The sequence below is a fragment of the Streptomyces barringtoniae genome (genome assembly GCF_020819595.1).
Taxonomy (GTDB): Bacteria; Actinomycetota; Actinomycetes; order Streptomycetales; family Streptomycetaceae; genus Streptomyces; species Streptomyces barringtoniae.
In genome coordinates, this window is the sequence record NZ_JAJHNP010000016.1 from 1 (window position 1) to 207,987 (window position 207,987).

The 207,987-nt window shown below is 71.3% G+C and carries 183 protein-coding genes, 2 tRNA genes and 3 pseudogenes; 108 read left to right on the forward strand and 80 right to left on the reverse strand.

Annotation, left to right across the window (positions count from 1 at the left end):
- Nucleotides 1–154 precede the first annotated feature (154 nt).
- From LMU33_RS26615 to LMU33_RS26680, 15 genes are all read left to right on the forward strand, one after another.
- Nucleotides 155–3,079: an FAD-binding and (Fe-S)-binding domain-containing protein gene (locus LMU33_RS26615; protein WP_228623132.1), complete on the forward strand. Its 2,925-nt coding sequence runs from the start codon at nucleotides 155–157 to the stop codon at nucleotides 3,077–3,079.
- Nucleotides 3,080–3,106: 27 nt separating this feature from the next.
- Nucleotides 3,107–3,874: a metallophosphoesterase family protein gene (locus tag LMU33_RS26620; RefSeq protein ID WP_228623133.1), complete on the forward strand. Its 768-nt coding sequence runs from the start codon at nucleotides 3,107–3,109 to the stop codon at nucleotides 3,872–3,874.
- 251 nt (nucleotides 3,875–4,125) lie between these two features.
- Nucleotides 4,126–4,257 (forward strand): hypothetical protein, encoded by a 132-nt coding sequence (locus tag LMU33_RS41490; protein ID WP_283844209.1) that lies wholly within the window; start codon nucleotides 4,126–4,128, stop codon nucleotides 4,255–4,257.
- Between the two features lie 88 nt (nucleotides 4,258–4,345).
- Nucleotides 4,346–6,307 (forward strand): ABC transporter ATP-binding protein, encoded by a 1,962-nt coding sequence (locus LMU33_RS26625; RefSeq protein ID WP_228623134.1) that lies wholly within the window; start codon nucleotides 4,346–4,348, stop codon nucleotides 6,305–6,307.
- 124 nt (nucleotides 6,308–6,431) lie between these two features.
- Nucleotides 6,432–7,364: an EamA family transporter gene (locus LMU33_RS26630; protein ID WP_228623135.1), complete on the forward strand. Its 933-nt coding sequence runs from the start codon at nucleotides 6,432–6,434 to the stop codon at nucleotides 7,362–7,364.
- A gap of 98 nt (nucleotides 7,365–7,462) precedes the next feature.
- Nucleotides 7,463–9,181 carry an NAD-dependent malic enzyme gene (locus tag LMU33_RS26635; RefSeq protein ID WP_228623136.1) on the forward strand — a complete coding sequence of 573 codons (1,719 nt, stop codon included), beginning with the start codon at nucleotides 7,463–7,465 and terminating at the stop codon, nucleotides 9,179–9,181.
- 91 nt (nucleotides 9,182–9,272) lie between these two features.
- Complete coding sequence (locus LMU33_RS26640; protein ID WP_228623137.1) at nucleotides 9,273–10,067, forward strand: TIGR03084 family metal-binding protein; 795 nt, start codon at nucleotides 9,273–9,275, stop codon at nucleotides 10,065–10,067.
- Nucleotides 10,064–11,740 (forward strand): acyclic terpene utilization AtuA family protein, encoded by a 1,677-nt coding sequence (locus LMU33_RS26645; RefSeq protein WP_228623138.1) that lies wholly within the window; start codon nucleotides 10,064–10,066, stop codon nucleotides 11,738–11,740. The genes LMU33_RS26640 and LMU33_RS26645 overlap by 4 nt, the downstream gene beginning before the upstream one ends.
- On the forward strand, nucleotides 11,737–13,335 hold the full coding sequence (locus tag LMU33_RS26650; protein ID WP_228623139.1) for an acyl-CoA carboxylase subunit beta: 1,599 nt from the start codon (nucleotides 11,737–11,739) through the stop codon (nucleotides 13,333–13,335). The genes LMU33_RS26645 and LMU33_RS26650 overlap by 4 nt, the downstream gene beginning before the upstream one ends.
- 8 nt (nucleotides 13,336–13,343) lie before the next feature.
- Nucleotides 13,344–15,197, forward strand: coding sequence for an acetyl/propionyl/methylcrotonyl-CoA carboxylase subunit alpha (locus LMU33_RS26655; protein ID WP_228623140.1), 1,854 nt, complete (start codon nucleotides 13,344–13,346; stop codon nucleotides 15,195–15,197).
- A gap of 7 nt (nucleotides 15,198–15,204) precedes the next feature.
- Complete coding sequence (locus tag LMU33_RS26660; protein WP_228623141.1) at nucleotides 15,205–16,365, forward strand: acyl-CoA dehydrogenase family protein; 1,161 nt, start codon at nucleotides 15,205–15,207, stop codon at nucleotides 16,363–16,365.
- Between the two features lie 25 nt (nucleotides 16,366–16,390).
- Nucleotides 16,391–17,959: a 4-coumarate--CoA ligase family protein gene (locus LMU33_RS26665; RefSeq protein WP_228623142.1), complete on the forward strand. Its 1,569-nt coding sequence runs from the start codon at nucleotides 16,391–16,393 to the stop codon at nucleotides 17,957–17,959.
- On the forward strand, nucleotides 17,956–18,690 hold the full coding sequence (locus LMU33_RS26670) for an enoyl-CoA hydratase family protein (RefSeq protein ID WP_228623143.1): 735 nt from the start codon (nucleotides 17,956–17,958) through the stop codon (nucleotides 18,688–18,690). Before LMU33_RS26665 ends, LMU33_RS26670 begins: the two co-directional genes overlap by 4 nt.
- 4 nt (nucleotides 18,691–18,694) lie before the next feature.
- A complete protein-coding gene (locus tag LMU33_RS26675) occupies nucleotides 18,695–19,339 on the forward strand; it encodes a TetR/AcrR family transcriptional regulator (RefSeq protein ID WP_228623144.1) in 645 nt (214 codons plus the stop codon).
- 234 nt (nucleotides 19,340–19,573) lie between these two features.
- Nucleotides 19,574–20,632, forward strand: a complete 1,059-nt coding sequence (locus LMU33_RS26680) for an isopenicillin N synthase family dioxygenase (RefSeq protein ID WP_372478059.1) — start codon at nucleotides 19,574–19,576, stop codon at nucleotides 20,630–20,632.
- A gap of 120 nt (nucleotides 20,633–20,752) precedes the next feature.
- On the opposite strand, the gene LMU33_RS26685 is transcribed toward LMU33_RS26680, so the two are convergent.
- Nucleotides 20,753–21,853: a citrate synthase 2 gene (locus LMU33_RS26685; RefSeq protein WP_228623145.1), complete on the reverse strand. Its 1,101-nt coding sequence runs from the start codon at nucleotides 21,851–21,853 to the stop codon at nucleotides 20,753–20,755.
- 166 nt (nucleotides 21,854–22,019) lie between these two features.
- Here LMU33_RS26685 and pdxH point away from each other — a divergent pair, with 166 nt between their 5' ends.
- Together pdxH and LMU33_RS26695 are read left to right on the forward strand one after the other, a co-directional pair.
- Nucleotides 22,020–22,706, forward strand: coding sequence for a pyridoxamine 5'-phosphate oxidase (gene pdxH, locus LMU33_RS26690; protein ID WP_228623146.1), 687 nt, complete (start codon nucleotides 22,020–22,022; stop codon nucleotides 22,704–22,706).
- Between the two features lie 470 nt (nucleotides 22,707–23,176).
- Nucleotides 23,177–23,932: an SIS domain-containing protein gene (locus tag LMU33_RS26695; protein ID WP_228623147.1), complete on the forward strand. Its 756-nt coding sequence runs from the start codon at nucleotides 23,177–23,179 to the stop codon at nucleotides 23,930–23,932.
- 23 nt (nucleotides 23,933–23,955) lie between these two features.
- Here the strand turns inward: LMU33_RS26695 and LMU33_RS26700 are convergent, their stop codons facing one another.
- On the reverse strand, nucleotides 23,956–25,344 hold the full coding sequence (locus LMU33_RS26700) for a PAS domain-containing protein (protein ID WP_228623148.1): 1,389 nt from the start codon (nucleotides 25,342–25,344) through the stop codon (nucleotides 23,956–23,958).
- Between the two features lie 281 nt (nucleotides 25,345–25,625).
- Between LMU33_RS26700 and LMU33_RS26705 the strand changes: the two genes are divergently transcribed.
- Nucleotides 25,626–26,318, forward strand: coding sequence for an iron-dependent transcriptional repressor DtxR (locus tag LMU33_RS26705; RefSeq protein WP_020940714.1), 693 nt, complete (start codon nucleotides 25,626–25,628; stop codon nucleotides 26,316–26,318).
- A 347-nt stretch (nucleotides 26,319–26,665) separates the two neighbouring features.
- Nucleotides 26,666–27,577 carry an alpha/beta fold hydrolase gene (locus LMU33_RS26710; protein ID WP_228623149.1) on the forward strand — a complete coding sequence of 304 codons (912 nt, stop codon included), beginning with the start codon at nucleotides 26,666–26,668 and terminating at the stop codon, nucleotides 27,575–27,577.
- Between the two features lie 16 nt (nucleotides 27,578–27,593).
- Here the strand turns inward: LMU33_RS26710 and LMU33_RS26715 are convergent, their stop codons facing one another.
- From LMU33_RS26715 to LMU33_RS26725, 3 genes are read right to left on the reverse strand one after another with little or no spacing between them, the layout of a single operon-like run.
- The gene (locus tag LMU33_RS26715; protein WP_228623150.1) at nucleotides 27,594–29,180 is read right to left on the reverse strand and encodes a transporter; all 1,587 of its coding nucleotides are present in this window, start codon (nucleotides 29,178–29,180) and stop codon (nucleotides 27,594–27,596) included.
- On the reverse strand, nucleotides 29,177–29,953 hold the full coding sequence (locus tag LMU33_RS26720) for an ABC transporter ATP-binding protein (RefSeq protein ID WP_228623151.1): 777 nt from the start codon (nucleotides 29,951–29,953) through the stop codon (nucleotides 29,177–29,179). Before LMU33_RS26720 ends, LMU33_RS26715 begins: the two co-directional genes overlap by 4 nt.
- Nucleotides 29,954–30,006: 53 nt before the next feature.
- The gene (locus LMU33_RS26725) at nucleotides 30,007–30,672 is read right to left on the reverse strand and encodes a bifunctional DNA primase/polymerase (RefSeq protein WP_228623152.1); all 666 of its coding nucleotides are present in this window, start codon (nucleotides 30,670–30,672) and stop codon (nucleotides 30,007–30,009) included.
- A 263-nt stretch (nucleotides 30,673–30,935) separates the two neighbouring features.
- On the opposite strand from LMU33_RS26725, the gene LMU33_RS26730 reads away from it, so the two are divergent.
- Nucleotides 30,936–32,321, forward strand: a complete 1,386-nt coding sequence (locus tag LMU33_RS26730) for an NsdA family TPR-like regulatory protein (protein ID WP_228623153.1) — start codon at nucleotides 30,936–30,938, stop codon at nucleotides 32,319–32,321.
- 198 nt (nucleotides 32,322–32,519) lie between these two features.
- Complete coding sequence (locus tag LMU33_RS26735) at nucleotides 32,520–34,142, forward strand: hypothetical protein (RefSeq protein WP_228623154.1); 1,623 nt, start codon at nucleotides 32,520–32,522, stop codon at nucleotides 34,140–34,142.
- A gap of 18 nt (nucleotides 34,143–34,160) precedes the next feature.
- Here the strand turns inward: LMU33_RS26735 and LMU33_RS26740 are convergent, their stop codons facing one another.
- A complete protein-coding gene (locus LMU33_RS26740) occupies nucleotides 34,161–35,477 on the reverse strand; it encodes an ABC transporter substrate-binding protein (protein ID WP_228623299.1) in 1,317 nt (438 codons plus the stop codon).
- A 117-nt stretch (nucleotides 35,478–35,594) separates the two neighbouring features.
- Here LMU33_RS26740 and LMU33_RS26745 point away from each other — a divergent pair, with 117 nt between their 5' ends.
- Both LMU33_RS26745 and purU read left to right on the forward strand, forming a co-directional pair.
- The gene (locus tag LMU33_RS26745) at nucleotides 35,595–36,095 is read left to right on the forward strand and encodes an SCO4402 family protein (protein ID WP_228623155.1); all 501 of its coding nucleotides are present in this window, start codon (nucleotides 35,595–35,597) and stop codon (nucleotides 36,093–36,095) included.
- A gap of 60 nt (nucleotides 36,096–36,155) precedes the next feature.
- Nucleotides 36,156–37,037, forward strand: a complete 882-nt coding sequence (gene purU / locus LMU33_RS26750) for a formyltetrahydrofolate deformylase (protein WP_228623156.1) — start codon at nucleotides 36,156–36,158, stop codon at nucleotides 37,035–37,037.
- Nucleotides 37,038–37,120: 83 nt separating this feature from the next.
- Here the strand turns inward: purU and LMU33_RS26755 are convergent, their stop codons facing one another.
- Together LMU33_RS26755 and LMU33_RS26760 are read right to left on the reverse strand one after the other, a co-directional pair.
- Nucleotides 37,121–38,521 carry a zf-HC2 domain-containing protein gene (locus LMU33_RS26755; RefSeq protein WP_228623157.1) on the reverse strand — a complete coding sequence of 467 codons (1,401 nt, stop codon included), beginning with the start codon at nucleotides 38,519–38,521 and terminating at the stop codon, nucleotides 37,121–37,123.
- Nucleotides 38,518–39,090 (reverse strand): sigma-70 family RNA polymerase sigma factor, encoded by a 573-nt coding sequence (locus LMU33_RS26760; RefSeq protein WP_228623158.1) that lies wholly within the window; start codon nucleotides 39,088–39,090, stop codon nucleotides 38,518–38,520. Before LMU33_RS26760 ends, LMU33_RS26755 begins: the two co-directional genes overlap by 4 nt.
- Before the next feature lie 343 nt (nucleotides 39,091–39,433).
- Between LMU33_RS26760 and LMU33_RS26765 the strand changes: the two genes are divergently transcribed.
- Both LMU33_RS26765 and LMU33_RS26770 read left to right on the forward strand, forming a co-directional pair.
- A complete protein-coding gene (locus LMU33_RS26765; RefSeq protein WP_228623159.1) occupies nucleotides 39,434–39,808 on the forward strand; it encodes an STAS domain-containing protein in 375 nt (124 codons plus the stop codon).
- A 185-nt stretch (nucleotides 39,809–39,993) separates the two neighbouring features.
- The gene (locus LMU33_RS26770; RefSeq protein ID WP_228623160.1) at nucleotides 39,994–40,506 is read left to right on the forward strand and encodes an EF-hand domain-containing protein; all 513 of its coding nucleotides are present in this window, start codon (nucleotides 39,994–39,996) and stop codon (nucleotides 40,504–40,506) included.
- A 44-nt stretch (nucleotides 40,507–40,550) separates the two neighbouring features.
- Here the strand turns inward: LMU33_RS26770 and LMU33_RS26775 are convergent, their stop codons facing one another.
- Nucleotides 40,551–42,071, reverse strand: a complete 1,521-nt coding sequence (locus LMU33_RS26775) for a class I adenylate-forming enzyme family protein (protein ID WP_228623161.1) — start codon at nucleotides 42,069–42,071, stop codon at nucleotides 40,551–40,553.
- A gap of 86 nt (nucleotides 42,072–42,157) precedes the next feature.
- Between LMU33_RS26775 and LMU33_RS26780 the strand changes: the two genes are divergently transcribed.
- From LMU33_RS26780 to LMU33_RS26795, 4 genes are all read left to right on the forward strand, one after another.
- Nucleotides 42,158–43,351, forward strand: coding sequence for an amidohydrolase family protein (locus tag LMU33_RS26780; protein ID WP_228623162.1), 1,194 nt, complete (start codon nucleotides 42,158–42,160; stop codon nucleotides 43,349–43,351).
- Nucleotides 43,351–44,484 (forward strand): acyl-CoA dehydrogenase family protein, encoded by a 1,134-nt coding sequence (locus LMU33_RS26785; protein ID WP_228623163.1) that lies wholly within the window; start codon nucleotides 43,351–43,353, stop codon nucleotides 44,482–44,484. Before LMU33_RS26780 ends, LMU33_RS26785 begins: the two co-directional genes overlap by 1 nt.
- Nucleotides 44,485–44,662: 178 nt before the next feature.
- Entirely contained in the window at nucleotides 44,663–45,874 is a 1,212-nt protein-coding gene (locus tag LMU33_RS26790) for an acyl-CoA dehydrogenase family protein (protein ID WP_228623164.1), read from the forward strand.
- Nucleotides 45,875–46,418: 544 nt separating this feature from the next.
- The gene (locus LMU33_RS26795) at nucleotides 46,419–46,970 is read left to right on the forward strand and encodes an ATP-binding protein (protein ID WP_372478063.1); all 552 of its coding nucleotides are present in this window, start codon (nucleotides 46,419–46,421) and stop codon (nucleotides 46,968–46,970) included.
- A gap of 259 nt (nucleotides 46,971–47,229) precedes the next feature.
- Here the strand turns inward: LMU33_RS26795 and LMU33_RS26800 are convergent, their stop codons facing one another.
- Nucleotides 47,230–48,156: a cyclase family protein gene (locus LMU33_RS26800; protein WP_228623166.1), complete on the reverse strand. Its 927-nt coding sequence runs from the start codon at nucleotides 48,154–48,156 to the stop codon at nucleotides 47,230–47,232.
- An 86-nt stretch (nucleotides 48,157–48,242) separates the two neighbouring features.
- Between LMU33_RS26800 and LMU33_RS26805 the strand changes: the two genes are divergently transcribed.
- The 3 genes from LMU33_RS26805 to LMU33_RS26815 all read left to right on the forward strand — a co-directional run bounded on the left by LMU33_RS26805 (nucleotide 48,243) and on the right by LMU33_RS26815 (nucleotide 51,468).
- Nucleotides 48,243–49,154: an SDR family NAD(P)-dependent oxidoreductase gene (locus tag LMU33_RS26805; protein ID WP_228623167.1), complete on the forward strand. Its 912-nt coding sequence runs from the start codon at nucleotides 48,243–48,245 to the stop codon at nucleotides 49,152–49,154.
- A 113-nt stretch (nucleotides 49,155–49,267) separates the two neighbouring features.
- Complete coding sequence (locus tag LMU33_RS26810) at nucleotides 49,268–50,416, forward strand: acyl-CoA dehydrogenase family protein (RefSeq protein WP_228623168.1); 1,149 nt, start codon at nucleotides 49,268–49,270, stop codon at nucleotides 50,414–50,416.
- Nucleotides 50,416–51,468: a Zn-dependent alcohol dehydrogenase gene (locus LMU33_RS26815; protein ID WP_228623169.1), complete on the forward strand. Its 1,053-nt coding sequence runs from the start codon at nucleotides 50,416–50,418 to the stop codon at nucleotides 51,466–51,468. Before LMU33_RS26810 ends, LMU33_RS26815 begins: the two co-directional genes overlap by 1 nt.
- A 49-nt stretch (nucleotides 51,469–51,517) precedes the next feature.
- On the opposite strand, the gene LMU33_RS26820 is transcribed toward LMU33_RS26815, so the two are convergent.
- The gene (locus LMU33_RS26820) at nucleotides 51,518–52,534 is read right to left on the reverse strand and encodes a GlxA family transcriptional regulator (protein WP_228623170.1); all 1,017 of its coding nucleotides are present in this window, start codon (nucleotides 52,532–52,534) and stop codon (nucleotides 51,518–51,520) included.
- 59 nt (nucleotides 52,535–52,593) lie between these two features.
- Here LMU33_RS26820 and LMU33_RS26825 point away from each other — a divergent pair, with 59 nt between their 5' ends.
- Complete coding sequence (locus tag LMU33_RS26825; protein WP_228623171.1) at nucleotides 52,594–53,913, forward strand: MFS transporter; 1,320 nt, start codon at nucleotides 52,594–52,596, stop codon at nucleotides 53,911–53,913.
- A gap of 93 nt (nucleotides 53,914–54,006) precedes the next feature.
- Here the strand turns inward: LMU33_RS26825 and LMU33_RS26830 are convergent, their stop codons facing one another.
- Nucleotides 54,007–54,600 carry a flavin reductase family protein gene (locus tag LMU33_RS26830; RefSeq protein ID WP_228623172.1) on the reverse strand — a complete coding sequence of 198 codons (594 nt, stop codon included), beginning with the start codon at nucleotides 54,598–54,600 and terminating at the stop codon, nucleotides 54,007–54,009.
- Between the two features lie 83 nt (nucleotides 54,601–54,683).
- Here LMU33_RS26830 and LMU33_RS26835 point away from each other — a divergent pair, with 83 nt between their 5' ends.
- Nucleotides 54,684–55,601 carry a hypothetical protein gene (locus LMU33_RS26835; RefSeq protein WP_228623173.1) on the forward strand — a complete coding sequence of 306 codons (918 nt, stop codon included), beginning with the start codon at nucleotides 54,684–54,686 and terminating at the stop codon, nucleotides 55,599–55,601.
- Nucleotides 55,602–55,604: 3 nt separating this feature from the next.
- Here the strand turns inward: LMU33_RS26835 and LMU33_RS26840 are convergent, their stop codons facing one another.
- From LMU33_RS26840 to LMU33_RS26850, 3 genes are all read right to left on the reverse strand, one after another.
- Nucleotides 55,605–56,390, reverse strand: coding sequence for an enoyl-CoA hydratase/isomerase family protein (locus tag LMU33_RS26840; protein ID WP_228623174.1), 786 nt, complete (start codon nucleotides 56,388–56,390; stop codon nucleotides 55,605–55,607).
- The gene (locus LMU33_RS26845; RefSeq protein ID WP_228623175.1) at nucleotides 56,387–58,609 is read right to left on the reverse strand and encodes an acetate--CoA ligase family protein; all 2,223 of its coding nucleotides are present in this window, start codon (nucleotides 58,607–58,609) and stop codon (nucleotides 56,387–56,389) included. Before LMU33_RS26845 ends, LMU33_RS26840 begins: the two co-directional genes overlap by 4 nt.
- A 95-nt stretch (nucleotides 58,610–58,704) precedes the next feature.
- Entirely contained in the window at nucleotides 58,705–59,925 is a 1,221-nt protein-coding gene (locus LMU33_RS26850) for a flavin-containing monooxygenase (RefSeq protein ID WP_228623176.1), read from the reverse strand.
- Between the two features lie 260 nt (nucleotides 59,926–60,185).
- Between LMU33_RS26850 and LMU33_RS26855 the strand changes: the two genes are divergently transcribed.
- The 3 genes and pseudogenes from LMU33_RS26855 (at nucleotide 60,186) to LMU33_RS26865 (ending at nucleotide 62,186) form a co-directional block, all read left to right on the forward strand.
- Nucleotides 60,186–60,638: a DoxX family membrane protein gene (locus LMU33_RS26855; protein WP_228623177.1), complete on the forward strand. Its 453-nt coding sequence runs from the start codon at nucleotides 60,186–60,188 to the stop codon at nucleotides 60,636–60,638.
- 31 nt (nucleotides 60,639–60,669) lie between these two features.
- Nucleotides 60,670–61,065, forward strand: a complete 396-nt coding sequence (locus tag LMU33_RS26860) for a Zn-ribbon domain-containing OB-fold protein (RefSeq protein ID WP_228623178.1) — start codon at nucleotides 60,670–60,672, stop codon at nucleotides 61,063–61,065.
- A gap of 261 nt (nucleotides 61,066–61,326) precedes the next feature.
- A pseudogene (locus LMU33_RS26865) lies at nucleotides 61,327–62,186 on the forward strand (GNAT family N-acetyltransferase).
- A 47-nt stretch (nucleotides 62,187–62,233) separates the two neighbouring features.
- On the opposite strand, the gene LMU33_RS26870 reads toward LMU33_RS26865, so the two are convergent.
- Both LMU33_RS26870 and LMU33_RS26875 read right to left on the reverse strand, forming a co-directional pair.
- Nucleotides 62,234–63,094, reverse strand: a complete 861-nt coding sequence (locus LMU33_RS26870) for an EamA family transporter (protein WP_228623179.1) — start codon at nucleotides 63,092–63,094, stop codon at nucleotides 62,234–62,236.
- 166 nt (nucleotides 63,095–63,260) lie between these two features.
- Complete coding sequence (locus LMU33_RS26875; RefSeq protein ID WP_228623180.1) at nucleotides 63,261–63,926, reverse strand: pyridoxine/pyridoxamine 5'-phosphate oxidase; 666 nt, start codon at nucleotides 63,924–63,926, stop codon at nucleotides 63,261–63,263.
- Nucleotides 63,927–64,061: 135 nt separating this feature from the next.
- Between LMU33_RS26875 and LMU33_RS26880 the strand changes: the two genes are divergently transcribed.
- Nucleotides 64,062–65,063, forward strand: a complete 1,002-nt coding sequence (locus LMU33_RS26880) for a CorA family divalent cation transporter (RefSeq protein WP_228623181.1) — start codon at nucleotides 64,062–64,064, stop codon at nucleotides 65,061–65,063.
- Nucleotides 65,064–65,073: 10 nt separating this feature from the next.
- Here LMU33_RS26880 and LMU33_RS26885 read toward each other — a convergent pair whose 3' ends face one another.
- On the reverse strand, nucleotides 65,074–66,243 hold the full coding sequence (locus LMU33_RS26885) for a thiolase C-terminal domain-containing protein (RefSeq protein ID WP_228623182.1): 1,170 nt from the start codon (nucleotides 66,241–66,243) through the stop codon (nucleotides 65,074–65,076).
- Between the two features lie 121 nt (nucleotides 66,244–66,364).
- Between LMU33_RS26885 and LMU33_RS26890 the strand changes: the two genes are divergently transcribed.
- Both LMU33_RS26890 and LMU33_RS26895 read left to right on the forward strand, forming a co-directional pair.
- Nucleotides 66,365–67,573 (forward strand): acyl-CoA dehydrogenase family protein, encoded by a 1,209-nt coding sequence (locus tag LMU33_RS26890; RefSeq protein ID WP_228623183.1) that lies wholly within the window; start codon nucleotides 66,365–66,367, stop codon nucleotides 67,571–67,573.
- Nucleotides 67,570–68,040: a nitroreductase family deazaflavin-dependent oxidoreductase gene (locus LMU33_RS26895; RefSeq protein ID WP_228623184.1), complete on the forward strand. Its 471-nt coding sequence runs from the start codon at nucleotides 67,570–67,572 to the stop codon at nucleotides 68,038–68,040. Before LMU33_RS26890 ends, LMU33_RS26895 begins: the two co-directional genes overlap by 4 nt.
- Before the next feature lie 57 nt (nucleotides 68,041–68,097).
- On the opposite strand, the gene LMU33_RS26900 is transcribed toward LMU33_RS26895, so the two are convergent.
- Complete coding sequence (locus LMU33_RS26900; protein ID WP_228623185.1) at nucleotides 68,098–68,715, reverse strand: LysE family translocator; 618 nt, start codon at nucleotides 68,713–68,715, stop codon at nucleotides 68,098–68,100.
- 82 nt (nucleotides 68,716–68,797) lie between these two features.
- Between LMU33_RS26900 and LMU33_RS26905 the strand changes: the two genes are divergently transcribed.
- Nucleotides 68,798–69,250: an Lrp/AsnC family transcriptional regulator gene (locus LMU33_RS26905; RefSeq protein ID WP_228623186.1), complete on the forward strand. Its 453-nt coding sequence runs from the start codon at nucleotides 68,798–68,800 to the stop codon at nucleotides 69,248–69,250.
- Nucleotides 69,251–69,358: 108 nt separating this feature from the next.
- On the opposite strand, the gene LMU33_RS26910 is transcribed toward LMU33_RS26905, so the two are convergent.
- Nucleotides 69,359–70,006: a TetR/AcrR family transcriptional regulator gene (locus tag LMU33_RS26910; RefSeq protein WP_228623187.1), complete on the reverse strand. Its 648-nt coding sequence runs from the start codon at nucleotides 70,004–70,006 to the stop codon at nucleotides 69,359–69,361.
- A gap of 236 nt (nucleotides 70,007–70,242) precedes the next feature.
- On the opposite strand from LMU33_RS26910, the gene kbpA reads away from it, so the two are divergent.
- Together kbpA and afsK are read left to right on the forward strand one after the other, a co-directional pair.
- Nucleotides 70,243–70,917, forward strand: coding sequence for an AfsK-binding protein KbpA (gene kbpA, locus LMU33_RS26915; protein WP_228623300.1), 675 nt, complete (start codon nucleotides 70,243–70,245; stop codon nucleotides 70,915–70,917).
- A 189-nt stretch (nucleotides 70,918–71,106) separates the two neighbouring features.
- Nucleotides 71,107–73,449: a protein serine/threonine kinase AfsK gene (gene afsK, locus LMU33_RS26920; RefSeq protein WP_228623188.1), complete on the forward strand. Its 2,343-nt coding sequence runs from the start codon at nucleotides 71,107–71,109 to the stop codon at nucleotides 73,447–73,449.
- 115 nt (nucleotides 73,450–73,564) lie between these two features.
- On the opposite strand, the gene LMU33_RS26925 is transcribed toward afsK, so the two are convergent.
- The 3 genes from LMU33_RS26925 to LMU33_RS26935 are packed head-to-tail and all read right to left on the reverse strand — an operon-like array spanning nucleotide 73,565 to nucleotide 75,911.
- Nucleotides 73,565–74,341 (reverse strand): enoyl-CoA hydratase/isomerase family protein, encoded by a 777-nt coding sequence (locus tag LMU33_RS26925; protein WP_228623189.1) that lies wholly within the window; start codon nucleotides 74,339–74,341, stop codon nucleotides 73,565–73,567.
- Entirely contained in the window at nucleotides 74,338–74,748 is a 411-nt protein-coding gene (locus LMU33_RS26930; RefSeq protein ID WP_228623190.1) for a Zn-ribbon domain-containing OB-fold protein, read from the reverse strand. The genes LMU33_RS26925 and LMU33_RS26930 overlap by 4 nt, the downstream gene beginning before the upstream one ends.
- Before the next feature lie 2 nt (nucleotides 74,749–74,750).
- Complete coding sequence (locus LMU33_RS26935; RefSeq protein ID WP_228623191.1) at nucleotides 74,751–75,911, reverse strand: lipid-transfer protein; 1,161 nt, start codon at nucleotides 75,909–75,911, stop codon at nucleotides 74,751–74,753.
- 85 nt (nucleotides 75,912–75,996) lie between these two features.
- On the opposite strand from LMU33_RS26935, the gene LMU33_RS26940 reads away from it, so the two are divergent.
- The gene (locus LMU33_RS26940; RefSeq protein ID WP_228623192.1) at nucleotides 75,997–77,595 is read left to right on the forward strand and encodes a FadD3 family acyl-CoA ligase; all 1,599 of its coding nucleotides are present in this window, start codon (nucleotides 75,997–75,999) and stop codon (nucleotides 77,593–77,595) included.
- 1,111 nt (nucleotides 77,596–78,706) lie between these two features.
- On the opposite strand, the gene LMU33_RS26945 is transcribed toward LMU33_RS26940, so the two are convergent.
- The 3 genes from LMU33_RS26945 to LMU33_RS26955 all read right to left on the reverse strand — a co-directional run bounded on the left by LMU33_RS26945 (nucleotide 78,707) and on the right by LMU33_RS26955 (nucleotide 80,739).
- Complete coding sequence (locus LMU33_RS26945) at nucleotides 78,707–79,627, reverse strand: PDDEXK family nuclease (RefSeq protein ID WP_228623193.1); 921 nt, start codon at nucleotides 79,625–79,627, stop codon at nucleotides 78,707–78,709.
- A 73-nt stretch (nucleotides 79,628–79,700) separates the two neighbouring features.
- Nucleotides 79,701–79,907, reverse strand: a complete 207-nt coding sequence (locus LMU33_RS26950) for a DUF397 domain-containing protein (RefSeq protein ID WP_228623194.1) — start codon at nucleotides 79,905–79,907, stop codon at nucleotides 79,701–79,703.
- Nucleotides 79,888–80,739, reverse strand: coding sequence for a helix-turn-helix domain-containing protein (locus tag LMU33_RS26955; RefSeq protein ID WP_228623195.1), 852 nt, complete (start codon nucleotides 80,737–80,739; stop codon nucleotides 79,888–79,890). Before LMU33_RS26955 ends, LMU33_RS26950 begins: the two co-directional genes overlap by 20 nt.
- Nucleotides 80,740–80,859: 120 nt before the next feature.
- On the opposite strand from LMU33_RS26955, the gene LMU33_RS41750 reads away from it, so the two are divergent.
- Nucleotides 80,860–81,477, forward strand: a complete 618-nt coding sequence (locus tag LMU33_RS41750) for an ATP-binding protein (protein WP_308280810.1) — start codon at nucleotides 80,860–80,862, stop codon at nucleotides 81,475–81,477.
- A 105-nt stretch (nucleotides 81,478–81,582) separates the two neighbouring features.
- On the opposite strand, the gene LMU33_RS26965 is transcribed toward LMU33_RS41750, so the two are convergent.
- Nucleotides 81,583–81,804, reverse strand: a complete 222-nt coding sequence (locus LMU33_RS26965) for a hypothetical protein (protein ID WP_228623196.1) — start codon at nucleotides 81,802–81,804, stop codon at nucleotides 81,583–81,585.
- A 222-nt stretch (nucleotides 81,805–82,026) separates the two neighbouring features.
- Nucleotides 82,027–85,002, reverse strand: coding sequence for an SARP-family global regulator AfsR (gene afsR, locus LMU33_RS26970; RefSeq protein ID WP_228623197.1), 2,976 nt, complete (start codon nucleotides 85,000–85,002; stop codon nucleotides 82,027–82,029).
- 179 nt (nucleotides 85,003–85,181) lie between these two features.
- Here afsR and LMU33_RS26975 point away from each other — a divergent pair, with 179 nt between their 5' ends.
- The 6 genes from LMU33_RS26975 to LMU33_RS27000 all read left to right on the forward strand — a co-directional run bounded on the left by LMU33_RS26975 (nucleotide 85,182) and on the right by LMU33_RS27000 (nucleotide 92,517).
- Nucleotides 85,182–86,405, forward strand: coding sequence for an amidohydrolase family protein (locus LMU33_RS26975; protein ID WP_228623198.1), 1,224 nt, complete (start codon nucleotides 85,182–85,184; stop codon nucleotides 86,403–86,405).
- 5 nt (nucleotides 86,406–86,410) lie between these two features.
- Nucleotides 86,411–87,328 (forward strand): LLM class F420-dependent oxidoreductase, encoded by a 918-nt coding sequence (locus LMU33_RS26980; protein WP_228623302.1) that lies wholly within the window; start codon nucleotides 86,411–86,413, stop codon nucleotides 87,326–87,328.
- Nucleotides 87,329–87,339: 11 nt separating this feature from the next.
- Entirely contained in the window at nucleotides 87,340–88,110 is a 771-nt protein-coding gene (locus LMU33_RS26985) for an SDR family NAD(P)-dependent oxidoreductase (protein ID WP_228623199.1), read from the forward strand.
- Between the two features lie 98 nt (nucleotides 88,111–88,208).
- A complete protein-coding gene (locus tag LMU33_RS26990) occupies nucleotides 88,209–89,327 on the forward strand; it encodes an LLM class flavin-dependent oxidoreductase (protein ID WP_249814298.1) in 1,119 nt (372 codons plus the stop codon).
- A 14-nt stretch (nucleotides 89,328–89,341) separates the two neighbouring features.
- Nucleotides 89,342–91,072: an N-acyl-D-amino-acid deacylase family protein gene (locus tag LMU33_RS26995; RefSeq protein ID WP_228623201.1), complete on the forward strand. Its 1,731-nt coding sequence runs from the start codon at nucleotides 89,342–89,344 to the stop codon at nucleotides 91,070–91,072.
- Entirely contained in the window at nucleotides 91,069–92,517 is a 1,449-nt protein-coding gene (locus tag LMU33_RS27000; protein ID WP_228623202.1) for an aldehyde dehydrogenase family protein, read from the forward strand. The genes LMU33_RS26995 and LMU33_RS27000 overlap by 4 nt, the downstream gene beginning before the upstream one ends.
- Before the next feature lie 16 nt (nucleotides 92,518–92,533).
- Here the strand turns inward: LMU33_RS27000 and LMU33_RS27005 are convergent, their stop codons facing one another.
- Complete coding sequence (locus LMU33_RS27005) at nucleotides 92,534–92,929, reverse strand: nitroreductase family deazaflavin-dependent oxidoreductase (protein ID WP_228623203.1); 396 nt, start codon at nucleotides 92,927–92,929, stop codon at nucleotides 92,534–92,536.
- Between the two features lie 106 nt (nucleotides 92,930–93,035).
- Between LMU33_RS27005 and LMU33_RS27010 the strand changes: the two genes are divergently transcribed.
- Genes LMU33_RS27010 through LMU33_RS27025 form a run of 4 tightly spaced genes read left to right on the forward strand, consistent with a single transcriptional unit; the run spans nucleotide 93,036 to nucleotide 96,113 of the window.
- Nucleotides 93,036–93,437 carry a hypothetical protein gene (locus LMU33_RS27010; protein WP_228623204.1) on the forward strand — a complete coding sequence of 134 codons (402 nt, stop codon included), beginning with the start codon at nucleotides 93,036–93,038 and terminating at the stop codon, nucleotides 93,435–93,437.
- A gap of 10 nt (nucleotides 93,438–93,447) precedes the next feature.
- Nucleotides 93,448–95,082, forward strand: coding sequence for a peptidoglycan-binding protein (locus LMU33_RS27015; RefSeq protein WP_228623205.1), 1,635 nt, complete (start codon nucleotides 93,448–93,450; stop codon nucleotides 95,080–95,082).
- Between the two features lie 26 nt (nucleotides 95,083–95,108).
- Entirely contained in the window at nucleotides 95,109–95,687 is a 579-nt protein-coding gene (locus LMU33_RS27020) for a protease inhibitor I42 family protein (RefSeq protein WP_228623206.1), read from the forward strand.
- 30 nt (nucleotides 95,688–95,717) lie between these two features.
- Nucleotides 95,718–96,113 carry a hypothetical protein gene (locus tag LMU33_RS27025; RefSeq protein ID WP_228623207.1) on the forward strand — a complete coding sequence of 132 codons (396 nt, stop codon included), beginning with the start codon at nucleotides 95,718–95,720 and terminating at the stop codon, nucleotides 96,111–96,113.
- Here LMU33_RS27025 and LMU33_RS27030 read toward each other — a convergent pair.
- Nucleotides 96,110–97,423: a carotenoid oxygenase family protein gene (locus LMU33_RS27030; protein ID WP_228623208.1), complete on the reverse strand. Its 1,314-nt coding sequence runs from the start codon at nucleotides 97,421–97,423 to the stop codon at nucleotides 96,110–96,112. The genes LMU33_RS27025 and LMU33_RS27030 overlap by 4 nt on opposite strands.
- Nucleotides 97,420–97,989 carry a hypothetical protein gene (locus LMU33_RS27035; protein ID WP_228623209.1) on the reverse strand — a complete coding sequence of 190 codons (570 nt, stop codon included), beginning with the start codon at nucleotides 97,987–97,989 and terminating at the stop codon, nucleotides 97,420–97,422. The genes LMU33_RS27030 and LMU33_RS27035 overlap by 4 nt, the downstream gene beginning before the upstream one ends.
- A 94-nt stretch (nucleotides 97,990–98,083) precedes the next feature.
- On the opposite strand from LMU33_RS27035, the gene LMU33_RS27040 reads away from it, so the two are divergent.
- Nucleotides 98,084–98,596: a PadR family transcriptional regulator gene (locus tag LMU33_RS27040; RefSeq protein WP_228623210.1), complete on the forward strand. Its 513-nt coding sequence runs from the start codon at nucleotides 98,084–98,086 to the stop codon at nucleotides 98,594–98,596.
- On the opposite strand, the gene LMU33_RS27045 is transcribed toward LMU33_RS27040, so the two are convergent.
- A complete protein-coding gene (locus LMU33_RS27045) occupies nucleotides 98,589–100,106 on the reverse strand; it encodes a CehA/McbA family metallohydrolase (protein ID WP_228623211.1) in 1,518 nt (505 codons plus the stop codon). The genes LMU33_RS27040 and LMU33_RS27045 overlap by 8 nt on opposite strands.
- A 153-nt stretch (nucleotides 100,107–100,259) precedes the next feature.
- Here LMU33_RS27045 and LMU33_RS27050 point away from each other — a divergent pair, with 153 nt between their 5' ends.
- From LMU33_RS27050 to LMU33_RS27060, 3 genes are all read left to right on the forward strand, one after another.
- Entirely contained in the window at nucleotides 100,260–101,105 is an 846-nt protein-coding gene (locus LMU33_RS27050; protein WP_228623212.1) for an LLM class F420-dependent oxidoreductase, read from the forward strand.
- Nucleotides 101,106–101,168: 63 nt separating this feature from the next.
- A complete protein-coding gene (locus LMU33_RS27055; protein ID WP_228623213.1) occupies nucleotides 101,169–103,754 on the forward strand; it encodes a bifunctional FO biosynthesis protein CofGH in 2,586 nt (861 codons plus the stop codon).
- Between the two features lie 59 nt (nucleotides 103,755–103,813).
- On the forward strand, nucleotides 103,814–104,380 hold the full coding sequence (locus LMU33_RS27060) for a hypothetical protein (protein WP_228623214.1): 567 nt from the start codon (nucleotides 103,814–103,816) through the stop codon (nucleotides 104,378–104,380).
- Here LMU33_RS27060 and LMU33_RS27065 read toward each other — a convergent pair.
- Nucleotides 104,373–104,882, reverse strand: a complete 510-nt coding sequence (locus tag LMU33_RS27065; protein ID WP_228623215.1) for a DUF2165 domain-containing protein — start codon at nucleotides 104,880–104,882, stop codon at nucleotides 104,373–104,375. The two genes, LMU33_RS27060 and LMU33_RS27065, sit on opposite strands and share 8 nt — an antisense overlap.
- Nucleotides 104,883–104,966: 84 nt before the next feature.
- Here LMU33_RS27065 and LMU33_RS27070 point away from each other — a divergent pair, with 84 nt between their 5' ends.
- Nucleotides 104,967–107,456, forward strand: a complete 2,490-nt coding sequence (locus LMU33_RS27070; RefSeq protein WP_228623216.1) for a tetratricopeptide repeat protein — start codon at nucleotides 104,967–104,969, stop codon at nucleotides 107,454–107,456.
- Here the strand turns inward: LMU33_RS27070 and LMU33_RS27075 are convergent.
- Nucleotides 107,449–108,471, reverse strand: a complete 1,023-nt coding sequence (locus tag LMU33_RS27075; protein ID WP_228623217.1) for an alpha/beta fold hydrolase — start codon at nucleotides 108,469–108,471, stop codon at nucleotides 107,449–107,451. The two genes, LMU33_RS27070 and LMU33_RS27075, sit on opposite strands and share 8 nt — an antisense overlap.
- Before the next feature lie 104 nt (nucleotides 108,472–108,575).
- On the opposite strand from LMU33_RS27075, the gene LMU33_RS27080 reads away from it, so the two are divergent.
- Nucleotides 108,576–109,328, forward strand: a complete 753-nt coding sequence (locus LMU33_RS27080) for a TetR/AcrR family transcriptional regulator (RefSeq protein ID WP_228623218.1) — start codon at nucleotides 108,576–108,578, stop codon at nucleotides 109,326–109,328.
- A gap of 109 nt (nucleotides 109,329–109,437) precedes the next feature.
- Complete coding sequence (locus LMU33_RS27085; RefSeq protein WP_228623219.1) at nucleotides 109,438–110,553, forward strand: ADP-ribosylglycohydrolase family protein; 1,116 nt, start codon at nucleotides 109,438–109,440, stop codon at nucleotides 110,551–110,553.
- Nucleotides 110,554–110,575: 22 nt separating this feature from the next.
- Here the strand turns inward: LMU33_RS27085 and LMU33_RS27090 are convergent, their stop codons facing one another.
- Entirely contained in the window at nucleotides 110,576–112,135 is a 1,560-nt protein-coding gene (locus LMU33_RS27090; protein ID WP_228623220.1) for a sodium:solute symporter family protein, read from the reverse strand.
- 151 nt (nucleotides 112,136–112,286) lie between these two features.
- On the reverse strand, nucleotides 112,287–113,075 hold the full coding sequence (locus tag LMU33_RS27095; RefSeq protein WP_228623221.1) for an SDR family oxidoreductase: 789 nt from the start codon (nucleotides 113,073–113,075) through the stop codon (nucleotides 112,287–112,289).
- 46 nt (nucleotides 113,076–113,121) lie between these two features.
- Between LMU33_RS27095 and LMU33_RS27100 the strand changes: the two genes are divergently transcribed.
- Entirely contained in the window at nucleotides 113,122–114,000 is an 879-nt protein-coding gene (locus LMU33_RS27100; protein WP_249814299.1) for a hypothetical protein, read from the forward strand.
- 32 nt (nucleotides 114,001–114,032) lie between these two features.
- Here the strand turns inward: LMU33_RS27100 and LMU33_RS27105 are convergent, their stop codons facing one another.
- Both LMU33_RS27105 and LMU33_RS27110 read right to left on the reverse strand, forming a co-directional pair.
- Entirely contained in the window at nucleotides 114,033–115,919 is a 1,887-nt protein-coding gene (locus tag LMU33_RS27105) for a DUF8823 domain-containing protein (protein WP_228623223.1), read from the reverse strand.
- Between the two features lie 186 nt (nucleotides 115,920–116,105).
- Complete coding sequence (locus tag LMU33_RS27110) at nucleotides 116,106–118,736, reverse strand: D-alanyl-D-alanine carboxypeptidase (RefSeq protein ID WP_228623224.1); 2,631 nt, start codon at nucleotides 118,734–118,736, stop codon at nucleotides 116,106–116,108.
- Between the two features lie 195 nt (nucleotides 118,737–118,931).
- On the opposite strand from LMU33_RS27110, the gene LMU33_RS27115 reads away from it, so the two are divergent.
- The 3 genes from LMU33_RS27115 (at nucleotide 118,932) to LMU33_RS27125 (ending at nucleotide 121,262) form a co-directional block, all read left to right on the forward strand.
- Entirely contained in the window at nucleotides 118,932–119,690 is a 759-nt protein-coding gene (locus LMU33_RS27115; RefSeq protein ID WP_228623225.1) for a GOLPH3/VPS74 family protein, read from the forward strand.
- Between the two features lie 333 nt (nucleotides 119,691–120,023).
- Nucleotides 120,024–120,881: a helix-turn-helix domain-containing protein gene (locus LMU33_RS27120; RefSeq protein ID WP_228623226.1), complete on the forward strand. Its 858-nt coding sequence runs from the start codon at nucleotides 120,024–120,026 to the stop codon at nucleotides 120,879–120,881.
- A gap of 189 nt (nucleotides 120,882–121,070) precedes the next feature.
- Nucleotides 121,071–121,262: a DUF397 domain-containing protein gene (locus LMU33_RS27125; protein ID WP_228623227.1), complete on the forward strand. Its 192-nt coding sequence runs from the start codon at nucleotides 121,071–121,073 to the stop codon at nucleotides 121,260–121,262.
- A gap of 123 nt (nucleotides 121,263–121,385) precedes the next feature.
- Here LMU33_RS27125 and LMU33_RS27130 read toward each other — a convergent pair whose 3' ends face one another.
- The 3 genes from LMU33_RS27130 to LMU33_RS27140 all read right to left on the reverse strand — a co-directional run bounded on the left by LMU33_RS27130 (nucleotide 121,386) and on the right by LMU33_RS27140 (nucleotide 123,919).
- Nucleotides 121,386–122,270 (reverse strand): MerR family transcriptional regulator, encoded by an 885-nt coding sequence (locus tag LMU33_RS27130; protein ID WP_228623228.1) that lies wholly within the window; start codon nucleotides 122,268–122,270, stop codon nucleotides 121,386–121,388.
- A gap of 66 nt (nucleotides 122,271–122,336) precedes the next feature.
- The gene (locus tag LMU33_RS27135) at nucleotides 122,337–122,825 is read right to left on the reverse strand and encodes a glutathione peroxidase (protein WP_228623229.1); all 489 of its coding nucleotides are present in this window, start codon (nucleotides 122,823–122,825) and stop codon (nucleotides 122,337–122,339) included.
- 98 nt (nucleotides 122,826–122,923) lie between these two features.
- Nucleotides 122,924–123,919, reverse strand: a complete 996-nt coding sequence (locus LMU33_RS27140; RefSeq protein WP_228623230.1) for an ArsR/SmtB family transcription factor — start codon at nucleotides 123,917–123,919, stop codon at nucleotides 122,924–122,926.
- Nucleotides 123,920–124,006: 87 nt separating this feature from the next.
- On the opposite strand from LMU33_RS27140, the gene LMU33_RS27145 reads away from it, so the two are divergent.
- A complete protein-coding gene (locus LMU33_RS27145) occupies nucleotides 124,007–125,203 on the forward strand; it encodes an MFS transporter (RefSeq protein ID WP_228623231.1) in 1,197 nt (398 codons plus the stop codon).
- Here the strand turns inward: LMU33_RS27145 and LMU33_RS27150 are convergent.
- Nucleotides 125,142–125,975 carry a slipin family protein gene (locus tag LMU33_RS27150; RefSeq protein WP_228623232.1) on the reverse strand — a complete coding sequence of 278 codons (834 nt, stop codon included), beginning with the start codon at nucleotides 125,973–125,975 and terminating at the stop codon, nucleotides 125,142–125,144. The two genes, LMU33_RS27145 and LMU33_RS27150, sit on opposite strands and share 62 nt — an antisense overlap.
- Nucleotides 125,976–126,123: 148 nt before the next feature.
- On the opposite strand from LMU33_RS27150, the gene LMU33_RS27155 reads away from it, so the two are divergent.
- Nucleotides 126,124–126,681 carry a COG4705 family protein gene (locus LMU33_RS27155; protein WP_228623233.1) on the forward strand — a complete coding sequence of 186 codons (558 nt, stop codon included), beginning with the start codon at nucleotides 126,124–126,126 and terminating at the stop codon, nucleotides 126,679–126,681.
- Nucleotides 126,682–126,792: 111 nt separating this feature from the next.
- On the opposite strand, the gene LMU33_RS27160 is transcribed toward LMU33_RS27155, so the two are convergent.
- From LMU33_RS27160 to LMU33_RS27170, 3 genes are all read right to left on the reverse strand, one after another.
- Nucleotides 126,793–128,214: a sensor histidine kinase gene (locus LMU33_RS27160; protein WP_228623234.1), complete on the reverse strand. Its 1,422-nt coding sequence runs from the start codon at nucleotides 128,212–128,214 to the stop codon at nucleotides 126,793–126,795.
- A gap of 119 nt (nucleotides 128,215–128,333) precedes the next feature.
- Nucleotides 128,334–128,939 (reverse strand): phosphatase PAP2 family protein, encoded by a 606-nt coding sequence (locus tag LMU33_RS27165; RefSeq protein ID WP_228623303.1) that lies wholly within the window; start codon nucleotides 128,937–128,939, stop codon nucleotides 128,334–128,336.
- Nucleotides 128,940–129,109: 170 nt separating this feature from the next.
- Nucleotides 129,110–129,364, reverse strand: coding sequence for a hypothetical protein (locus LMU33_RS27170; RefSeq protein ID WP_228623235.1), 255 nt, complete (start codon nucleotides 129,362–129,364; stop codon nucleotides 129,110–129,112).
- A 260-nt stretch (nucleotides 129,365–129,624) separates the two neighbouring features.
- On the opposite strand from LMU33_RS27170, the gene LMU33_RS27175 reads away from it, so the two are divergent.
- Together LMU33_RS27175 and LMU33_RS27180 are read left to right on the forward strand one after the other, a co-directional pair.
- The gene (locus LMU33_RS27175) at nucleotides 129,625–130,044 is read left to right on the forward strand and encodes a BlaI/MecI/CopY family transcriptional regulator (RefSeq protein WP_228623236.1); all 420 of its coding nucleotides are present in this window, start codon (nucleotides 129,625–129,627) and stop codon (nucleotides 130,042–130,044) included.
- Between the two features lie 4 nt (nucleotides 130,045–130,048).
- On the forward strand, nucleotides 130,049–131,065 hold the full coding sequence (locus tag LMU33_RS27180) for a M56 family metallopeptidase (protein WP_228623237.1): 1,017 nt from the start codon (nucleotides 130,049–130,051) through the stop codon (nucleotides 131,063–131,065).
- Nucleotides 131,066–132,593: 1,528 nt separating this feature from the next.
- On the opposite strand, the gene LMU33_RS27185 is transcribed toward LMU33_RS27180, so the two are convergent.
- Nucleotides 132,594–132,791, reverse strand: a complete 198-nt coding sequence (locus LMU33_RS27185; RefSeq protein WP_228623238.1) for a hypothetical protein — start codon at nucleotides 132,789–132,791, stop codon at nucleotides 132,594–132,596.
- Nucleotides 132,792–133,593: 802 nt separating this feature from the next.
- Here LMU33_RS27185 and LMU33_RS27190 point away from each other — a divergent pair.
- Nucleotides 133,594–133,890, forward strand: coding sequence for a GYD domain-containing protein (locus LMU33_RS27190; RefSeq protein ID WP_228623239.1), 297 nt, complete (start codon nucleotides 133,594–133,596; stop codon nucleotides 133,888–133,890).
- Nucleotides 133,891–133,926: 36 nt separating this feature from the next.
- Here the strand turns inward: LMU33_RS27190 and LMU33_RS27195 are convergent, their stop codons facing one another.
- Nucleotides 133,927–135,000, reverse strand: a complete 1,074-nt coding sequence (locus LMU33_RS27195) for an alkene reductase (RefSeq protein ID WP_228623240.1) — start codon at nucleotides 134,998–135,000, stop codon at nucleotides 133,927–133,929.
- Between the two features lie 114 nt (nucleotides 135,001–135,114).
- On the opposite strand from LMU33_RS27195, the gene LMU33_RS27200 reads away from it, so the two are divergent.
- On the forward strand, nucleotides 135,115–135,540 hold the full coding sequence (locus LMU33_RS27200; protein WP_228623241.1) for a MerR family transcriptional regulator: 426 nt from the start codon (nucleotides 135,115–135,117) through the stop codon (nucleotides 135,538–135,540).
- Here LMU33_RS27200 and LMU33_RS27205 read toward each other — a convergent pair.
- Nucleotides 135,499–135,888 (reverse strand): AQJ64_40280 family protein, encoded by a 390-nt coding sequence (locus LMU33_RS27205; protein WP_228623242.1) that lies wholly within the window; start codon nucleotides 135,886–135,888, stop codon nucleotides 135,499–135,501. The genes LMU33_RS27200 and LMU33_RS27205 overlap by 42 nt on opposite strands.
- Nucleotides 135,889–136,109: 221 nt before the next feature.
- On the opposite strand from LMU33_RS27205, the gene LMU33_RS27210 reads away from it, so the two are divergent.
- Complete coding sequence (locus LMU33_RS27210) at nucleotides 136,110–136,733, forward strand: DUF6000 family protein (protein ID WP_228623243.1); 624 nt, start codon at nucleotides 136,110–136,112, stop codon at nucleotides 136,731–136,733.
- A 277-nt stretch (nucleotides 136,734–137,010) separates the two neighbouring features.
- On the opposite strand, the gene LMU33_RS27215 is transcribed toward LMU33_RS27210, so the two are convergent.
- The 7 genes and pseudogenes from LMU33_RS27215 to LMU33_RS27245 all read right to left on the reverse strand — a co-directional run bounded on the left by LMU33_RS27215 (nucleotide 137,011) and on the right by LMU33_RS27245 (nucleotide 146,759).
- A complete protein-coding gene (locus LMU33_RS27215; RefSeq protein ID WP_228623244.1) occupies nucleotides 137,011–139,059 on the reverse strand; it encodes an acyltransferase family protein in 2,049 nt (682 codons plus the stop codon).
- Entirely contained in the window at nucleotides 139,040–140,173 is a 1,134-nt protein-coding gene (manB, locus tag LMU33_RS27220) for a mannose-1-phosphate guanylyltransferase (RefSeq protein WP_228623245.1), read from the reverse strand. The genes LMU33_RS27215 and manB overlap by 20 nt, the downstream gene beginning before the upstream one ends.
- A 114-nt stretch (nucleotides 140,174–140,287) precedes the next feature.
- Nucleotides 140,288–141,514: a glycoside hydrolase family 113 gene (locus tag LMU33_RS27225; protein ID WP_228623246.1), complete on the reverse strand. Its 1,227-nt coding sequence runs from the start codon at nucleotides 141,512–141,514 to the stop codon at nucleotides 140,288–140,290.
- Between the two features lie 23 nt (nucleotides 141,515–141,537).
- Nucleotides 141,538–142,989, reverse strand: a complete 1,452-nt coding sequence (locus LMU33_RS27230) for a glycosyltransferase family 2 protein (protein WP_228623247.1) — start codon at nucleotides 142,987–142,989, stop codon at nucleotides 141,538–141,540.
- Between the two features lie 243 nt (nucleotides 142,990–143,232).
- A complete protein-coding gene (locus tag LMU33_RS27235; RefSeq protein WP_228623248.1) occupies nucleotides 143,233–144,603 on the reverse strand; it encodes a glycoside hydrolase family 26 protein in 1,371 nt (456 codons plus the stop codon).
- Nucleotides 144,604–144,687: 84 nt separating this feature from the next.
- Nucleotides 144,688–144,870 (reverse strand): annotated as a pseudogene (locus LMU33_RS27240) (IS1380 family transposase); the annotation flags it as partial.
- Nucleotides 144,871–144,983: 113 nt separating this feature from the next.
- Complete coding sequence (locus tag LMU33_RS27245) at nucleotides 144,984–146,759, reverse strand: LPXTG cell wall anchor domain-containing protein (RefSeq protein ID WP_228623249.1); 1,776 nt, start codon at nucleotides 146,757–146,759, stop codon at nucleotides 144,984–144,986.
- Between the two features lie 494 nt (nucleotides 146,760–147,253).
- On the opposite strand from LMU33_RS27245, the gene LMU33_RS27250 reads away from it, so the two are divergent.
- From LMU33_RS27250 to LMU33_RS27260, 3 genes are all read left to right on the forward strand, one after another.
- Nucleotides 147,254–147,784, forward strand: coding sequence for a SigE family RNA polymerase sigma factor (locus LMU33_RS27250; protein ID WP_228623250.1), 531 nt, complete (start codon nucleotides 147,254–147,256; stop codon nucleotides 147,782–147,784).
- Entirely contained in the window at nucleotides 147,781–148,566 is a 786-nt protein-coding gene (locus LMU33_RS27255) for a hypothetical protein (RefSeq protein WP_228623251.1), read from the forward strand. The genes LMU33_RS27250 and LMU33_RS27255 overlap by 4 nt, the downstream gene beginning before the upstream one ends.
- A 188-nt stretch (nucleotides 148,567–148,754) precedes the next feature.
- Complete coding sequence (locus LMU33_RS27260; RefSeq protein WP_228623252.1) at nucleotides 148,755–151,190, forward strand: non-reducing end alpha-L-arabinofuranosidase family hydrolase; 2,436 nt, start codon at nucleotides 148,755–148,757, stop codon at nucleotides 151,188–151,190.
- 399 nt (nucleotides 151,191–151,589) lie between these two features.
- Here LMU33_RS27260 and LMU33_RS27265 read toward each other — a convergent pair whose 3' ends face one another.
- Nucleotides 151,590–153,578: an RICIN domain-containing protein gene (locus LMU33_RS27265; RefSeq protein WP_308280811.1), complete on the reverse strand. Its 1,989-nt coding sequence runs from the start codon at nucleotides 153,576–153,578 to the stop codon at nucleotides 151,590–151,592.
- Between the two features lie 437 nt (nucleotides 153,579–154,015).
- Between LMU33_RS27265 and LMU33_RS27270 the strand changes: the two genes are divergently transcribed.
- The 6 genes from LMU33_RS27270 to LMU33_RS27295 all read left to right on the forward strand — a co-directional run bounded on the left by LMU33_RS27270 (nucleotide 154,016) and on the right by LMU33_RS27295 (nucleotide 160,171).
- Nucleotides 154,016–156,274, forward strand: coding sequence for a HAMP domain-containing protein (locus LMU33_RS27270; RefSeq protein ID WP_228623253.1), 2,259 nt, complete (start codon nucleotides 154,016–154,018; stop codon nucleotides 156,272–156,274).
- A gap of 6 nt (nucleotides 156,275–156,280) precedes the next feature.
- On the forward strand, nucleotides 156,281–157,552 hold the full coding sequence (gene pgsB, locus LMU33_RS27275) for a poly-gamma-glutamate synthase PgsB (RefSeq protein ID WP_228623254.1): 1,272 nt from the start codon (nucleotides 156,281–156,283) through the stop codon (nucleotides 157,550–157,552).
- Entirely contained in the window at nucleotides 157,549–158,031 is a 483-nt protein-coding gene (locus LMU33_RS27280) for a poly-gamma-glutamate biosynthesis protein PgsC/CapC (RefSeq protein WP_228623255.1), read from the forward strand. Before pgsB ends, LMU33_RS27280 begins: the two co-directional genes overlap by 4 nt.
- A 58-nt stretch (nucleotides 158,032–158,089) precedes the next feature.
- Complete coding sequence (locus tag LMU33_RS27285; RefSeq protein WP_228623256.1) at nucleotides 158,090–159,184, forward strand: NlpC/P60 family protein; 1,095 nt, start codon at nucleotides 158,090–158,092, stop codon at nucleotides 159,182–159,184.
- A gap of 170 nt (nucleotides 159,185–159,354) precedes the next feature.
- Nucleotides 159,355–159,495: an ATP-binding protein gene (locus tag LMU33_RS27290; RefSeq protein ID WP_372478060.1), complete on the forward strand. Its 141-nt coding sequence runs from the start codon at nucleotides 159,355–159,357 to the stop codon at nucleotides 159,493–159,495.
- Between the two features lie 97 nt (nucleotides 159,496–159,592).
- Nucleotides 159,593–160,171, forward strand: a complete 579-nt coding sequence (locus LMU33_RS27295) for a tyrosine-type recombinase/integrase (protein WP_228623257.1) — start codon at nucleotides 159,593–159,595, stop codon at nucleotides 160,169–160,171.
- A gap of 47 nt (nucleotides 160,172–160,218) precedes the next feature.
- Here LMU33_RS27295 and LMU33_RS27300 read toward each other — a convergent pair.
- A tRNA-Arg gene (locus LMU33_RS27300) sits at nucleotides 160,219–160,293 on the reverse strand.
- A 564-nt stretch (nucleotides 160,294–160,857) separates the two neighbouring features.
- Between LMU33_RS27300 and LMU33_RS27305 the strand changes: the two genes are divergently transcribed.
- Genes LMU33_RS27305 through LMU33_RS27315 form a run of 3 tightly spaced genes read left to right on the forward strand, consistent with a single transcriptional unit; the run spans nucleotide 160,858 to nucleotide 164,563 of the window.
- On the forward strand, nucleotides 160,858–162,105 hold the full coding sequence (locus LMU33_RS27305; protein ID WP_228623258.1) for a dsDNA nuclease domain-containing protein: 1,248 nt from the start codon (nucleotides 160,858–160,860) through the stop codon (nucleotides 162,103–162,105).
- A complete protein-coding gene (locus LMU33_RS27310; RefSeq protein WP_228623259.1) occupies nucleotides 162,102–162,677 on the forward strand; it encodes a hypothetical protein in 576 nt (191 codons plus the stop codon). The genes LMU33_RS27305 and LMU33_RS27310 overlap by 4 nt, the downstream gene beginning before the upstream one ends.
- A complete protein-coding gene (locus LMU33_RS27315) occupies nucleotides 162,677–164,563 on the forward strand; it encodes a coiled-coil domain-containing protein (RefSeq protein WP_228623260.1) in 1,887 nt (628 codons plus the stop codon). The genes LMU33_RS27310 and LMU33_RS27315 overlap by 1 nt, the downstream gene beginning before the upstream one ends.
- Nucleotides 164,564–164,925: 362 nt before the next feature.
- Here LMU33_RS27315 and LMU33_RS27320 read toward each other — a convergent pair whose 3' ends face one another.
- The 4 genes from LMU33_RS27320 to LMU33_RS27335 all read right to left on the reverse strand — a co-directional run bounded on the left by LMU33_RS27320 (nucleotide 164,926) and on the right by LMU33_RS27335 (nucleotide 166,523).
- A complete protein-coding gene (locus LMU33_RS27320; protein WP_228623261.1) occupies nucleotides 164,926–165,303 on the reverse strand; it encodes a hypothetical protein in 378 nt (125 codons plus the stop codon).
- Nucleotides 165,300–165,506, reverse strand: coding sequence for a hypothetical protein (locus tag LMU33_RS41755; protein WP_308280812.1), 207 nt, complete (start codon nucleotides 165,504–165,506; stop codon nucleotides 165,300–165,302). The genes LMU33_RS27320 and LMU33_RS41755 overlap by 4 nt, the downstream gene beginning before the upstream one ends.
- 134 nt (nucleotides 165,507–165,640) lie before the next feature.
- Complete coding sequence (locus tag LMU33_RS27330) at nucleotides 165,641–166,069, reverse strand: ATP-binding protein (RefSeq protein WP_228623263.1); 429 nt, start codon at nucleotides 166,067–166,069, stop codon at nucleotides 165,641–165,643.
- 46 nt (nucleotides 166,070–166,115) lie between these two features.
- Entirely contained in the window at nucleotides 166,116–166,523 is a 408-nt protein-coding gene (locus LMU33_RS27335; RefSeq protein ID WP_228623305.1) for an NUDIX hydrolase, read from the reverse strand.
- Nucleotides 166,524–166,633: 110 nt separating this feature from the next.
- On the opposite strand from LMU33_RS27335, the gene LMU33_RS27340 reads away from it, so the two are divergent.
- Entirely contained in the window at nucleotides 166,634–167,422 is a 789-nt protein-coding gene (locus LMU33_RS27340; RefSeq protein ID WP_228623264.1) for a GntR family transcriptional regulator, read from the forward strand.
- A 22-nt stretch (nucleotides 167,423–167,444) separates the two neighbouring features.
- Here LMU33_RS27340 and LMU33_RS27345 read toward each other — a convergent pair whose 3' ends face one another.
- Entirely contained in the window at nucleotides 167,445–167,810 is a 366-nt protein-coding gene (locus tag LMU33_RS27345) for a hypothetical protein (protein ID WP_228623265.1), read from the reverse strand.
- 177 nt (nucleotides 167,811–167,987) lie between these two features.
- Here LMU33_RS27345 and LMU33_RS27350 point away from each other — a divergent pair, with 177 nt between their 5' ends.
- The 9 genes from LMU33_RS27350 (at nucleotide 167,988) to LMU33_RS27390 (ending at nucleotide 173,855) form a co-directional block, all read left to right on the forward strand.
- A complete protein-coding gene (locus LMU33_RS27350) occupies nucleotides 167,988–168,344 on the forward strand; it encodes an SCO3933 family regulatory protein (RefSeq protein ID WP_228623266.1) in 357 nt (118 codons plus the stop codon).
- Nucleotides 168,344–169,720 (forward strand): FtsK/SpoIIIE domain-containing protein, encoded by a 1,377-nt coding sequence (locus tag LMU33_RS27355; protein WP_228623267.1) that lies wholly within the window; start codon nucleotides 168,344–168,346, stop codon nucleotides 169,718–169,720. Before LMU33_RS27350 ends, LMU33_RS27355 begins: the two co-directional genes overlap by 1 nt.
- 38 nt (nucleotides 169,721–169,758) lie before the next feature.
- Nucleotides 169,759–170,370 carry a DUF2637 domain-containing protein gene (locus tag LMU33_RS27360; protein ID WP_228623268.1) on the forward strand — a complete coding sequence of 204 codons (612 nt, stop codon included), beginning with the start codon at nucleotides 169,759–169,761 and terminating at the stop codon, nucleotides 170,368–170,370.
- Between the two features lie 10 nt (nucleotides 170,371–170,380).
- Entirely contained in the window at nucleotides 170,381–170,572 is a 192-nt protein-coding gene (locus LMU33_RS27365) for a mobile element transfer protein (protein ID WP_228623269.1), read from the forward strand.
- Between the two features lie 17 nt (nucleotides 170,573–170,589).
- Entirely contained in the window at nucleotides 170,590–170,784 is a 195-nt protein-coding gene (locus LMU33_RS27370) for a hypothetical protein (RefSeq protein ID WP_228623270.1), read from the forward strand.
- Nucleotides 170,785–170,809: 25 nt separating this feature from the next.
- Complete coding sequence (locus tag LMU33_RS27375; protein WP_228623271.1) at nucleotides 170,810–171,055, forward strand: SpdD protein; 246 nt, start codon at nucleotides 170,810–170,812, stop codon at nucleotides 171,053–171,055.
- A gap of 166 nt (nucleotides 171,056–171,221) precedes the next feature.
- Nucleotides 171,222–172,493 (forward strand): replication initiator, encoded by a 1,272-nt coding sequence (locus tag LMU33_RS27380; protein WP_228623272.1) that lies wholly within the window; start codon nucleotides 171,222–171,224, stop codon nucleotides 172,491–172,493.
- On the forward strand, nucleotides 172,486–172,698 hold the full coding sequence (locus LMU33_RS27385; protein WP_228623273.1) for an excisionase family DNA-binding protein: 213 nt from the start codon (nucleotides 172,486–172,488) through the stop codon (nucleotides 172,696–172,698). Before LMU33_RS27380 ends, LMU33_RS27385 begins: the two co-directional genes overlap by 8 nt.
- Nucleotides 172,698–173,855, forward strand: coding sequence for a tyrosine-type recombinase/integrase (locus tag LMU33_RS27390; RefSeq protein ID WP_228623274.1), 1,158 nt, complete (start codon nucleotides 172,698–172,700; stop codon nucleotides 173,853–173,855). The genes LMU33_RS27385 and LMU33_RS27390 overlap by 1 nt, the downstream gene beginning before the upstream one ends.
- 81 nt (nucleotides 173,856–173,936) lie before the next feature.
- Here LMU33_RS27390 and LMU33_RS27395 read toward each other — a convergent pair.
- The 3 genes from LMU33_RS27395 to LMU33_RS27405 form a co-directional block, all read right to left on the reverse strand.
- Nucleotides 173,937–174,009 (reverse strand) — tRNA-Arg (locus tag LMU33_RS27395).
- Between the two features lie 81 nt (nucleotides 174,010–174,090).
- The gene (locus LMU33_RS27400) at nucleotides 174,091–175,713 is read right to left on the reverse strand and encodes an IclR family transcriptional regulator domain-containing protein (RefSeq protein WP_228623306.1); all 1,623 of its coding nucleotides are present in this window, start codon (nucleotides 175,711–175,713) and stop codon (nucleotides 174,091–174,093) included.
- Nucleotides 175,714–175,838: 125 nt separating this feature from the next.
- On the reverse strand, nucleotides 175,839–177,053 hold the full coding sequence (locus LMU33_RS27405; RefSeq protein WP_372478061.1) for a M6 family metalloprotease domain-containing protein: 1,215 nt from the start codon (nucleotides 177,051–177,053) through the stop codon (nucleotides 175,839–175,841).
- A gap of 559 nt (nucleotides 177,054–177,612) precedes the next feature.
- On the opposite strand from LMU33_RS27405, the gene LMU33_RS27410 reads away from it, so the two are divergent.
- Both LMU33_RS27410 and LMU33_RS27415 read left to right on the forward strand, forming a co-directional pair.
- Nucleotides 177,613–178,260 (forward strand): TetR/AcrR family transcriptional regulator, encoded by a 648-nt coding sequence (locus LMU33_RS27410; protein ID WP_228623275.1) that lies wholly within the window; start codon nucleotides 177,613–177,615, stop codon nucleotides 178,258–178,260.
- A gap of 224 nt (nucleotides 178,261–178,484) precedes the next feature.
- Entirely contained in the window at nucleotides 178,485–180,041 is a 1,557-nt protein-coding gene (locus LMU33_RS27415; protein WP_228623276.1) for an MFS transporter, read from the forward strand.
- A 52-nt stretch (nucleotides 180,042–180,093) separates the two neighbouring features.
- On the opposite strand, the gene LMU33_RS27420 is transcribed toward LMU33_RS27415, so the two are convergent.
- On the reverse strand, nucleotides 180,094–180,603 hold the full coding sequence (locus tag LMU33_RS27420; RefSeq protein WP_228623277.1) for a MarR family winged helix-turn-helix transcriptional regulator: 510 nt from the start codon (nucleotides 180,601–180,603) through the stop codon (nucleotides 180,094–180,096).
- A gap of 107 nt (nucleotides 180,604–180,710) precedes the next feature.
- Between LMU33_RS27420 and LMU33_RS27425 the strand changes: the two genes are divergently transcribed.
- Nucleotides 180,711–181,502, forward strand: a complete 792-nt coding sequence (locus LMU33_RS27425) for a dioxygenase family protein (RefSeq protein ID WP_228623278.1) — start codon at nucleotides 180,711–180,713, stop codon at nucleotides 181,500–181,502.
- Nucleotides 181,503–181,524: 22 nt separating this feature from the next.
- Here the strand turns inward: LMU33_RS27425 and LMU33_RS27430 are convergent, their stop codons facing one another.
- Nucleotides 181,525–182,043 (reverse strand): GNAT family N-acetyltransferase, encoded by a 519-nt coding sequence (locus tag LMU33_RS27430; RefSeq protein WP_228623279.1) that lies wholly within the window; start codon nucleotides 182,041–182,043, stop codon nucleotides 181,525–181,527.
- 192 nt (nucleotides 182,044–182,235) lie between these two features.
- Here LMU33_RS27430 and LMU33_RS27435 point away from each other — a divergent pair, with 192 nt between their 5' ends.
- On the forward strand, nucleotides 182,236–183,234 hold the full coding sequence (locus LMU33_RS27435) for a sigma-70 family RNA polymerase sigma factor (RefSeq protein WP_228623280.1): 999 nt from the start codon (nucleotides 182,236–182,238) through the stop codon (nucleotides 183,232–183,234).
- Between the two features lie 508 nt (nucleotides 183,235–183,742).
- On the opposite strand, the gene LMU33_RS27440 is transcribed toward LMU33_RS27435, so the two are convergent.
- On the reverse strand, nucleotides 183,743–184,813 hold the full coding sequence (locus LMU33_RS27440; protein ID WP_228623281.1) for a MerR family transcriptional regulator: 1,071 nt from the start codon (nucleotides 184,811–184,813) through the stop codon (nucleotides 183,743–183,745).
- Nucleotides 184,814–184,974: 161 nt separating this feature from the next.
- Here LMU33_RS27440 and LMU33_RS27445 point away from each other — a divergent pair, with 161 nt between their 5' ends.
- Nucleotides 184,975–185,745 (forward strand): TetR/AcrR family transcriptional regulator, encoded by a 771-nt coding sequence (locus tag LMU33_RS27445; protein ID WP_372478062.1) that lies wholly within the window; start codon nucleotides 184,975–184,977, stop codon nucleotides 185,743–185,745.
- Between the two features lie 45 nt (nucleotides 185,746–185,790).
- On the opposite strand, the gene LMU33_RS27450 is transcribed toward LMU33_RS27445, so the two are convergent.
- Nucleotides 185,791–186,756 carry a helix-turn-helix transcriptional regulator gene (locus LMU33_RS27450; RefSeq protein ID WP_228623282.1) on the reverse strand — a complete coding sequence of 322 codons (966 nt, stop codon included), beginning with the start codon at nucleotides 186,754–186,756 and terminating at the stop codon, nucleotides 185,791–185,793.
- A gap of 236 nt (nucleotides 186,757–186,992) precedes the next feature.
- On the opposite strand from LMU33_RS27450, the gene LMU33_RS27455 reads away from it, so the two are divergent.
- From LMU33_RS27455 to LMU33_RS27475, 5 genes are all read left to right on the forward strand, one after another.
- Entirely contained in the window at nucleotides 186,993–188,429 is a 1,437-nt protein-coding gene (locus LMU33_RS27455; RefSeq protein WP_228623309.1) for an MFS transporter, read from the forward strand.
- 195 nt (nucleotides 188,430–188,624) lie between these two features.
- The gene (locus tag LMU33_RS27460; RefSeq protein ID WP_228623283.1) at nucleotides 188,625–189,386 is read left to right on the forward strand and encodes a DeoR/GlpR family DNA-binding transcription regulator; all 762 of its coding nucleotides are present in this window, start codon (nucleotides 188,625–188,627) and stop codon (nucleotides 189,384–189,386) included.
- Nucleotides 189,383–190,330 carry a 1-phosphofructokinase gene (pfkB, locus tag LMU33_RS27465; protein ID WP_228623284.1) on the forward strand — a complete coding sequence of 316 codons (948 nt, stop codon included), beginning with the start codon at nucleotides 189,383–189,385 and terminating at the stop codon, nucleotides 190,328–190,330. Before LMU33_RS27460 ends, pfkB begins: the two co-directional genes overlap by 4 nt.
- 280 nt (nucleotides 190,331–190,610) lie before the next feature.
- Complete coding sequence (locus tag LMU33_RS27470; protein WP_228623285.1) at nucleotides 190,611–192,821, forward strand: PTS fructose transporter subunit IIABC; 2,211 nt, start codon at nucleotides 190,611–190,613, stop codon at nucleotides 192,819–192,821.
- 119 nt (nucleotides 192,822–192,940) lie between these two features.
- Complete coding sequence (locus LMU33_RS27475; RefSeq protein ID WP_228623286.1) at nucleotides 192,941–193,192, forward strand: hypothetical protein; 252 nt, start codon at nucleotides 192,941–192,943, stop codon at nucleotides 193,190–193,192.
- 36 nt (nucleotides 193,193–193,228) lie between these two features.
- Here the strand turns inward: LMU33_RS27475 and LMU33_RS27480 are convergent, their stop codons facing one another.
- The 4 genes from LMU33_RS27480 to LMU33_RS27495 all read right to left on the reverse strand — a co-directional run bounded on the left by LMU33_RS27480 (nucleotide 193,229) and on the right by LMU33_RS27495 (nucleotide 197,869).
- Nucleotides 193,229–193,975 (reverse strand): DUF6227 family protein, encoded by a 747-nt coding sequence (locus LMU33_RS27480; protein WP_228623287.1) that lies wholly within the window; start codon nucleotides 193,973–193,975, stop codon nucleotides 193,229–193,231.
- 157 nt (nucleotides 193,976–194,132) lie between these two features.
- The gene (locus LMU33_RS27485) at nucleotides 194,133–195,350 is read right to left on the reverse strand and encodes a L,D-transpeptidase (protein ID WP_228623288.1); all 1,218 of its coding nucleotides are present in this window, start codon (nucleotides 195,348–195,350) and stop codon (nucleotides 194,133–194,135) included.
- Between the two features lie 217 nt (nucleotides 195,351–195,567).
- Nucleotides 195,568–196,593, reverse strand: coding sequence for a P1 family peptidase (locus LMU33_RS27490; RefSeq protein ID WP_228623289.1), 1,026 nt, complete (start codon nucleotides 196,591–196,593; stop codon nucleotides 195,568–195,570).
- 37 nt (nucleotides 196,594–196,630) lie between these two features.
- Nucleotides 196,631–197,869: a low temperature requirement protein A gene (locus LMU33_RS27495; RefSeq protein ID WP_228623290.1), complete on the reverse strand. Its 1,239-nt coding sequence runs from the start codon at nucleotides 197,867–197,869 to the stop codon at nucleotides 196,631–196,633.
- A 154-nt stretch (nucleotides 197,870–198,023) separates the two neighbouring features.
- Between LMU33_RS27495 and LMU33_RS27500 the strand changes: the two genes are divergently transcribed.
- Nucleotides 198,024–198,200 (forward strand): hypothetical protein, encoded by a 177-nt coding sequence (locus tag LMU33_RS27500; protein ID WP_228623291.1) that lies wholly within the window; start codon nucleotides 198,024–198,026, stop codon nucleotides 198,198–198,200.
- A gap of 19 nt (nucleotides 198,201–198,219) precedes the next feature.
- Here the strand turns inward: LMU33_RS27500 and mscL are convergent, their stop codons facing one another.
- The 6 genes from mscL to LMU33_RS27530 form a co-directional block, all read right to left on the reverse strand.
- On the reverse strand, nucleotides 198,220–198,696 hold the full coding sequence (gene mscL / locus LMU33_RS27505) for a large conductance mechanosensitive channel protein MscL (RefSeq protein ID WP_228623292.1): 477 nt from the start codon (nucleotides 198,694–198,696) through the stop codon (nucleotides 198,220–198,222).
- A 138-nt stretch (nucleotides 198,697–198,834) separates the two neighbouring features.
- Nucleotides 198,835–199,416: a CpaB family protein gene (locus tag LMU33_RS27510; RefSeq protein WP_228623310.1), complete on the reverse strand. Its 582-nt coding sequence runs from the start codon at nucleotides 199,414–199,416 to the stop codon at nucleotides 198,835–198,837.
- Nucleotides 199,417–199,614: 198 nt separating this feature from the next.
- The gene (locus LMU33_RS27515) at nucleotides 199,615–200,448 is read right to left on the reverse strand and encodes an S-methyl-5'-thioadenosine phosphorylase (protein WP_228623293.1); all 834 of its coding nucleotides are present in this window, start codon (nucleotides 200,446–200,448) and stop codon (nucleotides 199,615–199,617) included.
- A gap of 100 nt (nucleotides 200,449–200,548) precedes the next feature.
- The gene (locus tag LMU33_RS27520) at nucleotides 200,549–200,851 is read right to left on the reverse strand and encodes an FmdB family zinc ribbon protein (protein WP_228623294.1); all 303 of its coding nucleotides are present in this window, start codon (nucleotides 200,849–200,851) and stop codon (nucleotides 200,549–200,551) included.
- A gap of 67 nt (nucleotides 200,852–200,918) precedes the next feature.
- Nucleotides 200,919–202,217: an MFS transporter gene (locus tag LMU33_RS27525; protein WP_228623295.1), complete on the reverse strand. Its 1,299-nt coding sequence runs from the start codon at nucleotides 202,215–202,217 to the stop codon at nucleotides 200,919–200,921.
- Nucleotides 202,218–202,499: 282 nt separating this feature from the next.
- A complete protein-coding gene (locus LMU33_RS27530; RefSeq protein ID WP_228623296.1) occupies nucleotides 202,500–204,056 on the reverse strand; it encodes a potassium/proton antiporter in 1,557 nt (518 codons plus the stop codon).
- Between the two features lie 214 nt (nucleotides 204,057–204,270).
- Between LMU33_RS27530 and LMU33_RS27535 the strand changes: the two genes are divergently transcribed.
- Nucleotides 204,271–207,105, forward strand: coding sequence for a penicillin acylase family protein (locus LMU33_RS27535; RefSeq protein ID WP_228623297.1), 2,835 nt, complete (start codon nucleotides 204,271–204,273; stop codon nucleotides 207,103–207,105).
- 77 nt (nucleotides 207,106–207,182) lie between these two features.
- On the opposite strand, the gene LMU33_RS27540 is transcribed toward LMU33_RS27535, so the two are convergent.
- Nucleotides 207,183–207,764: a 5-formyltetrahydrofolate cyclo-ligase gene (locus LMU33_RS27540; RefSeq protein ID WP_228623311.1), complete on the reverse strand. Its 582-nt coding sequence runs from the start codon at nucleotides 207,762–207,764 to the stop codon at nucleotides 207,183–207,185.
- A gap of 19 nt (nucleotides 207,765–207,783) precedes the next feature.
- On the opposite strand from LMU33_RS27540, the pseudogene LMU33_RS42085 reads away from it, so the two are divergent.
- Nucleotides 207,784–207,987, forward strand: a pseudogene (locus LMU33_RS42085) (hypothetical protein); the annotation flags it as partial.

Genomic DNA, 207,987 nt, shown 5'->3' on the forward strand with positions numbered 1-207,987 from the left:
TCGGAGGGTATCGCGGTGGGCGAACCAGGACAGAGCCGTGTCCGTCGGATGAGACAAGATCACCGAAGCGTGGACTTGTGAATCAGTACGACGATATGCGCGGGGCTGTGGAAAACCTTCGGTGACTGTCCGTGAGCGGATGCATCCTGGACGCATGACGGATCACTCGGGTCTCGAAGCGGAGCTGCGCGGCGCCGTCCGGGGAGAGGTCGGTTTCGACACCACCTCCCGGGCGCTGGTCACCATGGACGCGTCCAACTACCGGCGTGTCCCGGCGGGCGTCGTCGCCCCCGAGGACGCCGACGACGTGGCCGCCGTGCTGGAGGTCTGCCGCGCGCGCGGGGTGCCGGTGGTGGCGCGCGGCGCAGGCACGTCGATCGCCGGGCAGGCGACCGGCACCGGCGTGGTGCTGGACTTCACCCGGCACATGAACGGCCTGCTGGAGCTGGACCCCGGCACCCGTACGGCCGTCGTCCAACCGGGGCTCGTCCTCGACCGCCTCCAGGAGGCCGCCGCACCGCACGGCCTGCGCTTCGGCCCCGACCCGTCCACACACAGCCGGTGCACGATCGGCGGGATGATCGGCAACAACTCCTGCGGCTCGCACTCGGTCGCCTGGGGGACGACCGCGGACAGCGTGCGCGAGCTGTCCGTCCTCACCGCACGCGGGCGCCGGCTGCGGCCCGGGCCGGGCTGGGCGGGCGCCCCGGACGGGCTGCGCGAGCTCGCGGAAGGGGAGCTGGCGCGGCTGCGCACCGGCTTCCCGGAGCTGCCCCGCCGCATCTCCGGGTACGCGCTGGACGCGCTGGTGCCCGAGAAGGGCGCCGACGTCGCCCGCTCCTTCTGCGGTTCCGAGGGCACCCTCGGCATCCTCACCGAGGCCGTCGTCCAGCTGGTCGAGGCCCCACGCGCACGTGCCCTGGCCGTGCTGGCGTACGGCGACGAGAGCGCCGCCGCCGAGGTCGCCGCCGGACTCCTCCCGTTCGGCCCGCTGACGGTGGAGGGCATGGCGGCCGACCTGGTGCGCGCGCCGGCCGGGCTGCCCGAGGGCGGTGCCTGGCTGTTCGTGGAGACCGGCGGGGAGTCGGCGGCCGAGGCACGCGCGCGCGCCGAGGACATGGTCCGCGCGGCCGACGTGACCGACTCCCTGGTGGTGACCGACCCGGCCGCCCAGCGCACCCTGTGGCGCATCCGCGAGGACGCGAGCGGCACGGCCACCCGTATGCCCGACGGCAGTGAGGCCTGGCCCGGCTGGGAGGACTGCGCGGTGCCGCCCGCCCGGCTCGGCGCCTATCTGCGGGACTTCCGCGCCCTGCTGTCGGCACACGGCCTGCGCGGCACGCCGTACGGCCACTTCGGCGACGGCTGCATCCACGTCCGTATCGACTTCGACCTGCTCACCGGGACCGGCATCGGCCGCTTCCGCCGCTTCTCCGAGGAACTGGCCGACCTGGTGGTGGAACACGGCGGCTCCTTGTCCGGGGAGCACGGCGACGGACAGGCTCGCGCGGAGCTGCTGCCGCGCATGTACGGCGAGGAGACGGTGCGGCTCTTCGAGCGGGCCAAGGCGGTCTGGGACCCCGACGACCTGCTCAACCCCGGCATGCTGGTCCGCCCGGCGCGGTTGGACGAAAACCTCCGCTTCTCCGTCCTCCCGGCGAAGCCCGTCGACGTGGCCTTCGGCTACCCGGCCGACGAAGGCGACTTCCGCGCCGCCGTCCGCCGCTGCGTCGGCGTCGCCAAGTGCCGTACGACCACGGCGTCCGGCCCCGCCGTGATGTGCCCGTCCTTCCGGGCGACCGGCGAGGAGGAACACTCCACGCGCGGCCGGGCCCGGCTGCTGCACGAGATGCTGGCCGGCGAACTCGTCACCGACGGCTGGCGCTCGACGGAGGTCCGCGACGCCCTCGACCTGTGCCTGTCCTGCAAGGGCTGCCGCTCCGACTGCCCGGTCGGCGTCGACATGGCCACCTACAAGGCCGAGTTCCTGCACCACCACTACGCCGGCCGGCGCCGTCCCGCCGCGCACCTCACCATGGGCCGGCTCCCGCAGTGGCTGCGCTGGGTCGCCGCCACCCGCACGGCCCCGCTGCTCAACGCCCTCGCCTCGGTGCGGCCGTTGGCCCGGATCGGCAAACGCCTGGGCGGGATCGCGGCCGAGCGGGAGATTCCCCGGCTGGCGACGCGGACGTTCACCGGCTGGTGGCGCGGCAGGAAGCCCGCCCCCGGCGGCACCGCGGGGCCGGTGCCGGGGAGCTTCGGCCCGGGAGACCTGGTCGTGCTCTGGCCGGACACCTTCACCGAGCATCTGTCGCCGGAGGTCGGCCGGGCCGCCGTCCGGGTGCTGGAGGCCGCCGGGCTGCGGGTGGCGCTGCCGCCGACGCTGCTGCCGCGCGGGCGGAGGATCGGCGAGGGCGGGATCGGCGACGGCCGGACCAGGTCGGCCGCCGCGCTGCTCACCTCCCGCCGGGCCCGGGTCTGCTGCGGCCTCACCTATCTCTCCACCGGCCAGCTCGACCGCGCCCGCACGGTCCTGCGGCGCACGCTCGACCTGATGGAGCCGGTGCTGCGGGCCGGGGCCCCGGTCGTCGTCCTGGAACCGAGCTGTGCCGCGGCCCTGCGCGCCGACCTGCCCGAGCTGCTCCACGACGACCCGCGCGCGGCCCGGCTCGCCTCCGCCGTCGTCACCTTCGCCGAGGCCCTCCAGCGGCACGCCCCGCACTGGACCCCGCCCGTCGTGGACCGGCCGGTCGCCGGCCAGACCCACTGTCACCAGCACGCGGTGCTCGGCGACACCCCCGACCGCCGGCTGCGCGAGGCCGCGGGCCTCACCGGCGAGCTCAGCGGCGGCTGCTGCGGCCTCGCGGGCAACTTCGGCTTCGAAGAAGGCCACTTCGAGGTGTCGAGGGCCTGCGCGGAGGAGCAGCTCCTGCCCTCGGTCCGTGCGGCCCCCGAGCGGACGGCGATCCTGGCCGACGGCTTCTCCTGCCGTACCCAGCTGGACCAGCTGGCCGGGGTCCGGGCCCGCCATCTGGCTGAGGTGCTGGCGGAGGCGCTGGACATGGAGACGGGGGTCTGAAGTGACGGAGGAAACGGGGGACTCGAAGTGACGGGGGAATACGGCAGGTTGGCCGTGCTGTCCGACATCCACGGCGTGCTGCCCGCCCTGGAGGCGGTCCTGGCGGAACCGGAGGTGGCGGCGGCCGACCGGATCGTCCTGACCGGTGACATCACGGCGGGCCCGCAGCCGGCCCAGGTGCTGGACCTGCTGCGGGAGCAGGGCGAGAGAGTGCTGTGGCTCGCGGGGAACGCCGACCGGGAGCTGGTGGAGTACCGGTGCGGCGAGCGCACGGACATCCCCGACCCGATCGGCCCGCATGCGGCCCGGGCCCTGCGCGAGGAGCAGATCGAGTTCCTCGCCGGCCTGCCCCGGACGCTCACCCTGCGCGTCCGCGGCCTCGGCACGGTCCTGTTCTGCCATGCCACCCCGCGCGACGACGAGGAACTGGTGCTGGTGGACTCCCGCCCCGACCGCTGGGCAGAGGTCTTCACCGGCCTCGACCCCGGCATCGGCACGGTCGTCTGCGGCCACACACACATGCCCTACGTCCGTCTGGCGCACGGCCGTCTGGTCGTCAACCCCGGTAGCGTCGGCATGCCCTACGGCCGCCCCGGCGCCCACTGGTGCCTGCTGGGCCCCGGCACCGACCTGCGCGTGACGCCGTACGACATACCGGCCGCGGTCGCCCGGCTCACGGCCGAGTGCGCCTACCCGGAGATCGCCGAGTGGGCCGACTACTTCCTGTACGCCCGGGCGACGGACACGGAAGTGCTGACGGCATGGGGACCGAAGGACGGGCGGGGTGCTTCGTAGGGTGCGGTGACCGGCGATCTTGCGATCGGCGTACAGGGCCCGCGGACCTGGCCGCACTTGACCTCTACATGGCCCGGCGCTGAGGGCACTCTCAGCTTCGCAAAGCAACACCCAGTATTTCCAAGGGGATTCACAGCGCCCCTTTGCCTTTTTTGCCGTTCGGGAAGATGACGGGCGTGTAGGTTCTTCGGTGTCGGGTTCCGGACGCGGAATTCAGCACCCACACGTACAGTGCGACATTAGGAGTCGGAATGAGCCTGAAGAAGCTCGCCCCGCTGCCCCCGAAGCCGAAGAAGCATCTGCCGCCCCCGCCCCCGCCGAAGCACAAGAAGAAGCACGCCCCGAAGCCGCTGCCCAAGCCGCTTCCCGGTCAGGACCACTGATCCGGCGCTGAGCTGAAAGGGGCCGATGGTGCACCGTCGGCCCCTTTTTTGTTTTTCTTCGGGACGGTGATTCAGAAGGGAATACGTCGTGGATGAAGAGGGTGACGAATTCGAGTACGGCACCCCGGTCATTCCGGCCCGTACCGCATTTCGCCGGTTCTGGCCGCTGACCCAGGGCCTCAGAAAGTGGCTGCTGCTGGTCTGGCTGTGCACGGTCCTCGCCGCGCTCGCCGAGACCGAGGCCATCCTGCTGTTCGGCGACCTCACCGACCACGCCCTGCAGAAGGGTTCACCGGCAGCGTTCTGGAGCCCGGCGGGCATGTGGCTGGGTGTCGCGGTGGTCGGCGCCGTCGTCGCCTACGCCGGCAACTCCCTCGCCGCCTGGGTGACCGAACGGTTCGTGATGCGGCTGCGCGAGCATGTCTTCGACCACGTGCAGCAGTTGCCGCCGCACTTCTTCCAGCGCCACCGCCAGGGCGATCTGCTCTCCCGGCTGACCGGCGACGTCGAGGCGATCGAGACGATGGTCGTGTCCGGGCTCGTCGGCGCCGCCTCGGCCGCCTTCTCCGCCCTCTTCTACGCGGCTGCCGCGTTCTGGCTGCGCTGGGACCTGGCCGTCGCCACCTTCGTCCTCGCGCCCCTGTTCTGGCTGGCCGCGCGCCGCTTCTCCGGTTCCATCAAGGAGGTCTCCCGCGCGGGCCGGGTCGCCGACGGCGCGATCACCTCCGTGGTGGAGGAGTCCCTGGGCAACATCGTGCTCACCCAGGCCTACGACCGCCGGGACGCCGAGCGCCGCCGGCTGCGCGGGGAGGCGAACGCCTGGTTCCGCGCCTCGGTCCGCTCCACCCGCCTGAACGAGGCCTACGAGCAACTGGTCCAGGTCATCGAGACGGTGTGCGTCCTCGCCGTGATCGGCATCGGTGCCTGGGAGATCTCCACCGGCCGGATGACCCTCGGCCAGCTCCTCGCCTTCGCCGCCTTCCTCGGCTACCTCTATCCACCGGTGCGCGGCCTGGCCCAGCTCGGCCTCACCGTCACCGCCGCCACGGCCGGCGCCGAGCGGCTCATCGAGATACTGGACGTCCGCCCCTCGGTCACCGACCCGCGTCGCCCTGCGGACACCGGCCGCCCGGACGGCACCATGGAGGTCAGGAACATCTCCTTCCGCTACCCCGGCGCCGAGAAGCCCGCCCTTGAGGACCTCTCCTTCACGGTCGGCCCCGGCGAGCTGGTGATCGTGACCGGCCCGAGCGGCGCCGGCAAGTCCACGGTCTCCAAGCTCCTGCTGCGCTTCTACGACCCGGACTCCGGAGACGTCCTCCTGGACGGCACACCGCTCCGGGACTTCCCGCTGGCCCGCCTGCGTGAGTACGTCACACTGCTGCCCCAGGAGACCCTGGTGCTGCACGACACGGTGCGCGCCAACATAGCCTGCGGCCGGCCCGGCGCCAGCGACCGGGCCATGGAGGAGGCGGCGAGGGCGGCAGACGCGCACGAGTTCATCTCGCGGTTGCCCGACGGGTACGACACCCGGGTCGACCCCAACTCGGCCCGCCTGTCCGGCGGCCAGCTCCAGCGCCTGGCCATCGCCCGCGCCATCCTGCGCGACGCCCCCGTCCTGGTCCTGGACGAGCCGACGACGGGCCTGGACGCCATGGCCGCCCGCCGCGTCGTCAAACCCCTGCGCCGCCTGATGACCGGCCGCACGACGATCATGATCACCCACGACCTCAACCTCGCGCCCGACGCCGACCGCATCCTGGTGGTCGACCGGGGCCGGATCGTCGAGACCGGCCGCCATGACGAACTCCTCGCCCGCGGCGGGGCGTACGCCCGGCTGCACCGCTCGCAGAACAACGCGGTGACGGACACGGGCGAGCTGCGCATGCCGCTGTGGGAGGAGCAGCGGACACCGGCGCCGGCGTACGGGCACGCACCGGCGTACCAGCAGCAGTACGGCTACGCCCCCTACGGGGCCATCCCCATGCCCGCCACCCACCCCAGCGCCCTCCCCGACGGCCGTCCCCTCTTCCGCGACGAGGAGGCGTGACCGGCGGTCTGACCTCCAGCATCCGGGACAGTTCCTTAAAGGGTTCACGCACCTGTCAAAGTCCATTACCCTGGACCCAGTAGTACATCTAGATGAACGAACCCGATCAAGCACAGGATCGCCCGTGACCGCCACCTCCAGCACCGCAGCGCCGACCCCGGTCACTTCCGCCGGACGGCAGCGCCACTTCGGCTCGCTCGGCCCGGTCGGCCTGGTGCTGGCCGGCGGCATCTCGGTCCAGTTCGGCGGGGCCCTGGCGGTGACCCTGATACCGAGGGCCGGCGCGCCGGGCGTCGTCACCCTCCGCCTCCTCGCGGCGGCCGTGGTCCTCCTCCTCGTCTGCCGCCCCCGGCTGCGCGGCCACTCCCGCACCGACTGGGGCACGGTGATCGCGTTCGGTATCGCCATGGGCGCGATGAACGGCCTCTTCTACGAGGCGGTCGCCCGTATCCCGCTGGGCCCGGCGGTCACCCTGGAGGTGCTCGGCCCCCTGGCCCTCTCGGTCCTGGCCTCCCGCCGCGCGATCAACGCACTGTGGGCGGGCCTGGCCCTGCTCGGCGTCTTCCTGCTGGGCGGTGGAGGCTTCAGCGACCTCGACCCCACAGGTGTCGCCTTCGCCCTGGGCGCCGGCGCCATGTGGGCGGTCTACATACTCTTCAGCGCCCGTACGGGCCGCCGCTTCCCCCAGGCGGACGGCCTGGCCCTGGCCATGGCGGTGGCGGCCCTCCTCTTCCTCCCGATCGGCATCACCTCGGCCGGCACCCGCCTCCTGAACCCCGCCACCGTGGCCCTCGGGTCGGCGGTCGCCCTGCTCTCCTCGGTCCTGCCGTACACCCTCGAACTCCTCGCCCTGCGCCGCCTGCCCGCCTCCACCTTCGCGATCCTGATGAGCCTCGAACCGGCGATCGCCGCGACGGCGGGCTTCCTGATCCTCGGCCAGTCCCTGTCCCTGACGGAGGCCGCCGCGATCGCCCTGGTCATCGGGGCGAGCATCGGCGCGGTCCGCACCCAGGTGGGCCGAGGCAGGGCCAAGGTGGAGCCGGTCCCGGAGGCCTGAGGGACCGCCCTGGCGCAGTGCCGCCCGCGGGCCGACTGGTGACGCAGAGTAGCGGCTGGTGAACGCAGTGGAGTGGGGTCTGTGCAAAAGTGGACGGTGTGACCGGCAACAGCGACCCCAGCCCCCGCCCGCTGAAGATCACCGCCCGTGGCCGTGCCGTACTCGCCGACCCCCGGATCAACCGCGGTACGGCGTTCACCGAGGCCGAGCGGCGGGCCCTGGATCTCGTCGGACTGGTCCCGCCCCATGTGCTCACCCAGGACGAACAGGTCGAGCGCGCCTACGCCCAGTACCGGGCACAGCCCAGCGACCTGGCGAAGAACGTCAATCTGACCGCCCTGCACGACCGCAACGAGGCGCTGTTCTACCGGCTCGTCGGCGACCACCTCGAAGAGATGCTGCCCATCGTCTACACGCCGACCGTGGGCACGGCCATCCGCCGCTACAGCAACGAGTACCGCCGCCCGCGCGGCATCTACCTCTCCGTGGACGCCCCCGGTGACATCGAGCGCTCCCTGCGCGCGAGCGGCCGCGGCGCCGACGACGTCGACCTGATCGTGGCCACCGACGGCGAGGGCATCCTCGGCATCGGCGACTGGGGCGTCGGCGGCATCGACATCGCGGTCGGCAAACTCGCCGTCTACACCGCCGCCGCCGGCATCGACCCGCGCCGCACCCTGCCGGTCATGCTCGACGTCGGCACCAACCGCAAGGAACTCCTCGACAACCCCCTCTACCTCGGAAACCGCCACCCCCGCGCCGACCGGGAGACGTACGACGCCTTCATCGACGCCTACGTCACAGCCGCCACCAGGCTCTTCCCGAACGCCCTCCTGCACTGGGAGGACTTCGGCACCGACAACGCCCGACGCATCCTGAACCGCTACCGCGACCAGGTGTGCACCTTCAACGACGACATCCAGGGCACGGGTGCCGTCAACCTCGCCGCCGTCCTGTCCGGCGTGCGCGCCGTCGGCGTGCCCCTGCCGCGGCACCGGATCGTCGTCTTCGGCGCGGGCACCGCCGGCATCGGCGTCGCCGACCAGCTGCGGGACGCCCTTGTCGCCGAGGGTCTGTCCCCGGCCGAGGCCACCGCCCGGTTCTGGTGCGTCGACCGGTACGGGCTGCTCACCGCCGACCAGGGCGACGAGCTCCGCGACTTCCAGCGGCCCTACGCCCGCCCCGCCGACGAGGTGGACGGCTGGCGGCGCGACGACGGCCTGCCCGGCATCCCCCTCGACGAGGTGGTCCGGCGGGTCCGGCCGACCATCCTCATCGGCACCTCCGGACAGAGCGGCGCCTTCACCGAAGCGCTCGTCCGCGAGCTGGCCCGGCACACCGAACGCCCCATCATCCTGCCCATGTCCAACCCCACCGACCTCGCCGAGGCGACCCCCGCCGACCTTCTCGACTGGACGGACGGCAAGGCGCTGGTGGCCACGGGCAGCCCGTTCGCGCCGGTCGAGCGGGACGGGACGACGTACGAGATCGGCCAGGCCAACAACGCCCTGGTCTTCCCCGGCCTCGGCCTCGGCGTGATCGTGGCGCGCGCCTCCCGGGTCACCGACCGCATGCTCCGCGCGGCGGCGGACGCGGTCGCCCGCCGCACCGGCGGGGACACGGACGCCACCGGGCTGAACGCACCGGTCCTCCCGCCCATCCGGGACCTGCGCGGCACGTCGGAGGCGGTCGCCGTAGCCGTGGTCCACGCGGCGACGGCGGACGGCGTCGCCCGGGCCGACCTGGGCGACGACATCGGGGCGGCGGTGCGCGCGGCACAGTGGGAACCGGTGTATCCGCCGGTGGAAGCGGTGTGAGGGGGCGGTCCCCGACCCCGCGGAAAACCATCCGGACCAAATTCATGCAAGCACGCTTGATTGTTTCTGTGCCCACTGCCATGCTCCCCCCATGGCCGACCCGACGCCCGTCATCGACGACCTGCGTGCCGAGAGCGAGGAACTCGACCTGCTCGTGGCCGAGTTGAGCCCCGAGCAGTGGGCGCTCCAGACTCCCGCGCCCGGCTGGACCCTCGCCCACCAGATCGCCCACCTCGGCTGGACCGACCGCTCGGCCCTGCTGGCCGTCACCGACGCCGGCGCCTTCCGGGCGCTGGTCGAGAAGGCGCTCGCCGCCCCCGGCTCCTTCGTGGACGAGGGCGCGGAGGAGGGCGCTCGGCTCACGCCCGCCGAGCTGCTGTCGACCTGGCGCGAGGGGCGCACCGCCCTCGACCGGGCCCTGCGCAACGCCCCACCCGGAGCCCGTTTCCCCTGGTACGGCCCGCCCATGTCGGCCGCCTCCATGGCCACGGCCCGCCTTATGGAGACCTGGGCCCACGGTCTGGACATCGCCGACGCCCTGGGCGTGGTGCGCCCACCCACCGACCGGCTCAAGCATGTGGTGCGACTCGGCGTCCGCACCCGGGACTTCGCCTACACGGTCCACGGACTCACCCCTCCCGCCGAAGAGTTCCGCGTGGAACTGACCGCGCCGGACGGCACGGTGTGGGCGTACGGCCCGCAGGGCGCCCCGCAGCGCGTCACCGGCCCCGCCCTCGACTTCTGCCTCCTCGTCACCCAGCGCGCCCACCGCGCCGACCTCGCCCTGACCGCCGTCGGCCCGGACGCCGACCGCTGGCTGGACATCGCCCAGGCCTTCGCGGGCCCGCCCGGCGGCGGCCGCCCGCCGAAGGAGGATCCGGCGTGACCGGCCTGCGCATCGGCAACTTCTCCGGCTTCTACGGCGACCGCTTCGACGCCCTGCGCGAGATGCTCACCGGCGGCGAGGTCGACGTCCTCACCGGCGACTACCTCGCCGAACTCACCATGCTGATCCTGGCCCGCGACCGCCTGAAGGACCCCGGCGCCGGTTACGCCCGCACCTTCCCGCGCCAGCTGGAGGACTGCCTCGGCCTCGCCCACGAGCGCGGGGTGAAGATCGTCACCAACGCGGGCGGGCTCAATCCGGCCGGGCTTGCCAACACCGTACGGGAGTTGGCCGACCGCCTCGGCATCCCGGTCCGCGTCGCCCACGTCGAGGGCGACGACCTCGCCGCCTCCCACCCCGGCGCGCTCGCCGCGCACGCCTACCTCGGCGGCTTCGGTATCGCCGCTTGCCTGCGGGCCGGTGCGGACATCGTCGTCACCGGGCGGGTGACCGACGCGGCCCTCGTCACCGGGCCCGCCGCCGCCCACTTCGGGTGGGGCCCCACGGACCACGACCGGCTCGCGGGCGCCGTCGTCGCCGGACACGTGCTGGAGTGCGGGACGCAGGCCACCGGCGGGAACTACGCGTTCTTCCGGGAGGGGGACGTACGCCGGCCCGGCTTCCCGCTCGCCGAGATCCACGCCGACGGCAGCAGCGTCATCACCAAGCACCCCGGCACCGGCGGCCTGGTCGACGTCGGCACGGTCACCGCGCAGCTGCTGTACGAGACCGGTGGCGGCCGGTACGCCGGACCCGACGTCACCGCCCGGCTGGACACCGTACGGCTGAGCCAGGACGGGCCGGACCGGGTGCGGATCGAGGGCGTGCGGGGCGAGGCACCGCCGCCGGCCCTGAAAGTCGGGCTCAACCGGCTCGGCGGCTTCCGCAACGAGGTCGTCTTCGTCCTCACCGGACTCGACATCGAGGAAAAGGCCGGGCTGGTGCGGGCGCAGCTCACCGACGCGCTCGCCAAGTCGCCGCCCGCCGAGGTCCGCTGGGAACTCGTGCGCACCGACCGGTCCGACGCCGGCACCGAGGAGACCGCGAGCGCCCTGCTGCGGCTCGTCGTACGGGACCCGGACGAGCGGCTCGTCGGGCGGGCGCTGAGCGGGGCCGCCGTGGAGCTCGCGCTGGCCAGCTACCCGGGCTTCCATGTGCTCGCCCCACCGGGGAAGGGCTCGCCCTATGGGGTCTTCGAGGATGTGTACGTCCCCCATGGCGCCGTAGACCATATGGCGGTCCTCCACGACGGACGCCGTATCCCTGTGCCGGTGCCCCAGGACACGCAGCCCCTGGACGACGTACCGGTTCCGCCGCTCCCCGACCCCCTTCCGCCCGGTCCGACGCGCCGCGCACCCCTCGGCCTGGTCGCCGGGGCCCGCAGCGGGGACAAGGGCGGGAACGCCAACGTCGGCGTGTGGGCCCGCAGTGACGAGGCCTGGCGGTGGCTCGCGCACGAGCTGACCGCCGAAAGGTTCCGGCAGCTGATACCCGAGAGCCGGGACCTGCCCGTCACCCGGCACCTGCTGCCGAACCTGCGCGCGGTCAACTTCGTCGTCGAGGGCATCCTCGGCGCCGGCGTCGCCGCGCAGGCCCGCTTCGATCCGCAGGCCAAGGCGCTCGGCGAATGGCTGCGCTCCCGCCACCTGGACATCCCGGAGGCCCTGCTGTGACCACCCTGACCTCGGCCCTGGACCCGGCCGGTCCCGACTACCGGGCCCACCGCGAGGCCATGCTCGCCAAGCTCGCCGAGCTCGACGCCGAGCACGCCAAGGCGCTCGCGGGCGGCGGTGAGAAGTACGTCCAACGGCACCGGAAGCGCGGCAAGCTGCTCGCGCGGGAGCGGATCGAGCTGCTCCTCGACCCGGACACGCCCTTTTTGGAGCTGTCCCCGCTGGCCGCCTGGGGCAGTGACCACACGGTCGGCGCCTCGCTCGTCACCGGCATCGGTGTGGTCGAGGGCGTGGAGTGCCTGATCACCGCCAACGACCCGACCGTGCGCGGCGGCGCGAGCAACCCGTGGAGCCTGAAGAAGGCCCTCCGTGCGAATGACATCGCGCTCGCCAACCGGCTGCCCTGCATCAGCCTGGTGGAGTCGGGAGGGGCCGATCTGCCGTCCCAGAAGGAGATCTTCATCCCGGGCGGCGCCATCTTCCGCGACCTCACCCGCCTCTCCGCCGCCGGGATCCCGACCGTCGCGGTCGTCTTCGGCAACTCCACCGCCGGCGGCGCCTACATCCCCGGCATGTCCGACCACGTGATCATGGTCAAGGAGCGGGCGAAGGTCTTCCTCGGCGGTCCGCCGCTGGTGAAGATGGCCACCGGCGAGGAGAGCGACGACGAGTCCCTGGGCGGCGCCGAGATGCACGCGCGCGTGTCGGGCCTCGCCGACTACTTCGCCGTCGACGAGCCGGACGCGCTGCGCCAGGCCCGCCGTGTCGTGGCCCGGCTCAACCACCGCAAGGCGTACCCGGACCCCGGTCCGGCGGCCCCTCCCAAGTACGACCCGGAGGAACTGCTGGGCATCGTCCCCGGCGATCTGAAGACCCCCTTCGACCCGCGCGAGGTCATCGCCCGCATCGTCGACGCCTCCGACTTCGACGAGTTCAAGCCGCTGTACGGGACCAGCCTGGTCACCGGCTGGGCCGCCCTGCACGGATATCCGGTGGGGGTGCTCGCCAACGCCCAGGGCGTCCTGTTCAGCGCGGAGTCGCAGAAGGCCGCCCAGTTCATCCAGCTCGCCAACCAGCGCGACATCCCGCTGCTCTTCCTGCACAACACCACCGGCTACATGGTCGGCAGGGAGTACGAGCAGGGCGGGATCATCAAACACGGCTCGATGATGATCAACGCGGTCAGCAACAGCCGGGTCCCGCACCTGTCCGTGCTCATGGGGGCGTCGTACGGCGCCGGCCACTACGGCATGTGCGGGCGGGCGTACGACCCCCGGTTCCTGTTCGCCTGGCCGAGCGCCAAGTCCGCCGTCATGGGCCCGCAGCAGCTCGCCGGCGTGCTGTCGATCGTCGCCCGGCAGTCGGCGGCGGCGAAGGGGCAGCCGTACGACGAGGACGCGGACGCCGCCCTGCGCGCCATGGTGGAGCAGCAGATCGAGTCCGAGTCGCTGCCGATGTTCCTGTCCGGGCGGCTGTACGACGACGGCGTCATCGACCCGCGCGACACCCGCACCGTCCTCGGCCTGTGCCTGTCCGCCATCCACACCGCGCCCTACGAGGGCGCGCGCGGCGGCTTCGGCGTCTTCCGGATGTGAGGCATCACGTGATTACGACACTGCTCGTCGCCAACCGGGGCGAGATCGCCTGCCGGATCTTCCGCACCTGCCGTGAGCTGGGAATCCGGACGGTCGCCGTGCACTCGGACGCCGACGAGAACGCGCTCCACGCGCGCGTGGCCGACACGGCGGTACGGCTGCCGGGCGCGGCGCCCGCCGAGACGTATCTGCGCGGCGACCTCATCGTGAAGGCGGCCCTCGCCGCCGGCGCGGACGCCGTGCATCCCGGCTACGGCTTCCTCTCCGAGAACCCCGACTTCGCCCGCGCCGTCCTCGACGCCGGCCTGACCTGGATCGGCCCACCGCCGGAGGCCATCGAGGCGATGGCCTCCAAGACCCGCGCGAAGGAGCTGATGGGCCTCGCGCCCCTCGACGCGGCGCAGGTCACGGAGGCCGACCTGCCGGTGCTGGTGAAGGCGGCCGCCGGCGGCGGGGGGCGCGGGATGCGGATCGTGCGCCACCTGGAGGAGCTGAGCGCCGCACTGCAGGCCGCACGCGCCGAGGCGGCGAGCGCCTTCGGCGACGGCGAGGTGTTCATCGAGCCCTACCTGGAGCACGGCCGCCACGTCGAGGTGCAGATCCTCGCCGACACCCACGGCACGATCTGGCCCCTCGGCACCCGCGACTGCTCCCTCCAGCGCCGCCACCAGAAGGTCATCGAGGAGGCCCCGGCGCCCGGCCTCTCCGAGCAGCTCACGCAGGACCTGTACGCGCTGGCCGTACAGGCCGCCTGCGCCGTCGCCTACGAGGGCGCCGGCACCGTCGAGTTCCTGGTCGCCGACGGCCGCGCGCACTTCCTGGAGATGAACACCCGCCTCCAGGTCGAACACCCCGTCACGGAGGAGGTGTTCGGCATCGACCTGGTCGCGGAACAGATCCGCATCGCGGAGGGCGGGGCCCTCGAGAAGGACCCGCCACGCGCGCGTGGCCACGCGATCGAAGCCCGCCTGTACGCCGAGGACCCCGCCCACGACTGGACCCCGCAGACCGGCACCCTGCACCACCTCGCCGTACCGCCCGGCGTCCGCCTGGACACCGGCTGCACCGACGGCGACACCATCGGCGTCCACTACGACCCGATGCTCGCCAAGGTCGTCGCCCACGCGCCCACGCGCGCGGAGGCGGTCCGCAGGCTCGCCGGAGCACTGGAGCGCGCGGAGCTCCACGGCCCGGTCACCAACCGCGACCTGCTGGTCCGCTCCCTGCGCCACGAGGAGTTCACCAGCGGGCGCATGGACACCGGCTTCTACGACCGCCACCTCACCGCACTGACCGAGCCCGCCCCCGACCCGTACGCCCCGCTCGCCGCCGCCCTCGCCGACGCCCACGGCCGCTCCCGCTTCGGCGGCTGGCGCAACCTGCCCGCGCAGCCGCAGGTGAAGCGGTACGCGGTGGCGGGGGAGGAGCACGAGGTCCGCTACTGGCACGCGAGGCAGGGGCCTGCGGCCGACGGGGTGCGCGTCGTGCACGCCGACGCGCGACTGGTCGTACTCGAAGTCGACGGCGTGGAGCGCCGGTTCACGGTGGCGGCGTACGGCGACGAGGTCCACGTCGGCTCCACCCGTCTCACCGCCCTGCCCCGCTTCCCCGACCCCACGGCCCAGCTCGCCCCCGGTTCCCTGCTCGCACCGATGCCGGGCACGGTCGTCCGCATCGCCGAGGGCCTGGCGGAAGGGGCAACGGTTCAGGCCGGCCAAGGCCTCATATGGCTGGAGGCGATGAAGATGCAGCACCAGATCTCGGCGCCGGTCACAGGAACGCTGACCGCGCTGCATGCCAGGACCGGCCAGCAGGTGGAACCAGGAATGTTGCTCGCCGTAGTGCAGGAAACCTCTTCTTAGGAGCCTCATGTCTCCCGTCATCGAAACCGAAGAGCACAAAGCCCTCCGCTCGGCGGTGGCCGCCCTCGGCAAACGCTACGGCCGTGACTACCTCGTCCAGACCGTCGCCGCGGGCAAACCCCTCACCGAACTCTGGACCGAGGCCGGCAAACTCGGCTACCTCGGCGTCAACCTCCCCGAGGAGTACGGCGGCGGTGGTGGTGGTATCGCCGAACTGTCCATCGTGCTCGAAGAGCTGGGGGCGGCGGGCTCCCCCCTGCTCATGCTGGTGGTCTCCCCGGCCATCTGCGGCACGGTGATCTCCCGCTTCGGCACAGAGGCCCAAAAACGGCAGTGGCTCCCCGGAATCGCCGACGGCACCCGCCTCATGGCCTTCGGCATCACCGAACCCGACGCCGGGTCCAACTCCCACCGCATCACCACCACGGCCCGCCGCGACGGCACCGACTGGCTCCTCACCGGCCGCAAGGTCTTCATCTCCGGCGTCGACATGGCCGACGCCGTCCTGATCGTCGGCCGCACCGAGGACGCCCGCACCGGACGCCTCAAGCCCTGCCTGTTCATCGTCCCGACGGACGCCGAGGGCTTCCAGAAGCGGCCGATCGACATGGAGCTCAACGCCGCCGAGAAGCAGTTCGAGCTGGTCCTGGACGACGTACGGCTGCCCGCCGACGCCCTCGTCGGCGACGAGGACGCCGGTCTGCTGCAACTGTTCGCCGGGCTGAACCCCGAGCGGATCATGACCGCGGCGTTCGCCATCGGGATGGGCCGGTACGCGCTGTCCAAGGCCATCGAGTACGCCCGCGACCGTACCGTCTGGAAGTCCCCGATCGGCGCCCACCAGGCCATCGCCCACCCCCTGGCGCAGGCGCACATCGACCTGGAACTGGCCCGGCTGATGATGCAGAAGGCGGCCCACCTCTACGACGCCGGTGACGATGTCGGCGCGGGCGAGGCCGCCAACATGGCCAAGTACGCGGCCGGGGAGGCCTGCGTGAAGGCCGTCGACCAGGCCGTGCACACCCTCGGTGGCAACGGGCTCACCCGCGAGTTCGGGCTCGCCTCGTTGATAACGGCCGCACGCGTGGCTCGTATTGCTCCGGTGAGCCGGGAGATGATTCTCAACTACGTCTCCCATCAGAGCCTCGGTCTGCCCAAGTCGTACTAGGCCGCCGCATCCGCCTGGAGGAACCGTGTTCCGCAGCGAGTACGCAGACGTTCCGCCCGTAGCCCTCCCCGTCCACGAGGCCGTCCTGGGGCGCGCCGCCGAGTTCGGCGAGCGACCCGCCCTGATCGACGGCACGGACGGCACCACGCTCACGTACGAGCAGGTGGACCGGTTCCACCGGCGCGTCGCCGCCGGTCTCGCCGACGCGGGCGTCCGCAAGGGCGACGTCCTCGCCCTGCACAGCCCCAACACCATCGCCTTCCCGACCGCCTTCTACGCCGCCACGCGCGCGGGTGCCTCCGTCACCACCGTGCACCCGCTCGCCACGCCCGAGGAGTTCGCGGGGCAGCTCGGCGACAGCGGCGCGCGCTGGATCGTCACCGTCTCGCCCCTGCTGGAGACGGCCCGCCGTGCCGCCGAACTCGCGGGCGGCATACGGGAGATCTTCGTGTGCGACAGCGCGTCCGGGCACCGCTCCCTGATCGACATGCTCGCCACCACCGCCCCCGAACCGCGGCCCGCCCTCGACCCGGCCGAGGACGTCGCCGCGCTGCCGTACTCCTCCGGCACCACCGGCGTCCCCAAGGGTGTGATGCTCACCCACCGGCAGATCGCCACCAACCTCGCCCAGCTGGAGCCCGCCGTACCGGCCGCCCCCGGCGACCGCATCCTGGCCGTCCTGCCCTTCTTCCACATCTACGGCCTCACCGCCCTGATGAACGCGCCCCTGCGCAAGGGCGCCACGGTCGTCGTCCTGCCCCGCTTCGACCTGGAGACCTTCCTCGCGGCCATCGAAACGCACCGCATCACCGGCCTGTACGTCGCCCCGCCGATCGTCCTGGCCCTCGCCAAGCACCCGGCCGTCGCCCGCTACGACCTCTCCTCCCTGAAGTACGTCATCAGCGCCGCCGCCCCACTGGACGCCACCCTCGCCCGCGCCTGCTCGCAGCGGCTCGGCCTGCCCCCGATCGGCCAGGCCTACGGCATGACCGAACTGTCCCCCGGCACCCACGTCGTCCCCCTCGACCGGCTGCACGACGCCCCGGCCGGCACCGTCGGCAGGCTCATCGCCGGCACCGAGATGCGCATCGTCTCCCTGGACGACCCCGACAAGGACCTCGGCACCGGCGAGAGCGGCGAGATCCTCATCCGCGGCCCCCAGGTGATGAAGGGCTACCTCGGCCGCCCCGACGCCACCGCCGCACTGATCGACGCCGACGGCTGGCTGCACACCGGCGACGTGGGACACGTCGACGAGGACGGCTGGCTGTTCGTCGTGGACCGGGTGAAGGAACTCATCAAGTACAAGGGCTTCCAGGTGGCCCCCGCCGAACTGGAGGCCCTGCTGCTCACCCACCTCGGCATCGCCGACGCCGCCGTCATCGGCTCCTACAACGACGACGGCAACGAAGTCCCGCACGCCTTCGTCGTCCGCCGGGGCGACGCCGAGGAGCTCACGGAGAACGAGATCATGCTGTACGTCGCCGAACGGGTCGCACCCTACAAACGGATCCGGCAGGTCACCTTCATCCACACCGTCCCCCGCGCCGCCTCCGGCAAGATACTGCGCCGGGAACTGAGGGAGCTGCCGTGACGATGATCAGCCGCACACGCGCGCGTGCCGTCGAAACCCTCAGCCTCGACGCCACCGACACCCGCAACGCCCTCTCGGCGGCCCTCGTCTCCGACCTCGCGAACGCGCTCACCGACTGCGGCAAGGACCCGGACGTACGCGCCGTCGTCCTCACCCACACCGGCACCACCTTCTGCGCCGGCGCCGACCTGCGCGACCCGCCCCACCCCGATGCCCTCACCGGCCTGCTCCGGCAGATCCTCGAACTGCGCAAACCCGTCGTCGCACGCATCACCGGCCACGTCCGCGCGGGCGGCCTCGGACTGCTCGCAGCCTGCGACATCGCCGCCGCCTCCACCGGAGCCACCTTCGCCTTCACGGAGGTCCGCATCGGCGTCGCCCCCGCGGTGATCTCCCTGCCCGTGATCCCGCGCGCCGACCCCCGCGCCCTCGCCCGCTACTTCCTCACCGGCGAACGCTTCGACGCACCCGAGGCCGTACGTGTCGGACTCCTCACCGTCACCGGAGACGACGTGGACGAGGCCCTCGCCCCGATCCTCGACGGCCTGCGCCGCTCCTCGCCCCAGGGCCTGGCCGAGACGAAACAGCTGCTCACGGCTAGGGTGCTGGAAACATTCGACCGGGACGCGGCGGATCTGACCGCGCTCTCGGCCCGGCTGTTCTCCTCCGCCCAGGCCCGGGAGGGGATGACGGCCTTCCTGGAAAGACGGGACGCGGCATGGGTGGTGTGACCGGATGAGCACGGCGGCGCAACGCGACGGCCTGCCCAAGGAGCGCGACCGCGCCCCCAAGCAGGACCGCAGCCGGGCCACCCGGCAACGGCTCCTGGAGGCCGCCGTGGCCTGCCTGGCCGAACACGGCTGGGCGGGCTCCACCGTTGCCGTCGTCGCCGAACGCGCCGGAGTCTCCCGCGGCGCCGCCCAGCACCACTTCCCCACCCGCGAGGACCTGTTCACGGCCGCCGTCGAATACGTCGCCGAGGAGCGCTCCACCGCCCTCCGGGAACTCTTCCCGGCCGGCCCCGCCGACCGCCGCGCCGTCGTCGCCGCCCTCGTCGACCTCTACACCGGCCCCCTCTTCCGCGCCGCCCTGCACCTGTGGGTCGCCGCCTCCAACGAGGACCAGCTGGGCACCCGCGTGACCGAGCTGGAGGCCCGCGTCGGCCGCGAGACCCACCGCATCGCCGTCGACCTCCTCGGCGCCGACGAGGCCCGCCCCGGCGTCCGCGAGACCGTCCAGGGCCTGCTGGACATGGCCCGCGGCCTCGGTCTCGCCAACCTCCTCACCGACGACACCACCCGCCGCACACGCGTCGTCGCCCAGTGGGCCGACCTGCTCGACCAGGCCCTCGGCGAAGCCGGCGGACCGGACCCGCAGTGAAGCGGGCCACACCCGTATCCGGCACAGAGCGCTACCCTTGCCCCATGCTTCCGATGCTCGTCCGCCGCCGCCACGTGGACTACGTGCGCGTCACGAGCATGGGCTGTCGGCCTTCGGCCTGATTCAGCCTCTTTTCTTCCGCCTTCTTACGGCATCTTCTTACGGCACCCGGGGCGACGCCGCCCACACCCGCGGCGGCCTGCCCGTGGCCCACACAACCCTGTGGACGCACCCATGACGACGCACACCACGACGCACACTGCGATGCACACCACGACGGCGACCCCGTCGTACGACCAGCTCCCCATCATCGACCTGTCGGCCGCCGGCCAAGGCCCCCGGGCCCGCGCCCGGCTCCACGCCCAGCTGCACAGCGCCGCCCACGACGTCGGCTTCTTCCAGCTCGTCGGACACGGCGTGACCCGGGCCGAGACCGACGCGCTGCTCACCGCCATGCGCGCCTTCTTCGCCCTCCCCGAGGCCGACCGGCTCGCCCTGGACAACGTGAACTCCCCGCACTTCCGCGGCTACACCCGCACCGGCGACGAACGCACCGCCGGCGCCCGTGACTGGCGCGACCAGCTCGACATAGGCGCCGAACGCCCCGCCCGCGTCCCCGCCCCCGGCGAACCCCCGTACTGGTGGCTCCAGGGCCCCAACCAGTGGCCCACCGCCCTCCCCGAGCTGCGCACCGCCGCCCTGGCCTGGATCGACAAGCTGAGCTCGGTCGCGGACCGCCTCCTGCACGAACTCCTCGCCGCCATCGGCGCCCCCGCCGACTTCTACGACCCGGTCTTCGGCGACCGTGCCCACCCGCACCTCAAGCTCGTCCGCTACCCCGGCAGCGCGGGCGACGGCACCGACCAGGGCGTCGGCGCCCACAAGGACTACGGCTTCCTGACCCTGCTCCTGCAGGACACCGTCGGCGGCCTCCAGGTCCAGCGCGAGGACGGCCTCTTCCACGACGTCCCGCCCCTCGACGGCGCCTTCGTCGTCAACCTCGGTGAACTCCTGGAAGTCGCCACCAACGGCTATCTCCTCGCCACCAACCACCGCGTGGTCAGCCCGCCCGGAGCCACGGAACGCTTCTCGGTCCCGTTCTTCTACAACCCCCGCCTGGACGCCAAGGTCGAGCTCCTGCCGTTCCCGCACGCCTCCGAGGCCCCGGGCATCACCACCGACCCCTCCAACCCGCTGTACGCCGAGTACGGCTACAACGAACTCAAGGGCAAGCTGAGGGCACATCCGCTGGTGGCGGAGAAGCACCATGCGAGTCTGCTTGCGGCAGCATGAAAATCAGGGCCTCAAGGGCCCGATTTTCAAGGGGGCGGGGCCGTGCCGGCATGCGGCTCCGCCGCGCGGGCGCGACGGGCCACCACCGGCCCGCAGCGCCCGCCCTGCGTAGCGCCCCTCTCAGTGGGCGATATCCGCATAGCCCTCGATGTCCTGCGGACTGCGCGGCCCGGGGCCCACGTACCTCGCCGAAGGCCGCACCAGCCGCCCCGTCCGCTTCTGCTCCAGAATGTGCGCCGACCAGCCGGCAGTACGGGCGCACGTGAACATCGACGTGAACATGTGCGCCGGCACCTCCGCGAAGTCCAGCGTGATCGCGGCCCAGAACTCCACGTTGGTGGCCAGCACCCGATCCGGCCGACGGTTGTGAAGCTCCTCCAGCGCGGCCTTCTCCAACGCCTCGGCGACCTCGAACCGCGGCGCACCCAGCTCCCGCGCCGTACGCCGCAGCACCCGCGCCCGCGGGTCCTCGGCCCGGTACACCCGGTGCCCGAACCCCATCAGCCGCTCACCCCGGTCCAGGGCCTGCCGGACGTAGGCCTCCGCGTCCCCCGTCCGCTCGATCTCCTCGATCATCCCGAGCACACGCGAGGGCGCACCCCCGTGCAGCGGCCCGGACATCGCCCCGACCGCCCCCGACAGCGCGGCGGCGACATCGGCCCCGGTGGAGGCGATGACCCGCGCGGTGAAGGTCGAGGCATTCATCCCGTGCTCCGCCGCGGACGTCCAATAGGCATCCACAGCGGCGACGTGCTTGGGATCCGGCTCACCCCGCCAGCGGATCATGAACCGCTCCACGACCGACTTCGCCTTGTCGATCTCCCGCTGCGGCACCATCGGCAGCGTCTGCCCGCGCGCCGACTGGGCGACGTACGACAACGCCATCACGGCGGCCCGCGCCAGATCGTCCCGCGCCTGGCGCTCGTCGATGTCGAGCAGCGGTTTCAGCCCCCACGCCGGCGCCAGCATCGCGAGCGCGGACTGCACGTCGACGCGGATGTCACCGGAGTGCACCGGGATCGGGAACGGCTCGGCGGGCGGCAGCCCCGGATTGAACGCCCCGTCGACCAGCAGCCCCCACACATTCCCGAACGAGACATGACCGACCAGATCCTCGATGTCGACGCCCCGGTACCGCAGGGCGCCGCCCTCCTTGTCCGGCTCGGCGATCTCCGTCTCGAACGCTACGACTCCCTCGAGTCCGGGTACGAAATCGGACATCAGGCGGCTCCTCGTGATGTGATCGGCGGCGGTCACCCCGGTGATGCCCCGTTCAGCCGGTGGTCACCCAACCGCAAGGGGACCAGCACGATAACCCCCGGTGCCAGAGTTGGGGAGTCCGTACGACACTGAGTGCCAGTGGCGTTCGATACGGCAAGATGACCGCGTGACCGACCGCGACCCGCTCCTGGATCCCGCCCTCGACCCCGCCGCCATGCGCAAGCAGTACCGGGCCGAAGGTCTCGCCGAACAGGATCTCGCCACGCACCCCATGGACCAGTTCGCCCGCTGGTTCGAGGACGCCGCCCGGGCGGCGCTGCACGGCACCATCTACGAGCCCAACGCGATGGTCGTCTCCACGGCGGACGCGGCCGGGCGCACCAGCTCGCGCACGGTGCTGATGAAGCAGTTCGACACCGAGGGCTTCGTCTTCTACACCAACTACGACTCCCGCAAGGCCCACGACCTCGCGGAGAACCCGCACGTCTGCCTGCTCTTCCCCTGGCACCCGCTGGCCCGCCAGGTCATCGTCACCGGCACCGCCCACCGCACCGGCCGCGACGAGACCGCCGCCTACTTCCGCACCCGCCCGCACGGCTCCCAGCTCGGCGCCTGGGCCAGCGCCCAGTCCACGGTGATCGCCTCGCGCACCGAACTGGACACCGCCTACGCCGACCTTCAGGCCCGCTATCCCGAGGACGAACAGGTCCCGGTGCCACCGCACTGGGGCGGCTTCCGCATCACCCCGGAAACCATCGAGTTCTGGCAGGGCCGCGTGAACCGCCTCCACGACCGCCTGCGCTACGTCGCCCGGCCGGGCGGCACCTGGAAGGTCGAGCGCCTCGCCCCCTGAAGGCACGGGGCCCCTGAAGGCACGGAGCCCGTGAAGGCATGGGGCCCGTGAAGGCATGGGGCCCGCAAACGCAGACGACCCGCGGGCTGGGTTCCTCAAGAGGAGGAGCCGGCCGGACGTACCGGCAGCCCGCGGGTCGGGTGACTGCGTTGGATTGGGGCCGGCTGCGTGTTTCGCACACACGCTGGTCCGGCACCGCACTGGGTGTGGTGGCGGGCCGCTAGCCCGCAGCCACCTCGCGCGTCCGGGTTTCACTCATTTACCCGATCACCTCCTTTCCGCTTGAGGCACAGCCTAAGAAGCGGCCGGGGAGAGCTCAACTGTTTTTCGGAGATCCTCGGAGGCCTTCCGGCCGCGTCGGGTATCCGCGGCCGTCGCCCCGCTGGAGCAGCAGTGAACGGCCGTATTGACACCACACTGGTCCAGACCGCACGGTGATCCGCGACACAGACGCTGCGAAGGGGCACCGCATGAGCGACGGCACGCCTGCCGACCTGTTCTTCGACGCCGCGATCGGCCTGCTGCAACGGGTCCGTGAGGAGGAGGCCGAGCCGATCGCCGCGGCCGGCACCCTGCTCGCCGACACCGTCGCCGCCGGCGGCCGCCTGTTCGCCTTCGGCGCCGGGCACTCCTCCCTGGCCGCCCAGGACGTCGTCTACCGCGCCGGCGGACTCGCCCTGATGAACCTGCTCGCCGTCCCCGGCGTCGTCGGCGTCGACGTCGTCCCGGCCACCCTCGGCTCCGCCCTCGAACGCGTCGACGGCCTCGCGAGTGCCGTCCTCGGCACCTCACCGCTCCGCCCCGGCGACGCCCTCGTGATCATCTCCCTCTCCGGCCGCAACGCCCTCCCTGTGGAGATGGCCCAGCACGCCCGAGCCTTCGGCGTGAAGGTCATCGGCGTCACCTCGGTCGCGTACGCCGCGCAGACCACCTCCCGGCACGCCTCCGGCACCTTCCTGAAGGACCACTGCGACATCGTGCTGGACTCCAAGATCGCCGTCGGTGACGCGGAGCTGACCCTGGACACCATCCCGGCGCCCTTCGCCCCCGCCTCCACGGTCGTCACCACCGCGCTGATGCAGGCGGTCATGGCGACCACCGCCGCCACCCTCGCCGACCGCGGCATCGAACCCCCGCTCCTGCGCTCGGGCAACGTCGACGGCGGCCACGAGTGGAACGGCCGTGTGATGCGGGAGTACGGCGACCGGATCTTCTACCGGCACTGAGACCGCGCGGGAGCCCCGGAGGCCTACTTCTTTGCCACCGCGTCCGCCAGGTCAAGCGCCGCCGCGATGCGGACCGCCACGTCCTCCGCATAGGCCGTGTCGGACCGCTCGAAGCGGCTGCGGCCGGAGCCGCGCAGGAAGGTCACCACGCCCAGCGTCCGCCCCCGGCTGCGCAGCACCGCGCACAGGGCGTGCACCGCGTCGCCGGGCCACTGCCGGGACAGCGCCCACTCCTGCGCCCGCTGCGCCGGGACCGACCCGGCGTCCGCGCGCACGACCCCGCACCGCTCCACGCACTGCAGCGCCGGATGGCCCGGCTCGTAGCGCACGGGCAGCCCGGCCGCGCCGGTGAGCAGGCTCGGTCCCGGCGCTCCGGCGGGCGTCGCGGCGAGGCGTACCAGCCGTACGGCCGCCTCCCCGCCCTCCGTACGCGGGGAAGGCACCGCCCGGTCGATCAACGCGTGGTCGGCGAAGCCGGCGAGGGCGAAGTCCAGGTGGACGGTGGCCGCCTCGGCCGGGTCCTCGCACTCGGCGGCGGCACGCGCGGCGCGGTGCAGCTGGTTGGTGCGGAAGCGCAGCAGGGCCGCCTCCTGTTCGCCCTGCCTGGCCTCGGTGACGTCCTGGAACAGCCAGCCGACGCCGAGCGGCACCGGTTCCTCCGCGAGCGGCGAGGCCAGCCGCACGAACCCGCTCCGCCAGCAGCGCCGCTTCTCGCCCTCCCGGGTGCGCACGCTCACCCACATCTCGGCGGGCGCGGGCGGCGCGCCCTCGGCCAGCACATGGGTGAGCGCGGCCTCCAGCTCCTCCACGCCCTGCGCGAGCAGTTCGCCGAGCGGTCGGCCGAGCGCGGAGGTGCGTCCGATGCCGAGCGCACGGGCCGCGTGCGCGTTGACGACGGCGGGCCGCAGATCGGCGTCGATGAGTACGACCCCCCAGGCGGCGTCCTCGAACAGTGCCTCACTCAGCGCGATCGACCGCTCCAGATCGATCTGCGCGTGGACCTCGCTGAACGCGCAGTACACCCCGGCGGGCTCTCCGTCGGGCCCGCGCACGGCGGCCGACTGGGTCCGTACGAGCACCCGTCCGCCGTCCTTCGTGACGAGCGCGAACTCGTGCACCTGCCGCCCGGGGGCGTGCATCGCCGACATCAGCCGGGCCTGCACCTCCTCGGCGTCGGCACTGCGCACCGCCCATCCGGCGAACCCCTGCCGCCCGACCGCCTCGGCGGCCGTCCAGCCGAGGATCCGCTCGGCCTCCCGGTTCCAGTGCGTGACGACCCCGTCGGCGTCGAATGCGCACAGTGCCGCGTCCATGCCGTCGAGCAGCGCGGCGAGCAGATCGGATCCCCCTGACTCACCGGGCTCGTCCGGCCCCAGCTCATCGGTGGTCCCACTCCGCCGGGAAGCACTCACCTGGACCCCCTGGAGGCTGCGTCGGCGCACATGCGGCGCACGGTTCGCTCAGTGCCCTTCATTCAACTGGAACGTGACCCAGCACACATCCTGTTCCCGCAAGATTGGTCCCACAAGATTGGACGCACCGGCCACCCACCCACCCGCACCCGTCAACGCCCGGAGCCCCACGGCTGCCCCCGTTTCCCGCGCGGCCCCCGCTTGTCAGTCCGATCCGGCAGAATTGGTGACAGGGCCAGCGCACGCGCCGGGGTGCCGGCAGAGGTAATCGAGGGGCACGTATGTCCGGACTGATCGACACCACGGAGATGTATCTCCGCACCATCCTCGAGCTCGAAGAGGAAGGCGTCGTGCCCATGCGCGCCCGCATCGCGGAGCGGCTCGACCAGAGCGGGCCGACGGTGAGCCAGACGGTGGCGCGCATGGAGCGCGACGGGCTCGTCTCCGTCGCCAGCGACCGGCATCTGGAGCTGACCGACGAGGGGCGCAGGCTCGCCACGCGCGTGATGCGCAAGCACCGGCTGGCCGAGTGTCTCCTCGTCGACGTGATCGGCCTGGAGTGGGAGCAGGTGCACGCGGAGGCCTGCCGCTGGGAGCACGTGATGAGCGAGGCGGTGGAGCGGCGCGTGCTGGAGCTGCTGCGGCACCCGACCGAGTCGCCGTACGGCAACCCGATCCCGGGCCTGGAGGAGCTGGGCGAGAAGGACGGCGCCGACCCGTTCCTGGACGAGGGCATGGTCTCGCTGGCGGACCTGGACGCGGGCACGGACGGCAAGACGGTCGTCGTCCGCCGTATCGGCGAGCCGATCCAGACGGACGCGCAGCTGATGTACACGCTGCGGCGCGCGGGTGTGCAGCCCGGTTCCGTGGTGAGCGTGACCGAGTCGGCCGGCGGCGTGCTGGTGGGCAGCGGCGGCGAGGCGGCCGAGCTGGAGGCGGACGTCGCCTCGCATGTGTTCGTCGCCAAGCGCTGAACAGGAGAGGGCCCCGGCGCCTTGTGGCGCCGGGGCCTGTCCTCCCCTGTGCTGACCCGGAGCCCCGAGCTCTCAGGGTCATCCCCCTCGGACCGTTTTTCCCCGAGCGGTCCGCCTCCCGCCAGAAGAGATCCCCTCGATGGCGGCGATCATTCCTTGAGGGGTGTCACTCGAATGAGGGGTGTTGTCCGCAGAGACGGATTTTTCGAATGGGCATTCGATAGTCTGCGGCGGCAGGACGAACACGACGACAAGCACGACGACAGCACGACAGCGACAGCAGCGAGTACGAGCGAGTACGGCAGTACACCGGTACGAGGCAGGCGGAGCTGGGGGGTGCCAGACCCATGGCACGGCGTATCGACGTGACGGGAGCGGGTGGCGTGCGCCTGGCCGCCTGGGAGTTCGCCGACCCTCCCAAGACGGGACTCGACCCGTCGGAAGACCATACGGACGATCAGGTGGACGGCCGGCCGGACCCGGCGTCCGGCGCTCCGGGCGTGCTGTTACTTCACGGCCTGATGGGCCGTGCCTCCCACTGGGCCTCCACCGCCCGCTGGCTCGCCGCACGCCACCGCGCCGTGGCCCTCGACCAGCGCGGACACGGCCAGAGCGAGAAGCCCCCACGGGCCGCCTACACCCGCGAGGCCTATGTCGAGGACGCCGAGGCCGCCCTGGAACAGCTCGGCCTCGCCCCCGCGATCCTGATCGGCCATGCCATGGGCGCGCTGACCGCCTGGCAGCTCGCCGCCAAGCGCCCCGAACTGGTCGGTGGTCTGATCATCTGCGACATGCGGGCCTCCGCCCTGGGGGCCGCCTCGCAGCGGGAGTGGGCGGAGTGGTTCAGGGCCTGGCCCGTTCCCTTCGCCACGCTGGCGGACGTACGCAAGTGGTTCGGCGAGGACGATCCGTGGGTGGAGCGGCCGAATCCGGCCCGCGGGGAGTTCTACGCCGAGGTGATGCAGGAGGCCGCCGACGGCTGGCGGCCGGTGTTCGAGCCGGAGCAGATGCTCAGGTCCCGGGAGACCTGGGTGTACGACGCGCACTGGGAGGAACTGGCCCAGGTGCGGTGCCCGACGCTGGTGGTGCGTGGGGTGGACGGGGAGCTGGGGCGGGCGGAGGCGCAGGAGATGGTGCGGGTGCTGCCGGCCGGGGAGTACGCGGAGGTTTCCGACGCCGGGCACCTTGCTCACTACGACATGCCGGGGGCTTGGCGGGGGGCCGTCTCGCCGTTTCTCGATCGGGTGCTCGGGGATTGAGGGCCCCTGGAACGGCCTACCCCTTGCTGACCGCCGTGAGGATCTCCGGCAGCCGTGCCGCCGTTCTCGGAGCGGCCAGACGGAGGCCCGCAAACGTGAGCCCCGCCCCGTACGCCGTCCCGACCGGCAGCAGCAGCCACCTCCAGTCCGCCCCGCCCGTGCTCACGTGGAGCCAGATGGTGAGGGCGATGACGGGGGAGCAGAGCAGGGCCGCCGAGACCATGCCGCCGAAGATCGAGATCCAGGCGAGGCCCGCCTGGCCGGGGACGACGTTCTTGTGGCCCTCCTGGGGGATGGAGTAGGGGAAGCGGGCCGAGGTCCAGGCGCCGGTCGCGAGCATCGCCCCGAGCAGGGCGAAGGACAGCCCCAGCACCTCCGGCAGCCGGGTCCAGGCGCCGAGCAGGGCCGTCGTCGTCACCGTCACGAGCGCGGCGTAGGGGAGGGTGATCAGCAGCAGGGCCAGGGCGCGGCCGCGCAGTTCCTCGTACGCGTCCCGGGGGGAGGAGACGGTCATGGCCACCATCCAGAACGCGGAGGTGTCCTGCCCGAACTGGTTGTACATCTGGATGCCGAGCATCCCGGCGGCGAAGCACGCGAAGTAGACCGACCCGGTGCCCTGCACCGCGTTGAACACCGGCACGATCAGCCCGATCGCCAGCGAGGTCACCCAGGCGGCCTTGGTCTTCGGATCCCGCCAGATGTAGCGCAGGCTGCGTTCCATGACCGTGCCCGTGCGGCCCTGCGGCAGCAGGCGGCCGAGTCCGGTGGTCGAGCGGCCGTGGTCGCCGGCGTCGGCCGGCTGCAGCGTGGAGGCGTCGGGCGCGGTCATCAGCCGGGTCAGGCTCCGCGCCCACACGGCGATCAGAGCCGCCAGCCCGGCCGCCGTGACGGCGAGTTGGGCGGCCGCGATGCCGTACGAGCCCTGGCTCGCCGCGTGCACCGCCGCCACCGCCGAGGCCGGCGGCACCCAGGAAAGGACGTCCGCGGCGGGCTGCAACTGGCCGAGGCCGGCCGAACCCAGCTGCCGTGCCCCGAAGTTGACGAGCTGTGCCCCGACGGCGATCACCAGACCGCTCAGCACGGCCAGATCGCGGCCCTTCCTGCTGGTCAGCAGCTGTACGTTGGCCGTGGCGACGGCCCGGGCCAGGGCCACGCAGACGAGCAGGGCGAGGGCTACGGCGACGACGGTGACGACGTAACCGGCCGCGCCCTGGGCCAGCGACAGCGTGCAGCCCGCCAGCACCAGCAGGGTGAACAGCGGGCCGATGCCGACCAGGGAGGCCGTGAGCAGCGCCCGGACCAGCGGCCGGGGGCGCAGCGGGAGCATCACCAGCCGGGTCGGGTCCAGTGTCTCGTCGCCGGTCGGGAAGAACAGCGGCAGCACCGCCCAGCCCAGTGCCAGCACGGCCGTGCCCGGGACGGCGACGGCGTCGGCGTGCGCGTGTCCGTGCAGTGCGAGCAGGCCCAGCAGTTGCAGCAGGGCGAACAGGACGGCGACGACCGCGGAGACGACGAACGCGGCCCGCCGGCCCCCGGACTGCCGCAGTCCGCCCCGCAGCAGCGACAGTTTCAGCCGTACGACGGTGGAGGTGAGGTTCGTCATCGGGCCGCCCCGCCGCCCAGCCAGTCCAGGTCGGACCCGGTGTCCCGGCCGCTCGCCCCGACCAGTTCCAGGAACGCCCCCTGGAGGGTGGGATGGGCGCCGCGCACATCTGCCAGCGGGCCGGTCGCGCGGATGCGTCCGGCGGCCATCACGGCGACCCAGTCGCACAGCGACTCGACCAGCTCCATCACGTGGGAGGAGAAGACGACGGTGGCGCCGGAGGCGGTGTACCGCTCGAGGACGCCGCGGATGTTCTGCGCGGACACCGGGTCGACGCCCTCGAAGGGTTCGTCCAGGAAGAGCACCTCGGGGTTGTGCAGCAGCGCGGCGGCGAGCCCGATCTTCTTGCGCATGCCGGTCGAGTAGTCGACGACGAGCTTGTGCTGGGCGCCGGCCAGGTCGAGGACGTCCAGCAGCTGAGTGGCCCGCTTGTCGACCTCGGTCCCCGGCAGTCCGCGCAGCCGCCCCGAGTACCCGAGCAGCTCCCGCCCCGACAGCCGCTCGAACAGCCGCAGCCCTTCGGGAAGGACGCCGATCCTCGCTTTGACGGCCACGGGATCCCGCCACACGTCATGACCGACGACCTCGACGGTCCCGCCGTCCGGCCGCAGCAGTCCGGTCACCATGGAGAGGGTGGTGGTCTTCCCGGCCCCGTTGGGCCCGACCAGCCCGATGAACTTCCCGGCGGGCAGATCCAGGTCGATCCCCCCGACGGCAACCTGCTGCCCGAACTGCTTCCAGAGCCCCCGCACCCGCACTGCAACCTCGGTCATGCATGAAGGTTACGGCCAGTGCGGAGCCCCGAAGGGCGCGGGGCCGTGAACGCCTACCGGTCCCGCCCGCACGCGTAGGCGAGCGGCGAGATCAACTCCTCCGCGTCCGGCAACCAGCGATTGGCAGGAGTCGGCCGGCAGGCCCACTGCACGGCACCACGAGACCCGAACCGAGTGGGGGGAGCGGCCACATACGCCCCCTCGCCCAGCGCCATCAGGTCGAGGGACGACAACGTCCACCCAAGCTTGCGCACCAGGTCCGGCACCTTCGCGGCACCCCCCGGCAGCACGAAGAACTGCATGTGCCGGTCGGGAGACAAGGTGACGGGGCCCAGCATCAGCTCCATCCGCTCCATACGGGCCAGAGCCAGGAACCCCGCGCTCTCCGGAACGGACAACGCGTCGAACGTCCGCCCCGTCGGCAGCAGAATCGAAGCCGTCGGCTGCTTCTGCCACATCCGGCGCGCCACGGTCGCGCTGCCGGTCGCCAGGGTCGCCCAGTCGGGGCGCGCGGGGTGCGCACCCGGCGCAGGGCAGGAGGCGTCGGCGCAGGAGCAGCGCTGCACTCCGTCGACGGCTTCCAGCCAGGTGCCCGGGAACACGTCCCAGTGCCGCTCCTCGGCGTAGCGTACGGCGGTCTCCAGCAGCGATTCCCCGCGTTGCTGCGGAATCTGACCGGCAATCTGAGTGTTCTGGGCGCCCGCGATCGTCTCTTCCACGCTCCTCTCAACTCCCGCGCCCACCTGGAGTTACGGCCATGGCGTGCGCGGGGGAGGAGCATCGATTCGGCAATCGGGGCGCATGGATGCACGGGTGGGGGCGCGCGGGGGGATCCGGGGCGTGGGCTGGGTAGCCAGGGGTGGGGTTGGCATCCGTCGTTACCCCGGCAAACGGCACATGTCGCGCATTGACGGTATGTCAGCTGGGCAGTGATCTTCCCGGAACGGTTACGCCCAGGGGACCGCAACGCAGGGGGTAGCACATGGCCGCAAGGCCTCTCGTGGCGAGGCAGCCGAACGAACGGCTGCAGGCACTCATCCAGGAAGCGGGGTGTTCGAACGCCGGGCTGGCCCGGCGGGTCAACATGTGCGGCGCCGAGCACGGCCTCGACCTGCGCTACGACAAGACGTCCGTGGCCCGATGGCTGCGCGGACAGCAGCCCCGGGGCCGCGCCCCGGCGATCATCGCGGAGGCGCTCGGACGCAAGCTCGGCCGTACGGTCACGATCGACGAGATCGGCATGGCCAACGGCAAGAACCTCGCCTCGGGGGTCGGTCTCCAGTTCTCGCCGACGGTACTGGGGGCCATCGAGCAGGTCTGCGAGCTGTGGCGCAGCGACGTGGGGCGCCGGGACTTCCTGTCCGGCTCCTCCGTCGCGGCCTCCGCGCTGGTCGAGCCCAGCCGGGACTGGCTGATCTCGGCGCCGGACGCCCAGGTGGCCCGGCAGGCCGGCCCGCGCGTGGGGCAGGCCGACGTGGCGGCCGTACGGTCCATGACGCAGGCGCTGACCGACCTGGACCACCAGTTCGGCAGCGGGCATGTGCGCCCGGTCGTCGTGCACTACCTCAACAGCGTCGTCTCCGGGCTGCTCGCCGGGTCCTACCGGGAGACGGTCGGCCGGGAACTCTTCGCGGCGGTCGCCCGGTTGACCGAACTGGCCGGGTACATGGCCGTCGACACCGGGCAACCGGGGCTGGCCCAGCGGTACTACATCCAGTCGCTGCGGCTCGCACAGGCCGCCGGGGACCGCGGGTACGGCGGTTACGTCCTGGCCGCGTCCATGAGCCACCTCGCCGCCCAGCTCGGAAACCCGCGCGAGATCGCCCAGTTGGCCCGGGCGGCGCAGGAGGGGGCGCGCGGGCAGGTGACCCCGCGCGTGGAGGCGATGTTCCAGGCGGCCGAGGCGCGCGGGCACGCCCTGCTCGGCGACGCCCGCTCGGCGCAGGCGTCCATCGGGCGGGCGGTGACGGCGATGGAGCAGGCGGACGGCTCGTCCGGTGACGACCCGGTGTGGATCCGGCACTTCGACGAGGCGTACCTCGCCGACGAGTTGGCGCACTGCCACCGCGATCTCGGGCAGAGCGAGCAGGCGGCCCGGTACGCCGAGCAGTCGCTGGCCGGGCACCCCGAGACCCGGGCCCGGCGGCGCGCCATCGGCTATGTGCTGCTCGCCACGGCCCAGGTGCAGCAGCGAGAGGTCGAACAGGCCTGCAGCACCGGCCTGAAGGCGGTGGAGCTGCTGGAGACGCTCCGCTCCAACCGGGGCGCCGAGTATCTGGAGGATCTCCAGCAGCGCCTGGAACCCTTCCGGGAGGAGGCGGTGGTACGGGAGTTCGGGGCGCGCCTCGATCTCCAGCAGGCCGCGTGAACTTCGGCCCCGCGGTCGTGTGAACGCACGGCGAACGGCACCCGGATGCGTGCGGGTGCCGGGGCCGGCGTACTGCGGGGCAGTCGTGTTACCGCCGTCACAGGTAAGAAGATCGCGACCTGAGCTGCATGGCACCCGGCTCGGGGGACCCGGTAGCGTGAGCCCGATTCACAAGGTCCCCCATTAGTAGGAGTCCCGGTGACGCAGAGTGGACAGGGCGAGGAGCCCTCGGCGCGGCCCGCGCGCGAAGGCATCGTGCTGCCCTCCGACGGAGGCGAGCCCTTGCTGCCGGGCATGACCGGCGCGCCCGCCCCCGCGGCCCCGGCAGGCGGGCAGGCCTGGGGCGGCTCCTGGGGGCCCGAGCAGCAGGCGCCCCAGCCGGGCCAGGGCTGGCCCCCGGCGGCGGCCCAGCAGTGGCACACGCCGGACGCCCCGGCCCAGCAGCCGTCCGCCGCGAACCCCGGCGCGCTGCCCCCGGAAGGCGCCCCGTCGTACGGCCACACGCCGTCGTACGACCACCCCGGCGCGCAGGGCGGTGGCTACGGCGCCGGTCAGCAGCCCGGGTACGGCGCGGCACCCGAGCCGTACCACCAGCAGCCGCAGCAGCCCGTGCCGATGCCCCACCAGCAGCCCTACCCGCAGCAGCCCGCCGGTGCCGCGCCGCTTCCGCCGGCCGTGCCGGACGCCTACGCGGCCGCCGGTGCCCCGCTGCCCGCGGCGGACGACGGCGCGACGCAGTACATACCGCCCGTGCAGGCGGCGGCACCCGCCGAGGGTGCCACGCAGTACCTGCCGCCGGTGCCGGCCGCCCCCGCCGACGAGGGCGCGACCCAGTACATCCCGCCGGTGACGCCCGGGGCGCTGCCGCCCGAGTCGAGCGGCGAGGAGACGCGCTACCTCGGCCACGCCCGGCAGGCGCCCGCCCCGGCTTCGCCCGACGCGGAGGCCACCCAGTACATCCCGCCGTACGCCGCGCAGGCACAGGCGCAGGGCGGCGCGGAGCGGCAGCCGCCGGCCGAGTTCGACAGCCTCTTCCGCGGCGGCCCGGCGGGCGGTGACGGCCCGGCCGGGGCCACCCAGCAGCTGCCGCGCGTCCAGCAGCCGGACGCCCACCCCGGCCCGGCGTCCTACGGCGCCACGCAGCCCTCCTACGGCGCCCAGCAGCCGTCGTACGCCCCCGCGCACGACGACGACCGGCCGCGCGGCCGGTCCCGCGTGCCGCTGATCGCCGCGATCGGTGTCGGCATCGTCGTCATCGGTGTGGGCGCCGGCGCCCTGCTCAGCGGCGGCGGCAAGGACCAGGGCGCCGACGGCAAGACGGTCGCGGCCACCTCCCCGGCTCCGTCCGGATCGGCGGCCGCCGATCCGGCCCGGCAGCAGGCGGTCGAGCTGGACAAGCTGCTCGCCGACAGCGGCAGCAGCCGCGCCTCGGTGATCAAGGCCGTGGCCAACGTCAAGAACTGCGACAACCTCGACGGGGCCGCCACCGACCTGCGCAACGCGGCCGGACAGCGCACCCAGCTGGTCACCCGGCTCGGCAAGCTGTCCGTGGACAAGCTGCCGGCCAACGGGGCGCTCACCGCGGCGCTGACCCAGGCCTGGCAGGCGTCCGCCGCGGCCGACAACCACTACGCGGCCTGGGCCGGCCAGGCCAAGAACCACAAGGTCTGCCGCAAGGGCCACGCCCGCGTCACGGGCGAGACCCAGGCCGGCAACCGGGCGAGCGGCACCGCCAGTGCGCAGAAGGTGAAGGCGGCGGCGCTGTGGAACGCGATCGCGCAGAAGTACGGCCTGACCCAGCGCCAGCCCACCCAGCTGTGAGGGACGCGCCGACGGGCGTCACTGCACGTCGGCGTTCTCCAGCGTCCGCGTCATGTCGGTGGTGCCGTCGAACCCGCCGACGCCCTTGCGGGCGGCGACCAGCTTGCCGTCCTGGACCACCTGCAGGGTGACGTCGGCGTTGACCATCCGCGGGAAGCCGACCGAGGCGAGCGGGCTGGAGTAGGACCACCGCAGGGGCGGGGTGAGACCGCCGGTGGAGACCTCCATGCCGTCGTCGAGGGTGCGGCGCACGGAGTCGGCGCTCACCTCGCCGTCGCCGATCTTGTCCAGGACGGCCTTCAGCACGGTGTAGGCGATCCAGGTGGTCTGCACTCCGGCGTCCGCGGGGTCGATGCGGGTGTCGCCGAAGGCCTCCTCGTTGATCACCTTCTTCATCGGGTCCCACCGCGAGTCCGACGCCGGCGGATACCAGCCGGTGATGTACGCCCCCTCGTACGCCCCGCCGGTGGCGTTGATCACGGTCTGGTCGACGCTGCCGAGCACGGTCGCGAGCCGTACCGGGGGGAAGCTCCCGCGGTCCCGTCGGAAGGAGTCCAGGAAGGTGTCGGTGCGGTCCCCGAGCGCGGGGACCACGCAGCCCTTGCGGGCGGGGTCCTTGGAGGCGTACCGCAGCGCCTGGTCGGCCTGGTCGCCGTACTCGGTGGCGTCCTCCGCGGCGAGCTGGTCGCCCGCCTTGCTGTGCCGGCCCGCCCGCAGACCGGAGTCGAGCAGCACCGGCAGCTCGTCGCCGGCGATGCTGTCGGGGCGGACCAGCGCGATGTTGCCGCAGGCGGCCGCGAGGGCCTTGCCGAGACCGGCGAGCAGGGCGGGCTGGCCGCCGTTGACCGGGTAGGACATCTGGCCGGTGAACTCGTCGTTGGTGACGCCGTAGCCGCCTATGTAGGGGATGCCGGCGCCTTCCAGCGGGGCGGAGTAGGAGTCGGTGAACTGGCTGTAGGAGCCGACGACCGCGACCACGTCCTCGTCGGCCGCGTACCGGGCGCACTTCGCGGCGCCCACGCTGTCGTTGTGGTCGTTGCAGGTCAGGACCTTCAGCTTGCGGCCGTTGATGCCGCCGTGCGCGTTGATCCACTTGGCGTAGGCGAGGGCCATCGCGGGCATGCCCGGCTTGTTGGTGGCGTCGGTGTCCTGCGGCGCCCAGGTCATGACCTTGATCGGGTCATCCCCGGAGCCCCCCGTGGCACCGGGGATGACCCCGCATCCGGTGGTGAGCGACGCACAGAGGGCCACGGCACCCACGGTCAGCGCGGTGGCTCTGCCGGGGCGGAAGGACGAATGGAGGAAAGTACTAAAAGTGCGTCGCCTGCCGGTCATGTGCACACACGATTCCCTCACACGACGAACCGGCGAGTGACCCTGAGTCAACGAGGGGTGACATCGAGGTGAATTAGAGGGGCCGGTGAGGCCGGTGTGACGGGGAACGTACGATCGATGACCGTGCAAGGTTCGGAGAACTCTTCCCGTCGTGGCCGTCGCTCCTCCACCATGGGCGGCATGCCCCTAAGCGACATGCCGTGGTGGCGCTGGCGCAGCAATGTGCGCTCGGCGCTGCACATGCTCTCCGACCAGGCGTTCCAGCGGGACGTCTGGCTGGCCGGCGTGGACGGTTACGGCGACGTCACGGACGCCGTCTACCGGCTGGTGGAGGACACCTGGCTGGACAACTGGTCCGCGGAGAAGTACGTCGGCACGATATTCCGGGACTCGCAGGAGGCGGCGCTCGTGGACACCGCCGTGCTGCGGGTGCTGCGGATCATGCACCAGGTCGGCCCGGACGCGCCGGTCGCCGCCTATGTCGACCACCAGGGGTGGCCGGAGGCGGTGCGGGCGGCACGGGACGCGCACGTCCGGATGGCGGCGAGTGACGGGGAGGACCCGGACACGCCGCCGAAGAGCCTGGAAGTGCTGCGGATCCTGACCCGGACCGCGTAGACGTCCCGCACTGCGGGACAAACGCCCACGGCGCGCGGCCGACGTGAGAACCTGTAGTGCATGAATCAGCAGTCCGCGCCCGCCGCCGCCCCGGCCGACCAGTACGTCCTCACCCTCTCCTGCCCGGACAAGAAGGGCATCGTGCACGCCGTGTCGAGCTACCTCTTCATGACCGGCTGCAACATCGAGGACAGCCAGCAGTTCGGCGACCACGACACGGGTCTGTTCTTCATGCGCGTCCACTTCTCGGCCGACGCGCCGGTGACGGTGGAGAAGCTGCGGGCGAGCTTCGCGGCGGTCGGTGACTCCTTCCACATGGACTGGCAGATCAACCGGGCCGACGAGAAGATGCGGATCCTGCTCATGGTCAGCAAGTTCGGGCACTGCCTGAACGACCTGCTCTTCCGGGCCCGGATCGGGGCGCTGCCGGTGGAGATCGTGGGCGTGGTCTCGAACCACACCGACTTCGAGGAGCTGGTCGGCTCCTACAACATCCCCTTCCACCACATTCCGGTGACGAAGGACTCGAAGTCGCAGGCCGAGGCGAAGCTGCTGGAGATCGTGCGCGAGGAGGACGTCGAACTGGTCGTCCTCGCCCGCTACATGCAGGTCATTTCGGACGACCTGTGCAAGCAGCTCAGCGGCCGGATCATCAACATCCACCACTCCTTCCTGCCGAGCTTCAAGGGCGCCAAGCCGTATCACCAGGCGCACGCGCGGGGTGTGAAGCTGATCGGGGCGACGGCGCACTATGTCACCGCCGACCTGGACGAGGGCCCGATCATCGAGCAGGAGGTCGAGCGGGTCGGTCACGGTGTGACGCCGGATCAGCTCGTTGCCGTGGGCCGCGATGTGGAGTGCCAGGCGCTGGCGCGGGCGGTGAAGTGGCATGCGGAGCGGAGAATTCTGCTCAACGGGCGCCGTACGGTGGTGTTCGCCTAGGAGCTCGGGGGCCTTGCGGCGTTCGGTGGCTGCGCGACAGGCTACAACGCACCCGCAGCCGCCCACGCAACCGCGACCCACCCCTACAGCCGGCTCAACCCCGCCGTCGCGAACAGCACGTCCCTGATCGCCTCCCGGTCGCCGACCTGCCCCACCGTCGCCTCCGCCGGAGGAATGCGGCCGGCGGCCAGGCGACAGAACTCCACGCCGTCCAGCGCCACGTGGGCCACCTCGAGGTCCGCCGAGCCCACCGCCGCCGGTGAGTCCAGCGGGATCAGCCACTCGCCGCCCGCCGCGCCCTCGATCTCCAGCCGCAGGCTGCGGCCGGGCTCGCCGGCGAGGCCGAGGTGGCGGCCGCGGGCGGGGGAGGCCAGGCCGGTCTGCCGGCGCCGGGTCAGCGCGGTGGGGAGCATCCGGGCCGCGAGGTCGATCATCCTGTTCAGATGGCGCGGCGCGGGCGGCTGGTACGGGTAGTCCACCGCCTCGGCGATGTCCTCGGCGTGCACCCAGCACTCGAAGGCCCGGTCCAGCATCGCGTCGTGCAGCGGCAGCTCGAAATCGCCGTACGACACCGCCAGCCCGCCCGCGTGCCCGCCGGTGAAGGCCACCGTCCGCACCAGGCCGTGGCTCTGCTCCCGCCAGGGCCCCCGCACCGAGCGGGTCGGCGGGAAGTGGGAGTTCCGCCAGAACGCCTCGGTTCGCCCCTCCGGGCCCACCGCCTGCTGCCCGGCTGCGCCGGCGACCTCGGCCAGCGGGTCCTCCAGGCCGAGCCCGAGGGCGATCAGCCCGTCCACGGACAGCAGGTGCGCGATCACCCCGGCCACGGTCGTACGACGGCTCTGCGCCGCGTCGGCCTCGAACCACCGCAGCCGCACCGGCGCGTGCCACTCCGCGTCCCCGAAGTCCTGCAGCAGGGCGTCCAGGCGAGCGGTCTCGGCGTCGTACGGCGCCGCCCACTCGGGGACCGGGATGCGCGGCGGGCGGCGTTCCAGGCAGCTCGCCAGGACGCGGGCCCGCAGTCCGGGGTCCAGGTCGAGGCTCTCGGGCTGGTGCAGCAGGCCGACCGCCTCGCGCAGCCGGCGGGCCTCGTCGGCGCAGCTTCCGCAGGAGCCCAGGTGGTCCTCGACGGCGGCGGTCTCCGCCGCCGAGCAGGCGGCCAGCGCCCAGGCGCCGAGGAGCGATTTCAGGACGTCGTGCGGCAGGTCGAGCGGCACGGGTGCGAGGTCCCCCGGATCGGCGAGGTCGGGCAGCGCGCGCCCGCCGTCCTCGACGGAGGCGCGGGGCGTGGGTATGCGCGCCGGGCGGTCCGGCTCGGGCCCGCCGGCCTGGCGCGGGTCCTGCCCCGAGCCGCCGCCGGCGCCCTTGCCGGTGTGGCCGTTCTCACCCCGGTCGCCGCCGTCCTCGTACGGCGGCCCCGCGCGCTGCTCCTCGTCTCCGGGCCCCTCGTGCTCGTCGGCCGCCCCGAACCCTTCCGCTCCGCTCACACCGCACCCCCGGCTCCCGGTGGTGTCCCGGCGTCATGGGCGGTGGAGAGCAGTTGCAGGCCGAGGCGGAGCCGGCGGCGGGCCTCGTCCTCGGTGACGCCGAGGTCGACGGCGGTCTGGCGGTAGTCGCGGCGCTGGAAGTAGGCCAGGTCGAGGGCGGCGCGCAGCGGGGCGGGCATGGAGTGGACGATGTAGTCGGCGCGGGCGGCGACCGAGGCACGGCGCACCCTGCGCTCCAGTTCGGCCAGGGAGCCGCCGCTGCCCTGCGGCAGTGCGGCTGCCTCGCTGTCGCGCAGCCGCTGCACGGCGAGCCGGTGGGTGACCCCGGCCACCCAGGTGCGCAGCGGGCCCTTCTTGGGGTCGTAGGTCTCGGGGTGTTCCCAGAGGTGGGCGAAGACCTCGCGGGTGAGGGTGTCGGCGGCCTTCTCGTCGCCGAGGACGCGGTGGGCGAGGCCGTGTACGAGCGAGGCGAAGCGGTCGTACAGCTCGCCCAGGGCGGCCGCCTCACCTCGGGCGAGCCGCTGCTGCATCTTGCGGTCCCAGCGGGGTGGTACGTCCTTCGTGGCCATGCGGTCCCCTCCCCTCACCCGTGTCCGGCCCGTCCAGCCTGTCTGCACCGTCTTCCCGAATGTAGTCGGCACGTCTGACGGTGCACGCCCCTTTGTGTCAACGCGCGCCCCCGGAAGGACTGCAGGTGATAGTGCCCTCTTCACATAACCCTCACACAAGGCGTGTGCATCTCTGATCGAACAGGATCGATAGTGACCGAAACAAGCCCCTTGTCGATCACGTCTAGTTTGTGGCTCCACGTTTCAGGGAACGGCCGCTGGGCAGCCGCGCGGAAGGCAAGCGTAGGAACTGCTTCCGTTTCCGGGCGGTTCCGGGAGTTCCGGCGAGCGGAGGGGCAGGGACGTGGCATTCAAGGTGACCGGCGCCGAACAGGGCGATTGGTCCGTGCTCCGGGTGTCCGGGGAACTGGACCTGATGACCTCGCCGATATTGCGTCAACGTGTGCACGACGTCGTCGCCGAGGGCCACCACAGCCTCGTCGTGGACCTCTCCGACGTGTTCTTCTGCGACTCCAGCGGGGTCGGCGTCCTCGTCGCCGCCCGCAGACTGATCCGCTCCTGTCAGGGCCGGCTCCGGCTCATCCTGCCCGACCGGGGCGCCGACGACGGCTCGCACGTCAACCGGGTCCTCGGCGCGCTCGGCGTGCGCCGGCTCTTCGACGTCCGCCCCGACCTCGAGACCGCGACGACGGACGAGGCGGGCCCGCTCTCGGCCTGACGTCCCGCCCGTGCCGCCCCTTCGCTGCGACATGGCCACACTGTTGTCGCAGAATTCCCCCGGTCTTGGCACAACCACCGGATTTCCGCCATCCGACGGCCACCCGCGTCGTACGCTCCGTGCCAGGTCACCATCGCACCCGTAGGACGACTCGAACGACGCATACGTAAGGCGGCCCGAAAGACATGGTCAGCACCGACTACGAGCGCAGGATCGCAGCCCGGTTCGCCACCTTCGACCAGGACGGCAACGGCTGGATCGACCGCGAGGACTTCAGCGCGGCGGCCAAGGCGCTCCTCGCCGAGTTCGCCGTGCCCGCACGCTCCGACAAGGGGCAGGCGCTGTACGCCGGCGCGGAGGCGTTCTGGCAGGGCATGGCCGGCATCGCCGACCGGGACGGCGACCAGCGCATCACCCGCGAGGAGTTCGTCACCGGCGCGGTCAAGCGCCTGCGCGACAACCCCGAACGCTTCGCCGAGATCGCCCGCCCCTTCCTGCACGCGGCGCTGGCGGTGGCCGACACGGACGCCGACGGCCGCCTCACGGTCGCCGACACCACCCGCGTCCTGCGCGTCCTCCATGTCCCGGCCGAGCTCGCCGACACCGTCGCCCACGCCCTCGACACCGACTCCGACGGCACCATCGCCGAACCGGACATCGTCCCGGCGTTCGCCCGGTACTTCACGGTCGCGGAGTGACGCGCGCACCGGGCGGTGCCCGGCCGTCACCGTCCCGGTCGTGATCAGCCGGACAGTGACGCCGGCCGGCCGGTGAACCGCTCCCGCAGCTTGTACTTCAGCACCTTCCGCAGGGTGTCGTTGCGAGGCAGCGCCTCCACGACCTCCAGCCGCTCCGGCAGCTTGTGCACGGACAGGCCCGAGGAGCGCAGGTAGGAGACGACCTCCGGCAAGGTCAACTCGGCTGCGCCCGGCGGCTGTTCGACGACCGCGCAGACCAGCTCGCCCCGTTCCGTGTCCGGCAGGCCGATCACCGCCGCGTCCGCCACCGAGGGGTGTGCGGCGAGGAGGTCCTCGATCTCCCTGGCCGAGATGTTCTCGCCCTTGCGGATGATCACGTCCTTCAGGCGGCCGGTGAGGACGAGATGGCCGGAGTCGGTGACATGGCCCAGGTCGCCGGTGCGCAGGAAGCCGTCGGGGTCGAAGGCGGCGGCCGTCTGGGCGGGGTCCAGATAGCCCTGGCAGACGGCCTCGCCGCGCAGCCGTATCTCGCCGTCGACGACCCGGATCTCCATGCCGGCCGGCGGACGGCCCTCGGTCGCGGCCAGGTTCTGCGGGGTGTCCCCGGGGTCGCCCATGGTGATCATCGGGACCTCGGTCATGCCGTAGCCGTGGGTGAGCTGGACGCCCATCTCGCGGACCACGGCGTGGTACAGCTCGGGGGGCCTGGGCGCGCCGCCGCCCGCGAGCAGGCGCAGGGTCGGGATCAGCTTCTCGTCCGGCTGCCTGCGCTGCTCGGCGAGGAAGAGGGAGTAGAAGGCCGTGGAGCCGCCGGCCACCGTCACCTTGTGCCGCCGGTACTCCGCCAGCGCCTCCGGCAGCGCGAAGTGCTCGAACATCACCGCCGGAAAGCCGTACAGCAGCAGCATCACCAGGTAGTCGGGGCCACCTATGTGGGCGTACGGGAAGGCGATCGAACCGACGTCGTCCGGCGTCAGGCGCAGGGCGTGGGCGAGGCAGGAGCCGCCGGCGATCAGGGAGCGGTCGGTGTGCAGCACGCCCTTGGGGTCGGAGGTGGTGCCGGAGGTCCAGTAGATCCAGCGGACCGAGGTGCCCTCGGCGGGCGGGGCGGGGAGCGCCGCCGGGTCGCCCTCGGGGAGGGCGTCGTACGCCTCGAAGACCCCCTTCGCGCCGAGCCGCCGCGCCATCTCCGTGTGGTCGTGGCCCCGCCACACACCAGGGACCGCGAAGAACTCCGCCTTCGACTCGCGCAGCGCGAAGCCGACCTCCCGGTCCCGGTAGAAGGGGATCACCGGGGACTGTACGGCGCCCAGGCGGGCCAGGGCGAAGGACAGTACGGCGGTCTCGACACGGGTGGGCAGCTGCCAGGCGACCACCGTGCCGGGCCGCACGCCCATGTCGTACAGGCCCGCCGCCACCCGCTCGGCACGCGCGCGCAGTCCGCCGAAGGTCAGCCGGCTCTTGCCCTGGAGGAGGGCGGGGCGGTCGGGGGTGAGATCGGCACGGCGGGCGACCAGGTCCCACAGCGTGCGGGAGGAACTCAGGGAGTGCGGGGTGTCGTTCACGTTGGCCCCCTCCTTGGCTGACGGCTCGTCAGGTAGCATGCTATCTGACGGACCATCAGATAAGTACCGTCCGGCGGAGGGGACCCATGACCGAACTGCCCCGCATCATCAGCGTCGACGACCATGTGATCGAGCCCGCCCACCTCTTCGAGACCTGGCTGCCGGCCAGGTACCGCGAGCGTGGGCCCAAGCCGCTGACCGCCGGGATCGGGGAACTGGCCTATGTCGGAGGCAAGTACCAGATCACCATGGACCCGGCCGGCCAGCCGACCGACTGGTGGATCTACGAGGACCTGAAGTTCCCGTACAAGCGCAACATCGCCGCCGTCGGCTTCGACCGGGACGAGATGACCCTGGAGGGGATCACCCGGGAGCAGATGCGCCCCGGGTGCTGGGACCCTGCCGAACGCCTGAAGGACATGGACCTCAACCACGTCGAGGCCAGCCTCTGCTTCCCGACCTTCCCCCGCTTCTGCGGGCAGACCTTCGCCGAGGCCCACGACAAGGAGGTCGCCCTCGCCTGCGTGCGCGCCTACAACGACTGGATGGTGGAGGAGTGGTGCGGGGACAGCGGGGGCCGGCTGATCCCGCTGTGCCTGATCCCGCTGTGGGACGTCGAACTGGCCGTCGCCGAGATCCGGCGCAACGCCGGGCGCGGGGTGCGGGCGGTGACCTTCTCCGAGATCCCCACCCACCTCGGGCTGCCCTCCATCCACTGCGGCTACTGGGACCCGTTCTTCGCCGTCTGCCAGGAGACGGGGACGGTCGTCAACATGCACATCGGCAGCAGCTCCCAGATGCCTGCCGCATCCCCCGACGCCCCGCCCGCCGTCCAGGCCTCGCTGAGCTTCAACAACGCGATGGCCTCGATGATGGACTACCTCTTCAGCGGGGTCCTGGTGAAGTTCCCGCAGCTCAAACTCGCCTACTCCGAGGGACAGATGGGCTGGATCCCGTACGCCCTGGAGCGTGCCGACGACGTGTGGGAGGAGCACCGCGCCTGGGGCGGGGTCCGGGACCTGATCCCCGAGCCGCCGTCGACGTACTACTACCGGCAGATCTTCTGCTGCTTCTTCCGCGACAAGCACGGCGTCGCCTCGCTGGACGTGGTGGGCAGGGACAACGCCACCTTCGAGACCGACTACCCCCACGTCGACTCGACCTTCCCGCACACCAAGGAGGTCGCCCTCGACCATGTGAAGGGCCTGGACGACGAGACCGTCCACAAGCTGATGCGGGGCAACGCCATCCGCATGCTGGACCTGGACTTCGACAAGTAATGGACCTGTCGTACACGCCCGAGGAGGAGGACTTCCGCGCCCGGCTGCGCGAGTGGCTCGCCAAGGTGCTGCCGACGCTGCCGCCGAAGCCGTCCCCGGACGACTGGCCCGCGCGCAGGGCGTACGACCTGGGCTGGCAGCGGACGTTGTACGAGGCCGGGTACGCCGACGTCCACTGGGACGCCTCGCCGACACTCCGGCTGATCTTCCTGGAGGAAACGGAGAGGGCGGGCGCGCCCTATGTGGGGGCGAACTTCGTCGGCCTGCTGCACGCCGGACCGACCATCGCCGCCGAGGGCACCCCCGCACAGCGGGCGCGCTGGCTCCCGCCGGTCCTGCGGGGTGAGGAGGTGTGGTGCCAGGGGTTCAGCGAGCCGGACGCGGGATCGGACCTGGCGTCGCTGCGCACGCGCGCGTGGCGCGACGGCGACGACTACGTGGTCACCGGGTCCAAGATCTGGACCTCCCACGCCGAGGTCGCCGACTGGTGCGAACTGCTGGTCCGCACCGACCCCGACGCGCCGAAGCACCGGGGCATCACCTGGCTCGCGATGCCCATGGACGCCACCGGCATCACCGTACGGCCCCTGCGTACGCTCGCGGGGTCGGCGGAGTTCGCGGAAGTGTTCCTGGACGAGGTACGGGTGCCGGTGGCGAACCGGGTCGGCGCGGAGAACGACGGCTGGCGCGTGACCATGGTGACCCTGTCCTTCGAGCGCGGCACGGCGTTCGTCGGCGAGGTGGTGGCCTGCCGCCGGGTCCTGGCCGAGCTCGCGGTCGAGGCCCGGCGGAACGGCCGCTGGGACGACCCGGTCCTACGGCGCCGGCTCGGCCGCCTGGAGGCGGAGTTCCGGGCGCTGTGGCGGCTGACCCAGTGGAACGTGAGCGGGGCGGAGGCGAGCGGCGGGGTGCCGGGCGTCGGCGGCTCGGTCTTCAAGCTCCGCTACTCGCACGCCCGCCAGGAGCTGTACGACACCGCCGCCGAGGTCCTGGGCTCCGACTGCCTCGACATGAACCGGCCCTGGGTCCTGGACCGCCTGTCCTCCCTCTCCTACACCATCGCCGCCGGCACCTCACAGATCCAGCGCAACATCGTGGCCGAACGGCTCCTGGACCTGCCGAAGGGGAGGTGAACGCGCGCTTGGCGGTGGGGCGGGGGCCGGGGGTTCGCCGCCGGTGGCGGGCGGGGGCGGTGTGGCGAGGGCACGGCGGGGTGGTTCGGGGGCTGCCGGAGAGGGGGCGGTGTGGTCGGGTGCCGTCGGGTGCGGTGCCGGTCCGGTGCGGTGTCGGTCCGGTCGGAGGGAGATGAGCGTGCGTTTCCAACTCACTGAGGACCAGAGCGCGTTGAGGGCAGGCGTACGGGAGCTGCTGGACCGGCGGTTCGGGCGGGAGGCGCTGCGGGCGGCCGTGGACGCGCCGGGGCGGCTCGACCGCGAGCTGTGGCGGGCGCTCGGCGACGCGGGTTTCTTCGCCCTGCGGCTGCCGGAGGCGGACGGCGGGGTCGGGCTGGGGCTGCCGGAGGCGGTGCTGGTCTTCGAGGAGGCCGGACGGGCCCTGCTGCCCGGACCGCTCGTGGCGACCCACCTGGCCGCCGGCAGCGTAGCGGGCGCGGCCACCGGGGAGACGGTGGTCGCGGCGGCGGACGGGCGGCTGGTGGAGTGGCTGGAGGCGGCGGACGTGGTGCGGGGGGCGGTGGCGGGGGCCGTGCCGCTGCGCTCCGTTGACCCACTGACCCCGCTGCACCGCATTCCCGCACCCACCCCCGGCGAAGCCGCCGCAGACCGCCGCCCACCTGACGGCGGCGAGACGCACACAGCTGCGGGCAGTCGTCCAGCCGAAGCGAGCGCCCACCCGGGCAGTGGCGCAGATCCGGGCGCAGCGGGGGGCGAACACGCCGCCGGAGCGAGTGCCCACCCAGGCAGTGGCGGTCATCCCCGCGCGGCTGCGGGCGGTCGTGCCGCTGGGTCGGCACGGGTGGGCGGTGGGAGTGCCCGCGCTGAAGCGAAGCCGAGAGTGGGGGAGGCGCCCGGTGAGCGCCGGCAAGCGACCCAGCCTCCGGCCGGCACCGGCACCGGTGCCGTAGGAGCCGACGGCACCGGCAACCCAGCCCCCGACCCCGTGGCCATCCTCCTCACCGCGGCCGAGCAGCTCGGTACCGCCGTACGGGTGCAGGAGCTGGCCGTGCAACACGCCCGTACACGGGAGCAGTTCGGGCAGCCGGTCGGTGCCTTCCAGGCCGTCAAGCACCTGTGCGCGGACCTGCTGGTGCGCACCGAGACCGCGCGCGTCGCCGTCTACGCGGCCGCCGTCACCGGCGACGCGGCCGACATCGCCGCCGCCCGGCTGCTCGCCGACGAGGCCGCCGTACGCGGGGCCCGTGACTGTCTTCAGGTGCACGGCGGCATGGGTTTCACCTGGGAGGCGGACGTGCATCTGCATCTGAAGCGGGCCTGGGTGCGGGCCCGGCGTGGTGGCGGGGGCACGGAGAGTGAGGAACTGCTCGCCGCGCGGCTGGCAGCCTGAGGAGGGCGCGGCTCCCTGGGCTGCACGGGCGACAAAGCCTTGGCCCAGGATGTCGCGGATTGTGGCACACCGGTATCACGGAGCGTCGATACCTGGTTGTGTCCTTCAACAGGCTCGTCACGACCCGGAGTCGGGCGTCCCCTCCGGTACCTTGTGTGGGATGCGAGTGGCTGCGAGCACGAGCCGGGCCGGCGTCGCCCCTGCGGCGGTACCGGGTCGCGCGGTGCGCAGCGCTGCTCGCGGGGCGGTAGCGGCTTCGGCCGACGCCTGTTCGACTCCCCGGCACGCGCGTCGCACAGTATGCCGCACGCGTACTCCTTCGCGCTGGAATATGCCCGAAGCGCTTGTTGGGGTGACTGTACGTCAACCATGCTGTCTACAAAGGGAATCACGTTCCGTGACCCTTGCTCGGGCCGTTGTTCTGAGCATGCAGAAAATGGCTACGATCGTGGCCCTCGTCATCGTCGTCGCGGCCGTTGCGGCCGGGCGGCGCGGGGTCATGTGTCCGCCGGTTCGGATGGTGTGAGCGGTGCAGGTGCTTCAAGTGCAGCTGGAGATCCGGCCCGATCCCACAGAGGTGGGGCGGGCGAGGAGGTGGGCCCGCTCGCGGCTTCCCGGGCTGGGCATAGCGGCCGACGAGCCGCTGGCCGAGACCCTGATCCTGCTCGTCTCCGAACTGGTGACCAACGCGGTCGTGCACACCGGCCATGCGGCCGTGCTCCGGCTCTCCCTGCCCGGCGCGGCGGCCGAGGCTGTCGGCGTGGCGGCCGAGACGGCCGGCGTGGTGGTCGAGACGGCCGGAGTGGTGGATGCGGCCGGGATGCCGGAGGCACCCGCGGCGGACACCGTGCGCGTCGAGGTCGCCGACAGCAGCTCCCGCGCTCCCGTGCCGCGTTGCGCCGCCGGTGATGCCACCGGCGGCCGGGGCCTGGCCCTGGTGGACTGCCTGGCCGATCGCTGGGGCTGGAGCCCGGAAGGCGCGGGCAAGAGCATCTGGTGCGAACTGGACCGCTGTACACAGCCCAGGGAGAGCGCAGCGATGGCGTACGGGAGCGGACTGTCCGCGTACGAGGGTCTCGCCTTCGAAGCGGTGTAGTGCCCGGCGCGGCGGTGCGCCGGTGGTGCATCCGTGCGCGGGTGCCGCGAACAGGGCGTACGTAACAAATCCCCGTACCGGCGTTGACGACCCGTGACCACCTGAACACGCTTGTGGGCGACGATTCGCCGCGAGGGGACGACGAGGGCCGGGGTGACGGAGGCCCTCGTCGAGTGTGGGTCGCACCCGGTGGGCGGCGCGTGCGCGCGACGGTGGGGGGAGGCGCGCCGCCGGCCGGTCAAGGTCTCGCGTCCGGTTCTCAGAGGACGGCCACGGGTGCCACGGGTGATCCCGTCGCGCCGACGAACGGCTCGGGCATCGCCGACAGCAGGAACGCGTACCGCCCCTCTTGTCCACAGGCTGTGGACAACTCTTCGAGATTCCAGTTCTGGCCCTGGAGCATCCCCATCTCCACCAAATCCAGGGCGTGCACGGGCAGCCAGAGATTCTCCGACTCGGGAGGAAATATCTCAAAAGTCAGAGTGTCGTTCGCGACCGCCGCCGCATCGCGCGCGTGGAACCACTCCGGCGTACGGATCGACAGCCCCGGCGACGGATAGCCGTACCCGTGCCTGTCCCCGGCCAGATACACCTGCACCTGCCCGGTGCGGACCAGCACGATGTCGCCGGCCCGCACCCGGACCCCGCCGAACTCCTCGGCCCGCTCCAGATCCTCCGGCGTCACCGCGTGGCCCCCCGCCAGCCGGTCCACGCCACGCGCGCGTGCCACGTCCAGCAGCACCCCGCGCGAGACGATGTGCCGCGCCTTGTCGATCCCGCCGAACTCGGCACCACCGTGCGCGGTGACCGTGTGCGCCGGGCGGCCGTTGTAGAGCTTCCCGGAGTGCGAGACGTGGGTGAGCGCGTCCCAGTGGGTGCCCGCCTGCAGCCCCATGGTCACCGCGTCGTCGCTGCACGCCACCGTGCCGGGGCCGAAGAGTTCCTGGTTGATCTGGACCATGGCGTGCAGGGGGTTGACGCGGCCGGGGATCACCCCGGTCTGCACGCCGTCCTGCTGGAGGGGGAGGGCGAGGGGAACGCGGCGGCCGGTCCGGATCGTGGCGGCCGCCGCGCGTACCACCTCGTCGGTGATCAGGTTCAGCGTGCCGATCTCGTCGTCCGCCCCCCAACGCCCCCAGTTGTTCACCCGCTTGGCGATCTCGTGGAACTCCTCCGGCAGTGCCATCCGGTGCCTCCCCGGGGCTTGTGTCCGCGCATCCGACGCGCCATAAAATCTAACGGTCCGTCAGAAACCGCGGGAAGGGGCCGGGCGTGGGGAACTTCTTGGCAGGAAAGGTCGTCGCCGTGACGGGCGCCGGGCGGGGCATCGGCCGGGCGGTCGCGCGCGCGGCTGCCGCCGAGGGGGCGAAGGTCGTCGTCAACGACTACGGCGTCGCCGTGGACGGCGCCTCGCCCACGAGCGAGGTCGCCGAGGCCGTCGTCAAGGAGATCGAGGCCGCGGGCGGGGAGGCGGTGGCGGTCGCCGACGACATCTCCACGATGGCGGGCGGACAGCGGGTGGTCGACGTGGCGCTGGCCTCGTACGGCCGTCTCGACGGGGTCGTGTGCGTCGCCGGGATCCTGCGCGAGCGGATGCTGTTCAACATGACCGAGGAGGAGTGGGACCCCGTGGTCGCCACCCACCTCAAGGGCACGTTCACCGTCTTCCGGGCGGCGTCCGCGGTGATGCGGAAGCAGCGTTCCGGCACGCTGATCGGCTTCACCAGCGGCAACCACCAGGGCTCCGTGTCCCAGGCCAACTACAGCGCGGCCAAGGGCGGGATCATCTCGCTGGTCCGCAGCGCGGCCCTCGGCCTGCACAAGTACGGGGTGACCGCGAACGCGGTGGCCCCGGTGGCTCGTACGCGGATGTCGGCGAACGTTCCCATGGAGCTCGCGGAGATCGGCGAGCCGGAGGACGTGGCCGCGCTGGTGGTGTACCTGCTGTCCGACGGGGCCGCTGCGCTGGGCATCACCGGGCAGGTGTACACCGTCGCGGGACCGAAGTTGGCGGTGTGGGCCCAGCCGCGTGAACTGCGTTCCGCGTTTGCCGCCGGCGGTTGGACCCCGGAGAAGATAGCGGAGCTCTTGCCGGGGTCGGTGGGGGTGGATCCGATGCCGATGCTGTCCCAGCTTTTGGCGATGGAAGAGGCGGCGCGGGGTTCTTCGCGACCGAACGCCTAATGGCCCGGGGGCGTTGTGATTCGGCGGCTGCGGGTGCGTTGTGGCTTGGCGCGCAGTTCCCCGCGCCCCTTACGGGGCGCCCCCGTGGCCCCCAATTCGAAGGTGGTCCACATATGGATTTCGGGTTCGGTCAAGAGGACGAGGAATTCCGGGCCGAGGCCCGTGCCTGGCTGGCCGCCAACGCCGACCCAGGCACGGACCGCCGTACCTGGGAACGCACCCTAGGCAAAGCCGGCTGGACAGGGCTCGGCTGGCCCGAGTCGGGATACGGCAACCGCACGGCCAGCCTCACCCAGCAGGTCGTCTGGGCCGAGGAGTACGCCCGGTCGGCCGCGCCCCCGCGCTCCGGGCACATCGGGGAGAACCTGCTCGCCCCCACCCTCATCGCGCACGGCACCGAGGAGCAGAAGTCCCGCTTCCTGCCTCCGGTCGCGGCCGGAGAGGAGCTGTGGTGCCAGGGGTACAGCGAGCCGGGGGCCGGGTCGGACCTGGCCGGGGTGCGGACGGTGGCGGTCCGGGAAGGGGACCGTTACCGGATCAGCGGGCAGAAGATCTGGACCTCGCTCGCCCGTGAGGCCGACTGGTGCTTCGTGCTGGCCCGCACCGACCCCGAGTCCCGGCGCCACCACGGGCTCAGCTTCCTGCTCGTGCCGATGGACCAGCCCGGCCGTGTCGAGGTCCGCCCCATCCGGCAGATGACCGGCACCAGCGACTTCAACGAGGTCTTCTTCGACGGGGCGCACGCGCGCGTGGAGCACGTCGTGGGCGGCGAGGGGCGGGGATGGCCGGTGGCCATGAGCCTGCTCGGGTTCGAGCGCGGGGTGTCCACGCTCGCCCAGCAGATCGGGTTCGCCGAGGAGTTGGCCCAGGTCGTGCAGGTGGCCGTGGAGACGGGTGCGGCGGCGGATCCCGTCGTACGGGAGCGGCTCGTGCGGCAGTGGGCCGAGCTGCGGACCATGCGCCGGCACGCCCTGCGCACCCTGGGCGGCTCGGCCGACCCGGGCGCGCCCAGCGTGGCCAAGCTGCTGTGGGCCGGCTGGCACCAGCGGCTCGGCGAGCTGGCGATGCAGGTCAGGGGCGCGGCCGCCGCCGTCGGCCCCACGGACTGGTCCGCCTCGGCGCCGTACGAACTCGACGCCGGCCAGCACCTGTTCCTCTTCTCCCGGGCCGACACCATCTACGGCGGCTCGGACCAGGTCCAGCGCACGATCATCGCCGAGCGCGTGCTCGGCCTGCCCAGAGAGCCCAAGGGGGCCGTGTGATGCGTGGAGTGGTGTTCGACGGCAAGCAGGTGCAGGTGGTCGACGACCTCGCGGTGCGCGAGCCGGGGCCCGGTGAGGTGCTGGTGGCGATCGCGGCGGCCGGGCTGTGCCACAGCGACCTGTCCGTGGTGGACGGCACCATTCCCTTCCCGGTACCAGTGGTGCTGGGGCACGAGGGTGCCGGGGTCGTGGAAGCGGTCGGTGCCGGCGTCACCCATGTCGCGCCCGGCGACCATGTGGCGCTGTCCACGCTCGCCAACTGCGGCACGTGCGCGGAGTGCGACCGGGGCCGGCCGACGATGTGCCGGCAGGCCATCGGGCGGCCGCAGCGGCCGTTCACCCGCGGCACGGCGGGGACGGTGCACCAGTTCGCCGCCAACTCCGCCTTCGCCGAGCGTACGGTCGTCAAGGCCGTACAGGCGGTACGGATCCCCGAGGACATCCCCCTGGAGTCGGCCGCGCTGATCGGGTGCGGGGTGCTCACGGGCGTGGGCGCCGTGCTGAACCGGGCCCGGGTGGACCGCGGGGACAGCGTCGTCGTCATCGGGACCGGCGGGATCGGGCTGAACGTGCTGCAGGGGGCGCGGCTCGCGGGCGCGCTCAGGATCGTCGCCGTGGACGCCAACCCGGCCAAGGAGGAGGCGGCCCGGCAGTTCGGCGCGACCGACTTCCTGACCTCGGCGGAGGGCGTGAAGGGCATCCTGCCCACGGGTGCCGACCACGCCTTCGAGTGCGTGGGCCGGGTGGAGCTGATCCGGCAGGCGATCGACCTCCTCGACCGGCACGGCCAGGCCGTCCTGCTGGGCGTGCCCCCCGCCACCGCCGAGGCGTCCTTCCTCGTCTCCTCCCTCTACCTGGACAAGTCCGTCCTGGGCTGCCGCTACGGCTCCTCGCGCCCCCAGCGGGACATCGCCCTGTACGCCGAGCTGTACCGCCAAGGCCACCTGCTGCTGGACGAGTTGGTGACGGCCGTGTACCCGGTGGAGGACTTCGCCAAGGCCCGCGCGGACGCCGAGGCGGGGCGGGTGGCCCGGGCGGTGCTCACGTTCTGACGCACGTTCTGCCGCACGCGCCGACTCACGTCCCGACGCCCGTTCCGACTCACGTTCCGACGCCGGTGCGGAAGGTCCGCCGGTACGCCGTCGGGGTCACCCCGAGCGCCTGCTGGAGGTGCTGGCGCATCGACTGCGCCGTGCCGAAGCCCGCCTCGCGGGCCACCTGGTCGATGGACAGGTCGGTGGTCTCCAGCAGATGGCGGGCCCGCTCCACGCGCTGCTGGGTGAGCCACTGGCCGGGGCTGATCCCGGCCTCCTCGCGGAAGCGGCGGGTGAAGGTGCGGACCGACATGGCCTCCTGCTCGGCCATGTCCCGCAGCTGGATCGGCTCGTGCAGGCGGCCCAGCGCCCAGGCGCGGGCGGCGGTCGTCGTGGCCAGCTGCGGGTCCGGGACCGGGCGCTCGATGTACTGCGCCTGGCCGCCGTCGCGGTGCGGCGGTACGACCGTGCGCCGGGCCACCTCGTTGGCGACCGCCGTACCGAAGTCGCGGCGCACCATGTGCAGGCACAGGTCGATCCCGGCGGCCACACCGGCCGAGGTGAGCACGTCGCCGTCGTCGATGAACAGCACGTCCGCGTCCACCCTGACCTGCGGGAACATCCGCTGGAAACGCTCGGCGTCGGCCCAGTGCGTGGTCGCCGGGCGGCCGTCGAGGTGTCCGGCGGCGGCGAGGACGTAGACGCCGGTGCAGATGGAGGCGAGCCGGGTGCCCGGGCGGATGCGGGCGAGGGCGGCGGCCAGCTCGTCGGTCAGCCGGCCCTCCTCGAAGACCGGGCCGAGCTCGTAGGAGGCCGGGACGATCACCGTGTCGGCGTCGGCCAGCGCCTCCGGGCCGTTCGGGACGTGCACGGCGAAGTCGGCGTCGGTCAGGACCGGGCCGGGCGGCCGCACCGAGCAGGTCACCACCTCGTACAGGTGCCGGCCGTGCCGGTCCTTGGGGCGGCCGAAGATGCGGTGCGGGATGCCCAGCTCGAAGGGCAGCAGCCCGTCGAGGGCGAGGACGACGATCCGATGCGGACGGAAAGCACCGGCGGGGGCGGCCGTGGCCCGATCGCTACTCATGGCCCGATCCTAGCGAATGCTGTCCCCCGGGCCACTCGTTGTGCGCTCATGGAAAAACGATGCTGTATGACGTGACTCAGACAAGCCCAGCCGCAGCCCCCGTCCAGGCCGCCCCGCCCGTCCGGCGCCGCCGAGTGCACCGGGCGTGGTTCGTCGCCGCCGTCACCTTCGTCACGATCATCGGCGCGGCCGCCTTCCGCTCCCTGCCCGGCCTGCTCATCGACCCGCTGCACCAGGAGTTCGGCTGGTCGCACGGCACGATCGGCGCCGCCGTCTCCGTCAACCTCGCGCTCTACGGCCTCACCGCCCCCTTCGCCGCCGCGCTGATGGACCGCTTCGGCATCCGCCGGGTGGTCGCCGCGGCGCTGACCGTGATCGCGGCCGGGTCGGGCCTGACCGTGTGGATGACGGCGGCCTGGCAGCTATGGCTGTGCTGGGGCCTGCTGGTCGGTCTCGGCTCCGGCTCGATGGCCCTCGCGTTCGCCGCGACGGTCACCAACCGGTGGTTCACCGAGCGACGCGGACTGGTCAGCGGCATCCTGACCGCCGCGTCCGCCTCCGGCCAGCTGATCTTCCTGCCGGTGCTGTCCTGGCTGACCGAACACCACGGCTGGCGCCCGGCCGCCGTGACGGTCTCCCTGGCCGCCCTGGCCGTCGTCCCCTTCGTGTGGATCCTGCTCCGCGACCACCCCGCCGACGTCGGCCAGAAGCCGTACGGCGCCCGGGAGTTCGTGCCCAAGCCCCCACCGGTCACCGGCGCCGCCCGCCGTACCCTGAAGGTCCTCTCGGCCTCCGTCCGCACGGGCACCTTCTGGCTGCTCGCCGGCACCTTCGCGATCTGCGGCGCCTCCACCAACGGCCTGATCCAGACCCACTTCGTGCCCGCCGAGCACGACCACGGCATGCCGGTCACGACGGCGGCCTCGCTGCTCGCGGTCATCGGCGTGTTCGACGTGGCCGGCACGATCGCCTCCGGCTGGTTCACCGACCGCTTCGAACCACGCCGCCTGCTCGCGGTGTACTACGCCCTGCGCGGCCTCTCGCTCCTCTTCCTGCCCATGCTGCTGGGCCCGGCGGTCCATCCCCCGATGCTCTTCTTCATCGTCTTCTACGGCCTGGACTGGGTGGCCACCGTCCCGCCGACCCTCGCCCTGTGCCGCGAGCAGTACGGCGAGGACAGCGCCATCGTCTTCGGCTGGGTGCTCGCTTCCCACCAGGTCGGCGCGGCCCTCGTCGCCTACCTCGGCGGCGTCGTCCGCGACGTCTTCGGCACCTACGACCTCATGTGGTACGTCTCGGGCACGCTGTGCGCGGCGGCGGCTCTGATGTCGCTGGTGATCAGGCGGGCCCCGGCGCCCGCGCTGCCCGCCGTGTCCTGAAGGCGTCGGCGGGAAAGGGGAGTCGAGGACGGCTGTCCTGCGTCGGTCGCAGTGCTCCGCGGCGATCCGTCAGGGCGGTGACAGGTGTGAGTCCTAGGAACCGAGCCGGGCGAACCGCCCCCGGTGGAACAGCAGCGGCTCGCCCGGATCCTCCGTGCCGAGGGCGTCCACCCGGCCCACCACGATCAGGTGGTCGCCCCCGGTGTGCACGGCGTGGACGGTGCAGTCGATCCAGGCGGCCGTGCCGGCGAGGCGCGGGGAGCCGGAGGCCGGGGCCGGGTCGTACGCCACCCCGGCGAACTTGTCCGCGCCGCTCACCGCGAAGGCCCGGCACAGTTCGTCCTGGCCGGCGCTGAGGACGTTGACGCAGAAGACGCCCGCGCGGGCGATGCGGGGCCAGGTGGTCGACGTACGGCCCACCATGAAGCAGACCAGGGGCGGGTCGAGGGAGAGGGAGGCGAAGCTCTGGCAGGCGAAACCCGCGGGACCGTCCTCCGCGTCGGCGGCCGGTGCCGTGATCACAGTCACCCCGCTGGCGAAGCTTCCCAGCACCCGCCGGAACTCCGCCCGGTCCACCGGCGCCCGCTCGTCCTCCCGCACACACCGCAACTCCGGCCGCGGCAACGGCTCCACGGGCCTATGCCCCAGATACCGGACGGCGGCGGCCGCCGCCCCTGCGTGTCCCATCACGCCAACCATTGAAGCTGACGGAGCGTCAGATGGGAAGGCCGGTGGGCGTGCCTCGTACGGGCACTTCGTAGGGTGCGGCCATGGGGTGGGAGAAAACGCGTGAGCGGGTCCGGGCGGCCCGCAGCGATCTGGCCGCGGCGGTCCCGGTGAACGCGGCGCAGCTGCCGGCGGCCGGCCTGCTGTGGTGGATCTGGAGCACGAGCCGGGACCAGTACGAGACCGGGTACGGCGGCGCCTTCGGGATCCTCTGCCTGCTGGTGTTCGCCCCCCTGCTGCTGCCGCTCCTCGGCCTGCTGCTCTCCGCCGTGCTGGCGCTGCCCGCGATCCTGTTCGCCCGCCCCGTGCTCCGCCGGTTCGGCGGGCCGGAGTGGGCCTGCCGCACGGTCGCGGCAGCCGCCACGGCCGTCGGGTGGGGTGCGGTCACGACGGCGCTCTTCCGGTGGCCGTTCGTCGCCACGGCCTCGGTCCTCACCGTCCTGGGACTGCTGCCCGCGCTCGGCATCGCGTACGTCCGCACGCGTTCCTGGTCGCAGTGGGGCCTGTGGTGGCGCTCGGCACTCGTCTGCGTCGGCCTCTTCGCCCTGGCCCTCGGCGGCGGGCTCGTGGCCTCCGCGGCCGGGCTGATCCCGCAGTACGAGCCGCCCGAGCTGACCCGCGCCCAGCTCACCGGCGTCTGGCGCGGCGGCAACGGTGCCGAACTCCGCCTCACCCGCGACGGGCGGGCCGAGGCCCACAGCCTCCCCACCGAACCCATCGACCGCGACTGGACGGCCCCGCACTACCTGGACTACGTCGTCTGCGCGGGCTCCGGCACCTGGAAGCCCGACCCCGGCACGGACGACACCGACCGCGCCGGCATCCTCCTGCACCTCCACACCGACTGCGGCCGGGACACCCGCTGGTCCGTCAGCGGCACCGAGTCCGCTCCCCAGTTGTACGTGCTCTTCGGCGACCCGGACGCAGGCATCCTCCGGACCCTGGACCGTGCCGGGGACTGACCCTCACCGCCCCCGGAACTCCGCCCCCCGCCGCTCCGCGAACGCCCGCAGGCCCTCTCGGGCGTCCTCGGTCGTCAGGTTGAGCTCCTGGGCCCAGGCCTCCGCGGCGAAGGCGGTGGCCCGGTCCGACTCCAGGGAGGTGTTGACCAGGTGCTTGGTCAGGGCCAGGGAGCGGGTCGGGCCGGACGCCAGGCGGGCCGCCCACTCGCGGGCCGTCTTCTCCAGCTCACCGTCCGGTACGACCCGGTTGACCAGCCCCAGCCGCTGCGCGTCCGCCGCCGGCACCGCGTCGCCGAAGAACATCAGCTCCTTGGCCCGCTGGGGGCCCACCAGGCGGGGCAGCAGGTACGCCCCGCCCGCGTCCGGTACCAGCCCCCGCCGTACGAACACCTCGATGAAGCGGGCCGACTCGGCGGCCAGGACCAGGTCGCAGGCGAACGCCAGGTGCGCGCCGAGGCCCGCCGCCGTACCGTTCACGGCGGCGATCACCGGCTTCTCGCAGTCCAGGACGGCGGCGATCAGGCGTTGGGCGCCCCGGCGCAGCATCCGGGCCACGTCCCCGGGCTGCCGATCGCCGCCGTCGGCGCCGCCCCGCAGGTCCGCGCCCGCGCAGAAGCCCCGGCCCGTGCCGGTCAGGACCACCGCCCGGACGTCAGGGGCGCAGGACGCCTCGCAGAGGCGGTCGGTCAACTCGTCCCTCATCGCGGGAGTGAGGGCGTTCAACGCCTCGGGGCGGTTCAGGGTGAGGTGGGCGACCTGGCCGCTGCGCTCGGTCTCCAGCTCGCTCATCGGCACACCACCAGTGCGTCCAGCGCGACGGCGCCCTGGCCCCGGGGCAGCACCATCAGGGGGTTGATGTCCAACTCCGAGATGAAATCGCCGAGTTCGAGCGCCATGCGCTGGACCCGGAGGATCACCTCGACCAGCGCCTCCCGGTCGGCCGGCGGGCGGCCCCGGACGCCGTCCAGCAGGGCCCGGCCGCGGAGCTCGGTGAGCATGGCGCGGGCCTGGTCCTCGCCGAACGGGGGGACGCGTACGGCGGCGTCGTGGAGGACCTCCACCAGAACTCCGCCGAGGCCCACCGTCACCGTCGGGCCGAACAGGTCGTCGTGGGTCATCCCGAGGACCATCTCCACGCCCTGCTCGACCATCTGGCACACCAGGATCCCGTCCAGCGCCACGCCCTCGTAGCGGGCGATGTCGGTCAGCTCGCGGTAGGCCTCCCGGACCTGGCTGGCCGACGTCAGGCCGACCTTCACCAGGCCCAGTTCGGTCTTGTGGGCGATCCGGGCGCCGGAGGCCTTCATCACCACCGGGTAGCCGACCTGGGCCGCCGCCCGTACGGCCGCTGCCGCGCTGGTCACCAGCTGCTCGCGCGGCACCCGGATGCCGTAGGCGCGCAGCAGTTGCTTGGCCCCGTGCTCGCTGAGCTGCTGGCCGGGGTACATCAGGGCCTCGGCCTTGCGGAAGGAGAGGGAGGGGGTGCGCGGGGCCTCGTCGAAGGGGGAGCGGTAGTCGCTCACGAAACGGTGGTGGTCCTGCCAGGCGCGGACGGCCTTCAGGCAGTTGCCCAGCGTGCGGAAGGTGGCCACGCGGGAGGAGCCGAGCAGGACCTCGCGGTACGCCGCCTCTGTGCCCACTGGCGAGCCCCACACCACGCACACCAGCTTGTCCGTCTCCTCCGCCGCCTCGACCAGGTCCGCCACGAGCCTGTCGCTGAGCGGCGGGAAAGGGCCGGTGACCGGGCAGATCAGGACGCCGATCGACGGGTCGGCGAGGATCGCGTCGATGATCTTCCGGCCGCGCCGGTCGCCCACCGGATGCCCGCCGTTGTCCACCGGGTTGGCCACGCTCAGGTACTCCGGTATCCACTGGTGCAGCTCGGCCTGCTTGGCCTCCGGCAGGCGGGGCAGCCGTAGCCCGGCCGCCGTGGCCAGGTCGGCGGCATGCGCGCCGGTGCCGCCGGAGATCGAGTACACCGCGACCCCGTCCGCCAGCGGCGCCCGGGCCCGCGCCAACAGGGCTGCGGTGTCCTGGAGTTCGTCGAGACCGTCGACCCGTACGACCCCGAACTGGCGCATCGCCGCGTCCACCACGTCGTCGGCGCCCGTGAGCTTGCCGGTGTGCGAGGCCGCCGTACGCGCGCCGGCCTCGGTGCGGCCCACCTTCACCGCGACCACCGGCACCCCGCGGCGGGCGGCGCGGTCGGCGGCCAGCAGGAAGGCGCGGCCGTCCTTCAGGCCCTCCACGTAAGCGGCGATGGCACCGACCTCGGGCTGCTCGGCGAACCAGGACAGGAAGTCGGCGGTCTCCAGGTCGGCCTCGTTGCCGGTGGGCGCCCAGTGGGAGAGGCGGATGCCCAGCTCCTGGAGCGAGAACACCGGGCGGCCCTGGTGGCCGGACTGGGTGATCAGGGCGATCGCGGGGCCGGTCAGGTCCTCGCGGAAGTGCTCGAAGGCGTTGAGGTTGGTGTTCGGGCCGAGGAGCCGGATCCCCGAGCGGCGTACGGCGTCCGCGAGCCGCTCCTGCGCCTCGGCGCCGGCCTCGCCGGTCTCGGCGAACCCGGAGGCGAAGGCGACCGCGAACCTGACCTTCGCGTCGGCCAGTTCCCCGATCACCGGCAGCGGGTCGGCCACCAGCAGCACGGCCAGGTCGACCTGTCCGGGCGGCAGTTCGGCGACGGAGGCGGCGCAGGGGATGCCGAAGACCGAGGGGCGGGTCGGATGCACCGGATACACCTGCGCCCCCACCCGCTCGGCCCAGGCCAGCAGCTGCCGGGTGATCCCGGTGTTCGGGCGTCCCTCCGCGTCCGAGGCGCCGATCACGGCGACCGACCCGGGCCGGAAGAAGCGGGTCAGGTCCGGTACGTCCGCGTACAGCGGCCGCCCGCTGACGTCGAGGTCGTCGACCCGGTCGTGGACGACGGGTCCGGGCCGCTGCTCGCCGCACGCGATGACCCGGGCCCGGCGGGAGTCGGTGGTGAGGGTGCCGTGGGTTGATCCAAGCATCGGTCCGCCCGCTCCTGTGAGACAGCACAAGTAAACTGACGCTCTGTCAGATTACTGAACTGACGCAATGTCAGGAACTGGTCGGACCGGCAAAGTTACCCGCGGGTGCGGGGAGGGAGTCGCCGACGGGTGCGCAGCTGCCCGGCCGCCGCCTTCGCGATCTTCCCGGCGTCGAGCGCCATCTCCCGGAACATTCCGCTGATCGGGTTGGTGAACCCGGTGAAGTACAGACCGGGCGCCTGCGCGGGTGCCCTGCCGCCGTGCACGACCGGCTTCCCGCGCCCGTCCAGCACCCCGAGATGCCCGACCAGGCCCTCCAGCGCCCGCGTGTACCCGGTCGCCGCGATCACGGCGTCCGGCTCGATCCGGCCGCCGTCGGCGAGGACGACCTTTCCGGGGTTACCTTCCTCGAAGGACTCGACGGCGGCCACGATCTCCACCTTCCCCCGGCGCACGGCGTCGATCAGGCCGACGTCCTGCACCGGGATGGCGCCCTCCTTCACCCTGCTGTACATCCCGGTGTCCGGGCGCGGCAGGCCATGGGCCGACAGGTCCGGCACGCCGAGCCGGGCCATCGACCTGGCGAGCCGGTCCACCAGCCGCACCGGCAGCCGCCGTACCAGCACGCCCGAGTACTGCGCGGGCCAGCCGAGTGTCGTACGGCGCACGATGTGCGGGACCGTGCGCACGGCCAGGCGCACCCGCGCCGCCCCGCCCTCCGCCAGGTCCACGGCGATCTCGGCGCCGGTGTTGCCGACGCCGACGACCAGGACGTCCCGGCCGGCGTACGGCGCGGCGTCGCGATAGGCGCCGGCGTGCAGGAACTCCCCGCCGTACTCCGCGAGGCCCGGCCAGTCGGGGACGCGGGGGGTGTGGTTGTAGCCGGTGGCGACGACCACCGCGCTGCCGGTCAGTTCGCGCCCGCCGGAGGCGTGCAGCAGCCAGCCGGTGCCGTCCGCGGCCCGCTCGACGCGGAAGACCTCCACGCCGGTGACGATCTCCAGCTCGTGGTGCTCGGCGTACTTCTCCAGGTAGCGCACCACGTTGTCGCGCGACACCCAGCGCCCGAACTTCCGGGGGATCTTCAGGCCGGGCAGCGCGGACAGCCGCCGGGTGGTGTGCAGGTGCAGACGGTCGTAGTGGCCGCGCCAGGAGGCACCGACGTGGTCGGCCTTCTCCAGCACCACGGCCCGTATGCCCCGTGCCCGCAGCGCGTACGCGGCGGCCAGGCCGCCCGGACCGGCGCCGATGACGTACACCGGGCGGTCGGCGGGCGTGGCGGAGAGCTGTACGGAAGCGGAACGGGAGTCGGTCATGTTCGGGAGCGTAATCACGCACCCGGTTGATGGGTCTCGGTCAAGACCGGAATTGGTTGCGGATCGATCACGGGTGTAGGAGGAGTGGGTGGGGCCGGTGACGTAGGACACCTGGTTGTGGCGGTACGGCGATCGTCCCCACCCCGCATGTCCGCCTTTGGGTCTTGTGCCCCGTCACCTTCGCGATCCACGGATTCAGCGGGCTCACAGCAGGTGCTCGCGGGTGGGCTTTACCAACGATCTGACGTACCGTCAGATTCATGGACTCCATATGGCTGGACGGCGCCCAGTGGCTGGCGGTGCTGCGGATCGGTCTCGGTCTGTGGTGGCTGGAGAGCTGGCGGCACAAGGACAAGAAGGCCTGGTTCGAGCGGGGCAGCGGCATCGCGTGGGCGGCGGAGATCGCGGAGAAACACCGCTGGGCACCGGTGCGGGCGGGGTTCGGGACGGTGGTCAAGCCGCATCCGAAGCTGATGGCGTACGTCGTCGCCTACGCCGAACTCTCCCTGGGCCTCGGCCTGATCCTCGGCTTTCTGACCCCGATCGCGTTGCTGGGCGGACTGCTGCTGAACGCGGTCTACTTCGTGCTGATGATCCACGACTGGGCCGAGCAGGGCCAGAACTCGATGATGGCGCTGGTCTCGCTCGTCGGGTTCTTCGCGATGGCCTGGCAGACCTGGTCGGTCGACGCGTGGCTGGGGTGGTTCCGATGAGGCCGACGGCTCTTTCGGGCGGGTGGTTCTGATGGCCGCGGTCCGCTACGACCTTCCGGAGCCCGACGCCTTCACGCGCCCCTACTGGGAGGCGGCCGCGCGGGGCCGGCTGCTGGTCCGCCGCTGCGGGGCCTGCACCCGGGCCCACCACTACCCGCGCGAGTTCTGCCCGCACTGCTGGAGCGAGGAGGTGACCTGGGAGGAGGCGAGCGGCCGGGCCGTGCTCTACACCTGGTCCACGGTCCACCGCAACGACCTGCCGCCCTTCGGCGAACGCACGCCGTACGTGGCCGCGGTGGTCGATCTGGCGGAGGGCCCGCGAATGATGACGCAGGTGGTGGAGTGCGCGGGGGCGGACCTGCGGGCCGGGCTGCCGCTGCGGGCGACGTTCGTGGAGGGGGTACCGGTGTTCCGTCCGGGGGGTTGAGCTGTGGAGGGGGCTGGTCTTCCGCGCGGACGGGTGAGCTGTGGAGGGGGCTGGGGTTCGGTTCGGGGGGAGAGCTGTGGAAGGGGGCTCGGGTTCGGTTCGGAAAGGTGGGCTGCGGAGGGAGCCGGTCTTCCGTCCGGACGGGTGGGCTGCGGAGGGGAAGCCGATGTTCCGCCCGGAGGGTCGGCGTGCCGTCCGGAGGGGTGAGCTGCCGGGGGAAAACCGGTGTGCCTTCCGGACGTTGGCGCCGATCATGGCCGTATGCGCCCTGAGAACTGGCATCTCACTGAAGACCTGGACGAGTTCCTCTCCCGCGCGGGCGACTTCCTGCGCTCCCGGCCCGCCCTGCACACGGTGCCGCTGACGGTGACGGACGCGCTGCGCCGCCGCGGGCTGCACCTCTACGGCGAGGAGACCCCCCTCTTCGGCCTGCTCGAAGCGGACGACGGTACGGTACGGGCCGCCCTGCTCCACACCCCGCCCTTCCACGTCCACGTCACCGCGCTCACCCCGCAGGAGGCCGACGCCCTGGCGGTCCGGTACGCGGAGCTCGGCCGCGTGCTCCCGGGAGTCTCCGGGCCGCGGGAGACGGCGGAGGCCTTCGCGGCGGCCTGGCAGCGGCACACCGGTACGGCGGTCGCCGTCGACAAGCGGCAACGGCTCTACCACTGGGCGAGTTGGCCGTACCCGAGCCCCGGCCGCAGGGGCGGGCGCGGATCGCCGGGCCGGCGGACCGGGAACTGCTCATCCGCTGGTTCGAGGAGTTCAAGGAGATCACGAGCGGCGTCGGCCAGGAGGCGGGGAACTGGGCCGACGGCCGTATCTCCTACGGCGGCGTCACCCTCTGGGAAACCCACGACGGCATCCCGCTCGCCATGGCCGGAGTCACCCCCGAAACGGCCGGCCAGGTCCGTATCGCCCCCGTCTACACCCCGGCCGACCTGCGCGGACGCGGATACGCCGGCGCGGCGACGGCGGAGGTGAGCCGGGCCGCGCGCGAGGCCGGGGCTTCGGAGATCCTTCTCTTCACCGACCTCGACAACCCGACGAGCAACGGGCTGTACCGGCGGATCGGCTACCGGCCGGTGGCGGACTTCACCGTGTGGAGGTTCGGCGAGTGAGGGTGTGGCGGCGGCGTGGGGGCGGGCGTGGGGGCGCCGGGCAGTACTCAACCGCGCCCCGCTCGCACCGCCCCCGCGCTCGCCGCCACCACCAGGGCGATGGCCAGGTACTGGGTGGCCGACAGGGTCTGGCCGAGGACCAGGAAGCCGGCCAGGGCCGCGATCGCCGGGGCCAGGCTCATCAGGATCGCGAAGGTCGGGGCGGGCAGCCGGCGCAGGGCCAGTAGCTCCAGGGTGTACGGCAGGCCCGAGGAGAGCAGGGCCACGGCCAGCCCGAGCCCCAGCGCCCCCGGCCGCAGCAGCGCAGCGCCGGCCGAGACGATGCCCAGCGGCAGGCTCAGCAGCGCGGCCACGGCCATCGCCACGGCCAGCCCGTCGAGCCGTGGAAAGCGCGCGCCGGTCCGGGAGTTGAAGACGATGTACGCCGCCCACAGCGCACCCGCGCCGAGCGCGAACCCGGCACCGGGGAGGCTGAGCCGGCCCAGGCCTTCCTGCCCGAGCAGCAGGACTCCGGCGAGCGCGAGGGCGGCCCACAGCAGGCTCACCACCCGGCGCGCGGCGACGACGGACAGCGCGAGCGGGCCGAGCACCTCCAGGGTCACCGCGGGGCCCAGCGGGATCCGGTCGATCGCCTGGTAGAAGAGGATGTTCATGCCGCCGAGCGCGAGCCCGAAGCCGCACACCACCGCCCAGTCGGCACGGCTGTGACCGCGTAGCCGGGGACGGCAGACGGCCAGCAGCAGCACCGCCGCGATCGTCACCCGCAGCGCCACCACCCCGAGGGCCCCGGTGCGCGGGAAGAGCAGCGCGGCTGTGGCGGAGCCGAACTGCACCGAGAGAGCACCGGACAGCACCAGCGCGATGCCGCCGAGACCGCCGGCGCCGGCCGGCGGGGAACTCCTGCTCACCCGGCGATTGCGGACCTGGTGCGGTTGGCCCGGCGACTGGTGGCGGGCGCCCCGGGAGGGGCGCGGGGCTGCCTCGGTACGCGGTTCCGCCGCGTGGGCGCGAGCGGCCACGACGCACCCGCAGTCGCACACGGCCTCACCTCGCCCGGCGGGCCGGCGCACCGGCTCAAGGCCAGAGCAACGCCTTGCTCCAGCCGAACTCCGTGCTCCGGTACTCCAGCCGCACGTGCCGCCTGTCCGCATCCCCCTGGAAGAACTCCACCGTCTCGGGGCGAAGCCGGTAGAGGGTCCAGGTGGGAGACGGTTCGGTCGGGTTCTCGCGGGCCCGCTCCCACGCGGCCTGCGACGCCCGCCGCAGCTCCTCCAGTGAGGACAGCTCCTCGCTCTGCCGCCCGGTGAGCGCCGCGGCCAGCGCCCCCGTCGAGCGGGCCTGCAGGTCGGCCTGGCTCTCCGGGGACGGCGCCGCGGTCACCGGCCCGCGCACCCGGACCTGGCGGCCCAGCACCGGCCAGTAGAAGGCCAGGGCCGCGTACGGGTGCGCGCTCAGGGCGCGGCCCTTGCGGCTCGTGGAGTGCGTGCCGAAGGACCAGCCGTCCGGGTCGGCGCCGTGCAGCATCACGATCCGTACGTCCGGCCTCCCCTCCTCGTCCACCGTCGCCAGCGACATCGTGTGCGGCTCGGGCTGCCCGGCCGCGACCGCCTCCGCGAGCCAGCTCGTGAACAGGGGCAGCGGGGTCGGCGGGGCGGTGTCCGGGGCGAAGGGGCGCAGGTCCGTGACGTCCGGGTCCCATACCCGCAGCGACCTCAGAGTTGCGTGGAGATCCGTTTCCATGTGCTGAGTATCGCCACGGGGCCCGTCATCCGTTCGGCAGGCGTCCCGAGACGCACACGAGTGCCTCCGCGTGCGGGAACGCCGCGGGCCGGGGACGCTCGGAGCCACGGGCTCCGGGAATGACGGTGAGGGGCGATGATCGTAACGGTGGTGTCGATGCCCGAGATGACCATCACCCGTACGGATGTCTCGGCGGCGCGGGCGCGACTGGCCGCCGAATCCTTCCTGCTCGTCGATGTCGAGCTGCCGGAGGAAGTGCCGGAAGAAGTGCCTGAGGAAGCGCCGGAGCAGGGGGCGCCGATCGCCGGCCGGCTGGGCCTGGACGACGCCGAGGGCCTGGACTGGTTCGGCCGGGCGGGCGAGCCCCCGCGGGCCGAGTTCATGGGGGACCGGGCCGCTTTCGTCGTGCCGGTGGTCCACGGGGACCGGATCGCCCACATCCACATCGTGGTGACCGAACGGTTCCTGGCCGCCGTGCACCGGGGCCGGGCCGGGCTGGACAGGAGCCTCACCACGGCGTTGCGGCACGAGCGGCCCGAGGACACCGTCGCCGTGCTCTTCCTCCTGCTCCAGGAGGCTCTGGCGACCTTCCGCCGGGCCGCCGTGCAGGCGCTGCTGGAGACCGAGGAACTCGAGGACGACATGTTCGAGCAACGGCGGCCCGAGCAGATCTACCGGCTGGCGCGGCTGCGACGGCGCTCCGCCGTCCTGCACCACGCCCTGCTGCCCTACCTCCAGGCGGTCGACGAGATCCTCACCCGCCGGATGATGAGCCCCAGCTTCCCCGAGGAGCGGCAACGGCGCGCCCAGGGGTTCCAGACCGCCGGCAGGCTGGTGCTCGCCGACGTCGAGTCCCTCCAGGACGCCACCCGCCGGGCCTTCGGCAGTTACTCCTCGCTCGTCGCGGGCGAGCAGAACGGCGTGATCAACCGGCTGGCCATCGTGTCGGTGATCTTTCTGCCGCTGTCGTTCATCACCGGGTTCTTCGGCATGAACTTCACGTTCCTGACGAACAGGCTGGAGACCAGGGACGAGTTCTGGCTGCTGGCCGTGGGACTGCAGGCGGTCGTCCTGCTCGGCTCCATCTACGTGCTGCACCGCACCCGCATCTGGCGCCGGCTGCTGGAGGAGGACTGAGGAGGGGCCCTCACCGGCCCAGAACCACCGTCCCCGAGGAGCAGAACCAGCCCCCCGTCCCGGAAGCCACCCCCAGCCGCGGCAGTTGCCCGTCCCGCGTCCGCACCTGCCGCCCCCCGGCCTCCCCGCGCAGTTGCCGTACCGCCTCCACCAGCAGGAACAGCCCCCGCATGCCGGGGTGTTGGGCCGAGAGGCCACCCCCGTCGGTGTTCACCGGCAGCTCCCCGCCCCGCACCAGCAGCCGGCCCTTCTCCACGAACGCCCCGCCCTCGCCCTTCCCGCAGAAGCCCAGGTCCTCCAGGGTCACCAGGGTCATGTAGGTGAAAGCGTCGTAGATCTCGGCGAAGTCCATCTCGGCCGGTCCCACGCCCGCCCGCCCGAAGGCCAGCCGGCCGCTCACCGCCGCCGGGGACACGGTGAAGTCCGTCCACTCGGACATGGCCGCGTGCGAGACGTGCTCCCCGGTGCCGAGGATCCAGACGGGGGCCGTACGGCAGTCCCGTACGTACTCCTCGGCCGCCAGCAGGACCGCCGCGCCGCCGTCCGAGCGCAGGCAGCAGTGCAGCTTGGTGAAGGGGTCGGCGATCATCGGGCCGGCCAGGACGTCGTCGACCGTGATCGGGTCGCGGAACATCGCCTCCGGGTTCAGTGCGGCGTTGGCCCGGGCCTGGACCGCGACCTCGGCCAGCTGCTCGACGGTCGTGCCGTGTTCGATCATGTGGCGGCGGGCGGCCATCGCGTACTTGGCGATCAGGGTGTGGCCGTAGGGGACCTCGAACTGCAGGGGCCCGCGGGCGCCGAAGGAGAGGTCGCCCGTCCTGCGGCCCGCCCTGATGTCGGCGCGCGCCGTCGAGCCGTAGACGAGGAGGACGGCGTTCGCGTGGCCCGCCGCTATCGCGTCCGCCGCGTGTGCCGCCATGACCTCCCAGGTCGAGCCGCCGACCGAGGTGGAGTCCACCCAGGTGGGGCGCAGGCCCAGATATTCGGCCACCTCCACCGGGGCCAGGGTGCCCAGGCCCGCGGAGGCGAGGCCGTCGACCCGGGCGCGGTCGAACCCCGCGTCCGCGAGGGCGCGGCGGGCCGCCTGCGCGTGCAGGGCGTACGGGGTGGCGTCGTCCACGCGTCCGCAGTCGGAGAGGGCCACACCGACCACGGCGACCTTCCTGCTCCCTACCGTCATGAATCTGACGGTACATCAGATGTGGCGGCTCGCGGCAGGTGCCGGGGGCCTGGGCATCCGGGTGCCCGCGTCCTAATATGACGGCCCGTCAGATCGGCTCGGGAGGGATGAGGGACCCGCCATGGACACGCGCCTGACCACCGAGCAGGACGAGATCCGCCGCACCCTGCGCGAGCTGCTGCACAAGCGGTGCGGCTCGCCCGGGCTGCGGACCGCCGTCGACAGCCCGGCCGGACACGACCCCCTGCTGTGGTCGGCCCTCGCCGGCCGGCTCGGCCTGCCCGGGCTCGCCCTGCCCGAGCGGTACGGCGGTGTGGGCTGCTCCCTCACCGAACTGGCCCTTGCCTGCGAGGAGACCGGCCGGGCGCTCGCCCCCTCCCCGCTGCTCGCCACCTCCGTCCTCACCGCCCCGCTGGTCCTCGCCCTCGGCACCGGGGCCCAGCGTGCCGAGCTGCTGCCCCGCCTGGCCGCCGGTACCCTCACCGCCGCCCTCGCCGTCCCCGGCCCGGCCCTGACCACGGCCCTCGCCCTGACCTGCGACAACGGCGCCTTCTCGGCCGGCGGCGGACGGGCCGGGGGTGTCCAGGCCCGGCGGGCCGACGGCGACTGGCGGCTGTACGGGCAGGTCGACCAGGTGCTGGACGGGCACAGCGCGGGGCTGCTGATCGTCGCCGCGCACACCGGGGGTTTCGCGCGGTCGCGGACCCTGCTGTTCCTGGTCGCCGGCGACGCGCCCGGCCTCGTACGGGCCCGGCAGACCGCGCTCGACGCCACCCGGCCGCAGGGTCGCGTCCAACTGCGCGAGGTCCGTGCGGAGTTGCTCGGCGAGGAGGGTGCGGACGTGCTGCCCGCCCTGGCGGTGCTCGGTGACGGGGTCGCCGCGGTGCTCGCCTGTGAGGCCGTCGGGGCGGCGGAACGGGTGCTGGAGCGGACCGTGGAGTACGTCGGTCAGCGCGAGCAGTTCGGACGGCCCGTGGGGTCCTTCCAGGCGGTGAAGCATCGGCTGGCCGACGTGTATGTGGAGGTGCAGGCGGCCCGGTCGGCCGCGTACCACGCCGCGTGGGCCTGCGGTGCCGGTGCCGGGTCCCTGGGCGCTCAGGGCGAACGAAGCGGTGGGCTCGCGCTCGCGCAGGCCCTGGAGGCGCTGCGGGGGGCAGCCGCCGAGGGGATCCAGTTGCACGGCGGGATCGGGTTCACCTGGGAGCACGACGCGCAGCTGTACTTCAAGCGGGCCGCCGGGGACGAGCTGCTGTTCGGGCCGGTGCACCGGCTGCGGGACCGGGCCGCCGAGGGCGCCGGTCTCTTCGCGGGCGGGGAGGTGACGGTGTGATCGGCGTCCGGCTGGTGCAGAAGGTGTCCTCGACGCGCGGGTTCGCGAAGGTCGCGCCCCACGTGATCCCGGCGCTCGACCGGGCGGTCCACCGGCTGACCCGGGGGCGGTACCTGCTCAGCACCCGGATGCTGCCCGGGGTGGTCCTCACCACCACCGGCGCCCGCAGCGGCCTGCCGCGCCGCACTCCGCTGGCCTGCATGCCGGAGGAGGAAGGCAAGAGCTGGCTGCTCGCCGGCTCCAACTTCGGGCGGCCCGGGCATCCCGCCTGGAGCCACAACCTGCTCGCCCACCCGGACGCCGTGATCAGCTGGAAGGGCCGGGACATCCTCGTCACCGCCCGGCTGCTGGAGAGGGAGGAGCGGGCGCGGGCCTGGACGGCCCTCCTGCGGTTCTGGCCGCCGTACGCCACCTATCAGGCGCGGGTGGAGCGGGAGATCCGCCTGTTCCGGCTCACGGTCCGATAGCGCCCCCGTAAGGGGCGGGAGCGGCCACGGCGAACCCGAGCCGAAAGGCGGCCGAACCTACAGCGTGGCCAGGCGCTCCGCCAGGAGGACCGCGCCGATCCCCAGCATCGCCGCCCCCGACGTCCGGGTCACCGCCCGGGCTGCCGCCGGCCTCGCGGAGAGCAGCGCACGCGACAACGTGCCGACGGTGAGGTAGACGGCGGCGCAGCAGGCCATGTGGAGCAGGCCGAGGGCCGCCGTCTGGGCGGGGACGGGCAGGTGGCTGCCGCGCAGGGTGAGGAACTGGGGGAGGACGGAGAGGTAGAGCAGCAGGCCCTTGGGGTTGAGGCCGCTGATCGTGGCTCCGCGCAGGAAGAGACGTCCGTCGGGGGAGGCCTCCTCCGTGGCCCCGGGCACCGCAGGGCGGCGCAGCACACCCCAGCCGAGCCACAGCAGGTAGCCCGCGCCCGCCACCGTCAGGGCCGTCAGCAGCCTCGGCGAGCCCGCCACCAGGACCGCGAGACCCGCCGTCGCCAGGGCCGTGTGCAGGGCGTAGCCGCAGACCAGGCCGGCCACCGCGCGCGGCACCGAGCCCCGGCGCACGGCGGTCGCGATCACGTACGCCCAGTCGGCGCCCGGCACGCACACCAGCAGCAGGTCCACGGCGAGGAAGGAGAAGAGCAGTCCCGAGTCCATGTCGGCGACATTAGGCGTGAATGGCCCGAAAGTGTTCCCGAAGTTTGCCCGCAGTCGGGGGTTCTGGGGGAAGATCTGCCTCATGGACGACGTGGACCGGAAAATCCTTGCCGAGCTGCAGCAGGATGGGCGGCTGACCGTGACCGAGCTGGCCGCGCGGGTGCGCCTCAGTGTCTCGCCCTGCCACCGCCGGCTGCGCGAGCTGGAGCGCTCCGGTGCCATCCAGGGCTACCGGGCGGTGGTGGACGCGGCGGCGCTCGGGCTGACCTTCGAGGCGCTGGTCTTCGTGTCGATGCGGCAGGAGGACCGGGACACGGTCGCCGAGTTCGAGCGGGCGGTCGGCGAGCTGGAGCACGTGCTCGACGCCCAGCGGCTGTTCGGCGAGCCCGACTATCTGCTCCGGGTGGCGACCGCCGACCTCGCGGCCTTCCAGCGGCTGTACGACGAGCGGCTGGCGACCCTGCCGGGAGTGCAGCGGCTGACCTCGACGCTGGTGATGAAGCACGTCGTACGGGACCGTCCGCTGCCCGCATAGCAGTGCAGGCGGTGGCTCACCGCGAGCGAGACGCGAGTGAACCACCGCCTGCCAGACAGGACTTGGGTACGCAAAAATGTGCAATAAGGGCTGCGGCAGCGGCCGTTGTTACTTGCTCGGCTTCTTTCCCGTCACGCCCAGGTGCACCAACAGCGCCAGGTTCGGCTTGAGTTCGGCCTGTTTCACGCCCCAGGACTGGAAACCCTTCTGGTGTGCCGCCACCGCCGCGAGCATCGCGACCAGCGAGCCGGCCACCGCCGCGGGGTTCACGTCCTTGTCGACCCTGCCCTTGGACTGCAGCTCGGCGATGGAGTCCACGAGGGAGTTGTTCACCGAGTTGAGGATCTTCATGCGGATCTTGTAGAACCGTTTGTCCCCTTCGGCCGCGCCGAGGTCGACGACCCGCAGGATCGCGTCGTTCTTGCGCCAGAACTCCAGGAATCCGTCCACGAGTTCCTGCGCCGTCTGCCATCCCGACTTGCCGGCCCAGGACCGCCCCTGGAGCAGTTCGGTCAATCCGGCGCCCTCGGCCGCCATTTGTTCGGCGATCTCCAGGACGGCGCCTTCGACGTCCGGGAAGTACTGGTAGAAGGTCGCGGGCGAAGTACCCGCCTTCCGGGCGACATCGATGACCTTGACGTCCCGGTAGGGGGAGGAGCTGAGCATCTCGCTGAGGCAGTCGAGCAGCTTCTGCCGGGTCGCCTGCCCACGCCGGCCGGCCACACGGCCGTCGACGGTACGCACTTGTCCTGTCATGCCGTCAGCTTACCGAGGGGTGATCGGAGCGCGATTCGGCCGACTGCAAATGGGGTGCACGGGGGCTCTGAGGGTGGTGTGCCTGGTCTGCGGGGTGCGTGCGGCCCGGTTACTTTGACGGCATGGCCGAAAACAGGGCATCCGGGAACGAAGAGGCGGAAGAGACCTCAGAGTCCGAAGAGGTATTTGACGCAGAAGTCGTGGAAGAGGCATACGGGGAAGGTGTGCCCTGCTGGGTGGACGCCCAGCTCGCCGACGTCGAGGCGGGCAAACGGTTCTACGGTGAGCTCTTCGGGTGGACCTTCGAGGCCGCGTACGGCTCCTCGGTGTGGGCCCGGCTGAGGGGGGAGCTCGTCGCCTCGCTGGCCCCCAAGATCGACGGCCGGATGCCCACCGTCTGGACGGTGTCCTTCGCGACCCCGGACGCCGAGGCCCTCGGCCGGCGGATCGACGCGGCCGGCGGGCAGGTGGTCATGGCCCCGTTCCCGGTGGGCGACCTCGGGGTGGCCGCCCTCGCCGCCGATCCCGACGGTGCGGTGTTCGGTCTGTGGCAGGCGGGCCGCCACCGGGGCTTCGGGCGGCGGCACGAGCCCGGCACCTTCGTCTGGGCCCAGCTGTACACGCGGGACACGGCCGCCGCCAACGCCTTCTACGGCGGCCTCTTCCACGACGCCCTGTTCGGCGCCGAGGCCCGGCCCGACTTCGGCCGTGCCGAGGTCACCGAGGTCTTCCCGGCCGAGATGCCCCCGCACTTCCTCACCCACTTCCGCGTCACGGACCTGGACGACGCCCTGGGGGCCGTGCAGCGGCTCGGCGGCCGGGTGCAGGCGCCGCCCTTCGAGACCTCGTACGGACGAGTGGCCGTCGTCACCGACAATCAGGGGGCGTCGTTCGCACTGCTGCAGCGCTGATCAGTCCGTTTTGGGGTGATTGGTGTTGATTGATACGGAGACACCCCGAATATCACCGGGTTCGCAACCAGCCGCCCGGCCAGGAAGAATCGGGGTGCGTGCCGCCACGGCGGTGCGGTGGTGAGACGCTGCACTCCGGTCGCGTACATATGGAGAGTGGCGCGGCTCGTACGGGGAGGTGGCAGGCAAGTGGTGGATCAGCTGACGCAGCACGATCCGCGGCGGATCGGGCCGTTCGAGGTGCTGGGCCGGCTGGGCGCCGGCGGCATGGGGCTGGTCTATCTCGCGCGCTCGGCGTCCGGCCGGCGCGTGGCGATCAAGACGGTGCGCACCGAACTGGCCGAGGACCAGCTCTTCCGGGTCCGCTTCACCCGTGAGGTGGAGGCGGCCCGAGCGGTGTCCGGCTTCTACACGGCGGCCGTGGTCGACGCCGACCCGCGCGCCGCCGTGCCGTGGCTGGCGACCGCGTACGTCCCGGCGCCCTCCCTCGAGGAGATAGTGAACGACTGCGGGCCGCTCCCGGCCCAGGCCGTGCGCTGGCTCGCGGCGGGCGTCGCCGAAGCCCTCCAGTCCATCCACGGCGCGGGGCTGGTCCACCGGGACCTCAAGCCGTCCAACGTGCTCGTGGTCGAGGACGGCCCCCGCGTGATCGACTTCGGCATCGCCTCCGGGGTCTCCAACACCCGGCTGACCATGACGAACGTCGCCGTCGGCACCCCCGCCTACATGTCCCCCGAGCAGGCCAAGGACTCCCGCAGCGTCACCGGCGCCAGCGACGTCTTCTCGCTCGGCTCCATGCTGGTGTTCGCGGCCACCGGTCACCCGCCCTTCCACGGCGCCAACCCGGTCGAGACGGTCTTCATGCTGCTGCGCGAGGGCCCGGACCTCACCGGCCTGCCCGACGAGCTGCGCCCGCTCATCGAGGTCTGTATGCAGATGGAGGCCGCCGCCCGGCCCAGCCCGGCCGACCTCCAGGCCCAGCTCGCGCCCCATCTCTTCGGCTCGGGCTCCGACGACAGCGGCACCGCCTCCGCCTGGCTGCCCGAGAAGGCGGTCGCCCTGATCGAGGCCCGCCGCGGCGGGCGCCCCGCCGCCAAGCCCTCCCCGGCACCGACCGGCGGCCCCAGGAGCGGCGGCCGCGCGGCCGTACCCCCGCCGCCGCCCCCGTACGACCCGCCCGCCCCGGCCCCTGTCGGCGCCCCCGACACCGGCCCGGTCCGGCTGGCCGGCGCCCAGGTGCCCATCGGCCCCGGCCCGCGCGTCGCCGACGCCCGCGCCGCCGCCGTCAAGGCGCCCCCGCCGGAGGCCGGCCTGGTCGCCAGCTGGTCCCGCCCGCGCCCCGGCGTCGCCGGCGTCGACCCCGCCGTACCGGCCGCCCCGCCCCCGCCCCCGGAGACCGCGAGCGGCTGGCGGCCCTGGCGGTTCCGCATGTCCAACGAGGTCTGGGGCACGCCCTCGGTCGACGGCGACCTGGTCTACGTCACCTCCTTCGAGGTGCACGCCCTGGACGTGGCCACCGGCCGGCGCCGCTTCAAGACGCGGGACGTCGCCTGGTCCATGGCGGTGGCGGACGGCCGTATCCACGCCTCCGACGGCCCGACCCTGTTCGCCCTGGACGCCCGCGAGGGCACCGACCTGTGGCGGCTGTCCACGGACGCCTGGGTGTACTCCCTGCACGCCGACCACGGCACGGTCGTCACGGGCACCCGGGGCGGCGGCGTGCAGGCCTGGGAGGCCGCGCACGGGCAGAAGCTGTGGGAGATCAGCGGCTGCCAGACCGACTTCGAGTCCCCCGAGGCGGGCCCGCTCGTCCACGACGGCACGGTCTACGTCTGGCAGGACGCCCGGCTGCGCGCCCTGGAAGCCCGCACCGGCGAGGAGCGCTGGTCGTACCCGGTCGGTGACGCGGCCGCCTGCGGCGGCGTGCCCGTTCGCCTGACCCCCGCCGCGGACGGGTACGTCTACGTCTCCGCCGGCACCCGCGTCCTCGCCATCGAGGCGGCGAGCGGGATGGTCCGCTGGCACTTCGAGGCCCCCGCGGTCTTCCTCTGCCCGCCGGCCTTCACCCCGGGCCCGGCGGTGACCGGCGGCGGGGTCTACCTGGCGGACTACCTGGGCACCGTCTACGCCCTGGACGCCACCGACGGCCGCGACCGCTGGCGCATCGCCACCGAGGCCCGCTCCTCCATCGAGCCGGTCCTCGTCGCGGCCGGCCATGTCCACGTCGGCAGCGGCAAGGGCCTGTACACCCTGGACGCGGTCACCGGCACGCCCAAGTGGCGCTTCCAGGCGGGCGGCGACGTCGTGGGCGCTCCCGCGGTGGCGGAGGGCCGTATCCACTTCGGCTCGACGGACCACCTGCTGTACACCCTGAAGTCCGACGACGGCCGCCTGCGCTGGAAGCTCGCGACCGGCGGCGAGATCACCGGCTCCCCGGTGGTCAAGGACGGCGTGGTGTACGCCTGCAGCAAGGACCGGTGCGTATACGCGCTGGACGCGGAGAAGGGGACGGGCACGGCCCGCACGGCGTGAGGGGTGCGGGGGATGAGTGACGGCCGTCGTACCGGTGTGTCACGGAAGGGCTCCAGACGGCGGCCGTCCCAGGGCTGACGCTACCGCGGGTGCGGGTTCCGCGCCATGCGGTCACTCACCGTATCCGCGGCTCGGTACGGTCCCTGTTGCTGAACAGCAGCGCCTGCCGTTCGGCCGGCAGACTGCCGAGGGCGATGAGGGACGGGGCCTGGGCGAACGCCTGGGCCAGGGCCGCCTCCCTGGCCGCCCACAGCGCCCGTACGGTCCCCTGCACGCCCTCCGGCGGATGCCCGGCCAGGACGGCGGCACAGCGCACGGCGCCCGCCAGCGCCCCGCCCTCCTCCGTGACCTCCGACACGAGCCCGATCTCATGGGCCCGCCGGGCGGAGATCCGCTCGGCGTTCCCCATGAGCGCCATCCGGGCCGCCTCCCCGTACGGCATCCGCGCGGCCATCAGCATCGACTCGTAGGCGCTGACCATGCCGTACGAGGTGTGCGGATCGAAGAAGACGGCCGTCGGATCGGCGACGACGAACTCGCACTCGCCCAGCAGGTAGAAGGCACCCCCGCAGGCCATCCCGCGCACGGCGGCCACGACCGGCTTCCACAGGTCGTTCGCCTTGGGCCCGACCGTCAGCAGCGGATCGTCCTGCATGTACGGCGACGAGGGCTGCGGCACGACGGCGTCCCGGTCGATCCCGGTACAGAACGCCCGCTCCCCGCCCCCGGTGAGCACCACGGCCCGCACGGAGTCGTCGAACCGCAACGCCCGCCAGACACCGGTGAGTTCGCGCGCCATGTCCAGGTCGACGGCGTTGAGCCGGTGCGGCCGGTCGAGGGTGACGACGGCGACCCCGCTGTCCTTGTCGGCGTCGACCCGTACGGCGCTCACGCCGGCACCCACTGCGGCAGCCCGCCGTCACCGAAGACGACGTGTACCCGGGCGCCGATCCTGGGGCTGTGCGGGTCAAGGGAGTTGAGGGGCGCGCCCGCGTGGGCGACCAGATTCCCGGCCAGCCGGATCCGCGGGCAGTCCTCCAACTCCACCACGACGACGTTGTACGGCGCCTGTTCCGCGTAGTCGGGCAGCAGGGGTGGATGCGGCACGACGTACGACCAGATCCGTCCGCGCCCGCTGGTGAGCCGCCACTCGCTCGCGAAGGACTGGCAGCGCGGGCAGCACGGGCGGGGCGGGAAGCGGGGTTCGTGGCAGTCGCCGCAGGCCTGGACGCGCAGTTCACCACGGGCGGCGTACTCCCAGAAGGGCGCGCCGTCGGTGTCGGTGACGGGGTTCAGCATGATCAACTCCTGAGCAGGAGAGCGGAGGTGGGCACGCCCTCGCCGGCCGTGACCAGGCAGGTGGCGGCGCCGGGCACCTGGGCGGTGCTGGTCCCGCGCAGTTGCTTCACCCCTTCGTTGATGAGGTTGAAGCCGTGCACGTAGGCCTCGGAGAGCCCGCCCCCGCCGGTGTTGAGGGGCAGCCGCCCGCCGATCTCCAGGGCGCCTTGCTCGGTGAAGGCGCCCCCTTCCCCGCGCCCGCAGAAGCCGTACCCCTCCAGCGAGAGCGGTATGAGGACGCTGAAGGCGTCGTAGATCTGCGCCACGTCCACGTCCTGCGGCGTGAAGTCGGCGTGCTTCCACAGATGCCGGGCGGCGGTCCAGGCGGGGCCGGTGAGGGGGTCGTCGTTCCAGTAGTTGACCATGCCGTGGTGCTGGGCGGGCAGCCCCTGGGCGGCGGAGTGGACGTACACGGGCCTGGTACGGCAGTCCCGGGCGCGCTCCTTGGACACGAGGACACAGGCGAGGGCCCCGTCCGTCTCCAGACAGTTGTCGAAGAGGCACAGCGGCTCGCTGATCCAGCGCGAGGTCATGTACATCTCGCGGGTCAGCGGCCGTTCGTACATCACGGCGGCCGGGTTCTGGTTCGCCCGGTTCCGGCAGGCGAGGGCGACGTTGAAGAGGTGATCGCGGGTGGCACCGTACTCGTGCATGTACCGCCGCGCCAGCACGGCGATCTCGTCGACGGGCCGCAGGAGCCCGAAGGGCCGCGTCCACTGGGCCGGAGTCGGGAGCTGCACGGCGGTGTTGGTCCACGGCCGCGGCCCGCTGCCCCGCTTCCGCGACCGCCAGGCGACGCCGACGCCGGCCTGTCCGGCGGCGATGGCGGCGGCGAGGTGCGCGACGGTCGCACAGGAGCCGCCCCCGCCGTACCCCACCTTGCTGAAGAAGGTCAGATCCCCGAACCCCACGGCCTTGGCGAGCTCGACCTCGTCGGTCTCCTCCATGGTGTAGGAGGCGAGTCCGTCGACCTCGCCCGGCGCGATCCCGGCGTCCTCCAGCGCGGCGAGCACGGCCCGGCAGGCGAGCGTCTTCTCGTCCTCCGGAAGATGCCGGGCGAACGAGGTCTGCCCGATCCCGACGATGGCGGTGGCGTCCTTGAGCCCGCTTGCGGCTACTGCCATGGCGTCCCCCTCACGGCGTCCTGACAGTGCGTCAGATTACAGCTAATCTGACGGCCAGTCAGCTGTGCGGTACAGGGGGCCTGTGATGAGCGACTGGGACACCATCCCCGATCTGGTCCGGTGGTCGGCCGAGCGGTACGCGGACACGGAGGCGGTGGTCGAGGGCCGCACCAGGACCACCTACGCCGAACTGGGCGCCCGGGTCGAGCGCGCGGCGGCGGCCTGCCTGGCGAGCGGGGTGCGGGCCGGCGACCGGGTGGCGGTCTGGGCCCCCAACTCCCTGGACTGGATCGTGTCGGCCCTCGGCGCGGTGACGGCGGGCGCGGTACTGGTCCCGCTGAACACCCGCTTCAAGGGCACGGAGGCGGCGGACGTACTGCGGCGCAGCGGGGCCCGGCTGCTGTTCGTGACGGGCACGTTCCTCGGCACGTCGTACGTGGCGAGCCTGCGCCGGGCGGCGGGGGACGGGGTGGCGGACGGCCGGGCGCCGCTGCCCGGACTGCCGGAACTGGAGGAGGTGGTGGTCCTGTCGGAGGACGCGCCACCGGACTTCCGTACCTGGAAGGACTTCCTGGCGGGCGGCGAGGGCGTGGGGGCGCAGGAAGTGGCTGCGCGACGACGGGAGCTGGACGGTTCGGCCCTGTCGGACATCATCTACACGTCGGGTACGACGGGCCGCCCGAAGGGCGCGGTGATCACGCACACCCAGACCCTCCGGGCGTACGAGATCTGGGCGGACCTGGCCGGACTGCGGGCGGGCGACCGCTACCTGATCATCAACCCCTTCTTCCACACCTTCGGCTACAAGGCCGGGGTGATCGCCTGCCTGATGCGCGGGGCGACGATGATCCCGCAGCCGGTGTTCAGCGTGGCGACGGCACTGGCGAACATCGCGGCGGAACGCATCTCGGTCCTGCCCGGCCCGCCCACGCTCCACCAGTCGCTGCTGGACCACCCGTCGCGGGACGCGTACGACCTCTCGGCGCTGCGCCTGGTGGTGACCGGCGCCGCGGTCGTGCCGTTGCAGCTGGTGGAACGCCTGCGCGGCGAGCTGGGCGTGGACACGGTCCTCACGGCGTACGGCCTCTCGGAGGCGAGCGGCATCGTCACGATGTGCCGGCGCGGCGACGCCCCGTCGGTCATCGCCTCCACCTCCGGCCGGGCGATCCCGGGGACGGAGCTGCGGCTCGTGGACGCGACGGGCACGCCGGTACGGCCCGGTGAGGCGGGCGAGGTGCTGGTCCGGGGGTTCAACGTCATGCGCGGCTACTACGACGATCCCGAGGCCACCTCCGAGGTGATCTCGGCGGACGGCTGGCTGCACACGGGCGACGTGGGCGTCCTGGACGAGGCGGGCAACCTGCGCATCACCGACCGCATCAAGGACATGTTCATCGTCGGTGGCTTCAACGCCTACCCGGCGGAGATAGAGCAACTGCTGGGCACCCACCCGGATGTGGCCGACGTCGCGGTGATCGGCGTACCCGACGCCCGGCTGGGCGAGGTCGCCAAGGCGTACGTGGTGCGCAGACCCGGCTCGCCCCTGACCTCCGACGACCTGATCGCCTGGTCCCGCCGCGAGATGGCGAACTACAAGGTGCCGAGGTCGGTGGAGTTCGTGCGCGAACTCCCGCGGAACGCGAGCGGGAAGGTGGTGAAGGGGGTCCTGCGGGGGAGGGGGTGAGGGGGAGGGGGGCGTTGCACTCAGGGAGCTGTGAGGTTGCCGTGGGGCCGCCCGCTTCTTCGGCCAGTGTCGTGCTTCCGCGAGGTGCGTCAAGGGCGCTGCGTTCCGCTGCGCTCCACTCCGCGTCGGCTGCGCCGATGGCCCTCCGGGCCACCCTTGACCCACCTCGCTCCAGCACGGGGAAGAAGCGAGCGGGCAGCCCGGGGAAAGTGGCCGGCTTGGCGGGGTCGGGCCCTTGGGTCGGCTGCGTTCGCGTCGTCGGCCGAGGGGTGCGCGGTCGCGTCTCGCCTGCACGCCGGGCCGGCTGAGCGGCTCGCGGTGAGTGGGTGGGTGCGCGGTCGCGGGGTAGGGGGCACGTCGAGTCGGGTCGGCGGCTTGCGGTGGGTGGGGTGCCAGGCGGGGTTGGCGGCGCTCGGCCGTGGGTGGGCGACGCGCGGCAACGCCGGGCAACTGGGAGTTTCGGGAGACGACTTGAGTGGCTGGTATGACCCCAAGAGCGCCCCTTCTGTCACACCAGCCCCAGAGGCCACGGCGAGCCGAGCAATCGGCATTCTTGGGCCAGCCTCGGAGCCAACCTGGGAGAGTTGACCCGCCGTCCGCCGAGGACGAGAGTGCCCAAAGATGCCAACCCCCGCCGTCCTCACCTTCGGGGCCCTCAGGTGCCGGGATCCCGCGCCGCCAGGCCGACCTTTGCGAGCTGCGGTCCCCCCAACTCGCCGCAGGCCGCCGAGCCGACCGGGCGTGCCGCCGCCCCGCGACCGCGTCCCGCCCACTTGCCGCAGGCCGCCGAGCCGACCCGGCCTGCCCCCACCCCCCTGGCGCGTCCCGACGACTCACCGCAAGCCGCCAATCCCCCCGGCGTGCCGCCGCCCCGAGACCGCGCCCGTCTACCCCGGCCCGGAACGCAGCCGACCCACACCGCAAACCCCGCCAGGCCACCCGCGTTTCCGGGCCGCTCGCTCGCTTCTTCCCCGTGCTGGAGCGAGGCGTGTCAAGGGTGGCCCGGAGGGCCATCGCCGAAGGCGACGCGGAGTGGAGCGCAGCGGAACGCAGCGCCCTTGACTCGCCTCGCGGAGGCACGACACTGGCCAAGAAGCGGGCGGCCCCACGGTCACCGGGAATCGCCGGCCAGGGCAGCCAGGGTGGCCCTGATCTCCTCGACCATGTACTCAGGGCAGTGGAAAACGTCCTCGGCGCTGAAGCGGAGGAGGCTGCGGATCTCCGGACACCTCAGGATCTGGTTGAAGCGGGTAACGTCCCTGCGGTGGGCTTCACGAGTTCCGTGGTAGGCGTACCCCTCGATCTCCACCGCCAGCCCTGCCGCCCGGAACAGGAAATCGACGACGCGGCGACTGCCGTCCGGGGTGCGTAGCTCGGCCTGGCTCTCGAGGTGCAGGTCGGCGTCGTACATGCGCAGTCGGGCAACCGTCTCGGCGGGCGAACCGGCGAGTGGGTCGGTCAGGCACAGCCAGTTCCGGGCCCGGACCGACCCTTGCGAGGTGGTCTCGAGCGCCGCGGCGATCTCGTCCGGCTTGGTGAGCGGTGCGCGACGGACCCGCCCGACCCTGCGGTACGTCAGTGCCGAGTCCACGGCGACGAGCGCCTCGTCCCTGGGGCCGCGCCGGAGCAGGTCGGCGAGGGTGCGGGTGGGGGTGGTGAGCCGCAGGCCCTGTCGCTCCACCACGTCCCTCGTGCTGAGCGGCATCCGGTGGACGCGCACGCCGGCGCTCACACCGCGGACGGTGAGCCGCGGGTCGATGAACTCCAGCGGCGTCTCGCGGCCACCCCCGAGTGTCTCGATCCGCCAGAGGGCAGCCGCCGAACCGTGGCTCACGATCAGCCGGGGTTCGCGGAGCAGCACGGCCCGGAGGTGAGTGAGGAGGTCAGGATTTCGCCCCGGCTCGGCCCAGGCGCCCTGCCGCAGCCGGGTCCAGCCCTCTGCCCGCAACGCACGCGTGAGACTGCGCCGGGGCCAGCCGGCCTCCACGGCACGCGAGGTGAGCAGGACGCCCCCGTCCGCCAGCGCCCTCAACCCCGTCCGCTCCACCCCGGCAAGATCGCAGAATCCGCGACTTGCCGCCTGGCCTGTGGATAACCGGGCGGGGTCAGTCCTTCAGCGAGTCGAGGAAGACGGTCCAGGCGAGGGGGCGGAAGAGGAGTACGGGGCCGTCCTGGGCCTTCTTCGAGTCGCGGACGGGGATCACCACGCCGGGCTGAGCGTCCGAGACTTCGACGCACTCGCCGCCGCTGCCGTTGCTGTAGCTGCTCTTGCGCCACACAGCTGTGCTCAGGTCAATCCCGGTGCTTGCCATCTCGGTAGTCCTCTGCCGCTTGTTCGACCATGGCCAGGGACGCCTCTGGCGGGAGTGCCGCGGCCCTGAGCAGATCGTACGACCTGCGGTAGTTCTTCACGAGCGCCGGATAGTCGATGAGTTGGCCATTGTGGAGTCCCTCGGTGTAGGCCACAGCTGGGGCATCCGGGAAGGTCATCACCCTCATCATGCCCATCATGAACGGGTGAGCGTGCGTCGTTTCCGGGAGGATCTGCAGAACGCCCTGCGTGGAGCGGATCACGTGAGCGATGTGCTCCAGCTGTTCGGACATCTGCGTCGGAGGCAGAAGCGGTTTGCGGACGAGGGACTCGTGCAGTACGGCCCAGAACGAGGGCCGTTCTTCACGTTCCCAGATCTCCGCGCGCTGCAGTCGGGCCCTGACCTGCTTGTCGACGGTCTCGGGCGGCAGCCAGGGCAGCGACGTGTGTACGACGGCCTCGGCGTACGCCTGGGTCTGCAGCAGCCCCGGCACCAGCATCGGCGCCCAGTCCTCGATCGTCTCCGCATGCCGCTCCATCTCCGCCACATCAGCGAAGTACTCCGCATGCCCCGACTGCCGTGCCCGGCGGGCGTCTTCACAACGGCGCTCGAAAAACCCGTCGGTCTTCAGCACCTTGTCGACATGGCGGGCCAGATCCAGCGGCATCCGCCGCTCCCCGCGCTCGATCTGGCTCAGGAACGGGACGCCCCGAAAGCTCCCTTCCGCCAACTGTTCCAGCGTGAGTCCCGCCAGCTCCCGTTGGTAGCGCAGTTCGGCGCCGTAGAAGGAGGGGACGTTCGCCGACGCGTCGGGATTCTTGCGTGGGGGCACAACTCATCACCGCCGTTTGCCACTTGCGCTTGCGCAGCCGAAACCTCTTCAAAAGGTACCGGCGGTGACGCCAACGTGTGACTGTTTCGTCACAGAGAGCACAGGAAGGCGTACGCAACCGTGTCGTCCTCGAATCCCCCCACCAGCCGCCCCGCCAACTCCGCCTTCGACACCACCCTCTGCGTGGAAGACCTGCGCGACGCCCTCTCCGCCCACGGCATCACCCTGCCTTCCCTCCGGGTGGACCTGCCGAGCTTCGCGGGCAGGTACCAGCCCCCGGCCGGCCTGGTGGCGCTCGGCAACTGCAATACGGCGACCGCGTACCAGCTGGCGAGGGCGCTGCGGGGTGAGAACCGTACGCCGAGCCCGCCTCCTCTGGACGTCGAACTCGTCGCCGTACCGAAGGCGCTCCAGGGCCTGCGCCGCACTGTCCGGCGCCACTTGGGCGCTCCCTGCGCCGATGTCCAGCTCTGCGTCACCGAACTCGTCACCAACGTGATCCGGCATGTGGGGGAGGGGACCACCGTCCGTGTGCGGGTGGCCCGGACGGACGGCAACCGCATCCGCGTCGAGGTCACGGACCCGGCCAAGGAGGCTCTCCCCGTGTCCCTGCCCAGCGCGCCCGACGACGAAACGGGACGCGGCCTCGCCCTGCTGGATGCGGTGGCGCTGTGCTGGAGCGTGGAGCAGGGGGTGGAGGGCAAGACGGTGTGGTGCGAGTTGGCCGGGGCGGAGTGAGCGACAGTTCGCGGCAGTGGGCCCGGGCATCTGTCCCGGACACACCTCGGCCGCGACGGCTCCCCCTCGGTGCCGTCGCGGCCGGTCCCCCGTGCGGGAGGTGGCTCAGCTGGGTTCGGACGTCACGTGGGTGTTGTCCGGAGTCACCGTGCCGTCGGCGGCCACCGCCGGGGCGTCCGTGACGTGGGTGTTGAGCGGCTGGACCGTCTCGTCCGCCGGGGCGTCCGTGACGTGCGTGTTGAGCGGCTGGACCTTCCCGCCGGCCGGAGCGTCGGTGACGTGCGTGTTGTCCGGCTGGACGATCGTGTTGTTGTCGGTGTTGCTCATGGGTGCCTCCCCTGGTGGATCACTGTGGAACGTGAGGGCCCGCCCGGTCACTCCCCCGTGGGCGGCCGGGCGGGCCGCTCGGGCCGCCCAACCCTAATCCCCCGTGGTTGTGGCGGCCCTCACCGCGGTCCGTCTGCCCCCCGACGCGACGGATCGACAACAAGGAGAGTGCCGTGCGGCGATAAACGAACGATGAACGCCCCGGCAGAGCCCGGCAGAGGCTCAGGCGGCCGCCACCGGCGTCAGGAGCTTGCGGACCTCGTCGGCCTCCGGGGCGTTCAGGTGCTCGTAGATCTCCAGGGCTTCACGCCAGCAGACCTGGGCCCGGCCCAGGTGGCCGATGCCGTTCAGGGCTCGGCCCAGCACGGTCAGGACATGGCCGCGGCGCCATTCGCCTCCGATGCCCCGAAGGACGGTGAGCGCCATCTCGGCGTTGCTCGCGGCCTGTGACGGCCTGCGCGCGTCCAGGTCGACCTCCGCGAGCCGGCAGAGCGTCATTCCTTCCCACAGGCGCTGACGGCTGTCGCGGAAGACACGCAGGGCCTGTTCCAGCTGCTCGGCCGCGCTGTCGTGCCGGCCGGACTTGCCGAGGGCCAGGCCGAAGGCGTAGCGCCCGTTCGCTCCCCTGAGGGTGTGGCCGAGCTGCTGGTAGATGTCCGTTCCCTGGCGGGCGAGGACGACCGCGGTGTCGGCGCGGTCCGTCGCAAGGTGCAGACGTGACAGGTTGCACAGGGCGGCCGCCGTGCCCGCGAGGTCGCCGCAGCTGCGGAACTTCTCGATGGCCTGGCTGAAGTAGCCTTCGGCGTCCTCGTGCCGGTTCTGGTAGAACGCCGTGCTGCCCAGCACGTTCGCCGCCCAGCAGGAGGGCAGCGGGTCGTGGGCCGCCTCCGCGAGCTGGAACGCCTCCAGCGCCTCGCGGTAGGCCTGGTCGAACACCCCGGAGAACAGCCGCGCGTTGCTCAGAACGACGGAGGCCCTGCCCTCGGCACGCACATCGCCGACGGCCCGCGCCACTGACCTCAGCGCGGCCGCGGCCGCCTCGTACTCCCTCGAGTTGGCACCGGATTCCGCCAGGTCGACGGACGCCCACAGGAGATCGATCGCGCGCCGCAGCGTGCTTCCGCCGGCGGACTGCCGTACGCAGGCGAGCAGGCAGACCGCCTCCGCGTACAGCCAGTCCTGTGCGCCGTGCCGGTCCTCGAAACCCAGCCCCCGGTACCCGGTCGGTTCCAGGTGGTCCACCAGCCGGTCCCCCGGCCGCTCCATCGCATAGACCTGGGCCGCCGTGGCCAGGTAGAAGTCCAGCAACCGCGACATCGCAGCCTCCCGCTCGCCCGGCGGCTGTTCGTCCCTCTCCGCGCAGGCACGCGCGTAGAGCCGGACCAGGTCGTGGAAGCGGTAGCGACCCGGCGCCGCCGACTCCAGCAGCGACGTGTCGACGAGGGACTCCAGCAGGTCCTCGGTCTCCTCCACGGGCAGGTCGAGGACCGCGGCCGCGGCGGCCAGGGAGATGTCCGGGCCGTCGGCCAGGCCCAGCAGGCGGAACGCCCGGGCCTGGGCCGGCTCCAGCTGGCCGTAGCCCAGCTCGAAGGTGGCCTTCACCGCCAGGTCGCCGGCCTGCAGTTCGTCCAGGCGGCGGCGTTCGTCCCCGAGCTTGGCCGCCAGGACCGAGACCGTCCACGTCCGCCGGGCGGCGAGCCGGGACGCCGCGATACGGATCGCCAGCGGGAGGAAACCGCACGCCGCCACCACGTCCAGCGCCGCCTCCCGTTCCGCGGCCACCCGCTCCTCGCCCACGATCCTCGTGAAGAGGGACAGCGCCTCGTCGGGGGACATCACGTCCAGGTCCACCAGGTGGGCCCCGGCCAGGTCGACCATCCTCACCCGGGACGTCACCAGGGCCGCGCAGCCCTCCGTGCCGGGCAGGAGCGGGCGTACCTGTGCCGCGTCCTTCGCGTTGTCCAGCAGCACCAGGACCCGGCGGCCGTCCAGGACCGAGCGGTAGAGCGCCGCCCGTTCGTCCAGGGAGTCCGGGATCGCCGAGTCCGCCGTGCCCAGGGCGCGCAGGAAGGAGCCGAGGACCGTTTCCGGTTCCGCCGGTCTCGGGCCCGCGCCCTGCAGGTCCACGTACAGCTGGCCGTCCGGGAAGGCGCCCCGCGCCCGGTGGGCGACATGGACCGCGAGGGTCGTCTTGCCGACGCCGCCGATGCCGGCCAGTGCCGACACCGCCATCACCCGGTCCCCGGCGTCCGGGGACTCCGAGGCCGAGGACAGCACCTCGCTCAGTTCGGTCACGAAGGACGCACGGCCGGTGAAGTCGGGGACGGAGGCGGGAAGTTGGGCCGGGCGGACCGGGACCGCCGCCGGCTCCGACGCCGGGGACGACGGTTCCGCCAGGGCCGGGTCCGCCTGCAGGATGCGCTGCTGGAGCTCGCGCAGCCCGGGGCGCGGGTCCACGCCCAGTTCCTCGGCCAGCAGGCGGCGGGTGTCGGCGTAGACCGCCAGGGCCTCCGCCTGCCGGCCGCTGCGGTACAGGGCCAGCATCAGCAGCTCACGCAACCGCTCACGCAGGGGATACGCGGCCGTCAGCGCCGTCAGCTCCGACACGGCCTCCGCGTGACAGCCCTGTTCCAGGTCCATGTCCAGGCGGGACTCCAGCAGGCCCAGGCGCCACTCCTCCAGGCGGACCCGCTGGGTCTCGGCGTACGGGCCGGGGACACCGGCCAGCACCTCGCCGTCCCACCTGCCGAGGGCCTGGTTCAGCAGTTCGCGAGCGCGGCACAGGTCGCCGGCCGCCCGTGACTTCTCCGCCTCCGCCGCCAGGTCCTGCGCGACGGTCAGGTCCAGGGCGTCCTCGGCCGGCACCCGCACCGCGTAACCGCCGGACTCGCTGACCAGCACCCCGGGGGGCAGGATCTTGCGCAGGCGGGACGCGTACGTGCGCACCGCCGCCAGCGCCTGCGACGGGGGCTCGGCGCCCCACAGCGCGTCGATCAGTTCCGCCGCCGTCGCCGTACGGCCCTCGCGCAGCAGCAGGGCGGCCAGCAGGGCGCGCTGCTGGGGCGAGCCCGTGCCGATCTGCTCCGCGCCGCGCCAGGCCCGCACCGGACCGAGCACGCCGAACCGCAGCGCCTCCGGCTCCGTGACGGTCACGGAGCCGGGACGCCGCTGCTCAGGCACTCGCGGCCCACCGTCCATGCGTTCGTCCCCCTCGGCATCACGAACAACCCCGTCAGTTTGCCTTGTTCCGGGCGGTTCCGTCAGCCGTGGGAGACGCCGATCACAGGGCCGTGCTTCCCGGTACACAAACCCCTCACACCCTCTTTGCAAGCACCCACTAGCTGACGGACCGTCAGATCGGCGCTACCGTGAGGGCCATGGAGACCACACAGTTCCCGCTGATCATCTCCGTCGACGACCACACCGTCGAGCCCGCCGGCGTCTGGCAGGACCGGCTGCCGAGGAAATACCTGGACGTCGGGCCCCGGATCGTGCGCGCCCCGCTGAAGGAGATGACCTTCCTGGGCGGGCGCTTCAAGCCCGTCATGGGCGAACCCGGCAGTACCGACGGACCCCTCGGCGACTGGTGGGCCTACGAAGACCTGCGCAGGCCCCTGACCCGGCTCGACACCGCCGTCGGGTACGACCGGGACGAGGTCAGGCTCGAGGTCATCACCTACGAGCAGATGCGGGCGGGGTCCTACGACGTGTCCGCCCGGCTCGCCGACATGGACGTCAACCACGTCCAGTCCGCCGTCTGCTTCCCCACCTTCCCGCGCTTTTGCGGGCAGACCTTCGCCGAGGCCGCCGACAAGGAGCTCGCCCTGCTGTGCGTGCGCGCCTACAACGACTGGATGGTGGAGGAGTGGTGCGGGCCGAAGGCGCACGGGCGGCTCGTACCGCTCACCCTCATACCCCTGTGGGACGCCGAGCTGGCCGCCGCCGAGGTGCGGCGCAACGCGCACAGAGGAGTGCGGGCCGTCGCCTTCTCCGAGATACCCCCGCACCTGGGCCTGCCGTCCGTCCACTCCGACGACTGGGATCCCTTCCTGGCCGCCTGCGACGAGACCGGCACGGTCGTTGCCATGCACATCGGCTCCAGCAGCCGTATGCCCTCCACCTCCGCCGACGCGCCGCCCGCCGTCGGCTCCACCATCACCTTCGCCAACTGCTGCTTCTCGATGGTGGACTGGCTGATGAGCGGCAAGTTCGAGCGGTTCCCGAACCTCAGGGTCATGTACGCCGAGGGGCAGATCGGGTGGATTCCGTACATCCTCGAGCGCGCCGATGTCGTGTGGGAGGAGAACCGGGGGTGGGGCGGGGTCGCCGGCAAGGTCACCCGGCCGCCGTCCGAGACCTTCGCCGGGCACGTCTACGGCTGCTTCTTCGACGACGCCTTCGGGCTGAGGAACCTGGACGCCATCGGGGTCGGCAACGTCCTGTACGAGACCGACTACCCGCACTCCGACTCCACCTGGCCCAAGTCCCGCGAGGTCGGTGAGGCGCAGATGGGGCACCTGCCGGCGGACGTGGTCGAGCGGATCGTGCGCGGCAACGCCATCGAGCTGCTGGGGCTCACCCCCGAAGGGCTCTGGCGGTGAGTGCCCTGGCGTACGGGATCCAGCTGCCCGTGCAGGCGCAGAGCGCCCTGTTCGCGGAAGGCTGGGAGGCCGGGGCCGGCCCGGAGGACCTGGTGGCCGTCGCGCGGGCCGTGGACCGGGCCGGGTTCGACTACCTCGCCGCCTGCGACCACGTGGCGATCCCGCGCCGGCTCGCCCCCGCCATGAGCACGGTCTGGTACGACCCGGTCGCCACCCTCGCCCACCTCGCCGCCGTGACCGAGCGGGTACGGCTGCTCAGCCATGTGGCGGTCGTGGGGCTGCGGCACCCGCTGCTCACCGCCAAGCAGTACGCCACCCTCGACCACCTCTGCGGCGGCCGGCTGGTCCTCGGGGTGGGGGCCGGGCATGTGCGGGAGGAGTTCGAGGTGCTCGGGGCCGACTTCGAGCGGCGGGGGGCGGTGCTGGACGAGGTGATCGACGCGCTGCGGGCCGCCCTGGGCGCGGAGGAGTTCCCCGAGCACCACGGGAAGACCTACGACTTCGCCGGGCTCGGCCAGCGCCCCCGGCCGGCCCAGCCGCGGGTCCCCCTCTGGGTCGGCGGCTCCTCGCCCGCCGCCGTGCGCCGGGCCGCGCTGAAGGGGGACGGCTGGCTGCCGCAGGGGGATCCGCGGGACCGGCTGCCCGCGCAGATCGAACGGATCCGGCGACTGCGCGCGCAGGCGGGCGTCAAGGGGCCGTTCACCGTCGGCGCGATCGCCGAGCCGCTGTACGTCGGGCGGGCCGGCTGGGACGTCGGACGGCGGACCCTCACCGGGGCGCCGGAGGCGATCGCCGAGTCGCTGCGGGCCTACCGGGCCATGGGCGTGGACCAGGTCCAGGTGCGGTTCCGCAGCCGGAGCCGGGCCGAACTCATCGAGCAGATCGGGCTGTTCGGGGCGGAGGTCGCACCCCGGCTGAACTGAAGGAGCACGCCATGGGCAAGCTGGACGGGCGGGTCGTCATCGTCACCGGGGCGGCACGCGGGCAGGGCGAGCAGGAGGCGCGGCTCTTCCGGGCGGAGGGGGCGCGGGTGGCCGTCGCCGACGTGCTGGACGAGCAGGGCGAGGCCCTGGCCAAGGAGATAGGCGCGCTGTACGTCCATCTCGACGTCGGCACCGAGGAGGGCTGGCGGGAGGCCGTCGGGGCGGTCAAGGAGGCCTACGGGCACATCGACGGGCTGGTGAACAACGCGGGGATCCTGCGCTTCAACGCGCTCGTGGACACCCCGCTGGACGAGTTCATGCAGGTCGTGCAGGTCAACCAGGTCGGCTGCTTCCTGGGCATGAAGGCGGTGGCGCCCCAGATGGCCGACGGCGGGACCATCGTCAACACCGCCTCCTACACGGCCCTGACCGGCATGGCGGCCGTGGGGACGTACGCCGCCACCAAGCACGCGGTGCTGGGGCTGACCCGGGTGGCCGCGCTGGAGCTGGCGGGCCGGGGCATCCGGGTCAACGCGATCTGCCCGGGCGCCATCGACACCGCGATGTCCAACCCGGCGCGGCTCGACCCGGACGCCGACCCGGAGGAGATGAGCCGGGCCCTGGACGAGCTGTACCGCAAGCTCGTGCCGCTCGGCCGGGTCGGGCAGCCGGAGGAGGTGGCGCGGCTGGCGCTGTTCCTCACCTCGGCGGACTCCTCGTACATCACCGGGCAGCCGTTCGTGATCGACGGCGGGTGGCTGGCGGGAGTCAGCGTTATCTGACTCTCCGTCAGCTATTGACGGTCACGGCGGCCGATGCGACAGTCGGCCAACAAGAGATCTGACGAGGCGTCAGAAAAGACTGAGGACGGTGAACCGCCTTGGAATTCGGGCTCTTTGTACAGGGATACGTGGGCAAACGCGCCGAGACCGACCCGCTGGCCGAGCACAAGGCGCTGATGGAGGAGACCGAGTACGTCATCCAGGCGGACAAGTCCGGCTTCAAGTACGCGTGGGCCTCCGAGCACCACTTCCTGGAGGAGTACTCGCACCTGTCCGCCAACGACGTCTTCCTCGGGTATCTCGCCCACGCGACCGAGCGGATCCACCTCGGCTCCGGGATCTTCAACCCGCTGGCCCAGGTCAACCACCCCGTGAAGGTCGCCGAGAAGGTCGCCATGCTGGACCACCTCAGCGAGGGGCGCTTCGAGTTCGGCAGCGGGCGGGGCGCCGGCAGCCACGAGATCCTCGGGTTCATACCGGGTGTGACCGACATGAACTACACCAAGGAGATCTGGGAGGAGACCATCGCGGAGTTCCCGAAGATGTGGCTCCAGGACGAGTACGCCGGCTTCCAGGGCAAGCACTGGCAGCTGCCGCCGCGCAAGGTCCTGCCGAAGCCGTACGGAAAGTCGCACCCGGCGATGTGGTACGCGGCTGGGTCGCCGCCGTCGTACGCCATGGCCGCGAAGAAGGGGCTCGGCGTGCTCGGCTTCAGCATCCAGAAGGTCTCCGACATGGAGTGGGTGCTGGAGCAGTACAAGACGGCGGTGGTGAACGCGGAGCCGGTGGGGGACTTCGTCAACGACAACGTGATGGTCACGACCACGGCGATCTGCGCGCCGACGCACGCGGAGGCGATCGAGATCGCGGTGAACGGCGGGCTGCACTACCTCCCGTCGCTCGTCTTCCGGTACCACGACACCTTCCCGCGCCCCGAGGGCTTCCCCGTGTGGCCGGAGACGCTGCCCCAGTACACGCCGGAGTTCGTGGAGCTGCTGGTGGAGGAGGAGCTGCTCATCTGCGGTGACCCCGACGAGGTGCTGCGCCAGTGCAAACGGTGGGAGCAGGCGGGCGCCGACCAGCTGAGCTTCGGGCTGCCGGTGGGGGTGCCGAAGGAGGAGACGCTGCAGACGATCCGGCTGATCGGGGAGCACGTGATTCCCCGGATCGACACGGATCCGGTGCACCGGACGTCCAGGTTCCGTCAGGCTGTCTGAGGGGGTTTCCGGGCATGTTGCACCATCTCATCAAGGGCGCGTCCGTCGTCGACGGGACGGGCGCCCCCGCCCGCACCGCCGATGTCGGCATCCGCGGCGGCCGTATCGCCGCCGTCGGAAGGATCACCGAGGACGCCCGTACGACCGAGGACGCCTCCGGCCTGATCCTCACCCCCGGCTTCGTCGACCCCCACACCCACTACGACGCCCAGCTCTTCTGGGACCCGTACGCCACGCCCTCCCTCAACCACGGGGTGACGACGGTCGCCGCAGGGAACTGCGGTTTCACCCTCGCACCCCTGAACCCCGCCCGCCCCGAGGACGCCGACTACACGCGCCGGATGATGTCCAAGGTGGAGGGCATGTCCCTGGTGGCGCTGGAGGAGGGGGCGCCCTGGAGCTGGCACTCCTTCGGGGAGTACCTGGACGCCCTCGACGGGCGGATCGCCGTCAACGCCGGATTCATGGTCGGGCACTGTGCGCTGCGGCGGTACGTCATGGGGCCGCAGGCCGTCGGGGGGCAGCCGACCGAGGAGCAGCTCGCGGCGATGCTGCGGCTGCTGCACGAGGCCATGGACGCCGGGGCCTGGGGACTGTCCACCACGCAGTCCGGTACGCACTCGGACGGGGACGGGCAGCCGGTCGCGTCCCGGCATGCGCAGCCGGCCGAGCTGATGGCTCTGTCGAAGGCCGTCGGAGAGCACGAGGGCACGCAGATCGAGGCGATCGTCGCCGGCTGTCTGGACCAGTTCAGCGACGACGAGATCGATCTGCTCGTGGAGATGAGCGCGGTCGCCGGACGGCCCCTCAACTGGAACGTGCTCACCGTCGACGCCGCCGTACCGGAGCGGGTGCCGCGGCAGCTGAGCGCGAGCGAGCGGGCCCGGAAGGCCGGCGGACGGGTGGTGGCGCTCACCATGCCGATCCTCACCCCGATGAACATGTCGCTCGGCACCTTCTGCGCCCTCAACCTCATACCGGGCTGGGGCCCGGTCCTCGGGCTCCCCGTGCCGGAGCGGATCGCCAGGCTCAGGGACCCCGCCGTCCGGGCGGAGATGCTGCGGCGGGCCCGGTCGAAGGAGGCGGGCGTCTTCCGGCGGCTGGCGAACTTCGGCCGGTACGTCATCGGGGACACCTACAGCGAGGCCAACCGGGGGCTGACCGGCAGGGTCGTGGGGGACATCGCCGAGGAGCGGGGGCAGGACCCGTTCGCCTGCCTGGTGGACATCTGCGCCGGCGACGAACTGCGCACGGTGCTGTGGCCGATGCCGCCCGACAACGACCCCGCCTCCTGGGCGCTGCGCGCGGAAACCTGGCAGCACGAGGACGTGCTGCTGGGCGGCTCCGACGCGGGCGCGCACCTGGACCGGATGTGCGGGGCGCCGTACACCACCCGGTTCCTCGGGGACTGTCTGCGCGGCCGGAAGCTGGTCGGGCTGGAGCAGGCGGTGAAGATGCTGACCGACGACCCGGCGAGGCTCTTCGGGCTGCGCGAGCGGGGGCGGGTACGGGAGGGCTGGCATGCGGACCTCGTCCTGTTCGACCCCGAGCGCATCGACGCCGGCCGGGCCCGGCTGGTGCACGACCTGCCGGGTGACAGCCCCCGCCTGGACTCCAGGGCGATCGGGGTGCGGGCCGTGTGGGTCAACGGGGTCGCGGCGATCCGCGACGACGTGGTGACCGGGGCCGTACCGGGGAAGGTGCTGCGGTCGGGGCGGGACACGCGGACGGTGAGTACGAGGTGAAGGGGGAACGGCTGTTCGTCGGCGGGGAGTGGGTGGCCCCGGACGGCGGGCACTACCCGGTGACCGACCCGGCCACCGAAAAGACCGTCGGCTGGGCGCCGGAGGCCTCGCCGGAACAGGTGCGGGCGGCCTGCGCGGCGGCCAGGGAGGCGTTCGGGGCGTGGTCGCGGACCCGGCCGGAGGAGCGGGCGGCGGTGCTGGGCCGGGCGGCCGACATCATCCGTGACCGGATGGGGCCGTACACCGAGCTGGCCCGCGCGGAGACCGGCGCGACCACGGCGACCGCCCGGGCGATGCAGGTCGGGGTGGCCGCCGCCCGGTTCCGGCGGTACGCGCGCGTGGAGCCCGCCGAGTGGCCGGTCGCGCCGCAGATCAACGAGGCCGGGCCGATGGGGAAGGCCGCGGTGCTGGGCGCGCTGGCGGTACGGCAGCCCGTCGGGGTCGTCACCTGCATCACCTCCTACAACAACCCGTGGGCCAACCCGGCCGGCAAGGTCGCGCCGGCGCTGGCCATGGGCAACACGGTGGTCGTGAAGCCCGCCCCGCAGGACCCGCTGTCCGTCTACCGGATGGCCGAGGCACTTCAGGCGGCCGGGGCGCCGCCGGGGGTGGTGAACGTCGTCTCCGGCCGGGAGGTGGCCGTCGGCGAGGCGGCGGTGGCCTCCGACGACGTCGACATGGTCAGCTTCACCGGGTCCACCGCCGTCGGGCGGCGGATCGCGGAGGTGTGCGGCCGGGACATGAAACGCCAGTTGATGGAGCTGGGCGGCAAGGGCGCGGCGGTCGTGTTCGACGACGCCGACCTCGGCTCGGCCGTCGCCGGCATCGGCACCACCTTCTCCTTCTACAGCGGACAGATCTGCACGGCACCGACCCGGGTGCTGGCCCAGCGCGGGGTGTACGGCCGCCTGGTCGAGCAACTCGCGCGGTACGCCCGCGGGCTGAAGGTCGGGGATCCGCGGGAGCCGGACACGGTCGTCGGGCCGGTGATCTCGGCGGAGCACCGGGCGCGTGTCGAGTCGTACGTCGAACTCGGCCGCAAGGAGGGCGCCTCGGTGGTCGCGGGCGGCGAACGGCCCTCGCTCGACCGGGGTTTCCACGTGGCTCCCACCCTCCTCGCCGACTGCGCCAACGACATGCGGGTGGCCCGGGAGGAGATCTTCGGGCCGGTGGTCGCGGTGATCCCCTTCGACGAGGAGGACGAGGCGGTCGCCCTCGCCAACGACTCCGCGTACGGGCTCCTCGACTACGTCTGGTCCGGTGACGTGGCCAGGGCGTTCCGGGTGGCCCGGCAGCTGCGGGCCGGCGGGGTCGGCATCAACACCGTCGGCCGCAACATGGAGGCCCCGTTCGGCGGCTTCAAGAAGAGCGGGGTGGGCCGGGACGTCGGTTCCTACGCGCTGCACGCGTACAGCGAGGTGCAGGCGATCGTGTGGCCGGGGTGAACGGGACCGGCCGCGCTCAGTCCGCCAGATCCACCCGGACCGTCAGCAGGCTGGTGCCGAACGCCCGTACCGCCGCGCTGTTGAAGCGGGGCAGGGAGCGCAGGCGGGCCACCGGGTCGTCGTCGGGCAGGAGGTGGGCGGTGCCGTGATGCCAGCGGCCGCCGATGCGGACGCGGACCCTCGGATCGGCCTGGATGTTGCGCACGTACTGCGACTTGTGGCCGAACTCGGAGACCAGCCAGAAGGATTCGCCGACCCTGCGCCCGCCGACCGGCGTCCGCCGGGGCAGCCCGGAGACGCGGCCGGTGGTCTCCAGGAGGACCTGGAACGGCAGCCGCCGGTTGAGCGGGTTGGCGAGGTGCCGCTGGAAGCCGGTCACGAGGCGGTGCTTGAGGTCGGTGCGGGCTGACATCTGTCTGCTCTCCCGGTGTCTCGCGTGGATGCTGTGCCGGCCCCGTGCGGGGCCTGTGATGCGCGCGGGGTCGTACGACGGACGCGTGTTAGCCTCCCCCGCGGTCATGTTCGAGCGCAAACGGGGGAGCGTGATGGGCGCGTCTTCGGACGGCTACACAGTCCGGTCCGGCATGTCCGGGCAGGCGAAGGAACTGGACGGCGCGGGCGACGACGCGGGCCACATACACGAGGCGATCGTCACCGACCAGTGCTACGGGCAGGACGCCCTGGGCGGCGCCGAGTCGGCGGAGGCGTTCGACGCGTTCGCCGCGGCCTGGCTGGAGGACGCCTCCACGCTGCAGTCGGCGCTGCACGAACTCGCGGGCAAGGTGCGGCTCGCCAAGAGCGCGTACCGGGGCTCCGACCACACCGTGGCGACGCGGACCGCGGCCGTGTCCGTGGGCGGCGACGGCAACACCACCCTGCCGGTGCCCGGCGGGCGTCCCTCGGCCCTGACGACGTTCTGAGGGCCGGCCGGTGGGAATCTTCGACGACCTGAACCCCTTCGCCGCCCTGGAGACCCCGGCCGGCCGCCGCTCCTGGCTGGCCGACCTGTGCACGAGCATCCCCAAGGCCACGGACAAGAACGACCTGCTGGACCTGATCGACAACGCGCTCCTCGTCTCGGCGCCGGCCGGCGACACCGCGACGCTGGAGTCGCTCGGCACCCGCTACCGCGGCCAGGTCGACAAGGCCGGTGAGCTGCACGACCGGGTGAACAGGGTGGCCCACAAGGGTCTGCCGGAGGTCTGGGTCGGCCACACCAGCGTCCTCGCCTCCGACGCGGTGGCCGGCGCCGCCCGCGCCGCGACCAAGATGTCCGAGGCGTTCCAGGGCGGCGCGAAGGCGCTGCACGCGCTGGCCGACGCGCTAGGCACCGCGAAGAAGCAGGACGCCGACGGCCGTGCCCTGATGCAGCAGGCCAAGGAGCGGCTCGGTCCGAGGGACAGCTTCTTCGACTTCGGCAGGCTGATCGAGACCGCCCAGGAGAAGGCGGAGAAGAAGGCGGCCCTGGAGGCGGGCCGGGGCCTCGCCGCCGACGGGGTCGAGTCGATGCACAAGGGCGCCGTCAGCGCGGACGACGCCGTCCGCGCGGCGGCCCGCGACCTGAACAAGTGGGCGGCCGAGGCCCGGGCCGGGAAGATGCACAGCGGTCAGCTCTCCGCGGTGGACCGGATGATGCTTGCCGACACCAGCGGCAAGGACGGCGCGCCGGACTACAACGAGATCCTGACCGCGGGCGAACTGGAACGCTCCGGCCGGGCCATGGACCAGCTCTCGCCGGCCGACCGGGCCCGGATGGACCGGCTGCTGGCGGGCGCGGGGACCCCGCAGGAGAAGGCGTACCTGATGAAGGCCCTCGCCGCGGGCCACGGCGTCGACGACATCCAGGCGTTCGACGGCAAGATCCACGGCAAGGACCCGGCGTGGCTGCAGCGGCACCTGGCCCCGATCGTCACCGGGGCCGACAGCCTCAAGGACGAGGGGACGAACCCCCTCAGCGGCGCCAACATGAACACCGAACTCCAGGATTTCGACGGCCAGCAGTGGGCCCAGGGCGGCGACGGCCAGGACGGCACCTGTGTCGCCTCCACCACGGTCGCCGCCCGCGCCGTGGTCGACCCCGTCTACGCCCTCTCGCTCACCGGCGGCCCCAGCGGCCAGGAGGACGACCCGGAGGCCTTCCGGCAGCGCCTGGTGGCCGAGCAGCACCGCATGCACCTCGAGGGCCACGGCGGCGCCGACTGGGAGGGCATGAACCTGCAGGGCCAGGAACAGATCTCCAACAAGGAGATCAGCCCGCAGACCGGAAGCGCCTACGAACTGCACGAGGTCCGCAACCCGGACGCCCGCCGCGACATCCTGCCGGCGATCGAGAAGTCCGTGGCGGACGGCAAGCCGGTGCCCTTCGACGCCGAGGGGGTCACGAACGGCAAGTGGAACGGCCACTCCATGATGATCGTCGGCCAGGAGGGCGACAAGCTGGAGATCTACAACCCGTGGGGCCGGACCACATGGATCAGCGAGGACGACTTCGTCAACGGCGGCATGGCGAAGGCCAGCGACAACCGGTATCACGACGCCTACGCCGTCCACCTGCCCCAGGACTGAAAGACCCCAGGAACCAGCGATCCCCCATGACCTCACGTACACCGTTCCTCGGCGCCGCCGCCCTCGCCTGCCTCCTCGCCCTCACCGCCTGCGGCGGCAGGACCGGCGGGTCCGGCCACACCGGCACGCCCAGCGCATCGGCCACTCCCGGCGCGACGGTCACGCCCCACAAGACCGTCGGCGACGAGTACGGCATCGAGCACCGGACCATCACGGCCGAGCCGGGCGAGAAGTTCTCCCTCTCCGTCCCGGCGGCCGCCACGCTCGGCCAGCACTGGTACCTCGCCGCTCCCAAGCCGGACGCGGCCGTGCTGAGGTACCGGGGCGAGCGGGAGACCGGCGACGGCAGCGGCCTCGTCGGGGGCACCGGCGGCACCCAGTCCTTCGGCTTCACCGCCCTCGCCAAGGGCAGGGCCACGGTACGGCTGCTGTACTGCCCCCTGAACACCTGCACCGGCCCCGGCCCGCACGACCGCTCCACCCTGACCCCCAGCCCCACCGGCACGCCGGCGGCGTCCCCGGCGTCGCCGTCCCCGTACCCCACCCTGAGCGCCGCCCCGCGCGCCCGAGCCGGCTTCTACGTCTTCACGATCACCGTCCGCTGACCCGTGACCCGGACCGGAACCGAGGCCCCCATGCCGCCAGCCCCCGAAAGCCGCACCGACGACGAGGTCCTGGCCGACACCGACGTCACCCTGCTGCTCCGCTACGGACTGACCCAGGAGGCCTTCCGCACCGCCCTGTTCGGCGACGGCGCCATCGCGGCCGCGGTCACCCTGGACCGGCTGGGCGTACTGCCGCGCTCGCTGGTGTTCGTCTCCGAGATCGTCCGGTCCGGCGGTCTGGCGTACGCGGCCGGGCTGCCCGAGCCGCTGCCGTCCCCGGAACCGGCCGCGGTCCTGCGGGACTGGCTGACCGGGGCGGCGCAGACCGCGACCACTCCGGAGGCCGAGACCCGTGCCGCCCGCTGGCTGAAAGCGGTGGCCGAGATCATCGCCATGCGCCGGGCCACGCGCGAAGGCACCGCTTAGCCGTCCTTGTCCGCCAGCCAGTTGCCGTGGAAGCCGAACGGCACCCGGGCCGGCAGATGGATCACGGCGACCGGGGGTGCGGTGAGGTCGTCGGCGTCCAGGACGGCCAGGTCACTGCGGTCGGTGGCGGCGTCGTACACGTACGTCATGAGCCAGCCGGGGCCGCCGGGAGTGCCGTCGGCGGGGGCGAAGGCGGCCTCGCCGGGGGTGCGGCCGGGCCCGAAGCCGTGCGCGGCGGTGGCCCCGGAGGCCAGGTCGTAGCGGACCAGGCAGGTGCCGCTCGTCATGTGCCCGTGCCCGGCGGCGAGTCCGGTCAGCCGGTCGTCGACGCGCGGGAACTCCCCGGGCCGGTCGTCGCACTGCTCCTCACGGACCGTGCCGGCCGCCGGGTCGATGGTCCACTTCCACAGCACGGCCTGCTGCGGCCGCCTGCCGCCGTCCGCGTCGCGGCGCCAGATCTCCGGGTAGCGCATGACGTGCAGCACGATGGTGCCGTCCGGCGCGTCATGGGCGTTGAGGGTGTGGAAGACGTAGCAGGGATCGACGGCGAACCAGCGGACCTCGCCGTACGGGTCGTCGCGGCGCAGCACGCCGAGCCGGGCGCCGTACCCGTCGTCCCAGCGGTAGGGCATCGTGCCGCCGGTCAGGGCGAGTTCGACGTCGAAGACGACGGGCAGGTCCATGAGGACGACGTGCCCGGCGGTGAGGGCGAAGTCGTGCAGCATGGTCGGCCCGGGCACCTCGACCGGCCGGCTGAGCACCAACTCGCCGGTGGCGTCGGCCCGGTGGTAGGTGAGGTGGGTCGGCTCCAGCATGCCGTAGCCGAAGAAGTGGAGTTCGCCGGTGGCCGGGCAGGTCTTCGGGTGGGCCGTCATCGCGGTGGCCAGGCGGCCGCCGAAGTCGTACGGGCCCTTGGTGTCCAGGTCGCGGGTCAGTTCGTGGGGCAGGGCGATCTCGACCAGGGCGAGGGTGCGGCCCGCGTGCCGGACGACGTGGGTGTTGGCCGGTCCTGCGGTGAGGTCGCGGCGGCCCCGGTCGTCGTACAGCCGTGCGCCGTCGGTCAGTCGGCTCGTGCGGACCCAGCGGTTGCGGTAGGAGACGGCCCGCCCGCCCTCCAGGCGCACCCCGTGGACCATGCCGTGGCCGAAGAACCAGTGTCCGGAGGCGGCGTCGGCCGGGTTCGGGCCGTTGCGCAGGTACCAGCCGGTCAGCTCGGGCGGGATCGTGCCGGTCACCGGCAGGTCGTGCGCGGTGAGTTCCTCGGCGACCGGGGCGTAGTTGCCGCTGAGGTGCTTCGGGGTGGCGGTCATCGGGCCGCCTGATCGGCGGCCTGGGCCTTCGCCTGGACGTGGGCGACATAGCGGACGGTGAAGAGCATCGGGACGACGAAGCCGGCGATCTGGACGAGGGTCGCGGGCGTCGAGTGGGCGTGCCCGGAGTGTGCCAGCACCGCGAGGCCGGCGGCGGTCAGGACGAAGGCGGCGGTCCACACCGACGTGATGACGACGTTGACGCGGATGAAGGGCTTCAGGTCCCAGAACTCGCGCGGGGTGGCGCGCTTGGCGATGCCCAGGGTGAAGGGCCGGCCGACCGCCAGCGAGAGGCCGGCGATGACGGCGAGGGTGCCGGAGGAGAGGGCGGCGGAGTAGGCGTGCACGCCCGAGTGCGGGTCGGCGAAGGCGATGACCGCGAGGACCGCGAAGAAGACCGCCGAGCCGGCCTCGATGAGGAGGGCGTCGAAGCCGGTGCCGGAGCGCTTCTGCTGGGCGATGATCCCCACGGCCACCACCAGGGCGGCCAGGGCGCCCCACTGCCAGTCCCCCGAGGGGATGACGGCGAAGACGATCCACGGCAGGAACGTGCGCAGGTAGGACATGGGATTCCCCCGGTCAGTGTGTGTCCCAGTCTTGACATGTCAAAAGTAGAAGGTCGGCTAGCGACATGTCAACAGTGGAATGTAGGATGCAGGCATGAGTCTCAGACACGCCCTGCTCGGCCTGCTGTCGGACCGCCGCGCCAGCGGCTACGACCTGCTGAAGACGTTCGAGACCTCGCTGGCCAACGTCTGGCCGGCGAACCAGAGCCAGATCTACACCGAGCTGACCAAACTGGCGGGCGCCGGGCTGATCGCGGTGGCCGCCGAGGGCCCGCGCGGCCGCAAGGAGTACGAGATCACCGACGAGGGCATGGCGGAGCTGCGCCACTGGCTGACCGAGGTCCCTCCCCAGCGGGTCATCCGCAGCGACGTCCTGCTGCGGGTCTTCTTCCTCGGTGTGCTCAGCCCCGAGCAGGCCCGCGCCTACCTGGCCGACCTGACCGACCTGTCCCGGGCCGGACACGAACAGCTGCAGCGGCTCGCCGACTCCGTCGACTGGGACGAGGGCAACCTCTCGGTCTACGGCCGCATCGCGCTGGAGTACGGTCTGCGCTTCAACGCGATGCGGCGCGAGTGGGCCGAGTGGGCCGCGGAACAGATCAGATAGCCCCGAGGAAGATCGGGTTGGTGAAGGCGGCCAGCGCCCCCGGCACCGGCCCCGCCGCCGTCTCGTGCCGCAGCTCGGCGCGTACGTACGCGGCGTAGGACGGCGTCGTACGCCACTCGGCCGTGCCCGTGCCGGACACGGGCAGCGGATCACTGGTGAACAGCACGCCCTGGTCGGTGACGAAACGGATCGAGCAGCGCGGGGCGCCCGAGACCTCCAGCCGGACGGTCACGGGAGTGTCGGCGGCCACGTCCAGCCGCTCGCCGATGCCCGCCTGCTGTCCGCGCCCGCCCGCCACCGTGAAGGCGAGGGTCACGTTCTTCGACTCGGCCACGTAACTGCGTCCCGCGCGGATGCCTTCCTGGATCGCCTCCCGGGTCAGGTCGTCGGCGAGGACGACCGTCTGGGGACTGCCGACCGCGTCCGGGTCGCGGTGGGCGTCGCTGTTGCCCATCGCCGGGAGCCAGGGCCGCCCGTGCCGCACGGAGGCGACCAGCTGGTTGTCCCAGTCGGCCAGCGTCACCTCGTCGTCCGGGGTGTAGGGGCCGTTCCACACTTCCACGGCGTCCGCCTCGCCGAAGCCGAACTTCCAGCCGCAGCCGACGCAGGTGGCGTGCGGGTGGGCGGGGACGACCAGGCCGCCGGCGCGGCGGATGTCCCGCGCGAAGCGGGCCCAGCGGTTGTCCCGGGCCCGGTAGCGCCAGTCCACGAACGTACCCGGATCGGTGCCGAGTGCCACCACGTGGCCGTTGCGGGTGGTGACCTCCTCGCCGAGCATGATCAGCAGGTCGTCGCCGGCCTGGTCCGCCCAATGGGCGTGCGCGGAGTGGGTGTTGTGGTCCGAGGAGTTGATGAAGTCCAGGCCCGCCGCCCGCGCGAGGGCCGCGATCTCGGCCGGGGTGCGGCGGCCGTCGGAGTACCAGGAGTGCAGATGGCAGTCGCCCCGGTACCAGTCCCGGCCCCGCCCCTTGGCCCGGGAGGGCGGATACACCGGCCGGGGGGTCTCGCCCGGCTCGCCGTACGTCAGCGTGATCGTCAGCTCGTACGTCAGCCCCTGCGGCGCCACCGTGTAGGGGCCCAGCGCCACGTACCAGGTGCCCTCCCGCACCGGGCCGGGGATGTACCCGGGGGTCGCGTCGTCGGCGCGGACGAAGAACTCCGTCCGCGCCCCGCCCGACCAGCCGCGGAAGCCCCGGCCGCCCAGCTCGGTGCCGTGCTGGTCGAACAGGCCGATGTCGAGTGCGTTGCCCGTGGTTCCCGCCGGGACCGAGGGCCTGTCGTAGGTGTAGGAGACCTTGATCTCCCGTACGCCGGCCGGGACTTCGACCGGCACGTACACGAAGTCGGGGGAGCCGGGCGGCAGGGTGCCGCGAACCGACCGGGTCTCCTGCTGCTGACCGTCCGCCGCTGCGAAGCTCACGCTTCCCAACGTAAGGGCAGCGGCGGCGCCCGTCACGAAGAGCGCGCGTCTGCCGATGCCATGAGCCTGACCGTGCGTGTCTTCAGCCATGGCGGTCAGTCTCCCGCGCGCGCGTGAACTCTCGTGAAAGAGCGGGCGATTGGCATCCGACAGGTGTCGTGCACGCGACGTGACGGCCGCCGGCGCGGACTGTGCCGACCAGTCGGTATGGACAGTGGAGGCCCGGCCCGGTACAGATGGGCCATGCGTATCGCCGTCACCATCTTCCTCACCGACGAGACCATCGCTCCGGTACGGCTCGCCCGCGAACTGGAACACCGCGGTTACGCCGGCCTCTACCTCCCCGAACACACCCACATCCCGGTCGAGCGGACCACCCCGTACCCGGCCGGCGGCGACCTGCCCCGCGAATACGGCCGCACGCTCGACCCCTTCGTCGCCCTCGGCCAGGCCGCGGCCGTCACCGAGCGCCTCGGCCTCGGCACCGGCATCACCCTGCCGGCCCAGCACGACCCCATCGCCCTGGCCAAGCAGATCGCCACCCTGGACCACCTGTCCGGCGGCCGTTTCACCCTCGGCCTCGGCTACGGCTGGAACGTGGAGGAGGCCGCCGACCACGGCGTGCAGTGGCGCACGCGCCGGGAGCTGGTCCGGGACCGGGTGCGGCTGATGCAGGCGCTGTGGGCCGGGGAACCGACGTCCTACGACGGCGAGTTCGCCGCCGTACGGGCCAGCCACGCGCATCCCAAGCCCGTGCAGAAGCCGCGTGGCCCGGTGACCGGCCCCCGCACGCTCGTCGGCGGGGCGGCCGGGCCGAAGCTGTTCGCGCACATCGCCGAGTACGCCGACGGCTGGCTGCCGATCGGCGGCCGGGGACTCACCGAGTCCCTGCCGGTGCTGCGCGCGCTGTGGGCGGACGCGGGCCGCGACCCGGCCGCGCTCCAGGTCGTCCCGTACGCGGTCCAGGCGACCCCGGGCAAGCTGGCCCACTACGCGGACCTGGGCATCGAGGAGGTCGTACTGCAGTTGCCGCCGACGGGGGAGGCGGAGGTGCTGGCGGTGCTGGACGAGTACGGAAGCTTTCTGTAGGCCGAACTTCCGGTGGGCCGGGCGCAGCCCTTGCTCTGATCACCCCGAACGTATGGTTGAGGGATGACGACTTCCGCGACCTCCGGAACCGGACCGACCGAGAACTCCATGCGTCGCGCCCTCAAACGCGCCCGGGACGGCGTCGCCCTCGACGTCGCCGAGGCGGCGGTGCTGCTCCAGGCGCGCGGCGAGGCCCTGACCGACCTCGCCGCGTCCGCCGCCCGGGTGCGCGACGCGGGTCTCGAACAGGCGGGCCGTCCCGGCGTCATCACGTACTCGAAGAGCGTCTTCATCCCCCTCACCCGGCTGTGCCGGGACAAGTGCCACTACTGCACCTTCGTCACCGTCCCCGGCAAGCTGCGCCGGGCCGGCCACGGAATGTTCATGTCCCCGGACGAGGTGCTGGACATCGCCCGCAAGGGCGCCGCCCTCGGCTGCAAGGAAGCCCTGATCACCCTCGGCGACAAGCCGGAGGACCGCTGGCCCGAGGCGCGTGAGTGGCTCGACGCGCACGGCTACGACGACACCATCGCCTACGTCCGCGCGGTCTCCGTCCGCATCCTGGAGGAGACGGGCCTGCTGCCCCACCTCAACCCGGGCGTCATGAGCTGGACGGACTTCCAGCGGCTCAAGCCCGTCGCCCCGTCCATGGGCATGATGCTGGAGACGACCGCGACCCGGCTGTGGTCCGAGCCCGGCGGCCCGCACCACGGCTCCCCGGACAAGGAACCGACCGTACGGCTGCGGGTGTTGGAGGACGCCGGCCGCTCGTCCGTCCCCTTCACCTCCGGCCTGCTCATCGGCATCGGGGAGACGTACGAGGAGCGGGCCGAGTCCCTCTTCGCCCTCCGCAAGGTCTCCCGGGCCTACCACGGCATCCAGGAGCTGATCATCCAGAACTTCCGCGCCAAGCCGGACACGGCGATGCGCGGCATGCCGGACGCCGAACTGGACGAGCTGGTCGCCACGGTGGCCGTCGCCCGCCACATCATGGGCCCGTCCGGCTGCCTCCAGGCCCCGCCGAACCTGGTCGACTCCGAGTACGAGCGGCTGATCGGCGCCGGCATCGACGACTGGGGCGGGGTGTCGCCCCTGACCATCGACCACGTCAATCCCGAACGCCCCTGGCCGCAGATCGAGGAGCTGGCCGCGAGGTCGGCCGCCGCGGGCTTCGAGCTCCGCGAACGCCTCTGTGTCTACCCGGAGTTCGTGCGCCGCGGCGAGCCCTGGCTGGACCCCCGCCTGCGCCCGCACGTGAGGGCGCTGGCCGACCCGGAGACCGGCCTGGCCCGCCCGGACGCGACCGTCGAGGGCCACCCGTGGCAGGAGCCCGAGGAGGTCTTCGTCCCGGCCGGCCGCACGGACCTGCACCGCACGATCGACACCGAGGGCCGCACCGCCGACCGGCGCGACGACTTCGACGAGGTGTACGGCGACTGGCAGGCGCTGCGCGAGGCGGCCGCGCCCGGTATGGCGCCGGAGCGCATCGACACGGACGTACGGCAGGCGCTCGCGACCGCGGCCGACGACCCGACCCGCCTGACCGACGCCGAGGCCCTGGCCCTGCTGCACGCGGACGGCCCGGCGCTGGACGCGCTGTGCCGGGTGGCCGACGACGTGCGCAAAGCCGCGGTCGGCGACGACGTGACGTACATCGTCACCCGCAACATCAACTTCACCAACGTCTGCTATACCGGCTGCCGCTTCTGCGCCTTCGCCCAGCGCCGTACGGACGCCGACGCGTACACGCTGTCGCTGGAGCAGGTCGCCGACCGCGCCCAGCAGGCCTGGGACGTGGGCGCGGTCGAGGTGTGCATGCAGGGCGGCATCCACCCGGACCTGCCGGGCACGGCGTACTTCGACATCGCGAAGGCGGTGAAGTCCCGCGTCCCGGGCATGCACGTGCACGCCTTCTCCCCGATGGAGGTGGTGAACGGCGCGACCAGGACGGGCATGTCGATCCGCGAGTGGCTGACGGCCGCCAAGGAGTCCGGCCTGGACACCATCCCGGGCACGGCGGCGGAGATCCTGGACGACGAGGTCCGCTGGGTGCTGACCAAGGGCAAGCTGCCCACGGCCACCTGGATCGAGGTGGTGAGGACGGCCCACGAGCTGGGCATCCGCTCCTCCTCCACGATGATGTACGGCCATGTCGACCAGCCCCGCCACTGGCTGGGCCACCTGCGCACGCTGGCGCGGATCCAGCGGGAGACGGGCGGCTTCACGGAGTTCGTCACCCTCCCCTTCATCCACACGAACGCACCGGTGTACCTGGCGGGCATCGCGCGCCCCGGCCCTTCCACGCGTGACAACCGCGCGGTGACGGCGATGGCCCGGCTCCTGCTCCACCCCTGGATCCCGAACATCCAGACAAGTTGGGTCAAACTGGGCGCGGAGGGTGCGGCGGAGATGCTCCGCTCGGGAGCGAACGACCTGGGCGGAACCCTGATGGAGGAGACGATCTCCCGCATGGCGGGCTCCTCCTACGGCTCGTACAAGTCGGTTCGCGACCTGGTCGCCGTGGCCGAGGCGGCCGGCCGCCCGGCGAAACCGCGGACCACGCTCTACGGCGAGGTGCCGCAGGAGCGTCAGCGGGCGGCGGAGGCCTCCGACGGCCACCTGCCGGAACTGTTGCCGGTCCTGGACTGAGTACGATGATCCGACCCCCGACCTGAGGCGGGGCCCCGTAGCGGAGGAGATGCGTACCCGTGGCTGCCCGACTGCCCTCCTGGGCCTGGGTCACCGGCCTGACGGCGGGCGCGACCGCGGCCGTCGTCGCCCTCGCCGTGCAGGCGGACCACGGGCCGCGTCCCACGGCCGCCGCCGTGGCCAGTCCGAGCGCGTCGGCGTCGGCGAGCGCCCACGCGTCCACCGCGCCGCACTCCCCGGCCGCCCCCGCTCTGCCGGACGGGTCGGGCGAGGGTCGCCGGATCGTGTACTCGCTCGGCGAGAAGCGGGTGTGGCTGGTCGACGCGACGGGCAAGGTGACCCGCACGTTCACGGTGTGGCCGGGCACGGTGAGCCCGCAGCCCGGCCGCTACTCGATCATCGCGAGCCGGCAGTCCCTGAAGGGGTCGGACGGCGTCGAGATCGAGCACGTCATGTACATAACAAAGGTGCAGGGTGTGAACGTCGCCTTCTCCAACGCCCTGGACGGCTCCTCGCCGCCCCCGGCGGGCGGTCAGAAGCTGGGCGGCATCCGTATGCACAAGGAGGACGGCGCCGCCCTGTGGTCCTTCGGCGGCACGAACACGAACGTGACGATCGTCAAGTAGCGTCCGACTGCCGCGTGGGCAGCTGGTTGACGATGAGCGCGACTCCGGCGAGCAGGAAGATGCGGGTCGCGGCGTCCAGCCCGTTCCAGGCCTTGGACTGCCACATCGAGAACCACTCACCCCCGATCGCGATGAACCCGGCGCCGAAGAGCAGCAGGAGCATCAGCAGCCCGTAGGTGGAGATGCGCCGGGCGAGGGCGTCGTCCTTCCGCCGGGCCCAGAGGTACGTGCCCCAGATCAGGACCAGGGCGGCCACCGTCTCCCACGCGATGATCAGGACGTAGGCGGTGTCCTGAAGCCCGGTGCTGGTGATCGCCCGCCACATCAGGTCCTTGTCGTGGAAGGTCGTGTCCATCGCCAGCACATGCCGGACGAACTGCTGGTTCGTCCCGAAGTCGGTGATGTTCCCGAGGGCGACGAGGGCGATGTAGAGGGCGAGTATGCCGGTGAGCGCTCCGGCGGCCAGACCGAGACCGGTGTGGCGTGTGGGGGTGGTGGTCATGGCTGAATTCTCCCCTGTTCCAGGCCCGGTTATCGCGTGGTGATCAGGCCAGAATGGGAGGGCGGACAGGGGAGGGGCTGACGGATGGCGCAGGCACGGCCGTCGATGCAGGAACTGATCGGGCGGCGCAGACGAGCGGGTTTCGTCGGCCGCGGCGACGAACGGGCGGCATTCCGGACCAACTTGGAGCTGCCGCCCGAGGACGAACGCCACCGCTTCCTCTTCCACGTCCACGGCAACGCGGGCGTCGGAAAGACCTTCCTGATCCGGGAGTTGGAGCAGATCGCGCGGGAGCGCGGGGCGCTGACGGCGTACGTGGACGAGAGCGTCGGCAGCGTGCCGGAGGCCATGGCGGCGGTCTGCGACCAGCTCGGCCGGCAGGGCCACCGGTGCAAGGAGCTGGAGCGGCTGTTGGCCGCCTACCGGGAGCGGCGGCACGAGGCCGAGGCCTCCGCCCTCGACCCGGAGGCGGCGCCGCACCCGTCGGCCGGTTCGCTGGCCGTGGCGCGGGCCGGCCTCGTCGGGCTCGGCATGGTGCCGGGCGTCGGGCCGTTCGCCGGTGCGCTGGACGCGGCACAACTGGCCCAGAGCGCCGACCGGTTGCGGGCAGGGCTGAGCGCGCGGCTGCGCAACCAGGAGGACGTGCGCCTGGTGCTGTCGCCGGAGCGGGTGCTGACCCCGGCGCTGCTGGGCGAGCTCGCGGCCTCCGCCACCGCCGCCCCGTGGATCGTGCTGCTCTTCGACACCTACGAGCGCACCGGCGCGTTCCTGGACGGCTGGCTGCACGAGATCATGACGACGGACCGGTACGGCACCCTGCCGGCCAACGTCGTCCTGGTGACCGCGGGACAGCTTCCGCTCGCCCCGGCCCGCTGGGCCGGATTCGCGGACTTCGTGGCAGACGTACGGCTCGGCCCGTTCACGGAAACGGAGACGCGCGGACTCCTCGCGGACAAGGGCGTCCGGGACGAACCGGTCGTCGCCGAGGTGCTGAGGCTGACCGGGGGCCTGCCGGTGCTCGTCTCCACCCTGGCCGAGACCCGCCCCGCCGACCCGCGGGACGTGGGCGATCCCAGTGCAACGGCCGTGGAACGGTTCCTGAAGTGGGAGCAGGATCCGGTGCGCCGGGCCGCCGCACTGGCCTGCGCGCTGCCCCGGACACTGGACGCGGATGTGTTCCGGGCCGTGGTCGAGTGCCCGGAGGAGGAGTTCGACGGGCTGTACGCCTGGCTGCAGGGCATGCCGTTCGTCAGCGGGCGCGGGGACCGGTTGAGGTACCACGACCTCGTGCGGGCGCCGATGCTGCGGCTCCAGCGCCGGCAGTCGCCGCGGGGCTGGGCCGAGCGGCACCGGCGGCTCGCGGGGACCTTCGCACGGTGGCGCACGGAGACCGAATCGGCCCTGGAACCGGGGGAGTTCTGGAAGGAGGAGGACTGGCGGGAGCTGCGCCTCGCCGAGTCCTACCACTTGCTCTGCGCGGATCCCCGCGCCGCGCTGCCCGACGTGCTGGCGGACGTCGTCACCGCCTGCGACCACGGGGACGACGTCCTGTGGCGCTGGGTGCGGCTGCTGGTGGAGGCAGGCGAAGACACAGGGGCCACGGGCGCGCGGACCCCGGCGAGCTGGGGGAGCGGGCTGGCGGAGGCTTTCGCGGCGGACGCGGTGGCCGGGGTGGCCGGTCTGCTGCTGGACCGGGCGCGGGGTGAGGAGCCGTGGCGGGCGACGGCGTGCGCGGTGCGGGGCGACGCCCTGGCGCGCGGCGGCGACCAGCAGGCCGCGCTGGACGAGTACGAGCGGGCCCTCGCCCTCGACCCCTCCCTGGTGCGGGCCCTGCGGGGCAAGGTCCTGGCGCGCAGCTCGCTCGCCGACTACCGCGGAGCCCTCGAGGACCTGCGCCGGGTGCTGGAGCTGGAGCCGGACAATCCGTACAACATGTTCCTGCACGGTGAGCACCTGCGGATCCTGGGCCGGTACGAGGAGGCGGTGGCCGACCTCGACCAAGGGATCCGGCTCGACCCCGGCCAGGCCTTCGCCTGGGCCTCGCGGGGTGCCGCCCGCCTGGCCCTCGGCGAACTGGACGACGCGCACGCCGATCTGAACCGGGCGCTCGAACTCAACCCCGACTACGCGTGGGCGCTCGCCCGCCGGGCCCGTCTCTGGCGCGCCCGCCGGGACCGCACCCGGCAGCTCGCCGACCTCGACCGGGCCCTCGCCCTCCAGCCGGACTGGGCCTGGGGCCGCTGCGAGCGCGGTGACGCGCTGCGGGGGGCCGGCCGGGACGAGGAGGCCCTCGTCGACTACGACCGGGCGCTCGCCCTGGACCCCGACTACGCGTCGGCGTACGCGAGCCGCGGCGCCTCCCAGGCGAACCTGGGCCGACTCCAGGAGGCCGTGGCCGACCTCGACCGCGCCCTCAGGCTCAACCCCGTCTATGTCTGGGCGCTGGAACGCCGGGCGGAGGTGCACCGCCGTCTCGGCGAGGACGCCCTGGCCGAGGCGGACGAGGCGCATGCCGCCCGCCTCTGCGCCCCGACACCCCCGCCACCGCGCCACCACCCGTCCTCCGTCAACTGACGTGCTCCCCGGTCACCACCGGCCGCACCTTCGTCAGCAGCAGGTCCAGGAAGCGGTCGGGGTGGCGGAAGGACGCGAAGTGGCTTGCCTCCCGGATCAGGGCGAAGTCCTTCACGGGAGCGGTGACTTCGTCGTAGAAGCGGCGGGCCGGCCCGGGCGGGGTGAGGACGTCGCTCTCGCCCTGGAAGACGAAGAAGGGCAGGCGGAAGGCGGTCCCCTCGGCGTACTCGTCGATCGTCGTCGCCTGCGGGCCGAGCGCCTCGGAGAAGGTCTGGGCCTTCAGGTAGGTGCGCAGGTCGCGGAGGGTGTGGAGCGGGGAGAACCAGAGGGAGCGGACCACGACCGTCTTCATGGTGTCGTAGGTGAGGGGGTCGGTGGTGACCACCGTCTTCGCGTACTCGGCCCACTCGTGGGGCGACCAGGCCGAACGGTCCGGGCCGATGGCCGTCATCTGCGCCAGCTGCTTCTTCCTGCCCGCCTTCGCCAGCCGGGCCAGCAGCGCCTCGTAGCCCGAGTCGTCCCGGCCGCCTTCGACGATGTTCTGGTCGGTGCCGACGTAGGCCGAGTACCGCTCGGGGTGGTTGCGGGCCAGGCGGAGGCCGGTGACCGTGCCGAAGCTGTTGGCGAGGAGGAGAACCTTGTCCACGTTCAGGCGCGCGCGGACGTGGTCGGTGACCTCGAGGGCGTCCGCGTAGAGGCGGTCGAGGGTCAGCTCGCCCTGGGCTTCCGGGCCGCCCGCCGCGAAGGTCCGGCCGGCGCCCCGCATGTCCCAGCGGACGATCGTGAAGTGCCGCTCCCAGGCGCGGGTGCGAGGGGTGAAGATCAGGTTGGAGGCGCCGGGGCCGCCGTGGATCTCCAGGAGCACGGGGTTGGCCCGGTCCTCGCCGCGGACGGAGATCCACTGGTCGATGCCGCCGATGCGGACGTACGAGGACTCGTCGATGCCGTTCGGGGTGGTGATCGCGAGCTTCCTGGCGAGGGCGCGGCGCTTGAGGGCGCGGTAGGTGAGCAGCATGGTGTTCCCCCTAAACTGTTTATGCCGTCAGCTGTTGTGTTTACGGTATATACAGTTGGTGGGCGGAGTCAACGGGCTTCGCCGGAGCCGAGTGGGAGGGCCTCGTGGCCGGACGGAACGCCAGGAGCGGCAAGGAGCAGCAGGACAAGCCGCGCGACCCGCAGGCGGTGCTCGCGCTGCTGTGGGGCGAGCAGGAACAGCCCACCCGCGGGCCCAAGCCGACGCTGTCCCCGCAGCGCATCGCCGCCGCCGCCGTCGAACTGGCCGACGCCCAGGGGCTGGACGCGGTCTCGATGAGCAAGGTCGCCGCCGAGTTCGGCGTCTCGGCCATGGCGCTGTACCGCTATGTGCCCGGCAAGGCGGAACTGGTCGAGCTGATGATCGAGTCGGTGCTCGCCGAGGTCCCCGACCTCTCCGCCGCGGAGGGCGACTGGCGAGCCGCGACACGGCTGTGGGCCCGCCGTTGCCTGGATCTGTACCGGGCCCATCCCTGGGCGCTCGCCGCCACCGCGATGCGCCGCCAGGCCATGGGTCCGCACCAGCTCCGCTGGCTGGACGCGGCGCACGCCGCCCTGGAGCCCACCGGCCTGCCGGCGGCCCAGCGGCACCAGGTCTTCGTCCTGGTCGTCGGCCTGGTGCGCAGCCTCGCCCAGCAGACGGCCGACTTCGACGCGGACCAGGACCGGGAGTGGAACCGGCTCACCGCCGAGGTGCTCCGGCGCCACGCGGACCGGTTCCCGGCCCTGACCCGGGCCATCGCCGAAGGCGCCTTCGAACCGGACGGCACCGACCCGCTCGACTTCGGGCTCGACCGGATCCTCGACGGTGTCGAAGCACTCGTCGCCGGGCGTCCGTAGCTGAGCGGGAATGACCACTGGGGGGCGATTTGCCCCCGTGAACGGACCGTTCCGCGTCGATTACAGTGCTGAACGTCGTACGGACGGACGGTGCCGTGGGGAGGTCTGGATGAGTGCGACATCCGGCGCCGTCTGGGGCCGAGCCGAGCAGCAGGACTACCGCAGCAGGGTGCGCGGCACCCTGCTGGGGGTCGCCGTGGGCGACGCGCTCGGCGGACCCGCCGACCCGCTGTCCCTGGAGGAGATCAGGGCCGCGTACGGCCCCGAGGGGCTGCTCGACCTGGCCTTCGGGCACGGGCGGCGCGGCACGGTCACCCATCACACCCAGCTCACCCTGTTCAGCACGGACGGGCTGATAAGGGCCCAGGTGCGCCGTGACACCGGCGCCTGGCATCCGCCGACCGATCTGCACCGGGCCTACCGGCGCTGGGCGGCCACCCAGCGGGACTGGGGACCCGACGAGCGCCGCAAGGACGACGGCTGGCTCGCCCGTGAGGAGTGGCTGTACGCCCGCCGGGAGCCGACCCGGGCCCTGCTCATCGGGTTCGGCGACGACACCATGGGCACGCTGGAGTCACCGAAGAACCCCGGCGAGCTGGGGCCGGAGGCGGTGGCCCGGTCCGCGCCCTTCGGCCTGCTGGTCGGCTGGGAGCCGCAGCTCGTCGCCCAGCTGGCGGTGGAGTGCGCCGCCCAGAGCCACGGGCACCCCCTCGCCTACCTGTCGGCGGGCGCGTACGCCGTGATCGTGCATGCGCTGGCCCGGGGCGAGAGCCTGGACGGCGCCGTGCAGCGCACCCTCGCCCTGCTCGCCGCCCGGCCCGGCCACCAGCCCGTCTCGGACGCCCTGCAGCATGCCCTCGGGGCGGTACGGCAGGGGATCCCGAGCCCGACCCGGGTGGAGGAACTGGCCGGCGACGGTACGGCGGACGGGCTGCTGGCGGCGTCGGTGTACTGCGCGCTGGTGGGGGAGGACGTCCGGCACGGACTGTGCCTCGCGGTGAACCAGAGCGGGCCCTCGGCCGCGGCGGGCGCGCTCACCGGCGGCCTCCTGGGCGCCCTCCACGGCGAAACGGCCCTCCCCCCGGCCTGGGTGGCCGAGCTGGAGGGCCGCCCGACGGTTCTGGAACTCGCCGACGACTTCGCGATGGAGATGACCCAGGGCCCGGCGCTTCACGGTCCGGCGGGGTCGTCGCCGGGGTGGCTGGTGCGGTACCCGAGGGCCTGAGCCGCAGCGCCCCGAAGCGGCTCTACGGCGCTCCCACCACGTCGTCCCCGGCACCCGCGGGAACCGGTACCGCCGCGACCGCGTCCCCGTCGGTGTTGACCTTCTCGATGACGGCCAGGCGCTCGGGGGTGTCCTCCGGCTTGAGGTAGCCGATGGCGATGTACAGGACCAGGGACACCGCCAGCGGGATCGAGACCTGGTACTGCAGCGGGACCCCGCCGGAGACGTTCCAGTTGATGGGGTAGTTCACCAGCCAGAACGCCAGCAGGCCCGCCGCCCAGCTGGTGAGGGCCGCCGTCGGTCCGGAGCGGCGGAACGGGCGGAGCAGGCCCAGCATCATCGGGATCGCGATCGGGCCCATCAGACCGGCGACCCACTTGATGACGACCGTGATGATGTCCTTGAACGTGGGGGAGTTGACCTGCGTCGCCACCGCCATGGACAGACCGAGGAAGGCGAGGGTCGTCACCCGGGCCGCGATCAGGCCGGAGCGCTCGCCCCAGGCCCGGGCCCGGGAGGACAGCACCGGAGCCACGTCACGCGTGAACACCGCCGAGATCGCGTTGGCGTCGGAGGAGCACATGGCCATCGTGTGGGAGAAGAAGCCGACGATGACCAGGCCCAACAGCCCGTGCGGCAGCAGCTGTTCGGTCATCAGGCCGTAGGAGTCGGAGCCGTCCGGCTTCTGGGCGTGGACCAGGAGGGGGGACATCCACATGGGGAAGAAGAGGACGACCGGCCAGACCAGCCACAGGACCGCCGACAGGCGGGCGCCGCGCTCGGCCGCGTGGGCGCTGCCCGTCGCCATGTACCGCTGCGCCTGGTTGAGCATGCCGCCGTTGTACTCGAAGAGCTTGATGAACAGGAACGCCAGCAGGAACACCGTGCCGTAGGGGCCGACCAGCGGCTTGCCGTGGCCGTGCAGCGCTGGCTGGTTCCAGGCGTCGAAGAAGCCGATGTGCTTGTCGTTCAGCTTCAGTACGACGGCGATGAACATCGAGACCCCGGCGAGCAACTGGATGACGAACTGGCCGAGTTCGGTCAGCGCGTCCGCCCACAGGCCGCCGATCGTGCAGTACACGGCCGTGATCGCGCCGGTGATGAGGATGCCCTGGTTCAGGGTGACCCCGGTGAACACCGACAAGAGGGTGGCGATCGCCGCCCACTTGGCGCCCACGTCCACGATCTTCAGCAGCATGCCGGACCAGGCGAGCGCCTGCTGGGTGGACAGGTTGTAACGGTTCTTCAGGTACTCCAGCGGTGAGGCCACATGGAGCCGGGAGCGCAGTCGGTTGATACGGGGCGCGAACAGCTTCGAACCGATGGCGATGCCGAGCGCGATGGGGAAGGACCAGGTGACGAAGGAGGTGACGCCGTAGGTGTAGGCGATGCCCGCGTACCCGGTGAACATGACCGCGCTGTAGCCCGACATGTGGTGCGAGATGCCGGAGAGCCACCAGGGCATCTTGCCGCCGGCCGTGAAGAAGTCGGAGACGTTGTCCACGCGCTTGTGCGACCAGACGCCGATCGCGACCATCACACCGAAGTAGCCGATGAGCACGGCCCAGTCGAGACTGTTCATGTGCCCGATCGTGGGTGCCGCCACGTGAACACGACAAGCGACCGTCGAGTCAAGAGAGGGTAAAGATGTTCGCCGTGGTGACCTTCGTTCATCTATCTGAACGCCCTCCGGCTGTGTCCGATCCCGGGGGCCGCACCCGTACCGCATCGGGTCACCGCATCAACTCACCCGCGTTGACCAGCAACGACTGCCCGGTGATGGCGCGTGCCCGGTCGGAGGCGAGGAAGACCACCGCATCGGCCACGTCCCCGTCGGTCGCCAGCTCGGGCAGGGCCATCCGCTCCGTCAGCCGCCCCAGCACCTCCGCCTCCGGCACGCCCTCCGTCTGCGCGGTGAACCGGACGTACGCCTGCACCGGCGGCCCCCACATCCAGCCCGGCAGGACGGTGTTGACCCGGATCCGCCGCGGCCCCAGCTCCCGCGCCAGCGAGTACATCGCGCTCGTCAGCGCTCCCTTCGACGCGGCGTACGCGGCCTGCTTCACCTGCGAGGGCGCGGCCACCGCCGACTGCGTCCCGATGAAGACGACGGACCCGCCCCCGCCCTCCCGCAGCGCGGGGAGGCAGGCCCGGGTCATCCGCAGCGTGCCGAGCAGGTTCACCTCCATGACCGACTGCCACGTCGTGAAGTCCGCGTCCTCGACGCCGCCGAAGTAGGAGTCCCAGGCCGCCACGTGCACCACCGCGCCGATCCCGCCGAACCGCTCCCGCGCCAGCGCGGCCAGCGCCGCGCACTGCCCCTCGTCGGTGATGTCCGTCGCCCGGTACGCCGTGCGCGCGCCGGACGGATCGATCTCGGCCGCGCTCTTGGCGAGGTTCGCCTCGGTGCGCGCCCCGAGCACCGCGTTCCCGCCGTCCCGTACGACGGCCGCGGCGACCTGATGGCCGAGTCCGGCGCCGACTCCCGAGACGACGACGGTCTTTCCGGCGAGCAGGGACATCCGTACCTCCCGGGCTATGGCGCTTCATCTGACGGTCCGTCAGAGTATGGGCGACCGGAGGAGGACGGAAGGGGAGGGGAACCGCGTGAGCGAGGAGACCCGCAGCGAGGTGTACGCGGAACTGGCCGCCGTGGGCCCGTACGGCGTCCGGCCGGGCCACGCCCTGATCACCATGGTCGAGCCGCACCCCGGGCACGAGTACGCCTACAACCGCTGGTACGAGGACGACCACTACTACGCCGGCGCGATGGCCATGCCCTGGATGTACGCGGGCCGCCGCTGGGTGGCGACGAGGGACCTGCAGCTTCTGCGCCGCCCCGAGAAGTCGGCGATCGCCCGGCCCGTCACCGCCGGCTGCTACCTCTCCACGTACTGGATCACCGCCGGCCGCTACGACGACCACATGAAGTGGACCGTCGCCGTCAACAGGCGCCTCAACCGCGACGCCCGCGTCTACCACGACCGCACCCACGTCTTCACGTCCTTCCAGGACCACGAGACGACGGTCTACCGCGACGGCGCGGCCGGCCCGCGGGACTTCCACGCCCTGGACCACCCCTACACCGGCCTGGTCCTGGAGGTGATCGACACCGAGTCGGCGGAGCAGCGGGCCGAGCTGCTCGGGTGGCTGGCCGCCCGCCACCTCCCGCGCCGCCTCGCGGGCTCCCCCTGCGCCCTGGTGACGGTCTTCCGCCCCACCCCCCTGCCCGGCGACCGCATGACCTACGTCAAGCAGGTCGAGGGGGTCGACACCCGCCTGACGCTGCTGTGGTTCCTGGAGGCCGACCCGAGGGAGTGCTGGCAGGACCACTTCACGGGGCTGGAGGAGCAGGTGACCGACTCGGGCCTGGGCAGGGTGGAACTGCTGGCCCCGTTCGTCCCGACGGTGCCGGGGACGGACCGGTACGTCGACCTGCTCCGCTGAACCACACGGAGCCGGTCACGGCGGTCACGGGGTCACGGGGTCTTGAGCTCGTCCGGACACGGGGTACCCCGGGGCAGCTGGTACGGCGCCGCCAGCCGGTAGGTTCCCGCCTTCGGCGCGAGCAGCATGGTCCACTTGTCCCCGTTCGCGTCCTGCGGCGTCTCCGCCAGGCACCCGTTGACGTTCCGGTACTTCTTCGGCGGGCCGGAGGAGACCACCTGCGGCGGCTTCAGGCTCTTGCCGTGCTCGTCGACGATGCTCAGCCACGGCGAATAGGGGATCCTGATCAGGATCCGCCCGGCCTTGCGCACCTGGAGCGTCATCTCGCCCTGGTCGGCGCGGTCCACCACCGCGTCGGGCTCGGCGAGCTGCGTCGGATCGGTCACCTGGAACAGCTGCCAGTTGGCGTCGCCCCACACCTGCGTCAGGTACGGCATGCCGCGCCGCAGCAGTTCCCGCTCGCGCTCGCCGCCGTCGCCGTCCGGGTTGTCCTTCGGCAGGACGACGAAGTGGACGGCCCAGCGCTGCAGCCACTCGTGGTAGTTCGCCGAGTTGAGGGTGTCGTCGTAGAAGAGCGGGTTGCGCTCCATGTCGGCCTGCCGGTTCCAGCCGCGTGCCAGGTTGACGTACGGCGCGAGCGCCGACGCCTCCCGGTGCGAGCGGGCCGGGACCACCTCGACGCGGCCCTTCTCGGCACCGGCCTTCTGCAGCTGGTGCACCAGCGGGGCGAGCTCGCGGGCCCAGGACGCGGCCGGGGTCGTGTGGATGATGTCGTCCACCGACTTGAAGCCGATCCAGCCGGCGAAGCCGACGAGCGCCAGCACGGCCGTGTACCACTTGCGGGACTTCGGCACCGTGAACGGCAGCGCGGCCACCAGCGTCGCACCCGCGAACACCATCGGCAGCCGGGAGATGTTCGACCCGATCTGCGAGCTGATCAGCCACACCAGGACCACGCCGACGCTGTAGACGGCCGCCGTCAGCCGGACCGTCACCCACTGACGGGGCACGAGGAACAGGCACAGCAGGCCGTACGCCAGGGGCAGGATCACCGAGCCGATCGTCATCGGCTGGGTGCCCGAGAACGGGAAGAGGAAGTACGAGGCGGCGACCACCACCGTCGGGGCGAGGCCCAGCGCCCAGGCGCCCGGCCGCCGCTTCTGCAGGAACAGCGCGACCGCGACCAGCCCGACGAACAGCCCCGAGACGGGCGAGGCCATGGTGGACAGGCCGGCCAGCGGGGCGGCCACCGCCGCCTTCGCCCAGCGTTTGTGCCGCCACCGGTACGGCCAGCAGAAGACGGCCGCGACGGCGCCGAGCGCGAACATCGTGCCGAGACCGAAGGTCACCCGGCCCGAGATCGCGTTGCACAGCAGCGCGACGACCCCGGCGAGCGACGCCCACAGCGGGTTCTTCACCGCCCGGCTGCGGATCAGGACCAGCGTCAGCAGGCCCGCCGACACCGTCCCGGCGATCATCATCGTCGTACGGACGCCGAGGACGGCCATCAGATACGGCGACACCACGCTGTACGACACCGGGTGCATGCCGCCGTACCAGGCGAGGTTGTACGCCGAGTCCGGGTGCCGGCCGACGAACTCCGCCCAGGCGTCCTGCGCGGCGAGATCGCCACCACTGTTCGCGAACGTGAAGAACCAGACGATGTGCAGGACGCCCGCGAGGGCCGTCACGGACAGCACGGGGTGCTTGAGCAGCCGCTGCCGCAGGGGTTCGGCGGCGACGAGAAGACGCGCGAGTCTGCTGGAGGGCGCGTCGAGGCGGTCACTGTCGGTACGGCCGTCCGGGTGGTCGGTGTGATCCCCGTGACCGTCCGCGTCAGGCTCGGACAGGCGTATTCGCGGGCCGGATCCCGGCCCCGGATCGGCGTCGTCGGCGCGTGTCGGCTCGGCTGTGGCCACCTGAAGGCACTCCCCGTGTCCCGTCTTCTGTTCTCGGCCGTGTTCCACGGCGTTCCCGGCTGCTTCCCGTCCAGTTCGCGGTCATGTCCCGTGACCGGCGACCTGCCCCGATTCGTGACGCTAGCACGCACCCCGCCGCGGGTCTTCGTCGGCGGGGTGCGTGCTGGTGACGACCGGGGTGCGGACTCAGCCCAGACGGGTCAGCTTGGCGCCGAAGCCGGGCTCCGCCAGATCCTTCTGCAGGGCCACCGGCACCTTGACGGCTCCGGCCGAACCGTCACCCACGGTGAGCGAGCCGACCTCGGTGCCCGCCTTCGCGGTGTGCGGCACCTTGCCGGAGGTGAAGGACAGCTTCACCTCCAGCCCCGGCCAGCCGGCCGCCGTGACGTCCTTCGTCGCCACGATGGGCGTACGGCCGCCGAGACCGTCGTCGACGTACCCGACCACGTCGCCCTTCTTCAGGATCGTCACCGACTTCAGCGCGCCCTGCGCGGCCCGGATCAGCTTGTCGCCCGCGTCCAGGACCCCGCTGATGATGGTGTTGTCGAAGCCGCCGGCGCGCTGGCGCAGCACGGCCCCGATGATGGTGCGCGTCTCGCCGCCGACCTGCTGCTTCGCCGCGAAGACGAGGTTGCCGAGGGCGGCGGTCGAGGTGCCGGTCTTGATGCCGACGACGTTGTTGTGGCCGACCAGGCGGTTGTAGTTGGAGTGGTTGACGCCCTTGTAGTCGTTGTACGACATCATCGCCGCGACCTCGCGGAAGACGGGCTGCTGCATCGCCGCCCGGGCCAGCTTCACCTGGTCCACCGCCGTGCTAACCGTGGAGGCGGTCAGACCCGAGGGGTCGGTGTACGTGGTGTTGGTCATGCCGAGGCCCTTGGCGGCGGCGTTCATCTTCTCGGTGAACGCCTGCTCCGAGTGGGAGTCCCAGCGGGCGAGCAGCCGGGCCACGTTGTTGGCGGAGGGCAGGAGGATGGCCTCCAGGGCCTCGCGCTCGGAGATCGAGTCGCCGGCGGTGACACGGACGGTGGACTCCTGGCCCGCGTCAGACTGTTGCTCGGCCGGCTTGTCGATCCTGATCTTCGGGCCGTCCTGGCCGCTCTTGAGCGGGTGGTCGCGCAGGATGAGGTACGCGGTCATCACCTTGGCGACGCTCGCGATCGGTACGGGCTTCTGGTCGCCGGAGTCACCGAACGTGCCGATGCCCTGGACGTCGAGCGCGGCCTGACCGCCGGCCGGCCACGGGATGTCGGCCTTGCCTCCGTCGAAGGTGTAGGTGTCCTTCGCGGTGAGGTCGAGGGTGGGGTCGGGGAGCGGGCGGAGGGTCTGCACGACCGCGAAGACGATCGCCAGGAGCAGGACCAGGGGGGTCCAGATCTTGAGCCGGCGCACGATCGTGCGGACCGCGGTCTCCGGGGGCGGCGGCGTGTTCGTCAGCTCCGCCAGGAGGTCCAGCGGGGGCTTCGGGGGGAGGGGCTGCTGGGTGGTGCGCTCGGGGCCGACCTGGGGGACGGGGGTGGTGGCGTCCGGCTTGGCGGCCGGCTTGGCCTCCGGCTTGGCGGCCGTCGCCATGTCGTTCTTGAGCGCGACGAACTTGCTGGTGCGCTCGGAGTCGGACTCCGGGGCCTTGGGCGTGTCCGTCCTGCCGCCGAGCTTGAGCATGGTCGTCGGCTGGTCGACCTGCGGGGCGGGCTTGGGCTTTATCGCCTTGAAGACGGTGGTGGGCTGGTCGACGGGGGCGTTGTCCTGCGCGGCGTCGTCCCCGTCCGCCTCGGCTTCGCCTTCGGCGTCCGTGTTCCCACCCGCACCACCGGTGCGGCTCTCGTCGTCGGCTGCGGGTGGCCCCTGCGGGGCGTCCTCGCCGTCGGCGTCCTCGGGCCCGTCCTCGGCTTCGCCGGCCTTTGCCTTTGCCTTCGCGTCGACCTCGGCCTCGGCGCCCCGGTCGGTGTCCGTCTCCGCGTCAGCGTCGGCGCCACTGTCCGTGTCGGCGTCGGCGTCCGGGCCTGCCTCGGCGTCGGCTTCGGCGCCCCGGTCGGTGTCGGCGTCCGCGTCGGTCTCGGCCTCAGCTTCGGCGCCCCGGCCCGTGTCGGTGTCCGCGTCGGCCTCGGAACCCGCCTCGGCCTTCGCTTTCACGCCCGCCTTCTCGGCGTCCGCGTCCGCGTCTGCCTCGGCGTCAGCTTCGGCGCCCCGGTCGGTGTCGGTCTCGGCGTGAGCCCCGGCGCCGCCGTTCGAGCCGGCCTCCGCGTCGGTCTCGGCCTGGGCTTCGGCGCCCCGGTCCGTGTCGGCCTCGGAACCCGCCTTCGCCTGCGTGCCCGCCTTCTCGTCGTCCGCGTCCGCCTTCTGGTCGGCGTCGGCGTCGGCGTCGGCGGTCGTCGGTTCCTCTGCGTCCGCCTCCGCGTTCCCGGCCGCCTTCGCCTGGGTGTCGGTCTTCGCGTCCGCATCGGAGTCCGCGTCAGCGTCCGCCTCCGTAGCCGCGTTCGCCTCCGCGTCGGCGCCCGTGGCCTCGGACCCGGTCTCGGCCTCCCCGGCCTCCGGCTCATCCGTGGCCGTCGGGCCGGGACTTGCGGCGCCGCGGACCCAGGCCGAGACCGCCTCGCGGAGGGCGGTGTCCTCCGAGGGGACTTCCGAGGCGCGGGCCTTCACGTCACGGACCGACAGGACCTTCGTCGCGCTGTCCGCGCCGCCGGGCGAGGAATCCTTTTCGCGCGAGACGGCGAGGCGTGGATCGCGTGCCTCGGGAACCGGACCCGCGCTCCCCGGCGTCGGTTCTGCCGACGACTCGCGCTGCTTCGACCTGTCGGGGGACTCGCCCGCCACCGATGCCTCCTCCTGCGCCGCACGCCCACGCGCGCGCCCTGTCCGAACCATGTACCAGTGTCCTGTGTGAGGGCTTGGCCCCTGCAGTAGACGAGAACGACATACCTACCGGTTCCCTCACGAACCGGTCACGCACCCTCGACAGACCAATGTGAGAGGGGTCACCCTGTCATTCATCCACGCGGGGAGGCATGGATGGGCAGGAGCCGCAGAACACTTCCGGAGGAGCTTCTGCTGCTGGCACTGGACCCGGCCACGGGTACCACTGCGCAGCCGCAGTCGCTCGACCTCGGTCTGGCCGGTGCACAGCTAGTGGAGCTGGCGCTGGCCGGACGGATAGCCCCAGACGGGGATCGTATCGCCGTGGTGGTGCCACGGCCGACTGGAGATCCGACTTTGGACTGCGCGTTGGAGTTGCTGCGAAGGCGTGGCGCTCCCGTGCGTGCCGTCCACTGGATCGGCGGACCCCGGCTGGGGCTCCGTCAGACGTACCTCTCGCATCTGGAGCGGTGCGGCATGGTGCATGCCGTGGCCGGTCAGATGTGCGGGGTGCTGCCGACGACCCGCTATCAGGCGACGGACAACGAGATCAGCCGGGAGATCCGAGCCCGGCTGGATTCCGCGATCCGCACCGGCGTACCGCCGGACCCGCGGACCGCGGCGCTCGCCGCCCTGGCGCACGCCGTCGGACTCGGCAAGCACCTGTATCCGGGGAACGAGGGACGCTCGTCCCGGTCCCGGCTGCGGGATCTGATCCGGCACGACCCCATGGGCGGTCTTGTCGCGCATGCCGTGATGGACGTGCAGAACGGTGCTGTCGCACAGCCGCGCCGGGGCGCCGCCGCCACCGGTCGGCAGGGCGCGGCGGTCGGCGCGAGGTCCGCGGCGGAACCCGCACGCGGGGTTCCGATGCAGCCGCACCGCGGGTCCATGGCACGCGCCGTGGCCCACTGAGCCGTAACCCCGGTTCTGCACCGTGACCACGGTTCTGAGCCGCAACTCCGGTTCCGAGCCGTAACCCCGGTTCTGAGCCGTAACCCCGGTTCGCCCAGACCCGGTTCGGGAGCCGCTGGGTCAGAGCGGGGCGGTGGGATCCTTCCCCGGGATCCCGCCGCCCCGCTCGACTGCGTCCCGGTACACCATCGGGTGGCGAGCCGTGGCGAACTGACGCGTACGCGCCGCATATCCACCGTTTCCCAGCGGTAGAAAGCACCTTGGTGGCAGTCTGCTCAGCAGCAGATACGGAAAGTGTTAGGAAACAGGCAGGCAGCCGGAGGTGCACGTCCCGTGGCGTCCAATGTCAATCCCACTGTCAGGCGGCGCCGGCTGGGCCAGGAGCTCCGCAGGCTCCGCGAGCTCAAGGGCATGACGGCCGAGGAAGTGGCGGAACGACTGCTGGTGTCGCAGTCGAAGATCAGTCGGCTGGAGAACGGCCGCAGAAGCATCAGCCAGCGCGATGTGCGCGACCTGTGCGGGGTGTACGAGGTCGAGGACCAGCGGATCGTCGACTCGCTGATGGAAATGGCCCGGGACTCCCGGCAGCAGGGCTGGTGGCACACCTTCGGGGACATCCCGTACAGCGTGTACATCGGTCTGGAGACCGACGCCGAGTCGCTGAGGGTGTACGAACCCCAGCTGGTCACCGGTCTGTTGCAGACCCGCGCCTACGCGGAGGCCCTGGTGCAGGGCGCGCTGCCGGAGACGTCGACCGCCGAGATCGAGAAGCGTGTGCAGGTGCGCATGCGCCGACAGGAACGTATCACCGCCGAGAACAACCCGCTCCGGCTGTGGGTGGTGCTCGACGAGGCGGCGCTGAAGCGTGTCGTGGGCAGCAGACTGGTGATGCGCGAGCAGCTGGACCATCTGATCGAGATGTCCCAGCTGCCGCACGTCACCGTGCAGGTGCTGCCGTTCGAGGTCGGCGCGCATCCCGGGCTCAACGGCCAGTACGCGATCCTGGAGTTCGCCGACGCCGCCGACTCCAGCGTGGTGTACCTGGAGGGCGTCACCAGCGACCTGTACCTGGAGAAGGCCCAGGACGTGCAGAAGTACGCCGTGATGTACGAGCACCTGCGGGCACAGTCCCTCAATGTGGAGCAATCCCGGCAGTTCATTGCGAAGGTGGCCAAACAGTACGCCGAATGAGCGGCTGTCACGAAGGGCGCCGGATCTTACACCGAAGGTCCACTCCAATGGAAGGCTCCCCCGGAATATGCCATCCGGTTGAGTGAACGACTACTCCGGCAGGGGCGGTTGCCCGGTAGCGTCGATCACGCCAATCAGACGACAAGGTTGGCGTGAACCGCACTATCGCAACTCGCAACAGGAGTGGACATGGCACTGATTCAGGGCGCTTCGGAGACGTGGATGAAGTCCTCCTATTCCGCGGGCAACGGCGCCTGCGTCGAGGTCAAGTCGCCCGCCGACGCCGAACTCGCCGTCCGTGACTCCAAGGTCCCCGAGGGCCCGATCCTGGCCTTCCCGGCCGACGCCTGGAACGCCTTCGTGACCTCGGTCAAGGCCTAGGGGGCCCTCCCTGACCTTCGTCAGTGAAGCCCCGACGAAAACAACTTCACAAGCACCACCAGAAGAGCCCTCTCGACCAGTCGCCGTCCTTGCCGAGAGGGCACCTTCTGTTCGGGGGCGGTGTCACGCCGTCCCCGCGGACCGCACCACCGGGAACGCCACGTCGCACACCGGGTCCTCGGGGCCCGCCGCGTCCCAGTCCGCGAAGTACACCTCGCGGCAGGGCCCGGCCATCTCGAGCCCCTCGCCCGCCATCCACTGCTCCACCGCCTCGAAGGCGGCCAGGATCTGCGGATGCGCCACCTGCGCCTTGGTGATCCGCGTGTACGCCAGCCGGGCCGCCGGCTCCACCCGTACCGCCGTCTCCCAGGCCCGCCCCCGCCCGGCGGCCCACGCCCGGGCCGCCGCCTCGTCGGCCACCGGCACACAGGACTCCGCCGGGCCGTCGCTCTCCATCGACACCTCGGCGTGGTAGACCACGAACGGCGCGCCCGTCATGCCCCCGCACTCCCGCGCCGCCGCCTCCAGCCGGCCCAGCGACGCGCCGATCCACGTCGGCAGCTCGTCCGCCAGCGTGTGCCGCGACTCGGTGATCACCACCTGCGCCGGCACGTCCACGGTCTCGATCACGAACTTCTCGTACATCTCGGTGCTCCTCCCGGACAGCCGTCCACGGAGGTACTCGGCGAGCGTCCGCTGCCCGGCCACCCGGCTCTCCACGTCCGCCCAGTAGGCGGCCAGCCGGCCGGCGGCCTCGGGCCCCCCGGCGCCGAGCACCTCGGCAATCCGGGCCAGCGGCATGTCCAGCTGCCGCAGCAGGGCCACAAGACGGGCGCGTTCGGCCTGGTCGGCGCGGTAGTAGCGGTAGCCGGTCGCCTCGTCGACACGGGCCGGCGCCAGCAGGCCCAGCCGGTCGTACAGGCGCAGCGCCTTGGCCGACAGCCGGGCCCGCGCGGCGAACGCGCCGATGGTGAGCAGGTCGTCGTCCACCGTGTCATCCTCCGTCACCGGGCGGATCCGCCGCCCGGTGACAGGGACACTCGGCTCTGCCCCAGGGGCAAGGTCAAGCGGTGCTCAGCCGAGCTGGGCCTCGATGGCCGTCACGATCGCGTCCGACTCCGGCTCGGTCTGCGGCGAGAACCGGGCGACGACCGTGCCGTCCCGCCCGATCAGGAACTTCTCGAAGTTCCAGCGGATGTCGCCGCTGTGCCCCTCGGCGTCGGCGAAGCCCACCAGACGCTCGTACAGCGGGTGCCGGCCCTCGCCGTTCACCTCGACCTTCTCGGTGAGCGGGAAGGACACGCCGTACGTCGCCGAGCAGAACTCCGCGATCTCCTCGGCGGTGCCGGGCTCCTGGCCGAGGAACTGGTTGCAGGGCACGCCGAGCACGGTGAACCCGCGGTCGGCGTACCGCTCCTGGAGCTTCTCCAGGCCCGTGTACTGGGGGGTGAGGCCGCACTTGGAGGCCACGTTGACGACGAGGACGGCCTTGCCCTCGTACTGGGGGAGGTCGGCGGGGCCGCCCTGCAGGGCGTCGATTTCGACATTCAGCACGTTGGTCATGCCTGGATGCTATGCGCTCAGCGGGGTGCGGGGGACGGGCCGGCCGGCGGCCGCGGGTTCGTCGTGGCCGGTCGCGCCCACGCGGCGGCAGCCGCACGTCAGACACAGTCCCGCGCCCCTTCCCGGCGCTGCCCCACCGCCTGCACCAGGACGTTCCCGGCCTCTGTGCGTGCGTACAGCACCGACCGTCCCGCCCGGCGTCGTGCGATGAGCCCCGCCTCCCGCAGCACCTTCAGATGGCGGCCCACCGAGCCCAGCGCCTGCCCGCTCACCGCCGTCAGCTGGGTGGTGCTCATGGGGGAGGCGAGGAGGACCAGCACCTCGGCCCTGGAGGGCCCGAGGAGCGCGCCCAAGGCGGACGGGACGGTTCGGATGCCCGCGTCGGCGAGGGCGCCGGCGCACGGGTAGACCGCCGCGTAGCGCACCCCGTCGTCCCAGGCGACCCAGCCCGCCCGCTGCACGGTCACCGGCACGAAGAGCAGCTCGGCCCCGGAGATCTCCCGGGGCGGGTACTCGTGGAGGTTGATCTGGAGCAGGTTCTCGCCGAGCCAGCGGGTGCGTCCGGGCCGCAGCTCGTCGAGCACGCTCACCCAGCCGCCCCGGCTCACCTGCGCGGTCCGCGCGACCACGTCCGCCTCCAGCACCCGCCGGCGCCGCTCCCAGGACGGCCGTACGGTCGTCTCCCACACCCACCGAAGGAGTACGGCCGCCCGCTCGGGCAGGTCGTCCCGGTCCAGCTCGGCGGGGAGCGGGCCGGCGAGCGCGGTGCGCAGATGGGCGCGGGCCGCCTCCGGTGCCGTCGAGCGGACCCGGGCGACCTCGTCCGCGAAGGTCTCCCCGCCGCGGGGTGCCGGGGTCAGGAAGTCGGCGATCCACTCCCGCCCGAGCCCGGCCCGCACCAGCCGTGCCGTCACCGGCTCGGCCGCCAGAAGCGCCCGGTAGACGGGCAGATGGGCGCGCAGCCACGCGTGCTCACCGGGATGCGCGGCGTCCGCCACGTGCAGCAGCTTCAGACAGGCGAAGGTCTCGGCGAGCGGCGAGACCACGAACCGGCTGCGGGCGAGGGTGTCCGCGTTGAGCTGCCACAGGCCCACCTCGGCACCCCCCTCACGGCCGTACGAGCTTTCGCGCTGCGGCGAAACAATAACGAGCCCGTCCGTGCCCCGCCGAGACTGCCCGGCATGTCCAGCTATCGATCCCTGTTCCGCACCCCGGAGTTCACCCCGCTCTTCCTCGGCTCGGCCGCGCAGACCGCCGCGCAGACGGTCGGCGGGCTGGCCCTGGGCACGCTCGTGTACCGGGCCACCGGCTCGCCGCTGCTGTCGGCGGTGAGCATGTTCGGCCCGTCGCTCGCCCAGGTGCTGGGCGCGACGTTCCTGCTGTCCGGCGCCGACCGGCTGCCCCCGCGTACGGCACTGTCCGTGATCGCGCTGGCCTTCGCGGCCGGTACGGCGGTGCAGGCGGTGCCCGGCCTGCCGGTCGGCGCGGTCTTCGGCGTCCTGCTGCTGCTGGGTCTCGTGGCCTCCCTCGGCGGCGGGGTCCGCTGGGGCCTGCTGAACGAGATCCTCGCCAAGGACGGCTACCTGCCGGGGCGTTCGCTGTTCAACATGATGAGCGGGCTGATGCAGATCGCCGGGTTCGCCACCGGCGGCGCCCTGCTCGCGCTGCTCTCCCCGCGCGTGTGCCTGCTGCTGGCGGCGGCGCTGTACCTGCTGTCCGCGCTCGCCCTGCGCCTCGGCCTGAGTGCGCGCCCGGCCCGCAGCGGGGGCCGCCCCTCCGCGGCGGCGACCTGGCGCACCAACGCCCTGCTGTGGTCGTCCCGCCCGCGCCGCCTCACCTACCTCGGCCTGTGGCTGCCCAACGGGCTGGTCGTCGGCTGCGAGTCCCTGTACGTCCCGTACGCGCCGCACGCCGCCGGCACCCTGTTCGCCTGCGGGGCGTTCGGCATGCTCGCCGGCGATGTGACGGTGGGCCGACTGGTGCCGTCCGCGGTGCGCCGCCGCCTGGCCACGCCCCTGTTGCTGCTGCTGGCGACGCCCTACCTGGTGTTCTGCGCGCACCCGCCGCTGCCGGTGGCGGCGGTGTGCGCGACGGTCGCCTCCGTGGGCTTCGGCGCGAGCCTCGTCCAGCAGGAGCGGCTGATGGAGCTGACCCCGGACGAACTCGCCGGCCAGGCCCTGGGGCTGCACTCCTCCGGCATGCTGACCATGCAGGGCGTGAGCGCCTCGCTGGCCGGCGCGGTGGCCCAACTCACCTCGCCCGCCGCGGGGATGACGATGATGGCGGCGGGCTCGGTGTGTGTGACGCTGGCGCTCGCTACGGCTGCTCGGCGCTCTCCTCGGCCGGGGCGGGAGCCTGCTGCTGCCGAGGCACGCTGAGGTCGGCGTCGATCTTCTGCACGGTCCGGTCGAAGTAGCGCAGCAGCTCGACGGGGAAGGGCATCACGAGGGTCGAGTTCTTCTCGGCGGCGACCTCGACGACCGTCTGCAGCAGCCGCAGCTGCATGGCCTCCGGCGTGTCGGACATGATCCTCGACGCGTTGGCGAGCTGCTGTGCCGCCTGGAACTCACCGTCGGCGGTGATGACCCGGGCCCGCCGCTCCCGCTCGGCCTCGGCCTGCCGGGACATGGACCGCTTCAGCGACTCGGGCAGCTGGACGTCCTTGATCTCGACGCGGTCGATGTGGACGCCCCACCCGGCGGCCGGGCTGTCGATCATCAGCGCCAGCCCCTCGTGCAGCCGCTCCCGGTCACTCAGCAGGTCGTCCAGATCGCTCTTGCCGATGATGGAGCGCAGCGAGGACTGGGCGACCTGCCCGACGGCGAAGACGTAGTCCTGGACCTCGATGGCCGCGCGCACCGGGTCGGTCACCCGGAAGTACACGACCGCGTCGACCTTCACCGACACGTTGTCCCTGGTGATGCCCTCCTGGGTGGGCACGGGCATGGTCACGACCTGCACGTTGACCTTGCGCATACGGTCGGCGAAGGGGATCAGGAACGTGATGCCGGGCTGCCGGTGACCCGGCAGGGCCTTGCCCCACCGGAACACGACCCCGCGCTCCACCTGGTTGACCACCCGCATACCGCTCTTCAGCACGAGCAGCGCCAACAGCGCCACCACGACGACCGCCACCACGGTGCCTTCCATGGCACTCCATTCCTCGCAACGGCACGGACACCGGGAAGGACACCGGCGGTGGCGGGACGGATGCGGCCGCCTGGGTCATGAATGCGTCAAGATTCCCGCTGCCGACGGCCAGGATGTGTTCCGGTGTCCGGTGGCACGGTCGCTGACCATGACCTATGAAACCTCCGCGGCTCCCACAGCCGGCGGGCCTGCCGCTCCGGCGGCCCGGCGGCTGCGCTGGAACAAGGTGCCCGAGGTCACCGTCTACTTCTGGATCATCAAGGTGCTGTGCACGACGGTCGGCGAGACCGCGGCCGACCTGCTGAACGAGAAGGCGGGCCTGGGCCTGACCGGCGTGTCGGTGCTGATGAGTGCGCTGCTCGCCGTCGTCCTGGTCGTCCAGTTCCGGACGAAGACGTACCGCGCCGGCGTGTACTGGTCGGCCGTGGCTCTGTTCGCGGTGGCCATCGCCGCGGTCGCCATCGCCCAGTTCGCGCTGGGCCTGGACGCGGTGTGGAGCTTCTGGATCGCGTACGTCCTCACCCGTCCCCTGGGCGCCTCGACCGGCGACTACCTCTCCCAGCCGACCGGCGACGGCGGCCTGGGCCTGGGCACCGTGATCACCGGCGCGCTGTTCCTGGCGGTCATCCTCGGCCTGGTCGTGTACCTGGGCGTGACCCGCAAGGACGTCACCGCACCGCCCCGTCCCGCCGCCCGGGCGACCTGACCCGCCTCCCTCACAGCCCCACACACGCCACCTACCAGCGCGCCGGCCCCCTTTCGGCGGGGCGAGCGCGCTGTCGTTCGGTGAGGGCGGGGGTTGGGGCCGGGGGCTCGGTCAGCCGACGGGCAGGGTGATCGTGAATCTGGCGCCGGGGGTGTGACCGGGGTCGTGGGACACCTCGCCGCCGACGGCGCGGGCCAGGCGGCGGGCGAGGGGCAGCCCCAGGCCCGCGCCGTCGTGCCCGTCACCGGGATCGGCGCGCCGGCCGGGCTGGAACAGCTCGCCCAGGAACGCGTCCGGCACGCCGGGGCCGTCGTCGACGACGTCGATCCGCACGGAGCCGGGCCCGGGCCGCGCGCACACGGTCACGGCGGAACGGGCGTAGCGGACGGCGTTCGCGAGCAGGGGGCTGACGATGCGTTCGAGGAGGCCGGGGGGAACGCCCGCCTCCAGCACCGAGGCATCCGTCTCCACCACCGTCCTCACCCGGTCCGGCGCGTCGAGTTGCCGGAGCAGGCGGCCCAGGGCCGGCACGACGTCGGTCGTGCCGGGGGCGCTCGCCGGGTTCAGCGTGTTCTCGCGGGCCTCGTTGAGGAGCGTGTCGCATATCGTGCGCATGGACTGCGCGGCCTCGGCGATCACCTCGTGCGCGGCGCGGGTCTCGGCGTCCGTGCGCGGTCGGGTCCGCCACCAGTCGAGCTCCATGATGATCCTGGTGAGCGGCGTGCGCAGTTCGTGGGACAGCTCTCCGGTCAGCTGTTGCTCGTGGCGCAGAACGGTGCGGATCCGGTCGAGCAGTGCGTCCAGCGAGGTGCCCAGGCGGGCGAGTTCGGCCGGGTGTTCCGCCGCGCCGAAGCGGTCGTCGGAGCCCACCGCACTCCACTGCGTGGCCTGGTCGGTCATCGTCCGCACGGGGCGCAGCGCACGGCCGACGGACAGGCGTGTCAGGACGTACGTGCATCCGAGCATCACGGTGTCCAGGATCAGCGACCCCAGCAGCAGGGTGTCGGCGGAACTGCGGTACGGAGCCAGGTCCAGGGCGGTGACCACCGTCGCGGTGGCGTGGCGGCCGGGAATCGGCTGGGAGCACAGCCGGACGGGCCGATGCCCGTGGGCGTGGATGGTGGCGCAGCCGGGCTTGCGCTGTGCGGCCAGCCGGTCGGCGGCCCGGGTCGGCGCGCTGTCCCGGGCGGCGGACGGCGGCTTCTCCAGCAGGCGGGTTCCGGCGTAGATCCACACGTTGGTGTCGAGCAGGCGGTCGTTGACGGTTTCCACGACGCGGACCCGGGAACCGCTGGTGTCGACGGTCGTGGCCACCGCTGCCGCCCTGTTGCGCAGCTCGTCGTCCGCCTGGTGCTGCAGATGCCGGTCCATCACGGCGTTGAACGCCACGGTCAGCACCGTCATCAGCAGCGCGGCTGCGGTCAGCGCCACGAGGGAGAGCCGCCCGCGCAGGGTACGTGGGGCCAGGCGACGAAAGACACGGAGAGAACGGAACGAGCCGAGGGCGCGCAGGCAGCCGAGGGCACTGTTCATGACAGGCGACGTGCGGCGCGGCACGTCCCGCGGAGCGTCATCGTCCTCGGCAACCAGGTCCTCGGGGTGCATGATCCTCCGTCGGCCCTGCGGCCGTGGTCGTACCCGTCAGGGGTGGCTCATGGGGTCAGCAGCAGAGCACCCAGGCGTCTGGCCGCCAGCCACCGCACCAGGACGGCCGACCAGCGCCGCGTCGCGCGCGTCGCCGCCAGTGCCACGAGTGCGCCGACGACGAGACCGGCCAGGACGTCGTGCGGATAGTGTGCACCGACCCACACCCGGGACACCCCCATCGCCAGCGCGGCCACGACCGCGACCGACCCGAGACGGCGCGAGACGAACAGCAGGGCCACGGCGGCCGCGGCGGCGATGGCCGCGTGGTTGCTGGGGAAGGACCAGTCGCCGGGCGCCGGACACGCCTCCAGCGTTCTCACGTGCAGGCTCTGGCACGGCCGATCCTCGCGGACCGCCAGCTTGAGCAGGGCGTCCACGCCGTACGCCGCGACCACCACCACCGGCACCACCAGCGCCGACACCGCTGCGGCGGCCCCCTCGTGCCGGGCTCGCCACCAGCCGACGGCGGCCAGGACGGCGAACACCGCGAGCCCGTACGTCGACCAAGCCGAGACCGTGTCGTCCAGCCAGCCCGGCGAGTGCCACGCGAGGCGCACCACGTCCGTGTAGGCGGAACCGTCGACGGAGGACCCGTCGAAGGCGAGGATCACAGTGGTCATCGGGGCGGGCCCTTTGCGTGCGGGGAAATCGGGTGGGTGAACGGCCGGCAACTACTGACTACAGAAATGTAGACCGTCTACTGAACTGTAGACGAACAGCTTCCCGGAATCGTTCCGGGCACCGGACACCGAATTCACCGCAGGTCATCCGTGGGCGGCGGTCATGAGTGGTGGCCGCCGCCTCCCGCGCGGTCGGTGCCGGAGTGGATGCGCTGATAGGCCCACGGCGCCCGGACGAGCAGCCGGTGGTAGCCCTCCTGGACGGCCCGGCCGGGCCGGGCGGGCAGCAGGTCGAGCAGATCGAGCCGGTCGACGGTGAAGCCCTCGGCGGTGAGGCGGCGGTCCAGCTCGGCGGCGGCGCCGTCGTGCCCCGCGCCGACGCTCGCGGAGATGATCGCGATCCGGCCGGAGGGCATTGCCTCGTCTCGCGGGCGCGGCAGGGGGCCCGCGGGTGCGGGCCTGGGGAGAGTGCGTCCGGCTCGGGGCCTGGGGAGAGTATGTCCGGCGTGGGGCATGGGTCGGTCCTCCGCCCGTCGGGAGCTCCGGGGCTCTACAAGATGTAGTAAATCGTGCCTCGAGGCCGGCGCATACCTCCTACAACCAGTAGGAGATGACCGGTGGCGGCCGGACGGCGACCGGGTAGCCTCTGCTGACGAGGGCGAGGAAGGGCGGACGGGTGAGCGACCCGACGGACGAGGAGACCCCCGGCGGTTCCGGCAGGCGGGCGCGCGGTGCGCTGGAGAGCGATGTGCTGGCCGCGCTGTGGGCCGCCGACGCCCCGCTGACCGCACGCCAGGTTCTCGAACGGCTGCCGGGCGACCTGGCGTACACCACCGTGCTGACGATCCTGTCCCGCCTCCACGACAAGGGCATGCTCGTACGGAACCGGAAGGGCCGCGGCTACGCCTACACCCCGGTGCGCGACGAGGCCTCGCACACCGCCCGGCGGATGCGGTCGCTGCTGGAGGAGGGTTCCGACCGCGAGGCCGTGCTCACCCGCTTCGTGTCCGAACTCTCCGCGCAGGACGAGCAGTTGCTGCACCAGCTGCTGTCCGGGCAGGACACCCGCGACGAGCGTTCCGACGGAAACCGGTGAGCCGGTGCTGATCAGCGTCTACGTTCCCTTCGCCGTCACCGCCGTGATCAGCGTGCTCGCACCGCGCCTGGCGCGCCGGCTCACCCCGCGTCCCGCGGCCTGGGCCCTGGCCTGCGCCGCGCTCGTCACCGCCGGCGGCTGGACCGGTTCGCTCGCCCTGCTGGCGTTCACCGGCATCGCGCAGATTCCCCAGGTCGCGGCCGAGGGCCACTGGTCGGTGGCCGCGCTGCGTGCCGAGGATCCCGTGTACGCCGTCGTCGCGGCCGTCAGCGCGCTCGTCCTCGCCGCGAGCGTCGTCTCGCTGGGCGTGTCCGCCCTGCGCCAGGCACGCCGGATCGCGCGGGTGCGGCGGGAGTGCAAGGCGCTGCGCGGTGACACGGAACTGGCCGTGGTCGACGACGACGCTCCGCTGGCGTTCGCCCTGCCCGGCGCGCCCGGACGCATCGTGGTGTCCCGGGGCATGCTGTGCTGTCTCGGCGACGACGAGCGCGAGGCCCTGCTGGCGCACGAGCGGGCCCATCTGCGTCGAAGGCACCACCTGTTCCTGAGCCTGTGGCGGCTCACCGCGGCTCTGAACCCGCTGCTGCGTCCCCTGGCCGGCACCGGCGCCTACGTCCTGGAGCGCTGGGCCGACGAGGAGGCCGCCGCGCAGGTGGGCGACCGGGCGGTCGTCGCCCGCGCGGTCGGGCGCGCGGCACTCGCCTCCGCCGGTGTGTCCCGCCCCGCTCTCCTGGCCGCGACCGGCGGGGAAGTCCCCCAGCGGGTACGGGCCCTGCTGGCGCCGCCGCCCACCCGCCGAAGCCTGCCCTTCCTGGCCGGCGCCGTCCTGTTGTTCGTGTGCTGCGCGAGCCTGGCCAACGCCGCGTCCGACAGCGACCGCATGGTCGACAGCGCGGAGCGAGCACAGTGCGCGACGCTGCTCGGCGCCGCGGGCGCGACGCCGACGGGTGACCACCGGGACGACCCCGGCTTCTGCTGCGGCCCGCACCACCGTTTCGAGGAGGGCGAACACCGCTCATAGCCACGGGGGCGCTGTCACCACTCGTCGTGCTCGCAGATCACCCGGAAGCTGCCCACGGCGCCGTCGTCACCGAACAGGCCCTCGTGTTCGGTGGGGGTCACCACCCCGAAGGTGTCGCCGTGGGGACCCACGGTGGCGACCGGAGCGCCGTTGTCACAGGCAAAGCCCCGGAAGACCTCCACGGTCTTCCGGCTGTCGTTGAAGACACTGAAGCTGTTCGAGCCCAGCCCGCTGGCCGCGGTGATGCACCCGTCGACGGAGGCAGGGTAGGAACGTTCGTTGAAGAAGATCCTCCCCTCTTCCCCGTGGCCGTTACCGCGCCGGCCACCGTCGCGGCCCTCGCTCCTCCCCCCGCTTCCGCCCTTGCCCCCGGAGGAAGGCGCGGCCGAATCGGCTCGTTGGACGGGCTGTGCCGCCCGGTGGACGGGTTTGGCCGCTCGATGAACGGGCTTGGCCACTGGATGAACAGGCTTGGCCGCTCGGTGCACAGACGGCGACGCCGGAGCGGATCCGACGGTCGAGGCGTAGGTGATACCGGCGGCCGCAAGGACGGTCGCGCCAACTCCGGCGCCGACTGCGGCAAAAGTACGCGAGGGCATGTCACTTCTCTCTGTCTCACGGACGTCGGCCGTGTGACCGACCTGCGACGAACGTACCGACAGCTTGTATGAGCGGCATTCCGGACATGTCCAGGGTGTGACGCCATGAGCCGGCCAGGTGGCGGCGCGGGGTGCTTGCGTGATCTCCGAGGTGCGGCAGACCGGGACGTCGTTTGTCGACGACGGGCAGAGCGGCCGGCGGCCCGTCCGGAGGAATCCCCCGGGTGGGCCGCCGGTGTGGCAAGTGCGCCTGATGGCCGTCAGCTCATGGCGTACGCGTCGTACACCGTGGTCGTCGAGGTGTCGCCGCGGGTGTCGGTGACCGTCGTCCGGTTTCACTGAGGGTGTACCAGCCCGGCTGGAGATCGCCGGATGTGCGTCGATGCCGTTCGACGGGGTGCAGTCGTGCGAGGAGAGCGTCTTGCCCGCATGGGTCGGCTTCACGGTGCCGCCGGCAAGCGTTCCGCCCTCCGGCAGGGTCGGGTCGGCGAACGGGTTGATGGACCCGAAGTGCAGCCGGCGCCCACGTTCCACTGGCCCGGCGGAAGTTGGACGGTGAAGGAGTCGGGCAGCTCACGCTGGAACTGGAGTGGGTTCGTGGACATCGAGCAGCCGTCGCCCCCCGTCGCCCCCCGTCGCCCCCCGTCGTCCGGTTGCTGAACGAGAACCGCGCCTGTCCGCTGTCCGGGCCCGAACGGGCGGACACTTTGAGGGCGGTCAGCCCGGACGGCTTGACCGTCGCGGACACGCCGGACGGCACGCAGCCCCCGTGCGTGGCGGACGCCGGCCAGAAGTCCCCCCAGTCGGCGACCGCGGCTGGTACGTGGTGGCGAACGGCGGAGTCGTGGGCAGGGCCGGGGTCAGGCCCGGAAAGCCCCCGGGCCGTGATCGGTTCGGGGGCTTTTCCCATGCGTCGGGTGGTGGTTCTTTCACCACCACCCGACGTGGTCGCAGACCACCCGGAAGCTGCCCACGACGCCGTGGTGACCGAATGCGCCATCGCCGTCGAAACCGAATTCGCCGTCGTGGCCATGGGGCACCACGCCGAAGGTCTCGCTGCGGGGTCCCACGACGGCGACCGGAGGGCCACCGTCGCAGTTGAAGCCCCGGAAGACCTCGACGGTCATCCTGCTCTCGTTGAGGACATTGAAGCTGCGCGCGCCCGGTCCGCTGGCCGCGGTGATGCACCCGTGAATGAAGGCGGGGTACGAACGCTCGTTGATGAAGATCCTTCCGGCTCGCCCGTGGCCGTCACCGCGTCCGCCACCGCCGTCACGTCCGCCACCGCCGTCACGTCCACCTCCGCCATCGCGTCCACCGCCGTCGCGGCCCCCGTTTCCGCCTCCGCCCCCGCTCTTGTTCTTGGCGCCCGAAGGATCCGTGGGAGATGCGGCAGAAGCGGCAGAAGCAGCAGAAGCGGCAGAAGCCGCGGATGCGTCGTGTGGGGCAGACTGAGCGGGGTGGTGGGCCGGTTGGGCAGGGTGGTGGAGTGGCTGGGCGGGGTGGTGGAGTGGCTGGGCCGGGTGGTGGACAGGCGGGGAAGCCGGGGTGGATTCGACGGTCGAGGCATAGGTGATGCCGGCGGCCGCCAGGACGGTCGCGCCTATTCCGGCACCGACCACGGCGAAAGCACGCGAGGGCATGGGCACTTCTCTCTTTTCGTACGTGCGTCGGCCGGACGACCGACCTGCGACGAAAGTACCGAAAGCTCACATAACCGGCATTCCATGCATATCCAAGGTGTGACGCTGTGAGGCCAACCAGGTGTCGGACAACCGGGTCAAGGCCGGGAAGGCCGCCGACGTCACGGTCGAGCCGCACTTCCACTGGCCGCTCGTATGGCTCGTTCGGGTGCGCATCTCGTGCGGGTTCCGCCCTCGATGCCAAGGCTTGACTTCGCGATCTGTCTCCTCGTGAAGGTGGAAGAACATGCCGACGTACGTCGCCTTGCTGAGCTGGACCGAACAAGGGGTCCGAAACTACAAGGACACCGCGAAACGCGCCGAGACCTTCGGCTCAGCGGTACAGAAGCTCGGGGCGAAGCTCCTGAGCATCTACTGGACCGTCGGTCCGTACGACCTCGTGGCCGTCGTCGAGGCACCCGACGACGAAACTGCCGCGGCAGCACTCCTGCAACTCGGCGGCGTGGGCAACGTCCGTTCCACGACGCTGCGGGCCTTCGGCCGAGAGGAGATGGAGCGCGTCATCGCCAAGGCCGCCGGCTGACGAGGGACCCCTGCGGACGGACCCGTCCCGCGGGCGTCAGGCCGTGTGCTGATAGGCCGGGTAGGTGAGGTAGCCGGTGTCGCCGCCCTGGTAGTACGTGGCCTCGTCGACGGGGGCGACCGGCAGGCCGGTGCGGAGGCGTTCGACGAGGTCGGGGTTGGCCAGGAAGCCACGGCCGAAGCTGATCAGGTCGGCGCCGAGGCCCAGCCAGTGGTCGGCTTCCGCGCGGCCGGTCTGCTTGGGGCCCATCGGGAGGACCGGATTCACGACCAGCGTGCCGGGCCAGGCGCGGCGCAGACCCAGGAGTACCTCCTCGTCCGTGGTCATCTCGAGGTGGACGTAGGCGAGTTGGAGCCGGGCCAGTTCGGTCAGCAGCGCGGTGTTGAGCGCGAGCGCGTCGGTCTCCTCGACGCCCCAGAAGCCGCCCCCTGGGGAGAGGCGGATGCCCGTCCTGGCCGCGCCGACCGCATCCACCGTCGCGGCCACGGCCTCCACGGCGAACCGGATCCGGCCCGCGATCGTGCCGCCGTAGCGGTCCGTGCGCCGGTTGGCGTTGGAGGAGAGGAACTGGGAGATCAAGTAGCCGTTGGCGCCGTGGAGTTCGACTCCGTCGAAGCCGGCGTCGATGGCGCGGCGAGCCGCCTCGGCGTACGCGTGGGCGTGTTCGGGCACCTCGGCGGTGTCCAGTGCGCGGGGCGTGGGCGCGGGCTGCGGGCCGGTCGGGGTGAAGACGTCGCCCACTGCGGCGATCGCCGAGGGGCCGACGGGCTGGTGGCCGGTCGTGTCGGGGTGCGAGACCCGGCCGCCGTGCATGATCTGGGCGAAGATCCGCCCGCCGTTGATGTGCACGGCGTCGGTCACGGCACGCCATGAGGTGGCCTGCTCATCGGTGTGCAGTCCCGGTGTGCCAGGGTTGGACTGCCCGATGAGACTGGGCTGCACGCCCTCGGACACGATCAGCCCGGCCGTCGCGCGTTGCGCGTAGTACATGGCCATGGACGGTGTGGCGAGGCCGCCGGTCGCGGCCCTGACGCGGGTCATCGGGGCCATCACCATCCGGTTGGGCAGGGTCAGGTCGCCGAGTCGGTAGCTGCTGAACAACGTCGTCACGTCGGGCTCCTCCGTCCGTATCGTGTGCCCGGATGCCGGGCACAGCGCTACGCTAAAACCTGACATGGATGTCAGGGGCAAGCGGTGTGGCGTGGTTCACCATGGGAGGCAGTCGTGCGGATCGGCGAGCTCGCGGCGCGTACCGACGTCAGCGTCCGGTCGCTGCGCTACTACGAGGAGCAGGGGCTGCTGACCAGCAGCCGTAGCGCCGGGGGGCAGCGGCATTACACGGAGGCCGAGGTGGAGCGGGTGCGATTCATCCAGCGCCTGTACGCGGCGGGCCTGTCCAGTCGTACGATTTCCGAGCTGCTGCCCTGCGTCGACACACCCAGCGAGGGCAACTACGACGCCGCTCTCGAGCGGATGGCGCAGGAGCGCAACCGGCTCTCCGAGCACATCGACGAACTCGTGCGGACCCGGGCCGCGTTGGACGGCCTGATGGCCACGGCCCGGGCCCATCGGGAGAGCGAGGCACGCGCTCAAGGAGTCCGCCATGGGTCAGGTGACGGGGCGAGCGCCCCACGCGTCCTGGAGAGCTGACTGCACGTCCGCCCCAAGAACCAGGTGTGTCGTCCCGCCCGGCAGGGTGGGCAGCTCAGCCCAGTGAGTCACGGTCTCCTCACCGGCAAGGCCGTAGGGCAGACGGACAACCCCGTCGGAATCGACGAAGCAGTCCTTGTGCTCCGCCCCGTCCTCACTCCAGTGAAGAGTCGTGAAGACCATCGGCCTCACCAGCCAGAACTCCTCACCCAACGCGGTATCGGCTCCGGACCCGGTGGCGCTGTCAGCCGGATACCGGCCCGTGATCGCCGCTGCCACCGGCGTACCGCTCCGAGGCAGCCTCTCGCGTGCGTCGACCCACGTCACCGTGGTGTTCAGATGCGTCATCTCCACCTTCACTCGGGCACTCGGGCACTCGGCAAATCGTCTTCCGCCCCCATACCGGCGTCCGGCAGGGCCACTGCCCACACCCCGGCACCCGGCAAGACCGACCTGCGCTCGCGGGGGTTGCCCGAGCCGGAACGAACACTCGGCGAACCTGTGCGGCCACAGCGCGGGGCGTTGACAAGTCGCTGTTCGGACAATGGCGTTCACGACAGGATGCCGCCATGCACCATGCTGACGAAGAGCCCGAGCCGCCCGAGCTGATCCGCCGCTACGTCACGCCCGACCGGCGGTACCTCAAACTTGGTGGCGGCCTTCTCCGGATGAGCGGGCGCGACCGTGACACGTTCACGAGGAATCTGGCCAAGGCCGCCCGTGAGATCAGCCCTCGTGAACTGGGCATTCTCCTCGACGGAGGATGGCGCGAGCGCAAGACGGCAGCCTGGCTCATTGCCGTCGCCGGCGGAACCGAGTTCCGCGAACGCCTCGGCGAACTCCTGCTCGCCAGCGAAGGACCCTATGCGGGGCAGGCATACTGCGTCGCTCTCGCCACCTTCGGCACGTCTGCCGACTCCGACCTCCTGATCGCCTACCTCGACCACTACCTGCGTCGCCCCGACCTCTACTACGACCAGACAGCCGCCCTCGGCACACTTCTGTTGCTTGACGCCAGGCACGGCGCCGACCAGGCGGGCAGGTTCCTCACCCCGGAAGGTCTCTGGCAGCGCTGGACCGACGGGCCGCCCAGCAAGAACTGCGACATCCCCGGCGCCTACCGCGAGTTCATCGGCCGGCTCTGCGTTGTCGCCGATGAGAGCGCCAGACACTACGCAAGTGAAGAAAACTGACGATTGCTGCCGGTGCCGCATAAAGCGGGGTGCGGAAGTCGGTCAGCCTGCGTGCGCGGTACCACTCTGGGGCAGTCCGCCTTCCTTCTTCTGAGCCGTCCGAGCCTTTTTGGGAACATCAGTTTCCTCTGGTGGCCACCCGGATTCGTCAGGAGTGGTCACAGCTTTCGCCATGCAACTCAGGGTTTCGTCGCGCAATTCTGGCGAAGCCGGCTTCTCTGCGACGGTCGGCCCTTGCCGGGCAACCGCAACGACGGCAAGGCGCGGGAACCGGGGGTCATGACTTCAGCGCGGCCGACACCTGTTGCTCCAGCCACGGGGTGACGAAGCCCATGCCGACCTTGGTGAGGTGCACGCCGTCGCCGTCCGGGTAGAGACGCTTGCCCTGGGCGTTGTACTGTATGCAGTCGCCGTGGGGGCACAGGTACGCGTCGAGGTCCACCAGGGACACCTGGGCCGGAGCGGACTTCACGTAGCTGCCGATCACGTCGTCGAAGCAGGTGCCCCACTTGTCAATGATGGCGCCGTTGGCCCGGCGCTCGTTCATGAGCAGGATCTTCGCCTTGGGGGCCTGCTTGTGGATCAGGGAGACGGCCGTGTCCAGCTGCTTCAGGTAGCGGGTGCGGTACGCGGTGTCGCAGGACGTCAGCCACTTGCCACCGATCTGCTGCTCCGCCGCGTCCCAGCCGACGTGCACGAGGACGGCGTCCGGCTCGGCGTTCTGCATGTTGTTCGTCCAGAAGTCCTTCCAGGCGAGGCACGCCGCCCAGTTCTTCAGAACCTTGCCCACGCGGTCGCGTACCGCCTGGGGCTGCATGATGCCGCAGCCGCCCTGGCCGCCGTCGACCACGGCGTACTTGTCGCCGTACTGCGACAGTGCTGTCGCGAAGTCCTCCGCCATTGAGTCGCCGAGCGTCAGGACCAGCGGCTTGCCGTCGGGGCGCATGGAGTCGGCGACGTACGTGGGGAGGTACCAGGAGCCGAAGCCGATGACGAGAGAGGCCGCGGTGAACAAGGGGACCGCCCGGGAGGGGCGCCAGTCGCGGACGCGGTACTGCTCGATCGAGTAGTGCATGATCATGGCGAGCAGCCAGGTGAGGCCGGTGCCCAGCAGGAACAGGGCGTACGGCTTCATGTCCGGATAGACCATCAGCAGCAGCCAGTACACGGGCAGATGCAGCAGGTACAGGCTGTAGGAGATCTGCCCGATCTCCATGAGCGGCTTGAGGCGCAGGACACGGGCCAGTGGGCCGCGGTCGGTACTGAGGCAGGCGGCGGTCACCGCGATCAGGAGGGCGACGACCGCGAGGCCGCCCTGGTAGAGCCGAGGCTCGTGGTAAGTGCTCACCTTGACGCTGCAGTAGACCACCGCGGCCAGCGAGACCGTCGCGGTCACAGAAGCGAGGTGGTAGCCGGCCCTCGGACCGTGGCCGCGCCGGGCGGCCCCGCGCTGGACCAGGTACACCACGAAAGCCGCCGCCGCGCCCGCCATGAAAGCCACCGCTCGCGTCTGCGTCGCCAGGTACAGGTAGTCGGTGTCGTGGTTGCCGCCCTGCCACAACACCGGTGCGACCAGCGCGGACGCGCCGAAGAGCAGTACCGCGAGGACCGCGACGGGCAGCACACGGCGGCGGAAGACGCTGAAGGCGAGGACCAGGACCAGTGGCCACGCCACGTAGAACTGCTCGGTGATGCTCAACGACCACATTGCCGACAGCGGCTGGACCGCGCCGAAGTGGTTCCAGTATGCGTCGCCGCGGGCGATCTGCGCCCAGTTGCCGATCTGCAGCAGCGCACCGAGCGCCTGTTCGGAGACTGCCCGCGCCTCCTTCAGCGGGCTGGTGAGGTACGAGATCCCTACTACCAGGCCGAGCGTGATCAGCAGTCCGGGCAGCAGTCGCTTGAAGCGGCGGCGGTAGAAGCGGCCGATGCGGATGCGGCCAGTGCGTTCCACCTCGCGGATCAGAACGAGCGTGGTCAGGAAGCCGGAGAGCACGAAGAAGGCGTCCACGCCGAAGAGGCCGTTGCTGAACCAGTTGGTGTGGTACAGCAGCACCGACAGGATCGCGAGGCCGCGAAGCCCGTCGACGGCGTCGAAGCGGGAGCGCAGGGGGGCGGGTTCCGGCTTCGTGTCCGTCCTCGGTGCGGATTCCGGAGCGGCTACGACGGTGACGTGCTCGGGGGCGTCAGGCTGCTGCGGGATCAGTTGGCCGACGTACTGCGGCGGGACCGGCGGGATGCCGTATCCCTGCTGGCCGTAGCCCCCGTACGCCTGTTGCTGCCCCCAACCCTCGGGCCCGGGGCGGTCAGTGGGCTGTCGATGCATGGAGAGCTCCGGAGTGGGCGGTCGTGCAGGGGGCAGGGACGGCGGAGGTGCGGACGCCGTGCGCGGGCAGGTGAGCGCCGCAGGCGATGCGCAGGCCGGGAGGAAGCTCGTTGCCCTCGTCGATCCGGGCGCCGTCGCCGACGACCACCGCGTTGAGGACGCTGCCCCGGCCGACCCGGGCGTGCCGGCCGATCACGGAGCGTTGGAGGCTGACGCGGGCGTCGATCCGGGCGCCGGACAGCAGCACGCTGCCCTCGACGACCGTGCCCTCGCCGATCACCGCACCGGCCCCCACCACCGTGCCGCCGCTGAGCACGGCACTCGGGTGGACCTCGGCGCCGGGCAGCACCAGGGCCTCGCCCACCGGGCCGGGCAGCGCAGGAGAGGCGACCCTGCCACGCACCAGGTCGGCCGAGCCCTGGACGAACGCGGCCGGGGTGCCGAGGTCGAGCCAGTAGCCGTCGTCGACGACGCCGCGCACATGGGCGCCCGAGGTGAGCAGCTCGGGGAAGGTCTCGCGCTCCACGGAGACGACGCGGTCGGCCGGGATGCGGTCGAGCACCTCGCGGGTGAAGACGTAGCAGCCGGCGTTGATCTGGTCGGTGGTGATCTCCTCGGGGGTCTGCGGCTTCTCCAGGAACGCCGTGACTCGGCCGGCGGCGTCGGTGGGGACGAGGCCGAAGGCACGCGGGTCCTCGACCCGCTTGAGGTGCAGGGTGACGTCGGCGCCGGAGGCCTGGTGGCCGTCTCGCAGAGCCGCGATGTCGAGGCCGGAGAGGATGTCGCCGTTCAGGACGAGCACCGGCTCGTCGGGGGCGCTGCGCAGCCGTTCGGCGGCGTTACGGATGGCGCCGCCGGTGCCGAGGGGGGTCTTCTCGGTGACGTACTCCAGCTCCAGGCCGAGCCGGCTGCCGTCGCCGAACTCGGCTTCGAAGAGCTCCGCCAGGTAGGAGGTGGCGAAGACGATCCGGGTGACTCCCGCCGCGGCCGCGCGCGCCAACTGGTGCGTGAGGAACGGCACCCCGGCCACGGGAAGCAGCGGCTTGGGGATGTGGCTGGTCAGAGGCCGGAGTCTGGTGCCCTGACCGCCCACGAGAAGGATCGCTTCAGTCATGTGGTGTCCGCCTAGGGTCGCGGGGACGAATGGTGGGTGGTGGGGGGAATCTCTCAGGAGCGCTCGGGCTCTGTGGATCTCCCGGGATGTCCGGGGAACTTCACGACTCGACGGCTACGGGGCGGTGTTGCCCGGCCCCGCGTAGTCGGAGCTGAAACAGGCCTTGATGGCCTGCTCGCTCTGCGTGCGGCCGGCGAAGTCCAGACGTGAGGCGGTCTTGTCGTCCGGTGGCGTGTTGGGGTCGTCGTCGAACCAGATCGACCACCAGTAGACGCCGGTCATCCGGCGCTCCTGGACCACCTGGCAGACTGCCTTGTACCAGTTGGCCTGCACCGTCGGGTTGACGGGCCGGCGGGCGTAGAAGTCGCCGGGCGCGTGGTAGGCGCCGTCCATGGCGCCGATGCCGGCCTCGGAGAGGGTGATGTGGGGCAGGGCGCCGGTCGACTTCCTGTCCAGCCACTCGTCCCAGCCCTTGACCAGCTGGCTCACCGGCGCGGTGTCCGCCACCTTGACCGGGAAGTAGGCGTCGATGCCGAGGTGGTTGACCGGCATGTTGATGCGGCCGGTCACGTAGTTGTCCCAGTTGGCGTCGTAGGCGACCTCGCCGGAGAAGGTCTTCTCCGCGGTGGCGACCAGGGAGTCCCAGCCGGGGTCGCCCTCCATCGAGGTCAGCTCGGTGCCGATGACGAAAGTGTTCACCTTCTCCGCCTGGGCGACCTTGAGATACGGCGCGAGGAGGGTCCGGTAGGAGCGGAACCAGGCGGAGCGGGAGGCGGGCTCGATGTTGCCGCGCCAGCCGGTCGGCGGGTCCAGGGAGGCCTCGTCCATGACAGGGCGGATCGTCGTGCGGAAGCCGGCGTCCTCGAAGACGTTCAGGACACGCCGGAGGCGTTCCGGGGACGGGGTACCGGCTCCGGCCTTCGTCACATCGGACGTACGGCCCTCGGTGTAGAAGGGGAAGGACAGCGACACCGAGTTGGCACCCAGGCCGACGAGGTACTTGGCCTGCTTGCGGGCCTGGGCCTCGATGAATGCGTCGGATCGTTTCTGCTTCTCCTCCTCCCAGTAGATCTGCACACCCCACTGGGCCGCCCCCGGCTTCCAGGGCTCGGCCACCCTGAGGACGTCGGCGGCGGACGGGGCGGAGCTCTTCGGTGTACCGGCGGTCGGGGCGTCGGAGCCGGACTCCGGGGAGTCACCGACGACGATCTTCGGCAGCACCGAGCCCGACTCCCAGCGCACCGGGTGGTTGCCGAGGACGAAGGGGACGCCCAGCACGAGGCTGAGGACGGTCACCGGGAAGATGGCGAGCAGGGGCAGCCGGGAACGTGAACGCTTCATCATCAGTCTGTGTCCGAGGGAGGTCAGGCGGGCTTGGCGATCACGACGAACTTGTTCTCCTCACGCCGGACGAACTTCAGGAAGCCCTTGAAGCCGCCGACGCCTTCCAGCACGGAGAAGACGGGAATGAGCGCGACCACGACGATCGGCTCCCACCACTTGCGCCGGCCGCCGACCGACGCGAGCGCGTTCAGCCGCAGCCCCTCCCAGTAGGTCCAGATGACATAGGCGAAGTTGAGGGCCCACAGGATGACGATCGACTGGGTGGCCGGCGAGGTGTTCAGGTCGCCGACCAGCAGGCCGATGCACAGCACCGCGACGATGTGCTGGAGCGGGCCGAGGATCCAGGTGGCCACGCAGATCGAGAGGAACCAGCGATAGCGCCAGGGGACGGCCTTGTTGAAGCAGAGGGCGACCAGGCCCCAGGCCCACCGCTCGCGCTGCTTGACGAAGTCGCGGGCGGTGGCGGGAGAGGCGCCATAGCAGCGGCCGTTGAACCAGTCGCTGCGGCCCGGGTACGTGCGGCAGAAGGTCAGCGCGAGGCGGGCGTCCTCGACGATCTCCTTCGGGCCGAAGTCCCAGCCGATGGTGGCTTCGATGGAGGCCCGCAGCACCAGCAGCTCGCCGTGCACGCCGGCCGCCGGGGTGCCGAGTCCGGTGAGCGCCCGGAACCGGGCGATGTCGTCGGCGGGGCGCACCGCGTCGGCGAGCCAGGTGAAGAGGTTGACCCCGTTCTCGCGCGGATACGTCAGGATGCCCTGGGCCATGTGTTTGGCCTCGTCGGGGCGGGCACGGCGCTGCCGGTTGATGAACTGGGCCAGCGACGAGGCGGTGTCCGGGCCGACACCTGTGTCGTCGTCCATGTGCAGCACCCAGACGTGGTCGAGTGCTTCGCCCTCGTCGATGCGCAGCTCATGGGCGTAGTGGTTGGCGCGGGCCTTGAAGCGGGTGCCGTTGGCCGGGACGTAGGCCTTGGGAACCGTGATCACACGGATCAGCGGGTGCGAGCCGGCGAGTCGGTCGATGGCCTCCGCCGCCTCGCAGCCCTCCTCCGTCAGGACGTCGACGCGCATGGACGGGAACCATTCCGGCAGGTGCTCGACGTAGGAGAGGACCGAGCGCTCCAGCGCCGGGTAGGTGTCGTGCCGGCCGATGGTAGGCACCAGGACGATGAGGAAGTCCTCGTCGACGCGGGCGGGCGGGGTCATCTCATTCAGGCGCCGCACCCGGCGGCGGATGAGCAGGGCTCCCTGGACGCCGACCAGCACGCCGACCACCGGCAGGGACCAGACGACGGTGAGCGCCCAGCTCAGGGGCGAGGAGCTCGGCCGGTAGGACCACAGACCGAACGCGAGGAGCAGAACGAACGGCAGCAGGAAGGGCAGGATGCCCGGCTTCCAGGAGGCGGTGCGTTGTGCCAGCTTCGTATTGTGGCGCGCATGCGGCACACCCCCGTCGACCAGTGTCGATGCCATGACGACTGCGGAACTCCAGTGAGATCAGTGGACGCGTCGAGGCAACGGCGGATCCCGCCATGGCCCGCACACCTGGTGCACTCCATGGCGTTTACATCAAGTTGCTGCCCCGACGCCTTCGGCGGTTCGGCCACGCGCCGCTCAGATGCCCCCCCAGGCGCCCGAACACTGGCCGAACAGGAAGCTGATCATTACACGTACCTGCGATGTGTGGGATAGGTGTGCAAGGTTTATGTTCAAAATTTAACCGAATCGACTCTTACTCAGCGATCTCCAGTCGGCAGCAGTGATCATCGAGGAGGAGCCGTAGGTCTGCTTCACATCGGCCGCGGTGTTCTTGTGCCGGGGCTCGGAGACGTTGTCGTACGTCAGTGCCTGCCCCCAGACCGTCCACAGCACCCACGGCGTCCGGGTCAGGGTCCGGGGCTGGTGTGCGTTGAGCGGCACATGGAAGGACTCGGCGACGATCCGCGGCCTGGCGTACTCCTCCAGGCCGCGGTACCAGACCTCGGTCCACCCGCCGTCGCCGAACGGCCGGGACGGGCTCCCGCTGTAGTCGTCGACGCCCACGACGTCCACGTAGCGGCCGCCCGGGTAGTAGGTCTTCGGCGGTCGGCCGTAGGTGCCGTCCCAGGAGTTGGGGGACCACACGAAGACCAGGTTGTGCAAGCCGCGCCGACGCACCAGGAAGTCGTACGTCAGCCGCCACAGTCTCCGGTACGCGGACGGGTCCTGCCCCGCCCACCAGAAGCCGTGCCCGGGCGCCGTGTTCATCTCGTGGTACGGCCGCAGCAGCACCGGAACGCCCCGCCCTGCCAGATAGCCCAGGTGATCCGCGAGATACCCGAGGTCGTGCAGCAGAGCCCCGTGCTCGGCAGTGCCCTCGGTGACCACCCTGCCGAACCAGCCGGGGTCCCCCGCGGCCGGCGAGTTGCGACGCAGCGTCTGCGCGAAGCCCTTGACCGGGCTGCCCGGGTAGGGCTGGTGGAAGGAGAACCCGACAAGACCCGCCGGGGCGCCGCCGTTGTGCGGCAGGGCGACCTCGGTGCCGGATGAGCAGTCCATGTGGGTGCCCGAGGGGCGGTACGAGCCGTCGGCCGACCGGGGCACGCCCGCCCACACCCCGACCGCGAGGTCCACGGCATCCTCCACGTACCCCCACTGGGGACGGCAGCTCGGCCAGCCGCGGGAGTAGGAGCGGGGCTCGCCCACGGCCCAGCCCGGACGGCCGTAGCCGGGACCGAGGTCGAGCTCCACGAAGGCGGGCAGGCGGCCGGTGATGTCCTGGGCCTTGCGGTAGTAGTAGCCCGGCTGCTTGGTGCCCCGGTAGTCACCGTACTCCGCGTCGTACCGCTCGTTGTGCAGCTCCACGTGCTGCCCGATCAGGGTCCGGCCCGGCCGGCCTCGCCGCGCGTCGTTCTCCAGCCCTGCCAGCAGCGCGTACACGCGCCGCGCCGCGTAGGTCGCGTCGGGATCGCGGTGCCGCAGATCCGTGGGAACGGTCTGCTGTGCACGCCCGTCGTCCGGGGCCTCCCGGCTCAGGGCCCACAGGGCCGCGGGCGCCCCCACCGCGACACCGGCCGCGGCCCCCAGCATCCCGACCCGCCCTCGCATCCGCATTGGTCCCCCTGGGTTCGGCGGCAAAGGGGGAGCGTCTCACGAGGAGACGGAGGGCTGATGTGAAGGCCCGCGCGGCGCGCGGATCCGGCCCTGGGCACGAGCGCGCTGGCGGTGGCACAGTTCCAGCTCGGCGGGCGGGGCGCTCTTGGCGCTGGTGGCGAAGCAGGTCAGCCGCATCCCGTCGGCGTCGGTGAGGCGCAACTGGGCGCCCAGGTGCGGGCGCTCCTCGCGGACGCTCAGCCCTGTCTCCTTCGGCCACGATCGGGAGATGTGACTCGTACCCTGGACCGTGCCGCCCCGTCCCGTTGCCCCCGGGCCATCGTGCCCCCCAATCGCCCCCGTTCCGTTAGCCGGAGGTCGGCCGCTGATGTGGGTCACCTGCCGCGCGAAGTCCTGCTGCGGCGTACGCGAAGTACCAGCACGGAGCCTGCAGCGAGGGCCAGCAGGCCGCCGACGGCGCTATAGGTGACAGCGTTGCTCATCCCGGTGGAAGCCAGGCCGCCGGCTGTGTTGCTCCGGTCCGGTCGGCCGAGGGGTGCGCCGGCCGCCGTGGCCTGCGCTCGGGTGCCGTTCGTGCCTGAGGCGGAGGCAACCGGGGCAGCGGCGGTCGGTGTGGGGGCGGGAGACGGGGTGTCGGTGCGGGTGGTCGCGGACGAGGGCTTCAGCTGGAGAGTCGTGATCGAGTACGGGGGCAGCGTCTGTGCGGCCGCCGTTCCTCGCGTCGCCGTGGTCAGGGCGGTGCCGCCCTTGGTGTACGAGACGGTCCTGACCGTTCCTCGGGCCGGGGTGTACCCGGTGTAGGAGAGCGACACCTGTGCCGCGTTCTGCGGGTTCTTGTTGATCAGCATGACGTTCAGGCCGCCGTTGCTGCTCCGTACCGCGTGCACGGCGACCGACGGGTTGGCCGAGGACGCCTTGACCATGGTGTCGCCGGGCTGCGCGAGTGAGGTCAGCGAGCGGATGCCCCAGTAGGTGGGGAAGGGCGTCTCGCGCGCCGGTTCGCAGGTCCCGCCGGAGCATCCTCCGACGGAGAGCACGCCGCCGTCCTGGTAGTCGGTCTCGCCGTTGACGGTGGTGGGCTTGCCCGGCCCGTTGTGCAGGTCCCACCAGTCGACGTTGACGGCCCCCTGTTCGAGCCAGCTCATGTACGTGTCCGGCGCGAACAGAGCCGCGGCCTGGCTGGTCTGGGCCGGTGACATGGCACTGGAGGTCTCGGTGACCGCGATCTTCACCGAGGCGGCGTGCGGGCCTGCGTAGGTGTGGAGCAGCGAGCGCACCGCGGAGGTGGTGCCGGCGATCTGGGCGGGGGTTTTCAGGATGTCGGCCGTGCCGGCACCGTTCGGGTACCAGTGGATGATGACGAAGTCGATCGACTTGCCCGCGATGGAGAGCACCGTGTGGTTCCAGTCGGCGTCGTCGCCGGCAGCTTTCACCCCGTCCGGCCAGGAGCCCGGTGTGTTGAGCACCGCCCCGATCTTCACCTTCGGGTCCACGGCCTTCATCGCTTTCGCGTAGGCGAGCAGGTTCTTCGCGTACTCCCTCGGGCTTTTGTCGGCGTGGTTGTCGACCTCCCATTTGCTGCCGTAGTACCCGTTGCCGGAGACCTCGTTGCCGATCTCCCAGTACTTCACGCCGTAGTGCTTGTCGATGTTGGCGTACTTGACCCAGCCGGCGGCCTCCTGCGGGGTGCCGGACCCGTAGTTGGCGGTGATGATCGGCTGGGCGCCGACCTTCTTCGCGGTGGCCATGAAGTGGTCGAAGTCGGTGCCCGGTGCGGCCCAGCTGCCGCCGGTCACGGTGTGGGTCTTCCAGTGGTAGGCGTCCGCGACCGAGCCGCCGGGGAAGCGCAGCTGCCGGACTCCGGCGGCCTTCATCAGCGACGCCGCCGAGGGGTCGTTCATGTAGGTGTCGTAGACCGCGGTGTTGAGGCCGACGCCGGTGCTGGGCACCGTGCCCAGGGAGGTACCGGCATCCACCGTGATGTCGACGGCCGGCGCGGCGCCCGCGCTGAGTGCCAGGGCGCCGGCACCGGCGCCGGCCACGAGTGCGGCCACCGCGCCCGCGACCATGCGGCGGCGTGTGCGGTTACGGCGGTGCGTACGGCCTCGAGGCATCGGCTGCTCGGTGGTTGTCGGGTCGTCAGGTGACACGTGTGGCTCCCGATCGGAGTGCGTGGATACGGGCGGCGTGGTGCAGCTGACTGCGCTCGCCGTGGTTGGTGCACCCCTAGGTGGCCGCGCGGGGTGGAAAGGTTGCCGCCGTATCCGGTGTTCTTCAGATCTCTTTGGTGCCGTGCACCGGGGGCCGAGAAAACAGCGTCGGGGCGGCAACCTTCTCGTCTCCTGCGGCAACTGGGAGCCGGAAGGCCGAGTCGGACTACCGGATGGACGGGCATGAGGGCAACGAAGCACGCCGCGCCGCAACCGTGGCGCAGGCGCGGACTGGTCACGGGCATTCCCTTGGCGCTGCTGGTCGTCGGTGTGCCGGCGTGCCGTCCCCCCCGGGAGCGGAATCGGTGTCAGCCTTCACCGGCCCGCAACCGAGCACGACCGCCGTTCGGATCCCGGGCTGGGCACTGTTAGGCTGCGCCCCCATTGTTAAACGCGCAACTAACGCGCACATCATTGCCAGGAGAGGGCGGGGGATGCTCCTCGATGACGCGTCCGCGGAGTTCCACGAATTCTTCGAACGCCACTATGCCGAACTCGCCCGTCTGGCATACCTCCTGACCGGCGAGACCGACGCGGCGGACGACCTCGCGGCGGATGCCCTGGTCGCCCTGTGGCAGCGCTGGGACCGGTTGCGGCAGGCCGACCACCCGCTCGCCTACGCCCGAGGTGTGGTGGCCAACCTGGCGCGCGGACGGATCCGCAGCGCGGTGCGCGAGCGACTCCGGATCACGCTGTTCTGGTCCCGCAGCCCCGAGAAGGTGGAGGGGCCGGACATGGCGGCCGTGCTGGACGTCCGCGCGGCGCTCGCCCGGCTGCCGTTCCGCAAGCGCGCCTGCGTGGTGCTGCGGCACGCCTTCGACCTGTCGGAGAAGGACACGGCGGCAGCGCTGGGCATATCGGTCGGTACGGTGAAGAGCCAGACCTCGAAGGGAATGGCCGAGCTGGAAAGGATACTGGGCGCGCGAGCGGTCGGGGACCTGGTGGCAGGGAGGAGGAACCGGTGAACGAGGAGATCGCCCGTCGGCTGCGCGAGGCCGCCGAGGCCCACCGGCCCGACCGTGCGAGGATGCTGGCCCGGGTGCAACGCGGCATGGCCGGCCCCGCCGTCCGCCACCGCGCCAGGCCGTTCGCGAGGTCCGGTACCAGGGTCGCGCTCGCCGGGCTCGCCGCCACCGGCATCCTGGCGACCGGCGGCCTCGCCGTCGCCGCCATCGTCGCGCACTCGTCGCCGTCGGCCACCGTGACCACGCCTGCCACCCCGTCCCCGACCGTCAGCTCCCCGCACCCGACATCGGGCCGCCCCACCCCCATCGCGCCGGCCCCGGCCACCACCCCGGGCAGCTCACGCCCGACTCCGCCGACCGCCAGTCCATCACCGTCCGCCGGCGAGAGCCAGAACGGGGCGCTGTGGTCGGCCGGCTCGGTGGACCCGCACAGCACCGTCTACTGGACGCAGAGCAACCTCGCCCTCAAGACGACCCAGCCGCTCACCTCGCTCACGATCGAGATGCGGATCGTGCAGACCGGCGGGGTGAAGAACACCGGCACCTGGCAGACCCTGCCGAGCGCTGACTTCACCGTCACCACCCAGGAGGCCGGCGGCACGCTGGTCTACCGCTGGGTCCTCAAGCCGGGCCTGACCGTGCCGGCCGGGAGCTATGAGTTTGCCGCCCAGTTCAACAACGGCACCGGCGTGCGCAGCGCCGCGGGCGACGGCTACCGCGTCGACGCGCAGGGTTCGGGCGGCTCCGCGTCGGTCCGGGGAGGGTTCGTCCCGACCCGGTGAACGCCACTGTGCGGCAAGGGGACGAGGCCCCTTGCCGCACAGCTCGATGGGAGAACAAGTAGTGGCACTCGGCGGGGACAGTGACGGCGGCCGTGAAAATTCTTCCCTCGATCGCGGCAACCTTTGTGTGCGTGGCGGCAACTGGCGGGTAACCAGGGCCGGATCAGGGCCCGTTGTGCCAGAAGGACATGCCGTTGTCAGATCAGAACCGCTCTCATCGCCGCCGTCCGGCTACCCGCCGCGTGCTCGCCGCCGCCGTGGTCCTCGCCGCCGCGGGTGCCGCCGTACCGCTGGTCGCCCAGGCCGCCCACACGCCGAATGCCCGCACGCCGACCTTGGCCGGTGCAGCGGCCGGCAGCGGCCGTTACTTCGGTACGGCGGTGTCCTCGGGCAGGCTCGGCGACTCGACGTACTCCACCATTCTCGACCGGGAATTCAACATGATCACCCCGGAGAACGAGATGAAGTGGGACACCACCGAACCGTCCCGCGGCACCTTCAACTTCGGCCCGGCCGACTCGATCGTCGGCCACGCCTCCGCGCACGGGCAGCGGATGCGCGGCCACACCCTGGTGTGGCACTCGCAACTGCCCGGCTGGGTGAAGTCCATCACCGACGCCAACACCCTGCGCAGTGTGATGGACCACCACATCACCACCGAGATGACCCACTTCAAGGGCAAGATCTACGCCTGGGACGTGGTCAACGAGGCGTTCGCCGACGGCGGCAGCGGTCAGCACCGCAGCTCGGTCTTCCAGGACGTGCTGGGCAACGGCTTCATCGAGGAAGCCTTCCGCACCGCCCGGAACGCCGACCCCTCCGCCAAGCTCTGCTACAACGACTACAACATCGAGAACTGGACCGACGCCAAGACGCAGGGTGTCTACGCGATGGTCAAGGACTTCAAGTCCCGCGGTGTGCCCATCGACTGCGTCGGCTTCCAGAGCCACTTCGGCGCAGGCGGCCCACCGGCCGGCTACCAGACCACTCTGTCCAAGTTCGCCGCCCTCGGCGTGGACGTCCAGATCACCGAACTCGACATCGCCCAGGCGTCGCCGACGGCGTACACCAACGCCGTCCAGGCGTGCATGAACGTCGCCCGCTGCACGGGCATCACGGTGTGGGGGATCAGGGACAGCGACTCGTGGCGCACCGGCGAGAACCCGCTGCTGTTCGACAGCAGCGGCAACAAGAAACCCGCCTACAACGCGGTGCTCACCGCCCTGGGCGGCAGCAGCGGCGGCACGCCGGGCGGGGGCATCACCTCCGGCGCGGTCTACACGCTCTCCGACGTGGCCGCCGGACGCGTTCTCGACGAGCCCGCGGGATACAACGGCAACGGCACCCCGCTCCAGGTCTGGGACGCCAGCGGCGCCCCCAACCAGCAGTGGCGGGCCGGCCGGAACAGCGACGGTTCCTACACGCTGACCAACGTCGCCAGCGGCCGGGTACTGGAGGAGCCGGGCAACCAGACGGGCAACGGGACGAGGATGCAGGTCTGGGACTCGGGCGGCGGTGCCAACCAGCACTGGCGGGCCGGCCGCAACAGTGACGGTTCCTACACGCTGACCAACGTCGCCAGCGGCCGGGCGCTGGAGATCCCCGGCGGCCGGACCGCCAACGGCACTCCCGTCCAGATCTGGGACTCGGGCGGCGGCGCCCACCAGCACTGGAACCTAAGGACTTCGGCGCCTGCTCCGGCGGGCGGCGCGTGTGCCCTTCCGTCGACGTACCGGTGGACGTCGACGGGTGCGTTGGCGCAGCCGGCGAACGGGTGGGACGCGGTGAAGGACTTCACCGACGTGGTGTACAACGGCAAGCACCTGGTGTATGCGTCGAGCGTGTCGGGATCGTCGTACGGCTCGATGATGTTCAGGCCCTTCACGAACTGGTCGGACATGGCGTCGGCCGGCCAGGCCGGGATGAGCCAGTCCGCGGTGGCGCCCACGCTGTTCTACTTCGCGCCCAAGAAGATCTGGGTGCTGGCGTCCCAGTGGGGCGCGTCTCCCTTCGTCTACCGCACGTCGAGCGACCCCACCGACCCCGACGGCTGGTCCGCGCCGCAGCCGCTGTTCACCGGCAGCATCCCCAAGACTGAATCTCCCACCGGCCCGATCGACCAGACACTGATCGCCGACGACCAGAACATCTACCTGTTCTTCGCCGGTGACAACGGCAAGATCTACCGGGCGAGCATGCCGATCGGGAACTTCCCGGGCAGCTTCGGCTCGTCCTACACGACGGTCATGAGCGACACGGTGAAGAACCTGTTCGAGGCGCCGCAGGTCTACAAGGTGCAGGGCCAGAACCAGTACCTCATGATCGTCGAGGCGCGGGGTGCGAACGAGCAGCGCTACTTCCGCTCCTTCACGGCCTCCAGCCTGAGCGGTCCGTGGACCCCGCAGGCCGCCGGCGAGAGCAATCCCTTCGCGGGCAAGGCCAACAGCGGTGCCACCTGGACCAACGACATCAGCCACGGCGACCTGGTCCGCACCAACCCCGACCAGACCATGACCATCGACCCCTGCAACCTGCAGTTCCTCTACCAGGGCAAGTCCCCCACCGCGAGCGGCCCCTACGACCGACTGCCCTGGCGGCCGGGTGTCCTCACCCTGCAGCGCTGACCCGCCTGATCAACGGTGATCGCGACCGGGTGCGGTGCACCGGCACGTAGACGAGCGGTCCACGGAGTGAGCACCTCCACCCGCTGACCGATACTCACCGCCTCGAGGAACCCCAGCCGTGCGCCGGCTGGGGTTCCAATCGTTTGGGAACCAGGCGGAGGCCCGGCGAGGCTTGTCCGGCAGATGGGTGTGCTCCCGATCCTGCGCGGCGTGGGCGCCGACGTCCCGGATCGGCGTTCTGCCGTCACCTGTCAGCACCATCATCCCCTTCGCCAAGGCCGCCTCGATCGACGCCCGCACCGACGGCGGCATGGCCGGCGCCGGCCGAGAAGTCCTCAGCCCGACGAAGATGACAAACGCGCCCCCATCGGAGAGATGGGGGCGCATTCGTGCCTTCGCCTACTTGAGCGCTGTACCGCCCGAGTTGTGATAGCCGATCGTCTTGCGGATCAGGTTTCCGCCGTCGGACTCGGCCGTTGTCTGTTCCTGCTGCCCTGGACCGAAGAGCAGGCCGGCGACATGGGCGTTCGCGACCTGGTCCATGTGCGCGAAGAACCAGTCCACCTTGTCGTCCTTGTAATGGTTGAGAGTGTTGTTCTGCGCCATGTTGCCCACGGGGATCTGCCACAGGACCACCGGCTTGCCCACGGACTCGGCCATCGTCTTGTAGAACTTCAGCGCGGCGGCGGCCTTCTGGTCGGTCCAGAAGGTGTCACGGCCGCCGTGGGCCGGCTGTGCGTACCAGCCTGCGTCGCGGTCCGACACATCGGTGACCAGGAAGTCGGCGTTCTGTGCCCCGAGGGTCGCGTAGTCCTTGACACATCCCTGGGTGTTGGTCTGCCAGTCCCAGCAGGTGAGGTGGAGCCCCACGGCGGTGTTCGGCGCGTACTTGCGCGCCATCGACATCAGGCAGCGGCTGAGTCCGGCGGCGCTGTTCTCCTGCGATCCGCAATCGGTCGGGTTGGCGGCCGAGACCTGTGCGGCAACCCGGTGCGGATCGCCGAGCGACCGGACGTAGCCCCAGAAGTCGGGCTCAAGGTCGATCGCGTCGTGCGACGTGCCGATCTTCTGGAGGAAGAAACGGTAGTCGTTCATGTACCGGGTGAGCAGGTCGAGCCTGTTGATGGCCTTGACCTCGCCCGGACCGTCGCCCTGGCCTGCCGCATCCCCGAGGTCGCGCAACGAGTACCAGGTCCAGAGCATCTTCTGCGGGCGCGGGCTGCCCTTGTACGTCGCGTGGGCCGCCACGGTGTCCCGCCAGGTCACGTATGTGCCGGGCGCCGTGGTGCTGCCGTTCCAGCAGCCCCACCAGCTCGACCACGCGGCCTGGCAGAGGGATGCCGAGTAGTAGGCCGACGAGGGCGCGGGCTGGCTGTGCACATAGGCGTACCGCACGTCGAACGGCGCGGCGGCCGCCGAGGCGTCAGTCATCGAGCCGCCGATGAGCACCGTACTGCTACCCATGAAACGTGTCGTCGAGCTGCCGCCACCGGCCGCGGGAGACGGTGCTGACGACGGCTGCGTGCCGACACTCCCGGCCGGGACGAGTTGCCACTGCTGATCGGCGCCGCCCCGGTCGCGGTTCTGGACGACGTCGCCCCCGTCGGCCCTGGCGGCGTTGTGGACCTCGACGGCCATGCCACTGAAGCGATTGATCAAACGCACGTAGCCGTCCGGCGACTTGGCCAGTTTGAATTGCTGGTTGGTGCCGTTCAGGTCTTTCCACTGCACGATGGCGGAGCCGGTGGTCTTCGACCAGCCGAGGTCGTCCAGCACCTTGCCGGAGTTCCGGTTCTGCAGCCGGTAGTACCCGTCACCCGCGTCGAAGAACCGCCACTGCTGGTTGGCCCCGCCGTGGCGCGCCCACTGCACCACCGCAGCGCCGTCGTTCGTGGCGAAGCCGCGGTCGTCCAGCACCTTGCCGCTGTTGCGGTTGACCAGCACGTACCACTTCTTCAGATCCAGGGTTTGCTGCGCCGAAGCCTGGCTGACCACAACGGCGGAGCCGGCCACGACCACCATGACGAGGCCCGCCCAGAAACCCCGACGCGCGAGCAACCGACGGCCACGATGCTTCGGGCGACCACCGCGGGCACGCCCGTCGGCACGGCGGCTGCCGGCGCGGGATGCCACCGATGACGTGGGTGGGCTGGGGACATGTCTGTGCTCTCGTTCAAGGGACATGTCTGTGCTCTCCTTCAGCCGTTGCATCTGACCGGACCACTTGGCCGGACAACACTCAGTGGTCCGAGAGGCCGAAAAGGTTGCCGCGAAGATCTGTTGTGAGAGCTGAGCGACGATGAGGAGGCCCCGACCGCCTTCGTCGAAGAGGCGGGCGGAAGAGGCGGGCGCGTCGCAGATGCGGACAGCTGCCCACACCCCCGCCATCGGCGGGGGTGTGGGCAGCCGACTGCGGGATGGGCAAGGCAGCAGAAATGCAAAATAGTCCCTGCGGGCAATTATCGTCTCGCCTGCAGGTGACCCATCGCAATTTGTGCACATTTCGTGAAGCCTGAATTCACCATCCTCGCTGATGTTGTCAATCGAGCGTTTCAGCCACCGAATCGGATGCTGGCGCCTTGCAAACAAGCAGGTCAGAGCGGTTATGTAGCTCTTCCTCCCCATGCACGAAACGGCGCATTGTCGCCGATGGGTGAGCGCCGTCACACCTCCCTGATAAACCGGCCAAGCATTTCCGTCGTCAGGCAGGTCAAGAACTTCTGTTCGTTGCTTCACGCGGCCTCGGCAGAGCTCGGAAAGGATGCTTCTTGACCACCACTCGATCCCCGATATCCACGCGGGGTCCGGCTCTGCGTCGGGCGGACATGGCTGTGTTGGGAGGTGTGCGGCCGCCACTGGCGGCCCTGCCGGTTCTGTTGGCGCTCGTCGCGGGCCTGACGGTGTTCGCCGTCGGGAGCGATGCCGAACGGGGCGTTCCCGAGGCCGTCCTCAGCTCCCAGCAGCACATCGCCGAGGACGGGGCTGTGGCGCTGCAGGGCGCCGTCGACCAGAGCGTCACCGATCTGCGGGCAGCGGCCGCGGACTTCGGTGGCTCCACGTCCGTACCGGCGGACGGAATGCTGACCCGCCTCGACCGGGCCTACCGCAAGTGGCGCGGTACCGCCGTCGTCGACCTGCCCACCGGTCGGCTGCTCGCCTCACACGGGGAGGCCGTACCGCTCGGGAAGGTGGATCTGCGTGGGCTGCCGGCGAACCCGCCTCCGAGGCTGGTGCGGGACGACTCGGGCGTCATCCGGCTACTGGTGTTTGCGACGCTGTCGCAAGGCGGCAGGCAGGAGTTGCTCGTCGCCTCCCAGAGCCTGAAGCTGCCGGGCATCTCCGTCGGCAGGAATCACACGCTCAACGTCGTGGACCGCGACGGGGCCACTCTCACCTCGACGGGGCCGGGATCCGGGACTGACCGGGCCAAGGCGCTGGCCGGCACCGCCGCCCGCGAGGCGCAGCGCAAGGGAACGTCGGACACCGCCGCTGCCGGCGGCTTCGACGGTCCGAGCGGCAGTCTCGTCGGGGCAGCGGACGGCAACACCCGTACCGCCGTCGGGTACGCCGGAGTGGCCCGGGGTCTTGCCACGAAACAGAGTCCGAGCAGCGCACTCGGACTGACGGTCGTCACGACGGTGCGAACCGAGCATCATGGGGCCGGGACCGGCGACCTTCGGCTCGCCCTCCTCGCCGCGGCCGTGCTCCTGGCCCTCGCGGCCGGGGTCACGTCCGCCCTCCACATGGTGGTGCAGCGGCCTGTGCTGCGCTTGCGTCGCGAAGCGCGGAGGCTCGGCTCGGGCGACCTCACGGCTCCCGTCCACGTGCCCCGCTTCGGGGAACCCGCCCGGGTCGGCGCCGCGCTGGAGGCACTGCGCCGTCAACTCCGTGGCAGGGGCGGGCCGTCGCAGGAGGTGGTCGCGCAGCCACCGGCCAAGGGGCGTGTTCTGCCCGGGACCGGCAAGGGCCGGCGTCGGCTCGGACTGCGCACCGTCCTTGTGGTGTGCGCGTTCGCTCTGCTGGCCTGGCCCGCGTCGATGCTGCTGACGCTCGGCAGCACCTGGCCGCACCCAGCTGCGGTCGTACCCCGACTGATCACCGACGACCAGCGGCAACGCACCGAGACGACGGCGGACCGCGTGCGTAGGGGGATCAACGACGGATACGCGGATCTCGCCGATCTCGCCACCGTGATCGACGCTTCCCGGCCGCAGGAGGCGCGCGAGATCCTCGACAGATCCCTGGAGCAGCACGGCCGATACCGGTCTCTGTACGTCGTCGACGGCGCCGGCGCGATCCTCGTCCACGCCGGCGGCGAACCCCGTACCCCGAAGAAGGTCCGCATCAGGCCCGGGGTCATGCAGACGAACACCTCCGGCAAGGAACCGGTGCTCGCCGCCGTGGCCGCTCGGCCGGTCGAAGGTGCGCCGGCGGGGGCCGGACGCCGCTATGTCGTGGGCGAGTTCAAGGTCCAGTACCTGGTCGGCATCCTCAGCCGACCCGGTCTGGGCTCGGTGTGGCTGGTGGACTCCGCGCATCGGGTCATCGCGTCAAACAAGGGGTTCGTGGCCTTCGGGCGGGTCTCCGACGGCCGGCTGCGGGCTCAGCTGAAGGCCGTCCGTACGACCAAGGGCTCCGCCGAGCTGCTGCTCGGCTGGAGGAATCCGGCGGTCGCCGCAGTGGCGCCGTTCAACGAGAAGCTGGGCGTCGCGAGCGCACTCGGCTGGAAGGTCGCCTCGATCAGGCCGGTGTTCTGGATCGGGCTGCCCGAGTACGAGGCACAGCGTCGGATCATGCTCGTCGGTCTGCTGGGACTGACGACGGGCGCCCTCTGCCTCGGCTGGCTGCACCTCGTCGTCGTACGACCGCTGCGCGAAATCGCCCAGCATGCCGAGGCGTTGGCAGCTGGGGACCGCAGAACGGTGCTCTACCCGCGCTATCACGACGAGGTGGGATCCCTCGCCCGCAGCCTCGAACTGATCAGACAGCGACTCCCCCGCACCGACGCACCGCCCGCGCCCGGTTCCCCGGACGGGGCGCCCACCCCCTCCACTTCCCCGTCCGGCCCCGGTCCCAGGAGCTGACCCGCCGTGCTCTTCCTGTACTGCGTCCTTGCGACGTGCTGCGCCGGACTGCTCGTCGCAGGCATCGTCGAACAGCGCCGTCATGACGCGAATCTCGCCGCCATACCCACCCGAGTGCTGGTCAACGGCATTCGCGGCAAGTCCTCCATCACCCGGCTGTGCGCGGGCGCGCTGCGCGGCAGCGGCCTGGTGACCGTCGCCAAGACCACGGGCACCGCGGCCCGGTTCATCCACCCCGATGCCACCGAAGAGCCGGTCTACCGCAAGTTCGGCATCGCCAACGTCGTGGAGCAGATCGGCATCGTCCGGCGGGCCGCCGGCTACCGACCCGATGTGCTGGTCATGGAGTGCATGGCCGTCATGCCCGCACTCCAGGAGATCAACCAGTCCAAGCTGATCCGCTCCACCATCGGCGTGCTCTGCAACGTCCGCGAGGACCATCTCGCCGAGATGGGCCCGACGTTGGACGATGTGGCCCGCTCCCTGTGCCGGTCCCTGCCGGAGGGCGGCGTCTGTGTCACCGCGGAGAAGGAACGCTTCCCCATCCTCCAGGAGGAGGCCGACGCCCGGAACTGCGAGCTGATCTACGCCGACCCGGAGAGCGTCACCGACGAGGAACTACGCGGCTTCAGCTGGTTCACCTTCAAGGAGAACGTCGCCATCGCACTCGCGGTCGCCGAACTGCTCGGCGTCGACCGCGCGACCGCGCTGAAGGGAATGTACGAGGCGCCACCGGACCCGGGTGTGCTGTCCGTCGAGCGGTACCGCACCCATGACGGAAAGCGGCTGCGCTTCGCGAACGTCTTCGCCGCCAACGACCCCGAGTCGACGCTGATGAACATCGAGCAGCTGCTCGAACTGGGCGCGATCCACCGTCCGTTGCACGTCGTCGTCAACTGCCGTCCCGACCGTGTGGAGCGCAACGGGCAGATGGGCGCGCTCATCCCCCGGCTCGACCCGGAGACGGTGTTCCTCATCGGCCACCCCACCAAGTCGGCCGCCGACGCCATACCCACCCACTGGACCGGGAACGTCGTCGATCTCGGCGGCGACCGCCGCGACCCCGACCGGCTCACCACGGATCTGCTGGCTCACCTGGGTCCGGACTCCTCGCTCGTCGCCATCGGCAACATCCACGGCCAGGGCGAACTCCTCCTGGAGCGGCTCACGGCACTCGAGCCCGAACATCCCGACGCCGCCGCCGACCCCGCCGACCCGAGCGACGCCCTCACATCGTCCGGCGCCCACCCCAGCCCCTCCCATGGAGAACCCCGTTGATCCCCGCAGTAGTCACCCCGCAGATCGCCGCCATCGGCATCGCACTCGGTCTGGTGTTCTCCCTCCTGTGCTACCTGACCACGAACCTGTCGCCGGGCGGCATGATCACCCCCGGCTGGCTCGCCCTCACCCTCGTCGACGATCTGCGGCGCGCCGCCATGGTCGCGGGCGTGGCAGCCGTGACCTACCTGCTGACCAAGCTGCTGCAGCGCTTCGTCATCCTCTACGGCAAGCGGCTGTTCGCCGCCGTCGTGCTCACCGGCGTCCTGCTCCAGGCCGGGCTCTCCCTGTTGCTCCAGCAGCAGTTCCCCCTGCTGTTCGCCCATCAGGCCCTCGGATTCATCGTCCCCGGTCTCATCGCCTACCAGCTTGAGAGGCAGCCCAAGACAGCGACGGTCCTCTCCACCAGCACGGTCACGTTCGCCGCCTACGTGATTCTGGTGTCCGGGCTGCTGCTGGGCGCCCTGCCCACGACATGAGCCGCCCCCTCCCCGACATGCGGCGCCATCTCTCCTTCACGCCCAGCGGAGTTGACCAGTGAAACGCCTCCTGCCCGGAATCCGTAGGTTCTCCCTGCCCAGGAACGCGGCCCTGTTCCTGGTGACAGCCGCCCTGCTCGCGGCGAGCTGCGTGCTGACGGTGCAGTTCAGGCACCGCACCGACCATCCGGAGGCATCACCCCCGGCAGTACAGGCAGCACCGGCATCACCGGGTGCCGGAATCCCGGCCAGGAGCGGCCCGCTGCACTACGAGCGGATCGGCAACCCCGCCCGCACGGTCGCCCGCGACCGGCACGGCACCGTCATCGCCACGTTCACCGACGGCGCCCGTACGGCCGTACTGACAGGGCCCAGCAGGACCTTCGCGGAGCCTCGTACGACGGATGCCCGGGTCGTCACCAAGGACTGGGTGCGGCTGCTGCCCAAGGCATGGGCCCGTGGCGCCGAGCAGAGCGACTGGTTCAAGACCTGGCTCGGGTCCCGGCTCGGCAGCCGCGACCCGGACATCCTCGTCACGGCCTTCGACTACATCGCCGGTGCCCCGGCCCGGACGACGGCTGCGGGAGTCACATACAGCGGTGCCGCCCGCTACACACCCAGCACCACCAGCGACTCCGGGCGTGCTCGGCAGGGGAAGCCGCGCATGGGTTCTGACTTCTACGACTACCTGGGCATCCCCTGGACCTTCCCCGACGCGGTCACCCGCCGCCCCGAGAGGGACCGCGCGCGCTCCGTCGACAGCTCCGGCTATGTCCGGCTGGTGTACGGATACCGCTCGGGGTTCCCGCTGAACAGCAGGGACAGCCCGGCGGGCAGCGGGCTGCAGCGGACCCCCGACGCGATCGCCCACGGGCGGCTCGGCGTACCCGTGATCCCCCTCACCGACCGCCGCCCCGCCGTCATCCAGCAGCTCCAGCCCGGCGACCTGGTCTTCTTCGGAACACGGGAGCTGCCCGGTGGGCGGATCGGCCACATCGGTATCTACCTCGGCCTGGACACCGCCGACCACCCGCGCTTCATCTCCAGCCGGAAGAACGCGGGCGGCCCCACCATGGGTGACAAGGGCGGCACCTCACGGCTCGACGGTGACGGCTACTACGCACAAGGGCTGCGCGCGGCCCGCCGCCTCTGACCGCGCTCCGACCGGGTCGACGCCCTGGTTCCCGCAGATCCGCAGGTTCTTCGTCTGCCGGCTCGGCTCCCTTCGGGACGGTGGGGTCCAGCCTGTCGGCGGGGTGGATCCCGCTGATCGGCGGAGTGACTTTCGGTGAACGGTGCGCTGGGATGAGACGGGTGACGGGAATGCCGACGCCGGCCGGCGCCCGGCACGGCCTGATCGGCCTGAGGGAACGCGCCGAACTGCTCGACGGCACCCTCACCGCCGAAGCCAGCCCACAGGGCGGCTACAAGGTAGAACTACGGGCCCCCATCCAGCCCGCCTGAGCACAACCCGCCCGCTGCTCACGGATGCCTCGTCTGCTTCAACATGCCGAACGTGACAGGGAATGGAGTTGGTCGGACGAGACCACGCACGCGATCCATGACTCTCAGACCGCTGAGATCGAACGCCGGTCTCGGACCGCATGTCGCACCGAACCGCGACCGGCGCCACCCCCGCCCCCGGGACAAGGACCGCGACGAGTGGGACAGCGCCTGGGTGGAGACCGGACGCGTCTTCACCAAGGAGAACGATGAGATGCTCCACCCCGCCAACGTCACACGGCGGTTCGTCGAGCTGTACGAGGAGACCGGTCTCCCGCCGGTCCGGCTCCACGACCTGCGCCACGGTGCCGCGACGCCGGCTCACGCGGCCGGGGCCGACCTGAAGGACATCCAGGAGATGCTCGGCCACTCCTCGATCACCATCACGGCCGACACGTACACCAGCCTGCTCCCCGAGGCAGACCTGGCGATCGCCGAGGCCGCAGCCCGGCTCGTACCGCGCGCCCGCGCCGCCTCCAAGAACGACGCTCCGGAAGACCAGGCCGATTCCGAGGCGGCGGAGGCGAACGTGCCGGACGGTGCTGATCCGTCCGGAGAAATCTCGGGGCCTGGCGCCCCGTCCGCTCACGCATCGCTCACGCAAACGGCCCCGGACGAGACGTCCGAGGCCGACTAGGACCCCTCCCTGGGGGAGAAACCCCAGGTCAGAGCGGTAATGCGTTGTGCCCCCGGCAGGATTCGAACCTGCGACACCCGCTTTAGGAGAGAGGTAGGGGAGCCTCGCCTGTGACCTGAGGCTTTCATGGCCGAGCTAGCAGGCATCGATATGCCCGCCAGACACCGTTGTTGACCGCGGCTGACCTCCGTATCTGGCACGGCTGTGGCACGCGACCTCTTCGTCCCGAAGCAACTGGGGTGGAGGCTGCCCCTTTGGGTTGAGGCGCTTGTCACCTTTGGTGATGGTCCGCTGGCGTCTGCGCTCATCCGCCGTTGTCCGGCACGGTTGTCGCGCAGTTGGACACTCAGCCGAGCCAGAGGCTGACCGTCTTGCGGCCGGCAGTCCACTCGACTCTGTGGACAGCGAGAGTGCGCCCAAGGGGGCTTGCAACAGGTCCCGGAGCCACGCCCGTCCGGTAGCTCGTGAGCTTCGGCACCACGCCCGAAGGTGGGTCAGCGTGGCTACTCGCGCGACCTGGTGCGCGTGTGGAGCAACAGGTGAGCAGCATCTGCCAGGCCGGATGGGGTGAGAGACATCCAGCCAACGGCGGTGAACCTGGACGATCTCTAGCGCAAGGATCATTGACGGCTGTACAGTGCCTCTCTGTGTAATGGCCAAACAGCGCAACGTAACCGGGGGCGTGCGTGATCTCTCCTGCTCAAAATTCCGGAAGTGATGAGCCCCAGGCGAACGAAGGAGCTGCGCTAGCCGCTCTCGGGGCGACACTTTCTCCGGACAAAAGCGGGATTGTAACCTTCGGCAAGTATCGCTATCAGGCCAAAGTGGCGGCGCTTCTATGGCTCTCCTGTCTGCAGGACGAAGGCCCCGTCGCCGTTATTTGCGAACACATTGACGACATAACTCTGGTATGGAGAGACAGGGTCGAGTTTCGTCAGGTGAAAACGAGAATCCCAGGCAGGGCGAGCTGGACCTTTTCTGAAGTTTGTAAAGACGGCGGCGGCATCGACTCTTTGATGCGATCCCACCTGGCGTTCCGAGAAGGTTCCAGTGGGATGAATGTGGAAGCCGCATTCTCGCTTTGGCTTGAGGGTGCCTCCTCCCTGAAGGAGCAAACGGCGAGCTTCTTTCAGCAGCCAAGCTCTGTTTCTGGTGCGGACAAGGAAAAAGTATTGACCCTTGCCTGTGAAGTCGCCGAGGATCAGAAATGTACGTTTGGTGATGACGAGGTCGCTGAATTCCTTAACGCACTGACGATTCTTCCCAATCGTGTCAATGAGCAAGACATTGACAACATGCTTTTTGCGGCCCTCGCCGAGGCTCTTCCCAACACTAGGGTCATCAATGTCGCGAAAGCCGGGGCCGCACTTGTTCAACGAGCAGAAGACGCCCAGGCCGGCACGCTTGTGACGAGAAACGCTCAAGAGTTCATGCTAGCGGTAGGCCTGCTTCCGGCAAATGGCACAAACCCCCTTGAGCGACAGACGCTCACCCGAGAAGAGCTAATCATGCTCCTCCCGGATGATCCGGCGCTAGGCCAGGCGCAGTTGAACTCTTTGCTCACATCCGGCAAGCCGATCTCCAACCTTCGCCGCAAGCTGATACTCGCGTGCGCAAGTCAAAAAACACAGATAGAGGCCGCTTCCCTGCAAGCTGTCGCCGACTCGCGGCGCCTGGAGATTCTTGCTTCCTCTACATCTGGCGAGGAACAGCTAGCGGAGTTGGCTGAAGAAATTCTCGATCACGGAAGAACCGTAGCGCGAAGGCGCGCGAACTCCACCATTCCCGGGGAGGAAGTATTTCTAGACCTCAAACACGATCGCTTCATCCTTAGGCAGTTGGACGTCGAGGGCTTGTTTACCTCACGTCATGGGCAACTTGGATACCTATGTTGCCTTTCGGATGAGTGCGAATTCTCGTGGAGGGCTTCATGAGCACTGCACTGGAAGATCGTCGCGCACGTCGAGTTGCAGCAGAACGTGAAAAATATCGACCTTCGGCAGAAGGTGCTGCCAGGTTGCTCCTACTCATCGATACATTCAGTCGACAGAAAAGCACTACGGCTAATTTGGAGGGTAGAACTAAGCTAGCAAAGTTGGACTTCTTCCTAAGGTATCCAGAGCGGTTGACGGTCGCCTTGCAGAGCAAGGGCGTCAGCCCTGAAGTTATTGCTGTGGTGACCGAGGAGGAAGTCCCTATTGATGAACGAATGGTCCGTTATCGGTACGGTCCTTGGGATCCCTCCTATTATTCACTCCTGGGGAGTCTAATTGGCCGCGGTCTCGTAGAAGTTGTTAAGGTGAATTCACGCGGTCTTGGCTATCGAAGCACCACCAAAGGAGCCTCTTTTGTCGAGCGCCTTTTGGAAGATGACTCTTGGGCGGAGTATCAAGCTCGCGCGACTCTCCTAAGGCGGCATTTTGACATTTCCGGTGAAAACTTAAAGAAACTGGTTTACTCCCTGTTTCCTGACATTGCGGGCTCGTCCTGGGGGAGGAGCATCTAGTGGCTAAGCACAACCATTCGCTGCAAATCGATTACATGAGACTAGTCGGGGCTAACCGAGAGGTCCACTTTAACCCCGACCTGAGCATTGTCCAGGGCGAGATCGCTACAGGGAAATCCACGCTGCTGCGTCTGATGCGCGCCTTTCTTGGCGCGGTGCCTAAGAGCCTGCCACCCGAAGTTTCTTATGTTAGTGCCATCACTGGACGGCTGGAAACTGGAACTGGTGAATGGCTCATTTCGCGGCCACGTGTGACTACACAAAATGCCAAGGTCGATATTGCGGGTACGGACGTTGCCTTGCGACTTCCTGCTGTAAAGAATGACGGTACGGCTGACAAGACGTACTCTCAGTGGATGCTTGAGCAGGTTGGTCTTCCAGTCGTAGAGGTCCCAACAAGCCGCACCCGTCCTGAATCCAGTGAGTATGTTCCAGTCTCCATCAACGACTGGTTGGGCTATTCGCTGATTCCTGGCGCCGAGATTGACAATATGGTATTCGGACACCGGGATCCTTTCCGTAATAATAAACGTCGATACGTATTCGAGATCGCCTTCGGATTGTACGACACGGAAATGGCCCGTCTGCAGGCAGAGCTTAAATCGGTAGAGAGCCGCCTTAATTTTGTCACTCAGCAGAGCAATGCCTTCGATAAGCTAATGCGCGGCACCGCATTAGCGAGTAGAGATGATCTGGAGTCCCGTCTTCAAGAGCTAGTCGATGAAGCAAGCCAGTATGAATCCGAAGATTACTCCAGCGCGGAAAGCCTTCATCGCAGGCTGGGGACGGATAGTTTGCGCGATGCTGTAATCCGGCTTGAGCAGGATTATGTCGAGCTCAATGACGAGAAGGACGCCGTTTCCCGGCAACTAGGCGATCTTGAGCAACTGCGAATGCAGTTGCATTCACAAGTAGTGAAGCTATCGCGGGCAATTGTTGCCGAGGATAATTTGTTGGACTTTGACTTCATCGTTTGCCCCCGATGCGGTCAGGATCTCCCCGGTGAACGTGAGGCTGACCACGATCATTGCAGGTTGTGCACACAGCAACTTGTCGATCAAAGTGATCGCCGGGCTGCTCTGATTAAGGAACAGGGGAGAATTCAAGCGCAAATCGCAGAAACAAAGGACGTTCAAGGTTTCCGCAAGGAGGAATTGGCGGACATTGAGGCCCTTCTCGCTCGGCAGGCGGCCGAACTAGAGGCTGCGCGCGCGGAATTGGAATATCGGACGCGCTCCTTTGTGAGCACTCACGGTGATGAACTTAGTGAGCTGGGAGCCCGCCGAGCCCGCAACCTGGAGGAGCAGGCACGCGTCAAGGACTACCTGACGATTCTCGCACGTCGATCAGAGATCATGGAAGATGCTCAGAGCCTGCAGCAGTTGAAGGATTCCCTTACCGCCGACCTGGCGAGCCGGGACAATTCGTCGGCGGCTGAAGATAACATGGCAGCTCTTGCCGAGCGGTTCGGTGAGTACTTGGTTCAGCTTGAGCCGCCGCAGATCGGTGGGGCGGGGCTGGGTGTTGAGATCGACAAACGCAACTTCCTTCCTTTGGTTGGCGGCCGGTCATTCGATGAGATTTCCAGCCAGGGTATGCAAGTCCTTGTGAATATTGCCTACTCTCTGGCAGTGCACACTGTGTGCATCGATAGAGATTTGCCTATGCCCGGACTGCTCGTCCTGGACGGAGTCAGCAGTAACACGGGCCGAGAAGGCTGGGATGCGCGGCGGGAGGATAATGCATTCCGTCTACTTGCCGAGGTGGCCAGCCGCTACAGGGGAAAGCTGCAGATTATCGTGATCGATAATGATGCGCCCGGATTCCTGGAAGACAAGGTTGTGCTTCGACTCTCTGGGAGCGATCGCCTGATCCGCACGGAGTGAGCGCGAGGGCGGCAACCTGAGGTCGGTGGAGCGGCTTTGGGCTGGAGCTGCTTTGGCGCGAGTGATCATGGCCCCGTAAGCTTCCGGCGCGTCGGGCAGTCTGTGGACCTGCCCGGTAAAGCACGACGTTGGGGCCATGATCTTCGAGGCTCGCGCCAAAGTGGCTGCCTAAAGCCGTGGAGCCGACCGCCCCAGCAACGACGTACCCCTTCTCTGACGGCAAGCGGCTGATTGCTGTGCGCGCGGCGCGGGCGCCGGCCGGGCTGGAGCGGGGCGGAGACAGGAGCGCAGGCCCGGCCGGGGGCCGGGCCGCGCGCGGTGAGCGGAGCGAGCCGCCTTGAACCAGTAGAGAAAGTTGTAACTCAGTCGGCCGCGTGGGGTTTGAAGTCGTATGCGCAGGCTGGCAGTTCGGCCCTTTGGCGGTGGGCGAGTGGCAGGAAGAGAACCGGCCGGATCGTCCACGTGATGCGAGTGCTGGCCTGAGTGACCGTGACCGTGCAGGGCTCGGAGCGCAGGAGGGCACGTCGGGTCTCTATGCGGCCCTCGTACAGCCAAGCCCATGCCTGGTCGGAGGCGTCAGTGTCCAGCGCCGGTGAGATCGTGCGGAGTGTGACCGCGACCCATCTGTCTGCCTGGGGTGCCGTGTAGGCGTCGAAGGATGCACGGAGTGCCGGCGGCTGGTCGCCGCTGAGGTCCTCAGTCCAGCACTCGCACCAGTAGCCGCGCGCGAGTCCCGTCACGATGCCGCTCCTCTGGGGTAGGCGACGAGCACGTAGCGCGTGTTCTCGTCGTACAGGGTGAGTTGGTAGGCCGTGCCTGTGGCCAGATAGGCGAGGGCTCGCTCATGCTCCGGCTCGTCGGTGAGCCAGTGGCGGCCCGGCTGTGCGTATGCGGCGTCGAGCTGGTCCGTGATGTGACTCGTACGCTCCTGAAGCCAACGCAACGCCAGACGGGGGCTTGTGGCGGCGTACGATCCCAGCGTGATGGAACGGACTTCGTGCAAGGGGTAGGCGGCGGCCCAGCACTGATAAGAGCCGTACCGCCCGCCCGCATGCAGGTCCTCAGCAAGGGCTGACGTCAGCATGACTGACCCTCTGAGCCCGACTGTGCGAAGAGTTCCGCGGTGACCGTGTGGCCGCCGTCGCTGTCGTGGACCACGACCCTGTGAGCGATGGCGCTGACCATGCCCAGGCCCCGGCCGTGCTCGGCGTCCTCGGCCTGGTCCTCGACCTTCGGGGCCGTAGCCGCGCCTCCGTCGTCCGTGACGGACAGCGCGATCACCTGCGGGGAGACCGCAAGGGCCAGGTGGAACCTGCCGGACTCCAGGCCGCTGGCCGTGTGGAGGATCGCGTTCGCGCTCAGCTCGCTCACGATCAGTTCGGCATCCGCCGCTAAGGGCGATCCGCGCAGGATGTCCCGGGTCCAGCGGCGGGCCCGGCTCACTTCTTCTGGGAATCCTGGGCAACTCAGCCCCCAGACCCGGGCTGTACTCGTATACTCGTGCATACAAGTTCCTTCGTGCTGGTAGGCCGCCATGTGCAGCGGGTTCGGGCTAGACGAGTTTCACGCCATCGTGGGCGCGGATGGCCGGCGGGGACGCCGCGTCGAGTGCGTCAAGGACGCGGATCGCGTACGCCTCGTCGGCAAGCTCGGTGACCTCTTCACGGGTGGCCCAGCGCAGCGCACGGGTCTCGTCACCGGTGGTGGGCGTGCCGTCGGCGGCCTCGCAACGGAAGACCAGGGAGACGATCAAGCCCTTCATGTTCTTGTAGACGCCGGTCAGGGCCGCCGGAAGCGCGATCTTGATGCCGGTCTCTTCGAGGACTTCGCGCTGGAGGGCTTCCGGGATGGTCTCCTCGCGTTCGAGGACACCGCCCGGCGGCTCCCACTTGCCGTTGTCACGGCGCTGGATCAGGAGGGCCCGGCCGTGGTCGTCAACGACGACCCCGGCGACGCTCACGGAGTGCGGGCGTTCTGTGCTCACGTTCCTCGGCCCTCTCGGCTGGCTAGGCTCTCCACCGTAGCAACAACACTCACCCACTCGTCTAGATACCTAAAGGAGTACTCAACGTGAGCCCTCTCCCTTCCGGCCTCCTCGGCGATCTCGACCCCACGAGCGATCGTGCGGTCTTCCGGCAGATCGCTGATCAACTGCGCGAGGCCATTGACCGTGGGCGATTCCGCGAGGGCGAAAAGCTGCCCTCGGAAGCTGAGCTTGTCGAGCACTACGGAGTGTCCCGGATGACCGTCCGGAACTCCTTCTCCATCCTCCAGGGTGAGGGCCTGGTGCACGCCGAGCACGGCAAGGGCGTCTTCGTGCGGCCCCGGCCGCCCGTGCGGCGACTCGCCTCCGACCGCTTCGCCCGGCGACACAGGGAGCAGGGAAAGTCCGCGTTCATCGTGGAGGCCAACGCGGCCGGCAGTCACCCCCAGGTCGACAGCCTTGAGGTCAAGGAAGAGAAGGCCAGCCAGGACATCTCCACCCGACTCGGCTCCGTCCGGCGCGTGCTCGCCCGGCGGCGCCGGTACCTCCTCGACGGACGACCGGTCGAGTTCGCGACCTCCTACCTCCCCCTCGACATCGCGCGCGGCACCCCGATCGCCGAACCCAACCCCGGTCCCGGCGGTATCTATGCCCGCCTGGAAGAGCTGGGCCATCGTCTCGACCACTTCGAGGAAGAGATCCGCGCCCGGATGCCCTCGCCCGCAGAGGTCAAGACGCTGCACCTGGCGGCCGGCGTGCCGGTCATCCACCTGATCCGGACCGCGTTCGACACCGAGGGGCGGGCCGTCGAGGTCTGCGACACGGTGATGGCGGCGGACGCGTACGTCCTGTCGTACCAGCTCCCGGCAACGTGATCAGATGGGCGGCGGCACAGCTCTAGACAGTCGGCTCGTCCTCGCGATCGGGGACGGGTGGGAAGATGTGGCCGATGTTGTTCCACATGAAGCCCTCCCGCCAGTCGGGCTTGTCGGCCATCCAGCCGAGGAGTGCTTGGAGGACCTTCTCCTGCGACACCGTCCGGGTCTGGTAGTGCTCCGAGGGAACGCCATCGCGGTATTCCAGCTGGTAGGTGTTGTTGTCGCAGAACCAGACCTGGATGTACCAGTCGCCCTCACGTTCCTCGTCCCGCCGGTCAAGGATCAAGTACTCGTTGCCGCGTCGCAGGTTGGCGAGCATGGTCCCTACTGCCGGCTTCGTGGGGCGCTTCAGCTCGTAGCCACGGCCGTTGGTCGCTATCAGCATGGGTGGATTGTGGCGGGTGGGTCTGACACCGGCGCACGCTTCTCCGAACTCGTACACCCCAACACGCTTACTCGTATAGACGAGTGGGCAAGTTGTGTGGCACAGTGGTCCGCACGAACCCGGGAGATCGGGTTCGTAGAACGACTCTTGTATAGACGAGTAGATAGGGGAAATCCCTTGCGTACCATCCGCGTTGAGACCTCCGCCGCGACGATCCTCCTCACCGAGGCCCCTGAGCCGAAGGTCCGCGACCGGCAGACGGGCGAGATCGCCAAGGACGCGAACAGCGGTGAGGCCCTGATGACGATCGGCGTCGTCTACATCGAGGACGGCGAGTCGTCGCTGATCAAGGTCACCGTGCCGGAGGGCGGCATCTCCGAGGGGCTGACCCTCGGGGCACCGGTCTCGCTCCCGGGGCTGGTCGCCCGACCGTGGGAGTCCGTCTTCAACGGCCAGCAGCGACACGGCATCGCCTACCGGGCCGCCGCCGTCACCCCGGCCGCCTTCCCGGTCGCCACCGGGGCCGCTGCCTGATGACCGACCTGACGACGCTCCTGGAGGTGGGTGGCCCCCTCGCCGCGCTCGGCGGCGGGGCCGCCTACACCCGGGCCAAGCACCCGGCGGTGTACTGGTCCACGGTCGGCCTACCGATATCCACGGCCCGGCTGCTCGGCTCGTACAGCTCGGTCATGGAAGCCTGCGGCCTGACCGTGGCCCCCTCCCGGCTCCGGGTCCTCGCCATCAAGGCCACCACCAACCGTGAGGTCCGGCCCGTACCGCCCCGCCGGGGCCTCATCCGGCCCACCTCGACCGGCCTCCGCATCCGGCTCCGGCTCGCACCGGGGCAGGAACCCGCCGACGTCGCCGCTTCGGCGGAACGACTGCGGCATGCCTGGGGTGTGCACGCCGTATACGTCACGACCGTCAAACCGGGCGTGGTCGAACTGCGGCTGGTCGGCTACGACGTACTACGGCGGGTCCGGATGCCCCGCAAGGTCGCGAACGGCTTCCTCAAGGTTCCGGTCGCGCTTCGGGAAGATGCCACTCCGTTCGTACGGGACTACCGCACCATCCCGCACCAACTCACCCTCGGCGCCACCCTGTCCGGCAAGTCCATGTACCTGCGCCACCTGATCGCCGGGCTCGCCCGGCAGCCCGTCGCCCTGGTCGGCATCGACTGCAAGCGGGGAGTGGAGCTGGCGCCCTTCGCCGCTCGGCTCTCGGCGCTGGCCACCGACCCGGAACAGGCGGCCGAACTGCTGCCCGTACTGGTCAAGGAAATGGAGGACCGATACGACCTGATCAAGACACGACAGGGGATCGCCCTGGATACCCCGGACGAGGAGATCACCTCCGACATCTGGGGCCTGCCCGAGAAGCAACGCCCGGTGCCCATCGTGCTGTTCGTGGACGAAGTGGCGGAACTGTTCCTCGTCGCCACACGCAAGGACGAGGAACGACGGGACGAGATGGTCACCCAGCTTATCCGCCTCGCCCAACTCGGCCGCGCCGCCGGCATCTACCTGGAGGTGTGCGGGCAACGCTTCGGCGCCGAACTCGGCAAGGGCGCCACCATGCTGCGGGCCCAGCTCACCGGCCGCGTATGCCATCGCGTCAACGACGAAGCCTCCGCCAAGATGGCGCTCGGCGACATCGCCCCTGAAGCGGTCTATGCCGCCTGCGCCATCGCCCCCGAACGGCCCGGCCTCGCCGTGGCCGGTGACACCTCCGGCGGCTGGTCCCGCATCCGCACCCCGTACCTCTCCCTCGGAGACGCAGCCGAGACCTGTCGTGAGTCGGCATACCTGGTGCCCAACCTGCCCGCGCTCAGGCCCTTCCGACCCGACGTGCCGATACGCCCGGTCGAGGCCGCGACCCCGGCCGTTCTGCCTCACCCGGTATCCGACTGACCCTTCCCCTCCCGCCCGACTCCAGAAGGAGCCGCATCATGCGCGCCCGCCTGGTCCGCGTCGACGCGGTACTCGTCCAAGCACTCATCGCCGCCGCGCTGTCCTTCGCCCACCTTCACGACGTCGCCATGGCGGCTGGACAGGACGGGTGGAAGGCGTGGGCCTATCCCATCTCCGTCGACCTCTTGCTTGTCGCCGCCTGGCGCCGTCTGCGCTCGGGCACGACCAAAGCGGCGGCCTGGTGCTGGTTCGTCATCGCGCTTACGGCGTCCCTCGGCGCCAACGTCGCCACCGCCGGCCTCCTCGACCTCGGCAACGTCCCCGCCTGGCTGCGGATCCTCGTCGCTGGCTGGCCCGCCATCGCCTTCCTCGGCGGGACCCTCCTCGCTCACTCGGCGCCACAGAAGGACGCCAGCACCGAGGACCAGGAGGACGAGCCCGAAACCATGCCCGAACCCTCCGACCAACCCGCCATCGAAGCACCGCCAGAGCCTCCGCCCGTGCCGGTCCCGTCCGCCCTGGTCGACCACGCCCGAAAGGTCGCCGCCGAGCACCACGCCCGTACCGGCACCGCGATCGACACACCGACCCTCCGCGCCCGCCTCGGCGTCCCGGCTCCCATGGCCGAAGCCATCGCCGCCCACCTCTGAAAGGACATCCATGGCCGCCAACCGCAACTTCCGCGACGTCACCCGCATCGGCCCCGTCCAGGTCGGCACCTCCTACGACCAGCGTGGCCGCGAGAAGCACACCGCCGCCTGCACGGCTCCGCGCTGCGGCTTCTCCGCCGACTACGACAGCCGCGCCGCCGCCGAGCTGGCCGCCCGTACCCACCGCTGCCCCGTCCGCTGAAAGGACCAAGGCCAACCGTGACCGTCAGTCTGCCGCTCGTGCTCGTCCTCGGCTTCTTCGTCTGGGGAGCGATCAAGTTCCTCGGCGTCCGGCCCTGGATCGTCGTCCTCATCGCCCTGTTCGGCTTCTGGCTCTCGCACACCTTCCTCGCCCCCGGCATCGAGTCCGGCACGCGCTCCGGCGTGGGCGTCATAAACGGCACACATGACTAGACGAGTAGATAAGGAGAGTCCGGCCGTGTTCCTGCCCAAGTACCCGGACAACCCCACCCCTCCGCCCGCCCACACCCACACCCCGACGGACCCGGCGCCGCTCCAGCGCTACCGCCCGTCCCTCTCCATCGATCAGAAGACGGGCGCGGCCCTGATCGTCGGTGGCGTAGTCCTCACCGCGCTACTGGCCGCCGTCGCTGTCACGGCCATCTCGGTGGCCATCGCCGCCGTGGTCCTGCGCTCGCTCCTCCGCGAGCACAACCGGCGCTGACGCGCCTTGACCTCCGGGGCGGCGCGACACGGCCAAGCATCCGCCGCCCCGGCGGCCCATTCCTCCCGACAACGCCAGTCAGAAGGAGACCGCCATCTTCGCCCGCACCACCCCGCCCCCGCTCCCGGAACTCAGCAACCTCGCCGCCGACGGGACCCTGCCGGGTATGCTCCGGCAGCTCTCCGGGCTCGGCGGCTGCACCCACCCCATCCGGCTGGACGGCCACCGCACCGAGTACGACGTCGACACCACCACCGGTGAGATCGGCCGTGTCCTCCAGCATCTCGACTCGACCGCCCTCCCGGCCGGCCAACTCCTCGTCCGCTGCAACAACCGCCGTACCACCCGCTGCCCTGCCTGCGCCGAGGTCTACCGCCGTGACACCTTCCACCTGATCACCGCCGGACTGCGCGGCGGAAAGGGCACCCCGGAACGCGTCGCCGCCCATCCCCGCGTCTTCGCCACCTTCACCGCCCCCGGCTTCGGCCCGGTCCACAACCGCCGTACCGATGGCCGCCGGTGCCGCTGCGGCACCCACCATGACCAGGACGACGACACCCTTGGCACCCCGCTCGACCCGGACACGTACGACTACGAAGCCGCCGTCCTATGGAACGCGCACGCCGGGCAGCTCTGGCGCCGCTTCTCCATCTACCTGCGCCGTGAGGTCGCCAAGCGCGCGGGCCTGTCACAGCGCCGGTTCCGCGAACACGCCCGTGTCTCCTTCGCCAAGGTCGCCGAGTACCAGAAGCGCGGTGCGGTCCACTTCCATGCCGTGATCCGCATCGATGGCCCCGGCGGTGGAGAGACTCCGCCCCCGGCCTGGGCCACCGCTGACTTGCTCACTGACGCCATTAAGGCAGCAGCCGTCAATGCCCGTGTCGACGGTCCGGTGATCGAGGGCCGCACTCATACCTTCGCCTTCGGCCGCCAACTCGACATCCGCACCATTCGCTCCGCCGACTTCAACGACGGCCAGGAGCTGACCGAGCGGGCCGTAGCGGCGTACATCGCCAAGTACGCCACCAAGGGCGCCGAGACCGCGACGGGTGCCCTCGACCGCCCGCTCAAGTTCGCCGCCGAACTCGCCCAGTTCGACATCAGCGACCACGCCCGCCGCCTCATCCGAACCGCTTGGACCCTCGGCGCCCGCAAGGACCTGGAACACCTCCGTCTGCGCGCCTGGGCCCACATGCTCGGATTCCGCGGCCACTTCTCCACCAAGTCCCGCCGTTACTCCACCACCCTCGGCGCACTCCGCGACGCCCGCGCCGAATGGCGCCGCGCCCAGGCAGCAACCGACGAACGCCCGACCGATACGACGTACGTCCTCGCCCACTGGGTCTTCGCCGGCGCCGGCCTGTCCGACACCGAAGCCTGGCTCGCCGCATCCCTCGAACCCGCCCCCGGAACGGAAGGAGAACCCACCCATGGCTGACCGCTACCTCACCGTGGCTCAGGTGGCCGAACTCCTCGGGACCACGGAACGCTTCCCGCGTCGCCTGATCGCCGAGCGACGCATCACGTTCGTCAAGGTCGGTCGGCACGTTCGCATACCGGAAAGCTCGCTGAGCGCGTTCATCGACGCCCACACGGTTCAGCCGATCGGTCACCGGCGCGGCTCGCTGCGGAGGGTTGCCTGATGGCCAACAAGCAGGGGAGGCGTAGAAGCTTCGGGTCGGTCCGGCAGCTCCCATCTGGCCGCTGGCAGGTTCGGTACCGCGATCCCGACACGGGCCAATTGCGCCCGGCCGAGAAGACGTACCCGACCAAGACCGACGCGCAAGCGGCGCTCACACACATCGAGTCCGACATCGCGCGTGGGCACTGGTCGGACCCGGACGCCGGGGCAGTGAACTTCGAGGAGTACGCCGTTGCTTGGCTGCGAGACCGGAAGCTGGCCGATCGCACGCGCGAGCGCAACGAGTCGGTGATCCGGTTGCACATCCTGCCCACGTTCGGGGCCGGGAGCGTGGCGGACGTGTCGACGGCTCGGGTGCGCAGCTGGCGCGGCAAGCTCCTCGCGGCCGGCGTCGGGGAGCCGACGGTGGTCAAGGCGTATCAGCTGCTCCGGGCCTTGATGAACACGGCGGTGGACGATGAGCTGATCCGGCGCAACCCGTGCCGTATCAAGAGAGCGGACCACTACGACGTGCCAGAGCGGCCGGTCCTCACGGTCGCGGAAGTCTTCGCCGTTGCCGATTCCATCGCTCCGCGCTACCGGCTGCTCGTGCTCCTGGCGGCCTTCACCACTCTCCGGTTCGGAGAGCTGGCGGCCCTGAGGCGCCGGGACATCAACCTGGGGGCACTGACCGTCACAGTGCGCCGCGCTCAGGCCGAACTGCAGAACGGGCGGCTCTTTGACAAGGCGCCGAAGTCCGCGGCCGGGGTGCGCACTGTTTCCTTCCCGGCCGAGCTGCTCGATGAGGTCACCCGCCACTTGGAGCACTTTGCCGCGCCTGGCAGCGAGGGGCACATCTTCGTCGGGCCGCAGGGCGGACAACTGCGGCGGAGCAACTTCCGGGACGACTGGGTCAGGGCGCGGAAGACGGCTGGCGTCACGGCCGAACTGCACTTCCACGACCTTCGGCACACCGGCAATACGCTTGCCTCCACGGCTGGCGCCAGCACGCGCGAGCTGATGACCCGGATGGGCCACAGCAGCTCGCGCGCCGCACTGATCTATCAGCACATGACCAGCGACCGGGACCGCGCCATCGCCGACCGGCTCGGTGCGATGATCCGGGGCGGCGGGGGAGTGGCCTCCGAACCCTTCGAGAAGGACCCTGCGGGCCCGTAGTGGCACGCCTGTGGCACGACCCCTGAAACGCCGAAGGGCCAGCCTGGGAGGAAACCCCTCCTGAGCTGGCCCTTCTCTCTGTGCCCCCGGCAGGATTCGAACCTGCGACACCCGCTTTAGGAGAGCGGTGCTCTATCCCCTGAGCTACGAAGGCATTGCGATCGGTGGTGATGGAGTCACCGCCGACAGTGTAGCGGGTGGGGCGGTGCTGTACGGCGGGCTGGGGAGGTGGAGGTCAGGATGCGGGGATGTGGGTGAAGCGGGAGGCCGTGCGGAGGTCCGACTCGATGTGGTCGGCGGTGGTGCGCAGGGTGGGGAGGACCTGGTGGACGCAGTCCTCGAGGGTGCGGCGGGCTGCGTGGGTGGCGACGTTCAGGGCGGCGACCGTGCGGCCGGATCGGTCCCGTACCGGTACGGCGATGGATCGCAGGCCCGACTCCAGTTCCTCGTCGACCAGGGCGTATCCCCGGGCGCGGACCTCGGCGAGGGCCGGGGGGAGGGGGGTCGTGGTGTCCGCCAGGAGGACTCGGCCGAGGGAGGTCGCGGCGGCGGGCAGGCGGGCGCCGACGGTGATGTGGACCGTGAGGACGCGGCTCGCGCTCGCTCCGGCCGTGTACTGGATCTCCGTGCCGTCGGGCGTGAGCACCGCCAGCGCCGTCGGCTCGTGCAACCGGTCCGCCAGCAAGCGGAGGTGGGGCTCGGCCAGGCGGGGGAGTGTGGTGCGGGACAGGGGCGGGAAGCCGAGGTCGAGGATGCGGGGGGTGAGGGCGTAGGTGCGGTCGGGGTGCGCGCGCACCAGGCCCAGGTGTTCGTGGGTGAGCAGTGCGCGGCGGACCGTGGCCCGGGCCAGGCCGGTCGCGCGTGCCACCTCGCTCAGGGACAGCGCCGAGCGGCCCTCGCCGAAGGCGGCCGGCACGGTCAGGCCGCGCGCCAGGGACTCCACGAAGTCCCGGCCCAGCTGGTGTTTGGAGGCCGTCGTCCAGGTCGCGAGGCCTGCGGGGGGTGGCCCCGGCTCGGGCGGCGGTGCCGTGCGCAGGGCGGACTCCATCGCCGTCACCGCCGTACGAAGGCGGGGGAGGAGAGTGGTGCGCAGGTCGGTCGCCGAGTGGCGGCTGGTGTGGCTGACCACGCTCGCCACGCAGGCCGCGCGGCTGGTGCCGGGGTGCCGTACGGGTACGGAGACCGCGACCAGGCCCGGTTCGATCAGCTGGTCGTCCACCGCCCAGCCGTCCCGGCGCGCCCGCTCCACTCGTTCCGCGAAGGCTGAGTCGTCGGTGGGCGGGTGGAGGGGTGGTACGGCGGGGAACGCCGCGTCCGTCGGGTCCGCGGCGCGGCGGGCGCGCCAGCGTGTCCAGTCCGGCTCGGTCCACTCGGTCGCGAACAGCGATCCCGGCGCGGTGCGTTCGGCCGGGAGCAGGTCGCCGATGCGGAAGCTGACGGACATCGCGCGGTGGCGGGTGGCCTGGTGGATGAAACGGATGCCGTCGAGGTCGGCGACCGCGAGCGACACCGACTCGTCCAGCTCGTCGGCCAGGGCGTCGGCGTGGGCGCCGAGCAGCGCGGGCAGCCGCAGGGCGGCCAGGTAGGCGTTGCCCAGTTCCATCACGCGGGGAGCCAGTACGACGTCCCGGCCGTCCGGGCGGACGTAGTCCATGCGGGAGAGGGTCGCGGTGATGCGGTCGACCGTGGAGCGGGCGAGCCCCGTGGCCCGTTCCAGCGCGCTCGGGCTGAGCGTGCCGCCCGCCTCGGTCAGCCGCCGCAGCACCCCGACCCCGCGCACCAACGGACCGACCGCCTCGTCCGGCGGCCCCGCTTCGACACGGGCGGCGTCGGCATCCAGTGCGGTCTTCGCGGGCATCGGCGCGGGCATCGGCTCTCCGGTACGGCATACGGGCACGCCTACGGTAGACCGCCACCCGGCGCCCGTCCCCCGAAGAGAGCCCGATGCGAGCCCGACGCGAGCCCCAGGAGTGCCCGGCGCCTCTACTTGCGTGTCACCCGCACCCGGTAGTTCCCGTTCACGTCCCTGCTGACCACCTGGACGGTGATGCCGTGGCCGGGGTCCTTGAAGGTCTCGCCGGAGGAGAAGGGGGCGTCGGAGAGTTCTGCGTGGACGTTGGGGCTGCGGGTGCAGCCGCCGCTGCCGCGGTGGCTGTCGTAGACCGTGACCGGTCCGCGTCCGGTGTCGATCGCGCCGTCCACCTTGTAGATCAGCACCCCGGGCCGGCAGACCACCTCGTCGTTGCCGCCCTGCTCGCGGACCTCCAGCGCGTACGAACTCCGCGCGTCGACGGGGACGAGGACCAGCTTCCCGCCGCCCCGCTTGTACAGCGGTGTCAGGTCGTACTCGAAGCTGCCCCGCGTCGCCGCGCAGCCCACCTGGGAGCCGTCCAGCCAGCCCAGCTTCCACTTGTGCCAGCCGAGCAGATCGTTGTTGGCCCCCCAGTCCTCGCTCATGATGTCCCAGTGCCCGACCGCGCCCCCGCCGTCCTGTGTGTACAGGTCGGGCAGGCCGAAGGTGTGGCCGTTCTCGTGCGGGAGGACCCGGTAGCCGGTGTGGGAGAGGGAGCCGGAGCCGTCGTCCTGCCGGGAGTAGATGAAGGACGCGTTGGAGATGGGGATGCCGTCGGCGACCGGGGCGTCGCCGTTGCCGGCGAAGGTCACGGACAGGACCGTGTCCAGGGCGGTGGGGCCGGCGTTGGGGGTGACCAGGACGTTGAGGATGTCGTACGAGCGGAAGTCCACGACCGGATCGGCGGCGGCCACGATGTCCCGCACCAGCTGCCGGTATCCGGGGTCGAAGGGAGCGCCGCGCTCTATGCCGTACCCCTTGAAGGGCTTGGGCATCCGCAGCCAGGTGGTGATCGGAGTCTCCGGCCGGTAGTCGAGGCGGCCGTACGACGCGGTGCGGAACCAGTTCTGGGTCTGCGGGAAGAACTCGTGGAAGCGGTCCATGGCGCTGCCCTGCCCGGGGGCGTCGGAGAAGTCGACCATCAGGGTCAGGGCGTGGAGCGTGCCCGTGGAGTGGGCGTAGCCGTGCGGGGTGGGTATGCCCTCGGTCATCTGGACCTCGACGCTTCCCTGGACCGCACAGGGCGCGAGGGCGGAGCGGGCCGTTCCGATGGGCCCGGCGGTGGTGGGCGCCGTCAGGTGGCCGGTCCCGGCCGAGGTGCCGACCGCCAGGGTCAGTGCGGTCACCGAGGCGAGAGCGGCCGCCCGGCGCGGGCGTATGCGACGGCGTATGCGCGACGGCGACCGGCCTGCGCGGGCGGAGCGCCCCCGCACTGCTCCGGTGGACGGGCGCCCGTGCGGAAGTGCTCGGGTGGCGGGGCGTTCCCGGGGAGGTGCTCCGCCGGCGGGGCTTTCTTGGGGAAGGGGTATGCGGCGGGGCGGCTGCGGCTGCATGCATGGACCCTTCGCTCCACGGCAGCCGCCAGTTTCCGGCTGCACCCTTGCGCCCACCCTGTGTCGGTGGGGTGCGGGGCGCGCGCTGGAGGAGACCGATCGTGGGAATGCCGGTCCGCACGAGGGTGAATCCCGGCCCGAGATGAGTGTGTCTCAGGTCACAGAGGTTCTTTTCGTGGGCGGGAAATAACCGGGGAACCTCTCCCCGTTTAGTCCTGTGTCCGAGCGAAACGGGGACTGCTTCCCCGGATCGCCCCCATCGATTCCGAGCCTCGATCCCGGGCCTCGCTTCCGAACCCCGTCCGGACCGCGCGTCCGGAACCGCGTCCACATCGCATCAGAGGAGTCCACCGTGCCGACCGCGACCACCCCCGTACTGCGCAAGGTGCCCCGGCCCCGCGCCGACGCCGTGCGCAACCGGGAGCGGATCGTCACCGCCGCCCGGGAGATGTTCGTCGAGCACGGCCCGGACGTGCCGCTCGACGAGATCGCCCGCCGGGCCGGTGTCGGCAACGCCACGGTGTACCGCAACTTCCCCGACCGCGAGGCCCTCGTCCGCGAGGTCGTCTGCTCCGTCATGGACCGGACGGCCGAGGCGGCCGAGGTGGCCCTCGCCGAGACCGGGGACGCCTTCGCCGCGCTGGAGCACTTCGTGCACGTCGCCGCCGACGAGCGGATCAGTGCGCTGTGCCCGATGATCTCCAGCACCTTCGACCAGTACCACCCCGACCTGGAGGCCTCCCGTGAGCGGGTCGAGCAGCTCGTCGAGGAGGTCATGGGCCGGGCCAAGGCGGCCGGGCAGCTGCGGCCCGACGTCGGCGTCGGCGACCTGTTGATCGTCGTGGCCCAGCTGAGCCGGCCCCCGGCCGGCACGGACTGCCTGCGCGGCGACCGTTTTGTCCACCGCCACCTTCAGTTGTTCCTCGACGGCCTGCGGGCGCCCGCCCGCTCCCCCCTGCCGGGCACGGCCGTGACCATCAAGGAGCTGCGCGAGTGCTGACCGATCACCTGCGCGAGTCCCTGGCCCATCAGACCGATGACCTGCGCGAGTCCCTGACCGATCAGACCGATCACTTGCGCGAGTCCTTGACCGATTAGTTCGGCTGCCGATCCCGGTCCATCCCTGCGGCTGCGTACGGCACGGCCGATTTATTGCACTCTTCCATCACTTTTCCTGTCACTTCCCGTCACTTTCCGTCACGAAGTCCCGAAGTGGGTACCTCCATGTCCGAAACAGCCCGCAAGGCTCCCGGCGCCACCGCGCCGACCGGCGCCGCCGCACGCGCCGGCGACGCCAACCGCTGGAAGGCGCTCGTGTTCATCGCGCTCGCCCAGCTGATGGTCGTCCTCGACGCCACCATCGTGAACATCGCCCTCCCCTCCGCCCAGAGCGACCTCGGCATATCCGACGGCAACCGGCAGTGGGTCGTCACGGCCTACGCACTCGCCTTCGGCGGTCTGCTGCTCTTCGGCGGCCGGATCGCCGACCTGTGGGGCCGCAAGCGCGCCTTCGTCACCGGTCTGGCCGGTTTCGCCGCCGCCTCCGCGCTCGGTGGTGCCGCCACCTCCGGGGCGATGATGTTCGGTGCCCGCGCCCTCCAGGGTGTCTTCGGCGCCCTGCTCGCCCCGGCCGCGCTGTCGCTGCTCGCCGTGATGTTCACCGACGCCAGGGAACGCGCCAAGGCGTTCGGCATCTACGGCGCCATCGCGGGCGGCGGCGGTGCCGTCGGCCTGATCCTCGGCGGTTTCCTCACCGAGTACCTGAACTGGCGCTGGACCTTCTTCGTGAACATCCCGTTCGCCATCGTCGCCGCGGCCGGCGCCTACTTCGTCATCCGTGAGCCCGAGGGCGGCCGTAACCGCAACCCGCTGGACATCCCGGGCGTCCTGCTGTCCACGCTCGGCCTGGTCGCGCTGGTGTACGGCTTCACGCGTGCCGAGTCCGACGGCTGGGGCGACGCGATCACCGTGTCCATGTTCATCGCGTCCGCGGTGCTGCTGCTCGCCTTCGTGGCGGTCGAGTCCCGGGTCAAGGCCCCGCTGCTGCCGCTGCGGGTGGTGACCGACCGCAACCGCGGCGGCATCTACCTCTCCCTCGGCCTCGCGATCATCGGCATGTTCGGCCTGTTCCTCTTCCTGACCTACTACCTCCAGGTCGTGAAGGGCTACTCGCCGGTCAAGACCGGCTTCGCGTTCCTGCCGATGATCGCGGGCATGATCACCGGTTCCACCCAGATCGGCGCCCGGCTGATGACGCGGATCCCGGCGCGGCGCCTGATGGGCCCCGGCTTCCTGGTCGCCGGCGTGGGCATGCTGCTGCTGACCCAGCTGGAGATCGGCTCCTCCTACCCCGCCCTGCTGCTGCCCGCGATGCTGCTCCTGGGTCTCGGCATGGGTACGGCGTTCATGCCGGCCATGTCCCTGGCCACCATGGGCGTCGAGCCCCGGGACGCCGGTGTCGCCTCCGCGATGGTCAACACCTCGCAGCAGGTGGGCGGCGCGATCGGCACCGCCCTGCTGAACACGATCGCCGCCTCCGCGACGACGTCGTACGTCAAGGACCACATCGCCGGTGCGACCGCCAAGCCGCAGCAGCAACTGGTCCAGCTGCAGGGCCTGGTGCACGGCTACACCGCGGCGATCTGGTTCGCCGTCGGCATCCTGGGCCTCGCCGCCCTGATCGCCTTCACCTTCGTCAACGCCGGCCGCCCGGGCACCACCGAGGTGATCTCCGGCGAGGGCGTCGAGGACGAGGTGCCGGTGCCGGTGGTGGCCCACTGACCGGCCGTACGGCACGTGGCCGTGCACTGATCCAGCGTGGCCGTGCGCTGATCTAGCGGAGCCAGGGCAGGTCCGCACCCGCTTCCTCGGGCTGGAGGCCCTCGGCGACGATCTCCATGATCGCGCCGAGGGCCTTCTGCTGTTCGGGGCTGAGCCGCTCGAACAGGGCCTGCCGTACGGCCGCCACATGGCCGGGCGCGGCGCGCGCCAGCACCTCGGCGCCCTCGTCGGTGAGCACCGCGAACTGGCCCCGCTTGTCGGAGGCGCAGTTCTCGCGGCGCACCCAGCCGTTCTTCTCCAGCCGCGCGATCGCGTGCGACAGCCGGGAGCGGGTGATCTTCGCCTGCATCGCCAGCTCGGTCATCCGCAGCCTTCGGCGCGGGGCCTCGGCGAGGCCGACGAGCAGGCCGTAGTAGATGTGCGGCATGCCCGCGTCGCGCTGCAACTGCCGGTCGAGGTGGTCCTCCAGCAGGGTGGTGGCGTGCAGATAGGCACGCCAGGTGCGCTGTTCCTCGTCGGTGAGCCAGCGGGGCCGTGCGGCGGAGTCGGATGCCGAGTTCATGTGTCCCACTGTACGAGGCAGCTCCTTGAAAGTTGAACAAGTCGGGCGTACGGTTGAGGGCAGAACTTGAGAGTTAAAGCAAACCTCGGTCCACGGGAGTCGCCGCCATGTCCACCAGCAGCCCGGAGCGCATGCCCGCCCTGTACCTCAGCCACGGCGCCCCGCCGCTCGCCGACGACCCCGTCTGGCCCGGCCAGCTCGCCGCCTGGTCCGCGGACCTGCCCCGGCCGAAGGCGATCCTGATGGTCTCCGCCCACTGGGAGGAGGCCCCGCTCGCGCTGGGCGCGGTGGAGACCGTCCCGCTCGTCTACGACTTCTGGGGCTTCCCCGAGCACTACTACCGGGTGCAGTACGCCGCCCCCGGCGCGCCTGGGCTCGCCGAGTCCGTCCGCAAGCTGCTGCGCGCCCCCGGCACCCCCGTCCAGGACATCCCCGACCGCGGCCTCGACCACGGGGCCTACGTCCCCCTCGTGGAGATGTTCCCCGCTGCCGACATCCCCGTCCTGCAGATATCCATGCCCACGCTGGACCCGGTGCGCCTGATGGACATCGGCCGCAGGCTCGCGCCGCTGCGCGACGAGGGCGTGCTGATCGTCGGCTCCGGCTTCTTCACCCACAACCTCGCCGCCCTGCGGTACGCGGGGCACGGCGTGCCCAGCTGGTCCTCCGAGTTCGACGACTGGGGCCGCCGCGCCCTGGAGGCCCGGGACTGGGACGCCCTGCTGGACTTCCTGGACAAGGCCCCGGCCGGCCGCTACGCCCACCCGCGCACCGAACACTTCGCCCCGCTCTTCGTCACCATGGGTGCGGCGGAGGCCGGGGGTGAGCTGGACGCGCAGAAGTCGGTGATCGACGGGTTCTGGATGGGAATGGCGAAGCGGTCCGTGCAGTTCGGATGAGGATGAGTGAGGGCGCTGTGGATCACAGCTCCTTCTCGTACCAGGCCACGTCCCAGTAGCGGCCGAACTTGCGGCCGACCTCGCGGTACGTGCCGACATGCCGGAAGCCGAAGCGGGCGTGCAGCCGCTCGGAGGCCTCGTTGGGCTGGGCGATCCCGGCGTAGGCGCGGTGCACGTCCTCGGCGCCCAGGGCCTTGAAGAGGGCGTCGTACAGGAGTGACCCGATCCCGCGACGCCCGGCGTCCGGGGCGACGTAGACCGAGACCTCCACGGACGTGACGTACGCGGGCTTCGGGCGGTAAGGGCTGGATGTGGCGTACCCCAGAATCTCCTGTGACTCCGCGTCCGTGGCAACCATCAGGCGGTGCGGGCCGTCTTCCGGGTGGGAGAGCAGCCAAGGGCGGCGCTCTTCCGGAGTGAAGATCGCGGTATCGAAAGTGATGGCCGTCTCGCGTACGTAGTGGTTGTAGATCGCCGTGAGGGCGTCGAGATCTCCCTCGGCTCCCGGCCTGACCTGCACCTCTGTACGTTCCGTCGGCATCCGGCCTCCCCGCGTGGCGGACAGGGTACTGCATGATCAGAAAAATTGGGGGACGGGTTGGGAATTCTGTCCGGATTCCAGTCGTTGTTTCCCACGGATGCAGGGCACTCGGAGAGAGTCGCCACAGACCCTCCCCCGATGCCGAGCGTTCAGCAGGACCACCCGCCAGCCCACCATCGCAAGGGAGCACGCATGGCAACCCGTGCCGTCGCCCGTCGTCAGTCCGCCACAGGCGAGACGGTCGACTCGGCAAGCAGTGTTCGCGCCCATGGCGGCGAGATCGCGGACCGCGACCTGGTCGGCATGTACCTCGATGAGATCGCGCGCACGCCGCTGCTCGACGCCGCCAAGGAGGTCGAGCTGTCCCAGACCATCGAGGCGGGTGTCTTCGCGCAGCAGATCCTCGACGGGGAGGAGGAGTCGGCCGCGGACGCCTCCCGCGAGGAGCTGGAGGCCCTGGTGGCCGCCGGTGAGCGGGCGAAGGACGTCTTCATCCGCTCCAACCTCCGCCTGGTCGTGGCGGTGGCCCGGCGCTACCCGCGCAGCGGTCTGCCCCTGCTCGACCTGATCCAGGAGGGCAACGCCGGCCTGGTGCGCGCGGTGGAGAAGTTCGACTACCGCAAGGGCTTCAAGTTCTCGACGTACGCCACCTGGTGGATCCGTCAGGCCATCACCCGGTCCATCGCCGACCAGTCCCGCACCATCCGGCTCCCCGTCCACCTGGTGGAGGAGCTGGGCCGTATCCGCCGTGTGCAGCGGGAGTTCAACCGTGAGCACGGCCGTGACCCGGAGCCCGCGGAGATCGCCGCGGAGCTGGGCGCCAGCCCGGAGCGCGTCATCGACGTCCTCGACTGGGCCCGCGACCCGGTCTCGCTGAACATGTCGGTGGACGACGAGGGCGAGACCCAGTTCGGCGACCTGCTGGAGGACACGTCCGCGATCTCGCCCGAGCAGTCGGTGCTCACCCTGCTCCGCAGCGAGGAACTGGACGACCTGATCGGCCGCCTGGACCAGCGCACGGCCTCCATCATCAAGATGCGGTACGGCATCGAGGACGGCCGCGAGCGCACCCTGACCGAGGTCGGCAAGGAGCACGGCCTGACCCGCGAACGCATCCGCCAGATCGAGAAGCACGCTCTGCTCGAACTGAAGAAGCTCGCCCGCCAGACGGGCTTCGACGCGGCGGCGTAAGGACGTTGCGGCGCGCCGGTGTCGGTGCGGGCTCCTGCCCGTGCCGTGCCGGCGCTGTGAGGGGGTGCCAGTGGGGTGAGGCGGGGCGCGGCGGTCGGCAACCTGTGGTGCCTGTGGGCGTACGGTGCCTGAGGGAGCGCACGCCGGTGGCGGAAGGCGGCGCAAACATGGCGCGGTCCCATCGCTTCAACTCCCGGGCCCGCGGGAACAACCCTTCCGGGCCCCACAGCAGCCAGGCCTCGTAACCGCACTCCCCACGCACCGCGCAGACGGGCCGACCCCACGCGCCCACCCGTACGACCCGAGCCACACAGCCAGGTCCCGACGCACATCCCCCCCGGCGCCGGGACCTTCCCAGCCGGGCTTCGGCACCCATCCCCCCCGGGCGCCGGAGCCCGGCTTCATCTGTGTCCGGGTGCGCCCGCGTCCGTATGTGCCTGACCGCAAGTGAGTTGCGGGTCCCCCGGACCGGGCACATCAACCGGCCATCCCTGTCCGAACGTTGTCATCAGGCCACCCACCGCGCGCGCAGCGCTGCGGCCGCCCAGTCGATCACCGGGGTCACCGGCTCGGGGGCCGGCCAGCCGTTGACGAGGGCCAGCAGGCGGAGGTAGGTGTCCCTGCGAGGTTCGCGCGCGGCTTCTAGGCGTTGGACCAGCCAAGCGTGCGGCTCGGCGAGGCCGGCGTGCCCGCAGGCGCGGGCGCACCGGGTGACGAGGGCCGCGACGACGGGGTCCGCTTCCGGTGCCTCGGGCCTGGTGCCGGAGGCCAGGGCGGGGTCCACGACATCCCGGGCGACAGCGACGACATCCGGCACGGGTGGCATGCCGACGCCACCCTCGGCCCCGCGCCGGTTTCCGGCCTGCTCCTGGACCAGGCGTCGTACGGCCGCACGGAACCCGTCGTCCAGCGACAGCTCGGCCAGCTCCCCCCACGCCGTCACCTGCTCCTCGGCGGGGTTGTCGGGCAACTCGGGGGTGAGAGAACGCCGAAGCCCGGCCTCGGCCGGGTGGGACGCGTCGGTGTGGGAGGGGCGGGGTGCCCCGGCCGGGGAGGGCTCGGGTGCTTCGGCCGGGGAGGGCCGGGGCGGTGCCTCGAAGACGGCGTCCAGGAAACCGTCGATCAGGCGTCGCCGTTCCGCTTCGGACAGGGTCGCCAACCGGTGCATGAGCTCCATCTCCTCGAAGGTCGGGTCACGCCTGGCCGCCACGGCGGACAGCACCGCCCGGCGCAGGCGCAGCACACTGATCTGCACGTCCAGTGCGGCAGCCTGCTCCGCCGCGACCCGGCCGAGGGAGAGCGGCCGGTCCACGATCCGCCGGATCACATCCAGGCCGAGGCCGAGTTCGCGCAGCGTCCGTACGAGCGCCAGCCGGGCGACCGCCTCGGGTCCGTAGCGGCGGTAACCGGCCGGGGTACGGCTCGCCGGCACCACGAGACCCTGATCCGAATAGAAGCGGATCGTCTTGACCGACAGCGCGGTACGCCGGGCCAGTTCACCGATCGAGTACGAGGTGCCGGAGTGCGAGGTGCCGGAGTACGAGGTGTCGCCGTGCGAGTGAGAGGTGCCGCCGTGCATGAGCCCACCTTCCGGTCTCCCCCTGCGGGAGACTCAAGTCTGCACGGGTGGTGGGCCGGTGGGCGCGCTCGGACATCCTGGAACGACGGCCCACCCCGTACCTGAACCCCGGGGTGGACCGTCGGATGGCAGATTCTGCCACATGGGCATAGCCTGCCGAGGTGAGCACCACCCCCGGCACCAACCCCAGTACCACTCCCGGCACCGCCCGCCAGCCGCCTTCCGCCTCCGCGCCGGTCTCACTGACCGAACGCCGGAAGGCCGAGACCCGCACGGAGATCGCCCGGGCGGCGGCCGCCCTGTTCGTCCGCCAGGGCCTGCGGGCGACCCGCGCCGAGGACATCGCACAGGCCGCCGGCATCGCGCCGCGCACCTTCTACCGCTACTTCGCCACCAAGGAGGAAGCGGTCGCCCCCCTCTACGGGGCGGGCGCCCAGCGCTGGACGGAAGCGGTCCGCTCGGCCCCGGCCCACCTCGGTGTTCCCGAGGCCCTGGAGCACGCCGTACGGCACACCCTCACCCCCGGCGCCGGTGTCTCGGCGGCGTCCTGGGAATGGGTCCGCACCCTGATCCGCCTGGCCGACGCCAGCCCCGCCCTGCGCAAGGTCTGGGCAGAGGTCTGCCAGGCGTCCGAGCAGACCCTGGCCGAGATCCTCGCGAACCGGATCGCCTCAACTGGCGCTTACGGGCACGGTGAGCACGACGGGCGCCGTGGTGGGCGCGACAACGTTGCCCCGGAACCCATACCCCCCGCACCGGTCACCCCCGACCTCCGTTTCGCCGCGGCCGTCGCCGGCGCCGCCGTCCGCGTGGCCGTGGAGTCCTGGGCCGCCACCTCCTCCCCGCCCATCGGTCCGGAAGGCCCCGCGAGCCTGGCGCTGCGCAACCTCGCGTCCCTGCGGGACTTCTGCTGGGGCAACGACGGAGACTAGGGCCTGTCGTCCCCGAACGGCCCTGCCTCGGCGACCTCCTCGAGTTCATCCACCCCCGGCCCGGCTCAGCCGACCGCCCAACTCGCGTATGTTTTGTGCCAGTTCGCTCGGCCCTCCTACCGTGAACTCGTACCCCGTCATCGCCAGCCGCACCGCCAGCCACTCCAGCGGATCACCGGAGGTACCCCGCAGCACACAACCGCCCTCGCCGTCGTCCTCCGGCACCCCGAGCCACGACGACAGGCGCGCGGAGACCTGTTCCGCCGGCGCGGCGAACCGCACCTCGAACTCGTACGTCTCCTGCCGCCGGTGGATGGACTGCCGCAGGTACTCCGCCGCGCTTCCGGTCGGCAACTCCCGTGGCGCGAAGCGGACTCCGGTCGCGAACGGCTCGCTGACCCGGTCCACCCGGAAGGTCCGCCAGTCGGCGCGGTCGAGGTCGTAGGCGACGAGGTACCAGCGGCGTCCGGTCGACACCAGCCGGTGCGGTTCGGTCAGCCGCCGTGACGCGCTGCCGTCCTTGGCGCGGTAGGCGAACCTCAGCCGCTCGTGCCCCGCCACCGTGGAGGCCATCACGGTCAGCGTCTCCGGCGCGATGGTCGGCCCGTCCCCGCTGGTCAGCGGTGTCGTCGCGGCCTGGAGCGTGGACACCCGGTGGCGCAGCCGGGCCGGCAGTACCTGCTCCAGCTTGGCCAGGGCCCGCACGGACGCCTCGTCCACGCCCTCCACCGCATGCCCGGCACCGGCCCGCAGCCCCACCGCGATCGCCACCGCCTCCTCGTCGTCCAGCACCAGCGGCGGCAGCGCCTTGCCGGCGACCAGCCGGTATCCGCCGTCGGCCCCTTTGCTGGCCTGCACGGGATATCCCAGCTCCCGCAACCGGTCGATGTCCCGCCGCACGGTACGCCGGGACACCCCGAGCCGCTCGGCCAGCTCACCGCCGGGCCACTCACGGGGGGTCTGGAGCAGGGAGAGGAGCTGCAACAGCCGGGCCGGGGTGTCTGTCGTCATGAGTACGAGGATGCCGCACAAGTAGGACATGATCTGACCTAATGGCCTCCTACCTTGAGCGCATGACCCACGGCGACGACAAGACACTCCAGGGGCGCGGAACCGCGTCGATCAGCGGCCCCGCCGCGGGGCGCGACAAGCCTCGGACGACCGGCACCCAGGAGACCGCACCCAGCCCCACGGCGCTGCACGAACCCACCTCCGACCGAACCCGCTGGCTGGCCCTGACCATCGTCATGGCCGCGGCCTTCATGGACCTGGTCGACGTGACGATCGTCAACATCGCCATCCCGTCCATAAAGCGGAGCGCCCACGCGTCGGTCAGCCAGATCCAGTGGATAACCGCCGGCTACGCCCTGGCCTTCGCCGCAGCTCTCATCACCGGCGGACGTCTCGGCGACATCCATGGCCGCAAACGGCTGTTCCTGATCGGTATCGGCGGCTTCACCCTCGCCTCCGCCCTGTGCGGCTTCGCCGCGAACCCGGAGATGCTGGTCGCCTCCCGCATCCTGCAGGGCGGTATGGCGGCGATGATGGTGCCGCAGGTGCTGTCGATCGTGCACGCCACCTTCCCGGCCCATGAACGCGGCAAGGTGTTCGGCCTGTTCGGCGCGGTCGTCGGCCTGGGCGCGGTCTCCGGACCGCTGCTCGGCGCTCTCCTGACGGAGTGGAACCTCTTCGGGCTCGAATGGCGGCCCATCTTCCTCATCAACCTCCCCGTCGGCATCCTGGCCTGGCTGCTCGGACGTCGATTCATCACCGAATCGAAGGCCCCCAAGGCGCTGAAGCTGGACCTCGTCGGTGTCGCCCTGGTCTCGCTGGGCCTGCTGATGCTGCTCTATCCGCTCACCCGCGGCCGTGAACTGGGCTGGCCGCTGTGGGGGTACCTCTGCATGGCCGGCGCGCTCGCCGTCTTCGCGGCGCTGGTGTCGTACGAAAAACGGAAGGCGGCCAGGGACGGTTCCCCGCTCGTCGAACTGTCCCTCTTCCGGGTGAAGAGCTTCGCCGCGGGCATCGCCGTGCAGACCGTTTTCGGGGTCGCGCTCGGCATCTTCTTCCTGGTCTGGACGCTGTACATGCAGATCGGCCTGGGCTGGAGCCCGCTGCGGGCCGGGCTGACCGGTGTGCCGTTCTCCCTCGCGGTGTCGACGGCGGCCGGGATGTCGGTGCAGAAGCTCGTTCCGAGGTTCGGGCGGAAGGTGCTCCAGGCGGGCGCGCTGGTCATGGCCGCGGGCGTGCTGCTCTACCTCTGGGAGGCGCACCGGTACGGCCTCGCCATCGCCTCCTGGCAGATGGCCCTGCCGCTGGTCGTGATGGGCGTCGGGATGGGGCTGATCGTCGCCCCGCTGACGGACGCGGTGCTGTCGGAGGTGCCGCGCGAGCACGCCGGGTCCGCGTCCGGGCTGATCAACACGGTGCAGCAGATGGGCAACGCGCTCGGCCTGGGGCTCGTGTCGGTGGTGTTCTTCGGTGAGATCGGCGACCGGCTGGCCCCGGCCCAGGTCGGCCCGGCCTTCGTGCACGCCTTCCAGCACGCCCTGTGGTGGGTCGCCGGGATCATGGGCGCGATCTTCCTGCTGATGTCCGCCCTGCCGAAGCGGCCGGCGCACCACGAGGAGGGCGCCGAAGCGGAGCTGCCCGCACTGGAGCGGGAACCGGAACTGGTGCCCTGACCAGGCACGAAGGGGCCCGGCACCGACAAGGGTGCCGGGCCCCTCTGCTGTCTTCGGGCACTTCGGAAGTCCGATCACGCCCGGTTGAAGTCCGAACCTGTTTACTTTGCAGAAATCCGGGCGTAGCCTCAGCTTGAAACCACACGTTCGGGCACCACTCGGAAGTGAACGGACAGTCAGACGGAGGCCAACGAGATGTACGCACCGGAACGGCAGCAGGAGATCCTCCGGCTCGCACGTGACGGCGGCCGGGTGGACGTGCTGTCGCTCGCCGAGGAGTTCCAGGTCACGGCGGAAACGATCCGCCGCGATCTGAAGGCCCTCGACCGCGCCGGCCTCGTCCGCCGGGTGCACGGCGGTGCCATCCCGGTCGGCCGCCTCGACTTCGAACCGGACCTCACCGAGCGCGAGTCCACCGCGGCCGACGAGAAGGACCGCATCGCCAAGGCCGCCCTCGGCGAACTGCCGACCGAGGGCACGATGATCCTCGACGCCGGTACGACGGTCGCCCGGGTCGCCGCCGCGATCCCGCTCGAGGCCACCCTGACCGTCGTCACGCACAGCCTGCCCATAGCCGCCCGCCTCGCCGACCATCCGGGCATCCAGCTCCACCTGGTCGGGGGGCGCGTACGGCACCGTACGCGCGCCGCCGTGGACGCCTGGGCGCTCCGCGCGTACGGCGAGATCCGCGCCGACGTGCTGTTCGTGGCGGCGAACGGCTTCTCCGCCGAGCACGGCCTGACCACCCCGGACCTCGCCGAGGCCGCGGTCAAGCGGGCCGCGGTCGCCGCCGCCCGGCGCGTGGTGCTGCTGGCCGACTCCGCCAAGCACGGCCAGGAGCACTTCGCCCGCTTCGGTGACCTGAGCGACGTGGACCTGTTGATCACCGACGACGGGCTGAGCCCGGAAGACGCCGCCGCGATCGAGCGCGGCGGCACGGAAGTGGTGCGCGCATGATCCTCACCGTCACCCCCAACCCCTCCCTCGACCGCACCTACGAGGTCCAGGCCCTGAAGCGCGGCGAGGTCATCCGTGCCGAGACCGAGCGCATGGACCCCGGCGGCAAGGGCGTGAACGTCTCGCGCGCCGTCGCGGCCGGCGGCCGGCGCACGGTCGCCGTTCTGCCCCTGGGTGGTGCGCCGGGGGCGCTCATCGCCGACCTGCTCGACGCGCAGGGCATCGAGGTCGCGCCGGTCCCGATCGCCGGAGCCACCCGCTCGAACATCGCGCTCGCGGAGTCGGACGGGGTGCTCACGAAGATCAACGCGCCGGGTCCCGAGCTCTCGGAGTCCGAGCAGGAGCTCCTCCTGGACACCGTGCGCGAGCAGTCCCGCGACGCCGACTGGATCGCGTGCTGCGGCAGCCTGCCCCGGGGGCTCGCGCCCTCGTGGTACGCCGACGTCGTCACGCGGGCGCACGCTGGGGGCGCGCGTATCGCGCTGGACACCTCGGGGCGTGCGCTGCTGGAGGCGCTGCGCGCGCGGCCCGACGTGGTGAAGCCGAACGCCGAGGAACTCGCGGAAGCCGTCGGGCGCCCCCTGGCGACCGTGGGCGACGCGCTGAAGGCGGCCGAGGAGGTGCGCGGCATGGGCGCGCGCGCCGTGCTCGCGAGCCTCGGCGCCGACGGGCAACTCCTCGTGGAGGACTCCGGCGCATGGTTCGCCACCGCGCGCGTGGACACCGTCCGCAGCAACGTCGGCGCCGGCGACTCCTCCCTCGCCGGTTTCCTGATCGCCGGCGGCAGCGGCCCCGAGGCCCTCGCCTCCGCCGTCGCCCACGGCGCCGCCGCCGTCCAGCTCCCCGGCAGCGTCATGCCGACCCCCGCCGACCTGGATCCGTCGGCGGTGACCGTCACGGCCGAGATCCCGCTCGACCGCGAACTGACGGAGCCGGTGTCATGAACGCCTTCGCGCTCCGCGGCCCCCGCCCCGGCACCCGGCGGCAGGGCGCTTGCACCGCGTCCGCACCCCAGGACGCGCCCACCCGGCCTGCCCCGAAGCGGCGAGGCTCCCCGTTACCGGCCGCTGTCCCCGGCGGCGCGGCCGGCCCAGCCGCCGTACCGCCCCCGGGAGGCAGGGTTTCCCCGGCTCCGCCTCCCGCACCACCTCATCCCCCCACCGCACCCCGTCCCCTTTTCGCCCACCCCTCTCCCCGGGCGATACGCGTGCATAGGAGCCCGCGATGAGCGACATGATCACCGCGGACCTGGTCGATCTCGACCTGTCCGCCGACACCAAGGAAGCGGCGGCGCGCGCCCTCGCCGAGCGCATGGTGGCCCAGGGCCGGGTGACCGACCTGGGGGGCTTCCTCGCCGACGTGGCCGCCCGTGAGGCGCAGATGCCGACCGGCCTCGACGGCGGCATCGGCATCCCGCACTGCCGCAGCGCCCATGTCACCGAGCCGAGCCTCGCCTTCGGCCGCAGCGCCGCGGGCATCGACTTCGGCGCCGCGGACGGCCCGGCCGACCTGATCTTCCTGATCGCGGCCCCGGCCGGTGCCGACGACGCCCACCTCACGATCCTCTCCGCACTGGCCCGCCAGCTGATGAACACCGACTTCACCTCGGCGCTGCGTGCGGTGGCCGACGCGGAGACGGCGGCGGCGCTGATCCGCGGGGACGAGACGCCGAGTACGGCGCAGGCGCCGGCGTCTTCCGAGGAGAGCACGGGCGTGAGCGAGGGCGCGGGCGCCGCTCAGGGGGCCGTGGGCGCCGCAGGCGCTGCGAGCGCCGTGGGCGCCGCGGGCGCATCCGAAGACTCCGCTGCGGCGTCGGTGGCGGCCTCCGCCGACGCCGCAGCGGGCACCACGGCGCAGACGCCGGGCGCATCCGCCCCGGCGCAGACGACCCCCGCGGGCGCCGGCTCCGCTGCGGACACCGGCGAACGCCCCTTCCGTATCGTCGCCGTCACCTCCTGCCCGACCGGCATCGCGCACACCTACATGGCGGCCGAGTCCCTGGAGAACGCGGGACGCGAGGCGGGCGTCGAACTCGTCGTCGAGACACAGGGCTCGGCCGGCTTCACCCGGCTGGACCCGGCGGTGATCGCGGCGGCGGACGCCGTGATCTTCGCGCACGACGTCCCCGTACGCGACAAGGACCGCTTCGCCGGCAAGCCGACCGTCGACGTCGGAGTGAAGGCGGGCATCAACCGCCCCGTGGAACTCATCACGGAGGTGCGCGCGAAGGCGGCGCGCGGCGAGAGGAGCGCACCGGCGCCCGCGGCGGGCGGTACGCCGGTCGAGCGCGCGGGCGACTCCACCGAGGGCTACGGCACCAGGCTCCGCAAGTGGCTGATGAGCGGCGTGAGCTACATGGTTCCGTTCGTCGCCGCGGGCGGCCTCCTCATCGCCCTGGGCTTCGCGATCGGCGGCTACAAGATCAACAAGGCGCCGTCGGTGATGGACCACTTCGTGTGGACCCAGGCCGACAGCTGGGGCGCCCTGCTGTTCCAGATCGGCGCCGTGGCCTTCGGCTTCCTGGTCCCGGTCCTGGCCGGCTACATCGCCTACGGCATGGCCGACCGGCCCGGCCTGGTTCCCGGCTTCGTCGGCGGCGCGATCTCGCTGACCATCAACGCGGGCTTCCTCGGCGGCCTCGCGGCCGGTCTGATCGCCGGTGGCGTGGTGATGGCCATCCAGAGGGTGCGGATCCCCCCGGCGTTGCGCGGCATCATGCCGGTGGTGGTGATCCCGCTGATCTCCTCGGCGATCGTCGGATTCCTGATGTTCGTCGTCATCGGCAAGCCCATCGCCAGCGCCCAGAAGGGTCTCACCGACTGGCTGAACGGCCTCACCGGCACCAACGCGGTCCTGCTCGGCGCCCTGCTCGGCCTGATGATGTGCTTCGACCTCGGCGGCCCGGTCAACAAGGTCGCCTACACCTTCGCCACCGCCGGTATCGCGGTCTCCAACCCCAGCGACTCCGCGATGAAGATCATGGCCGCCGTGATGGCGGCCGGCATGGTCCCGCCGCTGGCGATGGCCCTCGCCACCACCGTGCGCGGCAGGCTGTTCACACAGACCGAGCGCGAGAACGGCAAGGCCGCCTGGGTCCTGGGCGCCTCCTTCATCTCCGAGGGCGCCATCCCGTTCGCGGCGGCCGACCCGCTGCGCGTGATCCCCTCGTCGATGGTCGGCGGCGCACTCACCGGCGCCCTGTCGATGGCCTTCGGCGCCACGCTGCGCGCCCCGCACGGCGGCATCTTCGTGATCCCGCTGATCGGCAACCCGTTCCTCTACCTCATCGCCATCGCGGCCGGTGTCTGCGCCACCACGGCCCTGGTCGTCCTCCTCAAGGGCATGCGCAAGCAGACCCCGGAGACCACGGCCGCCGACCCCGCCACGAACGAGACCACCACGACCAAGAAGACCAAGCAGCCCGTGGCGGCCTGAGCACCGCACCACCTCCGCCACGCCTTGTCCCTTTGGCACGCTGTGAGTTGTTCACGGCACCTGCGAGATACGTCACGGTCCGGGACCAAAGTCCCGGACTGTGGTGTGTACTGGGGCGTATGCCAGAGCATGTCTCGACTCTCCAGTTGGCCGGCGCGGCCGTCCTCGCCCTGGCCGGCGTGGCGTGGGCGATCGGCGTCATACGCCTGCTGCGCCGCTTCCGCGCGGAGGCCCTGCGAGAGCTCCGGGCTGCTCACCTCCCCTTCCTCCCGTCCCAGCCGCAGGCCGGCCCCGCGCTGGAGAAGGTGGATCTGACCCCCGCGGAACAGGACGCCTTCGCCGGGCTGATACGGCGCCTCGGCGATCACTGACCGGACGAGCGCCGGCACCCGCCCCCTCGGCGCGCGCTACGCCCGGCGCGCCGCGCGCCGCTCCATGGCGTCCCGGGCCGCGTCCTCCGACATGTACACCTCGCACATGTGCCGCCCGTCCGGCGTCGCCGTGTGCTCGACCTCCCACAGGGAGACCTCGCCGCCGTCCGGCAGCAGGAACGCGTGCTCGTACAGCGCGTAGCTCAGTCCCGCGCGCCCGGCGCGCCCCGGGCGCCCGAACGCCTGCGTGATCTCGTGCGCCGTCGCCGTCGCCAGCAGCGCCGCCGTCTTTGCGCCGGGCCGGTCCGGGTTCTCCGCGCGGCGCAGAAGCCGGCGCGCGTGGTCCGCCGAGCCGTCGGAGGCGAACACGTGCCGGGGTTCCGGGATCGCCCACAGCCGACTCAGTGCGGGCAGCTCGAACTCCGGCGTCTCCGGCGGCATCCCGAGCCGAGCCGTGGCCGTCTGCAGTTCCTCCTCGTCGGCGTACACCTCGCTCTCCGGGGCGCCGCCCGGCGTGGGGTTGTGCACGAGCTCCCACAGCGTGACGGCGGAGCCGTCGGCGAGCAGCCAGGTGTGCCGGTACGTCTCCCGGTGCCGCCCCGCGCTGTGATACGCGGAGTGCAGCGAACTGTCGTGCGCCAGCGCGCAGTCGAGCTGCCATATGACCTCGTCGGGCAGCTCGAAGGAGTTCAGGGCACGGCCGAGGAGTCGCTCGAGATGCTCCTCGGGAGACTCGGGCGACTCGGCTGGTTCGTACGCTGCCGTCTCGTACGGAACGCTCAAGGCATCTCCCGGCGTTGCTGCATGTCACCTTGTGGGTGCATACCGTAGCCCCTCGGCCGGACATCATGTCCGGGAACCGAGAAAACGTACGCCGGGAAAACGCGCGGGCCGCGCGAGAAGTTCCCGCACGGCCCCACGTGGAGTCAAAAACTGCCGCTCAGGCGGCACTTCCAGCGGTCCAGGCGCTCCACGACATGTTCCAGCCGTTGAGCCCGTTGTCCGGAGCCACCGTCGTGTCCGGGGAGTTCTTCACGATGACGACGTCCCCTACGAGCGTGTTGTCGTAGAACCACCTCGCGGGCGTGGCGCCCTGGGCGCCCTGTACGTCGGCCATGCCGACGCAGCCGTGGCTGGTGCCCTCGCGGCCGAAGGGCGGGTTGCCCTGGTTGTACCAGTAGTTGCCGTGGATGAAGGTGCCGGAGTCCGTCAGGCGCATCGCGTGCGGTACGTCCGGGATGTTGTACTCGCCGCCGAGGCCGACCGTCCGGCTGTCCATGCGGGTCTGCGTGAACTTCTCGGAGATCACCATCTGCCCGTTGTAGGTGGTGTGCTGCGGGCTACCGGTGGAGATCGGGATCGTCTTGACGGTCTTGCCGTCCCGTACGACGGTCATGGTCTGGGTGTTGGCGTCGACCGTGGAGACCTGCGACCGCCCGATGGTGAAGGAGACGGTCTTCTTCTGCACCCCGTAGACGCCCTTCGCGGCCTGGACGCCGTCCAGGGAGATCCGCATCGTGACCCTGGAGCCGGCCTTCCAGTAGTCCTGCGGCCGGAAGTCCAGCCGCCGGTCCCCGAACCAGTGGCCGACCACCTGCTGGCCACTGCTGGAGTTGACCGTGATGTGCGACTGCACGGCCTTCTTGTCGGTGATCGACTTGTCGAACGTGAACGACACCGGCATGCCCACCCCGACCGTGCTGCCGTTGTCCGGCGTGTAGGTGCCGATGAAGCTGTTCGCCGTCGTCACCGTGGTGAAGATGGAGTTGGCCGCCGCGGTGCGCCCGTCGGCGTCCTTCGCGGTCGCGTCGATCTCGTACTTCGTTCCGCGCTCCAGCTGCTGCTTCGGCTTCCAGCTGCCGCCGTCCGCCGATATCGCGCCGGCCACGGTCTGCCCCGTCCCCGACACGGTCATCTTCACGTCGGTCAGCTTGCCGCCGCTGACCTTCACGCCGGTCGCGTTGATGGACGCGCCGGTCGAACCGTCCTTGGCCGAGATCGCGATCTTCGCCGTGGACGTCTTGGGAGAGTTCTTGCCGTCCTTGCCGTCGCCGGTGGCGTTGGCGCTGCCGCCGCAGGCGGTCAGGGTGAGGCTGCCGACCATCAGGGCGGCACAGGCCCCCAGTACGCGCCGCGCTGCAATGTCCGGCGTTGTCACAGGCTGCTCCAGGTTCGTGTGATGTGCGTGATCCGTTCCCATGCGTGAAGAAAGAGGGCACCGGCGCCGGGGAAGGTTCCCTCCAGATCCGCATGAACGCCATCACGTGACAGAACCGCGACAATTCAAGCCGGAGAGCCCGACGGTCGCTTCGTCCCGACTCCGGTCCGCCGCACCCGCCCGGCCCGCACCCCCTGCCTTGCCCCCCCCGGCACCCCTACCTCGCCCCGTACAACTCCCCGTACGACGGCCACACTCCGCCGGGTCCGTCGACCGACTCGGCGGCGCGCACACCCCGCACGATCGCGCGCGTCACCGCATCCGCACCGGCGGCGAGGATGCCGTTGAGCTCCAGCGGGTGCTCGGAGAGCGGGCGCGCCCCGGTCGCCAGCGCGAACACCGTGTCGCCGTCGTTCATGAGGTGCACCGGTCGTACGGCGCGCGCGATCCCGTCGTGCGCGGTGCCCGCCAGCTTCTGCGCCTGCGCCTTGGAGAGGCTCGCGTCGGTCGCGACCACCGCCAACGTCGTGTTGAGCGGAGGCGGCGCGTTCTTGGCGGCGCTTTCGTCGAGCCGTCGGCGCGCGGCCTCGTGCACGCGCTCCTCGGGATACTCCACCCGCCCCCGGCACAACTCCCCGTACAGCGCCCCCGTCCCGGGCTCGATCACCGACCCCGCGGCGTTCACCACCACCAGCGCGGCCACGGTGACCCCCGAGTCGAGCACCACGCTTGCGGTGCCCACGCCGCCCTTGATGCGCCCGGCCACGGCGCCCGTCCCTGCCCCGACACACCCCTGCACCACCGGGGCGCCCGGCGTACTCGCCGCCGCGGCTTCCACCGCCCGACGCCCCGTCGCCGCGTCCGGGCGCGCGCCGAAATGCCCTCCGCGCCCCAGGTCGAAGACGCACGCGGCGGGAACGACGGGTACGACGTGCGCGGGGTCCGGCCCCACCCGCACTCCGCGCCGCTGCTCCTCCAGCCAGGCCATCACGCCGGACGCCGCGTCGAGCCCGTAGGCGCTGCCGCCGGTCAGCACGACCGCGTCGACCCGCTGGACCACGTTGCGCGGGTCGAGCGCGTCGGTCTCCTTGGTACCGGGGCCGCCGCCGCGCACGTCCACGGCGACGACCGCGCCGCCCTCCGGAGCGAGCACGACCGTGGTGCCGGTGAGCCAGCCGTCCCCGCTGCGGGTGGCGTGCCCCACCCGCACCCCGGCGACGTCCGTGATTGCGTCAACTGTCATGGAGGCCAGTCTCGCCCGCCGAGGCGCCCGCGAGGAGTCAGCCGGCGGGAGCGGTCGCGCTCGCCGCGCGCTCCCGGCTCACCATGCGCGCCGTCAGCGTCACCCCGGCGGCGACCGCGGCCGAGCACACCAGCCCCGCCCCGAACGCCGCCCAGTCGCCCAGGAAGGTGCAGCAGATCACCAGCAGCGCCGCGGCCGGCAGCACCAGTTGCTGGGCGACGCCGACCTTGAAGTGCCGCGAGTGCAGCGCCCAGACGGTGAGCAGGTACAGCGCCGTGGGCAGGGTCACGGCCGCCGCCGCGGACAGCGTGGAGATGTGGGTCTTGCCGACCGTGTGCTCCACGGCCACCTCCAGGCCCGCGCCGATCGCCGCGGCCGAGGAGAAGATCAGGTAGTGGCCGTAACCCCACAGGAACGCCTGGCCGTTGGCGCGGAGGCGGCCATGGATGGGGACCACGAAGTAGATCCACCACGCGGAGAAGACGATCAGGAGCCCGCCCGCCGCGATCGGCAGCAGCTCGCCCAGTGCGTTGCGCTCGTCGAAGGCCCCCTTCACGGCGACGGTCGCCGCGGCGACCGTCTCGCCGAGCACGATGATGGTGAACAGGCCGTACCGCTCGGCGATGTGGTGCGGATGCCAGGACGTCTCGTGGTCCTTCTCGGCGAACAGCGGCACGCACATCTCCGCGATCGCCATCACCAGGAACACCCAGGGCCGCGCGGGCTCGGGCAGCAGCAACAGTCCGAGCCAGCCGACCTGGCACAGGAGCACGCCGCGCGCGTACCGCAGTGCCAGGGTTCTCTCGGCGCCCTCGGCCGATCGCGCGGCCCTCAGCCACTGCGCGGCCATCGCCAGCCGCATGATCACGTAGCCGAGCCAGATCCCCAGGTAGTCATGATGCTGGAAGGCCCGGGAGATGCCTGCGGCCAGCACCAGGACGCCGGCGATCTGCACCAGGGTGACGACCCGGTAGAGCGCGTCGTCGTTGTCGTACGCCGAGGCGAACCAGGTGAAGTTCATCCACGCCCACCAGATGGCGAAGAACTGCATGGCGTAGTCGAGGATTCCGTCGCCCGCGTGGCCCTGGGCGACGGCGTGCACCAGCTGCATGCCGGCCTGCGCGATCGCCACGACGAAGCACAGGTCGAAGAAGAGCTCCAGCGGCGAGGAGACCCGGTGCGTCTCGTCGCGTCCGCGTGCGACGAGACGTCGCAGCGGTCCGGATGACTGGGGTGCGCCCGAGGAGGCGGGTGCCGGAGCGGAACTCGACGTCATGCCTTCCAGCACAGCAGAAAAGCGTCCAGAAGGCCTTGTGAAGCCATCAGCAGACTGTGAGGGCACCCGCTGACAATGAACGCGTTCACAAGCGGCTCCCACCGGGGGTGCCGGACGAGCGCGGGCGTGTGGAGCGGGGCCGTACCCTTGTGGCATGAGCACCACCCCCGCATCCGAGCCCCGCGACCCGAAGCCCGCGCTGGTCTTCGACGATCCGCTGGACCAGCAGTCCTCGGACGACACCGACCGCGGGTGGGGCGAGCGCTCGGACAACGGCAGCGCAGCCGACCTGAAGCGCTTCCTCGACGAGAAGCCGCCCCACCACCTCTGAACCGTCCGCGTCGGCGCCGTTAGCGCGCGTCGTGTCCCGATCCACGCTGCGCGACCAGCGCGTCGCGGATCTCCTTGAGCACCTCCAGCTCGGTCACCTCGATGACCTCCCTGGTGCCCTCCCTCGCCGCCTTGCGGGCCGCCTGCCGCGCCAGGTACTTCGACATCGGCAGGATCATCAGGAAGTACACGACCGCTGCCGTGATCACGAAGGTCAGCGTGGCGCCGAGGACGGAGCCCCACAGGATCGGCACACCGCTCTTGACCGAGCCGTCCGCGCTCACCACACACGGGTCCTTCAGGCAGAAGCTGTAGTGATCCAGGTTCTGCGTGCCGATCGCGCCCACCAGCGGGTTGATCACCCCCTTGACGACCGAGTTCACGATGTTCGTGAAGGCCGCGCCGATGACCACCGCGACTGCCAGATCGACGACGTTGCCGCGCATCAGGAAGGCCTTGAAGCCGTGCCAGACGCTCGGTTCCTTCTTCTCGCTCACCTCGGGGACTCTCCTCGCCTGCGCAGGGTGTGGAACGAAACGCTCCGCAACCTACGGCACGGTGCGGCCATGGTGTCCAGTCCCCCCGTTCGATCACGCGACCTGACGGCAATCCGCCGGGAAGGCGTCCCGGGCGGTTCAGCACAGCGTCACCGCCAGCCGCTCCGTGGCGCCGGCTCCGACGAGCCGTGCCGCCGTGCCGCGCGGCACTGACAGCACGACCAGTGCCCCGCTCTCGGCCCCGTCCTCCAGCGGCTCGGGCACCTTGGTCACCCGCACGCCGCGCGCGAGCACCCGTGCGGCACCCCCGGAGGTCGGGTCTCCAGCGGCGATGACGTCGACGCGGTCGCCGGGCCGCAGGAGCCGGACGGTGGCCGCGTCGGCGATCCGCACGGGCGCCGTCACCACGTCCACGGCCGCCCGCCGGCGTACGGGCACCGTGACCGGGCGGCCCCGGGCCTGTTCCGCGTGATGTGGGTCGGCCTCCGTGCGCGGCCCCGCGGCGACCAGCGCGGCCGCGGTCACCGCGAGGCCGGCCGCGATGGCCCGCCTGCGGTGCCGTACGAGCCGCTGCAGCTGATACCGCCCGCCGCGCACCCGCACCGGCGGGAACTGGGGGACCTCGCAGGTCGCCGGGGCGTCCGTGCCGAGCGGGCGCGGAAGCCGGAGCGGAGGCGGAGAAAGCTGAGCGGGCGGAGAGGGCGGGGATGAAGGGGACAGACAGGGCGGAATGGGAGACGGATTCGAGGACGAGGACCGAGGCACGGAAATCACCGCCTGCGACGAGGAATTCGGTTGGCGATGCCACGATGAGGCCTCGCGCCGAATCCCGCCGGAGCCGGTGGATCACGGACGGATTGTGGACAACCCGCCCACCCGAACGGGGAATTCCGGATCTTCTCGCGAAAGCCGAACGCCCTACGGCAGCGGGAAGCCCGGATCCATTCCACCGAGCGCGTTCACGCACAGACAGTCCCGCGCCCCGGTCTCCGGCAGTGCCGCCACCGCGTCGAACAGCACGCCGCGCAGCCGGTCCACATTGGCCGCGAACACCCGCAGCACCTCCTCGTGCGAGACGCCCTCACCGGTCTCGGCGCCGGCGTCGAGGTCGGTGACCAGGGTCAGCGACGTGTAGCACAGCTCCAGTTCCCGGGCGAGCGCGGCCTCGGGGTGACCGGTCATGCCCACGACCGACCAGCCCTGCGCCCGGTGCCACAACGATTCGGCACGCGTCGAGAAGCGCGGCCCCTCGACCACGACCAGCGTGCCGCCGTCCACCGGCTCCCAGTCCTGACCCCGGGCGGCCTTGAGGGCGGCAGCGCGCCCGGTGGGGCAGTAGGGGTCGGCCATGGAGACGTGCACGACGTTCGGCACGGTGCCGTCAGGCAGCGGCAACCCGTCGAAGTACGACTGAATCCGGGACTTCGTACGGTCCACGAACTGGTCCGGAACGAGCAGGGTGCCGGGGCCGTACTCGGGCTGCAGCCCGCCCACCGCGCAGGGGCCGAGCACCTGCCGGACGCCGACCGAGCGCAGCGCCCACAGGTTGGCGCGGTAGTTGATGCGATGCGGCGGCAGGTGGTGGCCGCGCCCGTGCCGGGGCAGGAAGGCGACCCGCCGACCGGCGATCTCGCCGAGGAACAGGGAGTCACTGGGCGGCCCGTAGGGGGTGTCCACCTGGACCTCGGTCACGTCGTCGAGGAACGAGTAGAAGCCCGAGCCGCCGATTACGCCGATCTCTGCGTTCGCCATGACCAGCACACTAGCGGGCGGTGAAACCGTGGGGGAGCGGCCCCCGGAGGCGCCGAAGACCCTGCCGTCGTACGACGGCAGGGTCCGGGGAAGAGGCGGGTCAGGCCGCGGAGCTGTTGGTGGAACTCGACGAGGACGCGGACGAGGACGGCTTCGACTCGGACGAGGCCGAGCCGGACGACGACGTGCCCGACGACTTCGACGCCGGGCTGCTGCTCGACGTGGAGCCACGGGAGTCGTTGCGGTAGAAGCCGGAGCCCTTGAAGACGATGCCGACCGCGGAGAACACCTTCTTCAGGCGGCCACCGCAGTTGGGGCACTCGGTCAGGGCGTCGTCGGTGAACTTCTGCACCGCCTCGAGGCCGTCGCCGCACTCGGTGCACTGGTACTGGTAGGTCGGCACTGTCTTCCTCCTGGCACTCTTACTCAATGAGTGCTAACGACGGTCCATAGTGACGTATTCCGTGGGATCAGTCCACCGCCACCGGCACGCGGTGACCGACGCCACGTGCGACGGTACGGTTCTGCGGCCGCGCGACCAGCCGCGACCGCAGCGCCAGCAGGGTCGCCAGCGCGAGTACGGTGCCGGCCATCGGCACCAGGAATCCCGCACCGTCCCACAGCCGGTCCTCCAGCTGTCCGGCGACCGTGACGGCGGCTGCCTGTCCGAGCGCGACCGCGCCGGTCAGCCACGTGAAGGCCTCCGTGCGCGCGCCGGCCGGGACCAGGCCCTCGACCAGCGTGTAGCCGGTGATCAGCGCCGGCGCGATGCACATGCCCACCAGCAGGCCCAGCCCGGCGAGCAGCAGCACCGAGTGCGCCGTCCACAGGGCGGACGCCACGATCGCGAGCGCCGTGTAGCCGACGACCAGGCGGTGCTGGGGAGCGGTCTTCCAGGCGATCGCGCCGCAGACGACGCCGGACAGCATGTTGCCGGCGGCGAAGACGCCGTACAGGACACCGTTCAGGCCGGGCTCGCCGATCGACTCGGTGAACGCCGCGAGCGCCACCTGCATGCCGCCGAAGACGGACCCGATGCCCAGGAAGGTCACGACCAGCACGCGCACGCCCGGTACGCGCAGCGCGGAGGCGTGCTTCACGCGCGCGTGCCCGCTCTCGCCGGTCACCGGCGGCTGCGTGCCCTTCTGCGCGGCGAACAGCAGACCGCCGACGAGGGTCAGCGCGCCCTCGGTGACCAGGCCGGCCGCCGGTGTCACCGCGGTGCACAGCGCGGTCGCCAGCAGCGGGCCGAAGACGAACGTCAGCTCGTCCGTGACCGACTCGAACGCCGCCGCGGTGGCCATCAGGGGCGAACCCTGCAGCTTCACGCCCCAGCGCGCCCGCACCATGGGGCCGACCTGCGGCACCGAGGCGCCGGTGGGGACGGCCGCCAGGAACAGCGCCCACAGGGGCGCGTGGGCCAGGGCGAGCGCCGTCAGCGACAGGCCGGACAGCGTGTGCACCACCACGCCGGGGACCAGCACGGCGCGCTGGCCGTAGCGGTCGGCGAGGCGCCCGCTGTACGGCGCGAACAGGGCCATGGAGACACCGGTGGCGGCCGCGGCGGCGCCCGCGGCGCCGTACGAGCCGGTGGTGTGCTGCACGAGCAGCACGATGGAGAGGGTGAGCATCGCGAACGGCTGGCGCGCCGCGAAACCGGGGAGCAGGAAGGTCCAGGCGCCGCGGGTGCGCAGCAGCTGTCCGTATCCCGGGTGGGAAGAGGCCGGCGAGGTCTTCTCCGGTTCGGTGGTGGTGACCGTGGATCCCACGGCCCGTGCCTTTCTGCCGCCTGGTAGCGCGGGCCTGGTGGGGCCCGGGCGCCGAGAGCTGTCCTCTTGCGCGGACTGCGGTAGATACCGGCGCCCACTACGGGTGGGTGGCGACGGCCGCCATACGGTCGCGCCAGCTCTGCGTCAGGCAGAGTTGGTTCGATCAGGGTGCGCCCTCATGCTACAAGGACCACCGGCCGGCGCAGCTGTGAAAACGAGCACCACGGACTCGGGCACCTGGGATTTCACGGAAAGGGAGCGTGAACGGCACCGAACGCGCCCTCAACGCGAGCTGCCCGCCCCGTTCATGCCGAGCCAGCCCGCCAGCTTGCCGCCGTGGGCGACGGCGCGCAGACGCCGCTCTGCCGCGTCGCGGACCGGGTCGGTGGTGACGACGAGCAGTTCGTCGCCCCGGCGCAATACCGTCGAGGGCAGCGGAACGAACGATTTTTCTTCGCGGACGACGAGGGTGACGGCGGCTCCCGGAGGCAGGCGCAGCTCGCTGACCTCCACGCCGTGCATCCGGGAGCCCGCGGGGATCGAGACGGACAGCAGGTGTCCGCGCAGCCGCTCCAGGGGTGCCGACTCGATGCCGAGGTCGGAGGCCTCGCCCTGCTCGCCCAGCCGCAGCGTGCGCGCCAGCCAGGGCAGCGTCGGCCCCTGGACGAGGGTGTAGACCACGACCAGCACGAAGACGATGTTGAAGATGCGGCGGCTGCCGGTGACGCCGTTCACCATGGGGATGGTCGCCAGGATGATGGGCACGGCGCCGCGCAGTCCCGCCCACGACAGCAGCGTCTGCTCCTGCCACGGCACACGGAACGGCGCCAGGCTGAGCACCACGCTCAGTGGGCGGGCCACCATGGTGAGCATCAGCCCGATGAGCAGAGCCGGTACGACGTCGTCGCCCAGTTCGTGCGGGGTGACCAGCAGGCCGAGGACGACGAACATGCCGATCTGGGCGATCCAGCCGAGCCCCTCGGCGAAGCCGCGCGTGGCCGGCCAGTGCGGGAGCTTGGCGTTGCCGAGCATCATCGCGGCCAGGTAGACGGCCAGGAAGCCGCTGCCGTGCGCCAGGGCGCCGGCGGCGTACGCCGTCACGGCGATCGCCATGACCGCGATCGGGTAGAGGCCGGAGGCCGGCAGGGCCACGTGCTTGAGCCCCCAGGAGCCGAACCAGCCCACCGCGACACCTATGGCCGCACCGATGGCCAGCTCCAGGGCTATCTCGCCCAGCAGGATCCACCAGTGCTCGACCGGGCCGGCCGTGGAGAAGGCGACGACCAGGATGACCACCGGGGCGTCGTTGAAGCCGGACTCCGCCTCCAGCGTGCCCGTCACGCGCGCGGGGAGGGGAACCCTGCGCAGCACCGAGAAGACCGCCGCCGCGTCCGTCGAGGACACCACCGCGCCGATGATGAGCGCCTGCCGCCACTCCAGCCCGACCAGACAGTGCGCGCCCGCCGCGGTGACGCCGACGCTGACGGCGACGCCGAAGGTCGCCAGGACGCAGGCGGACGGCAGGACCGGCCTGATCTCCTTCCACTTCGTGCCGAGGCCGCCTTCGGCGAGGATCACGACCAGGGCGGCGTACCCCATGACCTGGGTCACCGCGGCGCTGTTGAAGTGGATCTCGCCGATGCCGTCCTGGCCCATGAGGACGCCGATCCCCAGGTAGACGAGCAGGCTGGGGAGCCCGCTGCGGGAGGAGATCCGGACGGCCGCGACGGCGACGAGCAGGACCACGGAGCAGACGAGCAGGAGCTGGTTGAGGTGGTGAACAGTCAGCGGCGGATCCCTTCCTTGGCTCGCGCGGCGGGGGCGAGCTCGCGTACACAAGACCGAGGCTGCGGCGCACCGCACCCAAGTACTTCGTTACCTTACCTAACTCTTGACGCTTTCTTGACGCTCGGCGAGGCAAGATCGAACGCTCGTACGCGCTGGTTCCCGACTCCGCGTCAAGCGGGACAGGGCCCTGCGCCTATGGTTGCTCCAGCGCTCATTCAAAGTCACAGCCCGACCTGCCGCTCGCGTTAGGACAGCAAGGACAGCGATGCCCCCCAACACCACCGCCACAACGGGTGACACCGCCACCACCGGTGCCGCGCCCGCCAAGTCCGGCAGGAAGAAGGGGCGCAGAGCCCGACTGATCGTGATGGTGCTGGTCCTGGCCGTCATCGGCGGCATCGCCTACGGGGCGTACTGGTCGATCAGCACTGTCCGCGCCTCCTTCCCGCAGACCAAGGGCACGATCACGCTCCAGGGCCTGTCGGGGCCGGTCGACGTCAAGCGGGACGGCAACGGCATCCCGCAGATCTACGCCTCCTCCGACGAGGACCTGTTCATGGCGCAGGGCTACGTCCAGGCGCAGGACCGGTTCTGGGAGATGGACGTGCGCCGGCACATGACCTCCGGGCGCCTGTCCGAGATGTTCGGCAAGGGCCAGGTCAAGAACGACGAGTTCCTGCGCACCCTCGGCTGGGACCGGATCGCCAAGCAGGAGTACGACACCAAGCTGTCGGCCGCCACGAAGAAGTACCTCCAGGCGTACGCCGCGGGCGTCAACGCCTACCTCCAGGGCAAGGACGGCAAGGACATCTCCCTGGAGTACGCCGCCCTGGGCTTCATCAACGACTACAAGCCGCAGAAGTGGACCCCGGTCGACTCCGTCTCCTGGCTGAAGGCGATGGCCTGGGACCTGCGCGGCAACATGCAGGACGAGATCGACCGTGCCCTGATGACCAGCCGGCTCGGCCCGCAGCAGATCCAGGACCTGTACCCGGAGTACCCGTACAGCCGTAACAAGCCGATCGTGCAGGAAGGCCAGTACAACGCGCTGACCAGGTCCTTCCGGCAGAGCGGCGGCACCGGAACCTCGCAGGGCACCGGTACGGCGGGCACGTCCGGCACCACCGGCGGCGCCACAGGCGGCTCTGCGGGCTCCACGGGCGCGACCGGCTCCTCGGCCTCGGCCGCGTCCGGATCGTCGCTCACAAGCCAGCTGGCGGGCCTCTACAACGTCCTGGACGACGTTCCGACCGCCGTCGGAGTGAACGGCCAGGGCATCGGCTCGAACTCGTGGGTGGTGTCCGGGAAGTACACCATCACCGGCAAGCCGCTGCTCGCCAACGACCCGCACCTGTCGGCGTCGCTGCCGTCGGTCTGGTACCAGATGGGCCTGCACTGCCGCACCGTCTCCAGCAAGTGCCAGTACGACGTGACCGGCTACACCTTTGCCGGCATGCCCGGTGTGATCATCGGCCACAACGCGGACATCGCCTGGGGCATGACCAACTCCGGGGTCGACGTCACCGACCTCTACCTGGAGAAGGTGAGCGCGAACGGCTACCTGTACGACGGCAAGGTCCGGCCCTTCACGACCCGCGAGGAGACCATCAAGGTCGCCGGCGGCTCGTCCAAGACGATCGTCGTGCGCCAGACCCAGGACGGGATGCCCCTGCTGTCCGACCGTGACGACGAACTCGTCCAGGTCGGCAAGCGGGCCACGGTCAACACCGCAGCGCCCGACCGGGGCGACGGCTACGGCATCGCCCTGAGGTGGACCGCGCTGGACCCGGGCACCTCCATGGACGCCGTCTTCGCCATCGACAGGGCCGCCGGCTGGAGCGACTTCCGCCAGGCCGCCGCCCTGTTCGACGTGCCCTCGCAGAACCTGGTCTACGCCGACACCGACGGCCACATCGGCTACACGCTGCCCGGCAGGATCCCCACGCGCTCCTCCCTGGACGACGGCTCCGTCCCGGCGCCCGGCTGGAACTCGAAGTACCGCTGGACCGGCTTCATCAAGCAGGACGAGCTGCCCTACGAGTACAACCCCAAGCGCGGCTACATCGTCACCGCCAACCAGGCCGTGGTCGACAAGGACAAGTACCCGTACACCCTCACCACCGACTGGGGCTACGGCGCCCGCAGCCAGCGCATCACCGACCTGATCGAGTCCAAGATCAAGGACGGCGGCAAGATCTCCACCGACGACATGCGGCAGATGCAGCTGGACAACAGCAGCGAGATCGCCAAGCTCCTGGTGCCGAAGCTGCTGAAGATCAACCTCGCCGACAAGAACGTGCGCGACGCGCAGAAGCTGCTGGAGGGCTGGGACTACACCCAGGAGTCGGACTCCGCGGCGGCCGCCTACTTCAACGCGGTCTGGCGCAACGTTCTCAAGCTCGCCTTCGGGAACAAGCTGCCCAAGGAGGTGCGCGTCCAGGGACAGTGCCTGTGGGTCGACAAGATCGACAGCACCGGCCCGGTCGACGACGACACCAAGGTGCGCGAGTGCGGTGAGCGCGACGCCGACCAGGCGCAGCCGGACGGCGGCGACCGCTGGTTCGAGGTCGTGCGCACCCTGATGAACAAGCCGGACAGCGACTGGTGGAAGACCCCCAGGTCGGGCACCCGCCCCGCGGCGAACAACGTGGACCAGCTCTTCGCGCGTGCCATGATCGACGCCCGCTGGGAGCTGACCGCCAAGCTCGGCAAGGACATCGACACCTGGAGCTGGGGCCGGCTGCACCGCCTGTTCCTGAAGAACCAGACCCTCGGTACCGACGGCCCCAAGGCGCTGCAGTACATCCTCAACCGCGGCCCCTGGAGGCTCAGCGGCGGCGAGGCCACGGTGAACGCGACCGGCTGGAACGCGGCCGGCGGCTACAACGTCGTCTGGGTGCCGTCCATGCGGATGGTCGTCAACCTCGCCGACTTCGACAAGTCCCGGTGGATCAACCTGAGCGGCGCTTCCGGGCACGCCTTCAGCGCGCACTACACGGACCAGACGAGCCTGTGGGCGAAGGGCGAGCTGCTGCCCTGGTCGTACTCGGGCAAGGCGGTCGACGCGAGCACGAGCGACACACTCGTCCTCAAGCCCTGACCGGCCGACGACACGGAAAACGGCCCTCCACGCGTGCGTGGAGGGCCGTTTCGTCGTACGGGCGGCGGGGCGCCGGGTCAGGCGCCCGGGAAGCGGCGCACGCCCGAGGGCGTCACCACGGCGTGCACGGGCTTGTCGTGCGCCTCCGCCGGGACGTGCGCGACGACCTCCGTGTCGTACAGCAGCACCACGAGCCGGGGGCGTGCGCCCGCGCGCTCCAGACGGGCCAGGACGCGGTCGTACGACCCTCCGCCGCGCCCCAGACGCATCCCGCGCGCGTCGACGGCGAGGCCGGGCAGCAGAACGACGTCCGCGGCCGTCACGGCATCCGCTCCGAGACGTGTGCCGGAGGGTTCGAAGAGCGCCATTTTCCCGCCGTGTTGGACCCGCGCGAGGGAGCCCGGGCCGGCGTATTCGCCCCAGTCGAGGTCGTTGTCGGGCAGGAGCGCGGGGAGCAGCACCCGCACGCCCCGCGCGCGCAGCGCGTCCAGCAGCGCCCGCGTGCCGGGCTCGCTCCCCACGGAGACGTACGCCGCCACCGTGCGCGCGTGAGCCAGCTCCGGCAGCTCCAGGGCGCGCTCCGCCAGCGTGCGGCCCGTCTCGTCGACGTCAGCGTCCGTCAACCTGTTCCTCACCGAGAGGAACTCCCGCCGCAACATCCGCTTGTCAGGCTCGCTCGTGCGTCCGTCGTGTTCCACGGGTCGTTCTCGCACCCTTCTTGAATGCTGTCATAAAGGGTCAACCAACCGGAGCCACAGTTTCCGCACAAAGGCACCGGATAAGGTTGCGGGCATGACTCAGTCGCACCCCAGGATCAGCAAGGCTGTCATTCCCGCGGCGGGCCTCGGTACCCGGTTCCTGCCGGCGACCAAGGCCACTCCC

Bases quoted from the DNA above. Each gene is read 5' to 3' on its own strand.
- LMU33_RS26615 (WP_228623132.1), top strand. From the start codon at position 155: ATGACGGATCACTCGGGTCTCGAAGCGGAGCTGCGCGGCGCCGTCCGG.
- LMU33_RS41490 (WP_283844209.1), top strand. From the start codon at position 4,126: ATGAGCCTGAAGAAGCTCGCCCCGCTGCCCCCGAAGCCGAAGAAGCAT.
- LMU33_RS26640 (WP_228623137.1), top strand. From the start codon at position 9,273: ATGGCCGACCCGACGCCCGTCATCGACGACCTGCGTGCCGAGAGCGAG.
- LMU33_RS26660 (WP_228623141.1), top strand. From the start codon at position 15,205: ATGTCTCCCGTCATCGAAACCGAAGAGCACAAAGCCCTCCGCTCGGCG.
- LMU33_RS26675 (WP_228623144.1), top strand. From the start codon at position 18,695: ATGAGCACGGCGGCGCAACGCGACGGCCTGCCCAAGGAGCGCGACCGC.
- LMU33_RS26680 (WP_372478059.1), top strand. From the start codon at position 19,574: ATGACGACGCACACCACGACGCACACTGCGATGCACACCACGACGGCG.
- LMU33_RS26685 (WP_228623145.1), bottom strand. From the start codon at position 21,853: ATGTCCGATTTCGTACCCGGACTCGAGGGAGTCGTAGCGTTCGAGACG.
- LMU33_RS26695 (WP_228623147.1), top strand. From the start codon at position 23,177: ATGAGCGACGGCACGCCTGCCGACCTGTTCTTCGACGCCGCGATCGGC.
- LMU33_RS26705 (WP_020940714.1), top strand. From the start codon at position 25,626: ATGTCCGGACTGATCGACACCACGGAGATGTATCTCCGCACCATCCTC.
- LMU33_RS26710 (WP_228623149.1), top strand. From the start codon at position 26,666: ATGGCACGGCGTATCGACGTGACGGGAGCGGGTGGCGTGCGCCTGGCC.
- LMU33_RS26715 (WP_228623150.1), bottom strand. From the start codon at position 29,180: ATGACGAACCTCACCTCCACCGTCGTACGGCTGAAACTGTCGCTGCTG.
- LMU33_RS26720 (WP_228623151.1), bottom strand. From the start codon at position 29,953: ATGACCGAGGTTGCAGTGCGGGTGCGGGGGCTCTGGAAGCAGTTCGGG.
- LMU33_RS26730 (WP_228623153.1), top strand. From the start codon at position 30,936: ATGGCCGCAAGGCCTCTCGTGGCGAGGCAGCCGAACGAACGGCTGCAG.
- LMU33_RS26740 (WP_228623299.1), bottom strand. From the start codon at position 35,477: ATGACCGGCAGGCGACGCACTTTTAGTACTTTCCTCCATTCGTCCTTC.
- LMU33_RS26745 (WP_228623155.1), top strand. From the start codon at position 35,595: ATGACCGTGCAAGGTTCGGAGAACTCTTCCCGTCGTGGCCGTCGCTCC.
- purU (WP_228623156.1), top strand. From the start codon at position 36,156: ATGAATCAGCAGTCCGCGCCCGCCGCCGCCCCGGCCGACCAGTACGTC.
- LMU33_RS26760 (WP_228623158.1), bottom strand. From the start codon at position 39,090: ATGGCCACGAAGGACGTACCACCCCGCTGGGACCGCAAGATGCAGCAG.
- LMU33_RS26770 (WP_228623160.1), top strand. From the start codon at position 39,994: ATGGTCAGCACCGACTACGAGCGCAGGATCGCAGCCCGGTTCGCCACC.
- LMU33_RS26780 (WP_228623162.1), top strand. From the start codon at position 42,158: ATGACCGAACTGCCCCGCATCATCAGCGTCGACGACCATGTGATCGAG.
- LMU33_RS26785 (WP_228623163.1), top strand. From the start codon at position 43,351: ATGGACCTGTCGTACACGCCCGAGGAGGAGGACTTCCGCGCCCGGCTG.
- LMU33_RS26800 (WP_228623166.1), bottom strand. From the start codon at position 48,156: ATGGCACTGCCGGAGGAGTTCCACGAGATCGCCAAGCGGGTGAACAAC.
- LMU33_RS26810 (WP_228623168.1), top strand. From the start codon at position 49,268: ATGGATTTCGGGTTCGGTCAAGAGGACGAGGAATTCCGGGCCGAGGCC.
- LMU33_RS26815 (WP_228623169.1), top strand. From the start codon at position 50,416: ATGCGTGGAGTGGTGTTCGACGGCAAGCAGGTGCAGGTGGTCGACGAC.
- LMU33_RS26820 (WP_228623170.1), bottom strand. From the start codon at position 52,534: ATGAGTAGCGATCGGGCCACGGCCGCCCCCGCCGGTGCTTTCCGTCCG.
- LMU33_RS26825 (WP_228623171.1), top strand. From the start codon at position 52,594: ATGCTGTATGACGTGACTCAGACAAGCCCAGCCGCAGCCCCCGTCCAG.
- LMU33_RS26830 (WP_228623172.1), bottom strand. From the start codon at position 54,600: ATGGGACACGCAGGGGCGGCGGCCGCCGCCGTCCGGTATCTGGGGCAT.
- LMU33_RS26835 (WP_228623173.1), top strand. From the start codon at position 54,684: ATGGGGTGGGAGAAAACGCGTGAGCGGGTCCGGGCGGCCCGCAGCGAT.
- LMU33_RS26840 (WP_228623174.1), bottom strand. From the start codon at position 56,390: ATGAGCGAGCTGGAGACCGAGCGCAGCGGCCAGGTCGCCCACCTCACC.
- LMU33_RS26845 (WP_228623175.1), bottom strand. From the start codon at position 58,609: ATGCTTGGATCAACCCACGGCACCCTCACCACCGACTCCCGCCGGGCC.
- LMU33_RS26850 (WP_228623176.1), bottom strand. From the start codon at position 59,925: ATGACCGACTCCCGTTCCGCTTCCGTACAGCTCTCCGCCACGCCCGCC.
- LMU33_RS26855 (WP_228623177.1), top strand. From the start codon at position 60,186: ATGGACTCCATATGGCTGGACGGCGCCCAGTGGCTGGCGGTGCTGCGG.
- LMU33_RS26860 (WP_228623178.1), top strand. From the start codon at position 60,670: ATGGCCGCGGTCCGCTACGACCTTCCGGAGCCCGACGCCTTCACGCGC.
- LMU33_RS26875 (WP_228623180.1), bottom strand. From the start codon at position 63,926: ATGGAAACGGATCTCCACGCAACTCTGAGGTCGCTGCGGGTATGGGAC.
- LMU33_RS26880 (WP_228623181.1), top strand. From the start codon at position 64,062: ATGATCGTAACGGTGGTGTCGATGCCCGAGATGACCATCACCCGTACG.
- LMU33_RS26885 (WP_228623182.1), bottom strand. From the start codon at position 66,243: ATGACGGTAGGGAGCAGGAAGGTCGCCGTGGTCGGTGTGGCCCTCTCC.
- LMU33_RS26890 (WP_228623183.1), top strand. From the start codon at position 66,365: ATGGACACGCGCCTGACCACCGAGCAGGACGAGATCCGCCGCACCCTG.
- LMU33_RS26900 (WP_228623185.1), bottom strand. From the start codon at position 68,715: ATGGACTCGGGACTGCTCTTCTCCTTCCTCGCCGTGGACCTGCTGCTG.
- LMU33_RS26905 (WP_228623186.1), top strand. From the start codon at position 68,798: ATGGACGACGTGGACCGGAAAATCCTTGCCGAGCTGCAGCAGGATGGG.
- LMU33_RS26910 (WP_228623187.1), bottom strand. From the start codon at position 70,006: ATGACAGGACAAGTGCGTACCGTCGACGGCCGTGTGGCCGGCCGGCGT.
- LMU33_RS26930 (WP_228623190.1), bottom strand. From the start codon at position 74,748: ATGCTGAACCCCGTCACCGACACCGACGGCGCGCCCTTCTGGGAGTAC.
- LMU33_RS26935 (WP_228623191.1), bottom strand. From the start codon at position 75,911: ATGGCAGTAGCCGCAAGCGGGCTCAAGGACGCCACCGCCATCGTCGGG.
- LMU33_RS26940 (WP_228623192.1), top strand. From the start codon at position 75,997: ATGAGCGACTGGGACACCATCCCCGATCTGGTCCGGTGGTCGGCCGAG.
- LMU33_RS26950 (WP_228623194.1), bottom strand. From the start codon at position 79,907: ATGGCAAGCACCGGGATTGACCTGAGCACAGCTGTGTGGCGCAAGAGC.
- LMU33_RS26965 (WP_228623196.1), bottom strand. From the start codon at position 81,804: ATGAGCAACACCGACAACAACACGATCGTCCAGCCGGACAACACGCAC.
- afsR (WP_228623197.1), bottom strand. From the start codon at position 85,002: ATGGACGGTGGGCCGCGAGTGCCTGAGCAGCGGCGTCCCGGCTCCGTG.
- LMU33_RS26975 (WP_228623198.1), top strand. From the start codon at position 85,182: ATGGAGACCACACAGTTCCCGCTGATCATCTCCGTCGACGACCACACC.
- LMU33_RS26985 (WP_228623199.1), top strand. From the start codon at position 87,340: ATGGGCAAGCTGGACGGGCGGGTCGTCATCGTCACCGGGGCGGCACGC.
- LMU33_RS26995 (WP_228623201.1), top strand. From the start codon at position 89,342: ATGTTGCACCATCTCATCAAGGGCGCGTCCGTCGTCGACGGGACGGGC.
- LMU33_RS27005 (WP_228623203.1), bottom strand. From the start codon at position 92,929: ATGTCAGCCCGCACCGACCTCAAGCACCGCCTCGTGACCGGCTTCCAG.
- LMU33_RS27010 (WP_228623204.1), top strand. From the start codon at position 93,036: ATGTTCGAGCGCAAACGGGGGAGCGTGATGGGCGCGTCTTCGGACGGC.
- LMU33_RS27020 (WP_228623206.1), top strand. From the start codon at position 95,109: ATGACCTCACGTACACCGTTCCTCGGCGCCGCCGCCCTCGCCTGCCTC.
- LMU33_RS27025 (WP_228623207.1), top strand. From the start codon at position 95,718: ATGCCGCCAGCCCCCGAAAGCCGCACCGACGACGAGGTCCTGGCCGAC.
- LMU33_RS27030 (WP_228623208.1), bottom strand. From the start codon at position 97,423: ATGACCGCCACCCCGAAGCACCTCAGCGGCAACTACGCCCCGGTCGCC.
- LMU33_RS27035 (WP_228623209.1), bottom strand. From the start codon at position 97,989: ATGTCCTACCTGCGCACGTTCCTGCCGTGGATCGTCTTCGCCGTCATC.
- LMU33_RS27040 (WP_228623210.1), top strand. From the start codon at position 98,084: ATGAGTCTCAGACACGCCCTGCTCGGCCTGCTGTCGGACCGCCGCGCC.
- LMU33_RS27045 (WP_228623211.1), bottom strand. From the start codon at position 100,106: ATGGCTGAAGACACGCACGGTCAGGCTCATGGCATCGGCAGACGCGCG.
- LMU33_RS27050 (WP_228623212.1), top strand. From the start codon at position 100,260: ATGCGTATCGCCGTCACCATCTTCCTCACCGACGAGACCATCGCTCCG.
- LMU33_RS27055 (WP_228623213.1), top strand. From the start codon at position 101,169: ATGACGACTTCCGCGACCTCCGGAACCGGACCGACCGAGAACTCCATG.
- LMU33_RS27065 (WP_228623215.1), bottom strand. From the start codon at position 104,882: ATGACCACCACCCCCACACGCCACACCGGTCTCGGTCTGGCCGCCGGA.
- LMU33_RS27070 (WP_228623216.1), top strand. From the start codon at position 104,967: ATGGCGCAGGCACGGCCGTCGATGCAGGAACTGATCGGGCGGCGCAGA.
- LMU33_RS27075 (WP_228623217.1), bottom strand. From the start codon at position 108,471: ATGCTGCTCACCTACCGCGCCCTCAAGCGCCGCGCCCTCGCCAGGAAG.
- LMU33_RS27085 (WP_228623219.1), top strand. From the start codon at position 109,438: ATGAGTGCGACATCCGGCGCCGTCTGGGGCCGAGCCGAGCAGCAGGAC.
- LMU33_RS27090 (WP_228623220.1), bottom strand. From the start codon at position 112,135: ATGAACAGTCTCGACTGGGCCGTGCTCATCGGCTACTTCGGTGTGATG.
- LMU33_RS27095 (WP_228623221.1), bottom strand. From the start codon at position 113,075: ATGTCCCTGCTCGCCGGAAAGACCGTCGTCGTCTCGGGAGTCGGCGCC.
- LMU33_RS27100 (WP_249814299.1), top strand. From the start codon at position 113,122: ATGGGCGACCGGAGGAGGACGGAAGGGGAGGGGAACCGCGTGAGCGAG.
- LMU33_RS27115 (WP_228623225.1), top strand. From the start codon at position 118,932: ATGGGCAGGAGCCGCAGAACACTTCCGGAGGAGCTTCTGCTGCTGGCA.
- LMU33_RS27125 (WP_228623227.1), top strand. From the start codon at position 121,071: ATGGCACTGATTCAGGGCGCTTCGGAGACGTGGATGAAGTCCTCCTAT.
- LMU33_RS27135 (WP_228623229.1), bottom strand. From the start codon at position 122,825: ATGACCAACGTGCTGAATGTCGAAATCGACGCCCTGCAGGGCGGCCCC.
- LMU33_RS27145 (WP_228623231.1), top strand. From the start codon at position 124,007: ATGTCCAGCTATCGATCCCTGTTCCGCACCCCGGAGTTCACCCCGCTC.
- LMU33_RS27150 (WP_228623232.1), bottom strand. From the start codon at position 125,975: ATGGAAGGCACCGTGGTGGCGGTCGTCGTGGTGGCGCTGTTGGCGCTG.
- LMU33_RS27155 (WP_228623233.1), top strand. From the start codon at position 126,124: ATGACCTATGAAACCTCCGCGGCTCCCACAGCCGGCGGGCCTGCCGCT.
- LMU33_RS27160 (WP_228623234.1), bottom strand. From the start codon at position 128,214: ATGAACAGTGCCCTCGGCTGCCTGCGCGCCCTCGGCTCGTTCCGTTCT.
- LMU33_RS27170 (WP_228623235.1), bottom strand. From the start codon at position 129,364: ATGCCCTCCGGCCGGATCGCGATCATCTCCGCGAGCGTCGGCGCGGGG.
- LMU33_RS27185 (WP_228623238.1), bottom strand. From the start codon at position 132,791: ATGACCGTCGAGGTCTTCCGGGGCTTCAACTGCGACGGTGGCCCTCCG.
- LMU33_RS27190 (WP_228623239.1), top strand. From the start codon at position 133,594: ATGCCGACGTACGTCGCCTTGCTGAGCTGGACCGAACAAGGGGTCCGA.
- LMU33_RS27205 (WP_228623242.1), bottom strand. From the start codon at position 135,888: ATGACGCATCTGAACACCACGGTGACGTGGGTCGACGCACGCGAGAGG.
- LMU33_RS27210 (WP_228623243.1), top strand. From the start codon at position 136,110: ATGCACCATGCTGACGAAGAGCCCGAGCCGCCCGAGCTGATCCGCCGC.
- LMU33_RS27215 (WP_228623244.1), bottom strand. From the start codon at position 139,059: ATGCATCGACAGCCCACTGACCGCCCCGGGCCCGAGGGTTGGGGGCAG.
- manB (WP_228623245.1), bottom strand. From the start codon at position 140,173: ATGACTGAAGCGATCCTTCTCGTGGGCGGTCAGGGCACCAGACTCCGG.
- LMU33_RS27225 (WP_228623246.1), bottom strand. From the start codon at position 141,514: ATGAAGCGTTCACGTTCCCGGCTGCCCCTGCTCGCCATCTTCCCGGTG.
- LMU33_RS27230 (WP_228623247.1), bottom strand. From the start codon at position 142,989: ATGGCATCGACACTGGTCGACGGGGGTGTGCCGCATGCGCGCCACAAT.
- LMU33_RS27235 (WP_228623248.1), bottom strand. From the start codon at position 144,603: ATGCGAGGGCGGGTCGGGATGCTGGGGGCCGCGGCCGGTGTCGCGGTG.
- LMU33_RS27250 (WP_228623250.1), top strand. From the start codon at position 147,254: ATGCTCCTCGATGACGCGTCCGCGGAGTTCCACGAATTCTTCGAACGC.
- LMU33_RS27260 (WP_228623252.1), top strand. From the start codon at position 148,755: ATGCCGTTGTCAGATCAGAACCGCTCTCATCGCCGCCGTCCGGCTACC.
- LMU33_RS27265 (WP_308280811.1), bottom strand. From the start codon at position 153,578: ATGGCGGGGGTGTGGGCAGCTGTCCGCATCTGCGACGCGCCCGCCTCT.
- LMU33_RS27270 (WP_228623253.1), top strand. From the start codon at position 154,016: ATGGCTGTGTTGGGAGGTGTGCGGCCGCCACTGGCGGCCCTGCCGGTT.
- LMU33_RS27290 (WP_372478060.1), top strand. From the start codon at position 159,355: ATGCCGACGCCGGCCGGCGCCCGGCACGGCCTGATCGGCCTGAGGGAA.
- LMU33_RS27295 (WP_228623257.1), top strand. From the start codon at position 159,593: ATGACTCTCAGACCGCTGAGATCGAACGCCGGTCTCGGACCGCATGTC.
- LMU33_RS27310 (WP_228623259.1), top strand. From the start codon at position 162,102: ATGAGCACTGCACTGGAAGATCGTCGCGCACGTCGAGTTGCAGCAGAA.
- LMU33_RS27330 (WP_228623263.1), bottom strand. From the start codon at position 166,069: ATGCACGAGTATACGAGTACAGCCCGGGTCTGGGGGCTGAGTTGCCCA.
- LMU33_RS27345 (WP_228623265.1), bottom strand. From the start codon at position 167,810: ATGCTGATAGCGACCAACGGCCGTGGCTACGAGCTGAAGCGCCCCACG.
- LMU33_RS27355 (WP_228623267.1), top strand. From the start codon at position 168,344: ATGACCGACCTGACGACGCTCCTGGAGGTGGGTGGCCCCCTCGCCGCG.
- LMU33_RS27360 (WP_228623268.1), top strand. From the start codon at position 169,759: ATGCGCGCCCGCCTGGTCCGCGTCGACGCGGTACTCGTCCAAGCACTC.
- LMU33_RS27365 (WP_228623269.1), top strand. From the start codon at position 170,381: ATGGCCGCCAACCGCAACTTCCGCGACGTCACCCGCATCGGCCCCGTC.
- LMU33_RS27380 (WP_228623272.1), top strand. From the start codon at position 171,222: ATGCTCCGGCAGCTCTCCGGGCTCGGCGGCTGCACCCACCCCATCCGG.
- LMU33_RS27385 (WP_228623273.1), top strand. From the start codon at position 172,486: ATGGCTGACCGCTACCTCACCGTGGCTCAGGTGGCCGAACTCCTCGGG.
- LMU33_RS27390 (WP_228623274.1), top strand. From the start codon at position 172,698: ATGGCCAACAAGCAGGGGAGGCGTAGAAGCTTCGGGTCGGTCCGGCAG.
- LMU33_RS27400 (WP_228623306.1), bottom strand. From the start codon at position 175,713: ATGCCCGCGAAGACCGCACTGGATGCCGACGCCGCCCGTGTCGAAGCG.
- LMU33_RS27415 (WP_228623276.1), top strand. From the start codon at position 178,485: ATGTCCGAAACAGCCCGCAAGGCTCCCGGCGCCACCGCGCCGACCGGC.
- LMU33_RS27420 (WP_228623277.1), bottom strand. From the start codon at position 180,603: ATGAACTCGGCATCCGACTCCGCCGCACGGCCCCGCTGGCTCACCGAC.
- LMU33_RS27425 (WP_228623278.1), top strand. From the start codon at position 180,711: ATGTCCACCAGCAGCCCGGAGCGCATGCCCGCCCTGTACCTCAGCCAC.
- LMU33_RS27430 (WP_228623279.1), bottom strand. From the start codon at position 182,043: ATGCCGACGGAACGTACAGAGGTGCAGGTCAGGCCGGGAGCCGAGGGA.
- LMU33_RS27435 (WP_228623280.1), top strand. From the start codon at position 182,236: ATGGCAACCCGTGCCGTCGCCCGTCGTCAGTCCGCCACAGGCGAGACG.
- LMU33_RS27440 (WP_228623281.1), bottom strand. From the start codon at position 184,813: ATGCACGGCGGCACCTCTCACTCGCACGGCGACACCTCGTACTCCGGC.
- LMU33_RS27450 (WP_228623282.1), bottom strand. From the start codon at position 186,756: ATGACGACAGACACCCCGGCCCGGCTGTTGCAGCTCCTCTCCCTGCTC.
- LMU33_RS27455 (WP_228623309.1), top strand. From the start codon at position 186,993: ATGGCCGCGGCCTTCATGGACCTGGTCGACGTGACGATCGTCAACATC.
- LMU33_RS27460 (WP_228623283.1), top strand. From the start codon at position 188,625: ATGTACGCACCGGAACGGCAGCAGGAGATCCTCCGGCTCGCACGTGAC.
- pfkB (WP_228623284.1), top strand. From the start codon at position 189,383: ATGATCCTCACCGTCACCCCCAACCCCTCCCTCGACCGCACCTACGAG.
- LMU33_RS27470 (WP_228623285.1), top strand. From the start codon at position 190,611: ATGAGCGACATGATCACCGCGGACCTGGTCGATCTCGACCTGTCCGCC.
- LMU33_RS27475 (WP_228623286.1), top strand. From the start codon at position 192,941: ATGCCAGAGCATGTCTCGACTCTCCAGTTGGCCGGCGCGGCCGTCCTC.
- LMU33_RS27490 (WP_228623289.1), bottom strand. From the start codon at position 196,593: ATGACAGTTGACGCAATCACGGACGTCGCCGGGGTGCGGGTGGGGCAC.
- LMU33_RS27495 (WP_228623290.1), bottom strand. From the start codon at position 197,869: ATGACGTCGAGTTCCGCTCCGGCACCCGCCTCCTCGGGCGCACCCCAG.
- LMU33_RS27500 (WP_228623291.1), top strand. From the start codon at position 198,024: ATGAGCACCACCCCCGCATCCGAGCCCCGCGACCCGAAGCCCGCGCTG.
- LMU33_RS27515 (WP_228623293.1), bottom strand. From the start codon at position 200,448: ATGGCGAACGCAGAGATCGGCGTAATCGGCGGCTCGGGCTTCTACTCG.
- LMU33_RS27535 (WP_228623297.1), top strand. From the start codon at position 204,271: ATGCCCCCCAACACCACCGCCACAACGGGTGACACCGCCACCACCGGT.
- LMU33_RS27540 (WP_228623311.1), bottom strand. From the start codon at position 207,764: ATGTTGCGGCGGGAGTTCCTCTCGGTGAGGAACAGGTTGACGGACGCT.